This window comes from Wolbachia endosymbiont of Drosophila mauritiana (assembly GCF_004795975.1).
Classification (GTDB): Bacteria; Pseudomonadota; Alphaproteobacteria; order Rickettsiales; family Anaplasmataceae; genus Wolbachia.
The window spans coordinates 345,746-576,431 of sequence record NZ_CP034335.1 but is presented as its reverse complement, the minus strand read 5'-3'; the positions used below and the strand labels follow the sequence as shown (position 1 = coordinate 576,431).

Below are 230,686 nucleotides of genomic sequence, written 5' to 3'. Positions count from 1 at the left end.
ACACCCTCAGCTTGATAACTCCAAGTGGTGGAAACTTTAAGCCTTGCAGCCCCTACTTCTTGATAGTTACGTGTACCAACAGCAGGATCACGAAGGTTTTCATCCTCAAGTTCTGTAATGGTAGATTCTACGTAATAAACACCTATACGCACTGTGGTACTCAGTGGAATAACAAACTCTTCTTTTTCGACTTTTCTAACCGCTCCACGAAGATAGATTTTTCCTGATTCAAGCGTAACTTTACCAATTTCTCTATCTATAATACAATTGCTTCCTATTATAACATCACCATCACGAAATATTGCATCACCTATGCCTTTAAACTTAGAAAGAGCATACTCCTGAGTCTCATTTAATTCTGCAGACTGTAGACCTCTTCCAGCAAGAAATAAGCTTTTCTCATATTCTTTGTCAGGATTAAAGCGGTTATAATAGGCGTTTAAAGTCATTTAATGCTAGAAAAATTCAAAAAGTTACAACAAATGAAAAAGTTTCCCTAGTTGCTGCAGTTCTGATAAGTGGTACGGTGTGTTCTAAAACTAACAAAATTCCCGGATTTTCCACGTCTTTTGGTTCAAAATATCTCTGTCCTCTAGGTAACCCTTCTTTTACTTTAGTACCAACCATAACCCCTAATTCCCGTATAACTTGATTTGCTGCATCCGTGAAATCGAAAGTGAATTTGAGAAAAAGATTGTTGGTTGGTACATTTGAGGGCCTAAACCTTCCAGAAGGAGTCAAAAGCTCTCCATTCTCATCACCGCTGCAGAAGAGAACCTCATCAACAACACGACGTCCAACTTCCTTAATTAATGTTGCAGAAGTAATTAGCTCCGGTGGTGTGTCTTGAGTATACTCTATAGTGATTACGCTATCTGCTATAATTGCACCATTTTCTACACGCTCAATAGTGCCTGAGCTACTATCAACTATATAATCTATGCTTGACTGATAAATTGTTTGCCCTGTACAAACTTTTACATCTTTAATAGTGTGGTGATCTAAACTTATCTTGCCGCCTGCTGCAAAAGTTTTTTCAACTTTGTAGCTGCTTTCCCAGGTAGAATCTCCAGATCCCCAAGCAAGATGTATCGGTTGCTCTTTTATGCTCGCAGCAATAGCTGCTCTGCCTGATTGTGTGAGTACTGACATAGTTGATTTGTGCAGTTGATATTATGTATATACAAGATCCGTAGAAAAAACGTCCAATTTTTTTGCAATAATAGGATCAAAATCTTTCCAAGGGCGATTTAAGTGGCGATGTTCATGCCAAGTAACCATACCTGGATAGAATGCTGCTACGTAATTTTCTAGCCCATGAATGGGATCTTTCTGTTTTGAATCTGAATCATTTTTACAATCAACATGATATTCCACTAAATTAGACTCTATTATTTTTTGATCAGTAAAATTCTTCGCTTCATAGTAATAAGTTATACTAAATCGCTCTAAAATTGGTGTACGTTGAAAATTCCAAATCTGCTCAGAAAGTTTATCTTCACTTAAGTGAAATGTATGCTCTATTTCTTTATAAGCAGTTGGTGCAAAACAAGCATTGATATCTCCCAAATTCCAACTATCTGATAATACTATCAACGCTTTAGCAAACTTAATTTCTGGCAATAAACCCTGTGGTAGAGGATATAGTGCTTTTAAGTTATACCACTCGTGACTTCTTTCATATATACCGTTGTAATTCTTGGTGTGAGGCTCTGTCTCTCCTAATACTGCAACATCCAACCTATATAAATCATTACTGTAACTTCTATCATAATGTGATCTAAAAGTGCTAAATTTAAATCTTGGATTTCCTATTTTTAGCTCAAATGAGTTTTTTCTTCCAAACGATAATACTGGCCCTTCTTTTGCTATTCTTACACCCGAGTAGTCTGAAAGAAGATCTCCAAAAATACTTTCATCTAACATAAACCGCTGAGCATTGTAATAATCATTGAATATTCGCATTAATCGAGATCTTGCCGGTGCAGAAAGTTTTGCCAGAGCAATTACACTATCGACAAAAAAGTCATTAGGAACATCAGAGATGCCAATTTGAAATTCAGCAAAATGCTCTCCTGGTGGTTCTTCTTGAATGGTAATATTATCAATGTTTGCCCATTTCAGCGCCATCTTCAGTGACTGTGGTGTACCGCGCAAACGTTGAAATCTTATTCCGTTTTGCTTAGCTAAGACCCATTCTTTTAATGCACTCTTAGTAGCTTTCTTACCCCAGGATAAAATTTCTCCCAAGCCGTATTCCGCTACTAGCCACGGCAACATTTCAGTCTGTGGGTTAAATTTAAATCCCCGTAGAGAATTTGCATCAAGAGAATAATTAATTATGTCTGTAAGTATTTGCTCTTGCTTTGAAGCATTTGGAGGAAGTATCACCAATTTTTACCTAACACTTAAATCACTTAAAGCAACGCATTCATTATTTTGTACAATTATGTCTTCTATTGGCTCTGTAAGCTCTATATTTTGTATACCTTCTGTAAAAAGATGAGCAATAATCCAGGACCTGGTTACATTCCACCCTAAACCTTTAGTAGACTCAAGACCTTTGATAAATTGTTCCTTTGCAGCTTCGATAACATCTTTTGATGCAGTAGGGTAAATATGCACTTTAGCATGAATAGTAATGGGAATAATACCACAGCCAATAACTGTAAGCGTATCTGTTAATACACGAATATCATCGCGAATAACGTGATTTCTGACGATCTCTAGCAATTCTTCTGAAGGTACTCCACCATTTTCTGTGGAAAGTATTGAAATCTGTACACTTCCTGGTATAGGTGATACCACTTGCGCATCTTTTACTCTCGTGTCAGCAGATAATGCATGATAGCGATAATGCTCTTTACTCCCTGCTGTTGACCAACCAACAATTTTGGCTTTTACCCGCTTCCTTAAGGATTCATCATTCTCTGACTCCTTTCTCAGCACACCATAAAATTCAGCCAAGTGATCAAGGTCATTACCTCTTGCAAAAGCAAGTAAATTTGCCTGTGCTGCATCATTAATCCTTTGCCTAAGCAAAAGTTCACGCCAGGCTGCTACTTCCAGTATCTTTATTGCTGGATCACTCTCAGTTAGTGCAGAAAAACTTGCATTCCGACGCACTAACTCTTCTTTCATTCGCGAAAAGATTTCCTCAAATTTTAATGTTTCGACAATATTTGGTGTTTTCATCCTACTACCTTATACTATAATACCATCAGGGCGGATCGGCTTTCCATTTGGCAGATAGATTCCTTCTAAAATGAGAGTTACTTTACCTTCTTTTATTTCTGTTATTTGTACACGTTTAAGCTTAAATCGACGCTCCCACTTTTCTAATGCTTCTGCAACTGCTGCATAAAGCTCTTGTGCAAAACCAGGTACAATTGGATGATCAATCAGCTCAAATAACCTTGATCCATAATCTCGGCGCATAACACGAGCACCAATTGGTGTAGTTAAAATATCAACTATTGATTGTTTTAAATGCTCTATACCACTTATTGTTTTACCAGTTTCAGAATTCATACCACGCATATCACTTACCCTTATATGTTGAAAACAAGTCTTTATAAATGTCACGAAATGGCGGTATAAAGACACGCAGAGAGGAGGAACCGTACATACTCTTATATGCTAAGAAGAGGTAAAGCATTCTTCTGCCTCACACCGCTTTATATTTGCTCTACCTATGTTGCAACAATCTTGATTAATGTTGCTGGACGGTGGCACATTGGCAGAGGATTTGACTGCGTATGTAAATCGGTCCCTCTATCAAATCTTCTTGGCTCTTGTTTTGCATAGAGTGGCTGTCCAAGAGTATTTACTGTCTCATTAAAGTCTGCTGGTGCAAAATATGTTGTAAATGTGCTTGCTGTTCCTACTGGAAAACAGTGCCCTGTATCTTTCTCAATAAATCTTCTCACGGTTCCTTCAGGGTCAGTTGCTTGCCCTCTATATTCCTCAAATGTTATTCCACAGAATGTAAATCCTGACCTCATATCATTCCTTAGCGCTGCTCCTTCTTGCCATCTCTCGTATGCTTCTTTCACTTTAGTATGTGAAGTTAGTGCATCAAAAAACTCAGGGCTTACCAAGGCATGAATTCCGGTCATATATTCACCACTTAGATTATCTTCTATATGCCGGAGTACTTCCAGACACTTACGTTTTACATCTGTTGTTGCTGTTCCAAGGGCAAAATTTACTACTTTTGGCGTGATTTCAAATTCGTTGTACAGATTTAATAATTCTGACCCGTCAGCATCTAAAATTATTCCTTTTAGCGCTCCCATTCGCAAATGCTCTAATGTTATTGCATGTTTGTTTCTCATTAGCTGCAAATGATCAGTTATTACATCTGCCAGCGCTTTAAGTTCACTCTCTGATCCAAATGCCCTTATTCCTTGTACTTCCTCTGGTAACACTACATCATCATGTGGAATATGTGGAACCGTAAATGTTCTTACTTTTCTTTTACCACGTTTTCCTACTGTTGCTGGTGCTCCTGGAACTTGCGTTGGTAGTAAACTTAATACTCCATTATGTTCTTCTATGGTAATATGTCTAAATCTTACTGACCTACTTGGAAACAAATTTAAATTTTCAACACGTCCATAATTTATCGGCAATATATTCATCGCATTTGTTAGTGCCGTCATGCTAAATGCTGTATTTGTAAATGGATTTTGCATTGAATTTCTCCTTAAATTAGACTGTTTTGCGAAGGATGATCCCTCGTCCTTCAAGTTGCTTTATTGCTGCATTTTTCTGCTCTTCAGTTATATTTGCTGGCCACACAACTGCATGATCTGCTAGCATTGCACTGCGAGTAATAATTACTCCTTTCATGTCAGAATCTTTGCTATGTATATCGGTTGTAATTACTCCTACTGCTGTTTGTGTGCCGTCTGTTCCAGTGGGGTTCAGCACTCTAATAAAACCATCATCTGTCTTCTTGGCAACTACTGTACCAAGTTTAATATTTTGACCTTTAGCTACTGTTATTTGGTCTCTTGAATATAGACTTGATGCCTCATACTTTAATAAGTCACCCAGATTATTTTGTTCGCTTATACAACTCATAAATTTCTCCTTAACTGCTTACCGCCGCTTTTATCAATGCTATATACGGCGGTTATAAAAATACTTTAACTCCTACGACTTCTTGCTACCTGTAGCATTAAATCTCCTATGATTATTGTCCAATAGAAATTTCAAATTTTGTAAAATCTTTAAAAACCCAGTTATTTTTAAGAGTGTAGAAAATAGTTATAAGAAATTTTCTAGCAGTAGCAGTTATAGCCTTAGCAGAACCACGCTTCTTTTTTATATGTTCATAAAAGCTTTTCAAGTAAGGACTGTAACGTACAGCAATCCAAGTACATTGAACTAAAGAAGTACGCGCTATTTTTGACCCTCGTTTGGTAATTCTTCCAATTGTACATTGCTGATTAGATTGAGAAACTCTTGGTACAACTCCAAAATATGCAGTAAGTTTCTCAGGTCTACGGAAATCATTAATGTCTCCAATTGTTACAATAAAAACAGCTGCAGAAATTGGACCTATTCCCTTTATGCTGATAAGATTGCTGAACCCAGGAAGTTGTTTAGCGAAAGCTATAATTTCCTTTTCAAGCTTTTTAAGGCTTTCTCGGATAGCTTCTAAATGATAGCTAATCACTTCAATTTCAACTTTTTCTAAAGGATCCCAATTATGCTTTTGAGTAGCACGTTCAAATCCTACTTTAGTTGTAAGTACTTCTTTTTTAATTTTTATTCCATGGTAATTAAAAAGACCATGAACTTTATTGATTAAAGATACCCGTGACTTTACTAACTGATCTCTCGTTTGAAGAAGAGAAGCTAACTGCTGGCATTGTTTGTTTTTGCACCTTGCCTCAGGCAACATATCTTTGCTGAGAAAGAAAGCAATAGCTCGTGCATCATGCTTATCTGTTTTGTTCACAGAGCGACGAACAACTTCAAACTGCCCAGGAGCAATTATTACTATGCATTTAACGTAAGGTGAAACTGCATCATAAAAGAAACAGCTATTACCTGTTGCTTCTATGGCTACTTCATCTGTTTCTTGAAGATCTTTGGTGAAATTATCCAAGTCTTTTAAGCGAAACGTTTGAATATGCTCAGGTTTCCCTTCCTGTAAGTAACAAGCAGTAAAACTATTGGTATGTAAATCAACTCCAATGTGACGCATATTTTTTCCTCCAATTGCATATTTCAATATATCAGAGTAGAATATTGCCAGTTGTTCCAAACTCCTATACGAGGTCATCACATCACATTTTGTGAGCCTCACGATGATTTTCGGTGGCAGGGGCAGTTAATCTCTCCTACGAAGTCTTCTTTCTATTCTTCATATAAGAGCAGAAAGTGCTTCAGAAAAATATCCAACCTGCCACCTAGTCCACTCTGAGAAGTTATTATCTTCTCTTGCTTACAACCAAGCAATACTTATTCATACCATCTCTCCTCTCCTTTGCTCACTTTTTATAGAAATTCCTAATCTTTCAGCCAACCTAAGAAATGAATTTGAAAGCTTGTTATATGACGAGGCATCTATCCACATAATCCTTGCCCAAGTGCCCTTACGCCTTTCACTAAACCCATAGCCTCTAGCAAGTTCGCTTTTCCCTATTCCAGACTTCCCACTAATTAAGACTACTCGTGACATTTTTACTTCTTGACTACTACTGTGTAACCTTAGGTTCAAATTTTTTACCACCTCTTTTCTTTCAATGAAATTTTCTGGTATCTTGCCAAAACTATAGGAAAATTGACGCCTATCTTCATCTTGTTTTCTAAGATGTTCTTTTACATCTTCTATATCTTTCCTTTTCACAGGATCTTGTTCATTAATCTTCTTTAATATAAAACGAGCTAATTTTTCTTTTTTTTCATCATTTAAAATATGCACATATCTTTCTGTGGGTGCTTCACTGAATACATACTTTTGTTTTATCTCCTCCCACTTTCTTAACTCCCATTCAAAGGGAAGCCGATAGCCGTATTTTTCAGCACAGCTATATTCCTCTAGATTATGTTCCTCAGAATTATATTGATAATAATTAACAGTTTCATCTTCTTCTTTTTTCTTTATTCCTACCCATTCATACAATTCTGAGGTTAATAAACTTTCACTACTTTGCTCATCTTTTATTTCATATCCAGGACGCGTAAAATATCCTTTCTTTTTTGACTTACCTAGAACAACACCTTGTGTTATAAGATCAACAGAAAAGTCTTGTTCCTCAGAAGTTAAAAGGTAATTCATTGTTCTATGTACAGCATCTATTACTAACTTCTTAACTCTCCTATGATAAAAAGAGGGATTGATATCTACAACTTTTATGAATGGTTCCTCAAACCTGTGAAAAATTTCTAAGCCAGCTTTTACTAAAATCTCTCTCATTTCAGCTTTGTAGCAAGGTGTAGTTATTGTAAAAATATTTTTCGCTCCTTTCTTATGCCGTTTTCCTGTAACACAATGATTGATACTCTCATTAACTTTAACACTAAATAATTTTAGTGGACTTGCTGGAATAGTATTATTCAAAATAGAATTAAAGCTGGCTGAAGCTTTGCTTATTTTTTGTATATTTGAATCTGGTTCTGCCTCCTCAAAATATTTAGATAATTTTTCCTCGAATTCTTTAACAAAAGTCTTAACAAAAAAAGTTGCTTTTTCCACTACTTCATTATCTGTAAGACTTATAACATTGGCTGTATCATTCGATGCGCTATACCATACACTACCGCTGCTTATAGATGAAGATCTTGTTACTCCAAGACTCTCTTGACTTGGTCCACACTGAAGTTCTCCACTAGATAATCTATCTTCATGATCAAGACCTCCTTTTGCTCCTATTGTTGACTCATCATCTACATAATCCATTCGATCATCTGCTACTTGTTCTCCTGTATTTCCTTTACCTAACATAAAACCCCCTATATTTTAATATTCATACTTGATTATTTTACCGTAAATCTCTTTTCTGAAGATTGGTTTTAATATCTAATTAATTTGATTCTTATACAGTTGTACTAAACTGCTCTACAAATTTACTGTAGAAACCTCACGGTAACCCTAGGTAACTTTGATTGCTGAGTAGCAGTGTGTCTTTCTTTTGATTTCTTACTAAACTAAATACTTGCTTAAAAAAGTCAGGATTGCTTTCCGAATGATGTATATAATACAATGCATCTAACTCACATTCCATGTATTCATTACATTAAACTGTATTATAGCTAAAAAGATCTAGCAGAGCAAGAACTCTTTTACATGTTTGAGTATTTTATTTTAGTTTGTATTTTAAAACTAAAGCAGCTCAGTTTCATGTACTTTTATTTCTTTATCGACTGTTATTTTTCTTCTTCAATGCACCTGTGAGTAATGATAACGTGGCAATTAAAGCTTGTAAAGCAATTTTTATATAGCAAGATTCAGCTATTTAATAAAAAGATCGTGGCTAGACCAAAAAATATAAGAGCTGAGAGAATATCAGTTGTTGCTGATGTTAAGATTGAAGACGAAACAGCAGGATCGGATCTTAAACGATGAAGCATTATAGGAATAAAAGTGCCGATAAATGTTGCAATGATCGACATTGCAATCATAGAAACTACGAAAATGATCTCTACTTTTAAACTATGGAACCTTATTGCTAATACTACGAGCGAAATTGTAGATAAAATCACTCCATTTATAAGACCTATTAAAAATTCTTTCATCAGTATTCTTTTTGCATTTTGCTCAGTTAGATATTTTGTTGCAATTGCCCGGATAGTTAGTGTTACTGTTTGGGATCCTGCATTTCCGCTCATTGATGCAATTATTGGCATAATAATTGGTAGTACTATAAAACTTTCTATTACGTTATCGAAAAAGCCAACTACTATAGAACACATTGTTGCAGCTAAGAGGTTAAATAATAACCAAGGTAGCCTTTTAATTATAGTTTTATGTATAGGAGCATTTATATCAGATTTAGAAGATACACCGCTTATTTTAAGTACATCCTCTTCTGCTTCTTGCTGAACAATTTTGATTACATCTTCAATAAGGATTACACCGATAATTTTACCATTCTTATTTACTACTGGGGCTGATAATAGAGAGTAATCCTTAAATATTCTTGCTACTTCTTCTTGGTCCATTCCAGTTTTAATTATTTTTATATCTTGACTCATTATCTCTTTTATTATTGTTTCTCCTGAGTGAGATATTACCTTATTTAAGTTGAAACTACCTATAGGTTCTAATTTCGAGTTAATGATGAAGATTTGGTAAAATGTTTCCGGTATTTTTTTATAATTACGCAAGAATTCCATTAGCTGATTTATCGTCCAATAATATGGAGCTATAACCATATTTTTATGTATCAACCTTCCTGCACTTTCTTCTGGGTATGATAACAATTCCTCTACTAATTTTTGAGTTGCATTGGGTAAATAGTTAAGTATGTTTTCTATAGACTTTCTATCTAAATCTTTCACTATGGCTACTATGTCTTCTATATCAAGAAGCATTAGTAACTTTGCTGTATTTTCTATTCCCAATATTTCTATGACCTCTAATTGTAAATCTGGTACTACATGTACTAAGGCATCACTTAACAGACGTTGATCGAGGATATTAACTAATTTCTCCCTGTGATCACTGATCGAAGTAGATAAAAAATAAGCTAACTGAACGCTATCTATCGTTTTTACAATATTACGAACATTTTCTAATTCTTGATTATCGAGAGACTCTATTAAATCATCAATAGCCTTTTTGTCTAAACCATAATGAGAACTTGTTTTAATATTCATTACTTTACCTTATTTTTTTAATAAATATACACACTTGATTTTATTGAACATTCAAGTATAATAAAATTATTTTGAATTAACTATTATATGGTTAAATTTCTATTTTGTTTGCTGTTATTGTTAGTGATAATAAATATATTAAAGTCTAAAGTATAATGAAAACCCATCCAGAAATCCTTGAATACTTTCAAGGCTTAAATAAAAGTATTTCTCTTATCAGGAGGTGTCTTTGACATAGAAAGATCGAAGTTGCGTCTTGAAGAGCTGGATTCTCAAGCATCGAATGATAATCTGTGGCAAGACAATCAAAAAGCACAAGAAATTTTAAAAGAACGCTCTAAAATTAAGCATGAAATAGAATCGTTTTCAAAATTAGAAAGCGATTACAACGATGCTATCAGCTTGATGAAATCTGCTATTGATGAGAATGATGAAGAATTTTTTTCTGAAGTTGAAAATGAATTAGCCAAGCTAGAGAAATTAATCAAACTTAAAGAGACAGAATCCTTATTTACTGGTGAAGCAGATAATAATAACTGCTTTTTAGAAATCCACTCAGGAGCTGGTGGAACAGAGAGCAATGATTGGGCTGAGATGCTCATGCGCATGTATACAAGATGGGCAGAAATTTATCACAATTTTAAAGTTGAAGTTGTAGAAAAATTAGATGGTGATTCGATTGGTATAAAATCTACAACAATAAAGATTATCGGAGAAAAAGCTTACGGGTGGGCAAAAAGCGAAAGTGGAGTTCATAGATTGGTTAGAATATCACCATTTGATGCAAATGGTAAACGTCATACCAGTTTTGCAAGTGTAGGAGTAACTCCAGTAATTGAAGATTCAATAAATATTGTTGTGGATGAAAAGGATTTAAAGATCGACACTTACCGTGCTTCTGGAGCAGGTGGTCAGCATGTAAATAAGACTGAAAGTGCGGTACGTATTACGCATATTCCAACAGGCGTTGTAGTTCAATGCCAAAATGGTCGTTCTCAACATAAAAATAAAGATGAAGCACTTAAACTACTTAAAGGACGTTTATATCAAATTGAATTGGAAAAAAAAGAACAGAAAATGGCCGAAGAATATGGCAAGAAATGCGATATAGGTTGGGGCAGTCAGATCAGATCGTATGTTATGCATCCGTATCAAATGGTGAAGGATTTAAGGACTGGACATGAAGTTGGCAATATAAATTCCGTTTTTGATGGCAATATAGATTGTTTCATAGTTAGTGTATTGGAGTTAAAATGAGATTTATTAAAAAGCTAAGTTTTATGGTCTGCTAATAAGAGGAAAAGAAAACCAAAACCTATTGAGAAAAATGGAACAATTTTGTGAATATATCTATTATCCAAGTAGCTGATAAAAATGGCAACTCGTTTCTTATGGGCACAAAAATGTAATATGAAGAGAAATCTTCGTACATTAAGTTGTAGCCGCACAACGTCTGCCATTGATGATTATTTCACCTACTGTAACTGCTGCTAAAATAAAGCAGTAATAAACTTGTGTTAACAAAGAAATAGGTGAGACAGAAGCAATGCTACCTGCTAGCAGCAGCTGGGAACCATAAGGCAAAATGCCTTTTGTAACGCAAGCAAAAATGTCTAACAAGTATGCACTACGGTATGACGGAATATTATGCTTTTGCGCGAGCCTTTTTGCAATATCGCCACTTAATAAAATAGCAATGGTATTATTAGCAACTAAAACAGTAAACATAGATGCTATGCCCGCTATTACAAATTCAGCTTTAGTTTTTGTGATATTGCTTTCATCGATAAGTTTGTGTAATGCCTTTTGACCCTGCTTGTACATTATATGACTCAATCCGCCAATAAATAGAGCAAATATCACTATCTCGTTTACTTTTTTGAAACCGTCATATATGTCATGAGAGAGTTGAATGATAGTATAGTCAAAAAAAATCATCCCTAATACACTAGCAACAATTATATTTATAGTTATTGTTACTAAAGTAGTAACTTCAAATAACCCCATGATTATTAAAGAAATATAAGGAATAATCTTTATTACTGATAAATAATCTAAATTTGATGTAGGAATAATTTTTGTACTATCTGCCATAATTGCCAGATAGATAAGCGTTATAATGCTGGCAACAAATGCTACTTTAGAATTCACTTTAAGTTTATCCTTTATCGTGGCCCCCTGTGAAGAAACAGATGCAATAGTAGTGTCAGATATCATTGAAAGATTATCACCAAATACGGCACCTCCAACTACAGTTGCAGTTCCTATTTCAAGACCAAAAGCCCCACTTTTTGCTAAGTTAACAGCCATTGGTACCATTAATACAACAACTCCCATAGACGTACCAATTGCAGTTGATATAAAAGCGGAAGCCAAAAATACTCCAGGCAGTAGTAATCTTGCTGGAAGGAAATTGAGAATTAAATCAGCAACAGTATCTGCACTACCAATTGATTGAGTCACCACAGAAAATGCTCCAGAAAATAGAAAAATTAAACACATAGTAAGGGTGTTTTTATCGCCCATACCCTCGATGACAGTATCGATGTGACGTTGAATTTTACCTGCACTGCATGCAACAGCAAAAAATAGCGCCGGTAGTAGGCAAATTACCGGTGAAACTTGGCGAAGCGGATTATCAATTCCAATAAAGAAAAAATAGACACCACTTCCAAGGTATAAGATTAAAAAAATAACCAAAGGAAAAAAAGCTGTCATTTTACTGCCTTAAAACCTATGATTATAATCAATTAAGTGATTTCAGGCAAGCTTGGTTTTCTGTAAGTTAATAACAGTCCTTTTAGACTCTCAAGTTACGCTATGGAAAATGCGTTGACTATTCTACCATAATATATAGCATCAAAAAATACTCTATAGTATGAGGTAAAGCTATGGTAATGACATATGAACAGTGGAACATAATATTAGGTGTAATTGATCAAGAGGTAAATTTAAGTGAAAACAATGTAATTGAAAGAATAAAAGAGCTATTAAAGGAAGTAAAGATACTAGGGCAAGCAGAAACATTAAGAATGTTAGAAGAGATATCGCATGGATTAGAAGTACCAAACGAGAGTACAAGAGACACAAGAGCCATTAAAAAAGAGACTAAAGGTGGTAAATGTACCGCAGACAAAAGAAGAAGCAAAAAAGATACTAAAGGAGTCAAGGGTATCAAATGCTCAACAGATGGTAAAAAGAATGCTAAAAAGGTTAGGTGTACAAGAGACATCAGAAGAATCAAAAGCAGTGGCGCTAGAGGATGTGCTAAATGCACGAAAGATCTCAGAAAAGGTACCAGTGGTGCTAGATACACAAAATATAGTAGAAACATTAGGTATACTAAAGAAAAAAAGTGACAATGTGTATAAAGAGTGGGAGAAAGCCAAATTTGATGTAAATTATTGGTTTAAAACAGATTGTTTGCATGAACGCTTTTCATACACGTTATTATATTTAGTTATTGATTTTAAGCTGAGCAATTTAATAGAGGCTATGATTGAAGTAGAAGGAATCAATATTAATGCACCAAGTCCGTTTTTCAAATGGACTGCTTTACATTGGGCTGTCGAAGCAGGTAATATAGAAGTCACACTCAAGCTACTACAAAAAGGGGCAAATGTTAATCAATTGGATTCATCTGAACGAACTGCCTTACATTTGGCTACTGAAGCAGGCGATATAGAAATAACAAAGATCTTAGTAACGAATAAGGTAAATCCTAATGTGAAAGATCTGATGAACTTGACTGCTTTATATGAAGCTGCCAAGAATGGCCATAAAGAAGTAGTAAAGTACTTAATGCAGAATGGAGCAGATGTTAAGAAGAATGGGGCTCTTAAACTTACTCCTTTACATATTGCTGTTGCAAATGCTGATAAAGCATTGGTGGATTGTATAATGAAAAATGATAATAATATTGAAGAAACTATTGAGACAGTGGATGTATTTGGATGGACTCCTTTTTATTGGGCTGTTATAAGGAATAATCCATTAATATTAGAGATCCTATTACAGGGTAAATCACGATGTAAAGCAAGTGTTGATGTAGAGGATAAGTTACTTGGACGATCTCCCTTACATGTTGCTGCTACGAATGGTAATATGGAAGCAGTAGAGCTCTTAATAAACTATGGAGCAGAGGTTAACCTTAAGGATGCATGGGGATGGACTCCTTTTCATTGTGCTGCTGCAGGAGGCAATATAGAAACAATTAATTGTCTAATAAAGAACGGAGCAAGTATTGTGACGAATGATCCACAGAAAATATTATTTTCTATTTGTCCATATAATTATCTAGAAGCAGTAACTACTATAATACAACTTGGAATATGGAAGGATGTGATGAAATTGATGGAAGCTGAGTTTTTACGTTGTGCTGCCGGACATGGTAATACACTAATGGTACATACTCTATTAGAAGCTGGAGTAGATGCTAATGCAGATGATGATTTAGGATCAACTGCTTTACATAAAGCTGCCAAATATAACCATCCGGAAGTAGTAAGGATCTTAATTTTATATGGAGTAGATGTTAATGCACAGGATAGCTCTGGGCAATCTCCTTTAGCTTATGCTGTCGAACGTAGACACTGGATAGTAGTAATGACCTTACTATGTTATCGCGCAAATACTTCATTGCCTGATCACTGTGGTGAAACTGTAAGAGATTTAGCTGAACGTCAAGGTATAAGTAATCTTCTAATGGAAGCAGAAAAAAGAGCACTAGATATACTTGCGTGGCTTAAATTAGAATCAAGTATACTCAGAAACAAAGAATTAATGACAGTGCAACACATAGAATCACATATGTTGAAAGAAATAGAATCACATAATCTATCTATCAGCTTTGAACGTATGATAAGAGATCAAGCTAATCAAATTGAACAATTACAGTATAACGCTAAACTTAATGAAAAAGGAGTAGCACTTATAACTGACCACGTTAAATGTGTGCAGTTAGGGACTAACACTAAAGCGTGTCCAGATGAAATGGATGGAGTAAAAGAACAAATATTACATAGTCCTTACAGGTGGTCATATCGCACTAAAAATGTTAATGTAGGAAGAGTAACATCTTTAGCTAACGGCATTGAGTGTATGAAGTCAGGGCCTAACACTGAAGCGTGTCCAGGCCCTAGTACTAAAGAGCCTAATACTTACCTCTCTATGATGGAGAAACTACCATTAACATCTTCCCCCTCGATGATAGAAAAGTATTCGGCTATTATAGAATCTCCTTTAGGTTTTAACTAATTACGCTCGAATGATAGATGTAGAGGTAACTGACACTGAAAGTACATTGGGTAGAATTGTGTGCTATTAGATTTCAGTGTACGCTACTTTCATTATAAAATTTCTGTAGGTAAGATGTCAGAAGGTATCAAAACCATATTAGTAAAAGACGATAACGTTAGGCTGGATAGGTACATCAGAAGAATCTTTCCTGATCTAAAGCAATCTGTAATTGAAAAATCTTTAAGGAAAGGGTTAATCAAAGTTGATGATTGCAAAGCAAAGTCTAGTGATAGAGTAAATTCTGGACAAACTATAACGCTGAAACACTTGAATTATATTGAGAATGCTAGTTCTGATCGCAAATATAATGAAAAGTTAGTGAATCTACTAAGAGAGAACATATTATATGAAGACGAATATATACTAGCTATAAACAAACCCGCAGGGGTCATCGTTCAAGGTGGCGTAAAAGTAAAGATTAGCATTAGTGATTTGCTTGACCAAATAAGAGAGAGAGAAATATTTAAAATTGTTCATAGGCTGGATAGGGATACAAGCGGAGTAATAATATTCGCACGCAATGCCAGCGTTGCCAAATACCTTATGGAAGAATTTAAAGGACGGAGGATAAAAAAAACTTACCTAGCATTAACTTCTGGTATGCCGAGCAAAGATAATGGAACAATAGACTATCCGTTGGTGAAAAAATATATTTCAGGACAAGAAAGAGTGGTCATTGACGAAGACTCACCGCAGAATGCCACTACACACTTTTCAATTGTGTCAGGGCTAAAACACAATGTCGCTTATCTAAAATTACAACCAATTACTGGTAGAACCCATCAGTTACGTGTACATTTAGCTCATATAAATTGCCCTATTCTTGGTGACGGTAAATATGGCGGTAAAAAAGCTTTTATTGATGGAGTAGCAAATCAGATTCACCTGCATTCATATTCTTTGTCTTTAAAATTGCCAAATAATAAAGAAGTCACTATTACTGCTCCTGTCCCTAAACATATCGAAAAATCTATTGAAGCGCTATCTTTTGACTGAAGCGATTTCACCAATCAACTTTTCTGTCTTTGGCTTTGATTTGAAGCACAGATATTAGGCTAATTAATGCGCAGGTGGTAAGATAAACACCTGCTGCAAGTTTTGTTTCAGTTTTTTCTATAAGCCACATGCATATCGATGGAGAAAGGCCACCAAAAATACCTGCAGATATATTATGTGCTAGGCTGAAGCCAGTGCATCTAACTTTTGTTGGAAATAATTCGCAGGCAAGAGAATTATATATTCCAAAAGATGCACCTATCGGTATGCTCATCAACAGAAAAGTGAATGTTATAATATAGTGATTATCATATGATAATAGCGAAAGTACCGGCAAGCTAACACAAGCTAAAGTTACTAATGTAGGAATTATCACATTTTTTCTTCCAATTTTATCAGAAAGTATTGCAAACAGCACTGCAGACGTTCCAAATGTGATTTCAACCATGATCCTTACTAGATTTTTAATATCAATGCCTGAGAAGGTAAGTTCTTTGACAGATATGTTATAAAACATAATTACCGAATAAACGATTGCATTTTGAGCAATACCAAGTCCAATTGCTAATATAAATGCTTTTTTGTAGGTTTTGATTAGTTCAAAAAATGGAGAACTAGATAAGCTTTTATTTTTGTCATGAGTTTTATACGCTAAACTCTCTTCCATTATGTATCTTATTAAAAAACCTATCATACCCATAACAAAGCAGAAATAGAAGAGCAACCTCCAGCCCCAAATTTCATAATTTTCACCTGTAAACTTTTTGCAAATAGCTATCATTACAAAGCATGTGATAGAACCGAGAGCACCACTAAACGCTTTCATGCTCCCTAAGAATCCTAGATTTTTTTTATCGCTTGAATGCTCTATTAAAAAAGCAGAGTTAACACTTGTTTCTCCACCTGCTGCCATTCCTTGTACTATCCTACAAAACAGAAGCAGTATAGGAGAAAATATTCCTATTTCTCTAAAGCTTGGTATAACCGCAATTGCAGTAGACGATATCGAAGCCAATATTACGGAAATCAGCAAAATTTTCCTCCTACCGTGCTTATCTCCAATGTAACCAAAAATAAACGCACCAAGTGGTCTAAATCCAAAGCCAATTGCAAAACTGCCAAGAAATTTGATTGTGCTCAAATAATCATTTTCTGAAGGAAAAAAAACGTTGCTTATTATATGAGTTAAAACTCCAAACAGAGTTACTTCATACCATATAATCATATTGCAGATTATGCTTGATAGTATTGCTTTTTGAATATCGTTCATGACTTCCAGCTTACCACACTCCGCTATAAAAATTTTTATTCAATAACATTTAAAGACAACTCACGTAAATGTTTATTGTCCACTTTAGAAGGAGCACCCATTAGAACATCTTCTCCTTGCTGATTCATAGGAAAACAGATTACTTCACGAATGTTTGGTTCATCGGCAAGTAGCATAACCATTCTATCAACCCCCGGTGCTATTCCACCATGAGGAGGAACACCGAATCTGAATGCACGAACAAGCGCGCCGAATTTTGTATCAACTTCTTCTTTGCTATAACCTGCAATGGCAAAAGCCTTATACATAATATCCAACTTGTTATTACGAATCGCCCCACTTGACAGCTCTATTCCATTGCAAACAAGATCATATTGGTAAGCAAGGATGTCCAGCGGATCTTTTTCTTCTAAATCTTTCAAGCCACCATGTGGCATGGAAAATGGGTTATGAAAGAAATCTATTTTTTTGCTTTTATCATCATATGCAAAATATGGAAAATCGATGACCCAGCAGAATTTGAAGATATTGTCATCTATAAGACCCAGTTCTGATCCCAAAAGAGTACGCACTTTCCCTGCAATTATTGCTGCTTCATTTTCCTTATCAGAAGCAAAAAATACACTATCTCCAGGTTCTATATTTGTTATTTCTTTTATGGAATTTAACCTATTGTCATCAAGGAATTTAGCAATTGGTCCTTTTGCAATGCCGTCCTTATCAAATGTTATATACCCAAGACCTTTAGCACCTAATTCTTTTTGTGCATGTTCTATTTTTTTATCAAAAAAGCTACGAGGTTCTTCTGCTGTTTTAGGAGCAGGAATGGCTCTCACTACCATACCACGCTCGATATTGCTTTTGAAAATATTGAACTCTGAATCACGGAAAATTTCTGTTACATCACTAATCAATAGTGGATTGCGCAGATCTGGTTTATCAGAACCGTATTTGAGCATTGCGTCTTTGTATGTAATGTGCAGAAAATCTTCATCAACTGATTTTCGAGAAAATTTGGCAAACACTTTATATAAAGTAGACTCAATAACCTGAAATATATCCTCTTGAGTTACAAAAGACATTTCAAGGTCTAGCTGATAAAACTCCCCAGGAGAACGGTCAGCCCTTGCGTCTTCATCACGAAAACAAGGTGCAATTTGAAAATATTTATCAAACCCCGAAACCATAAGCAACTGCTTAAAAATCTGCGGAGCTTGTGGTAATGCATAGAATTTACTAGGATTTAGTCTGCTTGGCACTAAGTAGTCACGTGCACCTTCAGGAGAAGAGGCAGTAAGTATTGGAGTTTGAATTTCCAAAAATCCTTGCTCTATCATGAGCTTCCTGAGTTCTGCGATGATTTGTGAGCGAAGAATAATGTTATTGCGGACTTTTTCTCGCCTTAAGTCAAGAAAACGATATTTAAATCTCATATTTTCTGGGTATTCTTGCTCACCGGCAATGCTTGCCAATATACTCCTTTCTTCTTTTGCTATTTCTTCATCACAGTGGAACTCAACTTGCGATTCAACTTGTAAATTACTAACTATAACTTCAATTTCTCCTGTGGAAATAGAGCTATTTACCGTATCTTCAGTTCTAGCTTTGACTATTCCTGTGACAGTAATCACACTTTCTGATTTTAAATTTGAAATTTCATCAAAAAAGTCTTTGTCATTATTGAATACCAGTTGAGTAATTCCATAAAAATCTCTTAAATCAACAAAGATTAGGTTACCATGGTCACGTTTACGGTACAGCCACCCAGAGAGAGTAACTTCCTTTTCTACATCATTCTTCCTTAATTCATTACACGCGTGAGTTTTATAGCAGTTCATTTAATTGAAATTTCTAGAATACAGAAAGATTATAAAATAAATTAACCTTTGGGCAAGATAATATCTAAAGATCCTTTACAAACAATTCCAATTTGGATATAATTTCTTTGATTGTGTGTGTTGAGGTGTATTTATGAATCCTGAAGAACTACAGAAAATTCTAGCTGAAAATAAGAAGAAAGATTCTGTATTAAAAAAGCTTCTTAGAGCTGTTAAGGAGAATGACTTAGAAAAAGTAAAATCAATTTTTGAGAAAAATAGCTCTATTATTAAAGATGTTGTTGCTGAGATTAATTCCCAAAATGGTACAAATTTATTAGGTTATGCTGTTGATAGTAAAATGGCTAAATATCTAATAGAGCAAGGTGTAAAATTCATCACTGCAGTCGGAAAGGCAGTTATGAAAAAAGATTTAGAGTTAGTCAAATCAATCTGTCAGATGAATAAATCAATAGCTAAAAATGAGTTACAGCAAGATTCTAAGCCACTAGAATCTGCAACTTATGATCACAAATTTAATGATAAAATTGCAAGGTATTTGATTGAACAAGGTGCAAATCCTAATGCAACCGATAAGTGTGGTCGTTGCTTACTTCATCTGCAAATTGCACGAGGCAATTTAAAAGGAGCTAAGGCTTTAATAGAAAACGGTGCAGATGTAAACATAGTAAATCAAGAACAGGATGGCTATTGGAGACCAGGCATAGATGCTAATGCACTGAAGGGTCAAACTGCGTTGCACTTTGCAATTAGAGTATACAGAAATAATAAAGACCTAAATCCTGAAAAAGCTAATAGAGCTTTAGAATTTATAAGTTATTTAATAGAAAAAAAAGCAAACTCAAATATCAAAGATTGTAATGAAAAAACTCCTCTAGATACTGCTATATTTTTTGACACTCCAGAGATAGTAGAATTATTAATAAAAGCTGGTGTTGATCTTAATGCTGGAAAGAAAAAAGCAGAAGATGTTTTAAATTATGCTGTTACTGTAGGGCATATAGATATAGGGAAAGCTGCAATTCGATATATTTTGGAACATAACTCACGGTCAAATAAACTAGATCTTCTTAATAATCAAGAAGAGTTATCAGTCTACTGGGACGAATATAAAGCTCAAGTTAAAGAACTTCATGATATAGTGGAAGATAGAATTGACTTGACTGGTGATGGCTCTACCCGTCCTATAATGAGAACAATAAATGGCTTTTTAGATCATGAAAGTAGAAAAAATCTAGTAAAATCATCATTCATATCTAGTGCTGAGGCACCAGAAAATTTTTGTCCGAGAAAGCTGGCTGTTATAAGTGTAGCTGCAATAACCTGTGCTTTAGCGATATACTTTCTTGCTCCATTAATAATGGGTTCCTCTATTGGGGTTGGCACTCAATTGGCATTAGGAGCTGTAGGTGCAGTTGTAGGTGGTGGAATTGGAATCTTGACCAATGTGGCAATAGATCAATGCTACGTTAATTTAGCTGCTCAGAAAGCTGACTAAAATTAAAGCGTCATAGATTGCTAAAACTCCATAATTGTGTAGTAATATAATATTACTTTCCTCAAGCCTTTGGAATCTTGACCAATGTGGCAATAGATCAATGCTACGTTAATTTAGCTGCTCAGAAAGCTGACTAAAATTAAAGCGTCATAGATTGCTAAAACTCCATAATTGTGTAGTAATATAATATTACTTTCCTCAAGCCTTTAGCTCCTCAAACACTTCACTTGCTCTATTTAAAACAGAGTCAGGAAAACCAGCAAGTTTTGCTACATATATTCCATATGACTCATCTGCAATGCCTTCAATTACTTCATGTAGAAAGATAACCTCTCCGTTCCATTCTTTTATTTTCATACAAAAACATTTCACATTTTCTAAGTATTCACCTACTTTAGTTAATTCATGATAATGAGTTGCAAAAATGGCGCGGCACTTATTTACATTGTGAATATGTTCAATCACTGCCTGTGCAATAGATAATCCATCATACACTCCTGTGCCCCTACCAATTTCATCAAGTATCACCAAGGAACGATCTGTTGCCTGATTTACTATCGTTGCTGTTTCGATCATCTCTACCATGAAGGTAGAATAACCAGCTGTTATATTATCTGTTGCACCAACCCTGCTAAATATCTTGTCAATCACTCCTATATGTGCACTCTCTGCTGGCACAAATGACCCCATGTGAGCTAAAACTGCAATGAGAGCGTTTTGCCTCAAAAAAGTGCTTTTTCCCGCCATATTAGGCCCAGTAATTAGATGTATACCAGCTAAATTGATGCTATTTGAAATGAATTTATCGTTAACTTCAACCACTGGATGTCTTCCACTACAGATATTGAACTCTTTACTGTCATCGATAATGGGTTTTACGTAATTATTTTGCACTGCGAGCTCCGCAAACGTGGCTCTAATATCAAGTTTTGCCAAAGCATTTGCAGCAAGAGCAATTTTTTCAGATTCTTTAGCGACTTTACTATATAGTTCACTAAAAATTTTCACTTCTAAGCCGATTGCAGCATCACGTGCCGTAAGAATTTTATTTTCTAGTTCTTTCAATTCATTAGTAGTATAGCGCATGCTATTTGCTAAGCTTTGCCTATGAATAAATATATCCGAAGTTATTTTGTGATTTGCCGACACTTCAACGTAATAACCAAGTATATTGTTGTATAATATTTTGAGTGCAGCAATGCCAGTTAGGTCGCGATAAGACTCACGGAGCTTAGTTACCAACTTGTTACTGTTGTTCAATATATAATATAATTCGGATAATTCTTGATCATATTTTGGATTGATAAATCCTCCTTCTTTTACAGAACTGAGGTTGTTATCAAGTATAGCGCTGTTTAGAAGCTCGAATAGATCTTTATGATTACCAAGACTTTTATGTATTGTGCTTAGTTCACTCTCGTCACTACTTATCACCTGAGTAGTAAACACTGGTTCCTTTTCTCTGGTTAAGCACTGGAATGATATCTGAGAGTTAATTGCTGGTTTTTCACTTAAACAATAATTATGCAAGGTAGACAGAAACTCAGATAACTCTAAAGTTTTTCCTAGGCCTATTTTTAATAGGTTCATATCCTTTGGTGAACCACGTCCTAGTATTAAGCGCGATAAAGACCTCTCAATATCCGGAATGTTAGATAATATCTCTCGTATTTTTCTGCGTGGCTCATGATTATTTACAAAAAATTGAGCGGTGCTGAGCCTCAAATTGATTGCCTTGGAGCAAGCAAGTGGTGAAGCGAGCATTTGTTTGAGCAGGCGTCCACCAGAGGCTGTAACTGTGTGATCAATAACTGAAATTAGTGAACCTTTCTTTTCACCAAATTGAGTTGTAAACAACTCAAGATTTCTCCTTGCTGAAGCATCAATAAGCATGAAATTTTGTTGCTTATAGGTTTTTGGGAATTCAAGCCTTGGAATGGAGCCCCTTTGTGTTACTCTGACATATTCAAGCAGTGCACCGCACGCCATGATTTCTACTTTGCTGAAATTTCCTATACTACCAAGTTCCCTGATTTTATAAAACTCGCATAACGTTCTGTGAGATTTACTATACTCAAAAAAACTCTGTGCGTGTTGTGTAATTGATATTTTATAATTTTTTAAAATCGATCTAATTTTTTCGTCCTCAATGAATTTTTCAGAAATTAATAATTCTCTTGGTGATATACGCAATAAATCGCTATCTAGAGCTTTCAAATTCGTTAAAGTGTGAAAAAATTTTCCCGTTGATAATTCAAGCCAACTAATAGCATATTTGTCATTTTGCTCAACTATGGACGCGAGATAATTATTGCTTTTATCCTCCAGTAGCGAATCTTCTATAATTGTACCTGGAGTTACAACTCGTACTACATCACGTTTTACTATGGATTTATAGCCCCTCTTTTTTGCTTCATCAGCAGTTTCTAATTGGTCACAGATTGCCACTTTGAATCCTAAATCTATTAGCTTATGCAGGTAAGATTCACTACTGTGCGCTGGCACTCCACACATTGGTATTTCTTGCCCATTTGAATTGCCCCTCTTGGTTAGCACTATATTCAGCAATTTCGCAGCTTTAATAGCATCATCGAAAAACAACTCATAAAAATCTCCTAGCCTATAAAATAGCAGATGATCCTTGTATTGAGCTTTCAAATTTAAATATTGCTCCATTACAGGGGTATTTTTTTCTCTTATTAAGTTCATAACATTTTTAAATATGTTAGCAGCAAACCGCTTACTCTGGTGTTGGTTATTTTATTATGGATCAATAATTTTTTTTAGCTATAGTACAAAAACAAATAGTTTGAGGTAGAATTATGGAATATGAACGATTGTTAAAAATATTAAGGACAATAAGTGACTTAAATGAGAACAATATAATCGAAAGGGTAAAAGAGGAATTGGAAAAAGAAGATCCAGACACGTATAAAAAGTGGCAAGATAATGGATTTAACATAAATTATACATTCGATGATCAAAGTACATTGTTACATATAGCTGCTAGAAATGATCTTGTAAAGATAGCAGAGCTTTTAATAAAAAAAGGGGCTAATGTTGATGCAGTAAATAAAGTTAAGAGAACTCCTTTACATGCTGCTGTTCTCTTTTGTTATACAGAGGTAATAAAAGTTCTCATAGAAAACGGGGTTAATGTTAATGTAGCAGATCAAAATGGGTGTACTCCTTTGCATTGTGCTGCTCACAATGAAAATAAAGAGATAGTAGAACTCCTATTAAACAAGGGGGCTAATGTTGATGCAGTAGATCTGGCTGAGAGTACTGTATTACATCATGCTATTTCTGCTGAAAATTGCCAAGTGGAAATAGTAAAAGCTATCATACAAAAGGAAGCTGATGTTGACATAGCGGATAAATACGGGCGTACTCCATTATCCTGGGCTATTAGAAATGGCTATTCAGAAGTAGCAAAAATTCTACTTGAAAACAAAGCAGATCCTTTATTGGGACATAAGAGTTTTAACACATTAAAACTCTTGATTGAATTAATAAAAAATGATTTTAAGCACTCTAAGAAAGCAGAAGAAACACAGCAACAAGAAGATGATGAATATGAATTGATTAAATACTCGTTGCTACTTCGCAATGACTGCTCCTTAACGGATGTTGTCGAAAGAAGTGCATTTGGCAAGCTGATATCTACGTGGCTTGTTGACATGTCCAACTTAACAGAGAGTCAGAAGGAGTTGAATAAAAAATTCTTAAGTACTTTTAAAGACTTTCCACATATTACTTATAAGGATTATAAGAAGGATGTTGAAAAAATTAAAAAATTTTTACTAGATCATAAAAGTAATCAAGATCTAAAAACCATTCTCAACCTTAAAAGAGGAGAATCTAAACTGACAATACTGCATATTCTATCAAGTATGGAATGTAGCAATTCAGAAGAATGCATAGATTTACTGTTGAATTCAGGTGCTGATCCTAATGAAAAGGACGACACAGGAAGAACGCCTTTGCATTATGCTACTCGTTCTGGTCATTGTGATACAATTATCAAATTGCTTCTAAGGAAAGGAGCTAATCTTGATATAAAGGATAAAAAAGGTAAAACCCCAATAGAATTTACAGTTAATAATCCCAACCTTAATATTAAAGAGTACTTTTTAACTGATGATGTTATTGATGGAATTTTTCGTAAAAAAACACAAATTGACCTTAATGGAAAAGACGAATGTATAAATTTATGGAGTGATTTCACGCTAGATGACCAAAATCCATTGAAATATTTAGATTCATTAAATGAAGCTCAAGATATAAATCAGCTAGAACAGGTTGTAAATGAAGCTATAAAATCTAGGGTAAGGTTCAATCTTACTTGTGAGGGAGATATATATAAAAATAATTATGAGAGTAAGTATAATTTTACAGTAGTAAGTACTTCTTCTAATATCCCTTTATCTTTAATTATATCTAGAATAGTTTTAATAACTTCCTGGTTACTAAAACCTATAGCATAGGCAAGAGGTGTTAGAGTATGATTTTCACCATTTGAAAGATCGATCTTTATATTCGCAGTAGTAAGAACTTCTTTTAATACCCCTTCTGTTTTAATTTCTTCAAGAATAGGAGTAATATTACCATCTTTTCCTTTTTTTATTTCATCCCTTAACTTATCATATAATCCTTGTTGTGTTTTGTTTAACTCTTCATAACTTAGCATATCAAATTCTCCTATTCAAAATTACTTTAATTATGATATATTTAAATAATAAAATCAATAATTTAATTAAGTATCACAAACACTTAAACAAGAAAGAAGAGAAGCTCAAGTATTCATCTACTTTGCTTTCTTCTCAATATATCTACATATTAGGATAGAGAGCTCATATAATACCAACATTGGAATTGCAAGCCCTACTTGGCTTAGTACATCAGGGGGAGTTAAGATTGCAGCAATAATGAAAATTACCACTATCGCAATTCTCCGTTTATTTGACAAACTTTGTGCAGTGATTAGCCCTACTCTCACCATTAAGGTTAGTATGACTGGAATTTGAAATGCAGTACCAAACGCGAACATGAATTGAAGAACAAGGTCTAAATATTCACTAACTGAAGGCATAAACTCTATCGGTATACCGAAAGATTTACCGCTATGTTCAAAAGCAATAAAAAATTTCCAGGCTAAGGGAAATATGTAGTAGTAAACTACAGCGGCTCCCGTTACAAACAAAACCGGTGTTGCAATTAAGTATGGCAATAACACTGCCCTTTCTCTCTTATATAAGCCAGGTGCTAGAAATATGTAGAATTGCCATGCAAACACAGGAAAAGAAAACAACAGTGCACTCATTATTGCAACCCTGAGATATACAAAAAACGCTTCTGTTAAGTCTGTATAGATTAGAGAAAAATCATTGCTATCTTTTGTAACTTCTATTAAAGGTGCAAGTAAAAAGCGGTATATATTTTCTTTAAAGTAGTAACAAAACCCGAAGGTAACACAAAAAAATAGAAAGCAAAAAATAACCCTTTTTCTAAGTTCCGCAAAGTGCTCATAAAATGAAGCATATTTTTGTGAGTTTTCGTTCATACTTTACAATAACGCTATGTCTAACATTCTCAATGAAAAAGCCCATTCATTGTCATACCATGCTGCAACTCTACAGATATCACCTGTGACATATGTACCAGCTAAATCCACAATTGCACTATAAGGATTATGGACAAAGTCTATTGAAACTAAAGGCTCGTTACATACGGAAAACACATGATTTGCTGAATTCTTAAATATTTCGTTTATTTCCTTAGTTATTGCTCTCTTATCAGCTAAAAATTTAAAATCAACCATAGAAACGTTGCTAACCGGGACTCTAATAGCAGTACCATCTAGCTTACCCTTTAACTCAGGAATAACAGAACCAATTGTTTTTGCCGCTCCGGTTGTAGTTGGCACCATAGAAAGGCCACAAGCTCTTGCCCTGCGTAAGTCTCTATGGTTGCCATCAAGAATATTTTGATCATTCGTATAGGCATGTATAGTGGTCATAAAACCGCTTTTTATGACTAAATTGGAGTGTAAAACGTGTACAATCGGAGCCAGACAGTTTGTAGTACAAGAACCTGCTGAGATCACTTTATGCTCCTTTTTTAGCATATCGTTATTTACGCCGTACACTACAGTTACATCAGCATCTAAAACTGGAGCAGAGACAATTACTCTCTCTGCATTATGCTTTGCTGCTTCCGCACGCTTGTTGAATGCACCAGTGCATTCAAGCACTACATCAACATTCCAAGGAATATTTTCAGGGCTACGTTCTCTATATAAAGAAAATTTCCTGCCATTTATAGATAGCCAATTTTCAGACTCGTTAAAATCAATATCACCACTGAATTTACCATGAACAGAGTCATATTTAATCAAATGTGCATGCTGCTCAGCACTGAGCGACCCATTTACCGCCACAACTTCTATTTGCTCGCTATAGTTTTCTACTTCAAAAATAGCACGCAATACACTTCTGCCTATTCTACCAAGACCATTAATTCCTACACGAATTGTCATTTTTCCATCTTAAAAGTTTAATTATAGGAAATATTGCCTAATATTTCATTCTATTCTTTTAGTTGTTAATCCTAATGTTATAATATATTGATTGACTAAAGAAACTGTATCACTTAATTAATAATGTCTAAATTTTAACTTGGAGTAGGTTATGCATGGATTACCAATGACAAATTCAGATAATCAGTATCAGCAAAGAAAAATAGAAGCATTGCAAAAAGAAAATAAAGGACTGTCAGAAGAAGTGAAAACATTACAGAAAATGTCAGTGCTGCAAAATGAAATGCTAGTAATGCTACAGTGGAAATCAATAACAGAGAAACTGCGCACAGAAATATTAAAAAAACTGCTAGAAGCACCTCAAGAGGCAGCAGCATTTCAATTAGAAGAAAGAGATGAAGATCAGCAAGTAATAGAAGACATACTGGATATGCAAGAAGAATTTGAATCTTTACAAAATTTGGAAAGTACTACTATTGAACAAACAAATATTCAAGGACAGAGCATATAAACTTGTAATAGTTTCAAACTATTATAAATAACTTTCCCTACTTCCTTCTTTATCGTTACCCCGGGTGTTGTAAAACTGGGGTAACACCTTCCGCTACGCAAATCAACTACAAAACACAATCTTTTTATTCCCCCAAGCAATTAGTTGTGAATTTAAGCAATCATATTAATATAGTAAATATTTACTTAATATACTAGTATTTACCTTGACTAAACAATTATAGTGCTGTATGATTTGTACTTAAGCTTTAATAGTGAGGTGTTGATGGACGTACAAGAATTAGAAAAGTTCATCAACAAAATCCCAAGATGCTGGGGAGAAAACATCAGAAGAGTTGGAAAGAAATTTAAACCCGAATGAAGCCAGTGCTTCTTTTCTTGTCATCCGGGTAGCTGACACTGGAATCCAACTAAGTTGGTAAACACTTTACAATGTTTTTGTGCAAAAGAACTGGATGCCAGTGTCACGCACTGACCATTTGTTCCTATGGTTTTCTTTTCTCGTCTACCTTAATTTTGCCACTCTGCTGAACAGATACGCAGAGATAACTCCCCTACCCTTCTGTATATAAAACGACAAATTTTATAGCTAAAAAAATACTTCCCTATTTTCAAAGCACTGCATATAATAGAATTATACTATAGTATCTTATACTAATCCTGAGATATAGGAAAACAATCTATACAACATTTTAAGCTGGCTCATAGCGCTGGCAATCCCAATATCACAATTTACAAGGAGGACTTATGAATAAGAAATTTCTCTATTCACCATTATCAATAAAAAGTATAGAAGAAAACGGAGTATTTTCTGGCTATGCGAGCATTTTTAATATAGTTGATAAGCAAAATGATTTGATATTTACCAGGAGCATTTAAGAACAACTTAAATAAAAGTCAGATAAAACTTCTTTGGCAGCACAACCCAAGTGAGCCTATAGGTAATATTACAGATATTTGCCAAAATGATATTGGCCTATATATAACTGCACATTTGCTTTTGGGTATTCAAAAAGCAGAGGAAGCATATTTAATGCTCAAAACTGGAACTATTAACGGGCTTTCGATTGGCTATATACCAATAGAGTATGATGTTGATCATGAAAGCGGAGCTCGAGTGTTAAAACAAGTGGAGCTATGGGAAGTTAGTTTGGTCACTTTCCCTGCAAATTTGGCAGCTCAGGTAATCAACGTGAAAAATCAGCACAATGAACAAGAAATGTTAGCAAGAGCAATAGAAAAAGCAAATTCTGTGCTTACGAACACGTGTATTTCTACTTAAAATCTATAAAAATTTTCACACAATTTAACATTTATATTATTATTTATTTAATAATTATATTAATATATATAACTTCAATACTTTGAAAATTAGGTAATTTTATGCTGAATGCTAACAATAAGGAAAAAAATACAGCTTATCCACTGTGCTTGCTTGGCTATATCTAAAAACAATTGGACGAATGTTGCCAGGGAGATGGAATAAATGGGCAGAGAATATCCTATATTACAATAAAATTATTGCAGATAATGGGGTTCAGACTGATGATCTTTTAAATTCTAACAGAGAAAAGGAATTGAAGGATGAAAATGAGAGATTAAAAGAAAAGTTGAAAGAAGGTAGTAAGAAGGAGGAAAATCAGTCAAATTTAAATCAGGAATTAACTAAAAAAGAGAAAGAAATTACTGAACTTAAAGAACAAGTAAAATTATTAGGAGAGGAAAAAGAAATATTTGCTAAATTTTTTGCAGCACAAGCACAGCAGATTGAAGACTTAGAATTAGAAAATGAAGAGTTAAAGTCTAAACTTGCAGAACTTAAAAAGAGTTATAGAGAATTAGCAGAAGTTGCAGAAAAAAAAGGAGAAGAATTTTTAGCACAGCTGAAGGAGAAGTCTGAGAAGATATTAGATTTGAATAAAGAACTAATTAACCTCAGCACAAAATTTGCGAATGAAAAAGAAAAGGGATTAGTAGAGATAGAAGAAAAAGACGTAAAAATAGGTAGTTTAATGAAATTAAATAAAGTATTAGAACAAGAGAAAAAGGAAATGGACGATGAAAATAACGCACAACAGCGAACCATATCTAATCAAGATAAAAGAATAAAAGAACAAGACACATTAATTACTTCACTTACTGATAAAAATAAAGACATAAATGAAACTGTGAAGGAAGATAATGAAAGCCTAAGAGCGCAAACACAGATTTAGAAAGTAAAGCTAGTCAGTTAAAAAAAGAATCTGATACTAAAATAAGGGAATTAAAAAGTCAACTTGAGGAGAAACAAGCAGAATTCACACAAGCTGAGGAAAAAATGCTAAATTTAGAAAAAAATTTGGAAAGTGTTCAGCAACAATTAGAGCAAAAAATTACTGATCTAACAAATCAATTAAAAGATTCAATTAGCAAACTAAATGCTGCTGAAAAAAACAAAAAAGACTTAGAAGATGAAGTTAAAGAATTGAAAGAACAAGCTAAGAAAAAAAATACTGAAGTAGAGAATCTTAAACAACAATTAGAGAAAGAAAAAGATGAATTAAAAGATTCAAGTAGTAAACTAAATGCTACTGAAACAGAGAAAAAAGAATTAGAAGGTGAAGTTAAAGAATTGAAGGAACAAGTACAGGCATTAGAAGAAAGTAAAGAGTGGGAATCAGCGGGAATAGATGATAGCTTAAGGCAAACTCATTTGAATCTGATAGAAATGTTAAAAAAAGAACTTGCAAAGAAAGAGAAACAGATTGAGCAATTACAAGAGAAACAGAAGCAAGTAGAAGATCAATCGAAAGCTGATATTAAGAAACTACAGGGAGAAAAAGAAAACATGGAAGAACAATTAAGAATAATGCAACAACAACTGTTAAATAATCAAGAACAACAAAAGTTAAAAGAAAAGTCAAATAATGTTGATACAAAATTAGAAGGGATTGATGAAAAAACTAAAGCACAAGTAAAAACTAAAGAGGTAGATACAGTTAGTACAGTATCTACTGCAAAATCAATCGCTTCAAAGTTTTTGAAGCTTTCCAAAAATCCTTTTGTGAATGAGAGTCTCGATAAATTTTTATCTGATCAAAATAAGGAGTTGAAAAAAGGTTTTCCTGAATTTCAAGGAGAACACTTTTGCCATGACGTGCTTAAGAAAACTATAAAATCTCTGGTATATCAAAATGATCATAAATTTGAAAGTGATAAGTTACTCGAACTTTTAGAAACTAATTTGAAAAACTTGGCAAGGGAGATCATAGAAACTAAATTTAACAAAGTTGTTGAAGAATTTGCTAAAGATTTTGTTAAAAAACATGATCTCAAACAGGTAATTTTTGTTGAGAAGTGCGCAAAAAAGTTGCATTTAAATGAAGAAGATAGTAAAGCGATAATAAATTCTTTCACAGAATTTTTGGCTCAGAAAAATGTTAGCAATAATGATTCAGTCAAAAAATTTGTTGTGCAGAAGTTAACGGAAGCTGAAATGAAATATTTTTCAGATAAGGTTCAACAACTGGCATCAAGTATAAGAGATAAATTTTTATCCCCAGATCAGAGAATGTGTAATAAGACTCAAGGAAGAGTAAATGAGTATCAATTAACAGATAAAGCTAAAAAAGAATACACACCTAACTCTTCCATGCGTCACACTACTTCATCAAACATTCAGGGATTAGCTAGATAACTAGAGTAGGCTCTTAGCATAAAGTATTAGCTCCTCCTTTGTTAAAGTGTAGGAGCTGTCTTCCCAGTGTTGTCGTAGTAATTCTAAGTTTCTACCTAAATTTTTTCCTGGTTGATGACCTATAGTTATTAAATCATCACCAGATAAAGGAAATTTTGGAATGTTAAACATCTTAGCAAATGAAATATACTCATCAACATTTATTCCAGACTCAATACCACAAATCCTTATCAAGTCGCAATATAATTCCTTGCCAAATAAAGATATGTACTTCTTTTGCTCTTTTTCTGAAAGCTCTGTTTTGATATTGTTTGATAATAAAAATAATATTTTTTTCTTTTGCTTATTTGAAAGACGTAAAAACTTGCTCACTTCTTCCCCAAGACTCGCTCTATCTGCAGCAGTCCTAATAAGCAACGCTAATTTTGTTAGTGCATCGATTGGATCCAAACTGGGATCTAGGAAAGGCGTATGGACATACGCTGAGGGTTCTGTAGGAGGTTTAGTGTTGATAAGAAGTGGTGAAGATAAAATTTCGCATTTTACTTCTTTTGGAATAATTTCTTGTAAAACATCAGATTTTTGCATGCTCTTAAGTGTTGGAGCAGGATCATTGCATTCCAACAACTTAAATATTTCTTCTCTTATTCTCTCTCCAGAGAGGTTTTGAATCATGTGTGAATGCTTTTTGCACACATCCAATATTTCATCACTTAAATCTCCTATGCATATTTTAGCGTGAAAACGAAACGCTCTTAAAATACGTAGATAGTCTTCCTTAATCCTATCTTCAGCGTTACCTATAAAGTTTAACTTTCGTGCTTTTAAATCTTCAATTCCACCAAAGTAGTCGTATATATGGCCATGCTTGTCTGCATAAAGAGCATTAAATGTAAAATCGCGCCTTGAAGCATCAGCTTGCCAATCATTAGTAAACTCTACCTTCGCATGTCTACCGTCACACTTTACATCATGCCTTAGCGTTGTAATCTCAAAGGACCTATTGTGTAAAATTGCAGTGATAGTTCCATGTTTCAGACCAGTTGGAATACTCTTTATATTGCAAAGCTTGAGCGCTTTAATTGTTTGATTAGGCAGCAGATTAGTAGCAAGATCAATGTCGTGAATTTCACGCTGCAAAATTGAATCTCTAACACATCCACCAACAACCCTTGCCTCACCACCAAATTTCTCTATTGCCTCAATAATTATACTAACTTCGTGATCAATTTTCATATATATCATATTACACAAAATGCAAAATTTTCGCAAAAAGCCTCATATAAAAATATATAGGCAGGAGAGTGGTAAAATAAGAGGGTAAAGTGATAGAGTAAGTCTACAACAAATCCAGTGCCTAGAAACTTATAAGTATAAAAGTAATGTTAAAATACAATGTTTTCGATGATTATAAAAAAGCTGGATGCCAGTGTCAGCTACTTGTATGACACCTTTGTAGCCTTCTCTTATCATCCCAGTACCTGCTCAAGTAACTGACACTGGTTCCCTTTATGATGGTGTTATCCGAGTAGCTGACACTGGCATCCAGCTTTTTATCAGGAACGTTGATTACTCTTTATTCTTCGCCCTTCCTGCACGTTTACGTTCATTTGGATCGAGGAACTTCTTACGCAAACGTATAGATTTTGGAGTTACTTCTACCAATTCATCATCGTCTATATATGCTATCATATCCTCCAGTGTCATTATTTTTGGTGGAGTAAGCTTTATAGCTTCATCGCTACCTGAAGCTCTTACGTTTGTTAATTGCTTACCTTTAAGTACATTTATTTCTAAATCATTGTCACGACTATGCTGACCGACAATCATACCACAATATACCTTATCTTGTGGCTTAACAAACATAATTCCCCTATCTTGCAGATTGAAAATTGCATACGCTACTGCTTCGCCTTTGTCTGTTGAAATTAAAACCCCATTACGCCTTCCGGAAATTGAACCTTTATGTGGAGCATAACTGTGAAATAAACGGTTGATTATACCAGTGCCGCGAGAATCAGTTAAAAATTCTCCTTGATAGCCAATTAATCCCCTTGATGGCACTAAAAATGTCAACCTAGTTCTACCACTACCAGAAGGTCTCATGTCAGTTACTTCACCTTTTCGAAAGCTAAGTTTCTCCATGATAATCCCACTATATTCATCATCCACATCAATTACTACTTCTTCTATAGGTTCAAGTTTTTTGCCATCCTCTTCTTTAAACAGCACTCGAGGCCGTGAAACTGAAAGTTCAAAACCTTCCCTTCTCATATTTTCAATCAGTACCCCAAGCTGCAACTCACCACGTCCACCTACTTCAAATGCTTCACCACTTGGAGCCAAAGTTACAGTAATTGCAACGTTTGTTTCTGCTTCTGCATATAAACGATCTTTTATAACAGTTGAGGTAAGTTTTGTTCCCTCTTGCCCAGCAAAAGGTGAGTCATTAACGCTTATAGTAATCGCCATCGTTGGCGGGTCAACTGGAGTTGAGCTGATCGCAGTTGTAACTTCTGGTGCTGCTATAGTGTCTGAAACTGAAGCTTTCTCAAGTCCTGCAATGGCAATTATGTCACCTGCTACAGTTTGCTCTACCGGAATACGTTTTAAACCAGAAAATGAGAGTAACTTAGTTAATCTCCCTCGCTCAACCACTTGACCATCAAGATCAATTACCTTAAGATCTGAGTTAACTTGCGCGATTCCTTGGTAAATCTTTCCTGTCAATATTCTGCCAAGAAATTTATCAGATTCAAGTAAAGTAACTAGCATAGCAAAAGGTGCATTTTGATCATAAACGGAAGGTTTTATGTAATCTATCACCGTTGAAAATAATGGGCTTAAATCTTTTCTCTCATCAGATAGCTCCTTAGCACACCAACCATTTCTACCTGAAGCATAGAGTACTGGAAAATCTAGTTGCTCGTTGGTTGCATCAAGGTTAAAAAATAACTCATATATTTCATTTAGTACTTCATCAATTCTGCTGTCTGGTCGATCAACCTTATTGATTATCACAATCGGTTTTAAATTTGCCTTTAGTGCTTTTGACAACACAAACTTAGTCTGTGGCATTGGACCTTCTGCAGCATCAACCAGTAGTAATACACCATCTGCCATGCAGAGCACCCTTTCCACTTCTCCACCAAAATCCGCATGTCCTGGTGTATCAATGATATTGATTTTCTCATCACCCCACATTATTGACGTACATTTTGCAAGTATTGTAATCCCACGTTCACGTTCTTGATCACCACTATCCATCACTCGTTCTTGAACTTCTTGATTCTCACGAAACGTGCCACTTTGTTTTAACATGTTATCAAGTAAAGTAGTTTTTCCGTGGTCAACGTGTGCAATTATTGCAATATTGCGGATCGATTTAAATTCACTCATTTCTTATCATTTCAAATTTAATTTAATAACAAGTATACGTATAATATATTTAGAGTAAATAACTAAAGCCGTGCTTTCAGAGTATTTTAGGCAGATCATGGAACTCTAACAAAAAGGTTTCATGTTCGCCGTACTTTGTAGCAACTAACACCAAGACAAAGAAGAAGAATCTTGCTTTAGCAGTACATTTATATAAAATGAAAATAAACTAAAGTAATCATTTAAATGCTAACAAGATTCGCTCCAAGTCCAACTGGCTATCTCCATGTAGGAAATATACGCACTGCACTCATTTGTTGGATGTACACACGTAATCAAAATGGAAAATTTTTACTACGTTTTGATGATACTGATCTTGAGCGTTCAGATATTAAATATATAGATAATATCATAGAAGATCTGAAATGGATTGGTATAAATTGGAATTCAAGTTTCAAGCAATCAGAGCGTTTTGAGCGCTATAACGAGGTGTTCTTACAGTTAATGAAAGAAGGTCATATTTATGCATGTTATGAAACGAGAGAAGAATTAGACACTAAACGAAAATTGCAGTTAAAACAAGGACTTCCCCCTGTTTACGATAAAGGTGCGTTGCTTCTAACTGAGCAAGAGAAAATTCGTTATGAGCAAGAAGGACGAACACCTCACTTTAGATTTAAATTGAATAGAAATGAAGTTGTGAAATGGAATGATGAAGTTAAAGGTGAAATAAATATTGCAACAATTCACATTAGCGACCCTGTGGTAAAAAGAGAAGATGGAATTTATACGTACATGCTACCTTCTGTTATTGATGATGTTGACTTTAATGTAACCCATATTGTACGTGGCGAAGATCATGTAACTAACACCGCAGTTCAGATTCAAATGATTCAAGCATTAAAAGCGAAAATTCCTATATTTGCTCACCTTCCTCTACTACATTTTGATGATAGCAAAATATCGAAACAGAAAGGCGGGCTGGATATTAAGTCCATAAGAGAAGATGAGATTGAACCAATGGTGCTAATTAGCTATTTAGCAAAACTTGGAACGTCTGATCCGATAGAAGCTCATATTAATATGCAGCCCTTAATTGACTCATTTGATATTAAAAAATTTAGCTCAGCATCTTTACAATTCAGCTTGAGTGAAATGTATAAGCTAAATAGCAAAGTGCTGCAACAAATGCCATTTGAAATGGTGCAAGATCGTTTAAGTCAAATTGGCCCAGAGTTTTGGTATTTTATAAGGAGTAATATAGAAAAATTTTCTGAGGTGGCCAAATGGTGGAAAACATGCAAATTTGGTATAGAGCCTGTGGTTCTCAATAAAGAGTTTATAAAAATAGCGCTAAGTTCATTGCCTAAAGGTGATTGTAATGAAAACACATTATCAGAGTGGGTTAAAAATATTCGACAGACAGTTGATATAAAGGCAAAAGATCTATTTATGCAGTTGCGCCTCGCTTTAACAGGAACAGAAACAGGTCCAGAACTCGCTAAATTATTAATTTTTATCGGTAGAGAGAGCATTGTTGCAAGGTTAGAAGAAAGTCAAAGAATTATACAAAAGGTTTAAATGCACTGGATGTATTTGAATGACACCAATAAGCATTGTTCAGGAAACGTGAAAATATTAGATTTCTTGTCATTCCAGTTTCTGCTCCTGTCATTCAAGTAGCTAACACTGGAATCCATAATCTTGCCAAAACGTTGTATTTTAAAATAACTTCTATACATATCCCATATTTCTGGATGCCAGTGTCAGCTACTTTCATAACAACATTTAGTTGTTTTTTCTCGTCTACCTTATTTTACTACTCTGCTGAACGAATAACACCAATAGTTAATCTCATGCTGAAAGATCATTTTATGGTCCAAGTCAGTTCTTTTACAGGTCACTTCCAAGCTCATCAAATTTTCTAAGATCTTCTTAAGTTCTGAAAGTTGCAAACTTTTCAAATGAGATTTAAAACTCTGCAATTGCTTGAAGAACAATGGAGGACTCAGCTGGTCAATTGCAGCTTGTTCATTCATTCCATTTTGTATTAACAGCAAAACGCTTTCTAGTCGTAGAAAATAATTTGATATAATACGGATTAATGCTATCGGTGAAAAATTCTCTTGTAATATCAATACATCAGAAATTTTGATGAATTGTCCCATGTCTTTACTCACTATTGCAGAGCACAGATTATCAAGTGTAACATAATCATTGCCGGAGGTTGAAAAGCATAGATCTATATCAGCAAGTTTAAGATCTTTTCTTTTTCCTAGATATAAAGCTAATTTTTCAAGCTCTGAATATATAGGCAGTTTGCTATGATTAAAATAAGACTGCAAGTGGTAGATTATCTCACTTGTGCACTCTATATCATTTTGTTTCAAGTAACTTGATATAATATCACAAAGATTACTACCGCTGTCCTTATAGCAGGTAATGACACCGAAAATTTTTGAGCTTTCCATATAACTTTTAGTTGTAGAACTATATGGAAGATCATTTGCCATCATTACTATATAATGATCGCCTATATTATGATCCAATATGTTTCTTAACTCTTTAGATATACTTCCACTGACATTTATCAGCTTAACTAACCTTTTTTTAGTAAACATCGAAATGTTTGCCAACTCGGAAAATAACAAGCCAGGCGACTTATTCACTACTGCAAAATCCATCACCTGAACTGAATACTCATTCAAGTTGGCAATTATTTCCTGTACAAAAATATCGACCTTACTATTGTCACTCCCATGAATTAATACACCACTTAAAGTATCGGGTTTCTCAAGGAATTTTTTAACTTTAGATGGCGTAATTCTCATGCCATCTATATTATATTATCACTACTTGGTGGCACATCATTTGATTGCACATCAGTTTCCAACAATTCTGAGCTTTCTTGATTTGCTGTATTCTGCATATCATCAGACACTTCTTTCTTTCCCGTAACATAATTATAAAAATTTTTTATAGGCTGTCCTATATATCTAGAAAAAAATCCTTCGGCCATATCTTTCACTCCACTAATTAACAATTAGCACATAAAACAACGTAGCAAAAACTACTTTACGCTCAGATAGTTACACTCATTTGTTAATGAATTATGAACTTTCGAGACCAAAATTAAGTCGATCTACTTAACACCAATCTTATAAAATAAGCAATGATTAAATACACAGCTGCGATAAGTATAATTGCAGGTCCAGTTAATAAGTCAAAACTTGCAGATAATATCAAACCTGATACTCCAGAAATCACAGAAAAAACTGTTGCAACAATAATCATTTGCATTGGAGTTTTTGAAATGAGTCTTGCTGATGCAGCAGGTATTAACAAAAATGCAGCAATGAGTAATATTCCTATTAATTGAGCAGAAATTGCAATAAAGATAGCGAGTATAATCAAAAATTCTAGCCTAACAAAATTAACATTTACTTTCTCAACTGTTGCCAAATCTTGATTAATCGAAATCATCAGCCAATAGCGCCATCTAAATATTAATATCAAAGTAACTATTACGGAGGTTAGAAAAATTGATATTATATTACTTTGGTCAATCATTAATATGTCACCAAAAAGTGAGGTAATAATACTATTATTACCTGATGGAAGAAAAGACATAAGTATTAAACTCGATGATAAAACTACATTGGTAACTATGTTCAATATCGTATCAGCAGAGTATAATTTATTAAAATTAAGAGAAAGTAGTATAGCAAACATAATTGCAATGAGCATTATACTTACCGATGGACTGATATTAAAGATCAAAGCAAGTGCAATACCAAGCAATGACGAATGGGACAAACTATCACCCAAATACGATAACCTTTGCCATATCATAAATGACCCTAGAGCTCCTGTGACTAGGCTAATCATAATTACCGCAATTAGACTGTTTATAAAAAAACTCTGTGTAAATATCTCTAACATGCTATCAGATAACTGACAACAAATCTATCTTCAGATATTAAAACGTTATGGGTTCTGCATGCAGAACCCGTCGTCATAAATTCAAAATTTAAATTCTTTTGCTCCATAAGATAAGACTTCATTGAACAATCGCGTATCTTACCAGTACCTATTATCAAAATCTCTATTTCCTCTGTTAAAAAAGATTTAAAATACTCCTTGTTATTTATATCACTTTCTTTCAATTCAATCACCTTTTCAGGAAAAATTATAATTGAGCCATGATATTCTTGATTATTTACCCAAAATCTTTCTTCCCTGTAACCATCTATAAGATTTTTCTTCTTGGAAATTAAGGGCATAAATCAAACTATTAATTCTGTGTCGCACACCCACCATTCTGGATATTCCTTTTTGATATTTGCCGCTGCAGCTTTTGCACTTTCTTCACTATCAAACATTCCAAAACATGCTACACCACTACCTGACATACGAGAAAGTATAGAGCCTTCTTGTGACTCTAGTGTTGATATTACATTCTGAATTTCAGGTACAAAACCTATTGCTGCTTCTTGAAGGTCATTTTTTGTCTCTTTAAGAAGCTCTAACAAATTCTCCTCATTGTTATCACTCCACTTAATTGGATTAGAGAAATCCTCTTTATACTTGGAAAATACTTCTGATGTATTCAAAAACTTTTTTTTTGGTTTCACAAGTACCAGACTTATGGGTAAAGAGCATTGTTTAATGGGACATAATTCCTCACCAACACCTCTAACAAAAACTGGCTTACTATCTACACTTGCAGGCACATCAGCACCAACGCTTAAAGCTATATCACTTAAAATTTGCCTATCAATATCCCACAGCTCTCCTAGCGTGCGTATCACAGCTCCAGCATCTGAGGAACCACTACCAAATCCTGCAGCAATTGGTACATTTTTTATAACCTTTACAGTGACTTTAGTTCGTATAGGAGCGTACCTAAGCAGTAGACTCAATGCTTTCGTTATAGTATTATATCGATAATTTATTTTAAACTCAGAGTTTACAAATTGAACTGTAGAGTTATCATATCTAAAGTTTTTTTCTCCTACTTTTATCTCTAAAAAATTAGAAAGTTTAGCAAAGACAACCAAACTTTCAATTAAATGATACCCTCTTTCTTCTCTATTTATAATATGTAAAAAAAGATTGATCTTTGCAGGAGCCTTTACACAAAAACTTTCCATCTGTATATCTTCACTAACACTATCTTATTTACTATACTTGAAATGCCACTTCAGTCAAACTTTATACACTCCCAATGAGATCAAATGCCATAAATCCTAACTTCTCTGTATGGGTAAGTGCATCAGCTGGTACAGGTAAAACAAAGATCTTAATAGACAGAGTATTAAGACTTCTATTAGAGAATAAGAGAAATATTCTCTGCTTAACATTTACCAATGCTGCAGCAAATGAAATGGAGAATCGCATTTACAGTACACTTAGTAAGTGGGCAATATGTCCAGAGGGTATATTGGTCGCAGATTTAGAACAATTAGCCCAGTATGTGACCAGAGAAAATAAAGATTATTTAACAAGAGCAAGAAGGCTTTTTTCTGAACTGGAAAATCTTGGTCTTAATATTCAAACTATACACGCCTTTTGTTACAAATTAATCTCCAGCTTTCCTACAGAAGCTGGTATCGCTCCAAATTGTACGTTGAGCGAATGTAAAGAATTGCATTCCATCGTATTTGAAAAAACGCTTCATAACGAAACTGTGCAGGACGATATCAATATCGTTGCAGCTGAAATTGATGAAAATAAGCTGCGTGATTTGCTCTATACCTTATGTATAAAGAGATCAGCTCTAGAAAATAATTTAGGATATATAAAAGATAAACTAAGCTTCCCAGACAAGATTGACAATTTACAGAATGAAACGATTGAGCAGATAAAAAGATTAGCTAAAATATTAAGTAAGGGAAGCAAAAGGGATCAGAGTTACAGTGCGATACTTTATGATTGGTGTAATAGCACAAAATCGTCCGTACCAGATGTTGTCATCCCAGTGCTTGACACTGGGACCCAGAAAAAAAGAAATATGGATCCCAGTGTCAAGCACTGGGATGACAACAAGATAGAGAACTTAGCTAAAGTATTTCTCAAATCAGAATCGTACGAAAAAAAGAGCATATCATCCATTATAACAAAGGGTGCTTTGGAAAAATTTGAAGACGTAGAGCAAATGATAGAAAGCATTAAAAATGCATTGTTTACCCATGTAAAGGACATAAATTCTTATCAAATATTCGGAAGAACCAGTAATTTACTTAGTATATTTAAAGTATATATTGATCTATATAATAATGAAAAATCAAAGAATGCACTGCTTGATTATGATGATATCATCAATTTAGCAACAAATCTCCTTAGCAATCCAGGCAATAAAGATTGGATATTGTTTAATCTAGACCAAAAAATAGACCATATTCTTGTTGACGAGGCACAAGACAATAGTATTAGTCAATGGAAAATTATAACAAGTCTCTGCGATGAATTTTTTACCGGCAGTGATGAAAAGAGAACTTTATTTGTTGTTGGCGATGTAAAACAATCAATTTACAGATTTCAAGGAGCAAATCCCCATCTATTTAATTACATGCAGCAATATTTTCACACGAAAACTGGTGGCAGAGATTGGGTATCATGTCAACTTGAAAAGTCATTTCGCTCAACTCCAGAAGTTTTGATGCTTGTAGACAGAATATTTAACAATTTTCGTGAAGAAATATCTTTCAATGATAACAAGATAAAACATATTCCATATAGAGAAAACGATCAAGGATACATTGAAATTTGGCCGTTACTGCCAGGATATGAAGAGGAAGAGCAGCAAGCCTTACAAATTCATTTAACACAGAGGAAAGATTATGTAGTAAAGGATCGATTACTTGCTCAGGCAATAGCCCAAAGAATTCACAATTGGTTAAACGAAGGGCGGATTTTAGTCGCCAAAGATCGCCATATAGAACCAAGGGACATTATGATTTTGGTACGGCAACGAAATGCGCTAGTTGACTACATAATAAGTGAACTAAAAAAAGTAAATGTACCAGTTATAGGCCGAGATTATTTTAGAATTATGGATTACATAGCTGTGCAGGACTTAATAGCTTTGGCTGAATTTTTGCTCCTCCAGGCAAATGATCTTGCTCTTGCAAATGTTTTAAAATCACCGCTATTTAACTTTACTGAGGACGATTTATTCAATATTGCATATAATCGTAAAGAGCAGTCATTGTGGGAAAAAATTCATGATTATCATGAGGTTATTTATAGCGAATTAAACTATCTGATTAACTTATCTCAGACAAAATCCCCTCTTACATTATTCACGCATATATTACGCACAGGTAAAAAGAAATTTGCTGCAAGGCTAGGTCTTGAGTGCTTCGAGATTCTAGACGAATTTATGAACCTCGTATTGCAATTTGAGCACCCATCTCTTCAAGCATTTGTTCAGTGGATCAAAGAAAATAATCCTGAGATTAAAAACGATATGCAATCAGAACTCAATGCTGTACGAATAATGACAATTCATAAATCAAAAGGTCTACAAGCTCCAATAGTGTTTTTAGTTGACACAAATACAGTACCAAGAAACAGCGAAAATATTTTGTTTGATGCAACGGAAGCACCATTTTGGTGTGGCAAAAATAGTAATGCTTATTGTAATCAAGTAAAAAGAGAGAAAAAACTAGAGGATTATAACGAATATTTGCGTTTGCTGTACGTGGCACTTACGCGTGCTGAAGATGAGTTATACATTTTAGGCAAAGAGCCAGTGCAAAAGGGCTCTTGGTATGATCTAGTTATTCAATATGGAGCATTATATGAGAGGAAAAAACTATACTTACAGCCGATATTTAAAGAAAAAGTTGAAGTGCTATGCATGAATGCAAACTACCCTTCTATTTATAAAAAACGTGATTATTTTGATGTTCCAGTGATTTCACCTCCATCAAACCTATCAATGTCATTGCAGCACGTGACACTGGAACCTGGAGAAAAAAAGCCAGTGTCAAGCACTGGGATGACAGATGAGAATGCTGGAATGACAAAAAGGAGCATTGGGACGACAGACAGCTATGCAAGAGGCTTAATAATTCACAGTATATTGCAATATATGCCCAAGATAGAGAAAGACAGGAGAAAAAATTGGGTTAGGAAATATCTTGATAGCATAAACACTAGTGAAGATAAGGATGAAATTTACAGCAAAATATTAACCTTTAATGAAAAATATGATTACCTGTTCGATTTGGAGGGCAAATCAGAAATTCCACTTAGTGGAACAATTGACGGAAAACCAGTATTAGTGCGGCTAGACAGACTGTGCATAACAGAAGACAAAGCAATCATAATTGACTATAAATCACACCATAACGTTTCTATTTCCTCATCAAATGAAATAAAAAAGCAAATGTTGATCTATAAAACCTTAGTGCAAGAAGTCTACCCAGATAAGCAGGTAGAGTGCGTGGTTATTTGGATGGAAGATTTAACCTTACAATCTTTGATCTAAACTCAAATGTTCGTATAGTAGCTACTTGCATTTGTTGTAAACTCACTTTTACTCTATAGTTATCTTTTTACTACCTTATCTATTTTCTGAACTGATTTTCGTATTAGAAAACATCCAATAAGAAGAATTATAAAAGGAATAAACCATAAAATGTAGGTACTAGATTTTACAGGTGGTACAATGATAATTGAATCTCCATAAGAATTTTTTAACTCTGAAACTATTTGCTCGTTAGTATATCCATCACTGATCTTCTTGCGAATTGTCTTACGCATAACATATGCAACTTGAGACTCAGATTCGGATAATAATTCACCAGAGCATACTGGACACTTTATTACTGCAAATAAGCTACTTGCTCGCTCTTCCATGCTTTCGTCTCTTAGTTTATCATCCAAAGTAAAAGCATTTATGCTTAAATGGAATATCAATGTAAAAAGTAAGCTAATTACTATTCTCATTCTTGGTGAATTGAGTGATAAAATCAGTAGTGGATAATTTTCCAATAAAGCCTGAACCTACATTATTGTCGTACTTTATTGAAAATTGAATGTCGTTATTAGTGATTTTTTCTGATAAGGAAGATATTGATTTTTCCAATTTATCTGCAGTCTTTGAATCATTAGTCACAAACGAAATTAATTCTTTATAATTTGATATGGCTACATTGATTTTATCTTCAAATGAAGATGTAACTAAATTGTAATTACTTACTCCACCATTCGCAGCAATAGAAAAGTTATTACTCTCAATCAAAAATTTTTCTATGTTGAAATTAATCTTAGAAGCTGAAATATGGTTTACAAATTCATAATCTAATTTAGCGTCGACACTAAGGTAATTTGCAGGACTTGCAGTATGTTTATAACGGTAAGTATAAAAATCAAATTCTAGTTTAGTATTTTCATTCAGTTCTTTATCAAAGTGAAATTGAATGTAATTACTTTTATCATTCACTTCAGTTATAACACTTTGCTGATTTTCTAAAACATCACATTTTAATCCATAATCTTCGTAACGAAATGTATCTATATAGTCTATTACAGTGCTATTTCTGTTGAATTTTAATGAAGATAGTAAATCATTTAGTTTAACAACAAAGTGGCTACTCACGTGTGTGTGACACTTTATATTCTTTTTCTCATCACTACGGACAGCAATGTTTACTTTATTGCTTGGTATATAGATATATACTGACTTATCAAATAATCTGTTTTTTATCACTAAAGCTTCAGATGAAACAGTTAATTGCTCATTAGAAAACTTTGGATTCGTTACATGAAAAACTAGGTTAAAAGGAAATCCCTTAAAATCATGTGAAATATCAACTTTTTCGTCATTAATGTAATCAGTTAAAAGACTTTTTACCTTAAATGCAGAAAAATACCAAAAACCACTATACGCTAGAGGAATAAACAAAGGTAAGGAGATGAGAATATAGACAAAAATTTTACGCATGATCCTCTTATTTATCTAATGATATATTTCTTGTACCTCTGGGCACGGTTACGCATAAACCGTCAATATCTTTTGTGATTTTTATCTGGCACCCAAGCCTTGATGTCTCTGTTAAGCCGAAAGCTAGGTCCAGCATATCATTTTCCTCATCAGATATAGGATTATGTGTTTCTACAACATCATAAAATTTTGGATCAATAATCACATGGCATGTAGAACAAGCAAGAGAGCCTTCACATGCACCTTCAAGCAGATCTGGATCACTTCTGTGGGCTAAATTAAGCAGAGTTTCTCCCTCTGCAGCTTCATAGCTTTTCTTACTTCCATCAGGTAAAATAAAAGTAACGGATGGCATACTATTAAAATCTCTACTAACTTCTATATATTCTACAAATAATAACTATTATTTGCAAACTCTTTGCAATTCCATCGCCTATCTCTTGTAATCTGTATTCCTATTAGGAAAGTAAGACAGATACCAACAGCATCTCACAGAATTGTAAACATGGAATTTTCTTAGCTTGAGATTTTAGTAAATATATTAATAAATTAGCGTTATTGAACTTGATCTGCCATTTCTCCTGATCTTAAGTTATGATTTTACTAATCCTATTGTATTAACTACATCTTTAGCATTGCTATCCTTCAATAAATTTGCAGGACTACTAAAATGGTATGTGATTACAGCAACAACAAGACAACAAACTCCAATTCCTATCCCTACCGCTAACATTCCTGAATGAGCTGCAATAGCTACCCCTAAAACAACTCCTACTACTGCTAACGTAGAAGCAACTATGATAGAAGTATTACGACACTTAATACGAAGCTCATTTAGTTTATCTAATGCAGGAGTACCATCTTTATATTTTAGCTCTTTTAGTACATCTTTATTTTCACATTTGTTAAACAACTTCCAAGCATAACTTAACCTTGACGCTTGACCATAAAACCCCTTCTCAACATATTCAATCAAGAGATCAAACGGAGTTTCACCTTGGTTATTTTTAATATCAAATCTTGCACCTGCACTCACAAGTGATTCAACTTTGCAAAGCATTGACTTATCGTAGTGCAAGTTTCTTAAAGCATGATGTAGAGCTGTACCTCCACTTTCATCTTGATAGTCAATTTTATTTTTATGTAAAAAGCAACCAAAAATCTTTTTATTGCAATCGCTTGTAACGATATTTTTTAAAGTAATACTTGAAATTTTTATATTATTTTCGACTAGGAGATCTAGAGCTTCTTTATGGTTATATTGAACAATAGTATCTACTAGTTTATTCAACGCAGGAGTATCTTCTAGTTTCTTTAGCTCATCGCTTTTACAACAACTAAGCAACTCCGCAACATAATTTAATCTTTCTACTCTTTTAGCTATAGGATGTCCTTGAACATAATTAAGCAAGAGATCAAACGGAGTTTTACCTTCTTTATTTTTAACATCAAGCCCTGCACCTTTACTAAGAAGTGATTCAACAAAACTTTGGTATTTCCCTTCATTCTCATCAAACCATCTTAATGTATGATGTAAAGCTGTATTTCCTTCTTTATCTTTATAGTTGATATCTAATTTATCTAAGTACTTATTAAAAAAATAATCCAAAAACTTTTCAGATTGGCATTCACAAGCACAGCTTAAGATGTCATTTTGTGATATTTCTATCCTTTCTTCAAAGAGCTTGAAAATTTCCACACTATCGTACACAATAGCAGTTTGCACTAGAGATGTAATGTCACCAGCATTAATTGTAACTTTATTTATTATATCAGAACACTTTTCATACTCATTTAACTTGATATATACCAACAAATTCAGAATAGTTTCTAGATATTCGCATTCGGTTGATTTTTCAGTCCCTTTGGCTTTGCCCATCTCGTATGTTTGTTTACTACTCTCGGTTAGCCCTTCTAGTCGCTCTTCGTTTAATTTGTCAGTTTTTAGATGATACACATTACGTATTTTTATAAAAATTTCCTCTTTAAGTGCTTGTTGTACTAATTCATTGAACTTATATATCCATTCTTCATACGAACACTCCTGTTGACTAAAATCCTCTCCCCTATCGTACTGGTTTCTGCTTGCTTGGTCAGATAACACTTCGTGTGCTACTGATATTTCCTTGAATTTTTCCAATTTCTCTTTAAGTTCAGCCATTTGACCTTCTTCCGACTGTGATAGTAGCTTTCCGTTCTTCTTTTTTCCTTCTAGCCTATCTAACTCTTTTGCTTCCTCATGCAATTTATCTGGATGAAGCTTAAGTGCTAATTTGCGATATGCTTTTTTTATGTCATCGTGAGTAGCATCTCTTTTTACTCCTAATATTTCATAATAATCAGGCATTTGTTTCTCCACTATTTTGACACATTTTTTATGACATCAGCAATACTATGTCTTTATGAAAGAACTGGTGCCATATAAATATTTTAGCAAATATTATAATATTTGTCAATTTATTAACAAATATAGTGAAAATTTGTAGAAAAATGAGTTGTGAAAATGAAGGCTTAGAATCATTCCAACAACAGATTAATTTATATATGAATATGGCTCACCTTTACAGCATAATCAGTTAGCATAATTTCCACAAAGCTACAGAAAGAGTTGTGTTATATTTGTGGTAATTGAGGAGCTACAACCGCATGACGTCTGCCATTAATAATTATTTCACTTATTGCAACTGCTGCAAAAACAAAACAATAATATACTTTTGTTAGTACAGCAATAGGTGAAAGAGAGGCAATGCTGCTTGCTAGCAATATTTGAGAACCATAAGGTAAGATACTTTTTGTGATCGCAGTAAATATCTCTAATAAATACGCACTACGGTGTGGTGAAATGTTATATCTCTGTGCAAGTCTTTTCGCAATATTACTAGTTAATAAAATAGCAACAATATTGCTGGAAACCAAAATGGTAAACATAGATGATATTCCTGCAATCATAAGTTCAGCTTGACTTCTTGTGAGATTTACCTCATCGGTGAATTTATCTATCTTTTTCTGACTGTATTCGTACATTAAGTGACTTAATCCACTACTGAAAAGAATAAATATCATTACTTCATTCATCTTATTAAAACCCCTACATATGTCATGAGAATAATCAATAATAGAATAATCAAAAAAAGCTATTCCTAATATTCCAGCAACAACCATATTAACAGCTAATATTACCAGTGTGTTTATTTCAAATAAACCCATAATTATTAAAGATATATAAGGTATAATTTTAACTATGGATAAATAATTCAGAGTTGAAAAAGAAACAACTTCTGTACTATTTGAAATTATTACTAGATAAGTAAGTATTATAAAACCTGTAATAGATCCTGTCTTTAAGGTTAGTTTTAGTTTATCCTTTACTGAAGCTCCTTGTGAAGAAGTAGCTGCAATAGTAGTGTCAGATATCATTGAAAGGTTGCTGCCAAACATGGACCCACCTATCACAGCTCCAACGCCCACCGCACAATCAAAAGCTCCATTTTGTGCTAGATTCACAGCTATTGGTGTTATAAGTGCAATAACTCCGATTGATGTGCCTATTGCACTTGCAATAAACGCAGAAATTAAAAACATTCCAGGAAGTAATAATTGTGCTGGAAGAAAGCAAATAGTTAAGCTAGCAATAACATTTATACTACCAAGCGATTGAGTAACAGTAGAAAATGCACCAGCAAGGAGAAAAATCAAACACACGGTAAGAGTAGTTTTATTACCCATACCTTTTATAAGAGTATCAACGCTATGCTGAATTTTGTTTTTATTGAATAGAATAGCAAAAAATAATGCTGGTAATAAGTAAACTAACGGTGAAATTTGATGAAGAGGATTGTCAAGTCCTATAAAGGAAAAATAAGTACCACTACCAAGATATAAGGCTAAAAAAATAATGAGAGGAAGAAATGCAAACACTTGTCGTAATTAAATAAATTGAAAATATACTAGAATAAGCTATTTTAAGCAACTACCAATACAGTGTTTTTCTAATAATTTTGAACATCTTAAGCCATCTACTTTTGAATAAATTCCATTTGCATTTCTTGTATACTATTCTCTATTTGCTTTATTTGTTCTATTAGCCTTTCCTCTAAGTCAAAATTACCGCCCAGCCTTGCTTTAATTTTTTCTTCTTGTAATACATTTAATTCTTTTCGTAATACTATGTTATTCCAGACAGTTTCTGCTGATCTCTTCTCACTTAATTGACTATTTAGTACGCTAGTTTTTTCAAATACAAACTTTATAACACTAGACTCCTGTAGCAGAATTTCTTTATTAAAGTTGCTCTCACTAGTTACCATATTAATTACGCACTGTTGTAATTTTTTCATCTCCATATGAGTAAACTCAAAATGGGAAAATTGCTCGAAAAATATAGGGTGATTTAAAAATTCAGAAAACTCTATTACTATACGCAGGATTATAGCCTGATTTTGCTCTGCTTCAATTAATTTTGGAGATTTGTTGTAGAGATACTCCTCTCTTGTTTCTCTGAGTCTACTTTTAAAAATTTGCTTTTTAAAGCTACTTCTCAGTTCGCTAACTTTTTTGTAAAAATAATCTCTATAATACCTTTTAATGCTGATGTTACTGATAGCATTTACATATTCCATAAATTTGTGCTCAAGAATTGAATATTTTTCCGGAGCAAATTTTTCATAATTTTGCAAATTGCTACCAATTATGTGATGCCATAAATATTCAGAGTGCAGTTCTGTTGAGCGGTTAAAAGCGGATAGTACATCTTCCGTCTTATATTCTAGTTCATTGCATATATCGTATGGGTCCTTGTTGCTTGGCAAAGTCACGAACTTCAATGTGTATCCAGGCTCCAGTATCGGCAGAACAAGTTCTGCAATTCGAATAGCAGCATGACATCCAGCACTATCGCCATCCATACAGATAGAAATTTCTTTAGCAAGTTTCCAAAGATTTTTTATCTGCTCTGCAGAAATTGCGGTACCAAGCGGAGCAACTGTATTGCTAATTCCCGCTTGATGTAGTGCTATAGCGTCCATATATCCTTCAACAACAAATAGATGCTGTTTTTTGCGTATTTCACTCAAAGCAAAGTTTAATCCATATAAATTTTCTCTTTTCTTAAAGAGCTGACTCTCTGGGCTATTTAAATATTTTGGTTGTTGATCAGAACTCAACGCACGTCCACCAAAGCCAATAACTTTTCCTGCAATGTTCTGTATAGGGAACATGAGTCGATCATAGAAATAATCACGAGAATTTCTATTTATCAACCCAACATTAGCCAAAATTTTGTCTTCAATACCTGAAGAGTTCAAATATTCTCTCAAACCAGAACTTGGTGCATAACCTATTCTAAATTTATCTATGATTTTGAGTGAAATCTTGCGCTGCTTTAAATAATCTACAACTCCCTGATTTTTTTGTGTAAACCAAATTGCAGCTAAATTCAGTGCTGAAAACAGTTTGTTGTTCTCTTTAGCAACGCTGAGGTTTTTGGGTAACTCAACACCTGCAACAGATGCCAATTTTTCCAACGCTTCCTTAAAACTTAAGCCCTCAGTTTGTGAAATAAATTCAAACGCATCACCATGAGCTGAGCAACCGAAACAGTAATATAAGCCCTTAACATTGCTGACCGAAAAAGATGGAGTTTTTTCGTTATGAAATGGGCAGAGTCCAACAAAACTATCTCCTCTTTTTATTAACCTAACTTTTTTTCCTACTATGTCGGACAACAATAATTTTGACTTTATAATATCTATATGATCCATTTTACCGAATTAGTAGTGGTAGGATAAAAATTATATAGAATTTATGCATATCTGACTCGAAATTTATTCAGAAAGATCAGGAGAGCTTGACAAAAAGCTCAAAATAAATTACCCATATAAATATCCTTAAGTTGCAATTTCTTATATGTCATATGTGATATCAGTTGCTTCAGACCATGCAGGTTATGAATTAAAATCAGAAATAAAGGCTTACTTGGAAATTTTAGATTATACAGTGATAGACCGTGGCTGCACTGCTGAACAAAAGAGTGTAGACTACCCTGACTATGCTGCTGAAGTTGTAGAAGATATAACAAACAAAAAAGCAAATTATGGAATATTAATTTGCGGTACAGGTTTGGGCATGAGTACTGTGGCAAATCGTTTTGAAGGAATCTACGCTGCTTTATGTAATAGTGTTGAGATCGCAAAATTAGCTCGCGAGCATGGCAACGCGAATATACTTTGTCTTGGTGCAGAGTTTACTGCGAGTGGATTAGCAAAAGACATAGTCAAACAATTCCTCGAAACAGAATTTTCAAAAGAAAGTAGACATAAAGAACGCCTTGATAAACTTAGCAATATTAGCAAGAAAAAAACCACAAAAACTTATAACGAAGATGAAATATCAAAATTCGCTAAAATAGCAGGTGAATGGTGGGATGAGAATGGCAAATTCAAGCCATTGCACATGATGAATCCTGTGAGAGTATCATACATCGTTGAGAAAATAAAAGAATTAAAAAAATGCGATTTAAAAGAACTATCATTGCTCGATGTTGGTTGTGGTGGTGGCATTTTGTCAGAGTCAATGGCGCGTATTGGTATTAGCGTTGCGGGAATAGATGTATGTGAGGAAAACATAAAAGTGGCACAGTCGCATGCAAAGAAAGTAGGGTTAAATATAGAATACACACACACTAGCATTGAAGAGCTAAGCAATGACAAGAAGTATGACGTGGTTTTGTTGATGGAAGTGGTTGAACATGTCGATAATTTAGAGTTTTTCATGAAAAAAGCAATAGAGCTGTTGAAGCCAGAAGGGCTAATTTTTATATCGACGATAAATAGAACTATTAAATCCTTCTGTCTTGCAATAGTCGGCGCAGAGTACATATTAAACTGGCTGCCAAAAGGCACACATAGTTGGAATAAATTTCTCAAGCCATCAGAAATTGCAAATCATCTAAGAGAGAACAATGTAACACTGCAAAACATGGCTGGTATGGAATATAATGTAATAAAGCGTGAATGGAACTTGACCAAAGGTGTGGATGTTAACTATATACTTTGTGCAAACGTTGTAATTTGAAATCTCATTCAAGTACTAGAAGGTAATGTAAATATTTTAAGCAGTTTTACTTTACTTAGCAGCTAATTTATCATATGTATTTCCATAGGATATCGCTATATTAGAATATGTTACAATTACTAACCTTACTTGCTGTTATCACTTCAGTTATACTTTTTGGTCATCTAGTTCCAATGGAAGTAAAAACCTTCTTGTATTCAATAAGCCTTAGTATAAAAGAGATCCTACTATTTATAATGCCTTTTATTGTTTTTGCATTAATCTTTAGTAGTGTTAACAATCTTAAGCAGTCGGCTATAAAGTTTATATTGTTAATTATTATAACGATTTTCTTGTCGAACCTTACCTCAAGTCTAATAGCTTATTCTGCTTGGCACTTCATCTTACAAAATACTTATTCAATACAGAACGTAATACAGCATGAAGAAACAATTGTACCTTTATGGTCGTTTGAGCTACCGATAATGCTTTCCAACTTCCGTGCTCTTGCTTATGGGTTTGTGTCCAGCTTAATAATGTCTGCTTTGCTGCCTAAAAAAAGCAAAGAACTTTCTCACAAAATGTCAGATTTAATTTTTGTTATTTTGAAGACATTCTTGACACCAGTTATTCCAATGTTTGTACTTGGATTTGCTTTTAAAATGCAGCATGACCAGGTTCTATCTACAATATTTATGAATTACTCAATAATTTTTATTATTATAGCATCTGTAACCTACCTTTATGTTTTTCTCTTATATGGAGCAGCAAATTCATTCAAGATCACAAGCTGGATAGCTAGTATAGGCAATATGATACCTGCATTTATTACTGCAATGAGCACAATGTCTAGTAATGCAGCTATGCCGCTTACTATTGAAGGAAGCAAAAAAAATGTAAAGCAGCCTGATATAGCATCGTCTGTTGTGCCAATAACTGCTAGCTTTCATTTAGTAGGTGATTGCTTTTTTATTATAATACTATCAATGATAATGACTTTTGGTGGTGCATTGTCTGTAACAGATTATGTGACTTTCCTTCTCTACTTTCTGTTATTTAAATTTGCTATTGTTGCAGTTCCAGCGGGAGGGATTATGGTAATGTTGCCTGTTCTTGAGAAGTATCTTAATTTCTCTCCAGAGATGCTTTCATTAATTACAGCATTGTATATAGTGTTTGACCCAATAATAACTTCAGCAAATGTTATGGGTAACGGTGCGTTCACTATGATGTTTACAAAGCTCTATGATAAGCTTAAGTGATGTCCATTCTAGCAATTAATACTGTAGGTGCTGGTAGTTCAATAGCAGTAATTGATTACGATGGTAATTGTTTTGTAGAACGCAATTCTGCAAACAATAGTCATGCAGAATCATTTTTTCAAATTTTAAGCACTCTATTTAGTAAATATAACTATAATTACGATAAAATAGACCATTTAGTAGTGGTAGTTGGACCAGGAAGTTTTACTGGAATCAGAGTTGGTATATCAGCTGCACAAGGTATAAATCTTGCTACAAATAAGCCGTTATATGGGGTTAGTGCGCTGGAAGCTCAAGCATATGCAATATCGCTACTTTGTGCAAATAGCAAAAAAAATATTAAAGCTATAATCGAAGATGATCAAAAGTTTTATACGCAATTATTTGATTTCAATTTGTTGTTACCGCTATCAAATCCTGCTGTAGTAAGTGAACTCCAGCCTGAAACGGACTGCATTACATATATGGATTGCAGTTTACCAAAGTTGGATGCTAGCCATGCAGGGCTATTAGTCCGTTATAGACTAAAAAATAAACAAAAATTAAATGGTGTTGAGGCTCTATATTTAAATGAGCCTCATTATATGAAATCGTTGCCTATTGCGTAAACACTATTAATTTGGCCAAGTTTGTACATCTGACTTACTATTTCTTCTGCTACTTCTTTTATACTCATATTTGAATTTTCTACCTCTATAGCATTTTGTGGTACAAATAAATCTTCCTCCCTAAATTTAATACTATTTATATTAGTAACCTTCCTATTTTTTCTTTGCTTTTTTGATATAGTACGCTCTTGTAATATCAATGGATTGCACCTAAGTACTATAGGGAGGATTTTTGTGCCCATTTTTTTACTAAGTTCTACTACTGAGTTATATATTCTTATGTTGTAATCATTATTTTTAATTAATTCATCAACAAATATATAATTTTTTGAGTCAATAGGATAGGCTTCTATTGCCTGAAACATAACATGTGTAGTGTTATATATTCTATCTCGAGCTTCTTTGGAAGTTTGATTATATTCAAGTCCGCTTACAATTACTGCATTTATCATACTAGATAATACTATTGCTGTAGAAAGTTTACCACTTCCTGGAAGATCAGTGATATATATGAAAAATTTTGTTAGCTGTTTTTTTATGTCAATGTTTACCATATTATTTTTAATATTAAAACCTACACTTATAATAACATAAAAACGAGGCTTTAAAACATATGAAATATTACATAAAAAGTCGTTTTTATAGTTAAAATACTATGTAATCTAGAAATGTAAACTCTAATCACCTAAGGCAAGTAAAAGTGCTTAGTATTTTAACGTAGGTTCACCTTTTAGTTTGTAATAAACTTTTTTTCACGTATAAATCTTTAGAAAATTTTAGTCAAGAGCTATGTTATTAACAAATAGTGAGTTGAAAAGAGACCTAGTTAACGCCTATCAGATTTTATCTTATCTTAAATTAGATGATCATACGTATACTCATCTCTCTGTACGTTCTGAAGATAAAAAGTCATTTTATGTTTATCCGTTTGGTATACGTTTTGATGAAGTAGATGAAAGTTCATTGATGAAAGTATCGTTTGATGGGAATATAATTGAAGGCAAAGAATATCAATATAATAAAACTGGCTATGTAATCCATGGCTTCATTTATCAAGCAAGGAAAGATATTCAAGCAATTTTTCATCTACATACACCTTCTATTGTAGCAGTTTCTTCTCTCAAGGATGGATTAATCCCAATAAGTCAGTGGGCGCTGCACTTTTATAATAAGGTATCTTACCATGATTATAATTCCCTGGCACTTGATGATACAGAAGGAAAAAGATTAATAGCTGATTTGAAAGAAAATTTTGTGATGTTAATGCGCAATCATGGATCTATAACATGTGGTCAGACTATACAAGAAGCAATGTTTTATACGTATCACTTAGAACAAGCTTGTAAAACTCAATGCCTGACGCTAGCAATGAATAGGGAGTTGTCAATTCCAAGTGAAGAAATTTGCTCAAAAGCCGTAAAGGATCTTCTGTCTTTCGAAAGCAATCTTGGTGAGAGAGATTGGCACGCATGAGTTAGGTTGATTAAAGGTAAGTTATAAAAATTTCTGACTCTTCGATAGATATTAGATTTCTTGCATAACCAGCCAGTCTGAAATCCAATAATGGTTTCACACGCTGTAACTCTTCAATTCATGCAAGAAGTCTAATGTCTCCATCTCTACTTAAGTTAACACCCTTAACTAAGCAGATACAAGTAAATAACTAGTAAGTTTTTTCAATCCTGCTCCACAGCAAATTTTAATGCTATGTGAGTAGTTATAGTGCTGTTAACAATTAAAATGACAAAAATTAAGATGGTGATTAGTAGTGTATAAATATTCAAGGATAAATTTTCAAATTGAGTTAGCAATTTAAAATATACAAAAGTTGGCATTATCATTGGCAAAACAAGAATTTGCGACACTCCTGATGCTAAGTTATTTCGACCAATCATCAATGCATTTCCAGTAGCTGAAATATTAATGATTATCAGCGTATTAAATAATAAAGACACTCCAACTGCTATTGAATGTTCAATATTATTGCCTAGAATTGCAAAGCTGAACATGAAAGAAATCACTGAAATCGGTAACCCAAATAACAACCAGTGAGCGAAGATTTTATAAGCAACTATCAGCCTAGAAGAGAGTGGCTGTACAAAGATTTGCTCTAATATTCCATCATGATAATCAGATGTAAATAAATTATTTGTAGAGATCTGCAAAACAAATGTAGCACATATCCATGTTAATGTTAATATGACTTCTTGTTTACTGTTGTTTTCAAGTGTATATGAAGATAAACTTAACATTATAATAAAAATACATACTATATAAGTAAGATTATTATCATTTATTACTAATTTTTTTACCGAGCTAATCATACCAGGATTTTAAATGTTTATTATAAATTATAGTGTTTACTTTGAGGGTAGTATAATTTTTTGTGTTTACAAGTTATATAAGTTTTAATATATTTTATTGATAATGCTATGGAAAAATTAATAAAAATAAAGTTACCGGAAGATTACGTTCCTTCAGAAAATGAAGAATATATGAACGTAAAACAACTGGAATACTTTAGCTTAAAGTTACAATCAATACTCTCTGAAATGGAGAAACAAGATCTAGAAGATAGTAGTATTTATTCTGATAGAGATAGTGAAAATGGAGAATTAATTAAGCGCCGAAAAGATAGAAAAGAAAAAATTAAGGAGGCGTTGGAAAAAATAAAATTAGGCATTTATGGTTACTGCGATGGAACGGGAGAAGAAATAGGAGTCGAAAGACTTAAAGCTAATCCGCTTGCTATGTATTGTATTGAAGAACAAGAGAGAATAGAAAAAGAAAAGAACGTGTATAACATTAATGATTAGAACTTGTTCGGGAATTCAAGCATATTTCTCCTATGATTATTGTCCAATAGAAATTTCAAATTTTGTAAAATCTTTAAAAACCCAGTTATTTTTAAGAGTGTAGAAAATAGTTATAAGAAATTTTCTAGCAGTAGCAGTTATAGCCTTAGCAGAACCACGCTTCTTTTTTATATGTTCATAAAAGCTTTTCAAGTAAGGACTGTAACGTACAGCAATCCAAGTACATTGAACTAAAGAAGTACGCGCTATTTTTGACCCTCGTTTGGTAATTCTTCCAATTGTACATTGCTGATTAGATTGAGAAACTCTTGGTACAACTCCAAAATATGCAGTAAGTTTCTCAGGTCTACGGAAATCATTAATGTCTCCAATTGTTACAATAAAAACAGCTGCAGAAATTGGACCTATTCCCTTTATGCTGATAAGATTGCTGAACCCAGGAAGTTGTTTAGCGAAAGCTATAATTTCCTTTTCAAGCTTTTTAAGGCTTTCTCGGATAGCTTCTAAATGATAGCTAATCACTTCAATTTCAACTTTTTCTAAAGGATCCCAATTATGCTTTTGAGTAGCACGTTCAAATCCTACTTTAGTTGTAAGTACTTCTTTTTTAATTTTTATTCCATGGTAATTAAAAAGACCATGAACTTTATTGATTAAAGATACCCGTGACTTTACTAACTGATCTCTCGTTTGAAGAAGAGAAGCTAACTGCTGGCATTGTTTGTTTTTGCACCTTGCCTCAGGCAACATATCTTTGCTGAGAAAGAAAGCAATAGCTCGTGCATCATGCTTATCTGTTTTGTTCACAGAGCGACGAACAACTTCAAACTGCCCAGGAGCAATTATTACTATGCATTTAACGTAAGGTGAAACTGCATCATAAAAGAAACAGCTATTACCTGTTGCTTCTATGGCTACTTCATCTGTTTCTTGAAGATCTTTGGTGAAATTATCCAAGTCTTTTAAGCGAAACGTTTGAATATGCTCAGGTTTCCCTTCCTGTAAGTAACAAGCAGTAAAACTATTGGTATGTAAATCAACTCCAATGTGACGCATATTTTTTCCTCCAATTGCATATTTCAATATATCAGAGTAGAATATTGCCGGTTGTTCCAAACTCCTATACGAGGTCATCACATCACATTTTGTGAGCCTCACGATGATTTTCGGTGGCAGGGGCAGTTAATCTCTCCTACGAAGTCTTCTTTCTATTCTTCATATAAGAGCAGAAAGTGCTTCAGAAAAATATCCAACCTGCCACCTAGTCCACTCTGAGAAGTTATTATCTTCTCTTGCTTACAACCAAGCAATACTTATTCATACCATCTCTCCTTAACATAACTCTACTCATAGCCAGATATATGAAATTTTCAGTGAGTAAATCTTATTCTTTCGATAGTCTTCTATTCCTAAAGCAAAAGTCCTTTCTATAACCCACCTTCTTGGCTGCACTTTAAACCCCTCATTGGTAGTAGCTAAGGCGGTGTGTCTTTGTTGACTTAGAACCTACATGAAGGCTTTTTGACAATCTCAATATCCATACCATATTCTTCCTTTATATGATTTTTTAAATTTTCTCCTTGGTATCCCATCACATTTTTTAACTATAGTATATTTTTTTCTTATATTATTTAATGCCACCTTTATCATTTTCATTAGCAGCGCTTACGTAACAATAGAGTATAAAACCCTGAATATCTGTAATTATATGCCTTTTTCTACCCTTTACTTTCTTAAATAGCCTTTGATTCCCCTTTTTCTGTAGTCTGTACAGATTACTATACAAACACTTGACTGATCATACACAGTTTTCCATAGCGGAAAATCATTTAGTAAATACCGCCATTTACACCTGTACACAATACATAGAAAATTGCTTCTAATATTTCTCTTTTGCTATACTTTGACGACCTTCCTCCTTTCCTGTATGATACTCTGGAGTAGCTTTCTATTCTTGCCCATTCCCTTCGATTTAGCTCTGCTGGATGCTTTTTTCTCATCTTTACCCAGTACTAAAACTTTAGATATTATAGCCTCTTTTAATAATCTCTGGACAAGCTCTAGCTTCGGTAAACTCAGGAGAAGATTCTTTTGCAAAAAATGCAGCATGTACAGCATTTTTAATAAAAAAACATGCAGCAAGTGCAAATATTGCTGTCGGTACATAGCGCAAAGGAGAAGCTATACTAAAAAAAGTAGCAGAAGCGACGATTAAGCAACAACAAGTCAGTATCGTTTGATCACATAGATAACGTCTATCAACTCCACCGTATTCAGCCATCAACCCTTTAACTTTATCATTGCTACCGTATGGCAGAGTAAGCGTTTTAATCAAATTCATTACACAATTATTAGTGAAATATGGAGCACACTCTATAACTCTGGAGCCATTAACCTTCTGATTAGGATCTGCACCATATTTTAGAAGCAACTCTACATATTTTTCGCGTTTATCGTTGCCACAATTGATTGCTTGATATAATGGACCTCGACCATTTTCATCTAACATATTAGGATTAGCACCATATTTCAAAAGTATTTCCATAGTATGATCATCATCAAACAAAAACGCTTCAAACAACGGATTTTTACCATTTCTATCTACCATATTAGGATCAGCACCATATTGTAACAATAACTCTACAATTCTGCTGTCATCGAGAACCCTACAATAGTATAACGAAGCTTCATTATGTAATAGCTTTATATTAGGATCAGCACCATTTTCTAAAAGAAGTTTCAAAATACTATAATTTCTTGAATCTTTAGCTTGCATTAAAGCAATAGATAATGGAAAGTAAATATAAATAAGTTCTTCATTGATGTAATCACCAAATCTTCCATCTTTACTGCTTTTGAATTTGGAAAAAAGCTTTTCAAGAAACTTTATATCCTGATTATATAGAGCTCTACTTAAGTAAAACCTCAAATCTTCAGGGGAATTAATTTCATTTAAATTTTCGTCAGTTAGATTTTTAACCCCTTCTATATTTTCCTTAGTGAGAAATTCATATGCAGTACCTAGCTTTTTAAATTTCTTCTCATTTTGTTTCTTCACAACCTCACTTTCACCTGAATGTTTATCAGGATGATATTTCAAGGCTAATTTTCTATACGCTGATTTAATTTCTTGTTCACTGGGCGCATCGCTTGATTCAAAACCTAATATTTTTAAAGCTTTCTTTCTACTTACAATAAATTCCCCACTGAAATATGTTAAATTAAACGTAATCCAAAATTTCAAAAAGTAAAGCTTTTTATGTCAAATTACGTCTATTTCATAACTGTACAAATATTGTAGATCAGGAAACTTCAGTCCTTGATACTGGAATAACATCTCTATACTACTTAGAGTCAATCTCAATATTAAAAAATTTCTCAAATAGAAAAAAGGCAAAAGGAACCCTGTCAGATACTATCTAGTTTTAAAATTGGCGTTCTTTATTGTCTAATTTGACATCCACTCAATAGATACCATTTTTGCATTTAATTTACAGAATGTAGTCTAAGTACAAACTTGTGAAAGGCTTATGTGTAATGCTTCTCCACATAATCACTAATAATTTCCTTAAATTCTTCAAAAATATTATCACCTTGTAAAGTTTTGAAATATTTGCCGTCTTTGTAGACTGCTGAAACAGGTTTTTCTCCGTATCCAGGAAGGCTGATCCCCAGATTTGCATGTTTGCTTTCTCCAGGACCATTTACTATACATCCCATAACAGCAACGCTCATATACTCTACACCAGGATTCTTTTTCTTCCATATCGGCATATGAGTTTTTATGTAGTCATTTATTTCCTCAGTTAATCTACGAAAACGATCGCCACTTGTGCGTCCACAACCAGGACATGAACTCACCTGAGGGTTAAAGTGACGTAAACCTATAGACTGTAGTATTTCCTGACATACTACCACCTCATTAGTGCGTGATTCACCAGGGCGCTGAGTTAAAGAAGCCCGGATAGTGTCTCCAATACCATTTTGCAATAAATAAGTAAGCCCTGCTGTGGTATTTATTATGCCTTTATTACCCATACCAGCTTCGGTTAAACCCAAATGCAGCGCATAATTGGAGGATTTTGCAAGTGCAGTATAAACTAAAATTAAATCTTGCACTCTACTGACTTTACATGAAATGATTATTTTCTCTGCATTAAGGCCAATCTTTTCAGCTTTTTTTGCACTACCAAGAGCAGACATTACAAGCGTCTTACGTAATATAACATCAGAAGTTTTTGGATTACTAGACAAGGAGTTTTCATCCATTAATTTTTGTGAAAGGTACTTATCAAGACTACCCCAATTTACTCCAATTCTGACAGGAAGATCATGCGTTATTGCATACTCTATAATTTTTTCAAATTTTTCATCACGTTTATCACCAAAGCCTATATTACCTGGATTTATCCTAATTTTACCCAAAATTTTAATGTTGTCTGGATAATCCTGAATCAGCCTGTAGAGCTCATATTGTCCACAGCCTACTAATATCTTACCATCAAAACCTTCTTTATTTATTTCCTCTACTATATAAGGTATTGCTTTTGCTACTTCCTCTGAGTTCAAAGCAATTCGCACCAATTCTGAACCTGCATGCGCTAGTTCTATTACTTCTTTTGCATATTTCTGAGCACTGCTTTTTATGTTGTCAGAATCTATATGTGCACCAAGTGCCATGGATTGAACAACTATAGGATTATTTCCACCTATCTTCACTTGTCCAACTTTTACAGTATGAGTTTTATGCCTGGAAACCGGCGATGACTCATATGCATCATCACTCAATGTCAGGTCTCTATCTAGCATATTATTAATCGTGACACTATTTTACTGTGTCAACTACACTGCCAAATGAACTTGAACCATTTAAACTATGCTGTGGTGTTCTATTTAGATCAGTAATAGAATCATGAGAGCACGTTCTTCTTGATGGAGTTTCTTTTATAGTAACATTTATAGGGGAAACTTTTTTTTCTCGTGTTGAAGTAACTTTTTTCCCTTTTTGTTGTTCACTTTTTTTATGCTGCTTACTTTCATACTGAGAAACTGGCTCTTGATCTATAAATACAGCACCCTTTAAACGTGCAAGATTAATACCATGCTGATTGATCATAGCATCCTCCCCATCTTCAACTACGCAAGCTCCCACGTTGTTTGGCTCGTTATCAAGGCTAGCAATTTTTTTTTCTTTTAATTTTTTGATTAGATCTTCTTTATTTACGTTAACATTAGTTTGACCTTGTAACTTTCTTTTCTTGAGAATCTCCCTACGCTTTTCATATAGTTTATATGAATCAGCAAATTCCTCATCTGCATGAAAATTTGTACCACCAGGATTACCAGGAGGTATGTACTTTTTACTAAGCTTCACTTTAGACTTAGCTTCAACATTATGTACAGTAAAGAAACTAGAAACCAAAAATATTAATATAAATAAAACTTTAGAAAAGATCTTAAGCATACTATAGTGAATATTGTGCTTTAAAAGATACCAATTAACAAACTTCAAGTAAATCAGAATCTCTACCAACTTTATAATACAAACATCTTTCTAAAAAATTTACTACCAAAACCTGCAAAATCTAAAGAAAGTTTAAGGTGTTACAAATTTTACGTAACACCTTTTCAAGAAGAGCATTACACTCTTTCTTGCTCTAAATTCTTCAGTTTTTCGGTATCACCTACATTACTAAACTTCCCATTTGGTTTATCTTGAGACAAGTCTCTTTTTCCTTCCCTTTCAGATTTAACTCCTTGATAGATACAGAATGCAACAAAACTAGTTACCGCTATTGCAGCAACAGCACTGACTATGGCACAAGTTAGTATTGCTTGTTCTTGCCCACCTACCATGTCTGCAAATGTTTCTACTTTTTCTTCTAAGCCTGTAAATTTTTCTTGCAAGCCGCTTAAGTGCTCTTGCATAGATTGAAACTGCTCAGTACCAATCTTATCTTCTAATGCACCAAAAACTTTTTCAAACTGCTCAACATCTATCTTTTGAGCTTCTTGCCACTCTTTTAATGCACTAAATACCTCTTCAAACTGTTTAGCATCTATCTTTTGAGCTTCTTGCCATTCTTTTAATGCGCTAAATACTTCTTGAAACTTTTTAGCATCAATATTTTGACTTTCCTGCAATGCTGTTACATCCAATTTATCAAAACCGAATACAAATTTGGTTATGTCCATTTTTAACCCCCTAGCTAATTAATATATTACTATTGTACGTTTTTAGTAGTTAATTTAGTATTAAACACTATACAACTGGGATCCAATAAGAAATATCTGGTCATGCGCTGGAACTTTTGAATTCCAGTTATGCAAGAGATCTATTGATCTTAAAATAACTTTCCTTGGTTTAAGTTAGCGATTATTCTACCAATATCTCTCTCTTTCCTGAGTAACTCGGAGCGCTGACAATACCTTCTTTCTCCATTCTTTCAACAATATTTGCAGCTCTATTATAGCCTATTCTAAGCTGCCTTTGAATGTAACTAGTTGAAACCTTTTGATCTCTCTGAATGATGGCCACTGCTTGCTTGTATAGATCGTTCTCTTCATCTTCTGTTTCACCTTCTGATTCCGAGAAAGAATTTTCATCTTCTTGAGTGATTTCCTCCATGTAGTTTGGCTCACCTTGCGTTTTCAGATGATCAACTATATTTTGCACCTCATCATCACTTACAAATGGACCGTGAACTCGAATAATCTTACCACCAGAGGCCATATAAAGCATATCACCCATACCGAGCAATTGTTCAGCCCCTTGTTCACCAAGTATTGTACGGCTATCTATCTTAGAAGTAACAGCAAAACTAATTCTCGTTGGAAAGTTTGCTTTTATCACACCTGTTATTACATCTACAGATGGGCGTTGTGTTGCCATTATGATGTGTATTCCTGCAGCACGAGCCATCTGAGCTAAACGTTGAATAGAGCATTCTATATCTTTGCCAGCAACAAGCATTAAATCTGCCATTTCATCTACGATCACCACAATATACGGAAATGTCTCCATTTTAAGTGGTATTTTTTCAAATAAAGGTTTACCCGTTGTTGAGTTAAACCCAATCTGTACAACGCGCTCCAACTCTATTCCGCTATTCATCGCTTCTGTAATTTTTTGATTATAGTTTATTACATTGCGCACATTTAAATATGACATCATGCGATAGCGATTTTCCATCTCTTTCACTATCCACTTAAGAGCAATAACAGCTTTTTTTGGCTCTGTTACCACTGGCGTTATTAGATGCGGTATTGCATCATATATTGAAAGCTCGAGCATTTTGGGGTCGATCATTATCATCTTGCATTCATCAGGACTTAATCGATAAACGAGCGATAGAATCATCGTGTTAATCGCAACTGATTTTCCTGACCCCGTAGTCCCGGCAACAAGCAAGTGGGGCATTTTAGTCAAATCTGCAATAACTGGCTTTCCGCTTATTTCCTTGCCAAGTGCAATTGGAAGATTTAAGTTTGCATTTTGGTATTCTGGCGATTCAAGTAAATCACGCAGCATCACAATCTCTCTCTCCTTGTTCGGCAACTCTATTCCCATAGCATTTTGCCCACGAATTATTGAAATACGTGCAGAGAGTGCACTCATCGAACGTGCAATATCATCCGCAAGGCCAATCACTCTTGCAGATTTTGTGCCGGCTTGTGGTTCAAGTTTATATAAAGTCACAACCGGTCCATAACATACACTTATAATTTTTCCTTGCACGCCAAAATCACTCAGGACCTGCTCCAGCAAAGATAAATTCTTATTGCTCTCTAATGCATTCAACTGTTTTCTCTGCACAGATTCTTCTACTTTAGAAAGTAAGTGAATGCTTGGAAACTCAAACTCGCTAGAAGGTGGTTTAAAAATCTCTTCGGTAGCTTTTTTCTGTCTTTCTTTTGGTTGTTGTCTAGTGGTTCTATATTTTTCTTCTAATACTAACGGTGCTATTGAATAATCAGTAGTTTTACGTAATCTGAAAAACAAGATCTTTGGAAAAAAGGAAGCTATTTTTTTGCATAGGAAAAGTAAAGAATAAACTGTTCTCTTCCAACCAACCAATCCTACAATACCTATCGACGCTACTACCGTGAATACATAAAACGGGCAGTGGCCAATTAGAGTATTGCCGACTATTCCACTGTGCATATACCTTGCAGTGGTGCTGAGCGAAAGTTGCTCTAATGTAGAGCATATTCCCAAATTGATTAATACTAAATAGAGAATCTTCAACAACCTTTTTGATATCAAAAAGTAAACTATGGTTGTAGCTATTGTAATACTAGCGAGTCCCAAAAATTGAACTAATATATCAGCTAAATATGAACCTACTATTCCACCTAAATTTGTTACTTTCTCATTTGTAGCTGTATTTAAGGATGGATCTTGATAATTATAGCTAAAAATCGATATATATATATACATTAAAAGTGACAGGTATATCGCTGATTTTAGCTGTTTTTTTAACATCTACTTAAAGTAATAAGTAATTGTATATTTTACAAAGTGAATTGCTATTATCAATATCATCACGGATAAATCTAATCCATTGAATGGTTGTATATACCTTCTGATAACCTTTAGTGGAGGATGGGTAAGTCGGTTTAAAGTTTGCATTATTTTGCTTACAACTTCATTATACATGTTAACCACATTCAATTTAATCAACAAATCCAGAACAACTGAGCATATTAGAATGAAGCTGTAAAAATCAAGTAGCAGATTAAGCAAGTATATGATTGGATGCATATTACTAATTTATACTAAAACCTATTATGTGTAGTGATAGATATAAAATCAAGCCCCACAATAATTTTTATGCTGGAACAGGTGTAAACAATAAGCTATAAGATATTGTAATCTTTGGTTCCAAGTAGATAAAAAACTTATTGATAAATTAACGGAGAGATGTGTACTGTATGAATAGCTTTTTGATCATGTTTATTACATGCAGGATAAGTGTTCAGGTACGTATGAAACCAGCGCTTCTTTTCTTGTCCACCTCTTGTTACCTAAATAGCCTCTGCTCAAGTCGCCCCTTTGTTGTCATCCCAGTGCCCAGACACTGGGATCCAGATTAGCACTAAGTTGGTAAACATGAAAGCGCTTTACAACGTTTTTTATGTGAAAGTCAATGTCAGCTACTCAAATGATACCATTTGTTATAAACTCACTTTTACTCTATGGTCTTGTCGATATCCTGAACAGATACAATATTTTTTATTTATAAAATGAAGCAACTACTTATCGTAAAGTTGATCTATAGATATAATACTACCATTTGATGACTTTTCAGCACATTTCTCACTTTCATATTCTTTATCAGAATCAACGCTAAATACTAAAGTATCTCCTGAAATTTTATCATGAAACTCACTAATAGCAAAAAACGGTACAGTGACTTGTTCTTGTTTTCCACGAAAACTCAAACTAACGCTAAACCTATCTTCAAGAACTTTTAGACCATAAAATTGATGCTGTAATATAATAAGCATTTGAGTAGGATATGATTCTTTCAAGTAGTCTGGTATGACAACACCGTTAAATCGCGTAAAAAACAGTATCTCTAAGTGAGGAGTAAAAATATTATCTAATATAGTATCTAGAGCCTTTTTGATAACTTGAAACTTAGCATAACTAAGCGACTTCTGATAAGCTGTTTTATCCATATAACCCTTACATGTTTGGGGGAACTTCTGTTACCCGGCGTTCCCTAAACCGTGCTTATAGCAATGAAGTTATAGTGCCTAAATTAAGCAGCTAATTCAACATTGTCTTCAGCAGCAAAGTTATTATCGTTTGCATCTAAATTATGAACTCTTAGCGGTGGTATCTAACCGAGCAAAGCTACCATCTTTACTATGCATGTCGATCCTTACTCGCCCCCGTATTAACAAAAAATATGGTGGAGGCGCCGAGTACTGCCCTCGGGTCCAATACACCTATTACAAGGTAATTTTATTGCCATAGTACAAAAAATGCACATCTTTATTATACAGTAGTATTGAATAAATGTCAAGTTGTTAAACGTAAAATCGGTTGTAAGCTAAAAAACTAATATAAAAATTACTTCGCCTATTTATCTAATCTTAGTATAATCAAAGTAGAGGTATTTTTAGAGCTCAAAATCTATCTTCGTCTGCAGACTTTTTTATCAAATAATCAAACTCAGTAAAGAATGTAGCGTATCTTCTTCAGCGCAAATGGGTGCACACATATGCTTAATCTCTGTCGTATGTGCGTTACATTTTTTCTGTTCTTTATTAATAAATATGGGGGATTCTATGCCTAATTCTTAACAAAAAACTACTCAAATGCTTTTGTAGCTATTGAATTTCTGAGTTCAAGAAAGCAAGAGACAGTGTGAGAAATGGCACAAGCCGAAAAAAAGATAAGTTGTGGAACAAAAAATGCAGACAACTGTGGAAAATTGCCTGCGTAACTAGACTACAAATTAGTTTTTCTTATCATAATTAAATCAATTCAGTGCACTTTCTAACTTTCTACTTGTTAGAAAAAAAGCGGATATGAAAGAGGAGTTTCATATTGATCTTGTGAGCCAATTTCTGCTTCTTGCTCTGATGATATCTGCAACACCCCTTCATTAACATCATCATGCAAAAGAATCTTTTCTGTACAAACCTTTATTACGTCTTCCCTTCCACTAGAAATAGCATAATCCAAAGGAATCTTTCCTTCATTATCTTGTATATTAACATTTGCATCCTTCTCTATAAGAAACTCTACTACTTTTACACAGCCACTTTCAGATGCTAAACATAGTAAGTTACTTCCATCAAATGAATTAGCATTTATATCAAACCCATCTTCTTTCCATTGATTGTACATATCAATGTCATGTTGCTGCAGCTTACTTTGAAGTTTTTCAATTATGTTAGATGAATCTACCTTGCTATCATCATTAATCGTCCATAGTATTTTTTCTAATGCCGACAAATTACTCATAATGTTCTCCGATTTTTAAGAATAAATACTAATTATAGTATTAAAGCAAGATATGAGGACGAAAACATTCTATGTAATGACTACTATGCTATAGGTATTAATATAATTTTAAACTGCAATTATTAAATTAGCCATCTGTATACTGAATCTATGTCTTAAAAGGATCATATACATTAATTTCCTTAGTTTTCACTTTTTCATTTAACAACCTCAGAATGGGCTGTAAATCATCGTCGATTGATAAACACAGTACTTCTCTATCAAGATAATTGGCTAAATGATTCTTCTTCTCAAGAATTTCTGCTTCCTCCAATAAGTCGCATTTGTTTAACACGACAGTTTCTTCCTTCTTGATAAGGTCGCTATTGTAAAGCTTCAGTTCATTATGTGTACAATTATAAGCTGAAATAATATCATCGTGAGTTACATCAATTAAATGCAGTAAAATTTTGCACCTTTCTATGTGCCTTAAAAATTTGTGTCCGAGCCCAACTCCAAGATGAGCATCAGCGATTATTCCAGGAATATCTGCTATCACAATTTCGCTATAATCCACTTTTGCTACACCTAAATGTGGTCTTATAGTAGTAAATTCATAATCGCCTACTTTCGTATCAGAATTTGAGCAGCGGGTTAAAAATTTAGATTTACCTGCATTTGGCATACCAATAATGCCAACATCAGATAAAACTTTTAGCTTCAATATTATATTTCTTTCTTCGCCAGGCTGACCATGAGTAAAATGTCTTGGTGCCCTATTAGTAGCAGATTTAAAGTTAGTATTTCCAAGCCCACCTTTTCCACCTTTCACTACTTGAAATTCCATGTCAGGTTTATCAAGATCTACTATTATTTCCTCACTTTCTTCATCGATTATTTGTGTACCAACTGGAACTTTAAGTATAATATCTTTTCCTGCTGTGCCAGATTTATCTCTACTCGTACCACTTTTTCCACTACTCGCTTTAATATGTCTTCGACAACGAAAATTAAGCAAAGTGTTGAGATTTGCATCACTGATGAAAATTATGTCTCCTCCCCTGCCCCCATTACCACCGTTTGGGCCACCAAATTCAACGAATTTTTCTCGACGAAAACTAGCGCAGCCATCGCCACCATCACCTGCTTTTAAATATAATTTAACTTCGTCTATGAAATCCATTCTAACCCGCGATAATATTTAGCATTTTCTCCTAATGAACTTTCTATTCTCATCAATTCATTATACTTTGCAAGCCTATCAGAACGCGACAGCGAGCCAGTCTTTATTTGCCCACAATTCGACGCAACTGATATGTGGGATATCGTTGTATCTTCTGTTTCACCTGAGCGGTGAGAAATAATAGCCCTGTAGCCATTTAATTTTGCCATTTCAATAGCAGCAAAAGTTTCCGTAAGTGTTCCTATCTGGTTTGGCTTGATTAGTACAGCATTTGCCATTTTCTCCTCTATTCCTTTACTTATTAGTTCACAATTTGTAACAAATAAATCATCTCCAACCAATTGAACTTTATTCCCAAGTTTTACAGTAAGTAATTTCCAACCTTCATAGTCGTCTTCATTCATTGCATCTTCTATAGAAATTATTGGATATTTGCCTACAAGGTCAAAATAATACTGAACCAATTCCTCTGAAGTGAGTTCTCTATTTTCAAATTTATAAAGTCCATCTTCATAAAAAGTAGATGCAGCAACATCAAGACCCAGTGCAAAGTGATTTTTCATCGAATAACCGGCAGATTCAACAGCCTGAATTATCAAATTAAGAGCTTCTTCAGTGCTTCCAATGTTTGGTGCAAAACCACCTTCATCTCCTACGTTTGTGCTATAACCTTTTTTCTTAAGAATGCTGCGCAAGTTATGAAATACCTCTGCAGATATTCTGATTGCTTCACTGAAAGTTTCAGCACCAACCGGAAGAATCATAAATTCTTGAAAATCGAGTTTATTATCCGCATGTACTCCACCATTCATTACGTTAATGAGTGGAACTGGCATCTGCTCTTCCCCTACTCCCAAATACTTATATAACGGCATTTTAAAGCTGTTTGCTGCTGCTTTTGCAACAGCAAGAGACACACCCAAAGTTGCATTTGCTCCAAGTTTAGATTTATTTTTTGTTCCATCTAGTTCAATTAAAACTTTATCAATTACACTCTGGTTTGCTGCATCCATGCCAATGATTTTATTTGCTATCACTTCACTCACAGATTGAACAGCTTTCAGCACTCCTTTACCACAATACCTTTTTTCATCTTGATCTCTCAGCTCCAATGCTTCTAGTTTACCGGTCGAAGCCCCAGAAGGGACAGCGGCTCTACCTGTTGCTCCATCACATAGTTCTATTTCTACCTCAATTGTTGGGTAACCCCTGCTATCTAAAATTTCTCTTGCAAATACACTGCTAATTGTCTTTTTCATCATACTAAACCTCTACTAGATTCACAATTGTGTGCACGTTCGGGAAATGTCACCCCAGCGCTGTAACATTTCAGTGTATGAACATTGCAATATACAGGTAATTTGAGTAGCGGATGGTCAGTGCTTGACACTGGAATCCAGTTTTTATTATACAGCCACTTATTTAAAGTTAAGTTTTCTGGATCCCAGTGTCTGGGCACTGGGATGACACCATTCTTAATGGAAGCTATCCCCATATCGCAATGTCTGTACAGTTGTTTGCCTAGACACTGGGATCCAGTTTTACTACACAATTTTATCATATAAATCACCAATGCTTAAGTTTATTTTACTAGCAGCAGCTCTGCAGTTTCTTTTGCTAGTTTAGCTATATTACTACCAGCACCAATAAATAATACTACATCCCCTGAATTTGTCGAATCACTAATAAAATGTGAAATGAGTAGAGCATCATTCATAATCTCTACGTTACTAAACCCATTACTGATCAAGGCTTTTTGTATATCATCAATTCCACAGCCAGGAATAGGCTTATCTTCTGGAGGATGGACAGGAGTGAGAATTACATAATCAAACATCATGAAAATTCGTACGAACTCATCAAAAAAATTACGAATACGAGCAAAACGAAGCGGCTCGATAATTCCTGTTACCTTTCCTTTAGTGGTCAAACGTGCTGCTGCTAGGGTTGCCTGTATTTCATTTGGGTGGTGAGCATAATCCTCAATTAACTTAACACCTTTAATATCGGCAATTAAAGAAAATCTCCTTGCTACTCCTTTAAATTCCAAAAGACCTTTTTTAATCTCTTCATCACTAATTCCAAGTTTCACTGCAACTGATATTGCAGCCAGGGCGTTGCTAACTTTATGCATTCCTATTGCATTTGATAGCACTACATTCTTTATAATTCTGGTACAAGGTTGAATATCTTCTTTTTGTCTTTCGAGAGCGAGTTCTTTTAATCGAAACACCATATGTACATTATCATCATCAATTTCAATACGCTGAACTAACTTTCTAATTATATTAAATTTAGTCTCCCAATCTACCTCTGATAAATCACACTTTTCCTTCGTTATATGCTCTCTGACCATCTTAACTTCTTCCCATATTACCTCTTCTAGTATATCCGCGCATATTGATTTGCTGTTACATTCATCAAAACGGATTCCGGAACAACAATAGTAACTTTTTCCTTCTTTAGTATGACTCATTCCATAATAAGTGTATTTACAATACTGACATACAATTAATTCTTGTAATAAGTATTTACTTCCACTTTGTTGCATGTTTTCTATTTGTAGCTTTTCTTTTTCCATGCTACCTCTCTACAACTTATATCTATTTTGCCTATAGTAAAATATACACATAATTAGCCAAATAAAGGAAAGTGCAAACCAAGTAATTGCATATTCCCAATGCTTAATTGGCTGTATAGTCAATTTTCCACCAAAATTGTCTTGCCACAATATACATTTTTCTAGCTTAATACCTAGATCATTGGAGATTTCTTCTGTACTTAAGGTAAACCACGTATTTGAAGCAATATCATTTTTGATAAACCAATTTTTGCTACCATCACAATATAAAACTCCACTCAAAGCTACTTTTTCAATTTTTGCTTTTTCTTCTTTTTTTTCTCTAACTATTCCTTTATTCACTAATATGTAATGTCCAGTGGTAAGCAACATAGGAGACAGCACATGATAGCCACGTTGACCTGCGAAAACATATAGTTCTATATCACTTAAAATTCCGTCGATTTTAACGTTTCTGTAGTTAAACTTTGAAAGATTATCACTAGGCAGCAGATGAATAACTGGAAGATCCATATTTTTGATAATATTACTCTTCCAATTTAATCTAAATAACTGCCATAACCCTAGTGAAAAAAGAAGTAGAAAAGGTATGATGAAAACAAATACTGTTTTTCTTAACACTCTATATTTGTGTTCTTAAGTAATTTTCAATACCCATAAGCTCAATGAGATTAATTTGTCCTTTAATCCAATGTAAGTGCTCTTCCTCGTTTTGCAGTAGTTCTTCTAATAACATTACACTAATCACATCCTTTTCTTTTTCAGCAACAAAAATTGCCTCTCTGATGCCCTTTATGCCTTCTTCTTCTAACTTTAAATTATCTTCTAAGATTTTCTGTATTGTATCTTTTGTGAACTTTCCGTCATACTTTGAGATTTGATTTGTATCTTGAAAATTTGGTACACCCTCAAGCAGTAAAATTCTTTCTGCTAACCTATTTGCATGTCCAAGCTCTTCATTAAGCTCGTTTCTCATCTTTTCTGCAAACCTATTGATCTTTTTATCTTTGAGAATCGCAGAATGCAAAAGATACTGACGTACGGAAGTTAATTCATGAGTCAGCAATTTATTCAAATGTTCTACTATTTCTTTATTCATAACCTTTCTTTAGCTAATATACCAATGTAATCTACATAACATTCAAGGCAACATCAATTCATTTTTCTCACAACAACCGTACCAAATAGCACATCATGAAATGTCTGTTTCTTCTGAGAAAAGCAAGCAACTAAATACCAACTGAAGGTAAGCATCACTATAATCACTTCTAGTGTACTTAAAGCATTTACTGATGTTTGAAAAAGTTTGATAAAGGTGATAATTGAATTATTTAGCATAGGAAGGAAAAACTGAGAGATAGTGCGATCAAATGCTAAGCTCAAACCTATTTTAGAACTATCTAAAGTGATAGTATATATATTCATTAATTGTTGACCAGGAGTTGCTTGAGCTGTTGAAGATATAAAATATGTAAAGTAACCACAATTTATACACATGTATGACAGGTGTAAAATTAATGGAAAATCCCCTAATGACAACACAATTAGTAAGGCTGGTATTAATAAAATTGCCATATCTATTAAATATGCGCAAAAGCGCCTTTCTACACTAGCGATCTCTGTCATTACCACCTATCTTTCAAATACTTTACTATGAATTCTGTAAGTTTATTAAAATGTTGAAAATATAACAAATCTTCATAACCGCTTATTGATTGGCCGTACATAATAGGTAAGCAATTGGCATTTTGTGCACATAGAATGTCTGTGATGCTATCACCAACAAAAAACACATTTTCTCTATTTACAGGTAGCGTACTCTCCTCCAATGCAAACAGCAGTGGAGTTGCAGATGGCTTATCTTCTGCAGTATCACATGAGCCAACTATTCTTTCAAAGTAAGAATCTAGTTTAAAATAGGCAACTTCTTGACGTAAATTAGTATTTTTCTTATTGCTAACTATCGCTAGGTAAATATTGTGGCTTTTCAGTGTCTGCAGCATTCTCTCTACTCCTTCATTCAGAGTAATATTTTGTAACAGTGCATTATCTAGGTATTTTTGATATATCTGGTTCGCTTTTTTCCACTTATCGCCAAACAAATTGACCATGTAGCTCTTTCTTGATTCATGAGAGTTTCTATCAGCAACTTTGTTGCTACACCCCATTGAATTTAAGGTATGCTGAATGGCATTAGAAATATTATCTTGAGTATCAACTAAGGTATTATCCCAATCGAATACTACCGCTAATCGGCTATTTTTCATTTTTATATTGTGACGTATTTTAAACCAATAAGTAAATAATATTTTGATGATAAAGCTTCTATGTTAATCATTTTTACATAATAACCTAATACACTGGGTATATTATATGCTTTCAGGTAGTAGGTATGTCACAGTTTAAAGACACACCAAGTGTTGAAAAGAAATTCAAAGACGTTTTTAAACGTTCTCCAGGTGCTTTTCCAGAAGGTAGTTCACTGGAAGAGAAGGTTGATCGTATAGCAAAAGGAACGAAAGCTCTTAAGGCTATAAAAGATAATGAGCTTGAGGGCAGAATGAAAAATGTTGCTGAATTAAATAAAGAGCTTCAAAGACGACAAAGGCAAGAAAATGAGGAAATACGTAAACTCACAAGGTCAACACAAGAATTAAGAAAGGAATTTGGTATAAATAAAAGTAGTAGACCAGACAGCAATGATAAATCATTGCAGGAAACTAAGCAAATTTCTAAACAAAAAGACATAGGAGTTCAAGCTTCAATGACTACAAAGAGTAGTGAAGAGCTTAAGCAACCAGATAACAATGATAAACCATTACGGGAAATTAATCAGATTTCTAAGCAGAAAGGCATGGGAGTGCAAAACTCAAAGAGTAGTAAAGAGCTTAAGCAAGATGATACACCACAACCGCAAGAAAATCAGAAAGAAGAAGGCTTGCTTAGTCTATTGGGGCGCTTTTTGAAAAAAATATTAGAAAAACTTTTTGGTGGGGATGAAAAGAATGTGGAAAATGCTCGTGATACAAAAGAAGCTGCTCAAAAAAGTATATCAAATAACGGAATTCAGCAACATAGTATGAGTCAAAGCTCTTTCATAAATATAAATGGAAAAGAGTTCAATTTAGAACCAGGAAAAGCATTTAATTATCAAGATAAAGCTCTCAATATTAAGATTACATACAATAGTTCTGAGCAAGATACAACTTTTCCGAATGTTACTAATGTGATTAACTTAAATATTGATGGTAAGGAACATAATGTCCAACCCGACGAGTCTTTCAATTATAAAGGCCCTGGCTTAGAAATTAGCGTGATGAATGGTAATCAACAAAGTAAAAACTTCGACAAAATTTTAAGTCAAGATCAAAGTATAAGTGAAGGTTTAAAGCAAGCAACAAAGCTTGATGATCCATCGGTAACGCCTGTCAATACTCCTGAAGTAGAAAAAACAAACACAGGTCGCGGAAGATAATTCGCCTTAGATTTCTTGCATAGTCTGGGGATCCAATTTGTCATCCTATGGCTTGATCATAGCTAAAAATCTGGATTCCAGCTTCACGCACTAACTTAAATTATTTATAAAATTTGTTCCGGTAAACCTAATTTGGGTTAGCTATAGAAAGCAAAACAGACACAAATCAGGAAAACAATTAATAGAATTACTGTTTTTATAATAAAAATAATTAATTTTTAAATATTTTATATTGATTTTATCATTAAAGTTCATGTAATATTAATATATTAACTTTGATGGTGGTAAAGAAATGCATGGTAGTATAAGCGACGAAGTGGTGAAAAATTTAGACAAGTTAGCTTCTTATAGACAAGTAAATAAATTTAAAAAGATATTCAATAATCTTAGCACTAACCATAAAAATGAATATATAAGGCATGTTAAAGCAAAACCTAAAAGCTCTAAAGCTATGTCCGGCATACTAAATGCACTAGACAATCAAGAAGCACCTTCTATCTTTAAGGAGTTACTCCAAAAGGATAAAGAGTTTGCTTTCAATACACTCGATTGTATTCATCCCAAATATACTTTATTTAAAACCCTATTTAATCAACTGAACACTCAGCAAAAGGAAGATTATAAAGTAAATTTAGAGACAAAATCAACTGTCAAAGCTGAGCTTATCCTAAAGAATTTTTACTTAAGCAATAAAGAGAGTTCAAGCAACTTAAGTACTGAAAACTCCAATGAACCGTTAGTACAAAACAGAGATGATTTGCCAGCAGCAAATTTCTCTCCTATATCTCCTGCGTTCGAGGAAACAGTTGTTGAACATACATTTGATACTAGACTAGAATTTTCTTCTGACAAAGAGGATCAATCATGTAGCCAAACAGTAATTCCATTTCCGGGTTTTGCTGAATTCGATAATCAATTCCGCAATACTGTAACAGAAAATTCAACAGTTAGTAGTAGTTTAACGTCGAATGAGAATATATCAGATAGCCTAGAAGGTGAGCAATTATCCCCAGAGTATTATAACTCTTTGATAAATGGAGTAACTAGTCTGCAATCCTCAATTGTGGATGATTTGCCAGAGTTAAATTTATCTCCTATAACTCCTGCATTCGAGGAAACAGTTGTTGAACATACATTTGATAGTAGATCAGACTTTTCTTATGAAAATGAACCGTTAGTACACAAAAGAAAGAGAGATGATCTGAATGAATTTTCAGAGCCAAGTTTAGAAAATTTTCTTCCAAGTTTTGCTACATTAGAACAAATAGTTGCTGAACGTGAGTTTGATAATGGAATAGACGAAATATCTACAGTGGAGCCACCAGCAAAGCGCCAGTGCATATCAGTACCTCCATTTGAGGGTTTTGCTGAATTCCATAATCAATTCTGCAATATAGTACCAGAAGATTCAATAGTTAATGATAGTGCAGTACCAGAAGAACATACTAGCCTGGAAGGTGAGCTAACTTTCCTATACTCTCAAATAAATGTCGGAGAGCCATTAACTAGTCTGCAATCCTCAAATGTGAATCCATTGCCAGAGTTCAGTTTCTCTCTAAGCTCTGTTACGCTAGATGAGATGGTTAAGAGATATGGCTTTAATCACAATGACCACGCTCCAAGTGATTTAGAAGCAGTTGTGTTAAAAGTCAATAGAAAAATTGATGTAGCTGTGAATAAGTACTTAAAATTTGTGTGGGCGTACTTATTCACAGCTATGCTATTACTATATAGAAACAGTTTTAGGGCTATACTCCTCAGTAAACAGTCTACCGTCTCTTACTAAAGAGTTAGCAAGGATAAGTAATTTTCTCATTGCAGCAGTAGAAGCAACTTTATATGGTTTTTTATATTGATTGTATAGCCTATCAAAGAAGATTTTTATATAAGAATTGTACCTTTGCGCACTAAGAATGCACATATGTAAAACCTTTCTAATTTGTGATCTACCACCCTGAATACACCTTTTTCCCTTACTAAAACCACTATCTCGATTAAAAGGTGCAACTCCGGAAAGGCTGGATATTTCTTTATGTTGGAGAGTTCCAAGCTCGGGTAGATAACAAATAAAAGTAATAGCTGTTATTGCACCTATACCAGGTATACTAGTTATTGACATATACTTTTTTTTAAGCTCTTGATTTTTATCGACTAATTCCATTACCTCATCTTCTAAGACTTGAATTTGATTTTGTAAAACTGCAAGTAGCTCTTCCATTTGTTTGATTATAGATAAATCGGTTACTTGATGAGCTTGGGTTTTTTGTATTTTTGCTATTTCTACTAGTTGATTCCTGCGAGATAATTTTTGCTTCAAACAGTCAATACTACTAACTTTTAAAGGAGTGACACGCATGTCTGTATTACTAACATAACGTGAGATGATGCTACAGTCTATTTTATCAGTTTTAGTAGCAATACCAAGGCTTTTTGCATAATCTCTCACCCATCTTGGTTGAATGACATATACTTCAAAACCATGGCTTAATAAAGTATAAGCACATAATTTTTCGTACCCACCAGTTGCTTCAAGTCCAACTTTGGTTACGTTATGTAAACGCAAAAAGTCGATTATTTGATCAATAGCTTGAACGTTATTTTCAAATACTTTATGATGTCCAAGTGGATGAATATGGATATCTAGTTTATTTTTGCTAATATCAATGCCAGTAATAATATTTGATAAATTCATAATCCCTCCATAAATAATGTGTATACTGCATTTTCCACCCTTATATACGAGCCTAAAAGCTCAACCAGTTGTTCGGAACTTTCAGTATAATAAACCAGAGAGGAGAACCTTGCTGCAAAACGGTCCTTATGACCAAGAGTATGTACGGTTCCTCCTCTCTGCGTGTCTTTATACCGCCATTTCGTGACATTTATAAAGACTTGTTTTTAACATATAAGGTATATGTAGAGCAACCAGCAAAGTTCCATACATATTACCACAATTAACTAGGGACAAAAAAAGGTGGTAGTTTAACCTACCATCTCCTCTGGTTTCACTATCCTTTCAAACTCCTCCTCAGTGAGCAGTTGAAGTTTTGCTGCTGCTTCTTTTAGAGTGATATTTTCTTTATAAGCAAGCTTCGCTATTTTTGCTGCATTGTCATATCCTATATGCGTATTTAATATAGTAACTAGCATTAACGACTGATTTAGTAAATCCTTTATTCTTTCTTCGTTTGCTTTAATATCAACTACACATTTCTCTGCAAAATTTAAACTTGCATCAGCTAAAAGTCTTATAGACTGCAAAACATTGTAAATTATCACCGGCTTAAACACGTTCAATTCAAAGTGACCATTTGAGCCACCAATTGTCACGGCAACATGATTTCCCATAACTTGAGCACATACCATAGTCACTGCTTCGCATTGAGTTGGATTCACCTTACCCGGCATGATTGAAGAGCCAGGCTCATTTTCTGGTAACATTATTTCTCCAATTCCGCATCTTGGACCAGAACCAAGTAGCCTTATATCATTTGCAATTTTCATCAAGCTTACTGCTACTGTATTGAGTGCTCCACTGAGCTCAACTAAAGCATCATTTGCTGCTAGTGCTTCAAACTTATTTTTTGCTGAAATAAATGGAAAATTAGTGATTTTTGCCACTTCTTTAGCAAAATCTTCAGCAAAATCCTTTTTAGTATTGATTCCCGTGCCAACCGCGGTGCCACCTTGTGCAAGTTCATATACATTGCTTAGAGTTGACTTTACTCTCTCTATTCCCTTTTTAATCTGAACTGCATAGCCAGAAAATTCCTGCCCAAGTGTTAGAGGAGTTGCATCTTGCAGATGAGTACGCCCTACTTTTATTATATCTTTAAATTCATGAACCTTATTATTTAGCGCTTTATATAATTCTTCAAGATTGGGAATAAGCAAGCGGTCTATTTGTTCTGCTACTGCTATATGCATTGCTGTTGGAAAAGTGTCATTTGATGACTGACCACAGTTTATATGATCATTTGGATGCACTGGAGACTTACTACCTAAATCACCGCCCAAAATTTCTATTGCACGATTGCTGATCACTTCATTCACATTCATATTGGTCTGCGTTCCAGAACCGGTTTGCCAAACAACAAGCGGAAATTGATTATTAAATTTACCGTCTATTACCTCCTGTGCCGCTGTGCAGATTGCATCCCCTACTTTATTATCTATGCTACCCTGTTTCATGTTAACACGTGCTGCTGCAAGTTTTACTATTGCTAGCGCTTTAATCAGGGGCTCTGGCATTTTCTCTGTACCAATTTTGAAATTTTCCAAAGAACGCTGAGTCTGAGCTCCCCAGTAACGTTCACTTGGTACTTTTACTTCTCCTAAGCTATCTGATTCTATCCTAATTTTTTTATCCATATTTCCTCCTTCTAGTGCTTGACGTTACCTACATATATGAATTAATTAAATCAAATTGTATTTCAGTGTCAAGCTGAGACATTTTTAGTGAAGACCTTAGAAAACTTTCAAGCCATATCTTTTGCTTCTATTATTTTTTTATTGTTATCAAGGCAATCATGCAACCTTAAGCAATAAACCTACTTTCACTCTCTATAAGGTATTCTACTTAGAGCTTGAATAGTGAAAACATCTTTAAGTGCAGAAACTATACCTGTGTTTGCTTTCTCTTTTTTTACTTCTACAATTGTATAACCAAAAATTGCACCTAACGCTAGACTAATGGTAGCTGATGCTGCACAAATTGCAATCGCTGCTCCCGCAGAACATGATATTGTCATACCTGCAACATAACCTATTGTACCACTCACACCAATGCAGACGTATTTCTTCCGTAGCTCTTTTTGTATATGACTTTTCAGATATTCTTTTACATCTAAATGCCTGTTTCTAGTAGCATAATTCAGAGCAGTGTTTTCATAGCCATCTTTCACATTAACATTTGCTTTTGCTGTTTCTATCAGGTACTTTACTACCTCTAAATAGCCACTTCCAGCAGCCCACATTAGAGCAGTTCTTCCATAGTGATCTGTTGAATTAATATCTTCTTTCTGTTTTTCTATCAGGTATCTTACTGTTTCTAATTGACCATTTTCGGCAGCTGAAAATAATCCTGCATGATTGTTAATCATTTGTGCAAATGATAATGTTTTTAGTTTAGGGGGTTGTAACTCTTGAGTATTAAAGTTTAATTGTGCTGGAACAATTTCTACTTCAAGCTCTACATGTTCTCTTGTGAAACGATCAAATAGCCTTTTTACCTGATCAATTGTTTGAATTCTTACCTTATAATACCGCGATAAAGAATTGATTATTTCCCTGTTGTTAAGAAAAAATATCACTAATTCTATTTTACCTGTTAAATCTTTAGCACAGATTGAGTATTCTATATTTAATCTATCTTGTGAAATATTTTGTATTGTCTCACTCTCTGTCCAAATTCTTACCTGTTCATTAATTCTCTTACTTACAAGAAAATTATATAATTCACTATCTTCTTCCTTCATTTTATTGAGCTCATCCTTACAATCATACCAATAAGATGATACCTCTGGTATACAAATAGGAAAAGGCAAGCGAGGTATTGACATATCAAGATTAGCTATTAAATGATATCTAGTTAGAAGCTTTGCTATCTCCGTATGGCCATTTACAGTAGCATATGTTAGAGCAGGTAATTGACCCTTACGTTTCACATTAAGATTAGCTCCATTTGCTATTAGAAGTTGTACTACCTCAAGATGACCATGGTTAGCAGCATGAATTAGAGCAGTTATGTTTCCCGGAGATTCTGCATTAATATTTGCTCCCTCTTCTATCAAGTATTGTACTATCTCTAATTGACCATTTCTGGAAGCCCATATTAAAGCAGTTCTCCCATAATCATCATCTATTGTATTAATCATTGCTCCATCCTGTATGGCTTGCTGAACAAAACCTAGCTCACCTTCTTCAGCAGCATCAATTAGCTGCGCATTTAGCTGTTTTTGTGATAGCATATACCCCTCCTAAATAAATATACAGTTTAAAGCTATTTTAGCCACTATTCAAGTTTTAATGGCTAAAATTGATTGAATCACTTTTTAGTGTTTTTTTATGGTTGTTTGAATCTAGCAAAGATGAATCTATATCACAATTTAGTAATTCTCCTACTGCACTTAGTAAACCAGCTGTACAACCAGCTATTTTGATCTGGATGAGAGGAGATATAATTTATAACCACTCCCCTATCCTTTCTAGTTGTTTGTAGCTGTTAAATCTCAGGAATTTATCAAAATAAGGAGAGGCAATGAAGGGAGTAGTATCTCTTAAATAATTAGATAAGAAATCTGGTAGAATATTCCGAAATTCATGCATTTTTTGTCTATAATCTTTCAAAGCAATAACCTTTATTTTATCATAATCAAGTTTCCAATAAGCAAGCTCCGAGACTTCTTTTTTTGTTGTGTATTCCACGGCTAAAGCTTGTAAAATTAATTGCGGGAAAAATCCTGACATAACTTCCTCATTGGAAGGTGGTGAACCAAGTTTATAGTCTATAATTGCTACTTGCCCACCTGGTAGATACTCAACTCTATCACATCTTGCTGTCAATAAAATTTCTTCTGTCATTCGAGTATCTGACCAGCTCTTATTACACAATTGTCTGGTGTGTTCATTTGCAATCAAATTTTCTGGATCCAAGTAGTCAAGCACTGGGATGACACCCTTATTCTTAGTGGAAATTGTACAGCATCCGCGCAGTTGTGTGTCACGCGCTGGAATATGAAATATCGGATAGGAAAAGCTCTTCTCCAACTCAACTTGATTGTTTCTAGTCCTATCAAACTCAACAAAAGATTGAATTATCCTCTGCAACCTTACCCACCACATATTTGAAAAATTAAACTGACTAGTTGAGAACACTTCTCGTGCAATACTCATTGGTAACTTTTTGTTGCGTAAATATCTTGCAAGAATGTTATGTACCATAGTGCCAAATTCCAATATCGATGGCTTAAAATTCAAGTCTCTTAATTGTTTAAGGCCCAGTATATATTCAACGTAAAACGAATAAGGATTACGAATTAGCTTTTCTATTGCACTGCAAGATATCACTTGCATTTTTGCTTGCCTCACTTCAGTTTTAGGTTTTGGCATAGGCTGAGTACATGGAACAATGCACTCAGGTGTATTTAATATTCTTAGCCAATTGCGATAAGGATATTTTGGTTCTTGTAACAGAACTTCCAAACGGCGCAATAGAATTGATTTTCTATCACTCACTAGCCTCGTAATATAAACTTTGCCGGCACCAAATAAATTGCGCAAAGTATACAAAAAGTACCCTTGCTCTTCTTGCACAGAAGGAAGGTTAAATTTTTCTCTATTCAGTGCACTCAAAAACGGATTCTGAAAATTTGGTATATCATTAAATCCAGCAAGTATTAAAACTTTATTTTGATATAAGCTAAATTTATCAAAGTTATTTTCTGGAGAAAAAAACTTCCTTTTTAAAAATAATATCAGGATTTGACTATATAACTCTAAGGAACACTCAATTGCTATACCGTCACATGCATTTAAGAAATCACGAGTAAAATTACCTATTTCACCATTTAGCTCTAGAAAATTCACATTAGAAAGCACATTAACACACTGTAAATGAGCTGCTGCTATATCAGAAATAGGATAATTTATAAGATTAAGTAAAAGATTAAATATAGTTTCTAATCTACTGATAATAATTAATATATCTTCTTTATATCTTAGCTTTTTACAAGTACTAATAGCGTTGATAATATCCTTAAGACCATTTATATCAAAGCTACGCAATACTTCTATCTCAAACTCAGATAAAATACGAGTGTACTCTTCTTGAGCGTAACCAAAAGTCACTAGCCTATGTTTAAGAAGAGAAAGCAATGCCACACCGTTCCATTTTGAGTTCAAAATCTCAATACTATAAAGCAGAAGCGTCACATAAGAATAGTTTTCCGATATGGGGCACACCATACGAACTGCAAGTAATTTATCAAAAACAAACAAAGAAACGTTTTCATAACCTTCATTCTCTATAATTAGTGATGTCACCTGTGCTTCTTCCTCTCTGGAATCACAAGTGATGACTTCAATATTGCCAATATATCCATTACTAACTTTACTTAGATCGGCAGTTGTATCAAAGACATAATCTAGTTCAGGACTGCCTGTCATCCCAGACCTCTGATTTTTAGTGTACGAACATTGTAATTTGCAGGTAATTTGAGTAGTAGATGATGTCATTCCAGTGCTTGACACTGGAATCCAGTTTCTATTGTACAGCCACCTGGTGCACTCATTTAAAGTTAAGTTTTCTGGATCCGAGTGTCTGGGCACTGGAGAACACGCTTCTGGCAGAAAACTAACATCCCTTCTATTCACTTTTAAATAATCGAGCAGATCTTTTAGGCAATATTGATAATGTTTTTTATCAAGTGATTGCCAATCTTTCTCTTTAATTTTCAAATTCAGATTAGGTAAAATTATCTTTCCAAATGGCAGGTCGTATACAGCTTTAATCAACAATTTATAAATCTCCTCCTTCCCAATTCCAATAAAGATCATATGCTGATCTTTCTGCAGGGAGGCTATCATATTGTTTATGTAGTCACTCTTATGCTTTAGTATATCTACTAATCCTAAGTTTTTTAAAGTGTTACTCCAAGTTTTGATAAGTAAGTTTATGAAATTCTCTATTTTCTTCGAATGCTCATCAAGCTGATAACAATCCGCTATTTGGGTATATTGAAGTAATGACGGCAAATTGTAAACTAGATCGATTGGAAAACTATCATTGTGTTTTTTATTCCACTCCAATATAAATTGAATGAGTAGCAGCGTTCTCTTTGTCGGGTTAATAACTTTAACTCTATCAAGATTTAATATTAAATCTTCTTCATCAATGTTTTCTAGTGAAACTATCTCTGGCAAAATTATAGTTCTGTAATTCTTGAATGCACTCAGCAATGCTATCACATCCCTCTTGCAGGGAAGTATGATCTTTATCTCGGGAATTTTTTCTCTTTCATATTCAGAAAATATGTGCTGAACCAACACATCAAAAAGGGACTCATTCACATTAACAGTAAAAACTCTTCCCACTAACAGTAACAATTAATACAACACTTTTATTGTATAGAAATTATTTAAAATATAAATGTGCTCGTAGTTTCTTATGCTATGATATATTAAAGTCTTTCACAATATTACATGGCAAACATCAGAATAGAAGTTTTTAATAAATGTGAACAAGTTGGCCGCAGAAGGGTAGTTAATGTTTACTTGATTTACATAAGCAAAGAATTACCATCAAAATTACATGAAGAAATTTGTGGGCTATTTTATAATAAAGTCATACAAGACTGCCGTTATTATTCCTACAATGAAAACCTTGAAGAAGTTCAATATAACTTCATAGAATCACAAGCAAAGTGGGGCTTGGAGATAAGCTTTTTACCTGGCATGACCGACAATGTAGGCAACACGGCAAAACAAATTGTTAGAGAATATCTAATGAGCAAAGGCCACATTGATGAAAGTGTTTCTATCAAGGCAAGAAGTTCAAAATTGATTCTAAGTCAAGGAGGTTTTCCAACCGAAGATGACATAAAACAGGAATTCAATCCTATTACTGAATATTGCACACTTGTCTATAAAGAAAACGGCAATTGCCATTGGAAGTATTACAGTAAACCAAATACCCCACCTGGTGTCATTACAGCGCGTGACCAGGAAAAAAAAGAATGGATCCCAGTGTCAAGCACTGGGATGACACCAGGTAATAATGGAGCAAAATCTGTCAAACTCAATGTAAGTGACCAAGAGCTTGAAAAAATCAGCAGAGATGGAATCGATGGTAATGGCACTTTAGGACTCTCGCTGGCAGCAATGAAAGCTATAAAGGATTACTTTAAAAAACTCGGTAGAAATCCATATGATATTGAACTTGAGTCTCTGGCACAGACTTGGTCTGAACATTGTAAACACAATATTTTTTGCTCCCCTATTGATGAAATAAAAGACGGTCTATATGCTCATTATATTAAGCGTGCAACGCGTGAGATAAATTCTAACATATGCGTGTCAGTTTTCTCCGACAACGCAGGAGGAATAATTTTTGATGACGATTACTTGATTGTAGATAAAGTTGAAACTCACAATAGTCCTTCAGCTCTCGATCCGTTCGGTGGAGCAATGACTGGAGTGCTTGGAGTTAACCGAGATATAGTCGGTTTTGGCAAAGGTGCAGAACCTATCATGAATACTTATTACTTTTGCTTTGCCAAAGAATCAAAAGGCAAACTTTATAGAGATAAAGAGCGTACTGATAAAATCTTACCACCAAAATATATAATGAAAGAAGTGATTCACGGTGTTAATGTTGCTGGTAATTGCTCCGGTATTCCAACGCAACTTGGATCAGTATACTTTGACGATAGATTCTGTGGAAAGCCATTAGTTTTTGTTGGAAGCATCGGAATTATTCCACGGAATATAAATAATGCACCTTCACACATAAAAGAACCCAAAAACGGTGATAAAATCGTAATTATTGGTGGAAGAGTTGGAAGGGACGGAATTCACGGTGCAACTTTTTCTTCAGAGGCATTGTCGGGAAATAGCCCTTCAACAATTGTGCAAATTGGTGACCCTATAACACAAAAAAAATTATCCAACGCCGTCGTAGAAGCAAGAGATCTTGGTCTTTATAATGCAATAACGGATAATGGAGCAGGCGGTCTATCATCGTCCATTGGTGAAATGGGAAAAGACGGATTTGAAGTTGATTTGAGCAAGGTTCTCCTTAAAAACGAGGGTATGGCTCCGTGGGAAATATGGATATCAGAATCACAAGAGAGAATGACCTTAGCAGTGCCAGAAGAAAATCTTCCTGCGTTTAAGCAAATCATGAAAACACATGATGTGGAGGTCTGTGTAATTGGAAAATTCAACAAAAGTGGCAAAGCCGTTGTTAAATGTCCCCCAGGGGCAGTAATAATGGACATCGAAACTGAATTTCTGCATGACGGTAATCCCAAAGTGCATTTACAAACAAAGCCATGGTCTGGAAAATCTAACCCATACGCTATCATTCCAGAATTCTCTCCTGTCATCCCAGTGCTTGACACTGGAATCCAGCAGGCTTTGTCTGCAAATAAATCTAAAACTTTATGTCAAAATACGTGCGATGGCAGAGTTGAGCTTGAGATAGATTCCAGTGTCAAGCACTGGAATGACACCTTTGCACTAAAAGAAATGCTAAGCAGACCAAACATACGCAGCAAAGAGTTTATAGTGGTGCAATATGACCATGAGGTTCAAGGATCGTCAATACTGAAACCACTGCAAGGCAAGGGAAGAGTGTGCAGTGAAGCTATTGTCTCGAGGCCAGTCCTTTCTTCAAACAAAGGTGTTGTAAAATCGCAGGGATTTGGCTCAAGTTATGGAGAAATTGACACTTATCACATGGCAGCATGTGCAATTGACACTGCAATACGCAACTACGTAGCTGCAGGAGGAAATATAAATCATCTAGCGTTGCTCGACAATTTTTGCTGGTGTGATGCTTATAATCCAAAAAGGTTGTGGCAACTAAAGAGAGCTGCAGAGGCTTGTTACGACTTTGCAACTGCATTTAAAACGCCATTCATATCCGGAAAAGATAGTATGTTTAACGACTTCAAAGGGTATGATGAAAATGGCAAAGAAGTGACGATATCTGCGCCACCTTCATTACTCATTTCAGCAATTGGAGTTATAGACAATATTGAAAATGCGGTATCGCTTGATGTGAAAATGCCAGGGGACTTGATATATGTGCTTGGTACAACCCACGATGAGCTTGGTAAATCTGAATATCAGTTATATAGTGGAATAGATAATAACAACGTGCCAAAAGTTGATGCAAAGAGCGCTAGGAAGTTGTATGAACGTTACAACCAGGCAATAAAAGATGGTATAATTGTCTCTGCAATTGCACCAAACTTAGGCGGCTTAATTATTGCTCTGGCAAAATCGCTAATTGCAGGAGACCTTGGTGCTGAAATTGATCTTTCACTAGTACCAATAGGAAAAACACAAAATACAGACATAATAAACAAGATAATAATGTTTTCTGAATCGCAAAGTAGAATATTAGTAACCATTGCCCCGCAAAATCAGCGGAAGTTTGAAGAATTGTTTAAAGGTATAGTTTTTTCATGTATTGGAAAAGTGACAGAGGAGAAAGCTCTCAATATAAAGGATATTATAAGAATAGATTTGAAAGACTTAGGTGCTAGTTTAAATAACTTTTGATTACGCTAGACAAATTTTTCATTATGTGTAATGTCTGATTAAAATAAATGCATGTTATTAAATTTGGGTAGGTGATTATGTCCATTTTATCAATACTCTTGCTTATCAGTCTTTCTTTACTTAACACTTCAAATAAATTAATGATATGTGCTACCTTATTTGTGGGAGCTACTTTAGTTGTAAACTCAATGGTTGAGTTTCATGGTAGAAGCAAAGCTACTTACAGCTTAATAGTGTGTACAGTGATATGCTGTCTTTTTAAATTGCAAAATTTTAGTTTGGTAATATTGGTTTCATATACTGCAATTCTAGTCTCTCTTCTCTCAAGCATAGTTATTTTAAAAAAATTAAAGTCCAAATTGAATTTTCATATGGCAAATTTCATCACTTTAATTATAGCATCAGTCATTGATAGTACGATTGTTTGTGTTGGACTACTATACAAAATTTCTGCAGGTAAATGCTTATCAAGATATATTAAAGATTTAATTTTCAAGTTTTCCTATGCATCAATATTGAGTATCTGCTTGTTTGTAGGAATGTATTTATTCTCCTTAGCAAGCAAGAAGTATTTTAAGGTTTCTGCATAACCCATCTTCTGATATAGCCAAAATAGTTTAGATTTAACTATAACCGTCATTCCGCTATTTGTTAGCAGCTTGGCAGTATAATGTGAAAAGCTCTTATTTGGATAGCGGTTCTAAAATCAAAATAATTGGAAACTGTTAACTTAAGTTATCCTTTAAGAGAGCTAGTACAATTTCTTACAGGTTTCATACATGATAAGAGTTTTATTTTTAGCTAAATCAATTGAAATAAGCTATAAAATCTGTTAAAGTCAACTTTGTGCAAGCACCCTTAGCTCAGTTGGATTAGAGCATTTGACTACGGATCAAAAGGTCGGGCGTTCAAGTCGCTCAGGGTGCACCATATTTTATAGGAAATAGAGGTCATACTTGAAATTCATATATGTAATACCTATCTTTAAAGGTAAAATACTGAGCTATTATATATGAACAAAAAAGACTACTATGATCTGCTAGAAGTGAGCAGAAATGCTAGTACTGAAGAGATAAAAAAAGCATATAAAAAACTAGCATTAAAATATCATCCTGACAGAAATCCTGGTAATAAGGAAGCAGAGGAAAAATTTAAAGAAGTAACAGCTGCATATGAAGTTCTATCTGACTCTGAAAAAAGAGCAGGTTATGATCGTTATGGTCACGATGGTGCTTCCGGTGGATTTGATTTCAGCCAAGCTGGAGGGGATTTTAGCGATATATTTAACGATTTTTTTGGTGGAGGATTCGGCGGCAGTACAAGTAGGTCAAGAACAAAAAGAAGTACAACAGGAGTATCTGGAGCAGATCTGCGCTACGACCTTAAAATTACCTTAGAAGATGCATTTAAAGGAATACAAGCACCTATACATTATGTGACAAATATAAAATGTAATATATGCCAAGGCACAGGTAGCGAAGGAGCAATCAAACCAGTTCAGTGCAACACATGCCAGGGAAGCGGTAGAATTAGAACTCAACAGGGCTTTTTTACCATTGAAAGAACGTGTACTACATGCTATGGGGAAGGAGAAATAATACAAAATAAATGTAAGAAATGCGGTGGAAGTGGGCGTAAAAGAGATGAAGTAAATATCTCCGTTTCAATTCCAAAAGGCATAGAAGAAGGAGCTAAGGTAAGAGTCAGTGGTAAAGGAGAAGCTGGAGCAAGAGGTGGAAAAAGCGGAGATTTATACGTATGTGTGAAAATAGCTACTCATCAGATCTTCACTCGCAATAGAGCAGATTTACACTGTAAAGTGCCTATAAGAATGACACTAGCAGTGCTTGGTGGTGAAATCGATATTCAATCAATTGATGGAGCTAAAATAAAAGTAAAGATCCCTGAAGGCACTCAAACTGGTACCAAACTACGTTGTAGGGAAAAGGGTATGCCATATATGAACTCACATGCTCGTGGTGATTTATACGTACAGGTAATAGTTGAGACTTTAAATCCAAAGAATTTAACCCAAAAGCAGATTGAGCTATTAAAAGCGCTTGAGGAAGAGGAACATGAAAGTGTAGAGCAGAAATCTGAAGGATTCTTTGAAAAAGTAAAAAAAAAATGAGAAATTTGCTAAATGATATAAAGAGGTAGCTGTCTACACTTAATTCTTTTTACCAATTTGAAAGCCTTCTCTTTTAGTGAAAAGATTTTTTTAAGTTATGCAAAAGTGATAAATTCCTTTATTTAAGGTCGAAGTTTTGCTATCCTCAGGTTTTAATAATTTAAATTTAATGAATATAAACAAAAATGAGTTTTTATTTCTTCCGCTTGGGGGAGTAGGAAGAATCGGGATGAATGTTAGCCTATATCATTACCAAGGTAAGTGGATTATGATCGACCTTGGTGTTGGTTTTGCAGATGAAACTATGCCAGGTGTTGAGTTGCTCATTGCTGATATAGATTTTATTGCTCAAAGAAAAAAAGATTTACTTGGAATAATAATTACACATGCACATGAGGACCACTGCGGTGCAGTGCCACACTTGTGGGAAGAGTTGCAGTGCTCCATATATACAACAAAGTTTACGGTTAATTTTCTTAAAGAGAAACTAAAAGAATTTCGATTGGAAGGTATAGTGCCTGTGAAAGAGGTAGACATAAATGGCAGCATAAATTTGGGTCCTTTTACCGTCGAGTTTATAAATGTAACTCATTCAATTCCTGAAGCAAATTCAATATTAATTAGCACTGAAATGGGTAGTGCACTCCATACCGGAGACTGGAAATTCGATCCAAAACCTGTTGTTGGATTAACTTCTAATATGGAGCGTCTAAAAGAAATTGGCGATAAAGGTAACCTGCTTGCAGCAATTTGCGATTCAACCAATATATTAAGCAAGCATCATCCTGAGTCAGAAAGTGAAATTTATGATAATATTTACAATATAATAAAGCGGTCTAAAAAATTGGTTGCTGTCTCGCTATTTGCCTCGAATGTGGCGCGAATTGAAACAATAAGCCAAGCTGCAAAAGCACTAAATAGAAAAGTGGTTTTACTTGGCAGATCTTTATGGAGAATAGTGAAAGTTGCGCAGGATAGTGGTTATTTAACTGATTCTCCTGAGTTTCTTGAAGCAAAGGAAGCAGTAAATTTTCCAAGGGAAGAACTGGTGCTACTTTGCACAGGTTGTCAAGGTGAGCCACTGGCAGCTACCGCAAGACTTGCCGCTAAGAGTCATCAAGCATTTAAAATGCAGCAAGGTGATACCATGATCTTTTCATCAAAAATCATTCCTGGCAATGAAACTCGTGCACATAACATGCTCAATGCCTTTATTGAGATGGGAGTGGAAGTTATTACTGAAAAAACAGAAAATGTTCATGCTTCCGGACATCCAGTAAAAGCAGAGCTAAAGGAAATGTATTCTTTGATAAAACCTAAGATGTCTATTCCGGTTCATGGTGAGTATCTTCATACGGATGCACATGTAAAGTTTGCTAAAGAGTGCGGTGTGAAAAAAGCAATAATGATTGCACCAGGTGATATTGTTAATTTGGAAAATGGGGAAAAAGTTAGCTCCATTGATGTCGACTACTTTGGTATTGATGGTATGTTACTCCGTCATCCAGAATGCAGCGTTATAAAAATGCGTGAGAGAATGAGAGATGCCGGAGCTATCGTAGTGACAGCAGTTGTAAATAAGAAAAATAAACTGCTTGCTAAGCCAAAAGTATTTGCACCTGGTGTTTTCGAAGCGCAAAAAGATGCAGCCATTATGCAAAAGATCATAAAGAAGGTTGAGTCAGCATTTGACTCACAGCCGATAAAAAAAATAAGAAATAAAATTGAGAGCTCAATATTTAGTATCTTAAAAGAATATTTACTAAAAAGACCTATAATTGAAGTCCAGATAGAACAGGTATAGAAATACACCTCTTTTTATTAACCATTATTTGAGTAAGAAGTTAACAATGTATTCTTTGATGTTATTTCAGCATGCAATACTGGAATCCGTAAAAAAAAATCAGTGTCAGATCACACAACTATACAAACATTGTGATTTGAATCTACCAGAAGGGTGTCGTCCCAATGCCCATGCATACAATTGTATGAACATTGTAGTTTTAGAGCAATCTCCATCAGGAAAATGTCATCCCAGTGTCAGAGCACTGGGATCCAGTTTTTCATGCAACCTTGTCAAAGACGTTTGTTTTAGCATAAAACAACTACTTTTATGCTTGCCACCTCAGTGCACTTACTTGCAGTCAAATTTCTGGATTCCAGTGTCAAGTACTGCAGAAATTGATTTACTCTACTGTCATGCAGTTTAACTTCAAAAGTAAGCTATTTGCTGAGATGACAGGAGGTAATGCAAGAAATCTAATGAAGCTATTCGTTCAACTGGTGTTATTTATTTCGTTATTTATTCCTTATTCCACAAAAGCTGTTTTATATGTTGATATAAAAAAAAGCAATATTGGTAATATTGATCTTGTTGTATCTAAATGTGCATGCAAGACAGAAGTGGAAAGTGAGCTAAGTGAAAGCATCACAAAAGTAATTGAAATAAATCTATCTAATTGTGGCTTATTTAATGTGAAACGTAACACGAAAGTTGAGTCTTGGAAAAGCGATACTGTAGTCACAGTAAGTTTAAGTGAAGTATCAAACAGAAATTTAGAGCTATCTTTTCGTTTATCTGACAGCTTTACAAACAGAGAATTGCTTACTCAGTCGGTTGTTTTTCTAGCAAAAGACTGGAGGAAAATTAGTCATCTTGTTTCAGATGTGATACATGATAGATTGATTGGTGAGAAAGGGCATTTCAATACAAAAATTACATATATCGCTGAAGAAAAAGATAGCAATTACAAATCCGTCCGTAAAATTGCTGTGATGAATCAAGATGGAAGTAATATAAAGTACTTAACAAATGGTGAGAAATTTGTGTCAACACCAAGATTTTCACCAAATGGAAAGGGTATTGTTTATATCTCATACACAAATGGTAAAAGTTATATAATATTAAAAAATTTAAAAGATAACACTGAATCAATAATCAGCGCATTTGAAGGAGTTATTTCTGCACCAAGATTTTCTCCTGATGGTAAATCTCTTTTTATTTCCCACTCATTGAGTGGTGAAACAAATATATTATCTCTAGACTTAAGCAGCAAACGAACAAAAAAAATTACTAAAGGTTCAGCTATAAGTACTTCTCCCTCTTTGTCTCCAGATCAAAAGTACATGGTTTTTAGTTCTGATATAAGTGGAAGTCAGCAAATATATATCATAGATTTCACTAAAAAAAGCAAAAAACCCAAGAGAATTAGTTTTGGAAATGGAAGATATGCTACACCTGTTTGGTCGCCAAAAGGAGATCTGATAGCTTTTACAAAAATTCAGTCAGGAAAATTTTACATAGGAGTTATGAAGCCAGATGGCAAAGAAGAGCGCTTGCTTTCAGAGGGGCATAAAATTGAATCTCCGGCATGGCTACCAAATGGCAGAGAAATTATCTTTACTAACGCAGAATCACCAAGCAACTCTAAATTATATTTAGTAGATTTAGTAAAGAAAAATCAAAAAATGGTTTTTACTCCAACGAATGCTTCTTTACCAGATTGGTCTTATTTTTGAAAGTAGATCTATAAAATCGGTATAAATCTTGCTTTATCTTAATCGTTTATAACCTTAGGTACTACGAAATACCCATGCTCCGATTTTGTATTGGATAATATCTCTTCTTTAATGTTTTGAGAATTTACAACATCATCTCGTACATGAATATCTTTATCTATAGTTCCATAATGCATAGGAGAAACACCTTCAGTATTAACTTTCAACAAAGTATCATGTATCCAATCCAGCATTGTCAGTTCTTTTGAGTAATATTGAATCTCATCATCGGATAACTTAATCCTCACAAGCTGTGCAGTTTTAAGCATTTCTTCTTTAGTAATTGTTATTTTTCTCTTATTTGCAAATTCTATTAACGAAGTGATAACATCTTCTGTTGATCTAGCTGGCACTTTTACCTCCTTGCATGAAGCAAATTAAAATATTTGCAATTGAAACAACCTCTATCTTATCATTTTTTTCAAATTTGTGAAATACGGTGTCCGTAATTACTAATTTATCCAGAGAAGAGGAAGAGATTTTCTCAACTGCATTTCCTGAAAGTATTCCATGTGTAATGCATGAAACTACAGACTTTGCTCCTCGGTTTTTTAAAGCAAGAGCTGAATTACATAATGTTCCACCAGAGTCAACTATATCATCAACAATGACGCAATTTTTGTTTGCAACTTCTCCGATTACATTCATTACCTGAGATTTACCTGCTTTTTCTCTATATTTATCTACTACAACAATATCATTATCTAACTTGTATTTTTCCTCTAAAATCTTTGCAAAAGCACGAGCTCTGCCAATTGCTCCAACATCAGGCGCAACTATTGCCAAATCCTCCTTGTATATAGAGTCAACAAATACTTCAAAACAGCTCAAATTAGTAACTGGTATATCAAAAAAACCTTCAATTTGACTTGAATGCAAATCAATAGCAGCAACGCTATTTGCACCTGCAGTTTGAATAAGATTTGCAACTAATTTAGCACTTAAAGCAGATTGCATATTATTGTTTTTAATAACCCTATCCTGCCTACTGTATCCGTAATAAGGAATAATAGCCGTTATTCTCTTGGCTCCTGACCTCTTTGCTGCATCAATTGTAAGCAAAAGCTCCATAAGGTTATCATTTACAGGGGAAGAAAGAGATTGTACTACGTATACTTCTTGATTATGTAGATTATTTGCTACTTCTACATTTACCTCACCATCGGCAAATCTTGATACCTGAGTAGGTAATAGCTGAGCATTTAGCCCACTTGCTATTGAATCTCCTAATTGTTTACTAGTGCTACCTATTATTACCTTCATATATATCAATTAAGTTTTGAAAATTATACAGAAACCATAGAATGATTAAAACTTTATTCTTGCCGCCAAGTGGATCATAGAAACGGAAAAGTTACTCGAAACATTTCACCGATGTTTCTTATCATAATAACGGCACTGGCTGAGTTCATTAAGTAATTTTATGCGCAGCGGAATGACAAAAAGCGTTGTTCACAAACACATTTTACTACATGATCTGCACTGATATTAAAATGCTCATAAAGTGTTTTATAAGGTGCTGATTCTCCAAAATTTTTCATGCCAATAAATATACCGTTTGAGCCTATATATTTATGCCAACCCACTTCACTTCCCGCTTCAATTGCAACTTTAATACTGTCATTATTTAATATTACCCCTTTATATTCATCACTTTGCTCGTCAAAAAGCCTCCAACACGGCATAGAAATGACCCTTGTTCCTACACCTTTTTCCTGTAATTTTTCTCTTGCCTCAACTGCAATTTCAACTTCAGATCCGGTAGCAAATATCGTCACTTCTAGCTTCCCTGAATATTCGCATAGTATATATGCACCAAATTTTGATAGGTTGGCCAATTGGTCAGTATAAGAGTGCATGTAATTAATATTTTGCCTTGAAAGCGCAAATAGTGCAGGTGACTCTTTTTTTTCAAGTGCAATGCTAATGCACTCCAAAGTTTCAATTGCATCTGCTGGCCTAAAAACATACAGATTTGGTATAGCTCTCAGAGAAGCTAAATGCTCTATTGGCTGGTGAGTTGGACCATCCTCTCCTACTCCAATTGAGTCATGAGTCATTACATATATAACCTGTTGTTTCATCAAAGCTGAAAGACGTATAGCAGGTCGGCAGTAATCGGAAAATACTAAAAAAGTTCCACCATAAGGAATAATTCCACCATGAAGAGCCATACCATTCATACAAGCTGCCATAGCGTGCTCTCTCACTCCATAGTGGACATAAGAACCATCATAATTATTACTATCTATTGCCTGCATGTACTTATATTTAGTACAATTTGAACCGGTAAGATCAGCAGAACCACCAATTAATTCTGGCATAGACTTCGTTAATAGTTCCATTACTCTGCCAAAAGAAGATCGAGTAGCTTCTTTTGGCATTAGCTCACATATTTGTTTCTTCAGGTTAGCTAAGTCATTTTCGATATTGTCTGGCAAACGTTTCTCAAGTCTTCTTTGTAGTTCTTCATTGATCAAGGATGTATAGTTTTGCTTTGCCCTCTTAACTGTTTCTATCCAAGCGTTTCTCACATCTTCTGGTACATGAAATGGCTCATAGTCCCAATTCAATTTTTCTCTCATCTGTTTTACATCTTCCTCTGTAAAGGCACCACTATGAGCAGAAGATGTGCCAGCACGGCTCGAAAATTTTCCGATAATAGTTTTGCAACAGATTAGTGTAGGTTTATCAGACTTTTGCGCCTGCTCTATTGCAAGGGATATAGCATCAAAGTCATGCCCATCGATTTTGTCAACATTCCATCCATACGCTGAAAAACGCTTTTCTACATCATCAGAGCAAGAGAGGCTAGTAGAGCCGTCTATAGAGATGTCATTGTCGTCAAAAAGTGCTATCAGCTTATTTAATTTAAGATGCCCAGCAAGGGACGCTGCTTCATGGCTTATACCTTCCATAAGACAGCCATCTCCTAGCATTACATAAGTGTAGTGACTGATTTCAAACTGCTTTGCAAGAATCGATTCAGCAAGTGCCATGCCAACAGCAGTGGCAAATCCCTGACCAAGCGGGCCTGTTGTTGCTTCTATACCAGAAGTTAAGCCAAATTCTGGGTGACCTGGAGTTTTTGATGTAAGTTGCCTGAAGTTTTTTAGTTCATCTATACCAATGTAGCCTGTCAGATATAATATAGAGTATTGCAGCATCGAACCGTGACCATTTGATAGGACGAAACGATCTCTACTGATCCATTGAGAATCATCAGGGTTATGGTTTAGATATTTAGCAAATAATACAGTGGCAACATCTGCCATGCCAAGTGGCATACCTGGATGTCCAGAATTTGCTTTTTGTACCGCATCAATTGATAAAAAGCGGACAGCATTTGCCATGGATTTTAGTAGTAGATGATTCATGTATTAATAGGAAAACTTAAAAGTGAAGTATACTACATCATAGTGGCAAAAACAAGTTGACACTTAATGTTAAAATCATTAATAATTTATAGTTAGATTGTGAGAATTTTTGTATGACAACTGTTATCAATAGAAAGTATAGAATCAGTCGCAGGCTTGGTGTAAACTTATGGGGTAGAGCAAAAGATTCGGTCAATAAAAGAAAATACCCTCCAGGTCAGCATGGTATTCTTGGATTTAAGAAATTATCTGACTTTGGTAAGCAGTTTGCTGCACATAAAAAATTTAAGTTCTACTATGCAATTTCAAGCAAACAGCTTAGACGTACATTTTTAGATGCTTACAAAAGAAAAGGTTATACGGCTGATAATTTTATTGGTGCCTTGGAATCAAGGTTAAGTTCTGTTTTATATCACTCTGGTTTTGTGCCAACAATTTACTCGGCAAAACAGCTTATATCTCATAAACATGTTACAGTTAATGATAAGGTGGTTAACATATCAAGTTATAGAGTGAAGCCTGGTGATATAGTAAAAATAAGGGAAAGAGCAGCAAAAATTCCTATATTAATAGAGGCTGAACAAAAACAAGAACGTAAGGCTCCAGATTATTTAGAGGCAGATAGCAAAGCACTTTCAGTGAAGTATTTGAGAGCACCTCAATATTCCGAAGTCCCATATTCAGCAGACATGGAAGTCAATTTAGTAGTAGAATTTTACTCTAGATAAACAACATAAGGCCCGTGTGGCGGAATCGGTAGACGCAGCGGACTTAAAATCCGTGGGTTTTGCGACCTTGGGAGTTCAAGTCTCCCCATGGGCACCAGTTTAATTTATTAAAAAAGTATGAAATGGCTTGATATAGAAGATATTGCAGAAGCTCTAGAAGAGAAATTTCCAAATGAAGATATAATTAGTATTAGATTCACTGAACTTAAAAGAAAAGTCTTGGATTTAGAAGAGTTTGATGATGATGAAAAGTATTGTAATGAAAAAATATTAGAGGCCATTCAAGCAGCTTGGATTGCAGAAAGATCTTAAAAAACAGATAGCTATAAGAAAATTACGGCATACAGTAAAAAGATAATCTTCTTGGAAATACTATACTTTACTCGAATTTTACTTAGTTTCATAATAATTTAATAAATTACAATTAAAAATGATTACAAGTTAGGCAACAATATACAAATACTGCTTTTTATGTGTGAGGCCGAGGGTCATGAAAACAATAAGTTAGTTTTTTGTATAAGAAAGTTATAATATAATTTAATTTTAAGCACTGGAAAGATGTTTAAATATAGCGGGCCAAAGAAATTAAAATCTATAATAGAAAACTATGCATTAAAATGCATGAAAAATAAGATCAGCAAAAATGAAATACGTCTTATTTTAAACTGGAAAAGTATAGTTGGAGAGGAATTAGCAGAATGTACAAAACCACAAAAGATCTCATACGCACAAAACGTAAATTCTGGTGTTCTGCATCTGTTAGTAACAAATGGCAGTAAAGCATTAGAAATGCAGCATATGGTTTCTCTTGTAATAGAAAAAATTACAGTGTTTTTTGGCTATAAAGCAGTATACGGTATAAAAATCAAGCAAGGGAGTTGACTATTTAACTATATAAGGTTAACCTAGTTACATAGGATAAATTGGTATATTGAAGTGAGTAGAATTTGTGAATTAACAAATAGAAAAAAGTCTTTTGGTAATAAGGTATCGCACTCAAATCGTAAAACAAAGCGTACCTTTCTCTTAAATTTACATAAAGTTACATTGACGAGTAATATATTAGACAAAAAGTTTAGCTTTCGTATAGCAACAAGAACTTTAAGAACTATAGACTATAAAGGTGATCTTGATGCTTTCTTGCTCAATACAAAAACAATTAAACTAAGTAAAGAAGCACAAAAGATAAAAAGAAGATTAAAGAAAGTTTTAGCAAAACAAGAGGTAGAATTAGCTGTTTCAGATGCATAGTAAGCCTATATGGCTCAGAGCAAAAGCTCCAGCTGGTAAAATATTCAATGAAACCTTAAACACTGTTAAGCTACATAACTTACATACAGTATGCGAAGAAGCTGCGTGTCCAAATATTGGTGAATGTTGGAATAAACGTCATGCTACTGTGATGATTCTCGGTTCTGTTTGTACTCGTGCTTGTGCGTTTTGCAACGTTGCAACTGGCATTCCTGATAAGCTCGATCCTCATGAACCAGAAAATTTAGCAAAAGCGATAAAAAAGTTAAATTTAAAGCACGTTGTCATTACCTCTGTTGACCGCGATGATTTAGCAGATGGTGGTGCAAATCAGTTCATAAGGTGTATAGAAGAAATTAGAAAGATAACTTCGGAAACAACAATAGAGATTCTTACTCCTGATTTTTTAAATAAGAAAGGAGCGTTTGAAGCAATAGCTGTTGCATCACCTGATGTTTATAACCACAATATCGAAACAGTACCAAGACTGTATGCAAAAATAAGGCCAAGAGCTCGTTATTTTCATTCACTATATTTGCTAAAGATGGTGAAACAGATCAATTCTAAGCTTTTCACGAAGTCAGGGCTTATGGTTGGTCTCGGAGAAACAAAGGAAGAAATATTTCAGGTCATGGATGATTTACGTAGCGCCGAAGTTGATTTCATTACAATTGGTCAATATTTGCAACCAACTCCAAAACATGCAAAGATTGATAGATATGTTACCCCAGAAGAGTTTGAGCATTATAAATATATTGCTTATTCCAAAGGCTTTTTGGTAGTTGCATCAAGCCCACTAACTCGGTCATCATACCACGCTGAAGAAGATTTTAACAGGCTCAAGGCTTGTAGTTAATATCTTATTTTTTTTAGAGTATAGTTTAATATAGTAATTAATGTTATGACTTTATTTAGAATATAATTTAATATAGGTATTGATGAAGCGAAAAAGTTATGGGTGATTCTAACGAAAAAGTTGACTACACTGAGTTATCAAAATGTTCTTTTTCTGACAAAATAAAGCCAAAAAGAAAGGTAACATTTTGTCAGCAAGTCCAAGTTAAAGAAATTCCACTTGAAGGAAAAAAAGGAGAGTGTAAACGACGCAAAAAAAAGAAACAGAAAACACAATTATGGGAAAGAGGTGCAGCAATTATTGTTCCACCAGTAATTGGGCTGCTAGGAGGTTTAATAACTTTAACACTCATAACAGAAGAAATAAGTTCACCATTTTTAATTGCAGCTTTAGCTGCTATAGCAATTACAGCAGCAATATATGAACTTGAGTATTTACCTTAAACCTGAATTGCTAGAAAAGCCTGGTGAAACTTTAAAGGATTTAGTAACAGATTCTTTTGTAAAGGAAGAAAAAAACTCAAGAACTGTATAACAATAAATCAGAAAAGCTTAGTGAGTTGCCCTAGGCTTAACTTTTTACTTAGCTGATCACAAAAAGTATGAATTTTACAGCACCTAAACCAGCTGTTGTGGGTGTTAAGATCTTATATAAGCAATTGACAATTACTGAGATATCAGCTAAAATATTTACGTAGTATATTAGCAAGGGTAAGGTGAATTTTGGCGAATATGTGCATGATAAAGCTTTAACAATATCAAATGTAAGTGCTAAAATTGATGTAAGGAAGCTGGTAAACTTTCTACAGAATAAAAAAGACATTAAAGAGCTTAATTTAATAAATGTAGAGGTTGATTCTAAAGATGTAAAAGAACTAGGTAAACTTACACATCTTACTTCGCTCACTCTAAGGAACAATAAACTCGGTTTCGAAGGTGCAGGATATATAGGTCAAGGCAATCTACCAAACCTTACTTTACTTGAAATAAGCAATAATCATATTGGCGATATAGGTTTTGCATTTTTAATTGGCAGCAAACGTCTCCCAAATCTTACTTTATTAAATGTAGAAAACAACAACATTGTTGGAGTGTGGCGCCACCACTATGGAGGAGATATAGCACTCAAAAATCTCACCTCACTTTATGTAGAAGGTAACGGTAAAAAATTCTTGAATGATAAAGAAGTTATCCTTGATAGTATAAAAAAAAGCGCAATAACCGAAGCGCCTGGACACTCTAGAGTAAAAGATGGTGAAGGTGCTACAAAAAAATTAGTAGCTAAAAGAAAAAAAACGATACAAGCTACCAATAGTCAGTCAGATCCTAGTAGTAGGTTAAGTATAGAACTTTCCAAACAAGATGGGCTGCGTGAAATAGTACTTGACACTGAAACTACAGGTCTTGACGTCAATAGCCATCGAATTATTGAGATAGGATGTGTGGAGTTAATTAATCGTATTCCAACAGGCAAAGTATTCCATCGATACATCAACCCAGAAAGGAGCATAGACAAAGGTGCATTTAAAGTTCACGGTATCAGCGAAGAATTTCTAAAGGATAAGCCATTATTTTCAGAGATTGCATCTGAATTTCTTAATTTTATATCTAGCGATACTTTGGTAATTCACAATGCTGTATTTGACATTAAATTTTTGAACATGGAACTTGGTAAACTGAATGCCAAATTAATCTCTTCAGACAGAGTGTTAGATACATTACCGCTTGTAAGAAAGAGATTTGGACCACCAGCTTCTTTAAGTGCATTGTGTGAGCGTTTTGGTATATCACTAGAGAGTAGGAAGTTACATGGAGCGCTAATTGACGCTGAGTTGCTAGCAAAAGTATATATTGAGCGATTACAAACTCCTTTGGATCGATGTCAGCATACAGTACGTTTTAGAGAACACTTGCCAAGTAATGAAGAGGTTAGTAAGCAGTTAGATAAGATTAACGTATCTGTTCATGAGGGAGTAGTAGATAGAAGATTGTAAAAAGGCCTTTTGCTTTCAGTAGCAAAATTACTCTCTCAAGGGATGTATTTTCTAGCTTTAAAAACGCGAATCTCAATATCTGTATCCGTTCAGCAGAATGGCAAAATAAGATAGTATAAAAATAGAGTAAAAGTGCATTTACAATAATGAGGGCACAGCCCTTCTGTAGTCCCATTGAAACCGTTGCTTTTAGTATCTATGATGAGGTTGCTTGTGAGCAATTTGAACCTCAGTGTCACGCGCTGGAATGACATCATTGTTTTTTGCATGAAAAGACTGGATGATAGCTACTTTCATGATACCCACTTATTAGTTTCGTCTAATTTATTTTACCACTCTACTGAACGGATACATTCTAACTGAGAGCAAAGCACACTTACATCATTTAACACCTTCAGTGGCTCCCCTAGACTATGTTCTACTTTTGTCTCAAATTTAAATCCCAAATTTCCAAAAAATTCCTGAAAATACTCAATAGTAATGTCACACAAACTTCTACCACTTGTTTTATAATTTTTCAGCTCTTTCGGAATAATAAGAGACACTTTACCATCTTCATATGTTACATTTCTACCCTTACAGTTCAGTTTAAATTCTACTGAACTGTAAAAACCTGGTGTTTTGATATCATTAGCAAGATCACTGCTAAGTACCCTTATACATTCCATGCTAAAACTGAGTTTTAGACAATTGGAACTATGGCAATCCATACTATAAGTTATTATTATATCAGAATCTAACACAAGCAAGCCAAGTGGAAAAAGAGCCTTTAATAAATGCAGAAACAAAAAATGATTATATCCTTCTTGATGATAACTAGCTATCAATTCTTCTATAATAGAGTCATTTGGAACTGTTGCACCAACACGTATAAACATTTCCATAAAGACTACTTTAAGAAACAAACAATAATTTCTTTTCCCTTTTTCATTCCCTAAAATGAGATCTTTATGTTTTGAATATAGCTCCTCGATAAGCTCATTGGTTATTTTTTGTTTGTTGATAGTAAGGTTGTGTGATCTATCAAGGTCAATATATGTGTTGTAACCAGAGTTTATGCTACTCCAACCACCTGATTTCATTGGTATAGATTTTAAATCAGAATACTTGAGCTTTTTTACTTCAGATTTCAATGCGTTAACTATTTTTTTTGACATACCACAATCTTATATTATATACGTATTACGTACTTTTCATCATAAGTAAAGGTTTTCTGTAAAACTTGATTTACTTTTTATTATACCCACCTTATTAAAAAAAAGCAGAGATTTCAATATCTTATTCTAAATTCTTCAAGTTTAGATTCTTATCTTGGGATGTATTTATATCACTTAATACTCCAAGTGGCTTATCCAGATTATGCTCAAATTTTTCCTCAAAAAAGTGAAATCCAAATTTTTCGCAAAATTTCTGAAAATACTCAATAATGACGTCAAACAAATTCTTATCATTTGCTTTGTAGTTTTTCAGCTCCTTAGGAATAGCAAGAGACACCTTACCTTCTTCATACTTCACATTTCCACCTTCGCATTTTAGTTTAAACTCCACTGAGTTTTGTAAATCACATACTAAAATTTTATTATCGTTATATATGCCATCATTTACGCTAAAACTGAACTTCAGACAATTTGGATCTTCACAACTTATATAGGTCCTTTCTCTGTAAGAAGGAATTAAATAGTGGAATGAATACATGCACAATCCAAAAGAACGAAGTGCTTGACTTTGAGAAGAAAAGAATTGCTTGTACCCAGACCTGTTATAATAAGTTATCAATTCTTCCATAATAGAGTCATTTGGAACTGCTGCACCGGCGTGTACAAATACTTCCGTGAAGATTTGCTTAAGAAACAGACGATAACTCCCTTTTTTGTCCTTATCTTCTGTAATGAGATTTACATGTTTTAAATATAAATTTTTAATGAAATCATTAGTTATTGCCTTCCCATTAATAACAAGGTCACAAACAAATTCATATTCACTATTAAAGTCCATATCCAAATCCTTATATGTTCTATAATCAGAACTTTCTGTAGACTTCAAATCAGCATATCTCCTCTCCCTCGCCTTATCTTTCAGCTCATTAATCACTTTTTTTGACATATATACTATAATAGACATAAATCATTAATTTTTAACTAATATAGACTATGAACTGTAACTTGAGTTTCTTCCGGGTTTGCACTTGATTACTTTAACGATAGATCTTCCAATCCCATCTGATCTACTTGTACTTTTTCTAACTCACTTTTTACCTGCTTATGGTATAAGTTTGCTCTTCTCGCCCAAGATAGGTCACTATCTATTATATAAACGTAATTGCCATTGTTCTCTTCGAAGTAAAACAGCTTCAGTTTACTTTCGTCTTGACCAATTAATTCACTACGAATTACTTCTACAGTATAAAATTGACCCAAATTCATACTTACTTCACGATGTTGCATATACCTTAACACCCGTGGCTCATATAATTTTCTTATCTCACCATTTTTGAGATCACCTATTGTACACTCTATCTTCTTTAATCCGTATTTAATAACTCTCACTAATCTCTTCGTCTCATCATCCCACAGCTGTTCTTCTTCCAATCTTTTACATGCGGTAAAAAATTGTGATTCTTCTCTTTGCATAAACCGAGATAAACGTTCTGCCAACTCATAGCACATTTTTTCTTGACTCAGTATTTCTCTTTTATATTGAGCTAAAATATTAATCGCTATACTTGGACAACTTACTGCAATCAAGTCATTATTTAAATCCGTTTTAATAATTTTGCCGCTCTCTGGATTAACATGTACAGTAACTTGCCCTAACAAAATTCCCTTAGAAATCGTTATGTCTTTTCCTATATGAGTGTCAATGGCTTTTAAAGAATCAAAGTCTATATATATTGCACCTTTCTCTCCTGTCATTTTTTCTGAAAGAGCAAGAGCAATCAATCTAAAGGTATCTATTTCAACAGCAAAATACATCCTTTGCTCCTCTGACATATTATACATATTCTTAAAGAAATCCTTTATGCTAATGTCTTCACCATCTATCTTCCATCCTGTATCTATTTCGCTCCAGTCGTATTGGTGTAAATCTACAACATGCACTCCTTCCATTCCTTTCAGTTCACGCTTTAAATCATCTATTTGATTTTCTTCAAATCCAGGACCATTTATAACCAGATATATGTCCCTCTCCTCTTTATTTGTTAATTTATGATTTTTGATTATATATAAGTAACTAAGATCACTATTCTTACCATTCGGTAGAGATGCACCATATACTCTTGGCACCCAAGTTAGTATTATTGGTGCTTTATTTGATAATTTTTTTACATTACCGATCATTGTTTTACCTCACAACATTCACGGCATAATAAAACATTAGTAAAAAAATTCAACCAATTGCTTTCACATTCTTTTAAAAGAAGACAATTTTATTGGCATCCGTTCAGTAGAGTGAGTTAGACGAGAAAAGAAAACTATAGGGTCAATGTGTGACACTAAAATCCAGAAAATTTAATTTCAAACCAGCACTTCCTTCCTTGTCATTCCAGCACGTGACCAGTTCTTATTGCCTACTCTGAACCCCAGTGTTAGCTACTTGAATGACAATAAAGGGAGTCCTCATTCCCCTAAATAAATACTTTTATTGTGCTTTGCGCTTCAAGCCATTGACGGCATATACATCTGGCTCATCTATCACCTTCAGTGGCTTGCCAAGGTTGTGCTCTATGTTTATATTACGCTCAGAATTGTACTCTATTTTTGTATCAAACTTAAAGCCCAATTTCTCGCAGAGCTTTTTAAAGTATTCAACAAGCTTATTAATAATATCAGTAAGCTTATCAAGCAGACTGTCATCGCCAGCTTTGTAAGCTTCTAACTCTTTAGGAATTGTAAGCAACACTTTACCATCTTCATATGTCACATTTCCATCCTGACATTTCAGTTTAAATTCTACTGAACTGGATAAATCACACGTTACCTCATTATACATGTCAATGTCGCACATATTTGTATATTTCATACTGAAATTAAGTTTTAGACAATCGGGTTGGTAACAACTCATATATTGCTTGTTTGTTGAGCCGCCACCCATTGTGCACAATTTTAACGAATCAAGTGTTTGATTCATAATAAAAGCAGCGGGAAAAATATATCCACCTTGATAATAATTATCTATCAACTCTTCAATAATAGATGAATTGGGAATCGTTGCATCAGCATGCATAAACATCTCTCTAAAAACTTCTTTAAGAAGTAGACGATAATCCTCTTTTCCGTTTTCATCTTTCAGAATTAGATTTTTGTGTTTTGAGTACAAACCTATGATAAACTTTTGATTGATCGATTTACCATTAATAGTAATGTCCATTCTATTAAGATCCGTATATGTTCCCTTACCAGAAATTACTTCATCCTTAGTTTTAGCTTTGAAATCAGCATATTTGAACTTTTTTATTTCAGATTTCAATGTATTAACTACTTTTTTTGACATATTATATTACACGTTATTTATATTAATGTTAGCAAATACTCTATTAATTGTCAATTTTTAGAACTTTTGCTTCCGTCATGATTTAAAGTTTTCAGTCTCTGCTTTAAGGGACTTTCTATAGAAAGTCCCTTAAATAACTGTTATGCAAGCGATAGCTTTTCCATTGCTACCCTGCCTACTTCTGTTTCTTTCAGCTTGTTATCTACTCGTTCATGGTATAGATCTTTTCCCTTCATCCAGGATAGGTCGCTCTCTTGCTTAAAAACATAATTACCATTGTTCTCTCTAAAATCAAATGACTCACGTCTGCTTTCTTCTTGACCAACTAATTTACAATCAACTACCCTTACAACATTGAATTGACCTAAATTTAATCCAAGTGTGATAAGGAAGGGGAGAAAAGCTCGTTCATACAACGCCGCTATTCTATAATCTCTTAAATCTTTTACATACCTTTCTGCATCCTCTTTCTTATTAATCATTTCTTTCATCATCTTTTCTATTTTATTTTTCTCTTGTCCCTCTGTCATCTCTTCCTTTTCTTTAAGCATATGAGGGATACAATTACCTAGTTCACTTATTATTAAAGTTAAATACTTTAATAATTCACCGCACATTTCTTTTTGACTTAGTATTTTACTTTTATATTTAGATAAGATATCAACTGCTACGCTTGAATCATTTATTGCAATTAGATCATTATTTAAGCTTGTGTGAACAATTATTCTACTATTCGGGTCAAACATTACCACTACATTCCCTAACAATATTTTTTCAGGGATTGTTATATCCTTCCCTATATGAGAGTTAATGGCTTTTAAAGAATCAAAATCTATATATATTCCACCTTCATGTTCCGAAAACTGCTTTAAGAGTGCCAGAGCAACTAATCTAAAAGTATCTATTTCAACAGCAAAGTATGTTCTTTGTTCATCTGTCATGTTATACATATCTCTAAAGAAATCTTTGATACTAGTATCTTTACCATCTATCTTCCATCCTTGATCTATTTCGCTCCAGTCATATTGGTATAAATCTACAACATGCACTCCTTCAATTCCTTTCAGTTCACGCTTTAAATCATCTATTTGATTTTCTTCGAATCCAGGACCATTGATAACCAAATATATATCCCTCTCTTCTTTATTTATTAATTTATGATTTTTTATTATATCTAAGTAATTAAGGTCACTGTTTTTACCATCAGGTAAAGATGCACCATATACTCTTGGTACTCAAGTTAGTATTATTGGTGCCTTATTTGATAATTCATTTGCACTATTAGTCATAATTTTACCTCATTATATTGCTATATTAATAGAATAGTGGATTTTTTAATGAAACACAAGTTCCTGCTGGTAAGATCTCATTTATGAAGTCCTTCTCTCCTAGTTCACAATTTTTGTTTCCGTATTTTCCAATGAATCACCATAAGTGACTGCTTTTAGGTAAAATTTTCTTCCTCTTTGCACTTCAAAAGAAATTATTGAATCATCAAGCAAAGTAAACTTTTCACCTTCAGTGTGCTCATATTCTTTAGTACCCTCTTGTCCTCTAATTAGGTCACTCAATTTGTATTTATTCTTATCTATAAGCTTTGCACTTTGGAATTTTATTACCTCTTTGCCAATCAGTGCTAACACAGTTGGACTCATGACGTCTATTTTACCAAAACGCAGTACTACTGTAATTCCCTCATCGGTAAATTCGATTACATATCCGTAAGTAGATTGTATATTTGCGCTCGCGATGGGCTTATAATTTTTATCATCATACGAAATAAAAAGCGTTGCTCCTTTCCAATTCTCTTCTTCACTATTTAAAGTAAAGCTTGCAATATTGTCTTTAATATGCAGTATTTCTACGATAGTTTTACTGATATGAGAAGGAGGGTATTCTTTAAGCATAAGTGATCTTGTTGAAGGAAAGGAGAGCTTGTATATAGAGGGATCATAACCAACTCCCATTACTTGAATGGACATGCTTTCAAACTTTGTTTTTATAATTCTCATCGTATGTCTTTTCTCGCCATCTGAAATTGCTATAACATCACTTGGTAAAAGCCATGCATATTTTATCGGGAGCTTAAAGTTGTATATATTTCTCTCTTGCCACGCAGAATAAAGTAAAACTTCAGCTATATTTTGCGCCTCCCCTTCCTCCATAATGAGCGGTATTGGAACTGTTGCAGCATTGCCCTGCCTTGGGAGTTCAGCATATTTCACATCAATTGGATAGCCAAAATTGCGGTTAAAATAAACGATGTTAATCCTATTGTTTAAATCTAATTGGCTAAGCTGTATCAACTTTAAACTGTTATTGGAAACTATCTCATCTATGGGTATTTCAGTTGTCACTCCCCTGCCCTTTTGAATAAATTTCAGTTTTGAGTTCTGTTCAACCACATCAAAAAAATAGCAACTTCGCAGCATTTTAATAATTGAACGTACGGGTTGCTGGTCATTTATCACATACCCAGATAACAATCCTTTGACACCACTTGTATCAAATTGTTCCCCTTTTAATCCTGCCTTTTGCAATAGATCAGACAAAACATCAGAAATATTAAGCTGTGAAATCTTTCCCTGAATCCAGTGCCCCGTCTGCCAGTTATGGCAATCGGCCCACATATCACATAAGTTGGGAAAATAAGGAAATGGTCTAGCATCCCATGCCCAGAGGAACATTTTCTCCACCATTTCTGAGCTTTGCCACTTTTTCAGCGTTCCTTCAATTGCAATTTTCTGCGAAAGAAAGCTCACCTCTCCGTTTGAGTATCGTGGATATTTACTCTCTATACTACCTTTATCAACAAACACATTGGGCTCATTAGTGCAGCCGTTCATACTGGGAAATCCATATTCGGTAAACCATATTTTCTTCATTTTTGGTTGCCATTTTGTTTTACTACCATCAGGATTTACATGAACTTCACTCCACCATTTCTCGATATTTTTCCACGCATATCTACTGTCATTATACTTTATTTTCTCAGGATCACTTTTTGAGTAATCATAAAAATAATCATACCCTACTCCATTGCTCCAACCACCCGTTACATCTTCTGCGGAATAGCCAAAAGGAGGTTCTTCGCCATCGGTAAGTGGAAAATAAGCATCGATGCCAACAACATCGATGAACTGTGAAGACCAAAGTTCATCCATATTATACCAACCATCGTATGAATGATATTCGCTCCAATCGGCAGCGTAAGTTACGTTTACTTCTTTTCCAAGCTGAAGTTTTACTTGCTTTGCAAGTTTAACTAGCTCTGCTACTGCAGGATAATTACCCTCTACATCTTTTACTCTGATGAGCTGCGCAAATTCAGACCCGATTATAAACCCTTTCACTTTAGCTCTTTTGGCAATGCTCGTGTAATGCTCTATGAATTTGCTATACTGATTCTCAAAAAAATCACTTATATTCTCAGGGGCCCCACTCAATTTTCCTCGCCACTCTTTGTTCTTTGTGTCAAGCAAGAACATTGGGTAGAGCATTACCTTATAACCTCTGCTATGCAGCTCTTCTATATATCTTATTAGTGCTGCATCACTAACTGTACCGCCATATCTTGGATTGCCATGATTATCTTTTGAAATGAGTTGGGCATTATCTCTGGTTATATTTCCCACTTGCCAATCATCAGGCACTATAGCAGAATCGTCTTGAAATTCAACTGCAGGATATATTTTACAATCTTTAATATTTAAACTGCTTGCAAACCAATTAACCACTACCGACGCCCATTCAACATTTGGTAAACTTTCCTTCAATTGGTCCAAAGAAAGCATAGCATCGCTCTTTTTTGTGTGATTATTGTGATTTACTCTTTGTGCCGGTCCATAGGGAATATATTGACTACTGCTTATTTTTTCTCGTGCAATTTTCTTCTGTATTTTCGTATCATACACAAACTCTCCTGAACCTGGTATGATATTGATATTTTTAATGTTTTCTGCTACTGAGAATCCACTGAGCTTCAGTGCAGTTTGCACTTCAAATGTAAACACCGGAACACGATTACTATAGTCTGCCAAAGGAAAATTTTTGATGACTATGTAAGATATTCCTCTATAAGCTGGTACATTCTTCTCACCTTCGATTGATAACATAAACGGATCAGGGTTTTGGTCTTCTCTGCCGTAGTAAAAAGTATAATCTATTTGGTCAAAGCTAAGCGATTTTGTACCCGCCCAGATTCTATTTAATTTTTCTACTTTCCCCTTGCAAATTGCAATTGCGAGTGTTGCATAGTAGTTATATGTAATATTTATACCTCTTCCTGTTTTATTTTGAGTGGTTATCGCCTCCTCTTTTATTGGCTGTGACCAAATAATGTTTCCAGCAACGCGAGCAGTGCCATAGATAATTGGAATTGCTTTGCCATAAGTTGAGGTTTGAACTTGCAGATTTTTCAGCCTCGCCCCATGCGTTATCTTTTGCTCGGCATCAAGACCAAATATTGCATTATCAAGCTGTGCACCAAGCAGAGCACCGAGTTCTGAGCCAACAATCTGGCCAATTGGCCCAAAAATACTGCCCGCTTTACTTAAAATTGATGATAAAATTATTGTAGACATAATATTCTCCTTTTTGATAGATTGTTTTGAATTTTTGAAAGAAGATCCCAGACTGGGATGAAATTGGGACCTACTGTATAGTAGTGTCATGCAACTGGTATCCAGGAAAAAAAAGGATGTCATCCGAGCAGCACTTTTCCTGTCATCTGAGTAGCTAACACTGGGATCCATTGTTCTTTATTTCTGGATTCCAGCGTCACGCGCTGGAATGACATTAAATGATTTTTCTTTGAATTTGAGTTATGCAAGCAGCCCCTTCGATGTCACCCGAGTAGCCCTCTTCCTGTCATCCCAGTGCTTGTGACACTGGAATGACACCCTTTCAGAAGTTCAATGAACCTTCTGGATAAAAACTATTGTCAAGCACTGGAATGACATGATTCGAATTGTGTCACTTGCATGGCGTCATCCCAGACTGTGTAGTAATTCTCCTTATTCCTCGATTTACCGCTTACTTCCTCGAGAAGATACATCACTCAATGAAGAGCTTACTGATGAACTTCTAGATAAGCTTCCAAATGATAGCCTTATATCCTTGTTTTTAGTTTCTCCGTTACTATGTTTCTTATCTGGCTCATCTTTTATGTTATGCTCCTTCTTGAAATTTTTACAGAAAGTGCGAAGATATTTTATTTCGCCTCCCTTTTCTGTAGTTTCGTTTATTTTATCGATTAAGCAAATCAGATTTGCCATTGAGAATCCCTTACTAGCCTGTACAAGAATTTTCATATCGCTATCTTTTAATTTTTCGAGCCGTTCTTGTAATATTTTTTGACGTGTATCGTCTTTATCCAGTCCAGGAACCTCAATACACTCCAAACGACCACCCCTAATAAGCGCAAAATCTAAATGATTCTTATGATTAGTTGCAGCAACTACCGTTATATTTTTTGAGGATAAAAACTCTCGATCCAATTTAGTGAGTAAATGAGTTAAAGGTCCTGCATTTTCACTGAAAGTGCGCTTTTTGCCAATGCCGTCAATCTCATCTATAAAAATTATACACGGACTGTTTGCCTCTGCTTTCTCAAAAACCTGATCTATATTTGATTGATTAGACAAGCAAGATGCAGAAACAAACATAAACGCAAACAGAGATTTAGTTTGATTTGCAATTGCCTTACTAATACTAGTCTTACCAGTTCCTGGTGGACCATACAAGAGATATCCTCTGCCTTGTAACTCACAAATTTCCTTCAATTTTTCTCTTATGTCATTTGGTAATATAATATTATCAAATGTTGTATTCCATCCTCTTGCTTCACCTTTTGCGTAAAATTCCATATTCAGCTTTGCTTCTACTTCATTTTTTGTTGCAGGACTATTAATTAACCTTGCAGAAAGATCACTAACCTCTTTTTTTAACCCCTCCACTTTATCTTTCGTTACAAAACTATCTGAAATTCTCTCGACTTTTTTTTCTAGATCACTAAGCTTCTTTTTATTTTCTTTAGCCTCTTCATTCTCCAATTCTTCTTCAATTGGAGCTAGCGTATTTTCTTCTTTCCTTAACTCTTTATTTAGCTCTTCAACTTCAGCTTTCGAGTTTTCTTGAGATTTTTTACTTTGTTTAATCATTTTATATGAAAACACAATTACTACTGCAGAAAGCGCAAATAAAATAAAAATAACAGGGGGAGCTATATTTAAAGCTGCAACTGAAGATAAAAATGCAACGTAAGGAGCTACAGCAAAAACTCCAGATGTAATTAATGTAAGAGAAGCAATAGCACCAGCTATAAAAAAAGGTATATTAGCTCTACTAGACATATTTTAGCTTATAAACAGTTAATTTATAAATAATACATTTAAATAGTACAAGCTTTTCATAGTAAAGCAAGACTAACTAAAGAGATAACTCAAGGTGTCCTTAATCAATCTATGATCGAGGTATTATGCAGTATTAAGATATAAGATGGTATGTTGTATTTTTAATTCAGTGTTCTTTTTCTGTCATTCCAGGGTACTGGAATGACAGATACTATGATAAGAAATTCAATAACTTAAAGTAGGCAATTAAAGCCTCTAATTAAAATCTAAATCTATAGTTATCATAAGCAACACTAAAGAAGTGCGGAAGTAAAAAGTTACAAAAGAGCATTCCGCATACGCATGCTTTGTATATCTACACTTTGCCACCCTTCTGTTAAGCTTTGCCTCCCTTCCATTACATTTTGTCGCTCTTTTATTTGTTTTATTTCGTTATCGAATTCTGACATTAGATATTTAGCATAACCAGATGTTAATGCTGTTGATACAGATACAGCTATTACTGCCGTAATAGCTGTTAATGTACCTTCCATTGCCTCGGTTATAAAAAGCGTCATTGCTACAAAATTCCCTAACATGGCAACTAAGCCACCAACAACTACACTACCTTGAACTACTTTATTTTTTAAAAACCCTTTTATACTCTCTACCGTACCTTCTTGGTGATTTATAATGGCATAATACAAAGGAGTTTTCTGCAAACTATCTTTTTCATAAACATCTGCACCTCTGTCTAGTAGAGCATCTACTATCTCTAAATAGCCATTTTTAGCAGCATAATGCAAAGGAGTACTACCATTTCTATCTTTTACATGAACACTTGCGCCTTCAGCTAACAGAGCATCTACTACCTCTACATGGTTACTTAAAGTAGCATAATGCAAAGGAGCACTACCATTTTCATCTTTTACATTAATATCTGCACCTGTTTTTAGTAGAACATTTACTACATCTACACATCCACTATAAACGGCATGATGCAAGGCAGTCTCTCTATTTTCACCTTCTACATGAACATCCGCATGCCTATCTAATAAAACATTCACTAAATCCTTACAGCCAGCTGCTGCAGCTGCAATTAATAATGTAAATTCGGCATCAGGATCACTTTGGATGAATGTATGATTTATACTAAAATTTTTATTTTCCCACTCTTGATACGCTATTGTATCTTCTCTTCGCAATACCTCTTTTATTTTATTAATTACGTTATCTTTATTTACACTTGCATCTTTATCAATTGCACTTAATATTTTTTTCAGATTTTCAAAATTCATCTTTACCTCCTATAACTTTACGATGCAGTTACTACACAATTACAAACAAAAGTAAACACATTTTTAGGAATTATTTAAAAAACCATTGAAAAAGTCAGTGATTTACAATAAATAACTGATCCATTTAATTGGAAGAAATATGTGATGTAATTATAGCCATTATAAACAACAACAGAAAAAACACGGAAGTAAAAAATTTATATTGATCTTATCATATTTATTATTAGCATGATTATAAACCTGGGAAAGCAAATACAAGTCAACTTATCTAAAAAAAATAGTGAGAGGGGTCTTATCTGGCGCAAAATTGATGGCCAACCTTAGTGAAAATTATTTTGCATCATTGAATAATAAACAGCATTAAACCAACCAGCTCTATAAGAAAACTAATAGAGGCTTTTTTACTTGTCCCAATTATTATATCCAGTGCTATTACACTAGCATGTACCTATTTTTTTCTGAATGCAGTGAGTATTCAAAAATATGATTGCAGCTTTGAATAAGGAAAAAATTATGGCGCCTATGATTTTTGAAGGCTACTGCGATACAGACGTTTTTAATAGCTAGTTCAAGCTTTATTGCTGGGTGATTTTGGATAATGCAACTTTTCATAGAAAATAAGTGAATTTGTTAAAAGTGTCGGTGCTGAAGTTATATATCTGCCTCCATATTCTCCTGATTTTAATCAAACCATTGGTTTGTTATAAAAAATTGAGCCAGAAAGAATATCCAGCTATTCTAACTATTAGAAAAAGAGCTATAATTATAGACTCCGTATACACTATAACTAGACTTTTTTTTAAGAGGAGTGATACAGAAGTTAGTACTAAGACACTAAACAGTTTTCAAAAATGAAAATTATACCTTAAAACTGATTTTCATATAGTTCTTGCAAGCGATAACACTCTCACTTCTCTTGCACCAGAGTTTAAAATTTCCTGAGAGCAAGACCTTGCGGTTGCGCCAGTTGTTACTACATCATCAACCAATATCACGATTTTGTTTTTGATAATTTCGCTGTTACTTACTTTAAAAGTATTTTTCAAATTTTTTTCACGCTGTTTAAGTGAAAGACCAGCTTGAGGTTTGGTGTGACGAATACGTTTTATTGCAAATGGTGTATAAGATAAATTAGATAACTTACTTAATTCCTTTGCGAGCAATGCTGCTTGATTATATTTACGTTTAAATAAGCGTATTTTATGTAGCGGTATGGGAACTATGACCTCTGCATTTTGAAATATGTCTTTGTTAGTTTTGTACATCCACTTTGCATAGACTTTCACATAATTTAAATTATCAAAAAATTTAAAATTTATAATCATATTTTTGCTATGTTCATCATAAGCAAAAACTGATCTTAATACTTTAAATGGTAGAGGGTTGCTGATGCACTTACCACATGTATCAATGTTATCTGGAATTACTACACCACAAACATTACAGTAATGCTTAGTTAAAAAATTGATTTTTTTATTGCATTCACTACATAAATCATAACTTTTATCAATTATACGTTCACAATTTACGCATACGTTTGGAAATATGAGGTCTTTAGCTCTTTTTAGTAAAAGAAGATTCATGAATTTAATATATTAGGTATAGCTTTTAAAATGCTCCTAATAACCTAGTGATTAAGAGATACTTGATCTAACAAATACGTTTTGAGATACTTGCCTGTAACACTTTCTAGAGTTTGTGCAACTTTTTCTGGAGTTCCCACAGCAACCACCTTTCCACCCTTCACTCCTCCCTCTGGACCAATGTCTATTATATAATCTGCAGTTTTTATAACATGTAAATTGTGCTCAATAACTATAACAGTGTTTCCTAAATCAACTAACCTATGAAGTATTTTCAGTAAGTTATTTACATCTTCAAAATGTAATCCAGTTGTTGGCTCATCGAGAATATACAATGTTTTCCCGGTAAATCGCTTTGATAGTTCCTTAGACAGCTTTATTCGTTGTGCTTCACCCCCGGACAACGTTGTTGACGACTGTCCAAGCGTTATATAGCCAAGCCCCACTTCCTGTAAAGAAATCAACTTTTCCTTTATCATTGGAAGATTTTCAAAAAAGTCACATGCTTGATCTATTGTCATATCAAGCACATCAGAAATTGATTTTCCCTTGTAAGTAACTTCCAATGTTTCTCGGTTATACCTCTTTCCTCTACATTGCTCACATTTCACATAAACATCCGGTAGGAAATGCATCTCGATCTTTAAATGCCCATCACCTTTACAAGCTTCACATCTTCCTCCCTTGGTATTAAATGAAAATCGGCCTACATTATATCCCCTAGCTTTCGATTCTGGAAGACCTGCAAACCAATTTCTGATGTGAGTAAACATACCAACATATGTTGCTGGATTTGATGCTGGGGTCCTACCAATTGGTGACTGATCAACTTCTATAATTTTATCTATATACTCAAGGCCTTCTATTTTATCGCATTTACCATGCTTTGCAGATGAATGATTTATCTTCTGTGCTGAGTATTTATATAGTGTTTCTATTACTAAACTTGATTTTCCTCCTCCTGATATTCCAGTAACACAAATGAGATTCCCTATAGGAAATTCAACATTTATATTTTTTAAGTTGTTCTCACACGCGTTAACTACCTTTATGAACTGAGTTGCTTGCTTTCTTCTTTTTGAAATTGAAATTTCCTTCTTTCCACTTAAATACTGTCCTGTTATGCTCCCTGAATTTTTTTGTACCTGATCTGGTGTTCCTTCTGCAACAACTTTTCCTCCGTTTACACCAGCTCCAGGACCAATATCAATCACATAATCAGCAGCCATTATTGTGTCTTCATCATGTTCAACAACAATCACAGTATTACCCATGTCTCTCAGATTTTTAAGTGTGGCAATTAATCGATCATTATCACATTGATGAAGGCCAATTGAGGGTTCGTCAAGCACGTATAGCACTCCTGTTAAACCAGAGCCAATTTGCGAAGCAAGCCTGATCCTCTGGCTTTCACCACCAGAGAGAGTGCTAGATTCACGGTCAAGTGTAAGGTAATTTAGTCCTACATTCTTTAAAAATGTCAGCCTTTTGATTATTTCGTTTAATATTTTATTTGAAATTTGCTTATGTTGTTCTGTGAGCTTGTCTGGCAAATTTTCAAACCAATCAAGGGATTCATCGATGCTGAGCCTTGATATTTCACCTACATGTTTTTCATCAATTTTCACTGTAAGTGCTTCTTTTCTCAATCTATAGCCAGCACATTCTTTGCAGTCAGTAACAGAACAATACCTATCAATAAGTGATGCATCGTAATCCATTTGACGTTCTAGGATACTGACCAAACCTTGAAATTTCATTTCTCTAGAGCCAAAAAGTATTAAATCCTTCACTTTTTGGTCTATATTCTTCCACGGAACATCAAGACTAAATTTACAATTTTCAGCCAGTGACAGAATTGCATTTTTTAGAGACCCAGAATTTGCATGCATTTGACCCACTGGCTTTAAAGCACCTTCAGATATCGAGAGCGTTTCGTCTGGCACTATTAGCTTTGCATCAACACTTAGTTTTTTACCGAGCCCACTGCATGAACTGCATGCACCGTGGGGGCTGTTAAAAGAAAACAATCTTGGCTCTATTTCTTCAAGAGTAAAGCCAGACTCAGGACATGCAAAATTCTCTGAGAAAGTTAAAATTTGACCATTTTTATACTCGGAATTGTGGTTATCAGGTAAGTTTATTATTTCTGCATACATTAAGCCATGGCCCAGCCTCAATGCTAATTCTATACTGCCTGGTAGTCGATTTCCTATATCATCTGACATGGACACCCTATCTGCAATCACGAAAATATCGTGTTTCTTGTTTTTATCGAGTTTAGGCAAATCATCTATATTATATATTTCACCGTTTATTTTTAGTCTGACGTAACCCTGCTTTTTAATTTCCAATATCTCTTTTAGATGTTCTCCCTTTCTGCCACGCACAATAGGAGCAAGTATATATACTTTAGTTTCTAAAGGTAATGTTGTAATAGTATCTACAATTTGAGATACAGTCTGTTTCGTTATTGGCGATCCAGTTGCAGGCGAGTAAGGAATTCCTATTCGTGCATATATTAAGCGTAGATAGTCATAAATTTCAGTAATAGTTCCAACGGTTGATCTTGGATTTTTTGAGATCGATTTTTGGTTAATTGATATTGCAGGAGAGAGGCCTGTGATTGACTCAACATCTGGTTTATCTTGAATATTAAGAAATTGACGTGCATAAGCCGATAGACTTTCGACGTATCGGCGTTGGCCTTCTGCATAAATCGTATCGAATGCGAGGCTAGACTTACCAGAACCACTTAATCCAGTTATAACAACTAACTTATTTTTTGGTATATTGACATCAATACCCTGCAAATTATGCTCTCTTGCACCTTTAACTCTGATCATACTTCATGTACCTTTGACCATTACAGCCTCAAAATACATAAACTTACAACAACTTGCTACTAATTTTTCAACTATTACGGAAAACGAGATAGCACAACTAGTGCAAAACATTTTGCCACACAACTATATAAACATCTGTTTTCGCCAAGGTAATTAGTACAACAAATGGTGTCATAAAAGTATGTTTTCTACAATCTCATCAAAAACATGCTTACCAATTTTTGGAAACAGCAAATTTTATTTTATATAAAATACAGAATATTGATAAATTTAACTTTTTTGTGAGATTATGCAGCGATAAAAATAAATTTAGAGGGAAAGGTTATGGCAATAGAGAAGGAGAAGTTTTTTGAAATAATAAATGAGGTAAGTGAAAGTAGCGATTTGGATGAAGATAATTTACTTGAAAGAATAAAGAATGAGTTAAAAGGAAAAGATGCAGGAGAGTACAACAAGTTTAGTAAAAATTTTAGTAAAGAACACCAATTTAGTATAAAAATTTCAGAAGAAGCTGCAGAAGATTGGACGTTGTTACATCTTGCTACAGCATGCAACAATATGTTAATAGTGGAACTCTTACTAAAAAAGAAAGCAAGTGTTAACGCTCGAGTAAAAGATGGTTCTAAAAATGATGGGCTAACTGCTTTGCATATTGCTACTTCTTGTGGACATGAAAGCATGGTAAAACAATTACTAAGTGATGATCGAGTGAATCCTTCATTAAAAAGTAAAAATAAGACTCCAAGGGAGGTGGTAGGTAATACAGAAAATAAGGAAGCAATAGTACAAATGTTAGAGGAAGCAGAACAAAATTTTTATACAAAGCATGAGAAAAAAACTGATACATCAGCAGATGTTATAAATTCTGTGGAACAATACAATACCATACGTAGTGGTAAACAGACTCCCATTACGTGTGGAAGTAGTGACAGTATAGTAAGTGAGCAATACTTACATGCTGGTGTTAAGAATATGGTAGAAAAATTTGAGTCAACGCAAAGAGGAAGTGTTACATATAGTGGTAAACAGACTCCTATTGGTGAAAGTGTTAGTAGTGACGACAGCGGTCTAGAGTCTGAGGCTACATTTGATACTTCTTTCTGCTCTGAAATAAATAACGACGGAGCAGCTAATGAAGTTAATGACCAAATTTTAGAAAGTCTGCAACCTCAAATTCAGTTGCAAGATAGACAAATTCGGAAGTTAGAAAAGCCAGGTAAAGAATTAAAACATGTTGAGAAAGAACTAGAAAAATTAAAGAGTGACGTAGCTGGACATGAGACTCGGTTAGAAATACTTGATAAGCTCAGTGAAGAGAATCAATCACTAAAACAACAAATACAAGATCTAAAAAGTAAAAATACAACTCTTAATAGTGAATTAGAAAAAATAAAAGGTCAGCACTCTAATGATTTAAATGAACATAAGATTAAGTTGGAAGAACTTAGCAAGCTCAACAAAGAGAATCAATCACTAAAGCAAAAAATAAAAGATCTGGAAAACGAGAATACAACACTTAATAGTGAATTAAGCAAAACCAAAGCAAATAAAGTATTACTAGAAAAAACAGAAAAAGGACAACTGTCTTTCTTAAAAATTGCTTCTGTAAATTTTGTAACCATGTTGACAGTAGGTGTTGCCTTTAGTATAGCTTTCCAATTACCAATTCTATTGATGATTGCAACTTCTGTAATGTCTTCATTAATAGTCAGTGGAGTTACATATGTAATATCAACGAAACCTAGTGAATTAAAAGAAGTAAGTATTCAAGGCTTGATGCAACATGATGTTTGTAAAACTTAAACTTGTGCACTTCCTGGTAATTTTGATATAGTTATTTCAGTTGAAATCTACAGATTTACAAATGGCAAGCTTAAGTGTAAGAGAAGCGTTATGCACGGCAATCAGAGAAGAAATGCAAAATGACCCTGATGTATTTATCATGGGTGAAGAAGTTGCAGAGTATGATGGTGCTTATAAAGTAACAAAAGGATTACTGAAAGAGTTCGGAGAAAATAGGGTAGTTGATACACCTATTACCGAACATGGATTTGCTGGTCTTGCTGTTGGAGCAGCGTTTGCTGGGCTCAAACCTATTGTTGAGTTTATGACTTTTAATTTTTCTATGCAAGCTATTGACCAAATTGTGAATTCCGCAACAAAAACAAATTATATGTCAGGTGGACAACTTGGATGCCCTATAGTGTTTCGTGGACCAAATGGAGCTGCAGCAAGAGTTGCCGCACAACATTCTCAGTGCTTTGCATCTTGGTATTCGCATGTTCCAGGTTTGAAAGTAATAGCACCTTACTTTGCCTCTGATTGCAGAGGTCTGCTTAAAGCTGCAATTCGTGATCCTAATCCAGTAATATTTCTAGAAAACGAGATTGCTTATGGGCATGAACATGAGATTCCTGATTCTGAGCTATCAAATAAAGATTATCTACTTGAGATAGGCAAAGCTGCTGTTATACGGGAAGGAAAAGATGTAACTATCACTGCTTTTTCATTGAAACTAATGGATGCGTTAAATGCAGCAGATTTACTCTCTAGTGAAGGAATAGAAGCTGAAGTTATCGACCTCAGAACCTTAAGACCACTTGACACTGAAACAGTTATTAACTCTATTAAGAAGACCAATAGATTAGTAAGCATAGAAGAGGGTTGGCCATTTGCAGGAATAGGAGCAGAACTCTCAGCCATGGTTATGGAACAAGGATTTGACTATCTTGATGCTCCGGTTGCACGTGTAACCGGCAAGGACATTCCCTTGCCTTATGCTGCAAATCTAGAAAAGAAAGCATTACCGCAAGTAGAAGATATAGTCGAAGCTGTGCATCAAGTCTGCTTTAGAAAGAAATAGCACTATTAATTCCCTTTTTTATCTCCTGCTCCACACTTTTCCAAAAAAGAAGTATCTGTAGAGTTTATACCACCCATTACTTTTATAACAATAGTTTTAGCACCGAAAAATACAGCACAAAATACACCAAGAGCAAAAAGAGCAGGCCACGGCATTCTACCAAATATTGCAAGTAAAGCTGCTCCTATTATCACTACGGTCATAAGCGGTCCACCTATTCCCCAAACGTAGCCAATAATATTACATATTACTTGAGCAGTTGTATCTTCATTAGATCCAGCAGCACTTCCAACATGAGAAAAAGAAATAAATAATACTATAAGCAGAATACAAAAAACCTTTCTAATTGTAGGATTCATCCTTATACCTTAAGTTTAAATATTATAATTATATCTAAAATAGTATAATTTTCAGTAAAACTAGCATTGTGATTTATACAATATTGCATAGCAAATGATGTCTATTGGTTGTCAATCACTTTCAATTACTTGAGAGCTTATTTCGACTTTTGAAAAAGAGCAATAACACCTATGAGTAAAATTTCACATTACCACTTTTATGTGTTATGATAAGCTTAAATTTATAAAGAAAATAAAATTGAAAGAATTGAGAGAGAACCGGATAGCAAGAACGAGAAAGTTTTTATCTTCACTGTTTTTTTTGCTACTAATTGCGCTATCAATACGTAGTTTTTTATTTGAGCCATTTCATATTCCTTCTGGTTCAATGAAAAGCACTCTACTTGAGGGAGATTATATTTTTACTAGTAAATATTCATATGGTTATAGTAAACACTCTTTTCCATTTTCTCCAAACATCTTTAGCGGTAGAATCTTTTACACCCCTCCGGAGCGTGGTGATATAATAGTTTTCAAGCCTACAAGAAATGACAGCATTAGATTTGTTAAGCGGGTAATAGGAATACCGGGCGATAAAGTGCAAATGATAGAGGGGGAGTTATATTTAAATGATCAGAAAGTAAAGCGAAGACAAATTGAAAATTTTTTTGATTATGAGTCAAAGCGTAATATAGCAAGATACATCGAAACACTCCCGAGCGGCAAGGAGCATGAAATTCTAATAGATAATGTTTCTAATAAGTTATCATACAATACTCCAGTTTATTATGTGCCTGATGATCAATTTTTTGTTATGGGAGACAATAGAAATAATTCTTTTGATAGCAGGTTTTCTGAAATTGGGTTAATACCAACTGAAAATATAGTTGGACGCGTAAGCATGGTTGGTTTATCGTTTAAATTAGGCAAAGTTGATTGGTTGCCGTTTGATTTTAGGTTACCTACTGCTCTGAGATTCGACAGGGTATTGCACAAAGTTGTGTAAACTCTATCTGTTTGCTGATTCGCATAATTCTAAAGCAGAATTTTCTAACTCAGCGATAGCATTATTAATGTTGTCTAAGTCATTTCCCTGTAAAGCTTCCTTTGCGTTCTGTAATAAAATTTTCAACTTTTGCTCAATGGAAACATTTTCAACTAGATGTATGAGCTTGTTAACGTGAATTTTAGCCTCTGCAAGGGAACGAGCCTTCATATCTTCGTCAAAGTTGGTTACTGATTGATTAACCATATCTTGAATATCTTCTTCACTTAAGCCAGAGCTTGACTTTATTTCAACTGTCTGTTCGACTCCAGTAGTTTTTTCTCTTGCAGTGACAGTCAATATTCCATCAATGCTAACTGTAAATCCTATTTCAACTTTTGCAAAACCTGCAGGCAATTGTGGTATACCTTTGAGTTCAAATCGTGCTAGAGATTTATTATCTTTTATCATTTCACGTTCTCCTTGACAAACGTGAATTTTCATTGCTGTTTGCCCGTTAGCGTAAGTTGTAAACTCTTTTATTTCTGAAACTGGTAGTGGTGTATTTCTTGGTATAATTTTTTCAACTATTCCCCCCATAGTTTCTATGCCAAGTGATAAAGGCAGCACATCAAGTAGAATATTCCTATCTTTTGAGTTTGAAGTTAAATAATGAGCCTGCAAAGCTGCCCCATTGGCAACTGCTTTGTCCGGATCCACATCATTCAGCACTTTATTGCCAAAGAGTTTGATTAGTGAATTTTGCACTAATGGCACTCTAGTTGCGCCACCAACTAAAATTACCCCTTTTATATCATCGATTTTAAGATCTATATTGCTTATAGTACGAGTAACTATATTTATAGTCTTATTAACTAAAGGACTGATTGCTTGCTCGAATTCTTCTTTGGTAATTTCACATTCAAATAATTCACCATTAATATTGAATTCAAAAGTGCCAGAGGTATCTTCACTTAGGTACTCTTTTATAGCACGTATATTGCAGATACCAGTTTTAGTGTATGAATGTTGTAATTTGTAGGTAGTTGTATCAGATGGTGTCATTCCAGTGCTTGACACTGGAATCCAGCTCTTATTACGCGGTTGCAAGGTGTGCTCATTTGCAATTAAATTTTCTGGATCCCAGTGTCGGGGCACTGGGATGACATCTTTCTTGGTACAACATTCGTGCAGCTGGGTGTTAAGCATCTCTTCTGCACTTGATACCTCTTTTCTATACTTATCAAGCACGATTAAACTAAGTAGATGATCAAAATCATCACCACCAAGTTTAGTATCACCACCAACTGCAAGAACTTGAAACACTCCTTGATGTAATTTTAATATTGAAATGTCAAATGTTCCACCACCGAGGTCATAAACTGCATATATGCCACTGTTATTGTTCTTTTCAATGGAGTAAGAAAGTGCTGCAGCGGTTGGTTCATTAATGAGGCGAAGAACATCTATGCCAGCTAATTTTGCTGCATATTTGGTTGCGTTACGTGCTGAATCGTCAAAGTAAGCTGGCACAGTAATTACTGCTTTTTTCACTTTTATCCCTGTGGATTTTTTTACCCTCTCGCATAAAGCTTTTAATATCTCAGCAGAAATCTCAACAGGAGTAAGATACTTCTCCTCTGCGCATTTTACCCTAATAACTTTTTCACTTTCGTTATCTATTTCAAAATTAACGCCTTCTTTATGCAAGTCTTTAACACTTTTACCCATTAAGCGTTTTATAGAGCAGATAGCGTTTTCGCCAACATCGTAGCCTACTTTTAGTACATCCTTTTCATATGAAATGACAGAAGGTAATAGTTCACGACCTTGCTCATCTTTAAATATTTCTACATTGCCAGCTTTATTCACCATGGCAATTAAAGAGTTAGTAGTTCCAAGATCTATACCAAAAACTACCTCATTTGAACTTGGTTCAGAAATTTGAACTGGCTGCATTTTCCTTCATCTCCTCAAATGACTTATATAAATATCTCAATCTAAAAACTTGCGTAGCAGCTTCATCAAAATTTTTTGTAGCAAAAGCATTAATTAGGTTTTTAGTACAATCTTTTACCTTTTCATCAATCATCCTACTTGCAAATTGTAAATCATCGCAGTCTAGAAAGTATTCTCTTATTTCCATTGATTCATTTAATATTTCAGGATCAAGATGCTCTTTTTTGCTTTGTACGTCAAAAAGATCCAACAAATGTTCGGCACGCTTCAGCGGTGAATTCAGTACCTGATAAGCTTTGTTGATATTTTCCATATTTTTGGACTCTCTTTCATTTATATCAGTTTTGCTTAGCTCAATATATTTTTTCTCCAGCTCATCAAAGCTGATGTTAAAAGCCGGTTCAATTCCAAATAATGTGAAATGGTTGCTAGACATGAAAACTCTCTCCACAACCACATTTTCCTTTCTCATTAGGATTTTTGAAAATAAAACCTGATGAGAATTTTTCCTCTACATAATCCATTTCAGAGCCAAGGATAAACATGATAGATTTTGGATCGATCAGCACCTTGACTTTTTGATCATCACTGCAGCTTTCTTCAATTACCGACTCCAAAGGACGAACATCATATGCATATTCAATATCATATTTTAAACCAGAGCATCCTTTTTGCTTAATTAGAACTCTTATTCCTATTGCTTCTTCAAGGTTAGCATGCTTCTTTTTGTCCAATAAAAACCTTACCCTCTCTACTGCATTTGCAGTTAGAGTGATAGGTTTTTTAACAGAATTTACTCCTTGAAATTCACTCATATTCCTCAATGTTTTTGTTTATTTTGATAATCATGAATAGCAGCTTTTATAGCATCCTCAGCAAGTACTGAACAGTGTATCTTTACTGGCGGCAAAGACAATTCTTCTACTATTTGAGTATTCTTTATCTTTGTTACATCCTCAATAGTTTTTCCTTTGATCATTTCTGTAAGCAAAGAACTTGAAGCTATAGCAGAACCACAACCAAAAGTTTTAAATTTTGCGTCTTCAATAACACCTTTATCGTTGACCTTTATTTGCAGTTTCATTACATCTCCGCATGATGGTGCACCAACTAGACCAGTACCAACATTTGGATCATTTTTATCCAGAGAACCAACATTCCTTGGATTTTCGTAATGATCTAAAATTTTCTCATTATAACTCATAGATTACCCGTAAACCATTACTTACATTATAACATATTTAGGTTAAAAACTAAAGTAAAATACACTAGCAAGCGGTACATTTTACTCACAAAATATATGGTTACAAGTGTATTTACTTTACAAATACATATAGTGCATGTCATTCTTTATATGGTAATTTTAGAAGGAGTATTTCTTGAGTTTATTCAGTAATCTTTATCAAGGACTATTAAAAACCTCCTCTCGTTTTAGTGATGGAGTAAAAAATATTTTTTCTGGTAAAAAAAAACTAGATCAGTCGCTTTTAGATGAGCTGGAAGAGCTGCTGATTAGCATGGATATAGGTCATAAAACTTCTAGACTGCTTATTGATAAGCTCGCAAGTATCAAATTTGAATCAGAAGTTGAGCACAACGTTATCACACAGCAGTTAATGAACGAAATAGAAGCGATATTAAACCCTGTTGTGCAGCCGCTCATTTTGAATAAAAAACCACACATAATAATGGTGTGCGGAGTGAATGGTAATGGAAAAACCACAACCATAGGCAAGCTCGCATATAAATATAAGGAGATGGGAAAATCCGTTATGCTTGTTGCATGCGATACATTTAGAGCTGCTGCGAGTGAGCAATTAAATATTTGGGCAGAACGTTCTGATTGCTCTATTGTCACTGGAGAGCACGGTAGCGATTCTGCAAGTGTGGCATATAGAGCTGTAAATCAAGCGATAAAAGATAGCGTTGATGTTGTTTTGATTGATACAGCAGGAAGGCTACAAAACAATGTAAATCTCATGCAAGAGCTGTCAAAAATACATAGAACAATAAAGAAATTGGATGATACTGCTCCTCATGATGTTATTTTAGTTCTTGATGCAACTACCGGTCAAAATGCTTATAGCCAATTAGAGGCCTTTAGTAAAATGGTTGGTGTTACCGGGTTAATTGTAACAAAGCTAGATGGTACTGCAAAAGGTGGAGTAGTGATTGGGCTTGCAGAAGCTTATAAGGTGAAATTACACGCTATAGGAATTGGTGAAAGTATAGAAGACCTGAGGGAATTTACTGGCAAAGAGTTTGCTGAAGCGCTGTTTAAATGTGATTGAAGATCTCTTTAATTTTCTCATATGACTAAGCTTAATTATCATGAGAAGCCGTTTTTAGATGTTGTCATTCCAGCATGTGACGCTGGTTGCAAGTGATTATTGGGTTGGGTGAATCGTCATAGATAGCTAACGTATAAAAATCACTTCCGCATATTTTCAATCTCATTATAATTACAAATAGAGATATTTTAAGAGCTCAAAATCTATCTTTAGTCTGCAGACTTTTTAATCAAACTTATTAAAAAATGTATTCTTCAGTGTATATCTGTCGTATGTGCACTGCATTTTTTTTCTAACTCTTTTTTACACAGGAGGATTTTATGTTCAGAATTCCAGATACTTGACCTTTACTTTAGCTAAAAACCAACTGGTACCTATGGTTTTAGAAAGTGTAGGAAATAGAAACGTTTCTGTTTTTTGAGTAATTAAAAACCACTTCAGCTTGTCACTCATGCCTAAAAAGTTATTATATTAATGTAATATTGATACTTGTATACCAACATAAATATATTTTAAAAATTTAAGGAGTATATTATGACAATGTCTACCACAAATTAGTGAGAAATTAGCAGCTAGCGCAAAAAGTCTCTATGATGAGAGCGAAAAATTATTGCTTATGGCAGAGGAAATACACAATCAAGATTTAATGTATCTTTAATAACAAAAAAAAAGATATTCTACATCTTCTTTTTTTTATGCGATAATTAGCTACTTATTTTCGTATTCGTTCAGACAAGGTAGTTATGAGTAAAAACAGCAAATGGTCAGTGCGTGAAACTGGAATCCAGCTAAACACTTTACAATGTTTTTGATGACGAAAAGACTGGATGCCAGTGTCTGGGCACTGGCATGACAGGAGTGTGAGATAAGGCTACATACATACTCCAACAGGTATGATGGTGTCATTCCAGTGCTTGACACTGGAATCCAGAAAAAAAGAAGCCTATGTCAGCTACTTGAATGACATTATGGAAGACATCCTTCTCGCAAGCAAAATGTTCATGCAGATAATATTTAACTGTGATTGAAGATCTCTTTTAACTCTTTTATATGACCAAGCTTAATTATCTCAATATCATGAGAAGAATAATTGCCATTTTTAGGCATAATCGCTTTTTTAAATCCTAATTTTTGTGCTTCCCTTAGCCTGAGATCAGCATGCGAAACATTCCTAATTTCTCCTGAAAGTGCAACTTCACCGCAGATTATTGAAGAAGTTGGTAGCGGTAAATTTACTAAACTTGAAATAAGGGAAGCAGCAACAGCAAGATCAGCTGATGGTTCCTGTATTTTGAGTCCTCCTGCAATGTTTAGGTATACTTCTTTATCATGCAAAAACATTTTACAACGAGCACTTAGAACCGCGATTATCATAGCTAATCTATTAATATCCCAACCAACTACTGCTCTTCTTGGAGTTGCCATATTAGTCCTTGCTATTAATGCTTGCACTTCCATTAAGATTGGTCTTGAGCCTTCAACTCCTGCAAATACGGCGCTGCCAACTACTTCTCTATCATGTACGGTCAAGAATAATGATGATGGATTATCAACAGGCATGAGTCCTGCTTTAGACATCTCAAAAACACCAATTTCATTTGCAGGGCCAAATCTATTTTTAATAGTACGTAAAATGCGATATTGATTACTATTTTCACCCTCAAAATATAGTACTGTATCTACCATATGCTCCAGGGTTTTAGGTCCCGCTATTTGTCCATCTTTCGTTATATGGCCAACTATTAAGAGAGAAACACCATATTGCTTTGCAAGAACAGTCAATTCATGAGCGCAGGTGCGGACTTGAGTTACAGTTCCTGGTGCTGATGTGACTTTGCTATCATACATAGTTTGTATAGAATCAATTGTCAAGAACTTAATACTTTTATTTTTCCTTATTGTTGCTACTACATCAGTTAAAGATACTGTAGATAAAAGCTTAATTTTAGATTCATTTATCTTAAGACGCTTTGCTCTGAGGCTCACTTGCTCTAAAGATTCCTCACCAGATACATAAAGACATTCAAAAGAGGAAAGTTGTACAACATTAGCTGCAATCCTAAGCAAAAGAGTAGATTTTCCAATTCCAGGTTCACCACCAATTAAAATGCTAGCACCTTGAACGATACCTCCACCAAAAACTCTATCTAACTCTTCTATTCCTGTTAAAAAACGATCGGGGGTAATAATTTCACTATCTGATAACGCTTTTATTGAAATTGGTGCAGATGTACTTCTCGTTTCTGTTTTTAGTACTATTTCTTCGACAACCGTATCCCAACTGTCACATGCAATACACCTTCCTACCCACCTTCCAGTGCTATGACCGCAGAATTGACATACGTATGCAGTTTTCATAAAAGCCAAAATTATAATTGTAATAAAAATTAGCTAAATAAGTGAAATAAATTTAAATAGAGAAAATTACCAATCACACTTTTTATCTTGTGGTTTTATTTGCAATATTGCTACTAAGCTGACTAATAAGCAAAAAATTACATAAAGCCCAGCAGCAAAGTCTATTTTAGGAAACATTATAGTAAACCAAGTGCATATCATAGGAGTAAATCCTCCATGCAAGGCAAAAGAGATGTTGCGTGATAAGCTAACACCACTAAATCTAACATTAGTAGGAAAAAGCTCAGCAGTAACTATCCCTATAGGATTAATACCCCTCTCGATTATAGAAAGAGCCATCACACTCAACATAATTATGAGGTAGCTTTTATAGTAATATGCAATAGATAACATAGGACAACATATTACCGTTGTGATCACTATAAATAAGATTGCAGTACGTTCTCTTCCTGTTTTATCAGCTAAAATTCCAAGCACTATTGAAGATATCGGCATTAATATACTGGTTATAATGAGTACAACTTCGTTGACATACGTTGTGACATAAGTCTCAACCGACACTATTTCTTTTGCAATTGTTCTAAGAAATATGGTAAATCCAACAGCAACATTAACAGGTACAGATATTAAAATGGCAAGTATCAGGGCTCTCTTATAGCGTTTTATAAGCTCTATTATTGGTAAATTAGGTGAATTTCTTTGTTCTCGATTTTTTTCATACACTGGAGTTTCTCCTAGTGTATATATACTATATGCGCTTATTAATCCTAAAATGGCTGAAAAAATAAACGGCAGCCTCCAACCCCAAGCGTTAAAATCAGTGGTTTTTTTACAAATGATCACTGCAACCACAGAGAGCAATATGCCAATGGAGCGACCAAAACTTATTATTCCAAAAAACATTCCTAGTTTTTTCTTATTAGGTAAATGCTCTATGAGATAAACAGAGCTACCTCCTTGCTCAGCGCCAAGTGCAACCCCTTGTATCAGATGGATTGTAAGAAGCAACATAGTAGAGATTATCCCTATTTTGCTATAACTTGGAATAAACGCAACGAGACTAGAAGGAATCGATATTAGCAAGATAGCAATCGTTAACGCCATTCTCCTTCCATACCTATCACCAATGTGACCAAATACAGATGCACCAAGTGGTCTTACCATTGCACCCAGTCCTGCAATTCCAAACAATTGCAATATGCTGTAGTAGATATCTTTTGCATAACAAAATTCTCTACTAATTATATTAACCAGATCAATAAAGAGCATATGGTCATACCATATTGCGATTCTACAGAGTATTGTTGCAATCAATACTCTTGTTTGTTGATTGTACACTTAGTTTAATTTATAAATGTCTACTTATTTTTATTTTGGCTGCTTTTTAGAACTTTGCAACTCAAGCGTATGGCTTATATGTAAATATTATTAAAATTGGAACTTGCATAATCAGCCAGTCTGGGATCAAATAAGAAAATCTGGTCATGCGCTGGAATGACATGGTGGAATGTCCTTCTTATCATTCCAGTACTCCTTTTCTTGTCATCCCAGTGCTCCGACACTGGGATCCAGTTAAATTTACGAGTATAAAAGTAATCAACGTTTCTGATGATGGAAAAATGGATCCCAGTGTCGGAGCACTGGGATGACACCTCTCTTAAATTACTTTAGCTACAAATATCAAGAAATTTACCAAGTAGAAAAAAGACAAAAGAAACCCCCTATTAGCTAGTTGTGACTCCTGAAAATTGGCCTGTCTTAAACAGCCCGTTTCAGCTTATATGGTTAAAAAACTGGAAGTTTTGTAAAGAAATAAGATGCACATAGTGCAAAAAATTAAAAATAAGACGACAACTGCGTTATGCTTTTGTCATTTAATCTGCACAGACGAAGATAAATAGTATAGCGTTATCCTTATGGTAAGGGAGTTGGGAAAATTTGTAAAGTAGGCTCTTTCATTAGGTTTTTTGCTAACATTAAAACAATTACTTAGAAAAATTGGAAAGACCATTAAAATATTTTTTTACTTTTTATTCTATATATTTCAACATATTACCTTTAAGTACTAATAATTATGGCATTATTGATAGTTGAGTCGCCAGCAAAGGCAAAGACGATAGGTAAATATTTGAGTAAAGAATTCAAAGTGGCTGCATCCTTTGGCCACGTCAGAGATCTACCAGCGAAGAATGGTTCTGTTGATCCTGATAATGACTTTGCCATGAAGTATGAGATTATTGAAAAAGCAGAAAAGTATGTAAAAGAGTTAGTCAAGGAAGCTAGTAAAACATCAGATATATACCTTGCAACAGATCCAGACAGAGAAGGAGAAGCAATAGCTTGGAATGTGATAGAGGCACTAAAGGAAAGAAAAGCAATCAATGATGAAAGCAACATTCATAGAGTAGTCTTTAACGAAATAACAAAAAGAGCAGTGCAAGAAGCTATAAAAAATCCACGTGAAATTAATATGGACTTAGTGCGTGCACAACAAGCACGCAGAGCTTTGGATTATCTAGTTGGATTTAGCTTATCACCGCTGCTGTGGACAAAATTGTCGGGAAGCAAATCTGCAGGGCGAGTGCAGTCTGTTGCATTAAAGCTTATATGCGAACGAGAAAATGAAATCAGTAAGTTTATAACACAGGAGTATTGGAGCATAAAGGCAGAAATGCAAAATAGCAAAGATGAGGCTTTTTTTGCTATGCTAAGCCACTATGACAATAAAAAGCTAGAAAAATTTGATATTAAGAATGAAGAAGAGGCAAAGAACTTAGTCAGGGAGATCGAGTCAAGGCAGTATGCTGTAAGCACAGTAGAACGCAAGCAAGTTAAGAGAAACCCTCTTCCTCCATTTATCACCTCAAGTCTTCAGCAAGATGCAGTGAATAAACTGTATTTTAATGTGAAAAATGTTATGCGAGTAGCGCAAAATTTATATGAAGGTATCAATATTGGTGGTGAAACCGTAGGATTGATAACTTACATGCGTACAGATGGGTTTCATATTGCAGATGAGGCTATAAACTCAATCAGGGGATCAATTAAGTCATTATATGGTGATAAATATTTACCGCAGTCTCCTCGTAAATATGTAAAAAAGGTCAAAAATGCTCAAGAAGCACATGAAGCAATCCGGCCAACTGATATTAATAGAACGCCGGGTAGTATTAAGGATTACTTAACGCCAGAGCAATTTAAATTGTATGATTTAATCTGGAAAAGAACCATTGCAAGTCAAATGGAATCGGCGATTCTTGATCAAGTGGTAGTTGAAATTAGTTCTATTGACCAGAAAGTGATTCTGCGAGCAAGTGGATCAAGTATATTCTTTGATGGTTTTTATAAAGTCTATCAAGATAACATGGAAGCCGAAAATGAAGGCCTGCTACCTGCCATGAAGGAAGAGGAAGCGTGCAAGTTGATTTCTGTTGATCCGAAACAGCATTTTACTCAACCGCCACCTCGTTATAGTGAAGCGAGTATAGTAAAAAAAATGGAAGAAGTCGGTATAGGTCGCCCATCAACTTATGCAACAATTATTTCGGTATTACAAGATCGTGAATATGTTTCATTGGATAACAAAAGATTTATTCCAAGCAGCCGCGGTAAGATCGTGACTATATTTTTGGAAACTTTTTTTCAGCGTTGTGTAGAGTATGACTTTACAGCACAAATGGAAGAAAGGCTTGATTCAATCTCAAATGGACATGCAGATTGGAAAAAAGAACTAGGCTATTTTTGGGTGCCATTTTTTAATCATGTAAATTCTGTTAAGCAAATGACACATGATGAGATTTTTAGTGGTATTCATGATTTGGTAGTCAATTGGTTTTGCTCAGAGGAAGGAAAGGAAGAAATAGGTAAAAAATGTCCTAATTGCTCTGGTGGTATATTGAAATTAAATTTTGGAAAAGCCGGTGTGTTTCTTGGATGTTCTAACTATCCTGCATGCAATCATACAAAAGAAATTACGGGCAGTAATGACAATTCAGAATATCCAAAAAGTTTGGGTATAGATGATGTGACAGGCCAAGAGGTACTGATCAAAAAAGGTCCTTTTGGACTTTATCTGGAGTTTAATAGTGAGTCAAAAAAGAAAAAAAAGATTTCTGTACCAAAAGATATAAATGTTAATGATATTGATCTCAATACCGCCACTCGATTACTTTCCCTGCCGAAAATAATCGGAGAGCACCCTGAAACTGGAAAGGAAGTAAAAATAGGTCTTGGACGATTTGGGTACTATATTCTCTATGATGGTCGATACTTTTCTCTTAAAAAAAGCTCTAAGGAGGTACTAGACACACAATTAAACGAAGCTATACAAATTATTGAGAGCAGCCCACGCAAAGAGCTAAAATCTCTTGGTTTTAATGAAAAGGGAAAAGAAGTTTTTATCTGCAACGGTAGGTACGGATTCTATATAAAATGCGGTAAAACAAACGTTGCTTTGGGCAAGAATGCAGATATTGAAAGTATAGATCTGAAGAAGGCTTTAGAGTTAATTAAGAATAAAAAGTAGACTTCTTGCATAACCATTCTTTATATGTTCTTTATTGTTGTTTCAGCGCTACACGTTGGAACTGAGAAAAAAAGAGCCTGAATTACAAGAAAGAAAATATTCAGATAACGAGAAAGTTGTCATCTGGTTAGCAGCTACAGTCGTGTGACGCAGACGTGCTAACAGGAAAATAGTCTCTATCAGAGTTAAGCTTTGCTGGCAAAATGAAAAGTAAGACCAGCTTCTATACCGTGTGTGTGAAAAAAGCTATTCTGTATGGCAGCAGTTACTTTATTCTCACCTATTTGTTTATTCATTTTTTTTGTTTTAGCATTCAACTTTAAAGTTTCCGGTTTGTATTCACTGCTACCAATAACACCAAAACCTCTATATCCAATATGCATATTTACATCTTCATTTATATGATAATCAAAGCCAGCCTTTAATTGACCTGCAGGTCTTATTGACGATTCTTCAAACATTGTCATTCTTGTTGCACCAACTCCAATACCAACGTAAGGAGAAAAAGAGAAACTATCATTTTTCCAATGATGATAAACATTTGCCATTACAGATATGTTATCAATTTTGCCATGATTAATCGTAACACCATATTTATTGTTTTCTTTTTCATACTTAATATTCATCTGAGTGTTTGCTAAACCAATATTATTCACTTTTATAGAAGAATATATTCCTTCTAATTCGGCTCTATAACTATTATTACCCAATTCTCCTGTGTAACCAAATGCTATATTTGCAGCAAAAGGTGGACTATAATCTGCTTTATACTCACTTATTGGCTGAGGTTCTGTTCTTTCAGTGTTTCTGTCATTTATAAATACCCTATTATCATCTGTAGCATCCTTATCTCCAATTTTTGCTTTCAACTTACCCAAGTTCAAATATTGACCGTAATATCCACCACCAAAGTAAAATCCTTCTGTTTCACTTGCAAAAGATTGTTGTGACAACAATAAAGCAAGTGCTGTAACTGCTAATGTTTTTTTACTCATCATGACTATTCCTCTAGTTAAAATAGCTAATCTAGTACTAATTAATTAAAAATGATTTAATATGAAAAAACTAATTATTTTCTAAGCTAAAAAATAGGTAAAATTAACCTCTATCCTCGATTTTATTGCCGTCTAGTTTGTCCTCATCTTCAAATTCATCATCATCGTCAAATTCATCCTTACTATCTTCATCATCAAACCCATCATCTTCTTCCTCATCATCAAAACCATCACCACCTTCAAACTTATCATCAATATCCTCGTCTTCAAATCCATCTTCAATCTCTGGCTCATCATATATTGCATCTTCAGTTTTAGCTTCAACAGGATAATCAGCAGCTTCAATAGCATTACTCTTTTCTTCATTACTAATCTTATCTTTGTTAGCAGCAGAAAAGACCTTGTTTGGATCATATGGCTCTTGTGTAGGCACACGTGTTGGTTTAATCAGCCTTCTTGTGAATGTGCTATCACTATAGTACAAAATTTTCTTTGACTTAATTGGATAAGTCGATTCTATCAAAATTATCTGATCATCACGTGGCAGCATAATAATTTCTTGAGGTAAGAGCAATGCTCTCTGTATTTCAGAGATATGCAATGATCTTGATGCAGGATTCAAGTCTAAAAATTTAGGTTTGTTTAATGATTCTTGTTGTACAGTTTTGTTTCCTATAAGCTGAGATATCAAATTAGCCGTTTCAATATTATTGGCTGCAAAAGTTATTCTATAGGTTGAGTTTGATAAAAAGGAGTTCATTCCTGCTTCTTCATATATTCCTTTAAGCTGTTCAGTATCTTGAACAATTAAAAATAACCTTACTCGATAGCCACGAAAGTATGCGATGCCCGTTTGAAATTGCTCCATTTTTCCAAGTGTTGGAAACTCATCCATTAAAAATAATACGCCGTAAGGCTCGTCATCCGATGGCAATTTTCTACATAAAAACTCAGTTGCCTGTTGGTAAAAAACCTGCATTAAAGGCCTGAGCCTAGTTAAGTTATCAGGAGTTAAACCAACATAAACTGTAGTTTTCTTCCTTTTAAAATCCAAAACATTAAAATCACTTGATGCAGTTGCAGTATCGATCAATGGGTTTGCCCACAATTCAAGCGACGAGTTCATAGTTGACACAACACCTGATCTTTCTTTGTCAGCCTTTTGCAAAAAAGCTGCAATGTTCATATACGCTACCGGATGTATTATTTTACCCATTGTGTCCAAAACTACAGCAAGATTGTAAACTACGTCATCGCTACGCATCGTACGCACAACCTCACCAAAAGATTTAACTTTCTCTGGTGCAGCAAGTAAATATAGTACCACCCCAACAAATAAGCTTCTTGCTTCGTTTTGCCAAAAATCTTGTTCAGGCATGATGAGGCTAGCTATTTTTTGCACATCGTCAACCATCTGTCCAGGTTTTTCACTAATCCATTCCAGTGGATTATAACAATGGCTTACCCCATCTGGCTGCGCTGGGTTCCATACATATACTTTTTGTCCTTGTCGCTCTCGCCAACCACTTGTTATTTCATAGTTTTCTAATTTTATATCATGCACAATTACCGAATCATTCCAAAATAACAAATTAGGAATTACAAAACCAACACCTTTACCAGAGCCTGTAGGTGCAAAGAGCAATGCATGCTGAAACCCATCAGCAATAAAATATCCTCTCTTATCTTTACCAAGCAATAGACCTTTTTTGCTTCTTAATCCCGCTTTTCGTATGTCTTTCTCTGATGCCCACTGTGAATCTCCATGAAGTGATTCTTTCTTTTTAAATGGCCGCCACTCAATTAGTCTTTCTCTCACATTCCACAAAATAATCATCAAAACAATTTGAGGCAGTACAGAAGATACAACTAATTTAATTTTGAGCTCAAAGCTATATAGCTCTGGATGATGCCAACAATATTGTATATGATCAAAAATTGTAGGCCAGAGAGCTTGAGGAAAAGGTGTCAAGCTAGGATTAATTGCTCTAAAATCTACACCATCTGGACCGTCAACAAACAGGTAGAATAATATACCAGACAAATAGAAACAAAATTCAAGTATGCTAAAAGATACTACACCTCCTATGAGAATATTGCGTAGATGATTTCCATTACTCATAAACTACTTTTTCTTAACTTACGTATAAATTTAAGTATTTTCATTTGAAGATCTAGTAAATAATACCTCAGAAATGATTCTTCTACCCCCACAAATTCTTTTTAGTTGAATAACAATATCAATTACATTTCTAATGTATGGTATGATCTGATCTGGGGGAATGCCAAGATTTGCTTGCATAACCATAAGTTTTATTTGCTCAAGAGCCATTGCCGGACTATCCGCATGAAGAGTTGATATTGACCCTGGGTGGCCAGTGTTTATTGCTCTAAGAAAACTAAAAGCTTCTGCTCCACGTAATTCACCAACTATTATCCTATCTGGTCTTAAACGTAAACATGCCTCTATCAAATCTTGAGTAGTCACTTTTGCCCTGCCTTGCCCTCCTTTAGAAGCAATTAAATGGACTTTATTGGGATGATCATTCAAAACTATCTCTCTTGCATCTTCAACAGTAATAATTCTTTCTTCAGATGGAATAGCACGCAAAGTAGCATTAGTAAAAGTGGTTTTACCAGTGGAAGTTCCACCACTAATTATAATATTTTTCTTATTTATTACAGCATATTCTAAAAACTCTTTTATTTTCTTTTGTTTCAGTAGCAAATCTAGGTGACGATCTACTGGATTATCGGTCACTCCTATAACAGTTTCAGAAAAAGCCCCCATTTTTTCATAATCATCCAATGCCAATTGCATAGAAGAAGGTTTACGAATTGAAATGACTACTTTATCAGGCTCACATGCTGGAGGAAACACTATCTGTATACGATAACCATTTGGTAATGTAGCTGAAAGCAGCGGTGTCTCTTCGCTCAGTTTTTGTTCTGTAGCTTGAGCAATCAACCTGCTAAGAGATTTTAAATGATTAAGATCAAATATTTCTAACTTTTCGCATCTTATTTCACCGCGATTTTCAATCCATACTTCCTTCGGTTTATTTATTGATATTTCATTTACACCTTCTTCTTGAAATATCCCTTGTAATGGCTCCAAGTATGTATCAAGTGCAGCATAGTTCATTTCAGTTATTTAATATTGACTGTGGAGGAAATACTATATCTTGGTTAACAAATACTTTCAATGCAGTTCCTTGATTAACATAAATAGTTGGTTTTTTATCTACACTCCTATCAACTATATCTCGCATGTCTTTGGAAAAATCATTAATTGATTTTTCAATTGCGCTTTCATAAACAGACTTACTATTTTTCTGAATTTGCTTTAATAATGCCTTCACATCTTCTAAAGTAATAGGGATATCCTCTTCAGTAACTTTTTGACCTGCAAGTGCTGTGCTTAGAACCTTCGCGACCTCTTCTTTCATGATCTCAAATAAATTTTGCTCGCTAGAAGCATTTTGAATTCTACTAATAGCTCTAGAACCTAATTTCCATTCTTCTTTTTTAACGGCTTTAATTGCTGTTTTAATATCACCTTCCCCCAATCCACTTACAATAACTTCTTTGAAAGAGAAAATATCTATTTCAGTTGCAGTAATAGACTTCACTGCATCCATGGCAGTTAGCGCATCGATAAAATTAGAGGCTTTTTGTCCTACAACAGCTGAACCAATCGAAACACCAGCAAGTGCCACTGAAGAGAATAATGCACTTACTATTTTATTATCAACTATTCCAGCTATCCCTGCCCTTCCAAGCTCATCGGTACCAGATGATGAAATAGCAACATCTATACCATGAGGAAGAGTGATCCTATTCCAATTTATGTTCACTCGGGCTTTTACAACATTTGAGTCGAATGAATAATCACCTATTAACCTTGAGCCTTTTGGTATTAAAATTGTATCACCAGTTTCTGCATAAACGTCTCTACTAACAATAGCACGGAGCATTCCTTGTAAGTCAGAACTTATTGCAGTTTCAAGAATAGCGTCAATAACTTTACCTTGAATAATCATTAAACCAAGCTTTCCAGCTTTGGTAGCTTTGCTCGACTGTGCTGAGGTATTGGATAAAACAGCATCTGCAGCTTTATCTTTCCCGCTACTACCTGAAATTGCTAACATTTGTGCACTACGCCTTTCTTTAGGATAACCTCCGCTTCCTATTGTAGGAAATGAAGTAGGCAAATTGCTAATAACATTACCAGAAGGAAAATTTTGCTTTGGTAGAACAGGTATATTTGACAAGGGAGTTTCTTTTAGTTGCTCTTCTTTTTTTGTCACTTCCTCTTTTTTGATTTGTTTTACTTCTGGTATGACTTGTGGAATAGGAAGAGGAGGTAAGGGTGGCAAGAGATCAGTTACTATTCTTTCGGAAACTATTGCATTATCTGGAACTTGTTCTAACTTTCCTTTCAATTCTTGAATGTTTTGCTTTGTTTCCTCTTTTTTAACAATCTCTGGACCCTCTTTATTAGAAGGACTAAAATAAAGATAGTACACTCCACCAACTAAGAGCGCTACCATAACTATCATCAATGCCTTATAACCTTGATTAGAGCCAACTGTTACTACCTTGCTTTCTATCTCTGATTCATCTTCTACACTATTATGCCTTTCTTTACTCATATTATATGTACCACAACTAAAGTGACCTATTTATAACTTCAACTTCACTACCTTCATAACGCATTAATAGCTTTTTATGTACTCCTTTTATTACAACATAATCATCAAATAACAGCCTTTTACAGGGTTTATCATTCTCTTCTATAAAAACCTGAGGAATTTTATTACTATTTCTAAACTTTAAATAGGTTAAATAACCATCATCGAATAACTCAATTGGAACTATATCTACGTTACCACCTTCATCAATATATGTATAGTTGTACCTCGTATTATTTTCTTGTATTACTTTTTCTGGCTTTTCTGTAATGTATTGCATTTGAGTAGGTAAAGAAACCTCATCTAAATCAACATCAAATTCATCTTCTTCTTGAGGATAATAAAAACGTATTACGTAAGATATATCCTTTTCAACGGAATAATCATGATCCACTTTTTTAGCATCAGCATCTGGGTATTTATCGTAATTTGGTCTTGAAATTAGATCAAAAATGTAATTTCTCTTTTTAGTTGTCGTAATAATCATGTTAGTGCGACTACTGACTTCAAATGGCATGACAAGCAGTTTATTATCATAAGGATTAATTTTCCAACTTGATGCATCACCAACAGCAATATTTTTGACTTTTTCCCCTTCTGCAAACTCAATATAAGAATAGTAACCTTGACTAAAAATTACTGTAAACACCTCATTAGGGCTATATACAAAAGTCTTTATTCTACTATCTACAGAAATAGGTTTATTATTAATAGATGCATTTAAGTTGCCACTTATTAGTAAAGCTAAAACTAACAATATCCTACACATATTCATCATCTACTCTATATGAAATAACTTGAAACCCTAACGGGTTAATATATCTTTGCTGATCATTCATTTCAAGCGATGCATATTTATACGACATCACAACTATCTTATTTTTCCTTGAGGAATTTCCATCTTTTCGTGTAAATTCTATAGAAAATCTCACTTGAAGAGCATCGTTACCTAATTTTTGAATTGAACGAATTTTCAACTCACCTTTAGCATCTGAATATAAATTAAAAAGGTCATTCATATTCTGCGATTTTATATAATTGCTAAATTCACTATATACACTAGGAGAAGAAAATAACCTTACTTTTGTATAATAATTATAATTATAATTATATGGGTCAAAAACCTCCCTTGCTTTTATATACTCTGAAATAAAATAATCGTTCAGCGTTTCATTTGCAGAATATTGTTTTACTGTAACAGGATCAACCAATTGCACTATTCCTGACTTTTTGTCAATTTCTATAACGAATGGCTCAATAGTGCTACTTGTGCTAATTTTAAATATAGCTAATATGCTTATAGAAATTGCAACTAGTAATATTAATATAAATAAAAGTAAAGTATTTCTCTGAGCAACAACTGTGCTATAGCGACTTGAATTCCAATTTATATCCTTATCCAATGACTCATTACTTTTTTCTTGTTTTAAAAATTTCAGCATCTCAATATTCTTAAAAATCTTAACTTATATTAATTAACATAGCAAGCTAACAAAGTAGTTATAACAAAAAAGCTAACAAACCCTTAATCCATGGCCTAACTTGCCAAATTTTGTTTCCATATATGAATCATTATATTCATTGCGTTCCATAATAAGTGGTATACACTTTGTAACTTCTATACCGTTATTTTTCAACTCTGATAACTTTCTACCATTGTTTGTAAGTAATTGTATTTTTTTAATGTTCAATTTCTTAAGTATTTTAGCTGCAACAGCAAAGCTCCTTTCATCATCTTCAAAACCCAATACTCTATTTGCATCAACAGTATCAAGATTATATTTTCTTTGCATACTGTATGCTCTTAACTTATTAGTTAAACCAATGCCTCTCCCATCTTGCATCAAGTATAATATAATGCCATTCCCAAAGTCGGTCATTATTTGAATCGCTTGATGTAACTGGCTTCTGCAATCACATGATAAGCTGTCTAATAAGTCTCCTGTATAGCATGAAGAATGAATTCTCACTAATGGCTCATTATCTTTATCTGGATTGCCAATGATAATTGCATAATGTTCTCTTCCGCCACTTTTAGTTCTATAAGATATGATATCTACTTCTTGAGTCTGCTTTAAAAATAATGATGTTTTGCAAACTTCATACACACTATGATTTCGTTGAAAATCATTCACAAGTAACGTATTTAGTGCAATAATGTCATTTTCTTCACACCAATTTTGCATTTCATGTTTATTCTCAAACGTCATATCAGCCACTAATGCGTATGGCAATAACTCTGAGAACTTAAGCAAGGCAACAGCATACGCATCTATTGTCTTTGAGCATTGCAATTCTTTTATGCTATCTTCCTTTGAACAATTTATTAAATGGAGCAGTTCATCAAAATTGCTTATCAATAGACGTTTGCTACTATGTTCTTTACTCTGACATATGTATTTTACCTTACTTGCAGTCACAGTAACATACACATTACCTGATATAAGCTTATATTGACTAAATAAATTTTTTTCTAAAGTTTCAGCAGCAGCAAGCAATAGATAGTTATTTTCATCATCATATATTAAAATTGGAAGACCACGCCTGACTTCACTGATGGCCCTTTCTACTTTATTTCTACTTTGATTTCCTATAAACATTTCACCTACACCAAACAACTTGGTGCGGTCGAGAAGACTTGAACTTCCAAGGCTTTGTGAGCCACAGCGACCTCAACGCTGCGTGTCTACCAATTCCACCACGACCGCACTTTATTCTAGTTTCTATATAATTACTTTAAATTACTTAATCATTTTAGGATTTTTCATCTAAAGTGTCAATCTGATACTAGGATAATTTAGGAAATGCCTGTATAATTTAACTATGAATTTTATGGTTACAAACTTTAATCATTTAAGATAATCTTAATACTAATTCTTAATTTAGGTCTTTATACAAATGAAAGTAGCTAATATCTTCATTTTTTTAATTCTATCTCTTGCAATTAGCTTTCACTCCACTCATGTACAAATATTGTACACATGGTCTCAAATCATTCCAGAAAATAAATTAAGCATACGTGCGATTATAGACAATAACATGTGTCCCATTGCTTACGTCGATAATAAGGAAGTAGAAATGCTAAGTCGCAGCTCAATTAACAATACCGAAACAGTTTGTGAACTGATAGTAGAAACAAATGCTCAAAACATTAGTATTGACAATATAAAAGTTCCCGTATTAGCGAAAAAGATCAGCAAAATTGCCTTCATTGGCGATACAGGATGTAGAATAAATATGTTATTTCAGCAAGAATGTAATTCTGTAGATAGCTGGCCTTTGAAAAAAAATTTAGATTCAATCGCTTTTCATAAACCAGATTTAATTATCCATGTTGGTGATTATCATTATAGACAAACAAAATGTAGAAACACAAAAAAGTGCGGCGATATTTATGGATATAGCAAAGAAGCTTGGTACGCTGATTGGTTTGAGCCTGCAAAAGATATTTTAACACAATCTCCTTTTCTTTTTGTTCGTGGAAATCATGAGAGTTGTAATAGAGCTTATGAAGGATGGTTCAGATATTTAGATTCATACCCCTTTTTCCCTCAAAAATGTGAAGATCTTATTTCCAGTTGGTTCTTAGATACTGGGCCGATGAAGTTTTTTATCTTCGACTCTTCATCCGGTGAGGAAGTTTTTACAACCCAAAGCACAGTTGATGCTTTTGAGAGGCAGTTTGATAAATTGATACAAGATAAGCCCACGTGGTTTTTGACTCATAAACCACTTTGGAGATCTCCAAAAAAAGAATTTTTGACATTAAAAAGCCATGGTAATCTTACACAAATTGAAGCTTTTGGAGATAAATTTCCAAGCAATGTTACTACCATAGTTTCTGGCCACATTCATATAGCCCAGATTTTATTAATGGATAATGTTCCAGATCAGATTATAGTTGGAAACGGCGGTGCATTATTACACGCTCAAGATCAAGAACCTGTTTATCAAAACGTAGAATTTAACTATCCAAATAGTAGAAATTACTTAGCACACGAAGTTAGAAACTTTTTCGGCTTTGGCTTTGCAATATTAGGTTTAGACGATCACAAATTTACTTTCTATAACCAAGATAATAAGGAAATGTATTCTGCAAACCTAACGAAAGACTTTAAACTTAAAACAAATTAAAATTAGGACTATTTAAGGACGCAGAAAAAACGTGCTGAGCTTAAAAAACTCATAGCAACAAAAAACACTGAAATTCTTGTATATATCGACTAATCTGGAATTGATAACACAAAAGTCAGCGTATTAGTATGATTGCAGCTTTGAATAAGGGAAAAATTATGGCGCCTATGATTTTTGAAGGCTACTGCGATACAGACGTTTTTAATAGCTAGTTCAAACTTTTTGCTGGGTGATTTTGGATAATGCAACTTTTCATAGAAAAATAAGTTGATTTGTTAAAAGTGTCAGTGCTGAAGTTACATATCTGCCTCCATATTCTCCTGATTTTAATCAAACCATTGGTTTGTTATAAAAAATTGAGCCAGAAAGAATATCCAGCTATTCTAACTATTAGAAAAAGAGCTATATATGAGCATGTTTTAGTACAGACATTTTTTATAACTAGGCGAATGCAATCAGTTTTAGCGGCTTGAAAGGCTATCAATTAATAAAGAAATGGTGCGACCTGAAAGTCTTCGGTCATATTGTTTAAAAGGAGAGGAATTCCTCCAGAAAGAAACTGAAAGGATTCTAAAACTTATTAAACCAGATGTTTTGCCATCTGAGTCTACGCATCAGTGCGAATCGGGCAACCGGTTGGTGCCAAGCGATGCGGACAATGAACCTCCTCTTGAAAAAGAAGATGCTCAATCGTGAGAGGAGCATAAACTACAAGCATCATGTGGTTGGAGAGCTAGGCTAGTGGTATGGTGAACGTAAGTGAAACTTCAAAGTATCGTAATTATGAAGGAGCTAAAGATGCTGATAAGCTCTAACCAAAAAGGTAATGTGGATAAGTTACATTTCTCATTTCTAGATGTACGCAAATAATAACTCCACCGGTATAGAGAAGTCACCTAACCCACTGTTGTATGACAGAAGGAACAGGGTAAGCCTGTATTTTCGCCTACATGGCAAGCAAACCGCAAGGAATGCTGATGGAAGTGCAGGTAAAGGAGAATGGAGAAAGCGAATGCCATTTTGTAACGAAATGGATAGAATTTGTAACATTAATTCGCGTGAACGAGCAGACTTCCGTTTGTTCCCTCGTGACAAGAAACTTTGTTAACCACTTAAGGTAGGAAAGCAGATGATTACAAGTAAACCTGTAAGTGCATCTACCGAAAGCTTTGAAGCATGGAAGCAGTTGCCATGGAAGAAATGCCAGAAAGTTATTGTGAGGCTACAAAGACGTATTGTTAAGGCTGTCCAAAAAGGAAGATGGGGTAAGGTAAAAGCTTTACAACATCTTCTCACACGCTCTTTTAGCGGAAAAGCTTTGGCTGTTAAGAGAGTAACTGAAAACCAAGGAAAAAACACAGCGGGTGTAGATCGTCAATTATGGTCAACTTGCAATGCTAAATTTCAAGGAATAAAGCAGTTAAAGCAAAGAGGATATAAACCTTCTCCGCTAAAACGGATTTATATCAGTAAATCTAATGGCAAAAGAAGACCTCTTGGAATACCATCGATAAAAGATAGAGCCATGCAAGCATTATATCTGTTTGCTCTGGAACCGATAGCTGAAACAATCAGTGATCGTCACTCCTATGGCTTTAGGCCTAAAAGATCCTGTGCAGATGCTACAGTAGCTTGTCATTTGTTACTGGCAAGTCGTAATCAACTACAATGGATACTTGAAGGTGATATCAAAGGATGCTTTGACAACATTAATCATGAATGGCTTATGAAGCATATTCCTATGGAGAAGAAAATTCTGCATAGTTGGTTAAAAGCTGGCTTCCTAGAATCGAAAACTCTGTATCCCACAACTGCAGGTACCCCGCAAGGTGGTATAATTTCTCCAATACTAGCCAATTTAGCCTTAAACGGACTTGAAAAGTTATTGGAAAGTCGATTTGGTAAACTCGGCAGTAGAAGAAGAAACAAAATCAGAAGTGGAGTGAACGTAATCAGATACGCAGACGACTTTATTATTTCAGGTTTCACACATGAAGTACTGGAAAATGAAGTTAAGCCTTTAGTATCATCTTTTCTTCATGAGCAAGGTTTAATTCTTTCAGAAGAGAAGACAAAGATTACATCTATCACAACAGGGTTTGACTTTCTTGGTTGTAATGTACGTAGATATAATAAGAAGTTAATTATTAAACCTTCGAAAGAAAGTATTAAAAGACTTCTTAATAAAGCACGTACATTGATAAAAGCAAATATAGCGAACACTCAGGCTATAGTAATTAAGTCACTCAACTCTCTACTGAGAGGATGGGGAAATTACTATCACCATGTGTGTGCTAAAAAAGCGTTTAGAAAGATCGACAATGAAATTTGGCATAGTTTATGGAAATGGGCAAAAAAAAGACATCCTCGTAAAGGATTACGTTGGATAAAGAATCGTTACTTCAAAGTAATGGGTCAACGCCAATGGGTCTTTGCTGCACCCATATGCAAGAACAAACCAAAAGAGATACGGTATTTAAGACTGCTTAAGCTGATTGATATACCTATCAGACGACATGTTAAAATCAGAGCGGATGCAAATCCCCTTGACTTAAAATGGAAAAAGTATTTTGATGAGAGAGTGAAACGAACAAGAATGTTAGCAAGCTCTTTCTCAAGAGAAGGTTCTCTACTGTTGGTGTCACCATTAAGAATGATGTTTCCTGAGGAATCATGAAGGACAAGCCGGTTCTAGAAAAGAAGAACTTAGATAAGGGGCTCAAGCGTAGTGTGGGGAAACCTGCATGCTGCGTTTCTAAGGGAGGGGGTAGTAGTAATACTGCTTCCTTACCTGACCAAGTAAATTCTTATGCAAAAATTATTATCAAAAAGTAGAAGTGTCAGAGGCTTTACGTGCAATTAAATTTATTTAGCAATAATCAAGTTGATTATTGCTGGCAAAACTATATCACCTTAGACGAAAATAAGCACGTATATAACTCAATAGTTAACGATTTATCTTGGAAATGCCTGATTCTTTTTGGACCTAACAGCTCTGGAAAAACTCACCTTGCTCATATTTGGCAATCAATAAACAATGCAATTTTTATCAATGTGAATAATTTTGTAAGCGAAATTAGGTATAGCGATGCGTTTATTTTAGAGGATGTACAAAACATTAAAGATGAGGAAATGTTGTTACATTGTTATAATTATATGAAAGAAAATGATAAGAGACTGCTAATCACTTCTTCAATTTCACCAAAAAAGCTTAACTTCAAACTAAGAGATTTAAGCTCCCGAATATTGTCAACTACCAGCGTAAAAATTTTGCCTGCAAGTGAGGAATTATTAAGAATTATGCTAATAAAACGATTTTCAGATAAACAGTTAAAAATTGATTTAAAAGTGATTAATTATATTCTAGCAAGAATAGAACGTTCTTTCCACAGCATTAATAAAATTATAGAAAAAATAGATAGTGAATCCATAGGATCAAATGTAACCATTCCCTTTATTAACACTTTATTAAAAAAAAGTCCCAAGTGATTCCTTCTGCTGCAAGACATTTGTTATATATATTAAAGATTTATTAATACCCATACAATAATGAAGTTGAAATCACTATCTCTTTATGTTAAAATTACAATAAATACTATGATGTAATAAGCATAAACAGACATAGCTAAGGGATATTTTATATGATAGTAAAACTTACTTTACAGGATGTTTTTTATAGATTTGATGTTATAATTGAAACATGGTAAAAATAAGATCAAATTTAAAGAAAAGGTTAAAACAAAGGTTTGTAGTATTTACTTTATTGATAAATGTTTTATTTATCTCATATTTTCTTATAAAAAACACAAAAAATACTTTCAATCAAATTATAGTCAAAGAAATAAATATAGGAGCTGATAATGAAAAATAAACAACCACAAAATAAAAAAGAGGATCTTTACATAACGTATTACATAGATACTTTGGTTTCCGAAAAATCCTCTACACAAAATACTTTGGAAAGTTATCGTTCAGATTTACACCAACTTGAAAAATTTTTATTAGAAGGAGGCACTACCTTAGTTGGTGCAAGTAAAGCTAATATTAAAGATTATGTAAACTTTTTACGTACACAAAAGAAATATAAAACTAGCTCTATATCAAGAAAAATATCTGCTATCAAAAATTTCTATAAGTGCCTATTCAATGATGGAATAATAGATTTTAATCCAGCACCGGCTAATGATAATGAATTAAGAAATCCAAAAGTTTCCCGTCCTTTGCCTAAGTATTTAAGTGTTCAAGAAATATTTTTGCTCATGGAAACAGTAAAAAAATCAGCAAGCGGATCGAATAAAGAGATAAGCAGTAAAAGGCTATGTGCAATTTTAGATATTCTTTACTCTTCCGGGATGCGTGTTTCTGAACTAATCAATATGAAGTTATGTGAAGTATCACATTTAGTAAACAGTAATGGTAAGGAAGGCTACATAATAATAAAGGGAAAAAGTGGCAGAGAAAGGCAAATCTTTTTTAATCAACAAGCATTGCAAAGTCTTAAAAATTATTTATCAATTCGTGACAATCTGCTTCCTAAGAACAAAAAATCTGATTGGCTATTCCCAGGTGATAAACCTAATAAACCAATTACAAGGCAAAGAGTTGGTCAATTAATAAAGGAATTAGCAAGAAAGTGCGATATTGATGAAAATAAAATCTCTCCACATGTGATTAGGCATTCTCTTGCTACCCATCTACTGAATAGCGGAGCAAATATTGTGCTGATACAAAAAATTCTTGGCCATACTAATCTTTCTACAACACAAATATATACTCATATTGCTAACGAAAAGTTAAAGGACAAATTAGCTGATTCTCATCCTATTACTCAGATGATCAATAATTAAACTTATTGCTTTTAGTTTTGTAGTAAAGTTAAATTCAAATAAGTTTACGTGTGTTTGTGATTGCAAGTTTATTGTTTAATTTACTCTTTATATTATGGGAAGTATTCTATACTTTAATTACTCTCCCTGTAATTTGCTTTCCTGAGTGTGTAATAACCATTTTCCTTGTTTGCTCGGTGAGAGTTGTATTATTCATGTTGCGTTTATTATGTGGCATTAAATATGAAGTGAGGGGAATGGAAAACATTCCTAAGCAACCTTTTATAATTGCATCTAAACACCAATCTCCATTTGAAACATTTATTTTTATACTACTCTTTAGAAAAGCAGTTTTTATTTTAAAACGTGAATTGAAATGGATTCCATTCATTGGTTTGCATCTCATGGCATTAAAAATGATTTTTATTAACCGCTCAGATGGTATTAGTTCTGTGCGTCATATCATGAAATTAGCAAAAGTGTGTATAAAAGAAAATAGAGGCATAATAATATTTCCTGAAGGTACAAGAACAACTATAAACCAAAATATAAAATATCAATCGGGTATTGCTGCTTTATATAGCGTATTATCTGTTCCTGTGTTACCGATTGCTTTAAACACTGGTTTGTTTTGGCCAAAAAGCATACTTTCTCTGAGAAAGAATCCCGGAAAGGCGGTAATAGAAATATTACCTCCCATATATCCTGGGTTAAACAAAAATGAATTCTTGCAAAGTTTAGAAAAAATAATTGAAGAAAGAAGTAGTAGATTAATTGCAGAAAAAACTGATATTGCAAATTAACAAAAAAACTTTATAATTAAAAGAAAAGTACAGGTATTAATATATGGCAAATCATAAGAGTGCTAAAAAAATGATGAAGGTAATAGCAAAGCGTACTTTAGTAAATAAGATGCGAAAAAGCAAAACTCGTACTGCTATTAGAAGATTAGTTGATATAATCAAGTCTGGTGATAAAGAGAATGTTGTCTTGGCATTTCGGAATGCTGAATCCAATTTACACAAATGTGTAAATAAAGGTGTCATTCATAGGAATACTGCTGCGCGTAAAATAAGTCGCTTAAATGCAAGAGTAAAAGCATTGATGACAGCATAATATGGTTAATGTAAGGTTAACCGGATTAATGTATACTCTTCAATTTGTATATTCTGTATAAAATTAAGTAGCTCAAGTGATGGATAAAAAAGCATTATTGGAACTAAGTAATGGGTCAAAAATTGATCTGCCCGTATTAAGTGGAACAATAGGTCCTGGCGTGTTAAATATCAAGGATTTATATAAGAAGACAGGATTATTCACTTACGATCCAGGATTTGTTTCTACAGCTTCATGCCCTTCCACAATTACATTCATTGATGGAGATGAAGGAGTTCTTAAATATAGGGGACATAATATAGCTGATTTGGCAGAGAATAATAATTTTACTGCTGTGATTTATTTATTGCTCTATGGTGAATTACCCAGTTCAGAGCAACACAAAAAATTTCTTCTCAAAATACAAGAATCATCCAAAGTATCAGAGCAAGTTACAAATGTAATCAAAGCATTTCCAAAAACTGCTCACCCTATGTCGATTTTAGTTGCATGTTTTGCAAATTTGTCAGCGTCTTACCATGCAATGCATGGCAACAATGTCAATGGTGAAGATTTAGATTTTGGAATTTCTGCAATAGCAAAAGTTCCTGCAATTGTTGCAATGATTTATAGACATATCAACAATCAGAAATTCATAAATGCTAATAATAAATTAAGTTATAGTGAGAATTTCTTAAATATGGTATTTGGCAGTGCTGTTAATAATACCCTTTTTGTAAAAGCTCTGGATAAAATATTTACTCTCCATGCTGATCATGAACAGAATGCTTCTACAGCAGCTGTCAGATTGGTAGGGTCAGCTGGTTCTAATCTATTTGCAAGCCTGTCTGCAGGAGTTGCTACACTTTGGGGTCCAGCACACGGTGGAGCTAATGAGGCAGTTATAAATATGCTAAAAGAGATAGAGCAAAGTGGAGATGTATATAGATTCATTGAGAAAGCTAAAGATGATAAAGATCCATTTAAGCTAATGGGATTTGGACATCGTGTTTATAAAAACTATGATCCGCGCGCGCTTATATTAAAGGATGCTTGTCATGAGATTTTAAGCAAACTAGAGCAAAACAATGAATTACTTGAAATTGCAAAAAAACTTGAAGAAATAGCTTTAAAGGATGAGTATTTTATTACACGTAAGTTGTATCCAAATGTTGATTTTTACTCAGGTATAATAATGAATGCTATCGGTATCCCTTCAAGTATGTTTACACCCATTTTTGCACTTGCAAGAACCACTGGTTGGGTTGTTCAGTGGTATGAAATGGTAAACGATGAAGAAACCAAGATTTGTAGGCCAAGGCAGCTATACCTTGGCAAATAAACTTTCATTCACAATTCGTCCTCAAATAGTCTAATTTTCTTTAGCTATAAAATAGAGCAAATTGATTTTTACTAATTGATGTACGCTTTTTTGGAGAACATTGGCCAGACTGTGATACAGACGGTTGGTCAAGTGTTGGTTCGGGCTGATTAGAAAAAGATCGTGCTGAAGAAGCGCCAAAACCACTATCTTTAGCCGAATTATCATCTTTAATTCTTTGTGCATCTTCATCATAGTAATTGAGCCTAAGTAATTTTCTTGAGTTTCCAGTATGTGATTTACCTATAACTGAATTCTTAGGTGAACCACCAAAACCACTGTCTGCACTTGTATCTGCACTTGGTCCATCTATCCTTACTTTTTCAGAAGGGGCAAGAGTTTGTGGTTTCATAGCTGGCACACGCGCAGGATCAATGGACAGTTTATAATCCTTATTGATTACAGAGCTCTCTGTGATCTTATCCATCACGCAGTAAGCAATGTCTGGGTTAGCAAAATCTATTGCATATATTTGTTCGGCACCATATGTTGGAAGACCTCTTTCTGCAATATCATTTTTTACATCACGAAATACTTTTGTACCACCAAACACCTTATTATTAATATGATCAACTTCTTTCTCATTCAAAAACTTTACATGATCACCACAATCAACAATAGGAGCCAAAATTGAAAGCTCACCATTTTCTTTATGGGAAGCATGCCAGACAGAATCAATTGGTAGGTGCGGAAGTGATTTACGAATTAAATCAACCATTGCGAACTTCAGAATCTCAATAGTTTCATTTTCGTCCCTTGACATTTCAAGATTACGATATGTCAGAGATACCTTATCCATTACTACGTCTTTAATGAATTGAGGATTATCAAAAAAGCCTTTCTTTATATACACATCACTTCCTTTCTCTTCTAAAAAATCCTTAGTTTTTTTAGGACCATTTTTATAACTTTTCACCTTTGATGAAAATGAGTTTACAAGAGAATTTTGTAATTCTCTATTCTTAAAGCGTATACAGTATAAATAGGATTTTCTGTCAAAGCTCACCTCGCGTGTATTATCATCCACATAATCTTGATCAGAGTAACTTTCCATAATAACATTTGTTGTAAACTGTACTAGTGAATTAGCTAGCAAATACTTTAGATTACGAACTACTTCTTTTTCAATTGGCACTGAAAACCTATGTTTGCTACTATCTGTAGTCCATTTTCCTTGATTAAAGTTAAAAGGAAAAGAGTCTGTATAAAAAAGATCATCGGCAGCACTTTCACTTCCACAAAACTCTTCTACTATACTCCCTCTCATATTAATCAAGTACTCTCTGCACTGATCAATATTCATATTTTTATCAAATGAGAGAACAATATGATCTTCTTCTACAGTGAGATTAGTAATAAAAGTCTCATCAAAAAGAAGAACACTATTAAACGCTTTTACTAATTCTCGATTTATTTGATTTGTACTAGGCATAACGCCACCCCCCTAAACTAATATAATTATTTACTGCTACCCTGACCACTTTTACTACTACTGGATTGATTTTGCTTCATTCGTTCTTGTTCACGCTTAATCATATCGCTGAAGTTATCTATTCTCTTTGGATCTAAATCTTTTTTATAAATCCTTGTTCTCCCTGAATCAAGTACTTTTTTATTTGGATCATTATTGCCATGCATATCAACCTCTAAATTATTATGCAATGAGTATATTAAGAATCAATTGTCAGCACAAGCAGTTTTTTTACATAAATTTTACTCACCATTTTTATACTCCTGGATTCCAGACTGGGATGACAAGAGAGAGACCTACATTGGAATAACAACGGAGGGGCTACTTGTATGACAGCCTTTTAAAATTGGTGTGACACCTTTGTGGTACACAACCTTTGGTGCATTATGCACTCAAGACAATGTCATTCCAGTGCTTGACACTGGAATCTAGTAAATTTATTTATTATATATGAAAGGTTATTATATTTATATACTTGCAAGTGAACGCAATGGAACCCTATATATAGGTATAACATCAAATTTAACTAAACGAATTTGGGAACACAAAAGCAAAGCCATCTCTGGTTTTACGTCAAAGTACAATGTTTGTAAACTAGTCTATTTTGAAGAATTTCAAGACATAAATTTAGCAATTAGTAGAGAAAAACTCCTGAAAAGTTGGCAGAGAAAATGGAAAATAAACTTAATTGAAAAAACAAATCAAGAATGGAAAGATGGTATGAATAAGTATTGCTTGGTTGTAAGCAAGAGAAGATAATAACTTCTCAGAGTGGACTAGGTGGCAGGTTGGATATTTTTCTGAAGCACTTTCTGCTCTTATATGAAGAATAGAAAGAAGACTTCGTAGGAGAGATTAACTGCCCCTGCCACCGAAAATCATCGTGAGGCTCACAAAATGTGATGTGATGACCTCGTATAGGAGTTTGGAACAACTGGCAATATTCTACTCTGATATATTGAAATATGCAATTGGAGGAAAAAATATGCGTCACATTGGAGTTGATTTACATACCAATAGTTTTACTGCTTGTTACTTACAGGAAGGGAAACCTGAGCATATTCAAACGTTTCGCTTAAAAGACTTGGATAATTTCACCAAAGATCTTCAAGAAACAGATGAAGTAGCCATAGAAGCAACAGGTAATAGCTGTTTCTTTTATGATGCAGTTTCACCTTACGTTAAATGCATAGTAATAATTGCTCCTGGGCAGTTTGAAGTTGTTCGTCGCTCTGTGAACAAAACAGATAAGCATGATGCACGAGCTATTGCTTTCTTTCTCAGCAAAGATATGTTGCCTGAGGCAAGGTGCAAAAACAAACAATGCCAGCAGTTAGCTTCTCTTCTTCAAACGAGAGATCAGTTAGTAAAGTCACGGGTATCTTTAATCAATAAAGTTCATGGTCTTTTTAATTACCATGGAATAAAAATTAAAAAAGAAGTACTTACAACTAAAGTAGGATTTGAACGTGCTACTCAAAAGCATAATTGGGATCCTTTAGAAAAAGTTGAAATTGAAGTGATTAGCTATCATTTAGAAGCTATCCGAGAAAGCCTTAAAAAGCTTGAAAAGGAAATTATAGCTTTCGCTAAACAACTTCCTGGGTTCAGCAATCTTATCAGCATAAAGGGAATAGGTCCAATTTCTGCAGCTGTTTTTATTGTAACAATTGGAGACATTAATGATTTCCGTAGACCTGAGAAACTTACTGCATATTTTGGAGTTGTACCAAGAGTTTCTCAATCTAATCAGCAATGTACAATTGGAAGAATTACCAAACGAGGGTCAAAAATAGCGCGTACTTCTTTAGTTCAATGTACTTGGATTGCTGTACGTTACAGTCCTTACTTGAAAAGCTTTTATGAACATATAAAAAAGAAGCGTGGTTCTGCTAAGGCTATAACTGCTACTGCTAGAAAATTTCTTATAACTATTTTCTACACTCTTAAAAATAACTGGGTTTTTAAAGATTTTACAAAATTTGAAATTTCTATTGGACAATAATCATAGGAGATTTATATGATGAAATTGTGTCTGGATGACAGTGTCTGAGTACACAACTTTATGAATATTGTAATCGAAACAGACCAAGAAAGATGTTATGCCGCCATTACTAGTTTTTCTTCTGGATTCCAGTGCCTATTTTCTTGTCATTCCAGCGTCTATTTTTCTGTCATCCCAGTGCTTGACACTGGGATCCACTCTTTTCCTAATCTCATCAACTTAGCATTACCTTATGTATCCAACATTTCTGGATCCCAGTGTCAAGCACTGGGATGACACCAAAGGAGCTTGCTCGCATGACACCGAAGGAGCTACTTGGATGACATTCCGCCATGTCATTCCAGCACTTGATGCTGGAATCTAGAAGAGAAAATGGATCCTAGACTGAAATAACAACTCTTTTAAACTAAGTTCTCTGGATCCCAGACTGGGATGACATCAAAGGGGCTACTGCATGACACCGAAGGGACTACTCACATGACACCCCTTTGGTACATTACACACTGATTTCCATTCAAGACGGTGTCATTCCAGCACTTGATGCTGGAATCCAGATAAAAAACCAGTCTGGAATGAAAAAAAGAGAGAGAACCTTTACATACCTCTCTCTTTGACTGAAGAAGCGTGGTTTTCAACTCTCACATCATCAGTTAATCCTCCTGGCAATTCCACAGCAGCATTAGACTTTTGCTTATTATTCATTGAACGATTACACTCAGGAGATCGCTTTTTACCCTTCGTACCTAAATTACTGTATCTTTTAACTCTCCTGTGTTCCTTTTGCTGTGGAGCAGGTGGACAGACAGCTAATTTTGGTTTTTCAGTTTTCCCTTCTTTTGCTTCTTTCTTTTCTTTATTCATTTTCTCCAGTTTTTGTACTTCACTATTTTTGTGACTTATAACAGATTTAGGTAGAGTGTCTACTAATTTTTCTATAGGCTTTGGTAAAATAGCACGTTCTTGCTTGTCTAGAACAATTGGCATTGGAACTTGAGATGAAAAATTAAATAGGGAAATTGGTGTGATTTCATTCACTTTTGTTTCTATTTCTTGATGAACTTCTTTTGATTCTGCTTTTTCTGCTTTTTTGTCTCTTTTTTCCTCAGTTACATCTTGCTCTACTACTGCTGCTAAATCAACTGCAAAAATTTCTGCAAACATTGCAATGACTGAGCCCACGAGAAAAGTTTGAAGCTTCAATTTTAAATTTTGCAACGCTTGCAAACGTTCGAGTATTGCTATTTCTTCTTCGGGAGATAATCCACCACTGAGTAATTTCTCCTGCAATTCTTTTATCTCTTTGTCTAGCCTTTTATCCCGGCTTAAGTCTAAATCTTTTTTGAAGATCTTTTTAACTAATTCCTTAAGCTTATCACGCAAAAACTTAATTATCGAAAGAAGCAGATTTTTCTCTTTCTTCTCCTTGAGCATTTTGTAGACTTTCGGATCTACATTTACTTCAAAAAGATTAAAGAGGGATTCAAAGAAATTTGCGAATACCCCTTGATTATCATCAGTAAAGTAATCCTCATTATCTTTTATCTGTAGCTCTACTTGAGATAATGTTTCATCAATGCAACTCGCAGCCTGACGCTCAAGCTCTATTCTCTTGAACTCAGCTTTCCTAGCAAGCTCCTCCATGAATCCTTTTAATTCATTGAGCTTCTGCTCTGCAGAGAGATCTTGCTCCCTGATTCGACTAATGAAGATTGAGCTACCGTCCTCTTCGTTGTTATTGATTAAAAAATTTTCCATTGTTTTTTCTCCATTAATTGAATTACTGTTTCTATAATTGTTTAGAAAGTTTTTTACCATTTTATCTTAAGTCTATAAAACACAATAACTCAATCTTACAATATGAAGTATTTAATAAATATTAATCTTAAAAAATATCAATAACTTATTAATATCTTTGCATTTATGCTATATATAGCCTAGCATATATTACGTAATTTTTCAAGAACATATTCACTATAACAGAAGACTTTCTTATTTGCCTCTAAAACACCTGCAAACCATATAATAAGAGAATATTATAATATTTAGTGTAATACTATACAATGTGATAAAATATAGTATAATACTAGTATACCACTGAATTAATACTGAGATATTCCTTTGCTTGATCAGTTAAAACACGTCCTCTTGGTGTGCGCTTTACGAAACTGACCTTGATTAAATAAGGTTCTACTGTTTCTTCAATATTGCCAACATCTTCAGATAGTGCAATAGATATGGTGTCAATTCCAACAGGTCCTGAGGTGTTAAACAAAAATCTTAGATAATCCATATCTAATTTATTTAGTCCCATTTTATCTATACCCAATTTTGACAGTGCAGAACCGGCGATTTCATGGGTAATTTTTTTATCATCTTTTACTTCAACAAAATCTCTTATTCTTCTGAGTAATCTCAAAGCAATTCTTGGAGTACCGCGGGCACGGCAGGCAATTTCCTGCACAGCATCCTTTTCGATTTCAGCACAAAGAACTCTTGCACCTCTTTTTATAATATCAACCAGTTCCTCAAAAGAATAAAACTCAAGATGTAGGGGAATACCAAAACGATCCCTCAGCGGTGCAGAAAGCAGTCCAAGCCGTGTTGTTGCCCCAATCAGTGTAAATGGTGGTAAATCTATTCTTAAAGTTCTGGTAGATGGGCCCTCACCTACTAGTATATCTAGGCAAAAATCTTCCATAGCAGTATACAAAACTTCCTCAATGCTACGATTTAATCTATGGATCTCATCGATAAATAGAACATCTTTTGCATTTAAAGTAGTGAGCACTGAAGCTAAGTCCCCAGCTTTACTAAGCAATGGACCAGAAGTTGCACGAAAGCTAACCCTTAACTCCTTAGAGACAATTTGTGCTAAAGTTGTTTTACCAAGCCCTGGAGGACCATAGAGCAATACGTGATCCAAAGCTTCAGCTCTCGTCTGTGCAGCATTTATAAACACTTTTAAATTTTGTATTAAGTCTTTTTGCCCGACAAAATCATCAAGTTGCTCAGGCCTGATATTTAAATTACGTACATCTTCAGAGTATTCCTTACTACATGATATTGACTTCATATTGTTTTAAGCGCCATACGAATAATATCTTTAGTGTCCAAGTTTGGTGATTCATCTTCTATTTTTTTTATTGTATCATAAGCTTTTGTTCTTTCATATCCAAGATTGATCAAAGCTGAAAGAGCATCTTCACTAATTGAGTGAAAATGATTGTTATTTGTCTCTAATTTACTTACTTTACCATTCAGCTCAGTAATAACTCGATTTATGAGTTTTAGGCCAAGTCCACTCACCTTAAGTGCTAGTTTATCCTCATTTATAATTGCCAAAAACAGTTGCTCTGGAGTTAATTTGCTCAAAATTGACATTGCGGTTTTATAGCTGACACCGCTCACTTTAACTAATAAACGCAGACACTGCTGTTCTTCTTTACTTATAAAGCCATATAGCTGAGTAACGTTTTCTCTGCTATTTACATAAGTGTCGATAAGTAATTTTACTCTACTTCCAATCGAACAAGCACTTAAAGTTTTGGCTGAAAGATATACTATGTAGCCAACATCATTCACATTCAGGATTATGTGATCGCTACACACCTCATCAACTATTCCTCTTAGATTTCCTATCATTTTTAGTACTTTATAAAATTCAGTTTAAATGCTCCTGAATCTTAGGTCAAGCAAACGAACATTATAGAAGTGATTCCAGTTTCAATCATTGTAGACAGGTTTGCAGGAAATCTATTTGAATATATTATTCCGGACCAGTATGTGACTGGACCACGGAGTTACTTCAGCAGCAGAATTGCGGTCTATTAACTAAGTAATAGAAATTTCTATCTTTGGCAAAATAAAGGTAATTGTTTGCTGTTTGCAAAAATATTTGCATAATTTAAGTAACATTACTTGATAAGAATTAACTATGGAGCTTAATAAGATTGCAGCATCGATTTTACTTTCTGGATTAATAATTATGATAGTTAGTAATGTAGTTGATATGCTCTATAACCCAGAGGATTATAAAATTGAACACCAAACAATAGTAGCAGCCAGCAATGAACCTCAGCAAAAGATTGAACAAGTGGCACTTGATATTGGGGAGCTCATGCAAAATGCTAGCTTTGAAAAGGGGAAGTCAGCAGCAAAAAAATGTATAGCTTGCCACAGTTTTGAGAAAGGTGGAATGAATAAAGTAGGACCAAACTTGTGGAACGTAGTTGAAAATAAAAAGGCCCATCTTCACAGTTCATTCAATTACTCAAAAGCACTGCTTGAAAAAGGTGGAAAATGGGGATATGAAGAATTATTTACTTTTTTAAAAAATCCAAAAGCCTATATAAAAGGTACACGTATGGCATTTGCAGGCATTTCCAATCCACAAGAAATTGCAGATCTAGTCAGCTATTTGCGTTCGATGAGCGATAGTCCGGTTGCCTTGCCAAAGTAGTATGAATTATTGTAAATTACTTAATGGAAGTAATGACCATATAGCATATCGAAAGCTACAAGGAAATAAAGCTTCCATAGTTTTTTTTGGTGGTTTTGCATCCAATATGGATGGAACTAAAGCAACTGCCATTTACAAATTTTGCCAAGAAAATGATGTAGCACTTGTGCTCTTTGATTATTTTGGCCACGGTAATTCAAGCGGTGACTTCGCTGATTATACAATAAGTGATTGGCAAAAAAATTGTGCTAAAGTGATAAGCGAATTAACTAGCAGCAAACAAATAATTATAGGCTCAAGTATGGGGGGATGGCTGATGCTGCTCACTGCCCTTCAATTTCCAGAAAAAACTGCAGCGCTAATTGGTATATCGTCTGCTCCTGACTTCACTGAAGATTTAATATTTAATCAATTGTCGGGTAGGCAAAAAGAAGAGCTGTGTTCTAAAGGTGTAATAGATTTTACTTCAGGGCACTGCGCATACAAAATAACTAAAAATTTGATCGAGGATGGCAGAAAGAATCTCCTTTTAAATCAAGAAACAATAGATATAAACTGTCCTGTGCGTTTATTGCACAGCATTAACGATAGAGATATTCCTTATCAAATTTCATTAAATTTAGCTAAAAAAATCAAATCAACAGACGTTGAAGTACACTTAATAAAATCAGCAGAGCACAATATGTCTGATAATTATTCACTGAAAATTTTATTTAAGACCATCAGAGAATTTTTACCAGAAGAAATATATAATTGAAGTAGCTCAGATTTGCAAGGTATGTTTATCTGGAATTATAGCTTCAGCAGTAAGCAATGTTACTCTTAATGACCTCAACATTTTCCCTTGGCAACTCTTTGATGAATCGAGAAGTGTACATTGGTTGCCATTGGTTATTCATTTCCCTTCTGTCTGCACATGAAATGATTAACCTTTCCTTTGCCCTGGTTATGCCAACATATGCAAGTCTCCTTTCTTCTTCTAAAGCTTTACCACTTTTATCTTCAAAAGATCTTTGATGAGGAAATAATCCCTCTTCCCAACCAGGTAGAAACACGCACGGGAATTCAAGTCCTTTGGCTGCATGAAGAGTCATAACATATACGGTGTCATCGTTATTCATATTATCCACTTCCATCACTAGACTTATATGCTCCAAGAAAGTTGTGGCATTATCGAAATTTTTTAAAGATGAGATGAGCTCCTTGACATTTTCTATTCGTACTAAGCCTGTTACCTCCTCATTTTCAAGCATTTCAATATACCCTGATTGGTTTGCTACGATTTTAACGAATTCATGCAGTGGTTTTACACTTACTATTTCTTCCCAAGCTTTAATTTTATTTAAAAAATCATTTAGTGAGAGTTTAATTCTTTCGGTTACTTGATCACTATTAACCAATATTTTTGCTGCCTCAAAAAAAGAAATTTTGTTATCCTGAGCAGTCGTGTATATTTTCTTTAGAGTTGTAGCTCCTATGCTTCTTTTTGGCCGATTTACGATCCTTTCGAAAGCTAAGTCATCGTTATTGTTTGTAACGAATCTTAAATATGCAATTATATCCCTGACTTCCTGACGTTCGTAGAATTTTACACCACTTATAATCTTGTAGGGAATTGAATATTTTATAAAATACTCTTCCAGAACTCTAGTCTGAAAAGTCGCCCTTACCAGCACTGCAATGTCACTAAATCTGTATTTATTGAGCTTTAATATCTGTTCGCTTATGAACCTTGCTTCAGCTTTTCCGTCCCATAATTTTATTAGATTTACCTTTTCCCCTTCAACGTTTGTTGTCCACAATTTTTTTTCTAAGCGAGTCTTATTGTGATTGATAACATATGACGCAGTTGCAAGTATGTGGGATGTTGACCTGTAGTTACACTCCAGTTTAAAGGTTTTTGCATTTTTAAAATCATCGGAAAATTTCAAAATATTTTCAACTTCTGCACCACGCCAACTGTATATCGACTGGTCATCATCTCCTACACAGCAAATATTTGAATGCTCTTTTGCAAGGTATTTTAGCCAAAGATATTGTATTGCATTTGTATCTTGATACTCATCTACCATGACATACTTAAACTTGTTTTGGTAGTAAGATAGAACCTCAGTCTTTTTATTAAAAAGTTGTATGTTATATAACAATAAGTCACCAAAATCGACAGAGTTAAGGAATTTTAACCTTTCCTGATACTGGTAATAGACTTTGAGTGCAGTTACGTAAACTGGCCTAAATGATTGAACATCTTCCACTTCAGACGGCAATAAACACTTCTCTTTCCACTGCTGGATGATATTCATAATGGTCTTACATTTTTCTGATAGGTAATCAGGGCTTATTTCATTAATAATATTTTTTATTACCTGTAATTGATCATCCACACCAATAATTGTAAAATTGCAATTTAAGCCTACAATTTCAGCATGATGACGTAAAATTTTCGCTGCAATTGCATGGAAAGTGCCAAGCCATGGTATGTTTGTACCCGTTAGCTCAAGCACTCTTGATACCATCTCATTTGCTGCTTTATTTGTAAATGTAACTGCTAAGATCTCATCAGAGTAAGCATAGCCATTTCGAATTATGTGCGCTATCCTTGAAGTGATCGTTCTTGTTTTTCCTGTTCCGGCTCCTGCTAGTATCAAAACTGGTCCATTCACGTTAGTTACAGCTAATTGTTGCTCTGGATTTAGCAGTGAGAGATAATCGTTCATTGAAGCCCTATAGACTATAACTTCGTAAAGTTAAACCTATGATCCAAATATTGTAAAGATTTTATTGAATAGAACAGTTTAAAGAATGCTTCACTCAAGTACTACATATTTAAACGTAGGTTTTTTATCTATCTTGTTTTAGTAGCTTCAGGTGTATGTCGAGTAACAACAACTTGATTTGAGGTATTGGCACTAGAGCTTCTGCTTGTTGGATGAATAGGTGGAGTTTGGAATGGCTTATATGTACGGTTTAGCTCCTTCATTTCTACTTCTTCAACTTCAACAAGGAGTTTTTCCTTTGGGGTATAGTGATTACACATTGCAGGTCGTTCAGTGAGATTTTCATATGTTTCTTTCAACCAAGCTCCAATATCATATATAAATCCATATGCTTTTTCTTTAAATTCTCTCAATGATCTACTGAAACTTGCTAATGTGTTATTAAAGTAAATTGTCATATAGTCTCTTGTGGTGTATTGATAACTTTCTCCATTTAATCTGCTACTTTGTGCGTTAGAACTATTGTTGCTTTTGAAATAACCAAATATGTTGTACATTTTGAGCTATCGCTGACTATTAATATGTATACATTATATATTAATAAATCAAGATTGTCAAGAGTGTTTATTGCATTACTGAGGAGCTGAAGCTTGTAGTACGATGTTTTCAAATCTTTAATATAGTATTGACTTTACAGCAACAATTACCTTAAGTTAGTAACTATTGTTGCAGTTAAAAGTATCAATGCATTTTTTCTTTTATTTTTTTGCAATTCTAAGCATCTTATCTGCTGTTTGTGTAATTAGCGTAAGGAATCCTGTGCATGCAGTGTTATTTTTAATTTTCACTTTCGTTAATTCTGCAGTGCTTTTTATTCTCCTTGGAGCTGAATTCATTGCTATGATGGTGCTAATAGTATACATCGGTGCAGTTGCAGTGTTGTTCCTCTTTGTAGTTATGATGCTCGATATTGATTACATAAGGTTGCGCCAGGGTTTTGCGAAGCATTTCACTCTTGGTGCTATATTATGTGTTGTGTTTTTTCTAGTCATCAGCTTTGTAATCCGCAGCTCAGCACCCAACATAAGCAATGTTATAAACTATAATACTAATAACGTGAAAGCTATTGGTAATTTGCTCTACACTGACTACATGTACGCTTTTCATCTCTCTGGTATTCTGCTGCTTGTTGCAATTGTTGGTGCAATTGCTCTTACTTTGCAGGACAAGAAAAAAAGAGTTAAAAAACAGAATGTATTAAAGCAATTGATACAATCTTCATCTGTAAAATTGGTTAAGGCTAAATTTGGAAAAGGAGTAGAATGGAAATAGGATTAAATCACTTTTTGATAATTGCTGCTGTTTTGTTCACTATTGGGATGTGTGGTATTTTCATCAACCGTAAGAGCATAATCAACATACTGTTATCAATAGAAATATTATTGCTGGCGATTAACATCAATTTAGTTGCTTTTTCTGCCTTTATGAATGATATAGTTGGGCAAATTTTTGTGATGTTTGTGTTGACTGTTGCGGCAGCAGAGTCAGGAGTTGGGCTTGCAATATTGGTTGTATATTATAGAAGCCGTGGCAATATAGACGTTGAACAAGCAAATTTAATGAAAGAATGAAAGTATGATAGATATACTGAAATTAATAGTATTTCTGCCACTTTTTGGTTCATTGTTTGGAGCGTTTTTTAGAAAAAGTCAGTTAGTTACAACGGCAGGGATTGGAATATCTGCAGTTTTATCTTGGTATGTTTTTCTCACCTTCTCTGAAAATTATCACTTGAGTTTATTTCCTCTATTTTCATTAAGTGTATTAAAAGTAAATTGGGCAATTAATGTGGATGCTCTCTCATCCTTAATGCTTATTGTTATTACCACCGTTTCACTGGTAGTCCACCTCTATTCTATCGGTTATATGGAGCATGATAAGGGGAAGTCGAGGTTTTTTTCTTACCTATCGCTATTTACGTTTTGCATGATTGTGCTGGTTGTAAGCGATAATTTTGTGCAGCTTTTTTTTGGCTGGGAAGGGGTTGGCCTGTGTTCTTATTTACTCATAGGATTTTGGTTCCAAAAATATTCTGCAAATAATGCGGCAATTAAAGCATTTGTTGTGAATAGGGTAGGAGATTTTGCACTATTGATTGGGATCTTTCTCATTTATTATACATTTCACTCTTTGAAATTTACTGAAATTTTTGACACAGCTGATTTTCTTGGCACGCAGAACATTAGAGCATTCTGCTGTGAATTTAAAATAATTCATATAATATGCATATTACTTTTTATTGGCTGTATGGGTAAATCTGCACAGCTTGGTTTACATGTTTGGTTGCCAGATGCAATGGAAGGGCCAACCCCTGTTTCTGCACTCATTCACGCAGCAACGATGGTAACAGCAGGTATATTTTTAGTAGCAAAATGTTCTCCATTATTTGAGCTATCAAATGTGGCACGAGAATTAATAGTTATTGTTGGTGCACTTACTGCTTTTTTTGCAGCCACCGTTGCGATTACTCAGAATGATATAAAAAAAATAATTGCTTATTCAACCTGCAGTCAACTTGGTTATATGTTCATGGCATGTGGGCTTTCTGCTTACAATGTTGCTATTTTTCATTTAATGACACACGCTTTTTTTAAAGCTCTACTATTTCTTGGTGCTGGCAATGTAATTCATGCAATGCATCATGAGCAAAGCATTCAGAAAATGGGAAATTGCTGGAAGAAAATCCCTTGCACTTACACTCTCATGTGGATTGGGTCTCTTGCGCTTTCTGGAATATTTCCATTTGCAGGTTTTTACTCAAAGGATTTGATAATTGAACATGCTTATAGCACGGATAGCTTTGCTTTTGTAATAAGCTTAGTTGTTGCATTCTTTACGGCATTCTACTCTTGGAGGTTGTTGCTTCTTGTGTTCCATAGCCAAAAACAAAGTAAAATTAATATACATGAAGCACCAAAGATTATGCTTATACCATTACTGATACTTGCTTTTGGATCGGTATTTTCTGGAGTGTGGGGAGCAAATATTTTGAACATAACTAGTAATGCGTTTTGGAAATCAAGTTTAATGGTGATTGATGAGCATGGAGTTCATAATTTCTTTATAAAACTGCTGCCAACCTTAGCGAGCCTAAGTGGAATAGCTCTTGCGTACCTGATTTACCAATATCAAGTAATTAGGCAAATTAAGAGTAAATTTTTACTTAAGTTTTTGCAGAATAAATGGTACTTTGATGAGGTGTATGAGTTTGTTATAATTGCACCGATAAGGTTTATATCTAGGCTTCTATGGAAGTTTGATGTTAAGGCTATTGATTCATTTGGACCAAATGGTGTTGTAAGGTTGGTTAATGAATGTTCAAAAAGTTCTATAAAGTTACAAACTGGTTATATATTTGATTATGCATTTATTATGTTTGTTACTTTAATAATCGGTGCTTTATATATTATTGGAATTAAATAGAAGGTGTTGTTACTTAGTATATTCTTACTTCCACTGATAGGAGCGTTGATTTTATCCTCGATCAGGATTAATCATCAATCTATACACCTAAGATTCCTTGCTCTATTTTTTGCTGTACTTCCATTTTTGCTTAGCATTGTAGCTTGTATAGAATTTGATTATAACAATGCGGACTTTCAGTTTGTCAGCTATCCAATCAAGAATGTAGGAATAGGGGTGGATGGTATATCGCTGCTTTTCCTTCTGCTGACAACTTTCTTGTTTGTAATTTGTATACTCTACAACTGCAAAATGAGTTATACGACCCTAAAAGCCTATATGGCATTATTTCTACTGCTTGAGAGTTTTGTAGTCGGGTTTTTCGTTTCACTGAATGCTATAAGCTTTTATGTGTTTTTTGAAGCTGTTTTAATACCAATGTTCTTTATTATTGGCATTTGGGGAGGGAAACAAAGGATATATGCGACGTTTAAGTTATTTCTTTATACATTAACTGGCTCATTATTATTTCTGCTTGGCTTGGTGTATATCTATAGTACTTTTGGGACGTTTAATATACAAAAATTAGCTACATTAGTGCCAAGCCTTGATCTTGAAGTGCAGTCATTGCTGTGGATTACATTTTTTATTTCTTTTGCAATAAAAGTACCTATGTTTCCATTTCACACTTGGCTTCCTGATGCGCATGTGCAATCACCAACTTCTGGATCTGTGATTTTAGCTGGCTTGCTTATTAAAATGGGGGGATATGGATTTTTAAGGTTTTCTATTCCAATGCTTCCTCAGGCAAGTTTATATTTTTCAAATTTCGTTGTTGTGCTGAGCATTATTGCGGTGATATATGCTTCGCTAGTTGCGTTTGCTCAAGATGATATAAAGAAGTTAATAGCTTATTCTTCAATAGCACATATGGGGATCGTTACCGCTGGCCTCTTTTCATTTTGTGAGGAAGGAGTACTGGGTAGCATATTTCAAATGATTAGTCATGGCCTTATTTCTGCTGCTTTATTTTTGTGTGCTGGAATGCTATATACTCGAACTGGGACTTTGGAGATTGCAAAATATTTTGGCATAGTAAACACAATGCCAAAATTTGGTTTTATGTTCATTTTATTTTCAATGGCTTCAATAGGGCTACCTGGAACATCTGGGTTCGCAGGTGAGTTTTTGGCTATGGTTGGGATGTTTAAGAGCATAGGGTTTTTTACAGGATTTATCGTACTTGGCACTATTTTAAGCGCAGTTTATATGCTGAATTTATGTAAGCAAATAATATGGGGGGTTAGCTATTCTAAATTATTAAGTAACCGTTTGGATAGCATAGAATTTTCTGTCTTAATTCTGCTCGCAGTGTTTGTTATTTTGCTTGGATTTTACCCAACCCTTGCACTGAATTATTTGAAGCCATGTATGGCAAATTTGTTAATCAAATATAATGCGCTATGAATTATATACAGATATTGCCGGAAACGTTTTCTATTATCTCCTCGTTAGTGTTGCTGCTGCTTGGGATTATATTTTACCGCCGCACTATCAACTTATTAGCACTTGGCTGCACAGTGGTAACTTTGATTATTTTAATTATTTCGGCAGAAAACAATGAAATTTTTCTCTTTAATTCGTTGTTAAAACTCAATTTATACATCAGGTCAGCACAAGGGTTAATTCTCAGCACAGGAATTTTAATACTTTTGATGCTGAATTTATCAAAATATGACTATAAATATGAATTTTCAATACTGATTCTTTTTGCGCTATTTGGCATGATAACTTTGGTTTCAGCAAATAGTCTGATTTCTTTTTATTTAGCTTTTGAGTTGATGAGTATATCTTTGTATGTTCTTGCGAGCTTTAATAAAGATTCGATTTATTCATGTGAAGCAGGAGTGAAATATTTTACACTTAGTGCACTATCTTCCTGCATTATGCTGTATGGTATGTCATTGCTTTATGGATATACAGGACAAGTCAATTTCTCTGAGCTCGGTTCATTCTTGCAAAATCATCAGATAACTTATGGAATAGTTTTTGGGTTAGTTTTTATCCTTATTGGTTTGTGTTTCAAGCTTGCTATTGCTCCTTTTCATATGTGGGCTCCAGATGTCTATCAAGGTGCACCTACCATAGTAACTGCGTTTTTTTCTACAGCTCCAAAAGTTGCACTTGTAACATTTTTAATTCGATTGATGAATGAAGAGTTAGTAAATGTAAAAAGTTATGTTCAGCCTATTTTCTTATACGTTTCAGCATTGTCTGTGCTTATCTCAGCTTTTGGGGCCTTGCGTCAGCAAAACTTAAAAAGGCTGCTTGCTTACAGTTCAATTGGTCACATTGGTTTTATATTTGCTTCACTTTCTATTTTTACACAAGCAGGAACAGATAGTGCTTTAATGTATCTGGTGATATATATCATCACAAGCATAGGGCTATTCTCATATCTCGTACAAATTGACGATGACGATTGTGATATTGCGAATTTATCTGGTATAGGGAAGAAACGCCCAATTGTAGCATTTCATCTTTCTGTGTTGTTACTCTCGATGTCGGGAATACCTCCACTTGCAGGCTTTATCGCTAAATTTTTTATATTCAAAAGTTTAATAAATTCTGGCTTTATCAGCCTGTCTTTGATCCTTGTAATAGCGAGTGTGATATCATGCTACTATTATTTAAATATCATGAAAGTTATGTATTTTGATAAAGCTAGTGGTAATAAGGTTGCTTATTCTAAGGGTCTATTCATTATCACTTCAGTGGCTTCACTGATCAACCTCGTTCTTTTCTTATACGTAGAAGATCTTTACTTACTCATTGAACTAAAGGGCTGACAAGGTGATCCCTGAGGGCTTTCATATTCATCATTACAAAGAAGTTTCAAGTACTAATAAAGAAGCATTGGGTTTAATTGAGAAAGGGATATCTAATGAAACTATTATTATTGCCGATAAACAAACAGAAGGCAGGGGGCGCACCGGAAAAAACTGGATTTCTCCAGAGGGTAATCTCTATGCGAGTTTGATAATAAACCTCTTTAACGATTATCTAAGTGAAAATCAGTTTTCGGTGTCATTCCAGCGCGTGACGTTGGAATCTAGGAATCAAGAAGCATGGATCCCAGTGTCAAGCACTGGGATGACATCGGATGGTGCTGGGATAACAGTAGGCTTAACGAGTCAAATTAAAGACATCAGCAAATTAACAGAATTGACTTTTGTGACTGCTCTTGCTGTAGGGAATACTTTATTATCGTTAAATTTCTTGAATAATCAAACCCACTGCGGTGTCATTCCAGTGTGTGACACTGGAATCCATACTTTTTCTTCTGGATCCCAGTGTCAAAGCACTGGGATGACAAGAGATCCATTCATAAACGATCTCAATCTTCAATATAAATGGCCAAATGATGTTCTAATCGATGGCAAGAAAACAAGTGGAATATTGCTTGAAAGAAAGTCCAATTCGAATTGGCTGATTATAGGAATTGGAATTAATATCAATCATGCACCACTTCCAGGAACAACGTGCATTAGCAATTACGGTGAGTCTGTATCTAACATAGATCTGTTAAAGGAATTAATAATAAATTTTAACAAGCTAAGAAAGCAATGGCTATTTGATGGGTTTTATGCTATAAGAGAAATGTGGTTAAAAAAAGCATTCAAAATGAATGAGCAAATCAGTGTAAAGTTAGCTGACAAATTGTATGAAGGAATTTTTGCTGATATAGATAAAAGTGGTAAATTGGTATTGCAGCAAAAGGATGGAAGCTTAATTTATTTTGATGCAGGTGAGTTATTTATTGGCAGTGCATTATGAATACATATGTAATTTTTGCTTACCTTATTAGTTTCATACTGATTGGTGGAAATTTGATTTTTACCGTTTCTTGCTATATAAAAAGTAAAAAAAACTTAGAAAATCTTAAAAGCACCAATGAAGAAGAAACATAAGCGATTACTTATAACTTCAGGAATTTTCTGCTTTTTAAGTTGTGCAGTTTTTTTTATTTTAACAACGCTCAAAGAAAATATCTCGTTTTTCTATACAGTAAGTGAAGCTATAGTTTTACCAAATAGTCAAAAGCCAATCCGTGTTGGTGGAATGGTTGTTGAAAATAGCGTGATACGGAGCGAAAGCGAAGTAGTTTTTCAAATGACAGATTTTAACCAAAGTGTTGTGGTAAAATATCAAGGGATACTTCCACCGATGTTTTCAGAAAAAAGTGATATTGTTGTGCAAGGTAAAATGTTTGATAGTAGTACCTTTCTTGCAGATACGGTGTTTGCAAAACATGATGAGAACTATATGCCGAAAGTTTTAAAATAGATTCCCTAATCCCAACTGTACCTAAATAGTATGTGGAGAGAGTAACAGCCTGATATCAGGCTGTTACCTTTTTTATTAAAGCAATCCGTTTTCTTCACCAGTACTACGGAATAATGTAGGAGCTTGTCCAAGCTCTGGCATCTCATCAAGTCTAGTCTTAAGATTTGTAAGTTTAGTGTCTATCTCGCTTGTCTTTATGCCTATGTTGTCTATAGTTAATGACAGTGGTGTTACTATGCCATTTGTAATCGCCTCACTTACATCGTCGTTATATTTATTAATACTTTTCATCAGACCATCATAAAAAATTTTAAGATTCTTAATGCTTGCCGAGATTGGCACTATACTCTCAATCTCTTCTGCTGTCATATCTTGAGTTATATCAACCCCTTGCGGTACGGCTTGAGTAATAACCTTCTTTATTTCTGGTTTTGCAAAAATTGGTTTATTAAACTCCGGCTTCTGAAGTGGAGATGCATTATTTAATACAACTTCTTCACTAGAATATAATTTTATATTTTTATTCATAATATTTACTCCTATAAAAAAACTACTTATCTTTATAAATCACTACTATACAAATAACAGTGAGTCATTATTAATGTCTACTATTGTAAAGTCTGGAGCCTGTCCAAGTTCTGGAGTATTATCCTGGATGTGCTTGAGCATCTCAATCATTTTCTTGTTATGTTCATTCTGCTCTTCAAGGTTCGCTTTAAATGTATCAAGAATAGATTTAGATTGCTCTTTATCACCAATCACAGCTTTTACTTTTTCGTAAGGCAGATTGTGAATAATATCTTTTATAACTTCTACATTTAGCTCATTCAAAAGTTTTGTAAATTGTTGGTTAGGCATTTTATCAGCAAAAGCTTGAAGTTTCTCTGGGTTGTCAGCTAAAGACTCAATAATCATCTGAACCCTATTAGGATCAGTTAAATCTTGAGCAATTGCTTGGAGTTTCTCATTATCAAGCTTATTAACTAAGTCTTTTAGTTGATCTTCCCGCAAGCTATTTACTAACTCTTTCAACTGATCACCTTCTAATTCTTTGGAAAGTATTGTCAAGTGGTGCTCAGCCAAGTCTTTTACAAGCACCGTAAATTGTTCGTCATTTAAAGTTTTAATAAGTGCTTTGAATTGATCCACTTTTAAGTGAGGTAAAATTTCTTTTACTTGTTCGTCATTTAAAGTTTTAATAAGTGCTTTGAACTGATCTTGATCTAAAAGAGAAACAATTATTTGTAACTTTTCTGGATTTAGTTCCTTAGCAAGAGTTTGTAATTGGTGATTGGTGAGATGATCTACTAAAGCTTGGAATTGTCCATCTGTTAAGTGCTCTGCTAAAATCTGCAACTGGTTTGAGCTCAACTCAGGAATTATTTTTTGTAGCTGTCCATCCGTTAAATTCTGTGCAAGAACCTGCTGTTGCTCGTTACTAAGAGAATTGGCAAAAGTCTTTAATTGACTTTCTGTTAATTTCTCAACAAAAATTTTGACAAATGCCTTTGATAGTATTACATTCTCTGATATTTTAGGTAATATATCTTTTGTTATTTCTATTACTTCTTTCTTGACATCTCGTTCAAGATATTGGAGGCTATCATTGTTAGGTGAGTCAATAATATTTCCTTGATCATCTGAGAAATAATATTTATTATCGCTAGTATCTGACTCTTCCAATGTTAAATAGTTGTATCCCAATCTCTCAGATATTATAGACGACGAGTCCATTGATAGTTTTACTAATACATCATCGTAATATACAAATGCATACCTATTTTTTAAATCAACATATTTACTTAAAGTGATTTGATTTGTTATAATATTTTTATCTTCCCTTACGCAATCTATAAGATCCCCTGATAAGAGACTACTGCAGAATGCTACGGGTAATTCTATCACTTCATCTCCTTTTTCCAGTGATATAAGCTTAACTTTTTTAACAGATTGTGAACGATCAAAGTCAGGCCAAGAGACGTAAGAAAAAGTTTCTTTTGATAACTTCTCTCCGGGTACAATCTTAAAAACAATTTTTTCTCCATTCATAAGTGTTACCTAATTAACTATATCTATTCTAACATTTATCGATTAATTTATTATTAAGTTAGTATATACTAGAATTATAATAACAAACATTACTTGCATAAAGAAAAGTTATAGAAAGAGGGATTTTTTAGGAAACTAGTATAAAATACTAATGGGCTAAAATAAGCTGACTTTATGATATGCTAGAACCTATATTGGTGGAGGCAAGCGGGATCGAACCGCTGACCTTCTGCGTGCAAAACAGATGCTCTACCAGCTGAGCTATGCCCCCAACTTTTGCTTAAAGCATAAATCACTCACGCTGAAATGCAAGAAATATTTATTTGTGAGGCTATTGCTAAATAGTGCACAAATTCTGCATTTATGTATAATTCTCTATCTTTTTAGAGTTGTATCTCAGCTTTACCAAATAAATCTGTTAATTAACAAGAAATTTTCCTTCAAAAATTTTTAATTAAATTATCACTAACGCAGTATATTATATAATTTATTTAACCACGCATGAAAATTTTAGTTTGATTAAAACAGATAAAACCTATATTACTGTTTAGTATAGCTGAAAAATAAAATGATCCCGTAGCTCAGCCGGTAGAGCAACTGACTTTTAATCAGTGGGTCACGCGTTCGAATCGCGTCGGGATCACTTGGAATCTTAAAAGCATGCTAAAAGAACAGGACAAAATATTCACAAACTTAAATGGTAAAGAAACACCACTACTTGAGGGTGCAAAAAAACGTGGTAGTTGGCAAAAAACAAAGGAATTACTGGATTTAGGATCAGAAAAAATCATTGATGAAGTAAAGAAATCTAGCTTGAGAGGTCGAGGGGGTGCAGGATTTTCTACTGGCCTTAAGTGGAGCTTTATGCCTAAAAATCCTTTAAAAGCGTATTTAGTAGTCAATGCAGATGAGTCAGAACCTGGCACATGTAAGGATAGAGATATACTGCGATATGAACCACACAAGCTACTTGAGGGGATTCTTCTGGCTGGAAGAGCAATCAATGCGTCAGCTGCGTATATTTATATCAGGGGTGAATTTTATAATGAATATTTAGTTCTAAAAAAAGCACTTGAGGAAGCCTATAAAGAAAACTTAATTGGAAAAAATGCCTGCAAATCAGGTTATGATCTTGATGTGTTTATCCATAGGGGTGCAGGAGCTTACATATGTGGAGAAGAAACAGCTCAATTTGAATCAATTGAAGGAAAAAAGGGCTTTCCCCGCATGAAACCTCCATTTCCTGCAGGTGTTGGGCTTTTTGGCTGTCCAACTACAATAAACAACGTTGAAACTATAGCCATAGTTCCAGATATTCTAAATCGTGGAGGAGAGTGGTTTGCATCTCTTGGTAAACCAAATAATACTGGTACCAAGGTCTTTTGTATTTCAGGGCATGTAAATAATCCATGTAATGTTGAAGAAGAGCTCGGAATTTCACTGCGTGAATTAATTGAAAAATACGCAGGTGGAGTGCGAGGAGGTTGGGATAATTTACTTGCTGTAATACCTGGTGGATCTTCAGTCCCATTAATTCCAAAATCTATATGTGATACTATTGAAATGGATTTTGATTCATTAAGGGCTGCACAATCAGGGCTTGGTACTGCTGCTGTAATAGTGATGGATAAATCAACTGACATAATAGCTGCAATAGAAAGATTATCACATTTCTATATGCATGAGTCCTGCGGACAATGTACACCATGCCGTGAAGGCACTGGATGGATATGGAGAATTATGAGAAGAATGGTAGCAGGAAATATTAAACCTGGTGAAGTAGATAAGCTACTTGACCTTACAACTCAAATAGAAGGGCATACAATTTGTGCACTTGGCGATGCTGCAGCTTGGCCAGTTCAAGGATTAATCAGACATTTTCGTCATATAATTGAAGAGAGGATAGTAACTTATACTTTTAAGTGATTTTACTACTTAGCAGCTAAAGTTAAAGAATATTGATTTCCTTCCCTTTTAGGTGCTAATTCTACTTTTGCAATATCTTCAGCGTCTCTAATTAGCCGTTCTAATTTTTCCAGTCCAACTTCAGTGTTTATAAGCTCTCTCCCTCTAAATCTCATTGTGACTTTAATTCTATGTCCATGCACAAGAAAATCCCTTGTTTGACGCAATTTTGTTTCGTAGTCGTGATCACCAATATTAGGACCCAGTTTAATTTCTTTTATAGTTAATGTCTTTTGTTTCTTTTTTGCTTCACTTGCCTTCTTTTTTATATCATACTTCTGCTTGCTGTAATCCAGTATTTTACATACTGGAGGAGTTGAATCAGGTACAATTTCCACTAAGTCTAAACCGACATTCTGAGCAGATGCCAAAGCTTGTTCTATTGGCACAATCCCGACCATTTCACCACTATGATCAACTAAGCGTACCTCCTTAGCTGTGATGAATTCATTAATTCTGTTTTTATTGTTCTTTTTGACTTGCAAATTTTATCTCCATTAATTCAAATTAATACTTTTTAACAGCAATTCAGTAGCTTTCTCCAAAGGAAAAGACTCCTGTTTTTCCGATCCTAAATTCCTCACTGACACAGTTTTATTTATAATTTCATTTTTGCCCATGATCCATAATATAGGTACCTTACTTGAACTATGTAAACGTATCTTATAGCTAATTTTTTCATTGGTCAAATCAGTTTTGATTCTCACACCTTGTTCTTTTAAAACGTTGCTGATTTCTGTAGCATAACCGTCAGCCTCATTTGTAATGGTCAGAATAGCAAGCTGTGTTGGAGCAAGCCAAACTGGAAATTTTCCTGCATAGTTTTCTATTAAAATTCCAATAAAACGCTCAAAAGTCCCAAGAATTGCCCTATGTAACATGACAGGGTGATGCTTGTGACCGTCTGCTCCTATATAAAAAGCTCCAAGCCGCTCCGGTAAAATAAAATCAACTTGCAACGTTCCACATTGCCAATTTCTACCTATTGCATCTTTCAAAACAAACTCTAACTTTGGACCATAAAATGCACCTTCGCCAGGGCTCAGTTCATAACTCAAACCCGCTTCTTTAACAGCTTCAAGCAGCGCTTTTTCAGCTCTATTCCACACTTCATCATTACCTGCTCTAATATCTGGACGATCTGAAAATTTCACAGAAATTTCATTGAATCCAAGCTCTGAATATACTTCTTTTAAAAGGCCACAAAACTTTACAGTTTCAGAATTCACTTGTTTTTCCATACAAAAAATGTGTGCATCGTCTTGCGTAAAACCACGCACTCGCATCAGTCCGTGCAATGAGCCTGAGCTTTCATTCCTATGGCACGTGCCAAATTCTGCCATACGTATTGGTAGATCACGATAACTTCTGGTGTGATAATTAAAAATCTGCACATGGCAAGGACAATTCATGGGTTTTATTGCTAGCTTTTTGCTTTCAGATTCATCAACAATAAACATATTTTCACGAAACTTATCCCAATGTCCCGATTTTTCCCACAGCTCTTTACTTACTAAAATAGGAGTTTTTACTTCAAAATAGCCATTACTTATCAATTTCTTTCTTATATAAGACTCAAGAACATTATATAGAGTATATCCTTGCTCATGCCAAAAAATTTGTCCAACAGCTTCCTCTTGAATGTGAAATAAATCCATATCCTTAGCAATTTTACGATGGTCGCGTTTTTCTGCTTCCTCCAGACGTTTAAGATAAGTATTTAATTCATTCTTATTTCTCCACGCGGTACCATATATTCTTTGCAACATTGGGCCCTTAGAATCGCCACGCCAGTATGCACCTGCTACTTTCATAAGTTTAAACGCTTTAACTCTGCCAGTTGATGGTGAGTGCGGACCACGACATAGGTCTACAAAGTTGCCTTGTTTATAAACAGTTAGGTTTTCGTTTTCTGGTATTGATGAGACAATATCAACCTTGTATCTTTCACCTATATCACTAAAGAAATCAATTGCCTGCTTACGAGTCCAAACTTCTCGGACGAATCTGTGGTTACTTTTTATAATTTCCTTCATTTTTTTTTCTATTGCAGCAAGATCGTCCGTGGTAAAGGCACGATCTGTAGCAAAATCATAGTAGAAACCATCTTGAATTGTTGGCCCGATAGTAATCTGAGTATTAGGAAAGAGCTCTTTTACTGCCTGCGCCATTATATGAGCAGCATCATGCCTTATTATATCTAAACCCGCTTCGTCACTCAGTTGTATTACCTCTATCTCTGTATCAGATTCAATTTCACGTGAGAGATCATACAACTCACCATTTACCTTAAAGGCAATTGCTTCTCTCAAAGCATCCGGTTGTAATATATCAAAGCCAGTGACTCTACCACTGTATTCTTTTACTTTTTGTTCGGCTAAAAAGGTAACTTTTATCATTCATTAGACCTTTTGTCATCCCAGTGCTTGACACTGAGATCCATGTTTCTTTCTTTTCTAGATTCCAGCGTCACGCGCTGGAATGACACCAAAAGGTGAGCTACTGATCTTTCAGTTAAATAACAGTTGTACAAGAGATCTATTACATACTTGCTGTAAGAAATTTTAATTGTTGACATACCTAGTTAATAATACGGCCTATTCTTTTTTAACCTGAATGCAATTGCTTCTTCCCAAACTTCACCATTACGCAATAGCTTTTCTTTATTGTACATTAGCTCCTCTCTTGTTTCAGTAGCAAATTCAAAGTTAGGACCCTCCACAATTGCATCAACTGGACATGCTTCTTGGCAAAGTCCGCAATATATGCATTTTGTCATATCAATATCATAGCGTGTGGTTCGGCGACTACCGTCTTCTCTTTCCTCTGCTTCAATAACTATTGCTTGAGCAGGGCAGATAACTTCGCATAACTTACAAGCTATGCATCGTTCTTCACCATTTGGATACCTACGCAGCGCATGCTCACCACGAAACCTTGGACTTAAAGGGCCCTTCTCCATAGGATACCTCAAAGTAACCTTTGGTTTGAACATATATTTTAATGTAATAACAAACCCTTTAATTAACTCTACAGAAGACCAATACCAAGCTAATTTCTTGAGCATAATATTTAAAACTTGTGTCAGTCATTATAAATCATATTATCAGTTTTCAAAATAAATATTTTCATCTGGATGACTTTTGTAGTTTTTCTATACAATATATTTACTAATACTGCATTAATATGAATAAGTAATATAAGCAAAAATTTTTTAGATTAGGTATTTCGATTTCTTAAATTGCTAAGTAGTTTATATATATATAAATAATGACAAACACAAATGAAACTATTTTTGCTTTGTCAACCGTATTTGGTAAGTCAGGAGTTGCAGTAATCAGAATTTCAGGCAACTACGCCCTTAAAGCTTTAAATCATTTTCATATTAAGAAAAAAATTAAACCAAGATTTGCTACTTTAGTTGATCTATATGATGATTCCAATCAATTGATAGATAATGGAATAATCATCTATTTCCCTGCTCCAAACAGTTTCACTGGCGAGGATGTTATAGAGTTACAAGTGCATGGAAGCAAGGCAGTCATAAAAATCATCTTGGAGGGATTATCAAGAATTTTCGTTATGGCCAGTCCAGGAGAATTCTCACTTAGGGCTTTTCTAAATGGTAAATTTGACTTAACGCAAATAGAAGGAATTGCAGACTTAATTGATGCTGAAACGAAAATGCAAGCTAAACAAGCGATTAAGCAGATATCAGGAGAATTGGAGAGACTATACAGCAATTGGAGGCAAGGATTAATAACGATACAATCCAAAATCGAAGCATATATAGACTTTCCAGAGGACATTTGGGCAGAAAAAAGTGAATTGGAAAAAATTAATAATGAAGTGCAATCTCTCGTGCAGTTGATACAAGAGCATTTAAATGATAATAGACGGGGCGAAAGGTTGCGTGAGGGTTTACATATTGTAATAACTGGTGAACCAAATGTCGGTAAATCAACTCTGTTTAATTTCTTAGCCAAGCGTGATATTGCTATTGTTTCTGAATATGCAGGCACAACAAGAGATATACTTGAAGCTCATATTGACATTGGCGGATACCCAATCATTCTCTCTGATACTGCTGGAATTCGTGAGAGTTCAGATCCAATAGAATCAGAAGGTATAAGTCGAGCGAAAAAAAGGTCTTTTGAAGCTGATTTAAGAATAGAACTATTTCCTTTTGAACAGCGTCATAATATCAATTGCAACGTTGTAAATAGCGATACTATTTATGTATTGAGCAAAGCTGACAATGTTATCAATAATCACAATATAAAAATTAATGGCATAGATCTTTTACCCATTTCTATTCTAAAGGAAATAGGTACAAACAAATTGATCTCTCTCATAAAAGAGAAGGCAGAGGAAAAATTTGGGCATGATAGAGACACTCCTGTGATTACTCGGCAAAGACATAGGAGTCACATGCAGAAAGCACTGGAACATTTACAACGTTTTAATATCGATAATCCAATTGAGTTGATATCTGAAGACTTGAGGCTTGCTGCATTTGAACTTGGTGCAGTGATTGGAATTATTAATGTTGAGGAAATATTGGACAGTATATTTAGCAACTTTTGCGTGGGCAAGTAAAGCTTTTATAGATTGCTTAAAATCAAATATTGTGATAGAAAAGAAATGGACGGATGGCCGAGCGGTTTAAGGCACCAGTCTTGAAAACTGACGTACGTGATGAGCGTACCATGGGTTCGAATCCCATTCCGTCCGCACAGCATCTCGCTATGATAGCTGATTTTTAGAGCTTATTTGGACTATGTGGTTCATAACGCTGGAAATCTTATCTAATCTAGCCACATCTTTTAAAAATACATCCCTTTGTAAATTGACCTTGTTAGCAAAGAAAGCTAATATCTATAAATAGATCACCATCTGAATATGGAAACCGATATCGTAATAATAGGTGCAGGGCCTGTTGGAATATTCACTGCTTTTCAAGCGGGAATGCTTGATATGAGATGTCATATAATAGATGTTTTGGATCAAGCAGGAGGACAATGCACAGCTCTTTACCCAGAAAAGCCAATATATGATATACCTGGTTATCCTGTAATTACTGCCCAAAAATTAATTGAGCGACTAATGGAGCAAGCTTCACCATTTGAGCCTGTTTACCATTTAAGTCAAAAAGTGGAAAAGATTTCAAATAACGAAGGTGAAAACTTTACTATCATAACGAACATAGGTACAGAGGTAAAATGCAAAGCCGTTATCATTGCTGCAGGTAACGGAATGTTTGAACCTAACCGTCCACCCTTAAGTGGTATATTAGAATATGAAAATAAATCTGTATTTTATAGTGTAAATAAAATTTCTGATTTTCAGGACAAAACTATAGTCATTGCAGGGGGGGTGATTCTGCGGCTGATTGGACTGTAGAACTTTCTAAAGTTGCAAAGAAAATTTATGTGATACACAGGAGAAAGGAATTTCGCTGCACTCCTGAAACTAGAAATAAATTAGAATCACTTAAAAATAATGGAAAGATAGAACTGGTAGTGCCATATCAATTACACGAACTAGCAGGAGGTAATGGGCAGTTGAGCGCAGTGATAGTAAAAAACATTACCTCTAAGGAAGAAAAAGAAATATCCGCTGATTTTTTGCTGCCATTTTTTGGATTATCAATGAATCTTGGTCCAATAAACAATTGGGGTATAGAGTTAGAACATGGCCGCATAGTTGTTAATTCAGCTACGCTTAGAACTAGTAGAGATAGAATATATGCAATCGGAGATATAGCTACTTATCCAGACAAACTAAAATTGATACTAAATGGTTTTGCTGAAAGCGCCATGGCTTGTTATGACATATACAAAGTAATTCACAATTCTCCAGTTAATTTTCAATATTCAACTTCAAAGGGAATTCATGGAAATAAAGAGTAAGGAGATCCATGAACCTACATGGAGTTATCTCAAGCATAAGGGAATACAAACGAAAAAGATTACTTTACAAATTTCCCCAACTCCCTTATCATGACGTCCAGTACAATGTTGCAAATTAAAAATCTCTCCATCCTGTGCTGGTTCTTCTATTCTAAACGCCACTTCTACCTGGTCATAACCAATCTGAATTCGTTCTACTAATGCTTTAATGATGCCACGCTTAGTTTGCCAATCTAGCTGTTCCAAATTAGATTTTACACTGGAATAAAGACTCTTTATACTGTTGATGATAAGGTTCATTCCCTTCTCTATCGCTTTTTGATCAACTACCTTTTTCTTCTCTTCTTCTATCCCTCTTAAGCGTTCCCTCATTCTTTTCATCGTCTGTTTAAATTCTTCCTCACTTATATATCCTTTATCTCCTACATTTTCTTGACTATAATAGTCTTCCATTAACTTTTCGATGCCTTGTTTTATTTGATTTTCTCTTCTTGCAAGCTTCTTATCTGATGATTCATCATTTTTATTTTCTGCAATTCTACGGTGATACTCATTTTTTATTATCTCTGGGTTTTTTAGTAAATTTTTCACCTTTTCCCATATAGCTGTTTCTAACATATCTGTACGGACCAATTTATTAGTACACTTCTCCCTACCATCAGTAATACGTATAGTACTACTACAGCGATAATAGCTAAACTTTTTTCCCTCAACTCCACATTGTGCACCACTATACGCATATCCACAGTTTTGACACACAACTAGACCTTGTAATAGATATTTCTTTTTTCCTCCCTCTCTCTCTGCATCCTTGCTCTTTTTCTATTTTCATCCAGTTGCTTTTGTACTTTATTAAATAACCCTTCATCAACTATTTTTGGTACTGGTATATAAATCCAGCTGTCCTCATCTGTGCGACAGATAGAAACCTTTTGTTTATTTCTTTCTCTTTTTTCAACCCTCTTTAATTTACCAAACGCTGCTTGTCCTTTATATGCTGGATTTCTTAATACCTTCCAAATTATTATTGGACACCACACCTTCTTTCCAGTTCTTGTTCTAATTGACTTATCTCTTAGTCTACGTATCACTTCCCTTATACTTATTCTCTCTTGCCCTACCCACATGAATATCTGCTTTACTATTTTTGCTTCCTCTTCATTTATTTCAAACTTTGTCTTTTCTCTATCTACATGCTTTATACGATTATAACCAAAAGGTGCAATGCCAATTACACTTACACAGCCTTTTTTTGCTCTATGGAGTTTTCCCCTACGACTACGTTCCATAATCTTTGTACACTCATATTCTGCCACTAATCCTTGCATTCCCAATAACAATTTAGACTCTGGATTATTTTCAGTCTTATGATTTAAGAATATTACTTCTACTCCTGCTTTTTCAAATTCATCAAGTAGTATCATTTGATGTGCAGATTTTCTTGATAGTCGGTCAGGTGAATGAATATAAATTTTATCAATTTGATCTTCTCCTACTTTATCACGTAATGCATCTAAACCTTCACGTTCTAAACTCCACCCACTAAGCCCATCATCCTTAAATTCATACTCATTCAATAACTCATGCTTATCTGCAGCAATTCTATGCTTGAGCTCGGCAATTTGACTCTCTATTGTATTGTTCTGCGCTTGACTCTTCGATGAAACTCTTGCATATAAGGCCACTGTTATCATTTTTCTTTATCTCCTTTTCATTGTTTCTTTTTACCGCATACCTTAGTAACAGCTCATAGGCGTCTGCTAGATGTTGTTCCGCTAATTCATCTGGCTCGTATCGGCAAGTTAATGTTCTTTTTCTCATAGTTTCTCCTGCAAATGTTTTTGTAGTGCAAGGAGCCTTACCACTCCTTTTTTCCATCAATCCATTTACTCTTATGAAAAAGACCAACTTTTATCAGCTACAGTCTTCAAATTTGCTTCCTTTACCAACTGCCGTTGCGCTTTCTGATACGACTCTTATTTTTTTAACAAACTTTCCATTTTCTCTGTTTCTTTCTTTAATACCTCGGCTATTTCTTTGCTATTTTTCGCATAATCCATCGCTATCATTCCAAATTTATCCGCTTGCTCTATTTCTCCTCCAGCTTTTACCAGCTCCTCCACTATTTCTTTTTCACCTACCATGCACGCAAGGTGTAGAGGTATGCATTTATTTCCATATTCCTCAGCATTTACGTCTGCTCCTGATTTTATCAATTCCCTCACGATTTCTAGACGTTTCTCCGTTACCGCTAGGTGCAGTGCTGTGTATCCTTTCACATCTGCTGCATTCACATTCACTCCTTTTTCAACTAATAACTTCACTGTTTTTGCGTCTACTGCATAATGCAGAGCTGTTCTTTCCTTCTTGTCTCTTTCATAAATATTTTCATATGAGTTCTCTAATAATTCTTTTGCTGACTTATTAAATTTGCCAAGCTTTAACATAATCCACCTCACCTTTTCTTTAAATTTAAATCCCTCTTTTAAACCTTCCTTTTCGCTACCTCATCTATCATTTCGTTCACTTGGCTCATTATTTTGCTTGCTAAATTTTTACATTCTTCCTTTATCAGTGATTTGTCTCTCTTCCTTATTTCTTCTATCTCTATTATTTTTAACTCCGGCAAATAACTCCCATTCAACATGTCTGCTATTTCTCCCACTAGCCTCTCTATTCCATAGCATGTCAGTTCTCTATTTTTTATTACTCCTCCTTTTTCTCTCAAAAATTTGCTTGCCTTTTCACTTTCTTTGCTATCACACAGAGAATACTTTTCACTTTCCCAGATGTAATACATTGGTGTTGCACCATATTTATTCAGTTGATTAACTTCAGCTCCCGCTTTTACTAGCTCTTTTATTATTTCAACTCCTGCTCCTCCTATTTTGCATGCAGAGTGCAATGGCGTACATCCACTGACATATTGAGTGGCATTTACTTCTGCTCCTTCCCTTAGCAGCACTTTTACATTTTCTAAGCTTTTTGCAAATACTGCACAGTGTAGTGGTGTATAACCATTTTTATCTCTTGCATTTACCTCTGCCCCTTTTTTTATTAATAACCTCACTGTTGTGTAATCGGAGATTTCTACTGCTTGATGCAAGATCGTCTCTCCTTCTTCATTTCTTTTATTAATGTTTTTAAACCCGTTACTTGATACTTCTTTAAAAAACTTACTCTTGCTAAAACTCATTTCATACCTCACAAAATTAGCTTTTCTAGCGCCAGACAAATTTCTTATATTTACCTGCTGCTATTCAAGTCATGTCCTTTTTAGCATGAGAAAGCAAGTCCTTTTCTTTTTATTTCATACACTTTTACCTATTATTAATATAATATATGAGGATCTAAATATAAGTGCTTAACTTATTAGAGATATTATTCGACTATCTTTCCAACTTCTGTGCAAATGTCGATGTTCGTGCCACTTCAGTACTCCCGGGTAAAATACTAAAATGTGCTTTTCTAATTCGTGTATTGAGTCTTTTTGTTCTGAATCTAAATCGTTTTTATAGTAAACGTTGTGTTCTGCTAAAACATATTTTCTGACCTTCTGATCTGTATAATTTTCTACTTTATAGTTGTGAGTAACGCTAAATCTTTCTAAAATTGGCTTGTGTTTTAAATTCCAATATTGCCCTGAAAGTTTATCGCTTCCCAATACAAATTTATTTCCTCTTTCTTCTACGCTACTAACTGGAAAGCACGTATTTATGTCTCCTAAATCCCAACTGTCTGATAATACTATCTGCGCTTTTGCAAATTTAATCGATGGTAATAAACTCTGTGGTAATGGATATAGTGCTTTTAAGTTGTACCACAAATGATTTCTTTCATAAATACCGTTATAATTCTTTGTGTGAGGCTCTGTTTCTCCAAGGATTGCTACATCTAGGCGATATATATCATTGCTTAAAGCTCGTTCATAATGATCGCGTAGATAGTTTTCTATAATCCTAATAACTGGACCACTAGACCTGAAAAAATTTACTCTTCCAAATGATAACACTGGTCCATCTTTTTCTATTTTTACCCCTGAATAATCAGAAAGAAGATCTCCAAATAAACTCTCATCCAATATAAATCTCTGCACATTATAATAATCGTTAAAAATCCTCATCAACCTCGATCTTACAGGCAGTGATAGTTTTGCCAGCTCTACTACTGCATCTACGAAGAAGTCATTTGGTACCTCTTTTATCCCTACTTGCAACTCAAAAAAGTGTTTACCGGGTGGTTCTTCGATGATTGTAATGTCTTCTATATTTGCCCACTTGAGTGCTATTTTAAGTGATTTAGGTGTTCCTCGCAGTCTTTGAAATTTTACTCCTTCTACTACTGCTTTTCTTCTATCTTTTACCCAGCGTAGTATTTCTTCTAAACCATATTCTTCTATTATCCACGGCAATGTTTCTTCTTCCAATCTAAATTTAAATCCTCTAATACAGCTTGGATCAACCTTATAATCTATCGCATCTACTAGCGCTTTTTCCTGTTTTGTTGCATTTGGTGGCAATAACATTAATTCAACTCAATCTTTAAATTTTTCAAATTTGCAGATTCATTTCCCAGAACCACAACATCCTCTCTTGGCTCGATCAATTCCACATTTTCTACACCATCTACAAATAGATTCGCTATTATCCATGATCTTGTTACACTCCACCCTAATCTTTTTGCTAATTCAAACTTCTTAATAAACTGCTTCTTGATTTCTTCCTCTGATATTACAGGACTCATGCTCATTCTGCTGTGAATATCTATTTCCGTAATATTGCAACCAATTACTGTTATCATATCTGTTAAAACCCTTATATCATCTCTAGTAACCTGCTTTTTTACAATTTCTAGTAGTTCTTCTGACACTATGCCAGTTGTGGATAATTGTGTTGATAAGATTGAAATTTGTACTTTCCCTGGTATAGGTGATTCTACTAATGCATCTTTTACTCTACTATCTGCTGACAGTGCCTGATAACGATAATACTCTTTACTTCCTCCTGTACTCCAGCCTTTTATTTTTGCTTTTATTCTTTTTCTAAATCGTTCGTCCTCTTCTTCTTTTTCTCTCTCTACTCCATAAAATTCAGCTAAATTACCAAGATCTTCTCCCGTTGCAAATTTTAGTAAATTACTTTTTACAGCTTCATTTATTCTTTCTCTGAGTAACAACTCTCTCCATGCTGCCACCTCCAGAATCTTTATCGCTGGATCACTTTCAACTAATGCTGTAAAACTTGTGTCTCGATTTACTAACTCTTCTTTCATTCTCGAAAATATTTCCTCATAGCTTAGTTTTTCAATAATATTAGATGTTTGCATTTCTAAACAACTACTCCACTAATATTTATGAACTTGCCTTCTGAAAGATACATACCTTCAAGTACAAGAGTCATTTTTCCTTCTTTAGCTTCAGCAATCTTTACTTTTTCTAACTTAAATCTCTTCTCAAATTTCCCCAGTGCTTCTGCTGTTGCTGCATAGATCTTCAAAGTAAAATCTCTACTGATTGGTTTATTCACTAATTCAAATAATCTTGAGCCATAATCTCTCCTCATTATTCTACTGTTAATAGGAGTGGTCAGTATATCAATTATCGACTGCTTTAAGTGCTCTATTCCTTCTAACGTTTTTCCTGTTTTAGCATCCATACCCTTCATTTCTATTTTGCAAAGACGCTTTCACTGCCTTTTATTACTTTAAACCCACATGAAACTATATCTCCTACTCTTCCTACACCAAGACCATTTGCAAACACTGTTTTTGATCCTTCAGTTAATGCTCTTCCTTCACTAAAACTGTCTCCTTGTCTACACATTGACTTACCGTTTACAAAAACATTATTACTTCCGCTAATGCAGAAATGTGGTATAGCTTCTCCACAGTAGTCTCCTAACCTCACTATTCCTTTGTTCAATTTAAGTCGATCCTTTCTGCTTTCAGTTTTATTCCACTTTTTGTCATTTCTATGCTCGATTCCCCAGCTTTCAGTGTTATTTTATCTACTACTTCAATCTCTAAATGATGTTTTTCCTTATCATATAACAATCTTGTTCCATCTTGAAACTTCACACTATTTATTTCTTTTTTATTCTCTGGTGCAGGGTATTTTTCCTGATATATTCCTCCTAATACCACTCCTAATGATAGTTCACCAAGAGGAGAAAATATCATAACCTGTTCATCAATATCTGGCGGAGACCAATCTCTATCTTTTCCTGCTTTACTTGTTATCCACGGTAAATAATCTGTTAAAAATTCTCCTATTTTCACTCTTACTTTTGCTTTTTCATAATCTATTTCTTTTACAATTCCTATACGAATAACGTTTGCTAGCTTCCTATTCAGCTCTGAAATCGCAAAACTATGATCCAACATTTATATTTCCTACGTTTATTGTATGTGGTTTAATTTTCCCCTCTTCCCATACTGATTTACCTAAATGAAGCTGATGACTCCAATCAACCATCCACACTAAATATGCATCGAGCTCTGGCCTAAATCCGTCAATTTCCGCAGAGATAAATTCTCCTGGTGAAACATTTTCCACATTCCAAGTATTTTTATTTACTACTCTCGCAACCTCAGCAGCTAATGTTCTAACAACTACCGAGGAATCCTCTACTGTTCCATCAACTACAATCCTCGCCTCAAACCTGGCTTTCAATGCTAATTCATCAGTACCTGCATCTTTACCTGGTTCTAAACTTGTTAGTTCTACAAACACCTCTGGCGCTACTAATTCTTTCCTTATTGCTGGATAAATTTCACATGTCTGTATAGCCAGTATTTCTTCCTTCAGTGTGCTGCAAATTGCTTTATGTAAATCTTTCCAGAACTTTGTCATGCATATAATTTAACTTATGTAATGTATAAAATATTTTTCAAATACCTTTTCAACTTCATAATTAACAAGATTCCCTATTATCCTTGAAGCCTCAGGTTCGAGTGGCAACTTAACTTCCTTTATTGGCAATGCTGCCCTTCCTTCACGTTTAAACATACCGCTATTTCCTTTTGGCATAACTGCTGCAAATCCTCCTATAAACTCATGCTTTCCTACTTTCGATCCTCTTCTTGTTTTTTGTATTTTGCCAATTGTCGATGCTCTAATGTCGTAGAGATTTGCTCTAATTAACACTTCTAATCTGCTTGTTTTTGCTTTAAAAATTCTTAATCTCTTTCTTATCAAACTTAATTTTATTCTCTTTTCCTCACTAATTTCCTTAGCTGCTTTTGATTTTAGCCATATTGCTGTTTTGTTTAATGCACTCACCGTCACTTTTTCCACTTTTTTCCTTTCAGCATCTATACTTTGTATAATACTACCGGTGTTAATACGCATTTATACTCCTGACGCTCGAATTTTCCATACCATTCCTGAATTATCTTGCAGCGGTGGAGAATATACTTTATATTTACGGTCACCTATAACAAAAATATCTCCTACAATTGGCTGCAGTACATCAAATGCACTTATTTCCAACACTAAAGTTTCTCCTACAAATTGCCCTTCACCAATCTCGTATAATTTATCTGGCTCTTGCTTTAACACCTGTACCATATATGACTTATCCTTTGATTTATATAAAGCCACTTCTCCTAAATGGGCAAAACAATCTTCTAATAATCGCTTAATATTCTCTTGCATATTTCTTTTTGATATACTAACCTTTACATGCTAAGAAAGCGCATACCGGTAGAGTCGTTCTGTGCCTCACCACCTTGTAGTTACTCTACCAGTATTGTTATGCTGCAACGATCTTGACCAAAACGGCCGGGCGGTGGCACATTGGCAGAGGATTTGACTGCGTATGTAAATCGGTCCCTCTATCAAATCTTCTTGGCTCTTGTTTTGCATAGAGTGGCTGTCCGAGAGTATTCACCGTCTCATTAAAGTCTGCTGGTGCAAAATATGTTGTAAACGTGCTTGCTGTTCCTAGTGGAAAACAGTGCCCTGTATCTTTCTCAATAAATCTTCTAACCGTTCCTTCAGGGTCAGTTGCTTGCCCTCTATATTCCTCAAACGTTATGCCACAAAATGTAAACCCTGACCTCATATCATTTCGAAGTGGTGCGACCTGAAAGTCTTCGGTCATATTGTTTAAAAGGAGAGGAATTCCTCCAGAAAGAAACTGAAAGGATTCTAAAACTTATTAAACCAGATGTTTTGCCATCTGAGTCTACGCATCAGTGCGAATCGGGCAACCGGTTGGTGCCAAGCGATGCGGACAATGAACCTCCTCTTGAAAAAGAAGATGCTCAATCGTGAGAGGAGCATAAACTACAAGCATCATGTGGTTGGAGAGCTAGGCTAGTGGTATGGTGAACGTAAGTGAAACTTCAAAGTATCGTAATTATGAAGGAGCTAAAGATGCTGATAAGCTCTAACCAAAAAGGTAATGTGGATAAGTTACATTTCTCATTTCTAGATGTACGCAAATAATAACTCCACCGGTATAGAGAAGTCACCTAACCCACTGTTGTATGACAGAAGGAACAGGGTAAGCCTGTATTTTCGCCTACATGGCAAGCAAACCGCAAGGAATGCTGATGGAAGTGCAGGTAAAGGAGAATGGAGAAAGCGAATGCCATTTTGTAACGAAATGGATAGAATTTGTAACATTAATTCGCGTGAACGAGCAGACTTCCGTTTGTTCCCTCGTGACAAGAAACTTTGTTAACCACTTAAGGTAGGAAAGCAGATGATTACAAGTAAACCTGTAAGTGCATCTACCGAAAGCTTTGAAGCATGGAAGCAGTTGCCATGGAAGAAATGCCAGAAAGTTATTGTGAGGCTACAAAGACGTATTGTTAAGGCTGTCCAAAAAGGAAGATGGGGTAAGGTAAAAGCTTTACAACATCTTCTCACACGCTCTTTTAGCGGAAAAGCTTTGGCTGTTAAGAGAGTAACTGAAAACCAAGGAAAAAACACAGCGGGTGTAGATCGTCAATTATGGTCAACTTGCAATGCTAAATTTCAAGGAATAAAGCAGTTAAAGCAAAGAGGATATAAACCTTCTCCGCTAAAACGGATTTATATCAGTAAATCTAATGGCAAAAGAAGACCTCTTGGAATACCATCGATAAAAGATAGAGCCATGCAAGCATTATATCTGTTTGCTCTGGAACCGATAGCTGAAACAATCAGTGATCGTCACTCCTATGGCTTTAGGCCTAAAAGATCCTGTGCAGATGCTACAGTAGCTTGTCATTTGTTACTGGCAAGTCGTAATCAACTACAATGGATACTTGAAGGTGATATCAAAGGATGCTTTGACAACATTAATCATGAATGGCTTATGAAGCATATTCCTATGGAGAAGAAAATTCTGCATAGTTGGTTAAAAGCTGGCTTCCTAGAATCGAAAACTCTGTATCCCACAACTGCAGGTACCCCGCAAGGTGGTATAATTTCTCCAATACTAGCCAATTTAGCCTTAAACGGACTTGAAAAGTTATTGGAAAGTCGATTTGGTAAACTCGGCAGTAGAAGAAGAAACAAAATCAGAAGTGGAGTGAACGTAATCAGATACGCAGACGACTTTATTATTTCAGGTTTCACACATGAAGTACTGGAAAATGAAGTTAAGCCTTTAGTATCATCTTTTCTTCATGAGCAAGGTTTAATTCTTTCAGAAGAGAAGACAAAGATTACATCTATCACAACAGGGTTTGACTTTCTTGGTTGTAATGTACGTAGATATAATAAGAAGTTAATTATTAAACCTTCGAAAGAAAGTATTAAAAGACTTCTTAATAAAGCACGTACATTGATAAAAGCAAATATAGCGAACACTCAGGCTATAGTAATTAAGTCACTCAACTCTCTACTGAGAGGATGGGGAAATTACTATCACCATGTGTGTGCTAAAAAAGCGTTTAGAAAGATCGACAATGAAATTTGGCATAGTTTATGGAAATGGGCAAAAAAAAGACATCCTCGTAAAGGATTACGTTGGATAAAGAATCGTTACTTCAAAGTAATGGGTCAACGCCAATGGGTCTTTGCTGCACCCATATGCAAGAACAAACCAAAAGAGATACGGTATTTAAGACTGCTTAAGCTGATTGATATACCTATCAGACGACATGTTAAAATCAGAGCGGATGCAAATCCCCTTGACTTAAAATGGAAAAAGTATTTTGATGAGAGAGTGAAACGAACAAGAATGTTAGCAAGCTCTTTCTCAAGAGAAGGTTCTCTACTGTTGGTGTCACCATTAAGAATGATGTTTCCTGAGGAATCATGAAGGACAAGCCGGTTCTAGAAAAGAAGAACTTAGATAAGGGGCTCAAGCGTAGTGTGGGGAAACCTGCATGCTGCGTTTCTAAGGGAGGGGGTAGTAGTAATACTGCTTCCTTACCTGACTAGTTACAAAATTCCTTATTATTTTCATATATGGCAAAGCTAATTGGTGTTAAAATATGCGTCAGACCATCTGAAAATTGTAAAATATTTTCAGCAATAAAAACGCCTTGCAGCATATCATTATTTTGAGCTTTTTCTAAAATAGAACTGATACATTCTTTATTACCTTTATATATAGAGAAACTGAGTGGTGTTAAAGCATACTCCATAGTATTGAAATACTGTACAATATTTCTAGCAGCAAGAATATCTTGTAGTATTCCACTGTCCTGGGCTTTTGTTAAAATATCATTAATATATCTTGGCTTATTGTGATTTATAGCAAAGCCAAGCGATGTTAAGGTGTACATCAGACCATCTTGATAGTTTATAATATTTTCAGTATTAATAATCTCTTGCAGTGTACCGTTATTTTGAGAATGTATTAAAATAGAATTAACGCATTCGTCATTACATTTGAATATGGCGAGGCTAAGTAGTGTTAAAGTGCGTTCCCCACCTCTTGGAAATCGTGTAGTATATCCTATTGTAAGAACTTTTAGTAAATCATTCTCTGAGGCTACTTTCAAGATATTATTAATTCCCCCACCATTTGATATTACCTTTTTCAACTTAAAATGCAAATTTCGTTGTACTTGTGTTAAGTTGTTATCATTTAGCATATTCTTGTAACCTCGCTTTAAAGTCAGTGCAGTTTAATTATTCTATGTTAGTATACACCAATAGAAAAAATTTCATCATATGTTCTGGAAAAAATTTACACAGGTTAATGAGGAAATCGTAAGAGAGAGCCTAAAAAAGGTTATAGAGAAGAAAAGTGGTAAGAATGTTGGTGTAGTATCCTCAATTGTTATTAAGGGTAAAGATGTTGCTTTTGCTCTTGAAGTTACTGAACCAAATGAAGAATTAAGAAAAAATTGTGAGCAAGCTGTTAAGGCGATACCGGGAGTAGGAAAGGTTACTGTAGTTGCTACTGGTCAAAAACAAGCTAGGCAACAAAAAGCTAAACTTCATATCGAAGGAGTGAAAAATATAATTGTCGTTGCTTCTGGTAAAGGAGGTGTGGGTAAGTCGACAGTTGCACTAAATCTAGCTCTTTCGTTAGCAGAATTAAAACATAAAGTTGCGCTAGTTGATGCAGATATATATGGTCCTTCGATTCCTAAAATGTTGGGCACTGAGAAATTAAAACCAGAAATACAGAGTGGTAAAGCAATGCCTATAGAGAAACATGGTCTCTATACTATTTCAATTGGCTATTTTATTGATAAGGACCGCGCAGCAATATGGCGTGGATCTATGATCACAAAAGCACTTTACAATTTGCTAATGGGAACAAGGTGGTCTGATATAGAATATTTAATCATTGATACACCGCCTGGCACTGGCGATGTACATTTAAGTCTGATGGAGAATTTTAGTTTAACTGGAGCAATAATAGTTTCAACTCCACAGGAGCTTGCTTTAGTTGATGCACAAAAAATTTATGATATGTTCACAAAGCTCAGCGTGCCAATTATCGGCATTGTGGAAAATATGAGCTATTTTGTTCAAGATAATTCAAAAATACACATATTTGGAAAAGGTGGTGCAAAAAAAATGTCTGAAGAGCTGGGAGTCAAACTCTTGAGCAGAGTTCCTCTAGATCCGCAAATATGTAGTGCTTCTGATTGTGGAAATCCTTCAATACTAAGTGAGGATTTAGTAAGGATTTATGAAGGCATTGCTAAAGATGTTAGGTCTTTTGTATGCAGTCTATAAAGTTTTTTTAAACTACTTTTAAAATAGGTAGAATGTAATTTTAGGTGAATAAAATATTTTAAATGGCAGCAGCTACCTCGTATCTGGACAGACAATAGACTTCTTGGATAACTTAAGAAACAAGTAGTAGAAGCAATATTAGAGAAGGTATAAATTTTGAGCAGGTAAGTAAACTTGATGAAGAGAAGCTTCGAAGACTAAGAGGAGTAAAAAGAAAAACATTGGAAAAATAATAGAAATTTTAATAGAGGAAGAGGCCAAGAAAAAGGCAAGAGGAGGAAAACCAAATAAACAATGCATATTTATTAATAGCACTCGAATATTTGTGTAAATACCGTACATATTTCCATATAGCGCAAAGCTATGGAATAAGTGAAAGTTCTTGCTAACGGCTGAATAGAAGATGCATTGATAAAACATCCAGATTTCAGGAAGATAAAGAGCTATTAAAGTTAAATAGGAGTATGCAAAAGTTTTATAAAAAGGGAATGTTCAACTCCTATGATTATTGTCCAATAGAAATTTCAAATTTTGTAAAATCTTTAAAAACCCAGTTATTTTTAAGAGTGTAGAAAATAGTTATAAGAAATTTTCTAGCAGTAGCAGTTATAGCCTTAGCAGAACCACGCTTCTTTTTTATATGTTCATAAAAGCTTTTCAAGTAAGGACTGTAACGTACAGCAATCCAAGTACATTGAACTAAAGAAGTACGCGCTATTTTTGACCCTCGTTTGGTAATTCTTCCAATTGTACATTGCTGATTAGATTGAGAAACTCTTGGTACAACTCCAAAATATGCAGTAAGTTTCTCAGGTCTACGGAAATCATTAATGTCTCCAATTGTTACAATAAAAACAGCTGCAGAAATTGGACCTATTCCCTTTATGCTGATAAGATTGCTGAACCCAGGAAGTTGTTTAGCGAAAGCTATAATTTCCTTTTCAAGCTTTTTAAGGCTTTCTCGGATAGCTTCTAAATGATAGCTAATCACTTCAATTTCAACTTTTTCTAAAGGATCCCAATTATGCTTTTGAGTAGCACGTTCAAATCCTACTTTAGTTGTAAGTACTTCTTTTTTAATTTTTATTCCATGGTAATTAAAAAGACCATGAACTTTATTGATTAAAGATACCCGTGACTTTACTAACTGATCTCTCGTTTGAAGAAGAGAAGCTAACTGCTGGCATTGTTTGTTTTTGCACCTTGCCTCAGGCAACATATCTTTGCTGAGAAAGAAAGCAATAGCTCGTGCATCATGCTTATCTGTTTTGTTCACAGAGCGACGAACAACTTCAAACTGCCCAGGAGCAATTATTACTATGCATTTAACGTAAGGTGAAACTGCATCATAAAAGAAACAGCTATTACCTGTTGCTTCTATGGCTACTTCATCTGTTTCTTGAAGATCTTTGGTGAAATTATCCAAGTCTTTTAAGCGAAACGTTTGAATATGCTCAGGTTTCCCTTCCTGTAAGTAACAAGCAGTAAAACTATTGGTATGTAAATCAACTCCAATGTGACGCATATTTTTTCCTCCAATTGCATATTTCAATATATCAGAGTAGAATATTGCCGGTTGTTCCAAACTCCTATACGAGGTCATCACATCACATTTTGTGAGCCTCACGATGATTTTCGGTGGCAGGGGCAGTTAATCTCTCCTACGAAGTCTTCTTTCTATTCTTCATATAAGAGCAGAAAGTGCTTCAGAAAAATATCCAACCTGCCACCTAGTCCACTCTGAGAAGTTATTATCTTCTCTTGCTTACAACCAAGCAATACTTATTCATACCATCTCTCATGCTCTCTTCCCTTTGATTGAACGCGCTTTACTAGTTCTCCACTATTACAATATAACACCACAGGGAGAATCTCCACATTCATTTTTTTACTTAAATTCACCACTGATTTGTATACTCTTTGATCATAGTAATCACCTTTTATCAATTCGTTTGTAAATATATAATGCTTTGATTCTATATGGTGTTTTTCCAATATTGCTAACATATTCTCTCTAATCACAAAAATTTTTTCCCATATTTCACTTGTAACCTCAGCATTTCTGAAGTCAATCATATCAAATATAATATTATTAAACAGGTTATTGTCTACTATCACCCCATCAATAATATTACACAGCTCTTTTGCAATCGTAAGTTTGCCACTACCTGGAAATCCGATTAAGTAAATGATCATACCATCAGAAAACTATCATATATTACAAATATATGTATTATAAACGTTACACTAGAAGCATATCAAAATAATTCATATTCAGAAATTTTGAGTGTATAATTACAGATAAATTATATAATTTAGAATAATGAATGGTGATACAGAATCAATAAAAAATACAATTGTAGATTTAATAGATCAAAACAAAGGTCAAGATATAGTTACTTTTGATTTGCAGAATAAAACTGTCATTGCAAAATATATGATCATTGCATCCGGTGATTCGAGCCGCCATGTAAAAGCATTAGCTGAGCACGTGATGAAAAATCTCAAGCAATACGATAAAATAGATGTAGAAGGTATGGATGAAGGTAACTGGGTGATTGTGAATTTTCAAGGTATAATGGTTCACCTATTCAGGCCAGAAGTAAGAGAATATTATAAGATAGAAGAGTTATGGAATTGATTATTCAGGTAGCTGTTATACAATTGCTCGAATGTTGTAGTTTTGAAGGCAACTCTTATGAAGTTGGTGGTGTCATTCCAGTGCTTGACACTGGAATCTAGAAAACTTAATCATAAACGAGCACACTATACAACATTTTTGATGAAATTTCATAATAAACTGGATTCCAGCGTCAAGCACTGGAATGACGCCATCGTTAACAACACCGTTTACACACAAAATAACATATTATGAAACATAAATCCGAGTTTTTAAACTTCATTCAAGAAAGAGGATACCTATATCAATGTACAAACATTGATAGGTTAGACCAGCTATTATCACAAGATAATTATATAATTGCATACATTGGGTTTGATTGTACGGCACCAAGTTTGCATATTGGCAGTCTCATTCAAATCATGATGCTCCGTCACCTACAAAAATTCGGTTATAAGCCAATAGTTCTACTTGGAGGTGGCACAACAAAAATTGGTGACCCATCTGGTAAAGACAAAGCAAGAAGCGTCTTGCCGATAGAAGATATCAATCAAAATATACTTGGTATAAAGAAAACCCTCGAGAAGATGATATCTTTCGATTATGGAAAAACTGGTGCAATCATAGTAAACAACGCAGATTGGTTAGATAACATAAAATATATAGACTTTTTGCGTGATATAGGGACACATTTTTCTGTAAATCGCATGTTAGGCTTTGATAGTGTGAAAATTAGGCTAGATAGGGAGCAAAATCTAAGCTTTCTCGAGTTTAATTACATGTTGTTACAAGCCTATGATTTTGTCGAGTTGAATAAAAAATATGGCTGTTGTCTGCAAATTGGAGGGTCGGACCAATGGGGAAATATAGTAAACGGAATTGAACTTGGCAAAAAGTTAAATTTACCTGAGCTGTTTGGTCTTACCACACCTCTTTTATTAAACGCACAAGGAAAAAAGATGGGCAAAACTGAAAGTGGGGCAGTATGGCTTGATGGCAGTATGCTAAATTCTTATGACTACTGGCAATATTTTCGCGATGTTGATGATCAAGATGTTGGTCATTTCTTGAGACTTTTTACTGATTTACCAATTGATGAAATTAAAAAATTAGAGTCCTTGAAGGATCAAGAAATAAATGAAGCAAAAAAGGTCTTGGCAACAGAGGTAACAAGAATATGTCATGGTGATAAAGAAGCAGAAATTGCACGACTTACTGCAATCTCTGCTTTTGAAAATCAAGACAGTTCATTGCTTTCTGGTTACACTATCACAAGAGAACAAGTTACAAATGGCATACTCCTGATAGACTTGCTGCATGACACCGGTTTTGAACCTTCAAAAGGTGCAGCAAAGCGTTTAATACAGGGAAATGGATGTAAAGTTAATGATAATACTATAAATGATATTAACTATATAATAAACTCTGAAAGCTTTAAAGGTCAGCCATTTATCAAATTATCTGCAGGAAAGAAACGTCATATTAGAGTTATGGTGGGTGAAGTAAGAAAGTAAATTTGTCTCTGTTCAGCAGAGTGGTAAAGTAAGGTAGGCGAGAAAAGACAATTATAGGGACAAATGGATATCATTGAAACAGCTGACACTGTGGCAGAATCGCTAGGTAACCCTACTATTGCTAGCAGTTTCTTGTGCTAAGATTGGTTTATCAACTTGAGTATCAGGCTTTGACAATTTATATATAGCATTGCCAACTATTAGTGCTGTTGCTGTAATTGCAACTACTGCTATAACTATAGGTATTAACTCAGCTGTAATTGCTCCGGCTGTAAAAAGTGCTATAGATATAGCAGTACCTAATAATGCAGTTACTCCACCGGCAATCCACCCTTTCTTAATTGCTGAACGATTAAGATAGTGTAAAGGAGTCTCTCCCCATATATCTACTGAATTAACATCGGCACCTTTTTTTATTAGAGCATCTACCATGACCATATTGCCACGTAAAGCAGCCCAATGTAAAGGAGCCCTTCTCAATATATCTACTACATTAACATCGGCACCTTCTTTTATTAGAGCATCTACCATGACCATGTTGTCACATAAAACAGCACCACATAAAGGAGTCTTTCCTCCTGCACCTTTTTCATTAACATTTGCACCTTTTTCTATGAGAGCGTTCACTATATTTTCTAGGTTACAGAAAGCAGCTAAATGCAAAAGAGTCACTTTTTCACCATCTTTAAACACATAATTTATATCAAAGCCAGACTTTTCCCACTTTTCATATTCCTTTGAATATCTTTTCAGCTCATTTTGTATTTTTTCAATTACGTTATCTTTGCTTAAATCTTTGTCAACATTAACTAAACTCAATAATTCGTGCCAATTTGAAATTTCCATTGCCATAACCTTACCTTTAATTTTCAATAATATATTTAATTATATGATAAGAAGTCAATTTAAATAAATTACACATACATGGAACTTATCAGATAAATATATAATATGAACTAGATTTCAGCGGGCTTTGTTGCATCACTATCTATAAAAGGCTAACTATACAAGCAACTTATTGAAAATCTTATTTTTTGCAATCAATCTGATCAAATTTAAGAATAGTAATTTATTGTTTGTACTAGTAAATTTAATTCTACTTAAAATAGCTAAAGCATTGAAATTCTTGAATTCTAGCTAGATTAGTGAATGATAGTAAAACTTCTTTTACTTAAATTTAGATATTTACTGACTGTCCTTACTATAAATGCTAGAATAATAAGCTATTGATATTCAACATTTTTATCTTTTATCCATCGTAGATAGCGATGCAACAAAGCCCAATGGCGTCAACTTAAGGAAAGATGTTAAGGAGTAAAATACTGTAAAAAATAGGACCTTTGGTTTCTATTTTATTTCAATAAAGAAGATATCAGTAAAGCTTATCTATTAAGGTGTCACATAGAGGAGTGCTATAAACGACTCAAAGTAGAAGCAGAATTAGAGAATTTTTCTGGGATAAATTTAGAAACAAGAATTTTGTGCAAACTTGGTCATGTGCAATACTTCATATGTGTGATGCACAAGAACCTTGGAACCCAGATCAAATTGCTGAGTATCGTTTAAATTTTTCAGTTTTATTTGGTGTAATGAGACAGAAACTTTATCAGGTGCTTATTAGCACCAAAAAACTTTCAAACCCTTTTTAAAATACGCACTAAAGTTAACGTGAAGATTGTATAGCCACAATAAAGTAGATAAGCCTAAACGCCATAATGTCTTTAGAAGAGCTTGCTAATTTATTCTCTTAAGTTAACGCCATTGCCTGAACAGATACATAAAAAAGTAGTACTTGCAAGAAAGAGTTACTTAAGAAATTAATTAACTTTGCTATTTTCTCTAACATACCTAGAAGAAATAGATACATTATCTAATGCAGTCCTAATACTAGCATTGTTCTCATTAACAACTACAGCTAGCTCACAAGCATTCAAAGTATATCTACCATATGGAAACAGTACAGTTCAGTAAATGCACCTTGTAGCATGCTACTATTTTTAGCTCGTATTAAAATAGAATTGACACATTCATTATTACCTTTATATATAGCAAAGGCAAATGGTTTAATGACATACGTCACGCCTGGAAGCTGCACAATATCTTTAGAAGTAAGGATATTTCGTAGTCTATCACTATTTTGAACTCGTATTAAAATAGAATTGATACATTCGTTATTGCCTTTATATATAGCAAAGTTAAGTGGCGTTAAAGTATACGCTATAATATATAAATACTGTACAATATTTCTAGAAGCAAGAATATCTTGTAATATACCATTTTCTTGGGCTTTTGTTAAAATAACATTAATATACCTTCCCTTATTATGATGTATGGCAAAGCCAAGCGATGTTAAGGTGTACATCAAACCATTTTGATAGTTTATAATATTTGCAGTAGTAAGAATATCTTGTAGTATACCATTGTTTTGAGCTTGTTCTAAAATAGAATTAACACATTCATTATTGTCTCTATGTATAGCTAGGCTAAGCAGTGTTAAAGTGCGTCCTCCATCTGTTGGAAATCGTGTAGTATATCAAGTGATATAGAACTTTTAGTAAATCATTTCTTGAAGCTGCTTTCAAGATATTACTGATGCTCCTTCCATTCCATATGGATCTTTTTAGCTAAAAATACAAATCTTTTTGTTTTCATGTTAAATTTTGATGATTTAGCATATTTTTGTAACCTCGCTTTAAAGTCAATGTAGTTTAATTATTAAAATTAATGTGTCAATATACACCAGAGTGATATTAAAGGATTTTTGATGAGTAGAAGTAACCTCTGTGCAAAAAGTTCCTTATGAACCTGAGCGTTCAGGAAGGACAAGGTAATCAGAAAGTAATTCTATTTACTTGTAGTCTAGGAGGAATAGATACATTATCTAATGCACTACTAATCCTAGTATTCCTTTCATTAATCGCTGCAGTTGGTTGAAAAGTGGCACAGATATATCGTGGTATGTCATTAATTCGTACTATAATAGAATTAATACATTCAATATTACCTTTATGTATAGCGATGCCAAGTGGCGTTAAGCTGTACGTCTGATCAGTTGGAGATATTACAGCATTGTGATTAGCAAGAATATCTTGCAATATACCACTATTTTGAGCATGAGTTAAAATCGAATTAATATGTGCATGATTACCCTCATGTATAGCAAAGCCAAGTGATGTTAAGCTATACGTCCAACCATCTGGAGAATACAAAGTATTTTTAGCAGTAAGAACTTCTTGCAGCTTACCATTATTTTGAGCTTGTCTTAAAATAGAATTAACATATTCATTGTTATTTCTATATATAGCAAGGCCAAGCAATGTTAAAATGTATGTCCAACTATTCAGAATATCCTGCGATACAACATTATTTTGAATCATTGTTGAAATGGTGCGACCTGAAAGTCTTCGGTCATATTGTTTAAAAGGAGAGGAATTCCTCCAGAAAGAAACTGAAAGGATTCTAAAACTTATTAAACCAGATGTTTTGCCATCTGAGTCTACGCATCAGTGCGAATCGGGCAACCGGTTGGTGCCAAGCGATGCGGACAATGAACCTCCTCTTGAAAAAGAAGATGCTCAATCGTGAGAGGAGCATAAACTACAAGCATCATGTGGTTGGAGAGCTAGGCTAGTGGTATGGTGAACGTAAGTGAAACTTCAAAGTATCGTAATTATGAAGGAGCTAAAGATGCTGATAAGCTCTAACCAAAAAGGTAATGTGGATAAGTTACATTTCTCATTTCTAGATGTACGCAAATAATAACTCCACCGGTATAGAGAAGTCACCTAACCCACTGTTGTATGACAGAAGGAACAGGGTAAGCCTGTATTTTCGCCTACATGGCAAGCAAACCGCAAGGAATGCTGATGGAAGTGCAGGTAAAGGAGAATGGAGAAAGCGAATGCCATTTTGTAACGAAATGGATAGAATTTGTAACATTAATTCGCGTGAACGAGCAGACTTCCGTTTGTTCCCTCGTGACAAGAAACTTTGTTAACCACTTAAGGTAGGAAAGCAGATGATTACAAGTAAACCTGTAAGTGCATCTACCGAAAGCTTTGAAGCATGGAAGCAGTTGCCATGGAAGAAATGCCAGAAAGTTATTGTGAGGCTACAAAGACGTATTGTTAAGGCTGTCCAAAAAGGAAGATGGGGTAAGGTAAAAGCTTTACAACATCTTCTCACACGCTCTTTTAGCGGAAAAGCTTTGGCTGTTAAGAGAGTAACTGAAAACCAAGGAAAAAACACAGCGGGTGTAGATCGTCAATTATGGTCAACTTGCAATGCTAAATTTCAAGGAATAAAGCAGTTAAAGCAAAGAGGATATAAACCTTCTCCGCTAAAACGGATTTATATCAGTAAATCTAATGGCAAAAGAAGACCTCTTGGAATACCATCGATAAAAGATAGAGCCATGCAAGCATTATATCTGTTTGCTCTGGAACCGATAGCTGAAACAATCAGTGATCGTCACTCCTATGGCTTTAGGCCTAAAAGATCCTGTGCAGATGCTACAGTAGCTTGTCATTTGTTACTGGCAAGTCGTAATCAACTACAATGGATACTTGAAGGTGATATCAAAGGATGCTTTGACAACATTAATCATGAATGGCTTATGAAGCATATTCCTATGGAGAAGAAAATTCTGCATAGTTGGTTAAAAGCTGGCTTCCTAGAATCGAAAACTCTGTATCCCACAACTGCAGGTACCCCGCAAGGTGGTATAATTTCTCCAATACTAGCCAATTTAGCCTTAAACGGACTTGAAAAGTTATTGGAAAGTCGATTTGGTAAACTCGGCAGTAGAAGAAGAAACAAAATCAGAAGTGGAGTGAACGTAATCAGATACGCAGACGACTTTATTATTTCAGGTTTCACACATGAAGTACTGGAAAATGAAGTTAAGCCTTTAGTATCATCTTTTCTTCATGAGCAAGGTTTAATTCTTTCAGAAGAGAAGACAAAGATTACATCTATCACAACAGGGTTTGACTTTCTTGGTTGTAATGTACGTAGATATAATAAGAAGTTAATTATTAAACCTTCGAAAGAAAGTATTAAAAGACTTCTTAATAAAGCACGTACATTGATAAAAGCAAATATAGCGAACACTCAGGCTATAGTAATTAAGTCACTCAACTCTCTACTGAGAGGATGGGGAAATTACTATCACCATGTGTGTGCTAAAAAAGCGTTTAGAAAGATCGACAATGAAATTTGGCATAGTTTATGGAAATGGGCAAAAAAAAGACATCCTCGTAAAGGATTACGTTGGATAAAGAATCGTTACTTCAAAGTAATGGGTCAACGCCAATGGGTCTTTGCTGCACCCATATGCAAGAACAAACCAAAAGAGATACGGTATTTAAGACTGCTTAAGCTGATTGATATACCTATCAGACGACATGTTAAAATCAGAGCGGATGCAAATCCCCTTGACTTAAAATGGAAAAAGTATTTTGATGAGAGAGTGAAACGAACAAGAATGTTAGCAAGCTCTTTCTCAAGAGAAGGTTCTCTACTGTTGGTGTCACCATTAAGAATGATGTTTCCTGAGGAATCATGAAGGACAAGCCGGTTCTAGAAAAGAAGAACTTAGATAAGGGGCTCAAGCGTAGTGTGGGGAAACCTGCATGCTGCGTTTCTAAGGGAGGGGGTAGTAGTAATACTGCTTCCTTACCTGACCATCTATAGTAATTAGAAGAAAGAATGAAAAAGTACAGAAGTAGAAATGTGAGTTGACAAAATAAGAGAAATATAATATATTGACGATAATGAGACTATTTAAAATTAATTATGCCGGTAGTAGTAAATACACCAGGTAACATACAAAGAACGTCAAAATTAAGAGATATTTTACTAGCCCCTGTGAGGTGGCTAGTCATTGGTTTAGCTGTAGTATTACTCATAGCATCTATTGTTCTTGTTCTAGCATTAATTCTAGTCGCTCAAGCATTGAGTAAGCTATATGTTCTTGCAGGAGGCAAATTACCGGAATGGTTAGAGCAAAGAATTGAAGCATTTATGGAGGCAGCACGTATCCCACAAACAACGCATGATACTAATGTAAATGATGCAATTAATATTAACGTTCAAAAGCTAAAAGAAAACTATGGCGAGCCTGATGTTGATGATAAGTTTATAGAGGAAATAGAAGGATTTATTGATCAGTTAGAATGCATAGCAAATGGCACACAAAAAGCTTTAGATAAAGATCAACTCACAGCAGATGAGAAAAAACATGCACTTGAGTGCCTAAAGCGTATAAAAAATGACCCTGATTCACATAGTGGAAGTGGATTAAGATTGAAGCAAGTTTTAAGTTTGGTTTGGAAAGCTTGTAAGGATAAAAATAAAAAAAGTACTGATAATAATATAGATATTAATACCCGCATATCACAGAGAAAATATCAACTGGTTAAACATTTAGTAGAATCGCAAACAGAATACGGAGTACTTGTTGGCAGTGCATGTTTTACTGGTACCTTTAACAGTATTGTCTCTTCCTTGTACACTTTTGAAGAGTTTTCCTTTTTGCAAAGAGCGGATAAGGCTACTGTAAAACAAGAATTTCAAAATGAGCTACAAAAAAAAGGTGAAGAATTATTTAATCAGCTTGCCAATGATGAAGAAAAAAAAGAAGTTGCAAAAGCTTTAAGTAATCCTTCTACAAATTTCTTTATTAGCTTTATAGAATCATTTAAAAATCACTCTGCACGTGCAGTTTTAGGTGATAAAAAATGTGATGAACTAATAAAAGAAAATTTTGCTAATCTTCAATACAAAGAATCAATATCTAGCTTTATCTAAAGTAATCACTTAACTAACGGCAAAGTGATACCATGTTGATTCATATATTTTCCTTTCATATCATCATATGACTTCTCACACTCACTTTCGCCGCTTAAAAACACAAATTGACATGCTCCTTCATTAGCGTAGATTTTTGCAGGAAGTGGAGTAGTGTTAGAGAATTCAAGTGTGACGTGACCTTCCCATCCAGGCTCTAAAGGTGTGACGTTTACTATAATACCACATCTTGCATAAGTTGATTTACCAACACAAATTACCAGTACATTCCTTGGTATACGAAAATATTCCACCGTGCTGGCAAGTACAAAACTATTTGGTGGAATTATACATACATCTGTTTCCTTATCTATGAAACTATTCTCAGAAAAATTCTTGGGGTCTACAATAGCTGAATTAACATTAGTAAAAATCTTAAACTTATTACTAACTCTTGCATCATAGCCATAAGATGATAATCCGAAAGATACAACACCCTTACTGCTTTTATGATTCACAAAAGGCTCTATCATTCTAGAGTTTTCAGCCTTTTCCCTTATCCATTTATCTGGCATAACTGCCATAATTGTCCTTTAAAGTTTTGTAATACTTATAATAATATGTAATAGAATTTAAATGTAAACCTGAATTAGCGTTACACTCTGGAATGGCAAAGTTTCCAGTATAAACTACCTATACAAAAATAAATTGGCAATATTTCAAGCCTGCCAAGCAGCATCAAAAACGATAGAAATAGCTTTACTCCACCACTAAAGGAGGAATAATTACCTGAAGGACCTATTAGGTTACTAAACCCTGGGCCAGAATTTGTAAGCATTGCAGAAACAGAGCTGATGCTAGTTATAAAGTCCGCATTGCTCAAGTAAGACATCACTATTGATGATATAGTGAATGTTAACATGTAAATCGCAAAAAACGTAAAGACGGATTGAACTTCATCATTTTCCAGTATTTTACCATTGAGTTTTACTCTATCGCTTTCACTTGGATTTAATAAAGAGCTAAAGTAATTCCTTATAGATTTTAGAAAAATGACTAAACGGAAGATTTTGATTCCACCACTAGCAGAACCACCACATCCACCAATAAAGGCTAAAAAGAAAGCTAAGACTGAAATAAAGCTCCAATTCAAGTAGTTGCACATTACATAGCCAGTTGATGTGATAAAGGAGGTAATGGTGAATGTGCTGTACCTAAATGATAAAAATACTCCTAAGTCAAAATTTTTATATAACCAAAAACAAGCAAGCAAAGATGAGATAACAACTATCTTAATAAAGTAAGAGACCTGTTCATCATAACAAACGTCTAATCGTCTTATAATTTTTAAATAGCTCAGAAAAGGTAAAGAGCCTAAAATCATAAAGATAATTGTTATGACTTCCAATATAGGGTTATTGTAGTAGCCTATAGAATCGTTATAGTTAGCAAATCCACCAATTGATACAGCGGACATTCCGTGACATACTGCGTCAAATAATGGCATGCCAGCTAGATAGTACGAAAATATGCACAATAAAATTAGGCAGTAATATATTTCTGCAATATGTATTACTACGCTTCGCGTATGTGGTAACTTTCTTTTAAGAGCATCTGAGTACTCAGAATAGAGTAAATTATTTAAGCTCAAAACCTTAAATATGGGAAAAATTGCAATTCCTACTGTAATTACTCCAAAACCACCTATACCGTGCAGCATTGCTCTCCACAGTAGTATCCCCGGAGATTGTTGCTCGATGTAACTTAGAACAGTTGCTCCTGTGGTTGTAATCCCAGATACTGCTTCAAACAGTGCATCAATGTAGCTTAAACTATCAAGATAAAATGGAATAGCTGCAAATAGAGATAATGCAATCCAGGTACAACTGGTAATCGCAAAAATTGCCGGCATTCCATGTACCCTATTTAGTTTACCCAGTAGAATAAAAATCGCACTAAATGTGCAGGTAACTATAAATCCAACCAGAAAATTTTTCCATTCGTAACCTAGATAATTATTAGTAATAGCAGGAATAAGCATTGCTACGCCAAACAACAATAGAAAAATTCCCACAATAAACGCAATTGAACGTAAAACTTGCAGATTTTCCATAGACAGTACTGTGAAAGCTATATGTTATTAAAACTTCAACCGCTTTGCTAATTTTTTCTCTTGACTTGATTATAAATACGTATAACTATAGCGCTAAATTTGCCATAAGAGGTAAGGTGTGTTATTAACTGAAAGACAAAAAAACATTCGAGATTCATTAATTAGTGAAGCTATAAAGGGCAACTTTGAGAGTATAAAAAATAATTACGATAGTGATGTACAAAAAGTTTTGGAAAGCAAATTGCCTAGCGATGTACAAGAAAAGTTTAAAGAGGATTTACCTAACCCTTGCACCACTTTAAAGTTTATTACGTTCCAAAAAAATCAAAAAGAAATTAACCAATATAAGCAAAAAATTGAGAGTGCTTCAAGTGGTATAGTTATGAAAGAAGCAAAAGGGAGTAATGATCCAAATGTTAAAAAAATTCAAGATTTATTATATTATGCAGTCCAGCAGAACAATCTTAAAAAGGTTCAGAACATACTCAACAGTAATCCTAATAGTGATGTACAAAAAGCCTTGAAAAGCAAATTTTCTTACAATTACACCATCTTAGATTTTGCTATTTTTACACAAAAAAAAGAAGGAGATATCATTAAGGCACTTTGGCAGAAAGCTGATCAAGAAACTCGTATTCTCCTTAGTAATAGTGCAATCAAATTAGCTAATAAGAGTTCAGATTATGATGTTAAAAATTTATTCCAGAAGTTAAGGATTACAATAGAAAGTACACCGAAAAAGCCACTAGAACAAACTTATGAAGAATCTAATCAGAAAAATGGTATTTGTGGTAGAGCTATACAAAAAGTGGAAAATTTAAAGAGAATAAGTGATCTTCACTACAAATTACGTCAAGCAATAGATTATCTGGATGTTAAAAAAGTTAAAGCAGTATTAGAAGATTGTGATACAAATCTAGCAATGATTTTAAATAGACCTATACATTCACAGAGCAAAACTACCCTTTTACTTTATCCTCTGCAAGTTGGTCTTAATAAACGATATATAGGTGATGGTGAAAGATTGAAACAAGAAGATCTGAGAAATATAAAAGAAATTACTAAACTTCTTTGGGATAAAGCTTCTCCTGATATTCGCGATTTCTGGTTTAAATTCCATCAAGATCAACAAGAAGAAAGTACAAAAGACACAAAAGCAACCTTTGAAGCTCATTTGAAAAACGCTTCTCCTGATATTCGTAACTTGTGGCTTAAATATCAAAGAGTGCCTGAAAATCAAGATGCAGCTGTAATAAAACTTCTTAAAGGTGAGCAACAACGACATGCCAAGATAGATAGTGAGAAGTGGCTTGAAGATTTTATTCAAGAAGTTAAGGATTACACAGAACAAAAAAGCATAGAAGAAAACCTTGAAATAGCTACAGAGAAACCTACAACAAAATCTGTTCTACAAGACGCACAACTTTCTCAAATAAATAGAACTTGTTGTATTTTATAGTAAATAAGTTCTTAGGAAATCTAAGCATGATAACAATAAAAACAAGAAATTTAAACGTTCTATTGTTAACCTAGTATCCAGAATAAAAAAATATCAAAGTCATCATATTATATCACGAACCTTTTCCAAGACTTTTTTCATATTTTCGCTTGAAAGTGGAATTAAGCCAAGCCTAGATAAATATCCACCTTCAGTACTAATAGAGTCTACAACTTCTCTAATGAATTCCCTTAATCCATCAACAGTATCTAAGTGTTCTTTCTTTATATAAAGATATAAAGGCCTTGCTAACATATACTCCCCCGATGATATATTTTTATAAGTTGGCTCAATTCCTGCGATTGTGCTTCCTTGAATCTCATCTTGGTTTTTCGCTAAAAAGCTGAAGCTAAATATTCCTAAAGCATTTTTATTGCTCTTCAATTTTTGTATTATTATGTTTTCATTAATTCCAACTTCTATATATCTTCCATCATCTCTGATATTACTACATGCTTTCTTTCTTTTTTCTTGGTCTTGATAATTCTCTTTGAAAATCCTTGAGTTCATGCATGAATATTGATCAAGCATAATAAAATTAATCAAAGTTTCATGTGTACCTGTATTTTGATGTGGACCATAGATTTTAATTTCTGTTTTTGGTAGAGCTTGATTTACATCAGACCAAAATTTCTTGTTATTCTTTACTAATCTATCATTGTCTTCAGAATATGAAGATAAAGTTTCAAACAGGTCATTTTTTGTAAAATCAAATCTATGGCTTTGATTTGAATTTGCAATAACAATTCCATCATAGCCAATTATGATCTCTATTACTTCATTCACTTTATTTCTTTTACATAATTCTCTCTCTACTTCCTTCATAGGGCGAGATGAAGTAGTGATATCTGGTGTGCCTTCCCCTATTCCTGAACAAAACATTTTGAACCCTGATCCACTTCCTATCGATTCTACAACTGGAGTTTTAAAGGAAAATATACGGCTGAATTCTTCAGATATAAATGAGATAAAAGGAAAAACAGTTGAAGATCCAACAATTCTGATATATCTTCTAGCATCAACATTTGACAATGGGATGAGTAATACAAATGCAAAAATAAGGAAAAGGCGTTTCAGCATCGTTTTCGCTCAAGAGTGTAAACTTAATTATCGTAATAAAAAATCAAACTGAAAAGCTTTTTTTCTAGATTTCAAAAGGTATAACGATCAAATGTGTGCGTAATGATGAGATCTGAATCACAGCATTCATACAACTGTATCTATATCGAATCCTCTTATGTTTTTCAATACTGAAAAATTCTTTCATATTAACTTAATGATGCAATATATCCTTTTCTTTAATAGATAAGTCATCATCGACTTTTTTTACATTATCATCAGTAATGTTTTGTATTTCCTTTTTGGCAACATGAAAATCATCTTCTGAGATTTCCTTATTTTTCTTCATTTCCTCTATTTCTTCCATAACATCTCTGCGTATATTTCTAATTGCAACTCGTGCATTTTCAGAAAATTGATGCAATAATTTCACTAATTTTTCACGAGTTTCTTGTGTTAAGTCTGGCAGAACTATACGTATAGTATTTCCTTCAACAACAGGATTTAAATTCAGGTTAGCATTGATTATCGCATTTTTTACTTCACCGATAACAGTAGCATCCCAAACTTTAACTGATAGAGTTTTGTTATCTATAGCTGAAACGCCTGCAACTTGGTTCAGTTTTTGATGTCCACCATAGATATTTACAACTATACCATCAAGTAATGATGAGTTAGCTCTACCAGTACGTACACCTTTCATATCATCATGAAAAGACTGAATAGTTTTTAGCATTCTTTCTTTTGTTTTAGCTTTTATTTCGTTTAACATAAATTACCTAATGTTTATAATCTGAGACTATAGTATAAGTACCTTGACCTTTAATAATATTGACCATTTTTTCACTTTTCAAAGAAAAAACTACTATTGGAATAGAATTTTCACGAGCAAGTGAAATTGCTGACGCATCCATAACCTTCAAATCACGAGTTAACAAATCTGTGTAAGAAAGCCTATCGTACATTACAGCATTCTCATTTTTTTTTGGATCAGCAGAATACACGCCACTTACTTGCGTACCTTTTAAAATAACATTACAATTCATTTCAACAGCGCGTAAAGCTGCAGCTGTATCCGTAGTAAAAAATGGATTACCCGTTCCTGCTGCAAAAATTATCACCCTGCCCTCTTCTAAATGATGAATAGCCTTCCTTCTTATATAAGGCTCACATATAGTAGTCATAGGTATAGCAGACAACACCCTAGAGACTATAGAGCTTTTTTCTAAAAAATTTTGCAAAATTAAAGCATTAATGACAGTACCAAGCATTCCAATATAATCACTGCTTGCTCTCTCACAGCCACTTAAAGATGCTGATGCACCACGAAAAATATTCCCACCACCAACAACAATACAAACTTGAACTCCGAGATTACAAACTTCAACTATGTCTTTGGATAGTTTATCTATAACTTCCATATCATGGCCAAATAGCTTTGATCCCATCAAAGCCTCCCCAGAGATTTTAAATAACACTCTGGGGTATTTTACTTCTGAAGTTTTGTTACTTATTTGCACCATCCAAAGTAAGTAACTTATAATTAGCTAATTTAACAGCACTTGATTCTATAAAATCAGCAATCTTCATTTTATCATCCTTTATAAACTTCTGCTCTAGCAGAACAACTTCTTCATAGTATTTAGCCATTCGTCCATCTACTATTTTTTTCGCTACCTCTTCAGGTTTATTTAAGCTCTTTACTTGCTCCTCAATTATAGAACGCTCATTGTTTAATTTTTCTTGATCTAAATCATCTATAGATAAAGCTTCAGGTTTCATAGCAACTACATGCATAGCTATTTGCTTTCCAATCTCTTGTGTATCATCAGATGATTGCAATGCTACTAAAGCACCAATCTTACCTAAGCCAAGCATATCACCATGTACATAGCCAGCAATAATCCCATCCTTAATCTCTAGGTAGCAAAGATTGCTTAACTCTAACTTCTCACCAAGAACCGATGTACCACTCATAATAGCTTTCTGCACTGTACCAACATCTTCATATTTGGCATTTTTTAACTCATCAAGACTAGTACAACGTTCTTGACAAGCAATTGATGCTAAATTTGAAACTAATGTTATGAACTTCTCATTTCTAGCAACAAAATCAGTTTCACAATTGACTTTAACCAATACACCATAATTTTTAGCCAAGCACATAGCAATAAGCCCATCCGAAGCTACTCTATCAGACTTTTTGTCAGCTTTAGCAAATCCTATTGTACGTAACCTATCAACGGCTTTCTTAATATCACCATCACACTCTTCTAACGCTTTCTTACAATCGCTTAAGCCAAGCCCTGTTCTATCGCGTAATTCCCTTATACTACTTGAATCCATCTTCATTTACTTACTATTACCTCCCTTTCTATTTCAACCTTAATACGCTTCTTTTTAGTTTGCACAATATCCTCTTCTTTTTCTTGAATAAGCTCATCATCCTTAACTCTAGACCTTGTCAAACTAGACTCTATTCCAGCTAATATAGAATCAGCAACTAATTTACAATAGAGCTCTATTGATTTTCTTGAATCATCATTTCCTGGTATAGGATAGGCAATACCATCTGGGTCAGAATTGGTATCAAGTACTCCAATTACAGGAATACCCAGTTTTTTAGCCTCTTTAACCGCTATATGCTCTTTGTTAGTATCAATAATAAATAAAATATCAGGAACTGCTCCCATTTCTCTAATTCCACCCAATTCTTTATCAAGCTTTTTTCTTTTCTTTTCAATGTTTCCTAATTCTTTTTTTGTTAAGATACTATCTTCATCATTCAATATTTTCTCATATTGTATCAAAGTTTTTATCGAAGAAGAAACAGTGTTCCAATTAGTAAGCATACCACCAAGCCATCGATCATTTACATAATACTGACCACAACGAACTGCTTCACTTGCAACAATATCTAAAGCTTGAAATTTCGTACCAACAAATAAAATGCGACCATCTTGAGATGCAACATCGTATAAAGCTTTCATCGCCGCCTCTAACAATGGTAATGTTTTCCGTAAGTCTATTATGTGTATACGATTCTGTTGATGTACACCATATATATATGGGGCCATTTTCGCATTCCAGCGACTAACTTTATGGCCAAAATGCACACCAGATTCAGCTAAATCACGTATAGTGACTTTAGGCAAATTTGTCATAGTTATTCCTCCAAATAGTTTATCCTCCATGGCATAACCCTAACGGGACTACTTGCATAAGCCATGTGTGAAATTAAGTTATTTACATAGTAATAAAAAAGACAAAAAAGCGCAAACAAAAAATATTGACAAGTAGCAACACGTTGATTAGCTTTAAGATTACAAACGTTAAAAAGCAATGGGGGGTGTAGCTCAGTTGGTTAGAGCGCATGCCTGTCACGCATGAGGTCGTGAGTTCAAGTCTCATCACTCCCGCCATTACAGCAGAAACACCTTAAAATTCTTTAAGTTTCTTATTAATTTGAATTAATTTCTTTCAGAGACTTGACATGATATTGTAATTGCTGCTTAATCTATTTAATTTTATCGTTAATAATTGGGATTAAATATGTTCATTTCTGAGGTTTTTGCGGCAGATGCGACTAACAATGTATCAGCATCTGTTGCTAGCTTTATTCCACTCATTTTAATATTTGTAGTATTTTATTTTCTCATTATTCGCCCCAATCACAAAAAACTAAAAGAACATAGAAGGATGATAGATCAAATAAAACGTGGTGATACGGTTATTACTTCTAGTGGAATAATAGGTGAAGTAAACAAAGTTGACGAAGTAAATGCACAACTAATACTAGAAATAGCACCAAAAATTGAAATAAAAATCCTAAAGTCTGCTATATCTGAAATCTTAAATAAAGAAATTCAAAAGCCAGTAGCTAAATCTATTGAAAAAAGCAAAGTTGAAAAGAATGGCAAGAAAAATAAACTAGAGGAAAGTAAAAAAGACAAAAATGCTTCATAATTTAAGAAGTGTGTGGAATATTAGGTATAGTAAGTAGCGATGATTCAGTAATACCAACTTTACTAACCGCGTTGCAAAAATTGGAATACAGAGGGTATGACTCTTCAGGTATAGCAATTATAAATAATAGAGGTAAGATAGAAGTCAAAAAATCAGAAGGTAAAGTTGAAAGATTATGTGAAGTTGTTCATGAGAGCAAGATATCTAGTAGCAAAGTTGGTATAGCACATACTCGTTGGGCTACACATGGAGTTCCAAATCTTAAAAATGCTCATCCCATTTATATAAATAATGTTGTTGTTGCTCATAATGGCATAATTGAAAATTACAATATATTAAAAAAGGACCTGGAGGAAAAGGGAGTATCTTTTCATACCGACACTGATACAGAAGTAATACCAAACATATTAACTGCATATCTTAATGAAGGATTGTCACCAGTTGATTCTATATTACAGTGTCTAAACAATTTACAAGGTTCACTTGCTTTGGCTTTATTATTTGCAGAATATCCAGATACTTTATTTGTTGCAAAAAGAAATTTGCCTTTAGCAATAGGATATAACTGTAATAAAGTATTTGCTGCCTCTGATACTAATGCTTTGAGTTCATTTGTAGAAAAAATATTGCATTTAGAAGATAATGATATTGCAGTAATAAAATCTAACGAATTTAGTATATATAATAATGGTACACAAGTTAAACGCAGAACAGAAAATAGCAGTCCAAGAAATTTTCTAATTAGTAAAAATGGTTACCCTAGCTTTATGCTAAAAGAAATTTTTGAGCAACCGTATGCATTAAACAAAACAATAAATCAATTTTATAAACAATATAAAGAAATCAACAAAGAATTATTTTCTGAACTAGGTTACATTACTATAGTTGGATGCGGTTCATCCTATTTTGCTGGACTAATAGCAAAGTGTTGGCTGGAAAGTATTGCTCAAATTCGGGTATATCTAGAAATCTCGTCAGAATTTAGGTATAGCAGCGTCAAGCTCGAAGAAGGTAGTATTGGCTTATTCATTTCTCAATCTGGTGAAACTGCAGATACTATGGAAGCACTACGTTATGCGAGATTGCAGAAACAAATGATCATTAGCATAATTAATACATTTAATAGCAGCATAGAAAAAGCCTCAGATATTGTATTGCATACTCTTGCTGGACCTGAGATTGGTGTTGCTTCGACAAAAACCTTTTCTACGCAGCTTGCAATTTTAGCATGCTTTGCTGTAGAACTTGGAAAAATAAAAGGTATACTGGGTAGAGAGAGGATAAAGGAACTAAGCGGTGCTATTAATTCTATTCCCGAACATGTTGAGCATGTTTTGAATGTGATGGAAATACAACATATATCAGGCAGTATATTAGAGCACAATAATATAATTATAATTGGGAGAGGAAGCTCATATGGAGTTGCAATGGAAGGTGCATTGAAGATAAAAGAGCTTTCATATATCAACACAATTGGTATTGCAGCGGGAGAAATGAAGCACGGTTCTATCGCTTTGATAGACTCTACTGTACTTGTTATCGCAATTATTCCTTACGATAATTTATTCTTTAAAACGCTATCCAATATACAAGAGATTATTGCAAGAAAAGGTAAAGTAATTGCCTTTAGTGATAAGCAAGGAGCACCGCTCTTAAAGGGAATTTGCATAGATGTGGTGCAACTTCCAGAAGTTGACAATTTTGTTTCTCCAATTATCTACAGTGTTGCTATGCAATTTCTTGCTTATTCTATTGCAGAAAAAAAAGGGTTAGATGTAGATTGTCCGAGAAATTTAGCTAAATCTGTCACAGTTGAGTAACTTATTTAAAGTGAGTTGCTAATTAACAGCTCTAATTGTCAGTTATAAATTACTGAATTTTACTAATAAATTCATTAGCCCTCTGCGAAAGAATATGTAACTAATGTAAGGATGAAAGAGGCTAAAATCCACGCCTCAAATTAACAAGATTTGCCATTATGGTTACCAGACACAACTTAACCTAGCAAGCAAGAATTAACTAACAGAAAAATTGAAAACTAATATCAGTCTCTTAATGTAATGCTACCAATATTTTTCTAAAAAGCAATATGTTTTCTATTCAGGAAAGTCTACATCGCCATAACAATATTTACTAGAATGAGGTCTTGTCTCACTGTAAAAACGCAACCAATGATCAACGTCTATCTGAAGATCTTCTAATAAATTGTAGATTGTTTTACAAAAAAAGAGGAGTAAATGAGAGTTCAGTAACTTGATTATAGAGTTGTACTGCCTTTCCATATTGAAGCAAGTTGTTATTCCATCTCAAACCATAGCACAAAGTAAATACGTCAATTTACACTAAAATTATCTGTTTATGAGTTATATTATGTAAAGATACTATTTGACCTTGAGCTTTAAAGATATTATGTAATAGCATTATTTAATATGCGAGGTTTATTATGGTTAAAGTAAATGCAGGTGAAAATGCAAAAAAGCTCAAAGAAATTAAATTTCAGCTTATGTCACCAAAAAAGTCCAAAAGCAGTCAGTCTATGTCACCAAAACGGAGTCAGAATTCTGGTGAAAAGCTATGGAATGCATTAGAATCATTAGAAGGTGCAAAAGCAGAGTTAAAAAAAAGAAAATTTGAAATAGAACTAAAAAAAGACGATGACATATCAGACGAAAGAATAGAAAAAGTAGTGGAATTGGAAAAGAAAATAGAAAAAGAGGTAGAAGAAATAGCAATGCCAATATCAATGTTACTACTTAAGGAAACAATAATAAAATTACAAGGAATAAAAATAATAAATTTTGTTAAAAAAGTAGAAAAACAAGCAAAAGAAATGCAAGAATTATGTAATAAACTAGAATTCAATGCTGAAATAAAAGAAGAAGATCTAAATAAGCTCAAGGGCATAAAAAAAGAATCAGAAAAGTATTACAAAGAGTTAGTAAGCTGTACGTCTAATGCGAACCCGATAATGTTGCACACTGCTGTTATTGGTGTTGGTCTTGCTGTTGGGCTGGTAGCAAGTACTGTACTTGCACATACAACTAGACTAAGTCTGTTAGCAATAATTGTCATAGCCACAGCATCTGCACTCGTATCTGGTGGTGCTACATATGAAGCACTAAGACCTAATACTAAAGTAGATGAATCAAGAGAATCATATATAAGTAGCACTAGTCATTCACTTCCTTAATCTGATGGATAAAATTTTATTAATTTTTTTTAAGTTGCTTCTAAAAGGAGAAGGTCAATGATGTTCTCCTCACTGATTTGGTTAAAATGCAGAAAACGCCTATGTCAAAATTTACACAGATGTTAAGTGCTGCCACTAATTCCCAGTTAGTACAATTTGTGTATCTTATTGACATATTTAATTTATTCTGTTACAATTTTTAGTAGTTAGATGGGGGCAAAACAATGAAGAGTTTTAAATGGCTACTTAATCAAGTCAGACTTTCATGGATTAGCTTAATATCAAAAGTAAAGAGCTTTTTTCAAACTAACGATACACATCATCAAACAACTGCTAGAAATGGAAATGACCATACAAAAAAAATAAGTATAGAGAATAAAATAGAAACGAAAGGTAATGAGATTGATTTAGAGGATGTGTTTGAGGATGCTCTAACAGGAGAAGAGCTAGATGAAAAAGAATTTTTTTATGCTGTTGAAAGTTTTGATGAACAGGAAGTTAATGCTAATAGAGAAAAAAAGGAATATGAAAAAAATAAGTACTATAGTCTACAAGAAAAAAATGAATTTGATCACACAACGCACACTCTTACACTTGCTTTTGAAATTGAAAAGCCATTTCCAGACTCTGACTTTAGTAAATTTAAATTGTGCGAGCTTAAGCAAAATGGTGGTAAATATACATTTACTCTAGAGGATGACCAGAAAAATCGTATAGAGCTACACTCTGAATACCTTAATATGTATTTTCCTAAGTATTTTGAGAAACACAGTAAAAAAGAAGCATACACTGAACTTTTTTCTCAAGAAGAAAATGGAATTAGCAATGATATTATCATCCCATTACAAGTGCCAAAAGAGGTAGGGATACTTACTGAAAAGTTCAGATGGATGAATCCCATAAGAGCAATGATACAGTCAAAAATACCAGATTTTCCAGAAGATATAGATCTAAAAGATTGTAAAGACGATGTAAATTTCTCTCTTAACTCGAACAATACTATGTCTTTTTCTCTAAAATCAGCAAAAGCACAATATGCAGCTATGCTATCAGGTACTCCAACAGAAACAAACTGGCCAATAAAGGATATTCTAGTCAGAGGTAGTTTTATTAATCAGCATATTGATAAGCAAACTAGAGTTGAAAAAGTGATTGAGCCTTATATTGATAAGCATTCTATAGTTGAAGAAACTTTTGAAGTAGTTAACGTAGAATGTCCATCAGAGCTGAAGATTTCTCAATCTAGCATATAGCCTTATATTCTTTCATCAGCATGATATAATTTTGTGCAGATTGTGTAATATGTTTAATTTCCTCATCTGACATTTTTTTGAAGAATTGTGCTGGCCTGCCAGCCCATACTTCACCACTTTTTATCACTTTTCCATGTGTCACCAGTGAACCAGCAGCTACCATAGCTTCAGACTCCACAATCGCATGATCCATTATAACAGAGCCCATACCAATAAATGCTTTATCATGTATCGTGCATGCATGTAACACACAAAAATGTCCAACCGTCACCATACTACCAATAATCGTGTCACCGCCTGAATTTCTATCTACATGAATTACGGTGCCATCTTGAATATTCGTTTCATCACCTATTTTGATTGATCCAACATCTCCTCTGATCACACAATTAAACCAGATACTCGCATTCCTTCCTATTTCAACGTTACCTATGATACGCACACCATCTGCGATAAAAGAACTTTCATCCATTTTTGGTTCATAATCTTTGTATTTTAAAATGTGATAGCTCATAATTTAAATAAGGTTTAATACATACTTGGATTCCAGTAGTCAAGTTACTCGGGTAAAGATATTCTTGACTTATGATCCTTATGCTCCTAAAATTTTTATTTTAGCTCTATTCATAATGTCAGTAACAGTACTTAGTGTACTTCAAATAATATTAGTTGTTGTATTGGTAATTTTAGTGCTCCTGCAGCCACCTGGAAGTAGTTCATTAAGTGGCTTTAGTAATTCACAACAGGGAATGAATTCAATAATTCCGGTAAAGTCTTCTGAAAATCCACTCAGTAGAATAACTTCTATAGTTGCTGGACTGTTCATTATAAATACACTGTTACTATCAGGATTATGTTCAAAAGATGTACATAAAAAATCAATTGCAGAGAAGATTATATCAGAAAAGAAGCAAGAAGGCCAATCAACTTCTGTTCCATTTGAAAATTAATGAAAGAAACCAAGTTTATCTTTGTTACAGGTGGAGTTGTTTCATCACTTGGTAAGGGTTTAGTTGCTTCAAGTGTGGGAGCACTTCTTCAAGCTCATGGATTCAATGTTCGCATCAGAAAGCTTGACCCATATCTCAACATTGATCCTGGAACAATGAGCCCAGCTCAGCACGGGGAAGTATTTGTTACTGAGGATGGTGCTGAAACTGATTTAGACCTTGGACATTACGAGCGTTTTACTAAAATTAAAGCAACCAAGGACGACAATATAACAACTGGTAAAGTATATAATAAATTATTAAAGAAGGAAAGGTGTGGTGATTATCTAGGCAAAACTGTGCAAATCATTCCTCATGTGACAGATTTAATCAAATCTTTCATTTTTAATGGTACAGAAGATTTAGATTTTGTAATATGCGAAATAGGCGGAACCGTAGGTGATATTGAAAGCCAACCGTTTTTGGAAGCTATACGCCAAGTTAATTATAAACTAGGAAAGCAAAAAGTTATCCTTATTCACTTAACTTTAATACCATATCTCACTGCAGCACAAGAATTAAAGACAAAACCGACACAGCATTCAGTTCGAGAGTTAAATTCTGCGGGGTTACAACCAGATATTATATTATGTCGCAGTGAAAAAGAAATTTCCGATAATCAAAAAGAAAAGATAGCCAATCTTTGCAATGTTTCTTTATCTAACGTAATACCTGCTCCTGATGTAAACCATATATACGAGTTACCGTCCTTGTATAATCAATGTGGGCTCGGGACACAAATTTTGGATCACTTTCACTTAAGTAAGCCAAAACCAAGCTTACCTGAATGGGACCAAATAGTACACTCTATGAAACATCCAACACAAGAAGTTATCGTTTCCATAGTAGGAAAATATACTGAATTTCCTGACGCATATAAATCACTGATTGAAGCATTAAACCATGGTGCAATTAGTAATAAAGCTAGAGTGAAGATAAATTGGGTCAACTCAAGAGAAGAGAATGGAAAATCTATAGATGCAAAGTTTATCAGAGAAAAATTACAAAGCTCTAATTCAGTCCTTGTTCCAGGAGGATTTGGTGATAATGGAATAGAAGGTAAAATATTAGCAATAAACTATGCCCGTGTAAATAACATTCCTTTTTTAGGAATATGTCTTGGTATGCAGCTTGCAGTGATTGAATTTGCTCGTAACGTTATTAAGCTTGAAGATGTACACTCTGAAGAATTTTATACTTGCAAACACCAAATCATCAAGCTCGCTGATGGTAAGAACGTTGATCTTGGTGGAACCATGAGACTTGGAACATACAAGTGTAATGTAAGTCCAAATTCAAAAATGGCAAATGTGTATAGTAGTGTCACTATTTCAGAAAGACACAGACACAGATATATAGTTAATTTAGATTATAAAAATAACTTAGAAGAGAATGGAATGATATGCAGTGGTATATCAGAAGATAAAACATGCATAGAGGCAGTGGAGCTAAAAAATCACTCATGGTTTATTGGTGTGCAATTTCATCCAGAATTTCAATCAAGACCATTTTCTCCTCATCCTCTCTTTACATCATTTATTAAGGCAGCTATTGACAATAGAGTTTAATAGAACTTAATAAACTCTATTCTAATAGAGAGGTAAAAAATGTTACTAAGAAATAGTAAACATATGGATCTGCGACCTTCGAGGAATTGAATAGGCATGTAGAACAAATAATATATAAATTAGAAGAGGATCAAATTATAGAGGATATAATGGAAGAAGTAGTTATAGCTATAAACGAACTAAAATCGGTAGAAGAAATAAAAAAATATTTAAAGCGAGAAATAGATAGCCTTGTAAAAAGGACAATAGTCCTTAGTGAATTCTATAACTTAGAAAAAATAGAAAAGCCAAGAAAAGAAAATTATATTTACCCAAGCACCTAATGTTTAAGTACCAATACATGGAACTTGCCATAGAGCAAGCAAAACTTGCTCAGAAAGATGGCGAAGTGCCAATAGGTGCTGTAATAGTTAATGGAAACAATATCATCTCCTCTGCACACAATATATCTAATGATCCAACTGCACATGCAGAAATGTTAACAATTAGACAAGCATTTTCAACTTCCACGCTTTATGAAGCTGAAATGTACGTAACGTTAGAGCCGTGCCCGATGTGCGCTCAAGCTATCTCTTTTGCAAAAATTAAACGTCTGTACTTCGGGGCTTACAATCCCAAAGGTGGAGGAGTTGAAAACGGCACTAGAATATTTCAATTCTGTAACCACATACCTGAAGTTTATGGTGGAATATTAGAAACAAAATGTTCTCTTTTGTTAAAAGATTTCTTTGAGAAATTGAGAACTTAGTTTAAGATGTGTGAGATTGTTTCAATATTTTTTGAGTAAAATCTGTATTATAACTCTTTCGTATATTTGACCAATTTGCTCATGCAACTTACATAAGGGATGTTATTACGATAACTCCGTTGCAGAAAAGTTTACTCAAAAGGGAGCTTCTTATTGATACTTCTCAACGTTCTGTTCAACAAACTAGAACTTCCATATTTGAATACGTAGAAATTAGATTTCTTGCACTACTGGAATTTAAAGAGTTCCAGCGCGTAACGCTGGAATCTAGATTTTCTTGCTAAATCCCAGACTGGCTGGTTATGCAAGAAATCTATTTTTTATCATAAATAACTTAAATATTATATTATAAACTCTGCTAAATTTATTCTCACAACAAAAACTTCTTCTCTACTTTTTTTTGAGTAAGGTCACCAATTCTATTTTTCTACAAAAATGTTCTCTGAGCTGAAAAGCCCAGAAAACATTTAGTCTTATATAAAATTAGTATCATCAGAAACAGAATTATCTTCATAGTAAGGACTCGCTCTTTGCGTATCATCAAAAACAGTTTTTAATAATACTTCCTTATCAGTATCCCATGCAACTTTCTTCATAATTGCATTATAATCTTTACAATTTTGATCATTTCCACAGTCCTTGATTTTACCATTAGCCTTTAGATAAGGCTTTAATAAATTATATTGTATTTGAGTATTATTGCCCTCTTTATCTATCATTTGTCCTGAGTTATTAACAAGTATAAATGGTGAAACTTGTTTTGCTTTTATAACACTTATTCCACCGGATTTTCTAATGAGATCAGGACATGATTCTCTAGAAAACAAGTTCTTGTTGCATTCCATATTATTAAAGAAAACGTCATAGTAACAGAAACTCTTAATTCTATCGTCCTGACAGGATAACTCTTGTGGATTACTCACACATTGACCACATTTCATATTACTAAAACTGGCTGCTGAATCAATATCCCCTGTAAAGGCAAATTTAAATTTACTGCACCATAATGACCATCTGTTCCCTTTTCTATATGTTTTGCAATTCTAGGATTACTGTACATCTCAGGATACAATTCCCTGAGTAAATCAGATGTATTAAAACCTTGATGACCTATCTTATTATTCGCTTGATAGTAACGAGCATACACTCCACAATTTTCTTGCTCGGAATGATTTGGGGTTATTTCTTGTGATGTAATTTCTCCACTTTCATTCCCTCCCTTAATACTAGGTTTATCTGTATCGATTCTTTTCTCATTTTGACATTCTTCAGCTGCTTTTTTATACCACTCAGTCTCTGCTTTTGCCATGTTAATTTTACACTTTAAAAGTTCTTCTTTTACTCCTTCAATCTTACTCTGCATCACTTCTTCTTTCTCCTGTTCAATTTTGCACCTCAAAACTTCCTCTTTTGCTAATTTAGCTTCTAATTTTGCTTGTTCAGCTTCTGCTTTAATATCATCACATTTTTCCTGATTAATTGCCTGTCCACCGTTTTCTTTCATCTTCTCAGCATCTTTTTTACACTGTATTAACTCATCTTTTGCTGCCTCAGCTTCATTCTTAGTTTGTTCTACCTTCTCTCTTTCTTCTTTAGCCTGGTTTTTAAACTTCTCAGCTTCTGCTTTTGCTGTCTTAGCTTCATTTTCAGCTTGTTCTATCTTACCTTTAAATTCTGCCTCTACATTCTCTTTTTCTTTCTGAACTTGTAATTTTAACTCCTCAACTTCTGCTTTTGCTGCCTTAGCTTCATTTTCAGCTTGTTCTATCTTACCTTTAAATTCTTCCTCTACATTCTCTTTTTCTCTCTGAATTTGTAATTTTAACTCCTTAACTTCTGCTTTTGCTGTCTTAGCTTCATTTTTAGTTTGTTCTACCTTCCCTTTCTCTTCTTGAACCTGTAACTTTAATTTACTAGTTTCTGCTTCAGCATTTCCAATTTCTTCTTGCAATTCCGCAGTACCTTTTGTACACTTTACTAACTTATCTTTTACCTTCTCAGTTTCATCTCTACAGTCACGAAGTAAATCTCCTTCTAATTCATCATCATCTTCACCATAAAAAAGTTTGTTGGCATATAAATTACTATTATTAACTTGATCGCTATAGATATTGTTTGACATTGTGACCTCCTATACAGTCAAAACTGGAATTAAATTAGAGTGTAAAAGCTAATCATTCAACATGGGTAAAAGAAACCACAGTTCAGAAAATCTCAGGTTAACTCAGAAATTATTATAAGCCAAAATAATTAAAAATTTTATAACTTATATTATAGATCTAGCATGATAACCAACAATTATTCAATTTCCACCTTACTCACCAGCTTGACACAGTCCATCTTTATTCATTAGAGAGCCGTGATTCCTCTACTCTCCAATGATTAATCACTTGTCAGTTTTGAGTGTAGTAGTTGATAGCCTGTACGTAAATACGTTGCTTTTGTCCTTTAGAAATTTTTAGTCTACTATCTTTATCCAGAAAAAAATTGTAAAATTTCTATAGTTATGGTATAATTATAAATACCGCTTGCCAATAAGCTGAGTATAAAAATGCCGTTCGGACAAATCATTATATACAGTACGGAACTACTTGCTGTAATTGCAGTATTTCTCTTTTTGAGAAAAATATACAAAAATCATATTAGAAAAATTATATTTCCTCTAAAAGTTCTCAAAGAAGAGTGGGAAGAAAATAGAAGATTTAATGAATTATATCAAAAAAATAAGCAAAAAGAGTTGATGAAACAACAGGAAATGCTAAGGGAGAAACAAAAGAATATGCAAGTTTACAAAGAAGATCTAGAAATAGTTGATATAGCAAAACCGTTAGGCAAATGGACAAAGATGGTTATGATGGGTAATAGTTTAATGAAACATTTTGCACAATTGATACACAAAGAAAGTGATAAGAAAGGATTTTGGGAGCTATTTATAAAAGCTCAGTCTTCAACTAAGGGTAAATATAAAGGAAAAGGCAGATAATCCATGCTTGAATGTAAAAATCTATCCTGTGCTCGTAATAACAAAGTATTATTTAAAAACCTCAATTTTAAAGCTGAGCCAAAATCAAAAATCTTAATCACTGGTCCAAATGGTAGCGGCAAAACCAGCTTAATCAGAAGTTTATCTGGACTCTTACCACCAGTATCAGGCAATATAAGATACTGCGGAAAAGACATATATGATGACCCCAAATCCTTTATACCTTCCATGGTCTACATAGGTCATAAGAACGCTTGTAAAGATAGCTCAACAGTTGGTGAAAACATACAATTCTGGGCAAGAATACGGAACACTAGAGAATTAGTTATGGCAGCTGCTTATTGTTTAGAGTTGCAACCTGTATTTAACATTAGATATGGTGAACTTTCTGCAGGTTGGAAAAGAAGAGTTGCGCTTGCTCGCCTCTTAATTTCTAATGCAAACGTTTGGCTGATAGACGAACCATTTTGTAATCTTGATAGCACAACATGTGAATTAGTATTGAACCTAATCTCAATACGCTCTGAGCAGAACGGTATAGTAATTATTACAGGACATAGCTCTACAGAACAATTGTGTGACTTCAAGACAATCGATATACGTGATTTTAACAGACCTCTTGTATAATTTTTGGCCTTAAAATTAACTCATCTCTTTCAAAGGCTCTATATTAAAAATAGAAAGCCCAGAAGCGATTACGTGCGCTAAGGCTTGGACGAGAAACATTCTTGCAGCGGTGAGGTTCAAGTTATCTTCTAGTATGAACCGCATGTTTAAATCACTTTTGCCATACCCCCATAAAACGTGAAACGCTTCTGCAACTTCAAGTAAGTAGAAAGTAATTCTATGTGGCTCACAAAGCCTTGCAGATATTTCTACCACATCTGGCCACTTTGCTAAGGTTTTTATGAGGAAGAGCTCCCCATCAGTCTTTAAAAGTGAAGGATCTGCTGTTGGAAGCTCTTTTGGAGCATTACGCATTAATGAGTGAGCACGAGCATGGGCATATTGCACGTAAAAAATAGGGTTGTCTCTTGATTGTTCTTTTACTTTAACAAAATCAAAGTCCAAGACCATATCATTCTTGCGTGTTAACATTATAAAACGAGTGATATCCATGCCAACCTCTTCCACCACATCCCTGGCTGTAAGAAAGTTCCCTGATCTTTTGGACATTTTAACAGGTTTGCCATTTTCAAAAAAATTCACAATATTATGCAGTTTTACCTCTATCTTTGCTTGATCATCACTTAGCGCCGAGACAACTGCTTTTAGCCTTTTGACATAACCACCGTGATCACTACCAAGCTCTACGATCATATTGTTAAAACCACGTGATATCTTATCGAAATGATAAGCGATATCTGAGGCAAAATAAGTCCAGCTACCATCCTCTTTTTTCAGTGCGCGGTCAACATCATCGCCAAATTTTGTAGAACGAAATAACATTTCTTTTCTGGAAGTCCAACTTTCACTTTCTTTGCCTTTTGGTTTCTCTAGGTACCCTTCATACACCAAACCCTTGTCAGATAATATCTTTATACTCTCTTCGATTTTGCCATTTTTTTGTAGCTCATACTCTGAAGTAAAAATATCATGATTGACTCCAAGCAAGCTCATGTCCTCCTTTATAAGTTCTAAGATAGAACTTAAAGTATATTCTCTAATTACTCGATTATCTTCCTCTTCTCTAAGCTCCTTGCCATATTTTTTAGCTAGCCCCTCCCCTATTGGTTTTAAATATTCACCTGGGTATAAACCTTTTTCGATGCTAATTTTTTCTCCCAGAGCTTCCTTATACCGCAAATATACTGACTTTATTAGTGTATCTATCTGCGCTCCAGCATCATTAATATAGTATTCCTTAGTAACTTTATAACCAACTTTTTTCAATAAATTTGCCAGAACGTCACCAAATACTGCCCCTCTTGCATGACCAATATGTAGTGGCCCAGTTGGATTTGCAGATACAAACTCAACATTGATGGCTTGATTGTTCCCTATATCTAGGGTGCCAAACTCTGTTTTCAGCTCATTTATTTGTTTTAAAATTCCATGCCATACTTCTATTTTAAAGTGCATGTTGATGAACCCAGGGCCCGCTATTTCCACTTTTGCAACTGGATCAAAAAGCTCAAACTCTTTAGCTAAAACTTCTGCGATTTCAATGGGATTCTTCTTTTCATGTTTTGCAAGCACCATAGCAACATTTGTATAGATATCACCATGTGCTCTATTGCTTGGAGGCTCTACGATAAAATTTTCTGCACTTGTGCTTATAACACCCGTTTGCTTTAATTCACCTAATTTGCCAGAAATTAGAGAAAAAATCCGCTTAAAAATGCTCATTCACTATACTGTTATAAAATCTATAGCAGTATAGCGGACAAGTGGGGTTAATTGAAGGTTTATCTTATCTCTACTCTTTGTTTGGTGTAAGGCGACCTTTTCTGGGTCGGAAGACCCAGAAAAGTTATAGTTTATATTAAGTCGCTATTGCTAGTATAATAAGAAGCGTTATTGTTCTCACTTCCATACATACCTGTTGCAATATTGGACTCGATCATATTTTCATTAAACGCAGGAATTTTTAATATAATCGCTTTATCTTTAGCATCCCAAATGCATTCGTTCAGTGTGTTAATGCACTTCTTGCAGACTTCACCATTACCACAATCCCCTATCGATTTAGGTTTACCATCATCTTTAAGGCAACCCTGACATATAAGATAATTCTGATCAGTTTCTTCACCATCTTTATTTATTATCTTTCCTGTTCTGTAATTAACAAGTAACAGCGGCGCACCCTGCTTCATAAGTACATTTTGTTCTTTTGATCCCATTTGAATAGGGTTACTAATAAGGTTAGGACATTCTTCATTAAAGAAGTTTTTGCTATATTCTTTATTGTCGTAACCGCTTTTTGCAGAATAACAAATACTTTTAGTATCTCCGTCATTCTTGCAAACAGAGTCATTGGGAAGTTCTGTACACTTTTTACACCACATGTTACTAGGGCTACCCCACGCATAGTTAATATCATCTGAAAAAGCAAACTTAAAATTATGTGCTGAATATGGATCATTTGCACCTGATTTTATGTGTTCCATAATTTTAGGGTTATCAAACATCTCAGGATACAGTTTCTTTAGTACATCTGATGTATTAAAAGCATAATGACCTACCTGATTCTCAGGAGAGTATTTATAATAGCCAGAGTAAGCTCCGCATTTGTTAATCATAGCGTGTTCTGGAGTGATTACTTTAGGCATAACAACAATCTCATCTTCAAGATGACGTTCTTTATCAATATTAATTTTGACTTCCTCAACTACAGGATCTGTAATAAATTCTTTCCTTATTTTACCTATCTCCTTCTTTATTGCATCCTTATCACATTCACAATCTATCTCATCCTTTATTTCGTCTTTTATTTTATTTTTCATTTCCTCCTTAGTCTTATCATCAATCTCACAATTAAGATCTTTCTCTAGTTCATTTTTAATCTTTTCTTTCAGTTCATTCTTAGTCTTATCGCCAATCTCAAACTTAAGATCTTTCTCTAGTTCATTTTTAATCTTTTCTTTCAGTTCATTCTTAGTCTTGTCATTAATCTCGGACTTAGGGTCTTTACCATCATCTAGGCTTGTATGTAAATTAATTTTCAACATATGTGGCGGTTGACATATATGACTTACATGCCTATGATTTGAATAAGGGAAAGTATTCTTTAACATAAAATTGCTCCATTAATAAATAAAGGTTACTAAAAAGTTAACATAAAATAGAAGTGTATACTAACAATGTATACACTTTCATTGCTTTTACATAATATAAACCATACTTTCTGGTACTGACATTTGTTCAGGAGAAAATGCTAATTCTGTGCGCGCATCTATTATAGAAGAATTTATCGCCTCCACACAAGCTTTGCATTCAGGATTACTATCACACTGTCCTTTGATACGATTGTCCGGACTAATTTCAAGATTGTTGTCATTTTTATCAATAATTATTTTACATTCTGCAAACTTTAAACCACTAGATTTCTTAGTCACGGCATTTTCAATATCTCCAGTAATTGCATTAATTACTAATGAAAGAGTTGAAAAGTCAATTGGTTTTTTAGGTTCTGGACAAGGAGGTATTTTTACCTCAGGGCAAGGGTCAAAACATTTTACATCAGGACAAGGAGGTATTTTTACATCAGGAAGATGTATACCTAATTCAAGTCCATTACAACACGGATCAAAGTGGTCATGGGGATGTAGGTTAAAGTGGTTATGATAACGTGGATCAAAATTATGATGGTACCGTGTATCAGTTGTGCAAGCTGTGCGAGGAGGAATACATGAACCAACACGTGGAAATGAGGAAAAATTGTAAGTCATAAAAATCCTTAAAAAATAATTATCTTACTATTATAAGATACAAAAGTTAACGATTTCATAACTTTAAGGTTAAAATTAGCATATACAAATACAATACATTTAAAATACGACTTTAACATAGGAGATATTGAAACTAAAAAGCTTTGCCACAGCAAAATAATGCTAAGATTTCAAGAAAAAGCTGTCAGTAGCTAAATTAGTTGTGTTAATTTTGGTAGAATTGCTATAGCCACTGCGAATGACAAGCAAGCATCTCTTTATATTATATTTTTAAGCAAAATGTAAAGCACATGGTTTCCCATGTGCTATTGGAAGTACGTATAGCAAGAGTGAAAGAACGTACGTTTGTTAGTGATTTAAATCTAATCACTTAGCAAAAATAATCAAATGTTTCACAATAAGGATTATTATATATGTCATAATGGCTATTATATGAGTTAAAATGATTATGGCACGAATTAGTAGCACAAGGTACAAATGTAGGTGGACAAGATTGTGCACAATTCGATACTGGTACTTGTAAAGCTATTGGTAAATTATAAGCCATACTTGATAACGGTGCTTGTAAGCCTGGTACTGGCAAACTACTAACCATAGATTGTAGTTTTGGTAGACTATTATAAAACATAACGATCCTTTAAAAAATACTATGATATTATTATAAGCTAAAATAATTAATAAAATAATAATCTAGATACCAAATCTAGTATGACTCAAATTTTCTTTCAACTTCTACTATATCTTCACCAATTTTGCATACAGCCCATCTTTACTCATTAGAGAGTCATGAGTTCCTACTTCTTCTACTTTTCCGTGATTAATCACTATAATCTTGTCAGTTTTGAGTGCAGTTGACAGTCTGTGTGTAATTATGATTGTTGTTCTGTTTTGCATCAACTTGCTAAGTGCTTTTTGCACGAGGCTTTCACTTTTATAGTCGAGGGCGGAAGTTGCTTCATCAAGTATTAAAACCTGAGGGTTTTTAAGTATTGCTCTTGCTATTATGATGCGTTGTTTTTGTCCTTCAGAAAGTTTCAGTCCTCTTTTTCCTACAAATGTATCAAATTTATCCGGTAGCTTATCAATAAATTCCATCGCATAAGCGCTGATAGCAGCTCGCCTGACTTCCTCATATTCAGCACCCGGTTTGCCATATAGTATATTTTCCATTATTGAGCAAGAAAATATCATGTGATCTTGTGGTACTAAGCCAAACAGCGATCTTAGGTCATTTAGCGCAATTGTCTTAATATTCTGTCCATCGATAGTAATACTGCCTTCACTTGGATCGTGAAAACGGAGCAAAAGCTTTAAAATGGTGCTCTTGCCACTGCCAGATGGTCCAACAATTGATACTGATTGGCCTGCCTCTATAGAAAATGATACGTTATTTAATGCTGGCTTATCAGCATAAAAAAATGTTACATCGTTAAACGCAATTTCTTTTTGAATACTATCAATTCTTATAGGATTTTCGCCATTTACTATAGAGCTTTTCATGTTCGTAAACTCAAACAAACGCTCTACAATTCCAAGACCTCGTTGTAGGTCACTGACGTTATCGCTCAAATTGTTGACAGCTCCTGCCGCAAGCGCTGAATAAAACACAAATGAGGAGAGTTCTCCAATAGTTATATTATTGCTTAAGACTTCTTTTATTCCAAAAAAAAGCAAAATAACTAGCGAACCTATCACACACGTGATAACTAGAGTTACTAAAATAGCACGCAAGAGTACTAATTTTACGTATGATTTTGATACTGAGTTTAGATGTTTCTGAAAACGAATTTTTTCATTTTCTTCTAGTACAAATGATTTAATGGTTACTATAGATCTAAAATTTTCCTCACTAAATGATGCAAGCTCACTTAATTTATCCTGAGCAAAGCGTGCATAATTGCGAACTTTTTTTCCAAGTGAAGTCATGATAATGAGCAGTATGGGTATTATTGCAGCTGCATATGCGGTTAAATGTAGATTTGTGTATAACAGCATTGCAACACTACCAGTTAGTACCACTGCATTCCTCAATATTGTCAATAAGCTGCTGTTTATTATCGATTGCAATGCAGAGGTATCAGTAATTAATGCTGAGATAACATCTTGCACACCTATATTCTCAAAGAAACTTGGTTGTAAATCAGTAATACTGCTATATAAGTCATATCTGATTCTTGCGACAACTTTTTCGCTGCCAATGCCAATGAAATATAACCGAATAAATGCAGTGAAAGAAATGCCTAAAACTATCAGTATTGCAACTACGAGCTTGGTAGTAAAGTTATGCTCTGCGCCAGAATCAATTATGTTGCTTAAGCCCCTACCAAAAAGAAGAATCGTTAAAGCTGAAAATAGAACTGCAATAAAAGCTATGCTAAAATAATGTAGACTAGGTTTTATATAGTAAAATAGCTGCTTAATGTTAGATCGCATTTTATTTTAAAGTTAAGTATTTAGCTTCAGGAAAAAGTTACAATATTAGTTTACAGTGTACTTCGTTAGAGCAATACGTTCAAGAAACTTTAGCTTGATTTCTACTGAAGGAAAAACGCTGCGAAATTACAGAAAGTTAGCAAAAAAACTACTGAATAGACCAGAGTTTAATATTCATTTTGTTCCAATATGCAATGCTACTATTCCATAGCTCATATTATAGAACTCAACATTCTTAAAGCCTATCTCTTCAATTTCCATTTTAAAATTAGTTTGAGTTGGAAATTCTCTGATACTTTTCACTAAATATTCATAAGAACCCTTATCTTTAGCAACTATGCTACCAATTTTAGGAATTACTTTAAATGAGTATAAGTCATAAAATTCGGTGAATATCTCATTTTGATAATGCATAGGGGCAAATTCCAAGCAGACAAATTGTCCATTTGGCTTTAGTACCCTATATGCTTCACTTAAAGCCTTCTTACGGTCGGAAAAGTTTCGAATACCAAAAGCTACTGTATAATAATCAAATTCGGAATCTTCAAATGGTAAACTCTCTGCATTTGCACATACCCAATTGAAATTTAGCTGATTTGAATTTATAGCTTTATCACGCCCTTTGTCCAGCATGTTTTGATTTATATCACATACTGTAACTTGAGCACTTGGCTCCCCTCTTGCTATTCTTATAGCTATATCTCCGGTTCCTCCAGCAATATCCAAAACCTTGGAGTTCTTTTTAAAATGCACACTACTTACCATCTTCTCTTTCCATAGCCTGTGCATTCCAAGGCTCATTATATCATTCATAATGTCGTAGCGATTTGCTACAGAATCGAAAACCTCTTTAACTAGTTGTGATTTATCCATATTTTATATAGAGATTGCTTACATAATTATTTTAAACTTTAGCAATTAAATTAATATACTAATGAGAAAAATATACTACAATTAAACATATTTAATCCAGTAAATCATTAGTGTCGACAGCTTTTTCACAAAATATCATCTCTCTTATTATGATATTATCTGTAGCAGTTGTTGATATGGCAACAGACTTATACTCAGTTGCATTGCCAAGTATTGCCAACTATTTTAAGGTGAAAGGTAATATAGCGCAGCTTACGATCAGTTTAAATTTATTAGGAGTTGCAGTATCTGGATTAATTTATGGCCCATTGTCAGACTATTATGGTAGGCGCCTAATAATGCTTATTGGTATGACAATTTTTACTTTGGCAAGTATTGTATGTTGCATAGCTGATAATATTATACTTTTAATATTAATCCGTTTTATACAAGGAGCTGGAGCTGGTGTTGCAGGCGTTGTCGGATATGCGGCAATCAGGGATATGTACTCAGGTAGTGAATACTCAAGAGTAATCTCAAAGTTAAATATGGTAGTAGCACTTTCACCTGGAATAGCTCCAGTGGTAGGCAGTTATATAATTTCACATGGTTATAGTTGGAAGTTTTTGTTTTTTATCATATCACTTGCCGCAATTATTATGCTCATTTTTATTTACTTGAAGCTGCAAGAAACGCTGACTGTAAATAAAAGTAAAGCCAGTATTAATATCTTCAAGCAGTATATATTAATATTTAAGAATTATCGTTTCCTTGGATTTTCAACCATTCATGGACTAACTTTCATGTGGCTTTGGGCATACATTGCTAACTACCCGTTCATATTTGAATCAATGGGCGTTGAAGTACAATATTTTGGCTATCTTATATCAATCATAGTTATATTTTACATAATTGGAACTTTAATTAACAGAAGGTACGTACCAAAAATAGGGGTTAGCAAGATGCTAATAATAGGTTTGGTACTACCAATAATATCCGATGGTTTTTTGGTATATTTTTATTTCATAAACAAGTTGAGCGTACTTATTCTTCAAGTTATTTGGATTCCAAGCAATATTGGCCTTGCACTCGTAATCAGCAATAATGTGACTTCTGCTTTAGAAACGGTCAAAAGCATAGGACTTGGCAGTGCAGTCCTCTCATTCTGCAATATGATGTTTGGAGCTATTGGAATATACATAGTAGGAAAATTCTTTTCTTATGGCATTTTACCAAATTTACTGTTAACGGTTGCATGTTCTACAGTTGCAGTTTTTGTATATAGCTTACTCAAATACACTGAAAAACACGAAGGATAATCATTATTTCTACAACCCAGATTTCATGAATTATTAATTACCTTACTATAGTAATGCAATTTTATAGAGAAGTGTTAAATGGATTATTCAATCAGAGATATAGATGCTGCTTTACTTAATGCTGCTGAAAGAGGTGATATTGATGAAGTAAAGCATCTAATAAACGAAGGGGCAGATATTAATGCAAAAGACGTTTATGAAAAGACTCCTTTACACTGGGCTGCTGAAAAAGGCCATAAAGAGATAGTAGAAATTCTATTAAAGAAAGGAGCAAATGTTAATTCAGTAGCATTTCTAGACATAACTCCTCTACTCTTTGCTGCTATGGAAGGACATGAAGATGTAGTAGAAATTTTATTGAAGAGAGGAGCAGATGTTAATGGAGTAGAAAGTTTTAGTGGAATGACTTCTTTATGGCTGGCTGCTCAAAATGGTCATGAAAGTTTAGTAGAAGTGTTATTAACAGCAGAAAAATCGATATTAGCATGTATCCTGAAGCATTACGTTTTGCTGCTAGAAATGGCCATGAAGGCGTAGTAAAAGTATTATTAAGAACAAAAGGAATAGATATTAAAACACTTTCTGAGGAACTAGGCTTGGCTGCTGAAAATGGTTATGAAGGTATAGTAAAAGCGCTACTAACAGCAGAACAAGTCGACGTTGATAGGTATTTTTCAGCACTATATTTTGCTGCTGCAAATGGTCGTGAAGGTATAGTAAAAGCGCTACTAACAGCAGAACAAATTAGTGTTTCAGAAAAAGATAGTTTTGGAAAGACTACTTTACATTGGGCTGCTGAAAGAGGTCATATAGAGATATTAAACACTCTATTAGGCAAAAAAGCGAGTGTTAATATAAAAGATAATTATGGAGAGACCCCTTTACATTATGCTGCTAAAAATGGTCATATAGAAATAGTAAAAATTCTATTAGCAGTAGACGGAATCGATATCAATGTAAAAGACAAGGATGA

Annotated in this window: 204 protein-coding genes, 7 tRNA genes, 1 other RNA gene and 14 pseudogenes (2 of these 226 cut by a window edge); 94 read left to right on the top strand and 132 right to left on the bottom strand. The window is 34.3% G+C overall.

Annotation, left to right across the window (positions count from 1 at the left end; genetic code table 11):
• The 10 genes from EJB00_RS02925 to mgtE all read right to left on the bottom strand — a co-directional run.
• Positions 1 to 449: the 5' portion of a DUF4815 domain-containing protein gene (locus EJB00_RS02925; RefSeq protein WP_135352716.1), read on the bottom strand. Its footprint begins 1,477 nt before the window's first position; only the first 449 of its 1,926 coding nucleotides appear in the window; the start codon lies at positions 447 to 449; the stop codon falls past the left edge of the window.
• Between the two features lie 16 nt (positions 450 to 465).
• Positions 466 to 1,152, bottom strand: a complete 687-nt coding sequence (locus EJB00_RS02920) for a hypothetical protein (protein WP_015588501.1) — start codon at positions 1,150 to 1,152, stop codon at positions 466 to 468.
• A 21-nt stretch (positions 1,153 to 1,173) separates the two neighbouring features.
• Complete coding sequence (locus EJB00_RS02915) at positions 1,174 to 2,391, bottom strand: phage tail protein (protein ID WP_135352731.1); 1,218 nt, start codon at positions 2,389 to 2,391, stop codon at positions 1,174 to 1,176.
• Between the two features lie 6 nt (positions 2,392 to 2,397).
• A complete protein-coding gene (locus EJB00_RS02910; RefSeq protein WP_015588499.1) occupies positions 2,398 to 3,195 on the bottom strand; it encodes a baseplate assembly protein in 798 nt (265 codons plus the stop codon).
• Positions 3,196 to 3,204: 9 nt separating this feature from the next.
• Positions 3,205 to 3,540, bottom strand: coding sequence for a GPW/gp25 family protein (locus EJB00_RS02905; protein ID WP_135352715.1), 336 nt, complete (start codon positions 3,538 to 3,540; stop codon positions 3,205 to 3,207).
• A gap of 152 nt (positions 3,541 to 3,692) precedes the next feature.
• A complete protein-coding gene (locus EJB00_RS02900) occupies positions 3,693 to 4,697 on the bottom strand; it encodes a major capsid protein (RefSeq protein ID WP_135352714.1) in 1,005 nt (334 codons plus the stop codon).
• Between the two features lie 16 nt (positions 4,698 to 4,713).
• Positions 4,714 to 5,088 (bottom strand): head decoration protein, encoded by a 375-nt coding sequence (locus tag EJB00_RS02895; protein ID WP_135352713.1) that lies wholly within the window; start codon positions 5,086 to 5,088, stop codon positions 4,714 to 4,716.
• Between the two features lie 112 nt (positions 5,089 to 5,200).
• The gene (locus tag EJB00_RS02890; protein ID WP_135352712.1) at positions 5,201 to 6,220 is read right to left on the bottom strand and encodes an IS110 family RNA-guided transposase; all 1,020 of its coding nucleotides are present in this window, start codon (positions 6,218 to 6,220) and stop codon (positions 5,201 to 5,203) included.
• Positions 6,221 to 6,481: 261 nt separating this feature from the next.
• Positions 6,482 to 7,963, bottom strand: a complete 1,482-nt coding sequence (locus EJB00_RS02885) for a hypothetical protein (RefSeq protein ID WP_225416311.1) — start codon at positions 7,961 to 7,963, stop codon at positions 6,482 to 6,484.
• A 503-nt stretch (positions 7,964 to 8,466) separates the two neighbouring features.
• Entirely contained in the window at positions 8,467 to 9,837 is a 1,371-nt protein-coding gene (gene mgtE, locus EJB00_RS02880) for a magnesium transporter (protein WP_015588496.1), read from the bottom strand.
• Between the two features lie 155 nt (positions 9,838 to 9,992).
• Between mgtE and prfB the strand changes: the two genes are divergently transcribed.
• A protein-coding gene (prfB, locus tag EJB00_RS02875) for a peptide chain release factor 2 (protein ID WP_338062709.1) occupies positions 9,993 to 11,094 on the top strand; the annotation gives its coding sequence in 2 pieces (ribosomal slippage) (positions 9,993 to 10,058 and positions 10,060 to 11,094; 1,101 coding nt in all).
• A 174-nt stretch (positions 11,095 to 11,268) separates the two neighbouring features.
• On the opposite strand, the gene EJB00_RS02870 is transcribed toward prfB, so the two are convergent.
• Positions 11,269 to 12,555 (bottom strand): Na+/H+ antiporter NhaC family protein, encoded by a 1,287-nt coding sequence (locus tag EJB00_RS02870; protein WP_015588494.1) that lies wholly within the window; start codon positions 12,553 to 12,555, stop codon positions 11,269 to 11,271.
• Between the two features lie 179 nt (positions 12,556 to 12,734).
• On the opposite strand from EJB00_RS02870, the gene EJB00_RS06385 reads away from it, so the two are divergent.
• From EJB00_RS06385 to EJB00_RS02860, 3 genes are all read left to right on the top strand, one after another.
• On the top strand, positions 12,735 to 13,196 hold the full coding sequence (locus EJB00_RS06385; protein WP_225416310.1) for a hypothetical protein: 462 nt from the start codon (positions 12,735 to 12,737) through the stop codon (positions 13,194 to 13,196).
• Positions 13,141 to 15,093, top strand: coding sequence for an ankyrin repeat domain-containing protein (locus tag EJB00_RS02865; RefSeq protein ID WP_225416309.1), 1,953 nt, complete (start codon positions 13,141 to 13,143; stop codon positions 15,091 to 15,093). The genes EJB00_RS06385 and EJB00_RS02865 overlap by 56 nt, the downstream gene beginning before the upstream one ends.
• Positions 15,094 to 15,207: 114 nt before the next feature.
• Complete coding sequence (locus EJB00_RS02860; protein ID WP_015588492.1) at positions 15,208 to 16,131, top strand: RluA family pseudouridine synthase; 924 nt, start codon at positions 15,208 to 15,210, stop codon at positions 16,129 to 16,131.
• A 7-nt stretch (positions 16,132 to 16,138) separates the two neighbouring features.
• Here EJB00_RS02860 and EJB00_RS02855 read toward each other — a convergent pair whose 3' ends face one another.
• Together EJB00_RS02855 and aspS are read right to left on the bottom strand one after the other, a co-directional pair.
• Positions 16,139 to 17,401, bottom strand: a complete 1,263-nt coding sequence (locus EJB00_RS02855; protein WP_135352955.1) for an MFS transporter — start codon at positions 17,399 to 17,401, stop codon at positions 16,139 to 16,141.
• A 35-nt stretch (positions 17,402 to 17,436) separates the two neighbouring features.
• A complete protein-coding gene (gene aspS, locus EJB00_RS02850) occupies positions 17,437 to 19,239 on the bottom strand; it encodes an aspartate--tRNA ligase (protein WP_135352956.1) in 1,803 nt (600 codons plus the stop codon).
• A gap of 133 nt (positions 19,240 to 19,372) precedes the next feature.
• Between aspS and EJB00_RS02845 the strand changes: the two genes are divergently transcribed.
• Positions 19,373 to 20,737 (top strand): ankyrin repeat domain-containing protein, encoded by a 1,365-nt coding sequence (locus tag EJB00_RS02845; RefSeq protein WP_015588489.1) that lies wholly within the window; start codon positions 19,373 to 19,375, stop codon positions 20,735 to 20,737.
• Positions 20,738 to 20,935: 198 nt separating this feature from the next.
• Here the strand turns inward: EJB00_RS02845 and mutS are convergent, their stop codons facing one another.
• Positions 20,936 to 23,446 (bottom strand): DNA mismatch repair protein MutS, encoded by a 2,511-nt coding sequence (gene mutS / locus EJB00_RS02840; protein WP_015588488.1) that lies wholly within the window; start codon positions 23,444 to 23,446, stop codon positions 20,936 to 20,938.
• A 113-nt stretch (positions 23,447 to 23,559) separates the two neighbouring features.
• On the opposite strand from mutS, the gene EJB00_RS02835 reads away from it, so the two are divergent.
• Positions 23,560 to 25,224: an ankyrin repeat domain-containing protein gene (locus tag EJB00_RS02835; RefSeq protein WP_225416308.1), complete on the top strand. Its 1,665-nt coding sequence runs from the start codon at positions 23,560 to 23,562 to the stop codon at positions 25,222 to 25,224.
• Positions 25,225 to 25,544: 320 nt separating this feature from the next.
• Here EJB00_RS02835 and tatC read toward each other — a convergent pair whose 3' ends face one another.
• Together tatC and gap are read right to left on the bottom strand one after the other, a co-directional pair.
• On the bottom strand, positions 25,545 to 26,300 hold the full coding sequence (gene tatC / locus EJB00_RS02830; RefSeq protein ID WP_015588487.1) for a twin-arginine translocase subunit TatC: 756 nt from the start codon (positions 26,298 to 26,300) through the stop codon (positions 25,545 to 25,547).
• A 3-nt stretch (positions 26,301 to 26,303) separates the two neighbouring features.
• The gene (gap, locus tag EJB00_RS02825; protein ID WP_135352957.1) at positions 26,304 to 27,275 is read right to left on the bottom strand and encodes a type I glyceraldehyde-3-phosphate dehydrogenase; all 972 of its coding nucleotides are present in this window, start codon (positions 27,273 to 27,275) and stop codon (positions 26,304 to 26,306) included.
• Between the two features lie 151 nt (positions 27,276 to 27,426).
• Here gap and EJB00_RS02820 point away from each other — a divergent pair, with 151 nt between their 5' ends.
• The 4 genes and pseudogenes from EJB00_RS02820 to EJB00_RS06375 all read left to right on the top strand — a co-directional run bounded on the left by EJB00_RS02820 (position 27,427) and on the right by EJB00_RS06375 (position 31,461).
• Positions 27,427 to 27,786, top strand: a complete 360-nt coding sequence (locus EJB00_RS02820; protein WP_015588485.1) for a hypothetical protein — start codon at positions 27,427 to 27,429, stop codon at positions 27,784 to 27,786.
• Positions 27,787 to 28,532: 746 nt separating this feature from the next.
• Positions 28,533 to 29,067, top strand: a pseudogene (locus tag EJB00_RS02815) (HK97 family phage prohead protease).
• Positions 29,068 to 29,212: 145 nt separating this feature from the next.
• Positions 29,213 to 29,998, top strand: coding sequence for a coiled-coil domain-containing protein (locus EJB00_RS06380; protein ID WP_225416332.1), 786 nt, complete (start codon positions 29,213 to 29,215; stop codon positions 29,996 to 29,998).
• Positions 29,999 to 30,102: 104 nt separating this feature from the next.
• Positions 30,103 to 31,461: a coiled-coil domain-containing protein gene (locus tag EJB00_RS06375; RefSeq protein WP_015588482.1), complete on the top strand. Its 1,359-nt coding sequence runs from the start codon at positions 30,103 to 30,105 to the stop codon at positions 31,459 to 31,461.
• Here the strand turns inward: EJB00_RS06375 and EJB00_RS02805 are convergent, their stop codons facing one another.
• Both EJB00_RS02805 and typA read right to left on the bottom strand, forming a co-directional pair.
• Complete coding sequence (locus EJB00_RS02805; protein WP_041581561.1) at positions 31,462 to 32,697, bottom strand: CCA tRNA nucleotidyltransferase; 1,236 nt, start codon at positions 32,695 to 32,697, stop codon at positions 31,462 to 31,464. It abuts the gene before it with no gap.
• A 333-nt stretch (positions 32,698 to 33,030) separates the two neighbouring features.
• Positions 33,031 to 34,860 (bottom strand): translational GTPase TypA, encoded by a 1,830-nt coding sequence (gene typA / locus EJB00_RS02800; protein WP_135352958.1) that lies wholly within the window; start codon positions 34,858 to 34,860, stop codon positions 33,031 to 33,033.
• A gap of 225 nt (positions 34,861 to 35,085) precedes the next feature.
• Here typA and gltX point away from each other — a divergent pair, with 225 nt between their 5' ends.
• Positions 35,086 to 36,420, top strand: a complete 1,335-nt coding sequence (gene gltX / locus EJB00_RS02795) for a glutamate--tRNA ligase (RefSeq protein ID WP_015588479.1) — start codon at positions 35,086 to 35,088, stop codon at positions 36,418 to 36,420.
• A 230-nt stretch (positions 36,421 to 36,650) separates the two neighbouring features.
• Here the strand turns inward: gltX and holA are convergent, their stop codons facing one another.
• The 5 genes from holA to EJB00_RS02770 all read right to left on the bottom strand — a co-directional run bounded on the left by holA (position 36,651) and on the right by EJB00_RS02770 (position 39,992).
• Entirely contained in the window at positions 36,651 to 37,670 is a 1,020-nt protein-coding gene (holA, locus tag EJB00_RS02790; protein ID WP_015588478.1) for a DNA polymerase III subunit delta, read from the bottom strand.
• Positions 37,671 to 37,675: 5 nt separating this feature from the next.
• Positions 37,676 to 37,858 (bottom strand): hypothetical protein, encoded by a 183-nt coding sequence (locus EJB00_RS02785; protein WP_015588477.1) that lies wholly within the window; start codon positions 37,856 to 37,858, stop codon positions 37,676 to 37,678.
• 113 nt (positions 37,859 to 37,971) lie between these two features.
• Complete coding sequence (locus EJB00_RS02780) at positions 37,972 to 38,781, bottom strand: metal ABC transporter permease (protein ID WP_135352959.1); 810 nt, start codon at positions 38,779 to 38,781, stop codon at positions 37,972 to 37,974.
• Positions 38,775 to 39,122 (bottom strand): Mth938-like domain-containing protein, encoded by a 348-nt coding sequence (locus EJB00_RS02775; RefSeq protein WP_007302686.1) that lies wholly within the window; start codon positions 39,120 to 39,122, stop codon positions 38,775 to 38,777. The genes EJB00_RS02780 and EJB00_RS02775 overlap by 7 nt, the downstream gene beginning before the upstream one ends.
• Before the next feature lie 3 nt (positions 39,123 to 39,125).
• The gene (locus EJB00_RS02770) at positions 39,126 to 39,992 is read right to left on the bottom strand and encodes a 4-(cytidine 5'-diphospho)-2-C-methyl-D-erythritol kinase (RefSeq protein WP_015588475.1); all 867 of its coding nucleotides are present in this window, start codon (positions 39,990 to 39,992) and stop codon (positions 39,126 to 39,128) included.
• A gap of 74 nt (positions 39,993 to 40,066) precedes the next feature.
• Here EJB00_RS02770 and EJB00_RS02765 point away from each other — a divergent pair, with 74 nt between their 5' ends.
• Positions 40,067 to 43,336 (top strand): UvrD-helicase domain-containing protein, encoded by a 3,270-nt coding sequence (locus EJB00_RS02765; RefSeq protein ID WP_135352960.1) that lies wholly within the window; start codon positions 40,067 to 40,069, stop codon positions 43,334 to 43,336.
• Between the two features lie 59 nt (positions 43,337 to 43,395).
• On the opposite strand, the gene EJB00_RS02760 is transcribed toward EJB00_RS02765, so the two are convergent.
• The 7 genes and pseudogenes from EJB00_RS02760 to dnaG all read right to left on the bottom strand — a co-directional run bounded on the left by EJB00_RS02760 (position 43,396) and on the right by dnaG (position 50,553).
• The gene (locus tag EJB00_RS02760; RefSeq protein WP_015588473.1) at positions 43,396 to 43,797 is read right to left on the bottom strand and encodes a cytochrome c-type biogenesis protein; all 402 of its coding nucleotides are present in this window, start codon (positions 43,795 to 43,797) and stop codon (positions 43,396 to 43,398) included.
• Positions 43,781 to 44,794: a hypothetical protein gene (locus tag EJB00_RS02755; RefSeq protein ID WP_015588472.1), complete on the bottom strand. Its 1,014-nt coding sequence runs from the start codon at positions 44,792 to 44,794 to the stop codon at positions 43,781 to 43,783. Before EJB00_RS02755 ends, EJB00_RS02760 begins: the two co-directional genes overlap by 17 nt.
• 7 nt (positions 44,795 to 44,801) lie before the next feature.
• Entirely contained in the window at positions 44,802 to 45,149 is a 348-nt protein-coding gene (locus EJB00_RS02750) for a ferredoxin family 2Fe-2S iron-sulfur cluster binding protein (RefSeq protein ID WP_015588471.1), read from the bottom strand.
• Between the two features lie 237 nt (positions 45,150 to 45,386).
• Complete coding sequence (locus EJB00_RS06685) at positions 45,387 to 46,673, bottom strand: TomO hydrophobic C-terminal domain-containing protein (RefSeq protein WP_422664684.1); 1,287 nt, start codon at positions 46,671 to 46,673, stop codon at positions 45,387 to 45,389.
• A gap of 168 nt (positions 46,674 to 46,841) precedes the next feature.
• A pseudogene (locus EJB00_RS06370) lies at positions 46,842 to 47,141 on the bottom strand (DnaJ domain-containing protein); the annotation flags it as partial.
• A 266-nt stretch (positions 47,142 to 47,407) separates the two neighbouring features.
• Positions 47,408 to 48,712 (bottom strand): Na+/H+ antiporter NhaC family protein, encoded by a 1,305-nt coding sequence (locus tag EJB00_RS02740; RefSeq protein ID WP_135352962.1) that lies wholly within the window; start codon positions 48,710 to 48,712, stop codon positions 47,408 to 47,410.
• 98 nt (positions 48,713 to 48,810) lie between these two features.
• Complete coding sequence (gene dnaG, locus EJB00_RS02735; protein WP_015588468.1) at positions 48,811 to 50,553, bottom strand: DNA primase; 1,743 nt, start codon at positions 50,551 to 50,553, stop codon at positions 48,811 to 48,813.
• 145 nt (positions 50,554 to 50,698) lie between these two features.
• Here dnaG and ubiG point away from each other — a divergent pair, with 145 nt between their 5' ends.
• The 3 genes from ubiG (at position 50,699) to tsaB (ending at position 53,714) form a co-directional block, all read left to right on the top strand.
• The gene (gene ubiG / locus EJB00_RS02730) at positions 50,699 to 51,865 is read left to right on the top strand and encodes a bifunctional 2-polyprenyl-6-hydroxyphenol methylase/3-demethylubiquinol 3-O-methyltransferase UbiG (RefSeq protein WP_135352963.1); all 1,167 of its coding nucleotides are present in this window, start codon (positions 50,699 to 50,701) and stop codon (positions 51,863 to 51,865) included.
• Between the two features lie 107 nt (positions 51,866 to 51,972).
• Positions 51,973 to 53,106: a cation:dicarboxylate symporter family transporter gene (locus EJB00_RS02725; RefSeq protein ID WP_015588466.1), complete on the top strand. Its 1,134-nt coding sequence runs from the start codon at positions 51,973 to 51,975 to the stop codon at positions 53,104 to 53,106.
• On the top strand, positions 53,106 to 53,714 hold the full coding sequence (gene tsaB, locus EJB00_RS02720) for a tRNA (adenosine(37)-N6)-threonylcarbamoyltransferase complex dimerization subunit type 1 TsaB (protein ID WP_135352964.1): 609 nt from the start codon (positions 53,106 to 53,108) through the stop codon (positions 53,712 to 53,714). The genes EJB00_RS02725 and tsaB overlap by 1 nt, the downstream gene beginning before the upstream one ends.
• Here the strand turns inward: tsaB and EJB00_RS02715 are convergent.
• A complete protein-coding gene (locus EJB00_RS02715; RefSeq protein WP_015588464.1) occupies positions 53,687 to 54,268 on the bottom strand; it encodes an adenylate kinase family protein in 582 nt (193 codons plus the stop codon). The genes tsaB and EJB00_RS02715 overlap by 28 nt on opposite strands.
• 235 nt (positions 54,269 to 54,503) lie before the next feature.
• Here EJB00_RS02715 and EJB00_RS02710 point away from each other — a divergent pair, with 235 nt between their 5' ends.
• On the top strand, positions 54,504 to 55,187 hold the full coding sequence (locus EJB00_RS02710; RefSeq protein ID WP_135352965.1) for a class II aldolase/adducin family protein: 684 nt from the start codon (positions 54,504 to 54,506) through the stop codon (positions 55,185 to 55,187).
• 203 nt (positions 55,188 to 55,390) lie between these two features.
• Here EJB00_RS02710 and EJB00_RS02705 read toward each other — a convergent pair whose 3' ends face one another.
• Positions 55,391 to 56,038: a heme exporter protein CcmB gene (locus tag EJB00_RS02705; RefSeq protein WP_015588462.1), complete on the bottom strand. Its 648-nt coding sequence runs from the start codon at positions 56,036 to 56,038 to the stop codon at positions 55,391 to 55,393.
• Positions 56,039 to 56,146: 108 nt separating this feature from the next.
• On the opposite strand from EJB00_RS02705, the gene EJB00_RS02700 reads away from it, so the two are divergent.
• Positions 56,147 to 56,530, top strand: a complete 384-nt coding sequence (locus EJB00_RS02700; RefSeq protein WP_015588461.1) for a TraR/DksA family transcriptional regulator — start codon at positions 56,147 to 56,149, stop codon at positions 56,528 to 56,530.
• A gap of 36 nt (positions 56,531 to 56,566) precedes the next feature.
• Here the strand turns inward: EJB00_RS02700 and EJB00_RS02695 are convergent, their stop codons facing one another.
• From EJB00_RS02695 to EJB00_RS02660, 8 genes and pseudogenes are all read right to left on the bottom strand, one after another.
• Positions 56,567 to 57,586: an IS110 family RNA-guided transposase gene (locus EJB00_RS02695; protein WP_135352712.1), complete on the bottom strand. Its 1,020-nt coding sequence runs from the start codon at positions 57,584 to 57,586 to the stop codon at positions 56,567 to 56,569.
• A gap of 226 nt (positions 57,587 to 57,812) precedes the next feature.
• Positions 57,813 to 58,530: pseudogene (locus tag EJB00_RS02690) on the bottom strand (transposase).
• Positions 58,531 to 58,550: 20 nt separating this feature from the next.
• Positions 58,551 to 59,774, bottom strand: a complete 1,224-nt coding sequence (locus tag EJB00_RS02685) for an ankyrin repeat domain-containing protein (RefSeq protein ID WP_135352754.1) — start codon at positions 59,772 to 59,774, stop codon at positions 58,551 to 58,553.
• A 284-nt stretch (positions 59,775 to 60,058) separates the two neighbouring features.
• Positions 60,059 to 61,339 carry a flavodoxin-dependent (E)-4-hydroxy-3-methylbut-2-enyl-diphosphate synthase gene (gene ispG / locus EJB00_RS02680; protein ID WP_015588459.1) on the bottom strand — a complete coding sequence of 427 codons (1,281 nt, stop codon included), beginning with the start codon at positions 61,337 to 61,339 and terminating at the stop codon, positions 60,059 to 60,061.
• Between the two features lie 16 nt (positions 61,340 to 61,355).
• A complete protein-coding gene (locus EJB00_RS02675; RefSeq protein WP_135352755.1) occupies positions 61,356 to 61,994 on the bottom strand; it encodes a TRP75-related protein in 639 nt (212 codons plus the stop codon).
• Between the two features lie 176 nt (positions 61,995 to 62,170).
• A complete protein-coding gene (locus EJB00_RS02670) occupies positions 62,171 to 62,725 on the bottom strand; it encodes a hypothetical protein (RefSeq protein WP_135352756.1) in 555 nt (184 codons plus the stop codon).
• 181 nt (positions 62,726 to 62,906) lie between these two features.
• The gene (locus EJB00_RS02665; RefSeq protein ID WP_015588456.1) at positions 62,907 to 65,015 is read right to left on the bottom strand and encodes an FtsK/SpoIIIE family DNA translocase; all 2,109 of its coding nucleotides are present in this window, start codon (positions 65,013 to 65,015) and stop codon (positions 62,907 to 62,909) included.
• Positions 65,016 to 65,294: a YggT family protein gene (locus tag EJB00_RS02660; RefSeq protein WP_015588455.1), complete on the bottom strand. Its 279-nt coding sequence runs from the start codon at positions 65,292 to 65,294 to the stop codon at positions 65,016 to 65,018.
• 170 nt (positions 65,295 to 65,464) lie between these two features.
• On the opposite strand from EJB00_RS02660, the gene EJB00_RS06125 reads away from it, so the two are divergent.
• On the top strand, positions 65,465 to 65,626 hold the full coding sequence (locus EJB00_RS06125) for a hypothetical protein (protein WP_158673913.1): 162 nt from the start codon (positions 65,465 to 65,467) through the stop codon (positions 65,624 to 65,626).
• Positions 65,627 to 65,785: 159 nt separating this feature from the next.
• Here EJB00_RS06125 and EJB00_RS02655 read toward each other — a convergent pair whose 3' ends face one another.
• The 11 genes from EJB00_RS02655 to EJB00_RS02605 form a co-directional block, all read right to left on the bottom strand.
• Entirely contained in the window at positions 65,786 to 66,214 is a 429-nt protein-coding gene (locus tag EJB00_RS02655; protein WP_135352757.1) for a ClpXP protease specificity-enhancing factor SspB, read from the bottom strand.
• A gap of 16 nt (positions 66,215 to 66,230) precedes the next feature.
• Positions 66,231 to 66,568: a transfer-messenger RNA gene (ssrA, locus tag EJB00_RS02650) on the bottom strand.
• Between the two features lie 487 nt (positions 66,569 to 67,055).
• Complete coding sequence (locus EJB00_RS02645) at positions 67,056 to 67,511, bottom strand: ankyrin repeat domain-containing protein (protein WP_015588453.1); 456 nt, start codon at positions 67,509 to 67,511, stop codon at positions 67,056 to 67,058.
• 148 nt (positions 67,512 to 67,659) lie between these two features.
• The gene (gene cgtA, locus EJB00_RS02640; RefSeq protein WP_015588452.1) at positions 67,660 to 68,673 is read right to left on the bottom strand and encodes an Obg family GTPase CgtA; all 1,014 of its coding nucleotides are present in this window, start codon (positions 68,671 to 68,673) and stop codon (positions 67,660 to 67,662) included.
• A complete protein-coding gene (gene eno / locus EJB00_RS02635) occupies positions 68,661 to 69,935 on the bottom strand; it encodes a phosphopyruvate hydratase (RefSeq protein WP_041581386.1) in 1,275 nt (424 codons plus the stop codon). Before eno ends, cgtA begins: the two co-directional genes overlap by 13 nt.
• Positions 69,932 to 70,168 carry a WPE palindromic element domain-containing protein gene (locus EJB00_RS02630; protein ID WP_225416331.1) on the bottom strand — a complete coding sequence of 79 codons (237 nt, stop codon included), beginning with the start codon at positions 70,166 to 70,168 and terminating at the stop codon, positions 69,932 to 69,934. Before EJB00_RS02630 ends, eno begins: the two co-directional genes overlap by 4 nt.
• Positions 70,169 to 70,255: 87 nt before the next feature.
• Positions 70,256 to 71,254, bottom strand: a complete 999-nt coding sequence (locus EJB00_RS02625; protein WP_041581384.1) for a glutamate ligase domain-containing protein — start codon at positions 71,252 to 71,254, stop codon at positions 70,256 to 70,258.
• Between the two features lie 9 nt (positions 71,255 to 71,263).
• Positions 71,264 to 71,875: an SURF1 family protein gene (locus EJB00_RS02620; RefSeq protein ID WP_015588448.1), complete on the bottom strand. Its 612-nt coding sequence runs from the start codon at positions 71,873 to 71,875 to the stop codon at positions 71,264 to 71,266.
• Between the two features lies 1 nt (position 71,876).
• Positions 71,877 to 72,353, bottom strand: a complete 477-nt coding sequence (bfr, locus tag EJB00_RS02615) for a bacterioferritin (protein WP_015588447.1) — start codon at positions 72,351 to 72,353, stop codon at positions 71,877 to 71,879.
• A 53-nt stretch (positions 72,354 to 72,406) separates the two neighbouring features.
• Complete coding sequence (locus EJB00_RS02610; protein ID WP_015588446.1) at positions 72,407 to 72,880, bottom strand: RDD family protein; 474 nt, start codon at positions 72,878 to 72,880, stop codon at positions 72,407 to 72,409.
• A complete protein-coding gene (locus EJB00_RS02605) occupies positions 72,880 to 73,521 on the bottom strand; it encodes an HAD family hydrolase (protein WP_015588445.1) in 642 nt (213 codons plus the stop codon). Before EJB00_RS02605 ends, EJB00_RS02610 begins: the two co-directional genes overlap by 1 nt.
• Positions 73,522 to 73,646: 125 nt before the next feature.
• On the opposite strand from EJB00_RS02605, the gene EJB00_RS02600 reads away from it, so the two are divergent.
• Both EJB00_RS02600 and EJB00_RS02595 read left to right on the top strand, forming a co-directional pair.
• Positions 73,647 to 74,729, top strand: coding sequence for a hypothetical protein (locus EJB00_RS02600; RefSeq protein WP_015588444.1), 1,083 nt, complete (start codon positions 73,647 to 73,649; stop codon positions 74,727 to 74,729).
• Positions 74,730 to 75,021: 292 nt separating this feature from the next.
• Positions 75,022 to 76,515 (top strand): hypothetical protein, encoded by a 1,494-nt coding sequence (locus tag EJB00_RS02595; protein WP_135352758.1) that lies wholly within the window; start codon positions 75,022 to 75,024, stop codon positions 76,513 to 76,515.
• Here EJB00_RS02595 and EJB00_RS02590 read toward each other — a convergent pair.
• The 4 genes from EJB00_RS02590 to EJB00_RS02570 form a co-directional block, all read right to left on the bottom strand.
• Positions 76,456 to 77,421, bottom strand: a complete 966-nt coding sequence (locus EJB00_RS02590; RefSeq protein WP_135352759.1) for an IS110 family RNA-guided transposase — start codon at positions 77,419 to 77,421, stop codon at positions 76,456 to 76,458. The two genes, EJB00_RS02595 and EJB00_RS02590, sit on opposite strands and share 60 nt — an antisense overlap.
• Positions 77,422 to 77,711: 290 nt before the next feature.
• The gene (fumC, locus tag EJB00_RS02580) at positions 77,712 to 79,100 is read right to left on the bottom strand and encodes a class II fumarate hydratase (RefSeq protein WP_135352857.1); all 1,389 of its coding nucleotides are present in this window, start codon (positions 79,098 to 79,100) and stop codon (positions 77,712 to 77,714) included.
• 185 nt (positions 79,101 to 79,285) lie between these two features.
• Positions 79,286 to 80,698, bottom strand: a complete 1,413-nt coding sequence (locus EJB00_RS02575; protein WP_015588588.1) for an ankyrin repeat domain-containing protein — start codon at positions 80,696 to 80,698, stop codon at positions 79,286 to 79,288.
• 214 nt (positions 80,699 to 80,912) lie between these two features.
• Positions 80,913 to 83,822: a PD-(D/E)XK nuclease family protein gene (locus tag EJB00_RS02570; protein ID WP_179948598.1), complete on the bottom strand. Its 2,910-nt coding sequence runs from the start codon at positions 83,820 to 83,822 to the stop codon at positions 80,913 to 80,915.
• Between the two features lie 108 nt (positions 83,823 to 83,930).
• On the opposite strand from EJB00_RS02570, the gene EJB00_RS02565 reads away from it, so the two are divergent.
• The 6 genes from EJB00_RS02565 (at position 83,931) to EJB00_RS02535 (ending at position 92,667) form a co-directional block, all read left to right on the top strand.
• On the top strand, positions 83,931 to 87,017 hold the full coding sequence (locus tag EJB00_RS02565; protein WP_135352855.1) for a phosphoribosylformylglycinamidine synthase subunit PurL: 3,087 nt from the start codon (positions 83,931 to 83,933) through the stop codon (positions 87,015 to 87,017).
• Between the two features lie 77 nt (positions 87,018 to 87,094).
• Positions 87,095 to 87,607, top strand: a complete 513-nt coding sequence (locus EJB00_RS02560; protein ID WP_015588585.1) for a hypothetical protein — start codon at positions 87,095 to 87,097, stop codon at positions 87,605 to 87,607.
• A gap of 262 nt (positions 87,608 to 87,869) precedes the next feature.
• A tRNA-Arg gene (locus EJB00_RS02555) sits at positions 87,870 to 87,947 on the top strand.
• Positions 87,948 to 88,029: 82 nt separating this feature from the next.
• Entirely contained in the window at positions 88,030 to 89,148 is a 1,119-nt protein-coding gene (gene dnaJ, locus EJB00_RS02550) for a molecular chaperone DnaJ (protein WP_135352854.1), read from the top strand.
• 169 nt (positions 89,149 to 89,317) lie between these two features.
• Positions 89,318 to 90,952, top strand: a complete 1,635-nt coding sequence (locus tag EJB00_RS02545; RefSeq protein WP_135352853.1) for a ribonuclease J — start codon at positions 89,318 to 89,320, stop codon at positions 90,950 to 90,952.
• 458 nt (positions 90,953 to 91,410) lie between these two features.
• The gene (locus EJB00_RS02535; RefSeq protein WP_135352858.1) at positions 91,411 to 92,667 is read left to right on the top strand and encodes a Tol-Pal system protein TolB; all 1,257 of its coding nucleotides are present in this window, start codon (positions 91,411 to 91,413) and stop codon (positions 92,665 to 92,667) included.
• A 38-nt stretch (positions 92,668 to 92,705) separates the two neighbouring features.
• Here the strand turns inward: EJB00_RS02535 and gatC are convergent, their stop codons facing one another.
• From gatC to tkt, 3 genes are all read right to left on the bottom strand, one after another.
• On the bottom strand, positions 92,706 to 93,059 hold the full coding sequence (gatC, locus tag EJB00_RS02530) for an Asp-tRNA(Asn)/Glu-tRNA(Gln) amidotransferase subunit GatC (RefSeq protein WP_015588581.1): 354 nt from the start codon (positions 93,057 to 93,059) through the stop codon (positions 92,706 to 92,708).
• A complete protein-coding gene (locus tag EJB00_RS02525) occupies positions 93,049 to 93,969 on the bottom strand; it encodes a ribose-phosphate diphosphokinase (protein ID WP_135352852.1) in 921 nt (306 codons plus the stop codon). The genes gatC and EJB00_RS02525 overlap by 11 nt, the downstream gene beginning before the upstream one ends.
• Positions 93,970 to 94,127: 158 nt before the next feature.
• Positions 94,128 to 96,083, bottom strand: a complete 1,956-nt coding sequence (tkt, locus tag EJB00_RS02520) for a transketolase (protein WP_135352851.1) — start codon at positions 96,081 to 96,083, stop codon at positions 94,128 to 94,130.
• 113 nt (positions 96,084 to 96,196) lie between these two features.
• Between tkt and rpsD the strand changes: the two genes are divergently transcribed.
• From rpsD to dnaQ, 8 genes are all read left to right on the top strand, one after another.
• A complete protein-coding gene (gene rpsD / locus EJB00_RS02515; protein ID WP_006012690.1) occupies positions 96,197 to 96,811 on the top strand; it encodes a 30S ribosomal protein S4 in 615 nt (204 codons plus the stop codon).
• Between the two features lie 10 nt (positions 96,812 to 96,821).
• Positions 96,822 to 96,908 (top strand) — tRNA-Leu (locus tag EJB00_RS02510).
• 20 nt (positions 96,909 to 96,928) lie between these two features.
• Positions 96,929 to 97,123: a Fe-S cluster assembly protein IscX gene (gene iscX / locus EJB00_RS02505; RefSeq protein WP_007302643.1), complete on the top strand. Its 195-nt coding sequence runs from the start codon at positions 96,929 to 96,931 to the stop codon at positions 97,121 to 97,123.
• 246 nt (positions 97,124 to 97,369) lie between these two features.
• Positions 97,370 to 97,693, top strand: a complete 324-nt coding sequence (locus EJB00_RS02500) for a DciA family protein (protein ID WP_006012687.1) — start codon at positions 97,370 to 97,372, stop codon at positions 97,691 to 97,693.
• A 54-nt stretch (positions 97,694 to 97,747) separates the two neighbouring features.
• The gene (gene rpmB / locus EJB00_RS02495) at positions 97,748 to 98,062 is read left to right on the top strand and encodes a 50S ribosomal protein L28 (protein WP_015588578.1); all 315 of its coding nucleotides are present in this window, start codon (positions 97,748 to 97,750) and stop codon (positions 98,060 to 98,062) included.
• Positions 98,055 to 98,918 carry a lipoyl synthase gene (gene lipA / locus EJB00_RS02490; protein ID WP_135352850.1) on the top strand — a complete coding sequence of 288 codons (864 nt, stop codon included), beginning with the start codon at positions 98,055 to 98,057 and terminating at the stop codon, positions 98,916 to 98,918. Before rpmB ends, lipA begins: the two co-directional genes overlap by 8 nt.
• A gap of 98 nt (positions 98,919 to 99,016) precedes the next feature.
• On the top strand, positions 99,017 to 99,361 hold the full coding sequence (locus EJB00_RS02485) for a hypothetical protein (protein ID WP_015588576.1): 345 nt from the start codon (positions 99,017 to 99,019) through the stop codon (positions 99,359 to 99,361).
• A gap of 899 nt (positions 99,362 to 100,260) precedes the next feature.
• Positions 100,261 to 100,911 (top strand): DNA polymerase III subunit epsilon, encoded by a 651-nt coding sequence (dnaQ, locus tag EJB00_RS02480; protein ID WP_369800723.1) that lies wholly within the window; start codon positions 100,261 to 100,263, stop codon positions 100,909 to 100,911.
• A 329-nt stretch (positions 100,912 to 101,240) separates the two neighbouring features.
• Here the strand turns inward: dnaQ and EJB00_RS02475 are convergent, their stop codons facing one another.
• From EJB00_RS02475 to EJB00_RS02440, 8 genes and pseudogenes are all read right to left on the bottom strand, one after another.
• Positions 101,241 to 102,068, bottom strand: coding sequence for a hypothetical protein (locus EJB00_RS02475; RefSeq protein ID WP_015588574.1), 828 nt, complete (start codon positions 102,066 to 102,068; stop codon positions 101,241 to 101,243).
• Positions 102,069 to 102,189: 121 nt separating this feature from the next.
• Complete coding sequence (locus EJB00_RS02470; protein ID WP_015588573.1) at positions 102,190 to 103,014, bottom strand: hypothetical protein; 825 nt, start codon at positions 103,012 to 103,014, stop codon at positions 102,190 to 102,192.
• 86 nt (positions 103,015 to 103,100) lie between these two features.
• Positions 103,101 to 104,249 carry a hypothetical protein gene (locus EJB00_RS02465; RefSeq protein WP_135352849.1) on the bottom strand — a complete coding sequence of 383 codons (1,149 nt, stop codon included), beginning with the start codon at positions 104,247 to 104,249 and terminating at the stop codon, positions 103,101 to 103,103.
• Between the two features lie 301 nt (positions 104,250 to 104,550).
• Positions 104,551 to 105,402, bottom strand: a complete 852-nt coding sequence (locus EJB00_RS02460; RefSeq protein WP_015588571.1) for a hypothetical protein — start codon at positions 105,400 to 105,402, stop codon at positions 104,551 to 104,553.
• A gap of 140 nt (positions 105,403 to 105,542) precedes the next feature.
• Positions 105,543 to 106,691 (bottom strand): annotated as a pseudogene (locus EJB00_RS02455) (hypothetical protein).
• Between the two features lie 99 nt (positions 106,692 to 106,790).
• Entirely contained in the window at positions 106,791 to 109,985 is a 3,195-nt protein-coding gene (locus tag EJB00_RS02450; RefSeq protein ID WP_135352848.1) for a glycoside hydrolase/phage tail family protein, read from the bottom strand.
• Between the two features lie 444 nt (positions 109,986 to 110,429).
• The gene (locus tag EJB00_RS02445; protein ID WP_015588569.1) at positions 110,430 to 111,755 is read right to left on the bottom strand and encodes an AAA family ATPase; all 1,326 of its coding nucleotides are present in this window, start codon (positions 111,753 to 111,755) and stop codon (positions 110,430 to 110,432) included.
• A 317-nt stretch (positions 111,756 to 112,072) separates the two neighbouring features.
• Positions 112,073 to 113,032, bottom strand: coding sequence for an ankyrin repeat domain-containing protein (locus tag EJB00_RS02440; RefSeq protein WP_135352847.1), 960 nt, complete (start codon positions 113,030 to 113,032; stop codon positions 112,073 to 112,075).
• A gap of 480 nt (positions 113,033 to 113,512) precedes the next feature.
• Here EJB00_RS02440 and EJB00_RS06365 point away from each other — a divergent pair.
• Positions 113,513 to 113,744: pseudogene (locus tag EJB00_RS06365) on the top strand (transposase); the annotation flags it as partial.
• A gap of 166 nt (positions 113,745 to 113,910) precedes the next feature.
• On the opposite strand, the gene EJB00_RS02430 reads toward EJB00_RS06365, so the two are convergent.
• Both EJB00_RS02430 and uvrA read right to left on the bottom strand, forming a co-directional pair.
• Positions 113,911 to 114,615, bottom strand: coding sequence for a ComF family protein (locus tag EJB00_RS02430; protein ID WP_135352846.1), 705 nt, complete (start codon positions 114,613 to 114,615; stop codon positions 113,911 to 113,913).
• Between the two features lie 44 nt (positions 114,616 to 114,659).
• Entirely contained in the window at positions 114,660 to 117,461 is a 2,802-nt protein-coding gene (gene uvrA / locus EJB00_RS02425) for an excinuclease ABC subunit UvrA (protein ID WP_135352845.1), read from the bottom strand.
• Positions 117,462 to 117,785: 324 nt separating this feature from the next.
• On the opposite strand from uvrA, the gene EJB00_RS02420 reads away from it, so the two are divergent.
• Both EJB00_RS02420 and EJB00_RS02415 read left to right on the top strand, forming a co-directional pair.
• Positions 117,786 to 119,264, top strand: a complete 1,479-nt coding sequence (locus EJB00_RS02420) for an ankyrin repeat domain-containing protein (protein WP_015588565.1) — start codon at positions 117,786 to 117,788, stop codon at positions 119,262 to 119,264.
• Between the two features lie 61 nt (positions 119,265 to 119,325).
• A complete protein-coding gene (locus tag EJB00_RS02415) occupies positions 119,326 to 120,324 on the top strand; it encodes a pyruvate dehydrogenase complex E1 component subunit beta (protein ID WP_135352844.1) in 999 nt (332 codons plus the stop codon).
• Between the two features lie 5 nt (positions 120,325 to 120,329).
• Here EJB00_RS02415 and EJB00_RS02410 read toward each other — a convergent pair whose 3' ends face one another.
• Complete coding sequence (locus EJB00_RS02410) at positions 120,330 to 120,683, bottom strand: TrbC/VirB2 family protein (protein ID WP_015588563.1); 354 nt, start codon at positions 120,681 to 120,683, stop codon at positions 120,330 to 120,332.
• Between the two features lie 199 nt (positions 120,684 to 120,882).
• Between EJB00_RS02410 and lepB the strand changes: the two genes are divergently transcribed.
• Complete coding sequence (gene lepB / locus EJB00_RS02405; protein ID WP_135352843.1) at positions 120,883 to 121,668, top strand: signal peptidase I; 786 nt, start codon at positions 120,883 to 120,885, stop codon at positions 121,666 to 121,668.
• Positions 121,669 to 121,671: 3 nt separating this feature from the next.
• Here the strand turns inward: lepB and EJB00_RS02400 are convergent, their stop codons facing one another.
• From EJB00_RS02400 to iscU, 4 genes are read right to left on the bottom strand one after another with little or no spacing between them, the layout of a single operon-like run.
• Positions 121,672 to 123,606: an Hsp70 family protein gene (locus tag EJB00_RS02400; RefSeq protein WP_015588561.1), complete on the bottom strand. Its 1,935-nt coding sequence runs from the start codon at positions 123,604 to 123,606 to the stop codon at positions 121,672 to 121,674.
• Positions 123,584 to 124,042: an iron-sulfur cluster co-chaperone HscB C-terminal domain-containing protein gene (locus EJB00_RS02395; RefSeq protein WP_015588560.1), complete on the bottom strand. Its 459-nt coding sequence runs from the start codon at positions 124,040 to 124,042 to the stop codon at positions 123,584 to 123,586. Before EJB00_RS02395 ends, EJB00_RS02400 begins: the two co-directional genes overlap by 23 nt.
• On the bottom strand, positions 124,035 to 124,421 hold the full coding sequence (locus EJB00_RS02390; protein ID WP_006012614.1) for a HesB/IscA family protein: 387 nt from the start codon (positions 124,419 to 124,421) through the stop codon (positions 124,035 to 124,037). The genes EJB00_RS02395 and EJB00_RS02390 overlap by 8 nt, the downstream gene beginning before the upstream one ends.
• Positions 124,422 to 124,426: 5 nt before the next feature.
• Entirely contained in the window at positions 124,427 to 124,810 is a 384-nt protein-coding gene (iscU, locus tag EJB00_RS02385) for a Fe-S cluster assembly scaffold IscU (RefSeq protein ID WP_006012607.1), read from the bottom strand.
• Between the two features lie 175 nt (positions 124,811 to 124,985).
• Between iscU and ftsY the strand changes: the two genes are divergently transcribed.
• Positions 124,986 to 125,897, top strand: a complete 912-nt coding sequence (ftsY, locus tag EJB00_RS02380; protein WP_015588559.1) for a signal recognition particle-docking protein FtsY — start codon at positions 124,986 to 124,988, stop codon at positions 125,895 to 125,897.
• A gap of 1,014 nt (positions 125,898 to 126,911) precedes the next feature.
• Here ftsY and radA read toward each other — a convergent pair.
• Both radA and EJB00_RS02370 read right to left on the bottom strand, forming a co-directional pair.
• A complete protein-coding gene (radA, locus tag EJB00_RS02375; protein ID WP_135352842.1) occupies positions 126,912 to 128,255 on the bottom strand; it encodes a DNA repair protein RadA in 1,344 nt (447 codons plus the stop codon).
• A 66-nt stretch (positions 128,256 to 128,321) separates the two neighbouring features.
• Entirely contained in the window at positions 128,322 to 129,593 is a 1,272-nt protein-coding gene (locus EJB00_RS02370; RefSeq protein WP_041581419.1) for an MFS transporter, read from the bottom strand.
• A gap of 146 nt (positions 129,594 to 129,739) precedes the next feature.
• Between EJB00_RS02370 and EJB00_RS06120 the strand changes: the two genes are divergently transcribed.
• Positions 129,740 to 129,904, top strand: a complete 165-nt coding sequence (locus EJB00_RS06120) for a hypothetical protein (RefSeq protein ID WP_158673912.1) — start codon at positions 129,740 to 129,742, stop codon at positions 129,902 to 129,904.
• A 425-nt stretch (positions 129,905 to 130,329) separates the two neighbouring features.
• Complete coding sequence (gene topA, locus EJB00_RS02360) at positions 130,330 to 132,780, top strand: type I DNA topoisomerase (protein ID WP_135352840.1); 2,451 nt, start codon at positions 130,330 to 130,332, stop codon at positions 132,778 to 132,780.
• 185 nt (positions 132,781 to 132,965) lie between these two features.
• Here topA and EJB00_RS02355 read toward each other — a convergent pair whose 3' ends face one another.
• The 8 genes from EJB00_RS02355 to EJB00_RS02320 all read right to left on the bottom strand — a co-directional run bounded on the left by EJB00_RS02355 (position 132,966) and on the right by EJB00_RS02320 (position 141,177).
• Positions 132,966 to 133,778, bottom strand: a complete 813-nt coding sequence (locus EJB00_RS02355; protein ID WP_041581418.1) for a P44/Msp2 family outer membrane protein — start codon at positions 133,776 to 133,778, stop codon at positions 132,966 to 132,968.
• Between the two features lie 100 nt (positions 133,779 to 133,878).
• On the bottom strand, positions 133,879 to 135,897 hold the full coding sequence (locus EJB00_RS02350; protein WP_135352839.1) for a type IV secretory system conjugative DNA transfer family protein: 2,019 nt from the start codon (positions 135,895 to 135,897) through the stop codon (positions 133,879 to 133,881).
• Positions 135,898 to 135,927: 30 nt separating this feature from the next.
• Complete coding sequence (gene virB11, locus EJB00_RS02345; protein WP_135352838.1) at positions 135,928 to 136,920, bottom strand: P-type DNA transfer ATPase VirB11; 993 nt, start codon at positions 136,918 to 136,920, stop codon at positions 135,928 to 135,930.
• Position 136,921: 1 nt separating this feature from the next.
• Positions 136,922 to 138,430: a TrbI/VirB10 family protein gene (locus EJB00_RS02340; RefSeq protein ID WP_015588552.1), complete on the bottom strand. Its 1,509-nt coding sequence runs from the start codon at positions 138,428 to 138,430 to the stop codon at positions 136,922 to 136,924.
• Between the two features lie 16 nt (positions 138,431 to 138,446).
• Positions 138,447 to 139,244, bottom strand: coding sequence for a P-type conjugative transfer protein VirB9 (gene virB9 / locus EJB00_RS02335; RefSeq protein WP_015588551.1), 798 nt, complete (start codon positions 139,242 to 139,244; stop codon positions 138,447 to 138,449).
• Positions 139,231 to 139,911, bottom strand: a complete 681-nt coding sequence (locus EJB00_RS02330; RefSeq protein ID WP_135352837.1) for a VirB8 family type IV secretion system protein — start codon at positions 139,909 to 139,911, stop codon at positions 139,231 to 139,233. Before EJB00_RS02330 ends, virB9 begins: the two co-directional genes overlap by 14 nt.
• Positions 139,912 to 139,983: 72 nt before the next feature.
• Positions 139,984 to 141,069, bottom strand: a complete 1,086-nt coding sequence (locus EJB00_RS02325) for a GTP cyclohydrolase II (RefSeq protein WP_135352836.1) — start codon at positions 141,067 to 141,069, stop codon at positions 139,984 to 139,986.
• Positions 141,070 to 141,089: 20 nt separating this feature from the next.
• Positions 141,090 to 141,177, bottom strand: a tRNA-Leu gene (locus EJB00_RS02320).
• A gap of 190 nt (positions 141,178 to 141,367) precedes the next feature.
• Between EJB00_RS02320 and EJB00_RS02315 the strand changes: the two genes are divergently transcribed.
• The 9 genes and pseudogenes from EJB00_RS02315 (at position 141,368) to EJB00_RS02275 (ending at position 149,866) form a co-directional block, all read left to right on the top strand.
• Positions 141,368 to 142,603 (top strand): metallophosphoesterase family protein, encoded by a 1,236-nt coding sequence (locus EJB00_RS02315; protein WP_015588548.1) that lies wholly within the window; start codon positions 141,368 to 141,370, stop codon positions 142,601 to 142,603.
• A gap of 15 nt (positions 142,604 to 142,618) precedes the next feature.
• Positions 142,619 to 142,960 (top strand): annotated as a pseudogene (locus tag EJB00_RS06360) (transposase); the annotation flags it as partial.
• Positions 142,961 to 143,732: 772 nt separating this feature from the next.
• Entirely contained in the window at positions 143,733 to 145,280 is a 1,548-nt protein-coding gene (ltrA, locus tag EJB00_RS02300; RefSeq protein WP_135352711.1) for a group II intron reverse transcriptase/maturase, read from the top strand.
• Entirely contained in the window at positions 145,277 to 145,438 is a 162-nt protein-coding gene (locus EJB00_RS06210) for a hypothetical protein (protein WP_167470140.1), read from the top strand. The genes ltrA (EJB00_RS02300) and EJB00_RS06210 overlap by 4 nt, the downstream gene beginning before the upstream one ends.
• Before the next feature lie 18 nt (positions 145,439 to 145,456).
• On the top strand, positions 145,457 to 146,092 hold the full coding sequence (locus EJB00_RS02295) for a DnaA ATPase domain-containing protein (RefSeq protein WP_015588224.1): 636 nt from the start codon (positions 145,457 to 145,459) through the stop codon (positions 146,090 to 146,092).
• A gap of 371 nt (positions 146,093 to 146,463) precedes the next feature.
• Positions 146,464 to 147,450: a site-specific tyrosine recombinase gene (locus EJB00_RS02290; RefSeq protein WP_015588226.1), complete on the top strand. Its 987-nt coding sequence runs from the start codon at positions 146,464 to 146,466 to the stop codon at positions 147,448 to 147,450.
• A gap of 56 nt (positions 147,451 to 147,506) precedes the next feature.
• Complete coding sequence (locus EJB00_RS02285) at positions 147,507 to 148,232, top strand: lysophospholipid acyltransferase family protein (protein ID WP_135352752.1); 726 nt, start codon at positions 147,507 to 147,509, stop codon at positions 148,230 to 148,232.
• Between the two features lie 43 nt (positions 148,233 to 148,275).
• On the top strand, positions 148,276 to 148,545 hold the full coding sequence (gene rpsT, locus EJB00_RS02280) for a 30S ribosomal protein S20 (RefSeq protein ID WP_015588228.1): 270 nt from the start codon (positions 148,276 to 148,278) through the stop codon (positions 148,543 to 148,545).
• 79 nt (positions 148,546 to 148,624) lie between these two features.
• Entirely contained in the window at positions 148,625 to 149,866 is a 1,242-nt protein-coding gene (locus EJB00_RS02275; protein ID WP_015588229.1) for a citrate synthase, read from the top strand.
• 40 nt (positions 149,867 to 149,906) lie between these two features.
• Here EJB00_RS02275 and EJB00_RS02270 read toward each other — a convergent pair whose 3' ends face one another.
• Together EJB00_RS02270 and EJB00_RS02265 are read right to left on the bottom strand one after the other, a co-directional pair.
• Positions 149,907 to 151,337 (bottom strand): hypothetical protein, encoded by a 1,431-nt coding sequence (locus tag EJB00_RS02270; RefSeq protein ID WP_135352751.1) that lies wholly within the window; start codon positions 151,335 to 151,337, stop codon positions 149,907 to 149,909.
• 26 nt (positions 151,338 to 151,363) lie between these two features.
• Positions 151,364 to 151,543: a hypothetical protein gene (locus EJB00_RS02265; protein ID WP_041581345.1), complete on the bottom strand. Its 180-nt coding sequence runs from the start codon at positions 151,541 to 151,543 to the stop codon at positions 151,364 to 151,366.
• 283 nt (positions 151,544 to 151,826) lie between these two features.
• Here EJB00_RS02265 and EJB00_RS02260 point away from each other — a divergent pair, with 283 nt between their 5' ends.
• The 3 genes from EJB00_RS02260 to EJB00_RS06520 all read left to right on the top strand — a co-directional run bounded on the left by EJB00_RS02260 (position 151,827) and on the right by EJB00_RS06520 (position 153,657).
• Positions 151,827 to 152,135: a GIY-YIG nuclease family protein gene (locus EJB00_RS02260; protein WP_135352750.1), complete on the top strand. Its 309-nt coding sequence runs from the start codon at positions 151,827 to 151,829 to the stop codon at positions 152,133 to 152,135.
• A 226-nt stretch (positions 152,136 to 152,361) separates the two neighbouring features.
• Complete coding sequence (locus EJB00_RS02255; protein ID WP_135352712.1) at positions 152,362 to 153,381, top strand: IS110 family RNA-guided transposase; 1,020 nt, start codon at positions 152,362 to 152,364, stop codon at positions 153,379 to 153,381.
• 60 nt (positions 153,382 to 153,441) lie between these two features.
• The gene (locus tag EJB00_RS06520) at positions 153,442 to 153,657 is read left to right on the top strand and encodes a hypothetical protein (protein ID WP_251373714.1); all 216 of its coding nucleotides are present in this window, start codon (positions 153,442 to 153,444) and stop codon (positions 153,655 to 153,657) included.
• Positions 153,658 to 153,975: 318 nt separating this feature from the next.
• On the opposite strand, the gene EJB00_RS02245 is transcribed toward EJB00_RS06520, so the two are convergent.
• The 3 genes from EJB00_RS02245 to ruvA all read right to left on the bottom strand — a co-directional run bounded on the left by EJB00_RS02245 (position 153,976) and on the right by ruvA (position 157,023).
• Entirely contained in the window at positions 153,976 to 155,196 is a 1,221-nt protein-coding gene (locus EJB00_RS02245) for a hypothetical protein (RefSeq protein WP_135352800.1), read from the bottom strand.
• 268 nt (positions 155,197 to 155,464) lie between these two features.
• Positions 155,465 to 156,454: a Holliday junction branch migration DNA helicase RuvB gene (ruvB, locus tag EJB00_RS02240; RefSeq protein WP_015588233.1), complete on the bottom strand. Its 990-nt coding sequence runs from the start codon at positions 156,452 to 156,454 to the stop codon at positions 155,465 to 155,467.
• Positions 156,451 to 157,023: a Holliday junction branch migration protein RuvA gene (gene ruvA, locus EJB00_RS02235; protein WP_015588234.1), complete on the bottom strand. Its 573-nt coding sequence runs from the start codon at positions 157,021 to 157,023 to the stop codon at positions 156,451 to 156,453. The genes ruvB and ruvA overlap by 4 nt, the downstream gene beginning before the upstream one ends.
• 292 nt (positions 157,024 to 157,315) lie before the next feature.
• On the opposite strand from ruvA, the gene EJB00_RS02230 reads away from it, so the two are divergent.
• Complete coding sequence (locus tag EJB00_RS02230; RefSeq protein WP_015588235.1) at positions 157,316 to 157,840, top strand: c-type cytochrome; 525 nt, start codon at positions 157,316 to 157,318, stop codon at positions 157,838 to 157,840.
• Position 157,841: 1 nt separating this feature from the next.
• Positions 157,842 to 158,597 (top strand): alpha/beta hydrolase, encoded by a 756-nt coding sequence (locus EJB00_RS02225; protein ID WP_015588236.1) that lies wholly within the window; start codon positions 157,842 to 157,844, stop codon positions 158,595 to 158,597.
• A 43-nt stretch (positions 158,598 to 158,640) separates the two neighbouring features.
• On the opposite strand, the gene EJB00_RS02220 is transcribed toward EJB00_RS02225, so the two are convergent.
• A complete protein-coding gene (locus EJB00_RS02220) occupies positions 158,641 to 160,557 on the bottom strand; it encodes an ATP-dependent helicase (RefSeq protein WP_015588237.1) in 1,917 nt (638 codons plus the stop codon).
• A 128-nt stretch (positions 160,558 to 160,685) separates the two neighbouring features.
• A complete protein-coding gene (locus EJB00_RS02215; protein WP_015588238.1) occupies positions 160,686 to 161,114 on the bottom strand; it encodes a WD_0964 family protein in 429 nt (142 codons plus the stop codon).
• 187 nt (positions 161,115 to 161,301) lie between these two features.
• On the opposite strand from EJB00_RS02215, the gene EJB00_RS02210 reads away from it, so the two are divergent.
• Genes EJB00_RS02210 through ccmE form a run of 8 tightly spaced genes read left to right on the top strand, consistent with a single transcriptional unit; the run spans position 161,302 to position 168,366 of the window.
• A complete protein-coding gene (locus EJB00_RS02210; RefSeq protein WP_135352799.1) occupies positions 161,302 to 161,889 on the top strand; it encodes an NADH-quinone oxidoreductase subunit J in 588 nt (195 codons plus the stop codon).
• Positions 161,880 to 162,188 (top strand): NADH-quinone oxidoreductase subunit NuoK, encoded by a 309-nt coding sequence (gene nuoK / locus EJB00_RS02205; RefSeq protein ID WP_015588240.1) that lies wholly within the window; start codon positions 161,880 to 161,882, stop codon positions 162,186 to 162,188. Before EJB00_RS02210 ends, nuoK begins: the two co-directional genes overlap by 10 nt.
• A 4-nt stretch (positions 162,189 to 162,192) precedes the next feature.
• Positions 162,193 to 164,040: an NADH-quinone oxidoreductase subunit L gene (gene nuoL / locus EJB00_RS02200; protein WP_015588241.1), complete on the top strand. Its 1,848-nt coding sequence runs from the start codon at positions 162,193 to 162,195 to the stop codon at positions 164,038 to 164,040.
• A gap of 3 nt (positions 164,041 to 164,043) precedes the next feature.
• On the top strand, positions 164,044 to 165,486 hold the full coding sequence (locus EJB00_RS02195) for a complex I subunit 4 family protein (protein ID WP_015588242.1): 1,443 nt from the start codon (positions 164,044 to 164,046) through the stop codon (positions 165,484 to 165,486).
• Positions 165,483 to 166,868: an NADH-quinone oxidoreductase subunit N gene (locus EJB00_RS02190; RefSeq protein ID WP_135352798.1), complete on the top strand. Its 1,386-nt coding sequence runs from the start codon at positions 165,483 to 165,485 to the stop codon at positions 166,866 to 166,868. Before EJB00_RS02195 ends, EJB00_RS02190 begins: the two co-directional genes overlap by 4 nt.
• A 4-nt stretch (positions 166,869 to 166,872) precedes the next feature.
• Positions 166,873 to 167,856: a biotin--[acetyl-CoA-carboxylase] ligase gene (locus EJB00_RS02185; protein ID WP_135352797.1), complete on the top strand. Its 984-nt coding sequence runs from the start codon at positions 166,873 to 166,875 to the stop codon at positions 167,854 to 167,856.
• Complete coding sequence (locus EJB00_RS06660; RefSeq protein ID WP_015588245.1) at positions 167,853 to 167,990, top strand: CcmD-like small membrane protein; 138 nt, start codon at positions 167,853 to 167,855, stop codon at positions 167,988 to 167,990. The genes EJB00_RS02185 and EJB00_RS06660 overlap by 4 nt, the downstream gene beginning before the upstream one ends.
• Entirely contained in the window at positions 167,974 to 168,366 is a 393-nt protein-coding gene (ccmE, locus tag EJB00_RS02180; RefSeq protein WP_015588246.1) for a cytochrome c maturation protein CcmE, read from the top strand. Before EJB00_RS06660 ends, ccmE begins: the two co-directional genes overlap by 17 nt.
• Before the next feature lie 75 nt (positions 168,367 to 168,441).
• Here the strand turns inward: ccmE and EJB00_RS02175 are convergent, their stop codons facing one another.
• The 3 genes from EJB00_RS02175 to EJB00_RS02165 form a co-directional block, all read right to left on the bottom strand.
• Positions 168,442 to 168,894, bottom strand: coding sequence for a hypothetical protein (locus EJB00_RS02175; protein WP_015588247.1), 453 nt, complete (start codon positions 168,892 to 168,894; stop codon positions 168,442 to 168,444).
• A 45-nt stretch (positions 168,895 to 168,939) separates the two neighbouring features.
• Positions 168,940 to 170,415: a magnesium transporter MgtE N-terminal domain-containing protein gene (locus EJB00_RS02170; protein ID WP_135352796.1), complete on the bottom strand. Its 1,476-nt coding sequence runs from the start codon at positions 170,413 to 170,415 to the stop codon at positions 168,940 to 168,942.
• A gap of 195 nt (positions 170,416 to 170,610) precedes the next feature.
• Positions 170,611 to 170,686, bottom strand: a tRNA-Ala gene (locus EJB00_RS02165).
• A 299-nt stretch (positions 170,687 to 170,985) separates the two neighbouring features.
• On the opposite strand from EJB00_RS02165, the gene EJB00_RS02160 reads away from it, so the two are divergent.
• Positions 170,986 to 171,058: transfer RNA gene (locus EJB00_RS02160), tRNA-Lys, on the top strand.
• Positions 171,059 to 171,075: 17 nt separating this feature from the next.
• Positions 171,076 to 172,341 carry an NADH-quinone oxidoreductase subunit NuoF gene (gene nuoF, locus EJB00_RS02155; protein WP_015588249.1) on the top strand — a complete coding sequence of 422 codons (1,266 nt, stop codon included), beginning with the start codon at positions 171,076 to 171,078 and terminating at the stop codon, positions 172,339 to 172,341.
• A gap of 5 nt (positions 172,342 to 172,346) precedes the next feature.
• Here nuoF and infC read toward each other — a convergent pair whose 3' ends face one another.
• From infC to nuoI, 3 genes are all read right to left on the bottom strand, one after another.
• Positions 172,347 to 172,865, bottom strand: coding sequence for a translation initiation factor IF-3 (infC, locus tag EJB00_RS02150; protein WP_015588250.1), 519 nt, complete (start codon positions 172,863 to 172,865; stop codon positions 172,347 to 172,349).
• 12 nt (positions 172,866 to 172,877) lie between these two features.
• A complete protein-coding gene (gene thrS, locus EJB00_RS02145; RefSeq protein WP_015588251.1) occupies positions 172,878 to 174,779 on the bottom strand; it encodes a threonine--tRNA ligase in 1,902 nt (633 codons plus the stop codon).
• 185 nt (positions 174,780 to 174,964) lie between these two features.
• Entirely contained in the window at positions 174,965 to 175,447 is a 483-nt protein-coding gene (nuoI, locus tag EJB00_RS02135) for an NADH-quinone oxidoreductase subunit NuoI (RefSeq protein WP_015588252.1), read from the bottom strand.
• A gap of 203 nt (positions 175,448 to 175,650) precedes the next feature.
• Here nuoI and mnmE point away from each other — a divergent pair, with 203 nt between their 5' ends.
• The 3 genes and pseudogenes from mnmE to EJB00_RS02120 all read left to right on the top strand — a co-directional run bounded on the left by mnmE (position 175,651) and on the right by EJB00_RS02120 (position 178,292).
• Positions 175,651 to 176,979, top strand: a complete 1,329-nt coding sequence (gene mnmE, locus EJB00_RS02130) for a tRNA uridine-5-carboxymethylaminomethyl(34) synthesis GTPase MnmE (protein ID WP_015588253.1) — start codon at positions 175,651 to 175,653, stop codon at positions 176,977 to 176,979.
• Between the two features lie 47 nt (positions 176,980 to 177,026).
• A tRNA-Ser gene (locus EJB00_RS02125) sits at positions 177,027 to 177,114 on the top strand.
• Positions 177,115 to 177,282: 168 nt separating this feature from the next.
• Positions 177,283 to 178,292, top strand: a pseudogene (locus EJB00_RS02120) (NAD(P)/FAD-dependent oxidoreductase).
• A 24-nt stretch (positions 178,293 to 178,316) separates the two neighbouring features.
• Here EJB00_RS02120 and EJB00_RS06355 read toward each other — a convergent pair.
• The 14 genes and pseudogenes from EJB00_RS06355 to EJB00_RS02055 form a co-directional block, all read right to left on the bottom strand.
• Entirely contained in the window at positions 178,317 to 179,051 is a 735-nt protein-coding gene (locus tag EJB00_RS06355; protein WP_225416305.1) for a recombinase zinc ribbon domain-containing protein, read from the bottom strand.
• A gap of 2 nt (positions 179,052 to 179,053) precedes the next feature.
• A complete protein-coding gene (locus EJB00_RS06350; RefSeq protein WP_225416304.1) occupies positions 179,054 to 179,986 on the bottom strand; it encodes a recombinase family protein in 933 nt (310 codons plus the stop codon).
• A complete protein-coding gene (locus EJB00_RS02110; protein WP_017532679.1) occupies positions 179,895 to 180,170 on the bottom strand; it encodes a hypothetical protein in 276 nt (91 codons plus the stop codon). The genes EJB00_RS06350 and EJB00_RS02110 overlap by 92 nt, the downstream gene beginning before the upstream one ends.
• Before the next feature lie 98 nt (positions 180,171 to 180,268).
• Positions 180,269 to 180,739, bottom strand: a complete 471-nt coding sequence (locus tag EJB00_RS02105; protein ID WP_015588273.1) for an ankyrin repeat domain-containing protein — start codon at positions 180,737 to 180,739, stop codon at positions 180,269 to 180,271.
• 38 nt (positions 180,740 to 180,777) lie between these two features.
• The gene (locus EJB00_RS02100) at positions 180,778 to 181,488 is read right to left on the bottom strand and encodes an ankyrin repeat domain-containing protein (protein WP_135352802.1); all 711 of its coding nucleotides are present in this window, start codon (positions 181,486 to 181,488) and stop codon (positions 180,778 to 180,780) included.
• A 168-nt stretch (positions 181,489 to 181,656) separates the two neighbouring features.
• Entirely contained in the window at positions 181,657 to 182,817 is a 1,161-nt protein-coding gene (locus tag EJB00_RS02095; protein WP_135352803.1) for a phage tail protein, read from the bottom strand.
• The gene (locus EJB00_RS02090) at positions 182,817 to 183,617 is read right to left on the bottom strand and encodes a baseplate assembly protein (RefSeq protein WP_015588270.1); all 801 of its coding nucleotides are present in this window, start codon (positions 183,615 to 183,617) and stop codon (positions 182,817 to 182,819) included. The genes EJB00_RS02095 and EJB00_RS02090 overlap by 1 nt, the downstream gene beginning before the upstream one ends.
• A 2-nt stretch (positions 183,618 to 183,619) precedes the next feature.
• On the bottom strand, positions 183,620 to 183,955 hold the full coding sequence (locus EJB00_RS02085; RefSeq protein WP_135352804.1) for a GPW/gp25 family protein: 336 nt from the start codon (positions 183,953 to 183,955) through the stop codon (positions 183,620 to 183,622).
• A gap of 2 nt (positions 183,956 to 183,957) precedes the next feature.
• Entirely contained in the window at positions 183,958 to 184,212 is a 255-nt protein-coding gene (locus tag EJB00_RS02080; RefSeq protein ID WP_015588268.1) for a PAAR domain-containing protein, read from the bottom strand.
• On the bottom strand, positions 184,209 to 184,673 hold the full coding sequence (locus EJB00_RS02075) for a phage baseplate assembly protein V (RefSeq protein ID WP_015588267.1): 465 nt from the start codon (positions 184,671 to 184,673) through the stop codon (positions 184,209 to 184,211). Before EJB00_RS02075 ends, EJB00_RS02080 begins: the two co-directional genes overlap by 4 nt.
• A complete protein-coding gene (locus EJB00_RS02070) occupies positions 184,660 to 185,142 on the bottom strand; it encodes a hypothetical protein (protein ID WP_135352805.1) in 483 nt (160 codons plus the stop codon). The genes EJB00_RS02075 and EJB00_RS02070 overlap by 14 nt, the downstream gene beginning before the upstream one ends.
• A gap of 9 nt (positions 185,143 to 185,151) precedes the next feature.
• Positions 185,152 to 185,640 (bottom strand): phage tail protein, encoded by a 489-nt coding sequence (locus EJB00_RS02065; protein ID WP_015588265.1) that lies wholly within the window; start codon positions 185,638 to 185,640, stop codon positions 185,152 to 185,154.
• Positions 185,641 to 185,946: a head-tail joining protein gene (locus EJB00_RS02060; RefSeq protein ID WP_015588264.1), complete on the bottom strand. Its 306-nt coding sequence runs from the start codon at positions 185,944 to 185,946 to the stop codon at positions 185,641 to 185,643.
• 97 nt (positions 185,947 to 186,043) lie between these two features.
• Positions 186,044 to 186,373, bottom strand: a pseudogene (locus EJB00_RS02055) (major capsid protein); the annotation flags it as partial.
• A gap of 627 nt (positions 186,374 to 187,000) precedes the next feature.
• On the opposite strand from EJB00_RS02055, the gene ltrA (EJB00_RS02040) reads away from it, so the two are divergent.
• Both ltrA (EJB00_RS02040) and EJB00_RS06515 read left to right on the top strand, forming a co-directional pair.
• Positions 187,001 to 188,548, top strand: a complete 1,548-nt coding sequence (gene ltrA / locus EJB00_RS02040) for a group II intron reverse transcriptase/maturase (protein ID WP_135352711.1) — start codon at positions 187,001 to 187,003, stop codon at positions 188,546 to 188,548.
• On the top strand, positions 188,545 to 188,670 hold the full coding sequence (locus tag EJB00_RS06515) for a hypothetical protein (protein ID WP_255324780.1): 126 nt from the start codon (positions 188,545 to 188,547) through the stop codon (positions 188,668 to 188,670). The genes ltrA (EJB00_RS02040) and EJB00_RS06515 overlap by 4 nt, the downstream gene beginning before the upstream one ends.
• Here EJB00_RS06515 and EJB00_RS02035 read toward each other — a convergent pair.
• On the bottom strand, positions 188,667 to 189,329 hold the full coding sequence (locus tag EJB00_RS02035; protein ID WP_015588125.1) for a WD_0033/WD_0034 family tandem repeat-containing protein: 663 nt from the start codon (positions 189,327 to 189,329) through the stop codon (positions 188,667 to 188,669). The genes EJB00_RS06515 and EJB00_RS02035 overlap by 4 nt on opposite strands.
• A 79-nt stretch (positions 189,330 to 189,408) precedes the next feature.
• On the opposite strand from EJB00_RS02035, the gene EJB00_RS02030 reads away from it, so the two are divergent.
• On the top strand, positions 189,409 to 190,428 hold the full coding sequence (locus tag EJB00_RS02030) for an Mrp/NBP35 family ATP-binding protein (protein WP_015588124.1): 1,020 nt from the start codon (positions 189,409 to 189,411) through the stop codon (positions 190,426 to 190,428).
• Positions 190,429 to 190,577: 149 nt separating this feature from the next.
• Positions 190,578 to 190,811 (top strand): annotated as a pseudogene (locus tag EJB00_RS06345) (helix-turn-helix domain-containing protein); the annotation flags it as partial.
• A 122-nt stretch (positions 190,812 to 190,933) separates the two neighbouring features.
• On the opposite strand, the gene EJB00_RS02020 reads toward EJB00_RS06345, so the two are convergent.
• Positions 190,934 to 191,953 (bottom strand): IS110 family RNA-guided transposase, encoded by a 1,020-nt coding sequence (locus EJB00_RS02020; RefSeq protein WP_135352712.1) that lies wholly within the window; start codon positions 191,951 to 191,953, stop codon positions 190,934 to 190,936.
• 269 nt (positions 191,954 to 192,222) lie between these two features.
• Positions 192,223 to 192,624, bottom strand: a pseudogene (locus EJB00_RS02015) (AAA family ATPase); the annotation flags it as partial.
• A gap of 127 nt (positions 192,625 to 192,751) precedes the next feature.
• On the opposite strand from EJB00_RS02015, the gene rsfS reads away from it, so the two are divergent.
• Both rsfS and tyrS read left to right on the top strand, forming a co-directional pair.
• Positions 192,752 to 193,069 carry a ribosome silencing factor gene (gene rsfS, locus EJB00_RS02010; RefSeq protein ID WP_015588220.1) on the top strand — a complete coding sequence of 106 codons (318 nt, stop codon included), beginning with the start codon at positions 192,752 to 192,754 and terminating at the stop codon, positions 193,067 to 193,069.
• 230 nt (positions 193,070 to 193,299) lie between these two features.
• Positions 193,300 to 194,562: a tyrosine--tRNA ligase gene (gene tyrS, locus EJB00_RS02005; RefSeq protein WP_015588221.1), complete on the top strand. Its 1,263-nt coding sequence runs from the start codon at positions 193,300 to 193,302 to the stop codon at positions 194,560 to 194,562.
• A 102-nt stretch (positions 194,563 to 194,664) separates the two neighbouring features.
• Here the strand turns inward: tyrS and EJB00_RS02000 are convergent, their stop codons facing one another.
• Entirely contained in the window at positions 194,665 to 195,414 is a 750-nt protein-coding gene (locus EJB00_RS02000; RefSeq protein ID WP_015588222.1) for an ankyrin repeat domain-containing protein, read from the bottom strand.
• Positions 195,415 to 195,918: 504 nt separating this feature from the next.
• Here EJB00_RS02000 and EJB00_RS01995 point away from each other — a divergent pair.
• Positions 195,919 to 196,300, top strand: a pseudogene (locus tag EJB00_RS01995) (IS4-like element ISWosp8 family transposase); the annotation flags it as partial.
• Positions 196,301 to 196,492: 192 nt separating this feature from the next.
• Here EJB00_RS01995 and EJB00_RS06340 read toward each other — a convergent pair.
• Positions 196,493 to 196,924 (bottom strand): WD_0033/WD_0034 family tandem repeat-containing protein, encoded by a 432-nt coding sequence (locus EJB00_RS06340; RefSeq protein ID WP_225416302.1) that lies wholly within the window; start codon positions 196,922 to 196,924, stop codon positions 196,493 to 196,495.
• A 469-nt stretch (positions 196,925 to 197,393) separates the two neighbouring features.
• Positions 197,394 to 197,939, bottom strand: coding sequence for a WD_0033/WD_0034 family tandem repeat-containing protein (locus EJB00_RS01985; protein WP_015588223.1), 546 nt, complete (start codon positions 197,937 to 197,939; stop codon positions 197,394 to 197,396).
• Between the two features lie 641 nt (positions 197,940 to 198,580).
• Between EJB00_RS01985 and ltrA (EJB00_RS01970) the strand changes: the two genes are divergently transcribed.
• The 3 genes and pseudogenes from ltrA (EJB00_RS01970) to EJB00_RS01965 all read left to right on the top strand — a co-directional run bounded on the left by ltrA (EJB00_RS01970) (position 198,581) and on the right by EJB00_RS01965 (position 201,372).
• Entirely contained in the window at positions 198,581 to 200,128 is a 1,548-nt protein-coding gene (gene ltrA / locus EJB00_RS01970) for a group II intron reverse transcriptase/maturase (RefSeq protein ID WP_135352711.1), read from the top strand.
• Positions 200,125 to 200,253 (top strand): annotated as a pseudogene (locus EJB00_RS06335) (Rpn family recombination-promoting nuclease/putative transposase); the annotation flags it as partial. The gene ltrA (EJB00_RS01970) and the pseudogene EJB00_RS06335, both read left to right, overlap by 4 nt.
• Positions 200,254 to 200,358: 105 nt before the next feature.
• The gene (locus tag EJB00_RS01965) at positions 200,359 to 201,372 is read left to right on the top strand and encodes a hypothetical protein (RefSeq protein ID WP_015588409.1); all 1,014 of its coding nucleotides are present in this window, start codon (positions 200,359 to 200,361) and stop codon (positions 201,370 to 201,372) included.
• Between the two features lie 5 nt (positions 201,373 to 201,377).
• Here EJB00_RS01965 and dcd read toward each other — a convergent pair whose 3' ends face one another.
• Complete coding sequence (dcd, locus tag EJB00_RS01960; protein ID WP_006012513.1) at positions 201,378 to 201,935, bottom strand: dCTP deaminase; 558 nt, start codon at positions 201,933 to 201,935, stop codon at positions 201,378 to 201,380.
• A gap of 71 nt (positions 201,936 to 202,006) precedes the next feature.
• Positions 202,007 to 203,464, bottom strand: a complete 1,458-nt coding sequence (locus EJB00_RS01955; protein ID WP_135352866.1) for a TrkH family potassium uptake protein — start codon at positions 203,462 to 203,464, stop codon at positions 202,007 to 202,009.
• A 118-nt stretch (positions 203,465 to 203,582) separates the two neighbouring features.
• Here EJB00_RS01955 and EJB00_RS06330 point away from each other — a divergent pair, with 118 nt between their 5' ends.
• A complete protein-coding gene (locus EJB00_RS06330) occupies positions 203,583 to 204,923 on the top strand; it encodes a hypothetical protein (RefSeq protein WP_015588406.1) in 1,341 nt (446 codons plus the stop codon).
• A gap of 102 nt (positions 204,924 to 205,025) precedes the next feature.
• Here EJB00_RS06330 and EJB00_RS01945 read toward each other — a convergent pair whose 3' ends face one another.
• From EJB00_RS01945 to rpsB, 5 genes are all read right to left on the bottom strand, one after another.
• Positions 205,026 to 206,042: a substrate-binding domain-containing protein gene (locus EJB00_RS01945; protein ID WP_135352867.1), complete on the bottom strand. Its 1,017-nt coding sequence runs from the start codon at positions 206,040 to 206,042 to the stop codon at positions 205,026 to 205,028.
• 193 nt (positions 206,043 to 206,235) lie between these two features.
• Entirely contained in the window at positions 206,236 to 206,793 is a 558-nt protein-coding gene (gene frr, locus EJB00_RS01940; RefSeq protein WP_015588404.1) for a ribosome recycling factor, read from the bottom strand.
• 7 nt (positions 206,794 to 206,800) lie between these two features.
• Positions 206,801 to 207,544: a UMP kinase gene (gene pyrH, locus EJB00_RS01935; protein WP_015588403.1), complete on the bottom strand. Its 744-nt coding sequence runs from the start codon at positions 207,542 to 207,544 to the stop codon at positions 206,801 to 206,803.
• Positions 207,528 to 208,373 carry a translation elongation factor Ts gene (tsf, locus tag EJB00_RS01930; RefSeq protein WP_041581370.1) on the bottom strand — a complete coding sequence of 282 codons (846 nt, stop codon included), beginning with the start codon at positions 208,371 to 208,373 and terminating at the stop codon, positions 207,528 to 207,530. The genes pyrH and tsf overlap by 17 nt, the downstream gene beginning before the upstream one ends.
• Complete coding sequence (gene rpsB, locus EJB00_RS01925) at positions 208,370 to 209,185, bottom strand: 30S ribosomal protein S2 (RefSeq protein ID WP_135352868.1); 816 nt, start codon at positions 209,183 to 209,185, stop codon at positions 208,370 to 208,372. Before rpsB ends, tsf begins: the two co-directional genes overlap by 4 nt.
• A gap of 181 nt (positions 209,186 to 209,366) precedes the next feature.
• Between rpsB and EJB00_RS01920 the strand changes: the two genes are divergently transcribed.
• The 3 genes from EJB00_RS01920 to glmS all read left to right on the top strand — a co-directional run bounded on the left by EJB00_RS01920 (position 209,367) and on the right by glmS (position 211,807).
• A tRNA-Asp gene (locus EJB00_RS01920) sits at positions 209,367 to 209,443 on the top strand.
• Between the two features lie 130 nt (positions 209,444 to 209,573).
• Positions 209,574 to 209,987: a preprotein translocase subunit YajC gene (gene yajC / locus EJB00_RS01915; RefSeq protein WP_006012489.1), complete on the top strand. Its 414-nt coding sequence runs from the start codon at positions 209,574 to 209,576 to the stop codon at positions 209,985 to 209,987.
• Between the two features lie 8 nt (positions 209,988 to 209,995).
• Positions 209,996 to 211,807, top strand: coding sequence for a glutamine--fructose-6-phosphate transaminase (isomerizing) (gene glmS, locus EJB00_RS01910; RefSeq protein WP_015588399.1), 1,812 nt, complete (start codon positions 209,996 to 209,998; stop codon positions 211,805 to 211,807).
• 257 nt (positions 211,808 to 212,064) lie between these two features.
• On the opposite strand, the pseudogene EJB00_RS01905 reads toward glmS, so the two are convergent.
• A pseudogene (locus EJB00_RS01905) lies at positions 212,065 to 212,218 on the bottom strand (IS481 family transposase); the annotation flags it as partial.
• A 212-nt stretch (positions 212,219 to 212,430) separates the two neighbouring features.
• Here EJB00_RS01905 and EJB00_RS01900 point away from each other — a divergent pair.
• Together EJB00_RS01900 and EJB00_RS01895 are read left to right on the top strand one after the other, a co-directional pair.
• Complete coding sequence (locus EJB00_RS01900; RefSeq protein WP_015588398.1) at positions 212,431 to 213,177, top strand: hypothetical protein; 747 nt, start codon at positions 212,431 to 212,433, stop codon at positions 213,175 to 213,177.
• A gap of 224 nt (positions 213,178 to 213,401) precedes the next feature.
• Positions 213,402 to 214,430, top strand: coding sequence for a hypothetical protein (locus EJB00_RS01895; protein WP_135352869.1), 1,029 nt, complete (start codon positions 213,402 to 213,404; stop codon positions 214,428 to 214,430).
• Here the strand turns inward: EJB00_RS01895 and EJB00_RS01890 are convergent.
• A complete protein-coding gene (locus EJB00_RS01890) occupies positions 214,420 to 214,944 on the bottom strand; it encodes a gamma carbonic anhydrase family protein (RefSeq protein ID WP_135352870.1) in 525 nt (174 codons plus the stop codon). The two genes, EJB00_RS01895 and EJB00_RS01890, sit on opposite strands and share 11 nt — an antisense overlap.
• Before the next feature lie 115 nt (positions 214,945 to 215,059).
• Here EJB00_RS01890 and secG point away from each other — a divergent pair, with 115 nt between their 5' ends.
• The 5 genes and pseudogenes from secG to EJB00_RS06655 form a co-directional block, all read left to right on the top strand.
• Positions 215,060 to 215,380 (top strand): preprotein translocase subunit SecG, encoded by a 321-nt coding sequence (secG, locus tag EJB00_RS01885; protein WP_007302593.1) that lies wholly within the window; start codon positions 215,060 to 215,062, stop codon positions 215,378 to 215,380.
• A complete protein-coding gene (locus EJB00_RS01880; protein ID WP_015588395.1) occupies positions 215,380 to 216,987 on the top strand; it encodes a CTP synthase in 1,608 nt (535 codons plus the stop codon). The genes secG and EJB00_RS01880 overlap by 1 nt, the downstream gene beginning before the upstream one ends.
• 86 nt (positions 216,988 to 217,073) lie before the next feature.
• Complete coding sequence (locus EJB00_RS01875) at positions 217,074 to 217,310, top strand: hypothetical protein (protein ID WP_225416300.1); 237 nt, start codon at positions 217,074 to 217,076, stop codon at positions 217,308 to 217,310.
• A gap of 17 nt (positions 217,311 to 217,327) precedes the next feature.
• On the top strand, positions 217,328 to 217,735 hold the full coding sequence (locus tag EJB00_RS01870; RefSeq protein WP_010404879.1) for a nucleoside deaminase: 408 nt from the start codon (positions 217,328 to 217,330) through the stop codon (positions 217,733 to 217,735).
• A 73-nt stretch (positions 217,736 to 217,808) separates the two neighbouring features.
• Positions 217,809 to 217,950, top strand: a pseudogene (locus EJB00_RS06655) (IS3 family transposase); the annotation flags it as partial.
• A gap of 258 nt (positions 217,951 to 218,208) precedes the next feature.
• Here the strand turns inward: EJB00_RS06655 and EJB00_RS06325 are convergent.
• Both EJB00_RS06325 and EJB00_RS01865 read right to left on the bottom strand, forming a co-directional pair.
• On the bottom strand, positions 218,209 to 218,658 hold the full coding sequence (locus tag EJB00_RS06325) for a hypothetical protein (protein ID WP_225416299.1): 450 nt from the start codon (positions 218,656 to 218,658) through the stop codon (positions 218,209 to 218,211).
• Between the two features lie 14 nt (positions 218,659 to 218,672).
• Positions 218,673 to 219,857: a coiled-coil domain-containing protein gene (locus tag EJB00_RS01865; RefSeq protein WP_225416298.1), complete on the bottom strand. Its 1,185-nt coding sequence runs from the start codon at positions 219,855 to 219,857 to the stop codon at positions 218,673 to 218,675.
• A 429-nt stretch (positions 219,858 to 220,286) separates the two neighbouring features.
• Here EJB00_RS01865 and EJB00_RS01860 point away from each other — a divergent pair, with 429 nt between their 5' ends.
• Positions 220,287 to 220,718 carry a hypothetical protein gene (locus tag EJB00_RS01860; RefSeq protein ID WP_015588393.1) on the top strand — a complete coding sequence of 144 codons (432 nt, stop codon included), beginning with the start codon at positions 220,287 to 220,289 and terminating at the stop codon, positions 220,716 to 220,718.
• 3 nt (positions 220,719 to 220,721) lie between these two features.
• Positions 220,722 to 221,345, top strand: coding sequence for a heme ABC exporter ATP-binding protein CcmA (ccmA, locus tag EJB00_RS01855; protein ID WP_015588392.1), 624 nt, complete (start codon positions 220,722 to 220,724; stop codon positions 221,343 to 221,345).
• A gap of 15 nt (positions 221,346 to 221,360) precedes the next feature.
• On the opposite strand, the gene argS is transcribed toward ccmA, so the two are convergent.
• The 5 genes from argS to ubiE form a co-directional block, all read right to left on the bottom strand.
• The gene (argS, locus tag EJB00_RS01850) at positions 221,361 to 223,067 is read right to left on the bottom strand and encodes an arginine--tRNA ligase (RefSeq protein WP_015588391.1); all 1,707 of its coding nucleotides are present in this window, start codon (positions 223,065 to 223,067) and stop codon (positions 221,361 to 221,363) included.
• Between the two features lie 131 nt (positions 223,068 to 223,198).
• Positions 223,199 to 224,455 (bottom strand): hypothetical protein, encoded by a 1,257-nt coding sequence (locus tag EJB00_RS06320; protein ID WP_225416297.1) that lies wholly within the window; start codon positions 224,453 to 224,455, stop codon positions 223,199 to 223,201.
• Between the two features lie 87 nt (positions 224,456 to 224,542).
• Positions 224,543 to 225,109, bottom strand: a complete 567-nt coding sequence (locus EJB00_RS01840) for a hypothetical protein (RefSeq protein WP_135352871.1) — start codon at positions 225,107 to 225,109, stop codon at positions 224,543 to 224,545.
• A gap of 735 nt (positions 225,110 to 225,844) precedes the next feature.
• Positions 225,845 to 227,542, bottom strand: a complete 1,698-nt coding sequence (locus EJB00_RS01835; protein WP_135352872.1) for an ABC transporter ATP-binding protein — start codon at positions 227,540 to 227,542, stop codon at positions 225,845 to 225,847.
• Positions 227,543 to 227,716: 174 nt separating this feature from the next.
• The gene (ubiE, locus tag EJB00_RS01830) at positions 227,717 to 228,415 is read right to left on the bottom strand and encodes a bifunctional demethylmenaquinone methyltransferase/2-methoxy-6-polyprenyl-1,4-benzoquinol methylase UbiE (protein WP_015588387.1); all 699 of its coding nucleotides are present in this window, start codon (positions 228,413 to 228,415) and stop codon (positions 227,717 to 227,719) included.
• Between the two features lie 149 nt (positions 228,416 to 228,564).
• Between ubiE and EJB00_RS01825 the strand changes: the two genes are divergently transcribed.
• The 3 genes from EJB00_RS01825 to EJB00_RS01815 all read left to right on the top strand — a co-directional run.
• On the top strand, positions 228,565 to 229,713 hold the full coding sequence (locus tag EJB00_RS01825) for a Bcr/CflA family efflux MFS transporter (RefSeq protein ID WP_135352873.1): 1,149 nt from the start codon (positions 228,565 to 228,567) through the stop codon (positions 229,711 to 229,713).
• A gap of 78 nt (positions 229,714 to 229,791) precedes the next feature.
• Complete coding sequence (locus tag EJB00_RS01820; protein WP_135352874.1) at positions 229,792 to 230,250, top strand: ankyrin repeat domain-containing protein; 459 nt, start codon at positions 229,792 to 229,794, stop codon at positions 230,248 to 230,250.
• Positions 230,199 to 230,686 carry the beginning of an ankyrin repeat domain-containing protein gene (locus tag EJB00_RS01815; protein WP_135352875.1) on the top strand. The gene runs 550 nt beyond the window's last position, so the window shows 488 of its 1,038 coding nt (coding positions 1-488); the start codon lies at positions 230,199 to 230,201; the stop codon falls past the right edge of the window. Before EJB00_RS01820 ends, EJB00_RS01815 begins: the two co-directional genes overlap by 52 nt.

What these genes read in the sequence shown, in the direction of transcription:
- EJB00_RS02920 (WP_015588501.1), bottom strand. Translation starts at nt 1,152, where the DNA reads ATGTCAGTACTCACACAATCAGGCAGAGCAGCTATTGCTGCGAGCATA.
- EJB00_RS02910 (WP_015588499.1), bottom strand. Translation starts at nt 3,195, where the DNA reads ATGAAAACACCAAATATTGTCGAAACATTAAAATTTGAGGAAATCTTT.
- EJB00_RS02905 (WP_135352715.1), bottom strand. Translation starts at nt 3,540, where the DNA reads ATGCGTGGTATGAATTCTGAAACTGGTAAAACAATAAGTGGTATAGAG.
- EJB00_RS02900 (WP_135352714.1), bottom strand. Translation starts at nt 4,697, where the DNA reads ATGCAAAATCCATTTACAAATACAGCATTTAGCATGACGGCACTAACA.
- EJB00_RS02895 (WP_135352713.1), bottom strand. Translation starts at nt 5,088, where the DNA reads ATGAGTTGTATAAGCGAACAAAATAATCTGGGTGACTTATTAAAGTAT.
- EJB00_RS02890 (WP_135352712.1), bottom strand. Translation starts at nt 6,220, where the DNA reads ATGCGTCACATTGGAGTTGATTTACATACCAATAGTTTTACTGCTTGT.
- EJB00_RS02885 (WP_225416311.1), bottom strand. Translation starts at nt 7,963, where the DNA reads ATGTTAGGTAAAGGAAATACAGGAGAACAAGTAGCAGATGATCGAATG.
- mgtE (WP_015588496.1), bottom strand. Translation starts at nt 9,837, where the DNA reads ATGAATATTAAAACAAGTTCTCATTATGGTTTAGACAAAAAGGCTATT.
- EJB00_RS02870 (WP_015588494.1), bottom strand. Translation starts at nt 12,555, where the DNA reads ATGACAGCTTTTTTTCCTTTGGTTATTTTTTTAATCTTATACCTTGGA.
- EJB00_RS06385 (WP_225416310.1), top strand. Translation starts at nt 12,735, where the DNA reads ATGACATATGAACAGTGGAACATAATATTAGGTGTAATTGATCAAGAG.
- EJB00_RS02860 (WP_015588492.1), top strand. Translation starts at nt 15,208, where the DNA reads ATGTCAGAAGGTATCAAAACCATATTAGTAAAAGACGATAACGTTAGG.
- EJB00_RS02855 (WP_135352955.1), bottom strand. Translation starts at nt 17,401, where the DNA reads ATGAACGATATTCAAAAAGCAATACTATCAAGCATAATCTGCAATATG.
- aspS (WP_135352956.1), bottom strand. Translation starts at nt 19,239, where the DNA reads ATGAACTGCTATAAAACTCACGCGTGTAATGAATTAAGGAAGAATGAT.
- EJB00_RS02845 (WP_015588489.1), top strand. Translation starts at nt 19,373, where the DNA reads ATGAATCCTGAAGAACTACAGAAAATTCTAGCTGAAAATAAGAAGAAA.
- mutS (WP_015588488.1), bottom strand. Translation starts at nt 23,446, where the DNA reads ATGAACTTAATAAGAGAAAAAAATACCCCTGTAATGGAGCAATATTTA.
- EJB00_RS02835 (WP_225416308.1), top strand. Translation starts at nt 23,560, where the DNA reads ATGGAATATGAACGATTGTTAAAAATATTAAGGACAATAAGTGACTTA.
- tatC (WP_015588487.1), bottom strand. Translation starts at nt 26,300, where the DNA reads ATGAACGAAAACTCACAAAAATATGCTTCATTTTATGAGCACTTTGCG.
- gap (WP_135352957.1), bottom strand. Translation starts at nt 27,275, where the DNA reads ATGACAATTCGTGTAGGAATTAATGGTCTTGGTAGAATAGGCAGAAGT.
- EJB00_RS02820 (WP_015588485.1), top strand. Translation starts at nt 27,427, where the DNA reads ATGCATGGATTACCAATGACAAATTCAGATAATCAGTATCAGCAAAGA.
- EJB00_RS06375 (WP_015588482.1), top strand. Translation starts at nt 30,103, where the DNA reads ATGCTAAATTTAGAAAAAAATTTGGAAAGTGTTCAGCAACAATTAGAG.
- EJB00_RS02805 (WP_041581561.1), bottom strand. Translation starts at nt 32,697, where the DNA reads ATGAAAATTGATCACGAAGTTAGTATAATTATTGAGGCAATAGAGAAA.
- typA (WP_135352958.1), bottom strand. Translation starts at nt 34,860, where the DNA reads ATGAGTGAATTTAAATCGATCCGCAATATTGCAATAATTGCACACGTT.
- gltX (WP_015588479.1), top strand. Translation starts at nt 35,086, where the DNA reads ATGCTAACAAGATTCGCTCCAAGTCCAACTGGCTATCTCCATGTAGGA.
- holA (WP_015588478.1), bottom strand. Translation starts at nt 37,670, where the DNA reads ATGAGAATTACGCCATCTAAAGTTAAAAAATTCCTTGAGAAACCCGAT.
- EJB00_RS02785 (WP_015588477.1), bottom strand. Translation starts at nt 37,858, where the DNA reads ATGGCCGAAGGATTTTTTTCTAGATATATAGGACAGCCTATAAAAAAT.
- EJB00_RS02780 (WP_135352959.1), bottom strand. Translation starts at nt 38,781, where the DNA reads ATGTTAGAGATATTTACACAGAGTTTTTTTATAAACAGTCTAATTGCG.
- EJB00_RS02775 (WP_007302686.1), bottom strand. Translation starts at nt 39,122, where the DNA reads ATGCCCTTAATTTCCAAGAAGAAAAATCTTATAGATGGTTACAGGGAA.
- EJB00_RS02770 (WP_015588475.1), bottom strand. Translation starts at nt 39,992, where the DNA reads ATGGAAAGTTTTTGTGTAAAGGCTCCTGCAAAGATCAATCTTTTTTTA.
- EJB00_RS02765 (WP_135352960.1), top strand. Translation starts at nt 40,067, where the DNA reads ATGAGATCAAATGCCATAAATCCTAACTTCTCTGTATGGGTAAGTGCA.
- EJB00_RS02760 (WP_015588473.1), bottom strand. Translation starts at nt 43,797, where the DNA reads ATGAGAATAGTAATTAGCTTACTTTTTACATTGATATTCCATTTAAGC.
- EJB00_RS02755 (WP_015588472.1), bottom strand. Translation starts at nt 44,794, where the DNA reads ATGCGTAAAATTTTTGTCTATATTCTCATCTCCTTACCTTTGTTTATT.
- EJB00_RS02750 (WP_015588471.1), bottom strand. Translation starts at nt 45,149, where the DNA reads ATGCCATCCGTTACTTTTATTTTACCTGATGGAAGTAAGAAAAGCTAT.
- EJB00_RS06685 (WP_422664684.1), bottom strand. Translation starts at nt 46,673, where the DNA reads ATGGGCAAAGCCAAAGGGACTGAAAAATCAACCGAATGCGAATATCTA.
- dnaG (WP_015588468.1), bottom strand. Translation starts at nt 50,553, where the DNA reads ATGGATCATATAGATATTATAAAGTCAAAATTATTGTTGTCCGACATA.
- ubiG (WP_135352963.1), top strand. Translation starts at nt 50,699, where the DNA reads ATGTCATATGTGATATCAGTTGCTTCAGACCATGCAGGTTATGAATTA.
- EJB00_RS02725 (WP_015588466.1), top strand. Translation starts at nt 51,973, where the DNA reads ATGTTACAATTACTAACCTTACTTGCTGTTATCACTTCAGTTATACTT.
- tsaB (WP_135352964.1), top strand. Translation starts at nt 53,106, where the DNA reads ATGTCCATTCTAGCAATTAATACTGTAGGTGCTGGTAGTTCAATAGCA.
- EJB00_RS02715 (WP_015588464.1), bottom strand. Translation starts at nt 54,268, where the DNA reads ATGGTAAACATTGACATAAAAAAACAGCTAACAAAATTTTTCATATAT.
- EJB00_RS02710 (WP_135352965.1), top strand. Translation starts at nt 54,504, where the DNA reads ATGTTATTAACAAATAGTGAGTTGAAAAGAGACCTAGTTAACGCCTAT.
- EJB00_RS02705 (WP_015588462.1), bottom strand. Translation starts at nt 56,038, where the DNA reads ATGATTAGCTCGGTAAAAAAATTAGTAATAAATGATAATAATCTTACT.
- EJB00_RS02700 (WP_015588461.1), top strand. Translation starts at nt 56,147, where the DNA reads ATGGAAAAATTAATAAAAATAAAGTTACCGGAAGATTACGTTCCTTCA.
- EJB00_RS02695 (WP_135352712.1), bottom strand. Translation starts at nt 57,586, where the DNA reads ATGCGTCACATTGGAGTTGATTTACATACCAATAGTTTTACTGCTTGT.
- ispG (WP_015588459.1), bottom strand. Translation starts at nt 61,339, where the DNA reads ATGCTAGATAGAGACCTGACATTGAGTGATGATGCATATGAGTCATCG.
- EJB00_RS02675 (WP_135352755.1), bottom strand. Translation starts at nt 61,994, where the DNA reads ATGCTTAAGATCTTTTCTAAAGTTTTATTTATATTAATATTTTTGGTT.
- EJB00_RS02670 (WP_135352756.1), bottom strand. Translation starts at nt 62,725, where the DNA reads ATGGACATAACCAAATTTGTATTCGGTTTTGATAAATTGGATGTAACA.
- EJB00_RS02665 (WP_015588456.1), bottom strand. Translation starts at nt 65,015, where the DNA reads ATGTTAAAAAAACAGCTAAAATCAGCGATATACCTGTCACTTTTAATG.
- EJB00_RS02660 (WP_015588455.1), bottom strand. Translation starts at nt 65,294, where the DNA reads ATGCATCCAATCATATACTTGCTTAATCTGCTACTTGATTTTTACAGC.
- EJB00_RS06125 (WP_158673913.1), top strand. Translation starts at nt 65,465, where the DNA reads ATGAATAGCTTTTTGATCATGTTTATTACATGCAGGATAAGTGTTCAG.
- EJB00_RS02655 (WP_135352757.1), bottom strand. Translation starts at nt 66,214, where the DNA reads ATGGATAAAACAGCTTATCAGAAGTCGCTTAGTTATGCTAAGTTTCAA.
- EJB00_RS02645 (WP_015588453.1), bottom strand. Translation starts at nt 67,511, where the DNA reads ATGAGTAATTTGTCGGCATTAGAAAAAATACTATGGACGATTAATGAT.
- cgtA (WP_015588452.1), bottom strand. Translation starts at nt 68,673, where the DNA reads ATGGATTTCATAGACGAAGTTAAATTATATTTAAAAGCAGGTGATGGT.
- eno (WP_041581386.1), bottom strand. Translation starts at nt 69,935, where the DNA reads ATGATGAAAAAGACAATTAGCAGTGTATTTGCAAGAGAAATTTTAGAT.
- EJB00_RS02630 (WP_225416331.1), bottom strand. Translation starts at nt 70,168, where the DNA reads ATGGGGATAGCTTCCATTAAGAATGGTGTCATCCCAGTGCCCAGACAC.
- EJB00_RS02625 (WP_041581384.1), bottom strand. Translation starts at nt 71,254, where the DNA reads ATGGAAAAAGAAAAGCTACAAATAGAAAACATGCAACAAAGTGGAAGT.
- bfr (WP_015588447.1), bottom strand. Translation starts at nt 72,353, where the DNA reads ATGAATAAAGAAATAGTAGAACATTTGAATAAATTGCTGACTCATGAA.
- EJB00_RS02610 (WP_015588446.1), bottom strand. Translation starts at nt 72,880, where the DNA reads ATGACAGAGATCGCTAGTGTAGAAAGGCGCTTTTGCGCATATTTAATA.
- EJB00_RS02605 (WP_015588445.1), bottom strand. Translation starts at nt 73,521, where the DNA reads ATGAAAAATAGCCGATTAGCGGTAGTATTCGATTGGGATAATACCTTA.
- EJB00_RS02600 (WP_015588444.1), top strand. Translation starts at nt 73,647, where the DNA reads ATGTCACAGTTTAAAGACACACCAAGTGTTGAAAAGAAATTCAAAGAC.
- EJB00_RS02595 (WP_135352758.1), top strand. Translation starts at nt 75,022, where the DNA reads ATGCATGGTAGTATAAGCGACGAAGTGGTGAAAAATTTAGACAAGTTA.
- EJB00_RS02590 (WP_135352759.1), bottom strand. Translation starts at nt 77,421, where the DNA reads ATGAATTTATCAAATATTATTACTGGCATTGATATTAGCAAAAATAAA.
- fumC (WP_135352857.1), bottom strand. Translation starts at nt 79,100, where the DNA reads ATGGATAAAAAAATTAGGATAGAATCAGATAGCTTAGGAGAAGTAAAA.
- EJB00_RS02575 (WP_015588588.1), bottom strand. Translation starts at nt 80,698, where the DNA reads ATGCTATCACAAAAACAGCTAAATGCGCAGCTAATTGATGCTGCTGAA.
- EJB00_RS02565 (WP_135352855.1), top strand. Translation starts at nt 83,931, where the DNA reads ATGGCAAACATCAGAATAGAAGTTTTTAATAAATGTGAACAAGTTGGC.
- EJB00_RS02560 (WP_015588585.1), top strand. Translation starts at nt 87,095, where the DNA reads ATGTCCATTTTATCAATACTCTTGCTTATCAGTCTTTCTTTACTTAAC.
- dnaJ (WP_135352854.1), top strand. Translation starts at nt 88,030, where the DNA reads ATGAACAAAAAAGACTACTATGATCTGCTAGAAGTGAGCAGAAATGCT.
- EJB00_RS02545 (WP_135352853.1), top strand. Translation starts at nt 89,318, where the DNA reads ATGAATATAAACAAAAATGAGTTTTTATTTCTTCCGCTTGGGGGAGTA.
- EJB00_RS02535 (WP_135352858.1), top strand. Translation starts at nt 91,411, where the DNA reads ATGAAGCTATTCGTTCAACTGGTGTTATTTATTTCGTTATTTATTCCT.
- EJB00_RS02525 (WP_135352852.1), bottom strand. Translation starts at nt 93,969, where the DNA reads ATGAAGGTAATAATAGGTAGCACTAGTAAACAATTAGGAGATTCAATA.
- tkt (WP_135352851.1), bottom strand. Translation starts at nt 96,083, where the DNA reads ATGAATCATCTACTACTAAAATCCATGGCAAATGCTGTCCGCTTTTTA.
- rpsD (WP_006012690.1), top strand. Translation starts at nt 96,197, where the DNA reads ATGACAACTGTTATCAATAGAAAGTATAGAATCAGTCGCAGGCTTGGT.
- iscX (WP_007302643.1), top strand. Translation starts at nt 96,929, where the DNA reads ATGAAATGGCTTGATATAGAAGATATTGCAGAAGCTCTAGAAGAGAAA.
- EJB00_RS02500 (WP_006012687.1), top strand. Translation starts at nt 97,370, where the DNA reads ATGTTTAAATATAGCGGGCCAAAGAAATTAAAATCTATAATAGAAAAC.
- lipA (WP_135352850.1), top strand. Translation starts at nt 98,055, where the DNA reads ATGCATAGTAAGCCTATATGGCTCAGAGCAAAAGCTCCAGCTGGTAAA.
- EJB00_RS02485 (WP_015588576.1), top strand. Translation starts at nt 99,017, where the DNA reads ATGGGTGATTCTAACGAAAAAGTTGACTACACTGAGTTATCAAAATGT.
- EJB00_RS02475 (WP_015588574.1), bottom strand. Translation starts at nt 102,068, where the DNA reads ATGTCAAAAAAAATAGTTAACGCATTGAAATCTGAAGTAAAAAAGCTC.
- EJB00_RS02470 (WP_015588573.1), bottom strand. Translation starts at nt 103,014, where the DNA reads ATGTCAAAAAAAGTGATTAATGAGCTGAAAGATAAGGCGAGGGAGAGG.
- EJB00_RS02465 (WP_135352849.1), bottom strand. Translation starts at nt 104,249, where the DNA reads ATGATCGGTAATGTAAAAAAATTATCAAATAAAGCACCAATAATACTA.
- EJB00_RS02460 (WP_015588571.1), bottom strand. Translation starts at nt 105,402, where the DNA reads ATGTCAAAAAAAGTAGTTAATACATTGAAATCTGAAATAAAAAAGTTC.
- EJB00_RS02450 (WP_135352848.1), bottom strand. Translation starts at nt 109,985, where the DNA reads ATGTCTACAATAATTTTATCATCAATTTTAAGTAAAGCGGGCAGTATT.
- EJB00_RS02445 (WP_015588569.1), bottom strand. Translation starts at nt 111,755, where the DNA reads ATGTCTAGTAGAGCTAATATACCTTTTTTTATAGCTGGTGCTATTGCT.
- EJB00_RS02440 (WP_135352847.1), bottom strand. Translation starts at nt 113,032, where the DNA reads ATGAATTTTGAAAATCTGAAAAAAATATTAAGTGCAATTGATAAAGAT.
- EJB00_RS02430 (WP_135352846.1), bottom strand. Translation starts at nt 114,615, where the DNA reads ATGAATCTTCTTTTACTAAAAAGAGCTAAAGACCTCATATTTCCAAAC.
- uvrA (WP_135352845.1), bottom strand. Translation starts at nt 117,461, where the DNA reads ATGATCAGAGTTAAAGGTGCAAGAGAGCATAATTTGCAGGGTATTGAT.
- EJB00_RS02420 (WP_015588565.1), top strand. Translation starts at nt 117,786, where the DNA reads ATGGCAATAGAGAAGGAGAAGTTTTTTGAAATAATAAATGAGGTAAGT.
- EJB00_RS02415 (WP_135352844.1), top strand. Translation starts at nt 119,326, where the DNA reads ATGGCAAGCTTAAGTGTAAGAGAAGCGTTATGCACGGCAATCAGAGAA.
- EJB00_RS02410 (WP_015588563.1), bottom strand. Translation starts at nt 120,683, where the DNA reads ATGAATCCTACAATTAGAAAGGTTTTTTGTATTCTGCTTATAGTATTA.
- lepB (WP_135352843.1), top strand. Translation starts at nt 120,883, where the DNA reads ATGTGTTATGATAAGCTTAAATTTATAAAGAAAATAAAATTGAAAGAA.
- EJB00_RS02400 (WP_015588561.1), bottom strand. Translation starts at nt 123,606, where the DNA reads ATGCAGCCAGTTCAAATTTCTGAACCAAGTTCAAATGAGGTAGTTTTT.
- EJB00_RS02395 (WP_015588560.1), bottom strand. Translation starts at nt 124,042, where the DNA reads ATGTCTAGCAACCATTTCACATTATTTGGAATTGAACCGGCTTTTAAC.
- EJB00_RS02390 (WP_006012614.1), bottom strand. Translation starts at nt 124,421, where the DNA reads ATGAGTGAATTTCAAGGAGTAAATTCTGTTAAAAAACCTATCACTCTA.
- iscU (WP_006012607.1), bottom strand. Translation starts at nt 124,810, where the DNA reads ATGAGTTATAATGAGAAAATTTTAGATCATTACGAAAATCCAAGGAAT.
- radA (WP_135352842.1), bottom strand. Translation starts at nt 128,255, where the DNA reads ATGAAAACTGCATACGTATGTCAATTCTGCGGTCATAGCACTGGAAGG.
- EJB00_RS06120 (WP_158673912.1), top strand. Translation starts at nt 129,740, where the DNA reads ATGCGCTGGAATGACATGGTGGAATGTCCTTCTTATCATTCCAGTACT.
- topA (WP_135352840.1), top strand. Translation starts at nt 130,330, where the DNA reads ATGGCATTATTGATAGTTGAGTCGCCAGCAAAGGCAAAGACGATAGGT.
- EJB00_RS02355 (WP_041581418.1), bottom strand. Translation starts at nt 133,778, where the DNA reads ATGATGAGTAAAAAAACATTAGCAGTTACAGCACTTGCTTTATTGTTG.
- EJB00_RS02350 (WP_135352839.1), bottom strand. Translation starts at nt 135,897, where the DNA reads ATGAGTAATGGAAATCATCTACGCAATATTCTCATAGGAGGTGTAGTA.
- virB11 (WP_135352838.1), bottom strand. Translation starts at nt 136,920, where the DNA reads ATGAACTATGCTGCACTTGATACATACTTGGAGCCATTACAAGGGATA.
- EJB00_RS02340 (WP_015588552.1), bottom strand. Translation starts at nt 138,430, where the DNA reads ATGAGTAAAGAAAGGCATAATAGTGTAGAAGATGAATCAGAGATAGAA.
- virB9 (WP_015588551.1), bottom strand. Translation starts at nt 139,244, where the DNA reads ATGAATATGTGTAGGATATTGTTAGTTTTAGCTTTACTAATAAGTGGC.
- EJB00_RS02330 (WP_135352837.1), bottom strand. Translation starts at nt 139,911, where the DNA reads ATGCTGAAATTTTTAAAACAAGAAAAAAGTAATGAGTCATTGGATAAG.
- EJB00_RS02325 (WP_135352836.1), bottom strand. Translation starts at nt 141,069, where the DNA reads ATGTTTATAGGAAATCAAAGTAGAAATAAAGTAGAAAGGGCCATCAGT.
- EJB00_RS02315 (WP_015588548.1), top strand. Translation starts at nt 141,368, where the DNA reads ATGAAAGTAGCTAATATCTTCATTTTTTTAATTCTATCTCTTGCAATT.
- ltrA (WP_135352711.1), top strand. Translation starts at nt 143,733, where the DNA reads ATGATTACAAGTAAACCTGTAAGTGCATCTACCGAAAGCTTTGAAGCA.
- EJB00_RS06210 (WP_167470140.1), top strand. Translation starts at nt 145,277, where the DNA reads ATGAAGGACAAGCCGGTTCTAGAAAAGAAGAACTTAGATAAGGGGCTC.
- EJB00_RS02290 (WP_015588226.1), top strand. Translation starts at nt 146,464, where the DNA reads ATGAAAAATAAACAACCACAAAATAAAAAAGAGGATCTTTACATAACG.
- rpsT (WP_015588228.1), top strand. Translation starts at nt 148,276, where the DNA reads ATGGCAAATCATAAGAGTGCTAAAAAAATGATGAAGGTAATAGCAAAG.
- EJB00_RS02275 (WP_015588229.1), top strand. Translation starts at nt 148,625, where the DNA reads ATGGATAAAAAAGCATTATTGGAACTAAGTAATGGGTCAAAAATTGAT.
- EJB00_RS02270 (WP_135352751.1), bottom strand. Translation starts at nt 151,337, where the DNA reads ATGCCTAGTACAAATCAAATAAATCGAGAATTAGTAAAAGCGTTTAAT.
- EJB00_RS02265 (WP_041581345.1), bottom strand. Translation starts at nt 151,543, where the DNA reads ATGCATGGCAATAATGATCCAAATAAAAAAGTACTTGATTCAGGGAGA.
- EJB00_RS02260 (WP_135352750.1), top strand. Translation starts at nt 151,827, where the DNA reads ATGAAAGGTTATTATATTTATATACTTGCAAGTGAACGCAATGGAACC.
- EJB00_RS02255 (WP_135352712.1), top strand. Translation starts at nt 152,362, where the DNA reads ATGCGTCACATTGGAGTTGATTTACATACCAATAGTTTTACTGCTTGT.
- EJB00_RS06520 (WP_251373714.1), top strand. Translation starts at nt 153,442, where the DNA reads ATGAATATTGTAATCGAAACAGACCAAGAAAGATGTTATGCCGCCATT.
- EJB00_RS02245 (WP_135352800.1), bottom strand. Translation starts at nt 155,196, where the DNA reads ATGGTAAAAAACTTTCTAAACAATTATAGAAACAGTAATTCAATTAAT.
- ruvB (WP_015588233.1), bottom strand. Translation starts at nt 156,454, where the DNA reads ATGAAGTCAATATCATGTAGTAAGGAATACTCTGAAGATGTACGTAAT.
- ruvA (WP_015588234.1), bottom strand. Translation starts at nt 157,023, where the DNA reads ATGATAGGAAATCTAAGAGGAATAGTTGATGAGGTGTGTAGCGATCAC.
- EJB00_RS02230 (WP_015588235.1), top strand. Translation starts at nt 157,316, where the DNA reads ATGGAGCTTAATAAGATTGCAGCATCGATTTTACTTTCTGGATTAATA.
- EJB00_RS02225 (WP_015588236.1), top strand. Translation starts at nt 157,842, where the DNA reads ATGAATTATTGTAAATTACTTAATGGAAGTAATGACCATATAGCATAT.
- EJB00_RS02220 (WP_015588237.1), bottom strand. Translation starts at nt 160,557, where the DNA reads ATGAACGATTATCTCTCACTGCTAAATCCAGAGCAACAATTAGCTGTA.
- EJB00_RS02215 (WP_015588238.1), bottom strand. Translation starts at nt 161,114, where the DNA reads ATGTACAACATATTTGGTTATTTCAAAAGCAACAATAGTTCTAACGCA.
- EJB00_RS02210 (WP_135352799.1), top strand. Translation starts at nt 161,302, where the DNA reads ATGCATTTTTTCTTTTATTTTTTTGCAATTCTAAGCATCTTATCTGCT.
- nuoK (WP_015588240.1), top strand. Translation starts at nt 161,880, where the DNA reads ATGGAAATAGGATTAAATCACTTTTTGATAATTGCTGCTGTTTTGTTC.
- nuoL (WP_015588241.1), top strand. Translation starts at nt 162,193, where the DNA reads ATGATAGATATACTGAAATTAATAGTATTTCTGCCACTTTTTGGTTCA.
- EJB00_RS02190 (WP_135352798.1), top strand. Translation starts at nt 165,483, where the DNA reads ATGAATTATATACAGATATTGCCGGAAACGTTTTCTATTATCTCCTCG.
- EJB00_RS06660 (WP_015588245.1), top strand. Translation starts at nt 167,853, where the DNA reads ATGAATACATATGTAATTTTTGCTTACCTTATTAGTTTCATACTGATT.
- ccmE (WP_015588246.1), top strand. Translation starts at nt 167,974, where the DNA reads ATGAAGAAGAAACATAAGCGATTACTTATAACTTCAGGAATTTTCTGC.
- EJB00_RS02175 (WP_015588247.1), bottom strand. Translation starts at nt 168,894, where the DNA reads ATGAATAAAAATATAAAATTATATTCTAGTGAAGAAGTTGTATTAAAT.
- EJB00_RS02170 (WP_135352796.1), bottom strand. Translation starts at nt 170,415, where the DNA reads ATGAATGGAGAAAAAATTGTTTTTAAGATTGTACCCGGAGAGAAGTTA.
- nuoF (WP_015588249.1), top strand. Translation starts at nt 171,076, where the DNA reads ATGCTAAAAGAACAGGACAAAATATTCACAAACTTAAATGGTAAAGAA.
- thrS (WP_015588251.1), bottom strand. Translation starts at nt 174,779, where the DNA reads ATGATAAAAGTTACCTTTTTAGCCGAACAAAAAGTAAAAGAATACAGT.
- nuoI (WP_015588252.1), bottom strand. Translation starts at nt 175,447, where the DNA reads ATGCTCAAGAAATTAGCTTGGTATTGGTCTTCTGTAGAGTTAATTAAA.
- mnmE (WP_015588253.1), top strand. Translation starts at nt 175,651, where the DNA reads ATGACAAACACAAATGAAACTATTTTTGCTTTGTCAACCGTATTTGGT.
- EJB00_RS06350 (WP_225416304.1), bottom strand. Translation starts at nt 179,986, where the DNA reads ATGATAACAGTGGCCTTATATGCAAGAGTTTCATCGAAGAGTCAAGCG.
- EJB00_RS02110 (WP_017532679.1), bottom strand. Translation starts at nt 180,170, where the DNA reads ATGGAAAAAAGGAGTGGTAAGGCTCCTTGCACTACAAAAACATTTGCA.
- EJB00_RS02105 (WP_015588273.1), bottom strand. Translation starts at nt 180,739, where the DNA reads ATGTTAAAGCTTGGCAAATTTAATAAGTCAGCAAAAGAATTATTAGAG.
- EJB00_RS02100 (WP_135352802.1), bottom strand. Translation starts at nt 181,488, where the DNA reads ATGAGTTTTAGCAAGAGTAAGTTTTTTAAAGAAGTATCAAGTAACGGG.
- EJB00_RS02095 (WP_135352803.1), bottom strand. Translation starts at nt 182,817, where the DNA reads ATGTTATTGCCACCAAATGCAACAAAACAGGAAAAAGCGCTAGTAGAT.
- EJB00_RS02090 (WP_015588270.1), bottom strand. Translation starts at nt 183,617, where the DNA reads ATGCAAACATCTAATATTATTGAAAAACTAAGCTATGAGGAAATATTT.
- EJB00_RS02085 (WP_135352804.1), bottom strand. Translation starts at nt 183,955, where the DNA reads ATGAAGGGTATGGATGCTAAAACAGGAAAAACGTTAGAAGGAATAGAG.
- EJB00_RS02075 (WP_015588267.1), bottom strand. Translation starts at nt 184,673, where the DNA reads ATGTTGGATCATAGTTTTGCGATTTCAGAGCTGAATAGGAAGCTAGCA.
- EJB00_RS02070 (WP_135352805.1), bottom strand. Translation starts at nt 185,142, where the DNA reads ATGACAAAGTTCTGGAAAGATTTACATAAAGCAATTTGCAGCACACTG.
- EJB00_RS02065 (WP_015588265.1), bottom strand. Translation starts at nt 185,640, where the DNA reads ATGCGTATTAACACCGGTAGTATTATACAAAGTATAGATGCTGAAAGG.
- EJB00_RS02060 (WP_015588264.1), bottom strand. Translation starts at nt 185,946, where the DNA reads ATGCAAGAGAATATTAAGCGATTATTAGAAGATTGTTTTGCCCATTTA.
- ltrA (WP_135352711.1), top strand. Translation starts at nt 187,001, where the DNA reads ATGATTACAAGTAAACCTGTAAGTGCATCTACCGAAAGCTTTGAAGCA.
- EJB00_RS06515 (WP_255324780.1), top strand. Translation starts at nt 188,545, where the DNA reads ATGAAGGACAAGCCGGTTCTAGAAAAGAAGAACTTAGATAAGGGGCTC.
- EJB00_RS02035 (WP_015588125.1), bottom strand. Translation starts at nt 189,329, where the DNA reads ATGCTAAATGATAACAACTTAACACAAGTACAACGAAATTTGCATTTT.
- EJB00_RS02030 (WP_015588124.1), top strand. Translation starts at nt 189,409, where the DNA reads ATGTTCTGGAAAAAATTTACACAGGTTAATGAGGAAATCGTAAGAGAG.
- EJB00_RS02020 (WP_135352712.1), bottom strand. Translation starts at nt 191,953, where the DNA reads ATGCGTCACATTGGAGTTGATTTACATACCAATAGTTTTACTGCTTGT.
- rsfS (WP_015588220.1), top strand. Translation starts at nt 192,752, where the DNA reads ATGAATGGTGATACAGAATCAATAAAAAATACAATTGTAGATTTAATA.
- tyrS (WP_015588221.1), top strand. Translation starts at nt 193,300, where the DNA reads ATGAAACATAAATCCGAGTTTTTAAACTTCATTCAAGAAAGAGGATAC.
- EJB00_RS02000 (WP_015588222.1), bottom strand. Translation starts at nt 195,414, where the DNA reads ATGGCAATGGAAATTTCAAATTGGCACGAATTATTGAGTTTAGTTAAT.
- EJB00_RS06340 (WP_225416302.1), bottom strand. Translation starts at nt 196,924, where the DNA reads ATGTACACCTTAACATCGCTTGGCTTTGCCATACATCATAATAAGGGA.
- EJB00_RS01985 (WP_015588223.1), bottom strand. Translation starts at nt 197,939, where the DNA reads ATGATTCAAAATAATGTTGTATCGCAGGATATTCTGAATAGTTGGACA.
- ltrA (WP_135352711.1), top strand. Translation starts at nt 198,581, where the DNA reads ATGATTACAAGTAAACCTGTAAGTGCATCTACCGAAAGCTTTGAAGCA.
- EJB00_RS01965 (WP_015588409.1), top strand. Translation starts at nt 200,359, where the DNA reads ATGCCGGTAGTAGTAAATACACCAGGTAACATACAAAGAACGTCAAAA.
- dcd (WP_006012513.1), bottom strand. Translation starts at nt 201,935, where the DNA reads ATGGCAGTTATGCCAGATAAATGGATAAGGGAAAAGGCTGAAAACTCT.
- EJB00_RS01955 (WP_135352866.1), bottom strand. Translation starts at nt 203,464, where the DNA reads ATGGAAAATCTGCAAGTTTTACGTTCAATTGCGTTTATTGTGGGAATT.
- EJB00_RS01945 (WP_135352867.1), bottom strand. Translation starts at nt 206,042, where the DNA reads ATGCTGAAACGCCTTTTCCTTATTTTTGCATTTGTATTACTCATCCCA.
- frr (WP_015588404.1), bottom strand. Translation starts at nt 206,793, where the DNA reads ATGTTAAACGAAATAAAAGCTAAAACAAAAGAAAGAATGCTAAAAACT.
- pyrH (WP_015588403.1), bottom strand. Translation starts at nt 207,544, where the DNA reads ATGGTGCAAATAAGTAACAAAACTTCAGAAGTAAAATACCCCAGAGTG.
- tsf (WP_041581370.1), bottom strand. Translation starts at nt 208,373, where the DNA reads ATGAAGATGGATTCAAGTAGTATAAGGGAATTACGCGATAGAACAGGG.
- rpsB (WP_135352868.1), bottom strand. Translation starts at nt 209,185, where the DNA reads ATGACAAATTTGCCTAAAGTCACTATACGTGATTTAGCTGAATCTGGT.
- yajC (WP_006012489.1), top strand. Translation starts at nt 209,574, where the DNA reads ATGTTCATTTCTGAGGTTTTTGCGGCAGATGCGACTAACAATGTATCA.
- EJB00_RS01900 (WP_015588398.1), top strand. Translation starts at nt 212,431, where the DNA reads ATGGTTAAAGTAAATGCAGGTGAAAATGCAAAAAAGCTCAAAGAAATT.
- EJB00_RS01895 (WP_135352869.1), top strand. Translation starts at nt 213,402, where the DNA reads ATGAAGAGTTTTAAATGGCTACTTAATCAAGTCAGACTTTCATGGATT.
- EJB00_RS01890 (WP_135352870.1), bottom strand. Translation starts at nt 214,944, where the DNA reads ATGAGCTATCACATTTTAAAATACAAAGATTATGAACCAAAAATGGAT.
- secG (WP_007302593.1), top strand. Translation starts at nt 215,060, where the DNA reads ATGTCAGTAACAGTACTTAGTGTACTTCAAATAATATTAGTTGTTGTA.
- EJB00_RS01880 (WP_015588395.1), top strand. Translation starts at nt 215,380, where the DNA reads ATGAAAGAAACCAAGTTTATCTTTGTTACAGGTGGAGTTGTTTCATCA.
- EJB00_RS01870 (WP_010404879.1), top strand. Translation starts at nt 217,328, where the DNA reads ATGGAACTTGCCATAGAGCAAGCAAAACTTGCTCAGAAAGATGGCGAA.
- EJB00_RS01865 (WP_225416298.1), bottom strand. Translation starts at nt 219,857, where the DNA reads ATGTCAAACAATATCTATAGCGATCAAGTTAATAATAGTAATTTATAT.
- EJB00_RS01860 (WP_015588393.1), top strand. Translation starts at nt 220,287, where the DNA reads ATGCCGTTCGGACAAATCATTATATACAGTACGGAACTACTTGCTGTA.
- ccmA (WP_015588392.1), top strand. Translation starts at nt 220,722, where the DNA reads ATGCTTGAATGTAAAAATCTATCCTGTGCTCGTAATAACAAAGTATTA.
- argS (WP_015588391.1), bottom strand. Translation starts at nt 223,067, where the DNA reads ATGAGCATTTTTAAGCGGATTTTTTCTCTAATTTCTGGCAAATTAGGT.
- EJB00_RS06320 (WP_225416297.1), bottom strand. Translation starts at nt 224,455, where the DNA reads ATGTTAAAGAATACTTTCCCTTATTCAAATCATAGGCATGTAAGTCAT.
- EJB00_RS01840 (WP_135352871.1), bottom strand. Translation starts at nt 225,109, where the DNA reads ATGACTTACAATTTTTCCTCATTTCCACGTGTTGGTTCATGTATTCCT.
- EJB00_RS01835 (WP_135352872.1), bottom strand. Translation starts at nt 227,542, where the DNA reads ATGCGATCTAACATTAAGCAGCTATTTTACTATATAAAACCTAGTCTA.
- ubiE (WP_015588387.1), bottom strand. Translation starts at nt 228,415, where the DNA reads ATGGATAAATCACAACTAGTTAAAGAGGTTTTCGATTCTGTAGCAAAT.
- EJB00_RS01825 (WP_135352873.1), top strand. Translation starts at nt 228,565, where the DNA reads ATGATATTATCTGTAGCAGTTGTTGATATGGCAACAGACTTATACTCA.
- EJB00_RS01820 (WP_135352874.1), top strand. Translation starts at nt 229,792, where the DNA reads ATGGATTATTCAATCAGAGATATAGATGCTGCTTTACTTAATGCTGCT.